Here is a 224,101-nt window from a genome sequence, read left to right on the forward strand (position 1 = left end):
ATCGACTTGGCTGATCGTGGCATCGGCAACCAATTGCCCGGGGATCGCGAATTCATGATCGGGCAGGGCGGCGATAAAGCGCTCGCCCGCCGCCACCGCTTCCGGCCCTTCGAAACTGAGCATGATCTCATGGCGCGAGCCGGAAAAGGTGATGCTGGCCCAGGGTGTCTCCTGATGGCTCAGCAGGCTCGCCTGCGCCTCGGCCAGCATCAGCACGGCTTCGTGCAGCCGGTCACCCGTGGTGCGGCGCGGGTGATAGCGGCGGGCCTTGGTTTCGAATCCCGGAAAGTCGATGAATTCAGCGCGCATGGGCATAGCCTCCGAATTCGCGGCCCTTGATTTCAAAGGCTGCGGGAACCGCATCGGGCGTGTAGCGCTGCATCCAATTGCGCACGCGCGCCTCGGTGCCGGGGCGCGGGATGCGGCCCATGCGCAGGTCAAGCACAAAGCGCGGATCGTGCGCGGCAAGGCGGCCGAATTTGGTCGCGGCCATTTTGTGCTGGCGGAGAAAATTTTCGATCGTTCGGATCAGCATGGCGTCCCCTCATCATCTGCGAGTCAATGGCGAATCAGTGATTGTGTTCACGCGTCGTTCCATCTGAAATCCTACTTGTCTAGGAAAAATCCTATGCTATAGGAAATTTCACATAAGTTGAGGAATCGAGCGATGGGCACAGGCAAGGATGAGCGCGAAAACCTGCTCGCACTGGCGCAGGCGGGCGGGATCAGCCTGGCCTCACTGTCGGACATGATCGGGCGCAACCCCAGCTATTTGCAGCAATTTATCCGCAAGGGCAGCCCCCGCAAGCTGGAGGAGCAGGACCGGCGCGTATTGGCGACATTCTTCGGCGTGGATGAGGCCGAACTGGGTGGCCGCGAGCCGGGCGTGCAGGAAAAATCCTACGTGAAATCCCGTGCAGCACCGCTGCGCGCCGACTGGGTCGAGGTGCCGCGGGTCGATGTGGGCGCGTCCGCCGGGCCGGGGGCGCTGCCATATGCAGAAACGCCGTTCGACACCTTCCGCTTTTCGCGTCGCTGGCTCGCCGAGCAGGGCCTGGAGGGCGCGCAGCTTTCCGCGATCACGGTGGAGGGTGACAGCATGGAGCCGCTGCTGCGCGATGGCGACGAGATCCTGGTCGACCGGAGCCCGCGCCCGTTCCGCGACGGGGTGCATGTGGTGCGGCTGGGCGATACGCTGATGGTGAAACGCGTGGCATCGCAAGGGCAGGGGCGGCTGGCATTACTATCGCAGAATCTTGCCTATCCGCCGGTCGAGGTGAGCGCCGAGGAAGTCGAGATCGTCGGCCGGGTTGTGTGGAAGGGCGGGCGTATCTAGGTCCAGCCAAGTTCGCGCAAGGCAAACCCGTCGTTCCAGATTTTCACCATGTTGCTGATCTTGTCGCCGCTGAATTCGATCACATAGCAATAGTGGGAAGCAGTCGATTTTCCTGTCGCCGGCACAGGGCCGCCTTCACCGGTATGGGTTGCCTTGAACGTCGCTGCGGCACAGACTGATCCGCGGTCCTCGTCCACCCCGAATGACAGCATTTCATACCTTGCATCGGGGAGAGGAGCGCCCATGCTGTGCATCCAATTGGTGTAGCCTTCGAGTGTCGTGACGCCAGCCAGCGCATCTGCCTGAGCGCTAAAGGTGGCGTCGGATGTGCACCATTGCTTGCACACGTCCCACCCTTTTCCGGTTTCACACGCATCAAAGAAATCCAAAGCTGCTTTCCTTATTGCCATGAGCAATTCCCTCCGAAAGCGACCCGGCATGCTTGCATTAACACCCGATGGCGGCCACATCCAGCGAATGAACGACACGCCCAAACCCATGCCCCCAATGCGCGCCGCGATCCTGCCTGTTACGCCGCTGCAGCAGAACTGCTCGCTGATCTGGTGCACCAGGACCATGCGCGGGGCGCTGGTCGACCCCGGCGGCGATTTGGACAAGCTCAAGGCCGCGATTTCCAAGGCAGGTGTGACGCTGGAAAAGATCCTGATCACGCACGGCCATCTCGATCATTGCGGGCAGGCGGGCATGCTGGCGGAGGAACTGGGCCTGCCAATCGAAGGCCCGCATGAGGATGACCGCTTCTGGATCGCGCAGCTTGACGATGACGGCAAGCGCTGGGGGATGGAGGCGAAAACTTTCGAGCCCAACCGCTGGCTCAAGCATGGCGACACGGTGACGGTAGGCGAACTCACGCTCGACGTGATCCACTGCCCCGGTCACACCCCCGGCCATGTCGTGTTCTTCCACAAACCCAGCCGCTTTGCGATCGTGGGTGACGTGCTGTTCCAGGGCTCGATCGGGCGGACCGATTTTCCCAAGGGCAATCATCAGGACCTGATCGATTCGATTACCCAGCGGCTATGGCCACTGGGCGAGGACGTGATGTTCATCCCTGGCCACGGGCCGACCAGCACATTTGGCCAGGAACGCAAGACCAACGCGTTCGTGAGCGACTACGCGCTGGGATAAAGGGCTGCGCAGCCTGGCGCCGCCTTTGTCACGGCGCTGCAGGGCAGAGCGGCTCACCGCCCAGCGCCACCGCGCTCCATAGCTGGGCGGCATTCGATTCGGTTTCGTGCCCGAGTGCCTGCCCAAATGGCAGCATCTCGAACTTGCCGTCACGATAGCGCCATGACCACAGCTCGCTCGCCTGCAATTCGGCGGTGTCATCAATTGCGCGCGCGATTTGGTGGCTCGCCTGCTCGAGCAGTGCCCGCGTTTCCTGCGTAAGGTCGCTGCGCTGCAACTGGCAGGCGATCCCCGATTTGAGCAGGCCGTGATGCCATGACCATACCACTGCGCCGTGATAGCGGCTGTTATCGAATTGTGCCGCGCGCTCGGGCTCTGCCAGCGCGGGGTTGGCCACCACCATACCCGCCTCTGTCATCAGCCCCGCGGGAAAGCGGCGCATGGCCTCACCCAGCGCCAGCTGGATCAGGGCGTCATCAGGCCGGTTGAACAGCAGCATGAAACCGATATCCGAATGCATCACGCTGAGCGGTTTGCCGGCTTCGTCGAGCGCCAGCGCGAGATATTCCACCGCTCCCGCACCTGATTGCACTGCTCCGATTCCGAGGTTTCGCGCATAGGCATCGCGCAGTGTGGCCGCCTCGCCGCCGGGCACGTTGACCGCGAAAAGCCGGGGCGCCGCCGTGGCCCAGATCCGCGCCAGATCCGCATCTTCCGCCGAATCTGCATTGCTCGGCCCAAAGGGTTCGAGCAGTCCGCTCTCTTCCAGCCGCACCACGGCGTCGAGCGCGGCGGGAACCAGCGCGGCATTGACGCTGAAGGAGTACCGGCCGTCACCACCCAACCCGGTGGTGCTGTCGCGCCAATCGCCCACTGTCTTGCCCGGCTTGAGCGCAACCAGGTGCTCATAGCTTTGCTGCTGGGCAAAGGGGCGAGCGCTGGCGCGGACGAAACCGAGGTTCCGCTCCAGCAGTTCGCCATAACTGCGGCCCGAAGGCGCCTTGCGGGCAAGGAAGCTCGCGGCGCGCTCTCGCCCCTCGGGCGTGTCGAGCAGATAGGCCGCAACCACGGGGCCAAGCATGAAATCGTCATCGACCATGGCATAATCGAGCACCGGCACGCGCGCATCGTGCCCCGGCCGCCCGATCAGCGCGAATTCTCCCACGCCTTCTTCGTGGGCGACCTCGCCCTGCGGGTTGAGCCGTTCGATCACCGCGCCAAGCTCGGCTTCGATCGCGGCAGGCTTGAGTTGCGGTAGCATGAGGCTGAGCGTCATCAGCGTGTCGCGCCCGAAATAGGTGTTGAACCGCCAAGATCCGGCCAGCAGCTTCTCGCGGTAGGACAGGAATGTCACCGCATCGCGCAGCCGCGCATCGCCCGAAGCGCTTTTGAAGATTTCCGCCTCGGTCAGCGGAGTGAGCGGTTCATCGCCGGTCAGGCCCGTCACCACCATGCGCAGCTTCGGCCCGCGCGAAGTCAAGGTGATCGCGCCGCCATCTTCCGTCACTGTGCCGCCGTGCAGGCTCAGTGTCATCGCATAGCCGGCAGCCCCGTCGAGCCTGCGCCGCTGCCATGTGACGCCTTGCTGCGAAATCTGCGGTTCCGTCTCGACTTCGGGCGGTATCGGATTGCCATATCCGTGATCGCGCAGCACCCGCACGCTGCCAAGCAGGGCACGGTTGATGGTGACCGAGCGCGCGTCAATCTCCAGTTCGGCAGTGATCCCGCGCCGGATCGAGCCATCAGGCAGAGATTCCGCATGTGGCTTGAGCGGCGCGACCAGCCGCCATTGCACCGGCTCGCCAAGCCATAGGCCGACCCCGCTATTGCCCGCAGGAAAGGCAATCACCAGCCTTGCATCTTCGCCCGAGCGGGTCAGCAAGTGTGCGGCAATCGGACCTTCCCGGAAGAAGTGATTGTCGATCCGGCCTTCCTTGATCGAGAATCGCACGTCAGGTTGCGCTTGCGCATTTGCCCCGCAGAAAACCAGCAGGCACGCAGCCAGAACTTTCAGGAAATCAGACATTGGTATCAACCCAGCAGAACGCGCTTACATAATTCTCATCAATATTAGCACCGCGACCACCGCCAGGCCGAGAAGGGTGAGCATTGTTACAATGATGCCAACCGAGCGGCCCCAGCCGAGCTCCCCGCCTTCCATCCCGAATCCGTGCAGGATTCGGCCGATGAAATAGGCGCCCGCGACATAGGCAAGCCAGGCGTCGCCCTTTCCGGTCAGCTCGATCGCGCCAATCAGCAGCACTACAAACGGCGCGCTCTCGACAAAATTGGCATGCGCGCGCATGCGGCGGATGACCTTTTCGTTTCCGCCATCGCCCACGCTGACCTTTTCCGACATGCGCACCTGACCCACCCGGATCATCAGCCACACAGCCAGAACGGCGGCTGCAGCGGCAGAAGACAACGTAACAGGCACTAGAATCGACATAATTTCCCCCCTCTTGGTCTGCCCCTTTGCTATGCGGTGCAGCCACGGGTTGCAACGGAAGAAATATACGCTATAGCGCGCGGCTTCCCGCCATGGTCGGGCACCACGCCGCACACGAGTGACTTGTGCGTCCGTGGTCCTTGCCTTAGAGCGGCCCACGATTTTGTTGATTTATTTGAGGAACAGGTGCCGCAATGGCTGTCCCCAAGAGAAAAGTATCACCCCATCGCCGTGGCAACCGCCGCGCACATGATTCGCTGAAGGTTGAAGCATTCCATGAATGCTCGAACTGTGGTGAGCTCAAGCGGCCGCACAATCTGTGCCCGCACTGCGGCTATTACAATGGTCGCGAGGTTGTCGCGGTCGGCCTTTAAGCACCGCTGAGTTGGAGAATCGGGAATGAGTCTGCCGCGTATCGCGATTGATGCGATGGGCGGCGACGAAGGCGTTCGCGTGATGATCGAGGGCGCCGCCCTCGCGCGGCGTAGCCACGATTCGTTCCAGTTTCTGCTGGTGGGTGACGAGACGCGGATCAAGCGCGCGCTCGATGATCACCCCAACATGCGTGGTGCTTCCGAAATCCTGCATTGTGATGATGTAGTGGGCGGCGATGAACTGCCCAGCCGCGCATTGCGCCGCGCAAAGACCACATCGATGGGCCTGGCAATCAATGCTGTGAAACAGGGCGATGCCGGCGCGGCTGTGAGCGCGGGCAACACCGGGGCATTGATGGCGATGAGCAAGCTGGCGCTACGCACCATGCCAGGGATTGACCGGCCTGCGCTTGCCGCGCTGCTGCCCACGCTGGAAGAGCATGACGTGGTCATGCTCGATCTGGGCGCCAATACCGATGCGGATGCGCGCAATCTGGTGCAATTCGCGGTGATGGGCGCCGCCTATTCGCGGATCGTCAACGGCTTTGACAGCCCGCGCGTGCGGCTGCTCAATATCGGCACCGAAGAGATCAAGGGCACCGAGGCGCTGCGCGATGCCGCCGCCGTTCTGCAACAGGCAGCGGGCAGCCTGGCGCTGCGGTTTGATGGCTTCGTTGAAAGCGACAAGATCAATCGGGGCGAAGTGGATGTCGTGGTGACAGACGGTTTCTCTGGCAATATCGCATTGAAGGCGATCGAGGGCGCCGCACGCTTCGTAACCGATCTTTTGCGCAATGCCTTCACCAGCTCGCTGCGCTCCAAGATCGGGTTTCTCGTTTCACGTCCAGCCACCGAACTGCTCAAGCATCACCTAGATCCGAACAATCACAATGGGGCGGTATTCCTGGGCCTCAACGGAGTGGTGGTGAAGAGCCATGGCAGTGCCAATGCAACCGGCGTTGCCAATGCCGTTGCGGTGACAGCGCGGCTGCTGGAGAACGATCTGACCGCCCGCATTGCGCAGGATCTGGCCGAACTGGGTGAAGGCCGCTTGCGCACACCGCCCGCAAATGGCGGCGATGCAATGGGGCAGGTAAAGTGATCCGCTCTGTCATTCGCGGCAGCGGTTCGGCGCTTCCGGCCAATGTTGTGACCAATGCCGATCTGGCCGAAAAAGTTGACACCAGCGACGAGTGGATCGTCGAGCGCACCGGAATCCGCCAGCGCTACATTGCGGGCGAAGGCGAAACCACGGCAACGCTGGCAACCGATGCGGCACGTGCGGCGCTGGCCGATGCGGGCATTGATGCTTCAGACATCGATCTGATCGTGCTGGCAACCGCCACGCCCGATAATACCTTCCCGGCTACCGCCACCAAGGTGCAGAACGCGCTCGGCTGCAACGGCGGGATCGCCTTCGACGTTGCGGCGGTCTGTTCGGGGTTTCTCTATGCGCTCGCCACTGCCGACTCGATGTTGCGAACAGGCCTTGCGAATCGCGCGCTGGTGATCGGTGCGGAAACTTTCAGCCGGATACTCGACTGGGAAGATCGCACCACTTGCGTGCTGTTTGGCGACGGTGCCGGCGCAGTGGTGCTGGAAGCTGTGGAAAGCAGCGCGAAGGACGCGCCCGGCATCATCGTCACGCGGCTTCATGCCGATGGCTCGTGCCATGATCTGCTCTATGTCGACGGCGGGCCATCGACCACGCAGACGGTTGGCCATGTGCGCATGAAGGGGCGCGAGGTGTTCCGCCATGCGGTTGTCAACTTGGCAGAGGTTCTGCGTGAAGCCATTGAAGATGCAGGGCTTTCATCGGATCAAATCGACTGGGTTGTCCCCCACCAGGCAAACAAGCGCATCCTCGATGCAACCGCGAAGAAGCTGGGAATTGCAGCGGACAAGGTGATTGTCACGGTCGATCGCCACGCCAACACCTCGGCTGCATCGGTGCCGCTGGCGTTCGATGTCGCGCGCAAGGATGGGCGTATCAAGCCGGGCGATCTGGTAATGTTCGAGGCCATGGGCGGCGGGTTTACATGGGGCGCCAGCCTCGTGCGCATGTGAACAAGATTGCGCCATACAAGTGCGTGATTTGCAAAGCTTCCTCGAAAATAATACACACTGGCAATAAGGGTCGCCGAGCAAATTTTGGGAGATAGCGCATGATGCGTTCGGTAGGCACGCTTACACGCTCGGACCTGGCCGAGACAATCAATCGCAAGATGGGATTTTCTCGCGCCGAATCACTCGACATGGTCGAAGCGATTCTGGAGAAAATGTCCAAGGCGCTCGAAACGGGCGAGAACGTCAAGATATCCGGTTTCGGCACCTTTGTGCTGCGTGACAAGCGCGAGCGGATCGGCCGCAATCCCAAAACCGGGATCGAAGTTCCGATTACGCCGCGGCGGGTGCTGACGTTCCGTGCCAGCCAGCTCTTGAAAGAGCGGATAGCAAAGGGCAGCTGAACCGATGTCCGCCGCCTTCGAAGATGGCAAGGATCCGTCGGCGCTCAGGACTATCGGCGAAGTGAGCGATGCGCTTGGCATCAAGCAGCATGTTTTGCGCTATTGGGAGCAGCAGTTCCCGATGCTCAAGCCATTGAAGCGCAGCGGCGGACGGCGTTATTACCGGCCTGAGGATGTGGCGCTGGTCGAGTTGATCGACCGGCTGGTCAACCGCCAGGGCTATACGCTCAAGGGTGCCAGGGCGGCCATCCTTGAAGACAAGGCGCCGCACCCGCCAATGAGGGAGCCAGCGCCTGCCGTTTCACAAGCTGGCGGTACGGAAGAATTGCTGCCCCGGTTGAAAGCTATCCGCGCACGGCTGGAAGCGGCACTGGCTGCCTGAACCTGCGGTGCGCGGCTACTCCGCGGCCATCAGTTCGGCTTCGCCCAGATCCACGCTGACCAGGCGGCTGACGCCCTTTTCCGCCATCGTTACGCCGAACAGGCGGTGCATGCGGCTCATCGTCACGGCATTGTGGGTTACGATCAGATAGCGTGTCGCCGTATCCTGAACCATGGAATCGAGCAGGCTGCAGAAGCGCTCGATATTCGCATCGTCCAATGGCGCATCTACCTCGTCGAGCACGCAAATCGGCGCCGGATTGGTCAGGAACAGCGCGAAAATCAGCGCGGTAGCGGTGAGCGCCTGCTCGCCCCCCGATAGCAGGCTGAGGCTTTGCAAGCGTTTGCCCGGCGGCTGGGCGTAGATTTCCAGCCCGGCCTCAAGCGGGTCATCACTATCGACCAGCGCAAGATGTGCCTGGCCGCCTTCGAACAGCCGGGTGAAGAGCTTGCGGAAGTGACCGTCGACCTCCTCGAACGCTGCGCGCAGCCGCTCGCGGCCTTCGCGGTTGAGATTGCCGATTGAGCCGCGCAGACGGTTGACCGCTTCGGCCAGCTCGGCCTGTTCGGTGGCGCTGGCGCCGTGTTCTTGCTCGATCCGGTTCAGTTCCTCGGCCGCGACGAGGTTGACCGGGCCGATCCGCTCGCGGCTGGCGACAAGCTGATCCATCGCTTCGGATTCGGCAGCGGCATCCTTGATGTTCCCTGGCTCGAAATCGAACCTGTCGGCCAGCAGGGGGGGTGGGCACTGGAAACGTTCGCCCGAAATACGCGCCATTTCGCCGCGGCGTGCCTCTTCGTTCTCGGCCCGCGCAGTAAGGCCTGCGCGCGCTTCGCGCTGGGTGGCGAGCGCTTCGTTGGCCTCGGCAAAGGTACGGTCGGCAGCGTCGAGCGCGGCTTGCGTCTCGGCCACCACGCCTTCGGCCTGTGCCAGTTCCTTGCCGAGCTTTTCGCGCATTGCATCACCCTGCTCGATCTCGGCCATCAAGCCTGCAGGCTTGGCCGCGACCACCGCGCGTTCTTCGTCGATTTCCTCAAGCCGCCGGGCGACTTCCGCCATGCGCCGCGCCGCCTCGCCCGAGCGTGCCTCCCAATTGGACTTGTCGCTGCGCTGCGCCGCAAGCCTTTCGCGGGCCACCGCCAGCGACTGGTCATGCCCGGCAAGCTCGGCGGCGCTCGCCTGCACGCCGCTCCGGGCGGCCTCGTTGCGAGCTTGAGCAGCTTCAAGCGTGGCGCGGCCGCGGTCTGGCGAGGGCAGTTCACCGCGTTTCGCCTCGGCAGCGACCACCTCGCGGCGGGCTGCGGCGATTTCCTCGGCTGACAATGCCAGCGCCTCGTCGAGTTCGCGGCTGCGCCCGGCATGGCGGTCGCGCGCCGCCTCTGCCTGGTCGAGAGCACGCAAGGCCTGGCGTTCGTCATCGGCAGCCTGCGCCAGCGCCCGTTCGTGAGCGACGAGATCGGTCTGCAGCTTGCCCAGTTCCTCGCGCACAGCGGCTTCGGCCTGCTCGGCGGCATCCAGCGCCTGTCTCAGCGCAGGAAGCTGCTGTTCGAGTTCGGCAAAGCGGTTGGCGGCTTCGAGGCGGGCCGCCTCAGCCGCGCCTTCGCCGCGCGCAATGAAGCCGTCCCAGCGCCGCAGGTGCCCGGCGCGGGTGACCAGCCACTCGCCGGGGCCAAGCGTGCGCCCATCGTCAGCCTCGGCGAAATGGACCAACGCAAGGCGCGGCCTCAATTCATCCGGGCAGGAGGTGATATGCTGCAACAGGCTGCCTGCCAGCGGGGCCGGAGCCTTGCCGCCGGTCCAGTAGCGTCCTTCGCCGTCGCCGTCCGGGCGCCCCAGCGGCGATTTGCCGTCACGCCCGAGTACGGCGGCGAGCGCACGCTCATAGCCGGGCGCAACGGCGATCCTGTCGAGCGCAGCAGGCATTCCGGCGCGGCTTTGGGCCTGGCGTTCGCGCGCCTCGCGGTCGCGCACCAGAGCCTGGTGCTCGCGTTCGACCCCGGCCAGTTCTGCCCTGGCAGAGGACAGTGCGGCGCTTGTCTCGTCGCGCTGCGTTTGAAGTTCGGCCTTGCGTGCCTGGCCGGCCTCGAGTGTGCCGCGCAGTTCCGCCAGCACCTTGGCGGCATCATCGGCCTCGGCGCGAGCGGCCTCGACGGCAGCTACAGGATCGCCGCTGGCGGTGAGTTCTTCCAGCTGACGCTGCTGGCGTGTGCGATCATCCTCGAGCCGCCGCAAGCGTGCCTGCGCCTGGGCGATTTCGGCCTCCGCTACGCGCCATTCGGCCTCGACCCCGGCATGGTCGGCGGTGGCCTTGGCCAGTGCAAGTTCGGCGGCGCGCGCTGCCCGTTCAGCCTCTTCGGCGCGGCGGGCGATTTCGGGGCGGCGCTGTTCGTCCTCGGCCAGCGCCCTGGCACTCGCTTCGATCTCGCGCTCCAACTTGCCAAGCGCTTCGGCGGCATCGCTGGTGACCCGCCCGGCATCGCCGCGATCTTCCTCCAGCCGCTGCTTCTGCCGGTCAAGATCCGCCAGCCGCTGTTCGGCGGCCTCAAGCTGGCTGGTCAGCGCGGCCATGCGGTGGCCATGCGCGCTGGCATCGTCGCGCCGGTCAGCCAGTTCGTCGCGCGCTTCGGCCACTGCCCTGGCGGCCTTTGCCTGTTCTTTCTGGGCCTCGTCGGCTGCCCGTTTGGCGATCTCGACGCCTTGATCGGCCTGTTGCGCGGCGCCGCGCGCCTCTTCCGCCATGCGCGCGGCATCGCGCCAGCGGGCAAAGAGCAGCCGCGCTTCGGCCACTTTGATTTCGGCTGATAGCTTGGTGTAACGCTCGGCCTGTTTGGCCTGCCGCCGCAGCGTGGACATTTGCGCGTCCAGCCCTGCCATCAGATCTTCGAGCCGCGCCAAATTGGCCTCGGTCTGGCGCAGCTTGCCTTCGGCGTCCCGGCGCCGCACATGCAGGCCCGCGATCCCGGCGGCTTCTTCCAGCATCTGGCGCCGTTCAGTCGGCTTGGCAGCAATGACCTGGGCGATCTTGCCCTGGCTGACGAGTGCGGGTGAATGCGCGCCAGTTGCCGCATCGGCAAAGGTCAGCGCGACATCCTTGGCCCGCACGTCGCGCCCGTTGAGGCGATAGGCGCTGCCCGCGCCGCGCTCGATCCGGCGGGTGACTTCAAGCTCTTCACCTTCGTCGTCGCGCCCTTGCAGCACCACTTCGGCAAAGTCGCGCGGCGGGCGCGCTTCCGTCCCGGCAAAGATGACGTCCTCCATCCCGCCCGAACGCATCGACTTGGGCGAATTCTCGCCCATGACCCAGCGGATCGCTTCGAGCAGGTTGGACTTGCCGCAGCCATTGGGGCCGACCACGCCGGTCAGGCCGGGCTCCACGCGCAATTCCGCCGGCTCTACAAAGCTCTTGAAACCGCTGAGCTTGAGCCGGTGAATCTCCATCGCGCTAGATCGTCTCCCGTATTCGCGCGCTTAGCGAGCGCCGGCCCGCTGGAGTGCCGCCTCGAGCCCGGTCCAGTTCATAGAACCGATCGACTGGCCGTTGATCACGAAAGTGGGCGTGCCGGTGACCTCGAATTCTTCTGCCGCCGCTGTGGTCTGGTCAGCCAGAGTTTTGGCTTTCTCTCCATCGGCCAGGCAGACATTGGCCTGATCCGCGGGAATCCCGCGAGAAGCGAAAAAGTCCGTCATTCCCGTGACCTGCGCGAGCGCGGGGATGAGCTGTTGCTGTGGCAGCTTGCCCAATGATTGCTGTGTGGCTTCGTCCAGGGCCTGCAAGTTGGCGAACATCTGGGGCTGCCATTCCCAGAACTGTTCGCTTAGCGCGATGACCGCTTCGGGCGATCCGCAGGTTGCCAGCAGCGTGGCCGACACATCATAGGGGTTGAGCATGAAATAGCGCAGTTCATAGCTTACCCGGCCGCTGGCCACATATTCGTCACGCAATGAGGGGAAGCCTTCCTCCGCGAAATCGGCACAGTGCGAACAGCTCAGCGCGGCAAATTCGATCAGCTTGATCGGCGCATCGGGATTGCCCATCCGATAACCGCCCTTGTCGGTCGCTTCGAGCATCTCGGTCCATTCCTGGCCATCCGGGGCGGGGATTGCTGCGATGGCGTCACCATCCAACGTGGCCGATTCACCCTCGGTGCCGTTGCAGGCGGCAAGGGCCAGTGTCAGGCCAGCGGCAATCGAAGTGGCAAGCAAAGCGCGTGATTTGATCATTTTCATGTGAGTCCTTTGGCTCGAGCAGGTGAGGCTATACCAAGCGGGTGTGGGGGTGAAGCGCGGGGGGGAGCTTTCCACAGCTCCTTGGATCAGGGCGAATCGCCGGCCTTGGTCGTGAGATGCGTATCGAGCGCCTCTTTCAGTTTCGGCCAGCCATGCACGCCTTCGAGCAAGCGGTCATTGATGGTGAAACTGGGAGTGCCCTGAAGTTGCAGACGCACGGTGTCGGCGCGCGAAGCCTGGATCAGTTCGCTTTCCTTCTCCGGGTCGGCCAGGCAGCGGTCCAGATCGGTGATGCGATAGCCGCGTCCTTCCATCAGTTGATAGAAATCGAGATCGCCCGCAATTGCCCGGCGCGCCGCTGCGCGATCGGGGTCGGACCAGCGGCGCATCTGTTCCGGCGTCGCCTGTCGCGCCACCTGCATCCATTTGTCCTGACCGAGCATGATCGCCGCGTGGTTGAGCGGGAATTTCTGCGGGTCGCCGCAATGGGTCAGCATGGCGGCGGTAAGGTCGATCGGGTCGCGCAGCATGTGGCGCACCTCCACCGAAACCTTGCCAGTGTGGACATAGAGGATTTTCAGCGCCGGATCGCCGTCGCGGGCGAACTGGGCGCAGTGGGAACAGGTGTAGCTGACATATTCGGCCACCCTGGTTTCCGCATCGGGATTGCCGATCAGATGTCCAGCATCGGTTTCCGCTACGGTGATCGACCAGTCGGGGGCAAAGCCCCCAGTCATCAGAAATGCGCTAATCAACAGTGCTGTCTTGATGGCCTTCACGTCTGTTTGTCCTCCTTGTCACCCATGCTTCGGGCAAGCGATTCAAGCACTGCGCGCAGTTCCGGATCGCCGATGTCACGCAAACTATCCCCCAGTTCCATCGGGATCGGCTTGAGCGATGGTGGCGGCCTGGCCGACTTTTCAGCACGGGGAGGCTTAACCTCTCCTTGCCGTAATTTGACCCTGGCCACCGCCTTGTAACCGAAAAAACGGTTCACCCGCTCCATGATTTCAGGAATCACCTGCTGAATTAGCGGGGCGTGGGCCGGGATTACCACCAGTTGCAAAATTCCATCAGACTTCTCGCCGGGCGGAAAGCGGATCGCTTCGGGCATACAGACCCGCGCATGAACCGGCCCGACGATCTCCGGCCAGCGGGTAACGATGGAGCTTTGCACGAAGCCGAAGCGGCGAAAGGCCGTTCGCCCGATCTGCGGCATCAGCTCACCGATCGGCTTGGGCGATCCTCCGCGCGGCCGCGAGAAAGGCTTTGCCCCTGTTCGCCTGGTGCCCTTGCTTGTGGGCTTACTGGGTTTGTCCCGTTCCATTGCAGCGCCGCCAATGCCATAGCCTGGGCGTGACTGCCAGCACCATGACCATCGCCGAGGCATTGCTCCACTGGTATGATCGCCATGCGCGCGAGCTGCCCTGGCGCAATCCGCCGGGTGCGGCCCGGCCCGGCGACGCGGCCTGGCCCTATCGCGTGTGGCTGTCGGAAGTGATGCTGCAACAGACCACTGTGGCGGCGGTAAAGCCCTATTTCGCGAAATTCATCGCGACATGGCCCAGTATAGAGGCGCTGGCGGCTGCGGACGAAGCCGAGGTGATGGGCGCCTGGGCCGGTCTGGGCTATTACTCGCGGGCGCGCAATCTGGTGAAATGCGCGCGCGAGGTTGCCGCGCGGGGCGGTTTTCCGCAAACCGAGGCTGAATTGCGCCAATTGCCGGGGCTGGGGCCCTATACCGCCGCTGCCATCGCGGCGATTGCCTTTGATGAGCCAGCCGTGGTGGTCGATGCCAATGTCGAGCGGGTGGTGGCGCGGCTGTTCGCCATCGACACTCCGCTGCCGGCAGCCCGCGGGGCGATCCGCGAGCGGGCAGGGGAGATCACTCCGAAGCAGCGCGCAGGCGATTTCGCGCAGGCGATGATGGATCTGGGCGCGACGGTATGCACCTCGCGCGATCCCAGGTGCCTGCTCTGCCCGCTGGCGGTGCAATGCGCCGGGTGGGCAGCGGGCGATCCGGCGCGGCTGCCACGCAAGACAGCTAAAAAGCCCAGGCCCGAGCGGCGCGGGCGCGCCTTCTGGATCGAGCGCGAAGGGGCGGTGTGGCTCGTCACCCGGCGGGGTAAGGGCATGCTGGGCGGGATGCGCGCCTTGCCTGATGACGGCTGGAGCGCGCAGGCAGACGGCTCAGGCGAGGCGCCATCGTCAGCCAAGGCAGAATCGCTTGGCGCGGTGCGGCATGTTTTTACCCATGCTTCGCTGACGCTGGAGCTAGTGCGGCTCGATAGTGAACCCATGGGCGAGGGCGAGTGGTGGCCGGTCGAGCGGATCGACGAGGCGGGGCTGCCCACACTATTCGCCAAGGCGGCGCGGCTCGCGCTTGCCCGGCGTTGAATGGCCGCTGGGTTAAATAATGCCGCCGCCGATCATCAGCCTGACGGCCGCGATCAGCAGCACCACCAGGCAGAAATTCCGCCCGCTATCCTTGGACGATAGCTGACCGATCACGATGCCGATCGCGACCAGGGGCAGTGCAAGCCAGTTGGCCCAGCCAAGCAGCGGGATTTGCGCCGGGATCACGATCACCAGCGAGACGATACCAATAAGGATAGAGATCAGATTGAACATGTGTCTTATATGAATAAAACACCTTACGTTCGCAAGGGGGTAATTGACCCGTTGGCGTCAATCGCTCAAACAGCGGCAAACAAGTTTCACTCGAGGACGCAATAATGGCATTCCGCAGCTTTGAATCTTCAGCACTTTCGCGCCGCGCAATGTTTCGCGGCTCTGCCTATCTTGCCGCCACCGGTGCGCTGGCTTCGGTACCGTTCGGGCGCGATTTGCTGCGGGCGCATGATGTCAGCGCGATGTGGCCCCGCGTGGCGGAGCGGGTCGAATATTATGTCGGCAGCCAGAAGGTCGCCAATATGGTTGCGAGCTTCGGCATGGGTGGCGGCGATCCGCACAGCGTTGCGCGCGGCACGCTAAGCTTTGGTGGTACGACAGCGGCCAACCTCGACAGTCTCTATCGCATCTATTCCATGACCAAGCCGATTACCGGCATGGCCGCCATGATGCTGGTGGAGGATGGCAAGCTGGGGCTTGATCAGCCGATCGCCGATTTCCTGCCCGGTTTTGCCGAGATGCGCGTGCTCAGGCGTGCGGACGGCCCGCTTGACGATACCGTCCCGGCAGAGCGCCCGATCACCCCGCGCCAATTGATGACCCATACTGCGGGGCTGGGCTATGACATCGTTACCAAGGGGCCATTGCTTGTCGCCTATCGCGAGAATGGGATTTCGGGCGGACAAATCAGTCGCATGCCCATTCCCGGCATCCCCATTGCCAAGTCGGCGCCGGGTCTGGAGGTCTGGGCTGACCGGCTGGCAACGCTGCCGCTGATTACCCAGCCGGGCACATTCTGGAGCTACTCGGTCGGGCTCGACCTGCTGGGACGGGTGATCGAGGTTGCATCCGGCCAAAGCTTCGCGGACTTCCTGCAGCAGCGCCTGTTCGATCCTTGCGGGATGGAAAGCACCTGGTTTCAGGTGCCGCAGAGCGAGGTCGGGCGGCTGACCGACAATTACGGGGTGCTGGCAGGGATGCCGCTGCCGATCGACCCGGCACAGGCTTCGATTTTTCTCGACAGCCCGCCGGTGCATTGGGGCGGGTCGGGCCTCGTTTCCAGCCCGCGCGACTATGACCGCTTCCTCAAGATGCTGGCCGGTTACGGCAAGATTGACGGCAAACGGGTGATGGGCGATCTGGCGGTGCGCGTGGGCACATCGAATATCCTGCCCGATACAGCAACGACCGAAGGCACTTGGGTGGCTGGCCAGGGCTTTGGCGCAGGCGGCCGGGTGGTCGGGCAGACCTATGGCTGGGGAGGGGCGGCGGGAACGCTTTCCGCAGTCGACATGGGTTCGGGACTGCGCAGCGGCCTGTACACGCAATATATGCCAACCGAAGCCTATCCCATGCGCGACGAGTTCCTCGCCGCGCTGGAACAGGACCTGGCGGCGATGAAGGCTGGCGCTATCTGATGGCCGCAATAAGATCGATCGCTTTCTCAGGCTCGCCGATCGAGCGGGCAGACCAGATCCGGGTTGATGACGATGCGCTGGCCGCGCAGATGAACTGGCGCGCGCGGGTGCTCAAGCTCGACGGGCTCAATCCTGTGTTTGATGAAATGGGCGCGCTCGAATGGGGCACGCTGGCGGATGTGGCGGAGGATGCCGAGCTTTGCTTCCTCGGCTTGCTCGAAGGCAAGGCCTGCTTCGCTGCCGTGCCGGATCAGGGTGCGACCGGGCCGGCCTATGCCAATCCGCAGATATGGGCGGCGATGCAGGCGCTGCAGCCGGGCGAACTGGCGACCTATGGCGGTGCCCGCAGCCTGGTCGATTGGCACGCGCGGCACCGCTTCTGCGCGCGCTGCGGGGCGGTGACCAGTCCTGCCAAGGGCGGCTGGCAGCGCAATTGCCCCGAATGCCATGCGCAGCACTTCCCGCGCACGGATCCGGTCACGATTATGCTGGTCGAGCACGATGGCCAATTGTTGCTGGGCCGCCAGCCGCGTTTTCCCGCGCGGATGTTTTCTGCGCTGGCAGGCTTCGTGGAGCCGGGCGAGACGATCGAGGAAGCGGTGGCGCGCGAGGTGAAGGAAGAGGCGGGCGTGACGGTGCGCGACGTGCAATATATCGGCAGCCAGCCATGGCCGTTCCCCAGCCAGCTGATGATCGGCTGCTATTCGGTGACTGACGATCCCGAGCTGACGATCGACAAGACCGAGCTTGACGATGCGCGCTGGTTCACTCGCGATGAGCTGGAGGCGGCGCGCGCCGCCGGGCCGGAAGGCACAGACGACCTGCTGTTTCCGCAGCGTTTCGCAATCGCGCATCAACTGATAGCATGGTGGCTCGACAAATGACCGACACAGCACCCCATCGCCTGACGATCGACATCTACTCCGATGTCATGTGCCCCTGGTGCCTGATTGGTTATGGCCAGCTCACCAAGGCACTGACCCAACTTGAAGGCGAGATCGAGGCGCAATTGCGCTGGCGCCCCTTCGAGCTCAACCCCGACATGCCTGCCAGCGGCGAAGAGCAGGAGGCGCATTTGCAGCGCAAATACCGCCGTAGCGCGGCGGAAGGCGAGGCGGTCCGCGGGCAGATGAAGGCGATTGCCGATAGTGCCGGGGTTTCACTCGTTTACGAGGGGGAGGGCGAGGCACCGCCAGCGATGATGTGGAACACCCGCGCCGCGCACAAGCTGCTGACATGGGCGCTGGAAGAGGCCGGGCCGCGCGTGCAGACACAGCTCAAGCTGGCGCTGTTCAAGGCCCATTTCAACGAGCGCCGGAACGTGTCGGACGAAACAGTGCTGCTCGATATCGCTGCCAGCGTAGGTCTGCACCGCGAAGCAGCCAAGGCGGCGCTGGCGGACGCTGATCTCGAAGCCCGCGTGGTGGCGGAAGAGCGGCTGGCCTGGGATCTCAATATCTCGGGCGTTCCGGCAATGATCGTGTCTGGAGCAACGGGAGGCAAGTTCATGATCCCCGGCGCGCAATCGCCCGAAACCTATGTCAATGCGCTGCGCCGCGTGGCGGAGAAAAGCGTTTCCGTTGCCTGATTCGTCATTGCGAGCCGACGCAGTCGGCGTGGCAATCCATGGCGGTCCATCGATCGCTTCGCTATGCTCGCGATGACGGTTGAGAGGTAAGTTGATGAGCGACATATGGCATCCGAAGTCCGCAGTAATCACCGGCGGGGCGAGCGGGATCGGGCTGGCGATTGCGCGCGAACTTGCGGGGCAAGGCATCAAGGTGATGCTGGCCGACCTGCCGGGTGAGCGGCTGGAACGGGCTGCGGGAATGCTGCCTGGCGCGCTGACCCATCCCTGCGATGTGGGCGATCTGGCGCAGGTCGAGGCGCTGGCCGATGCGGCATTCGAACAGCTGGGCGAAGTGCACCTGCTGCTCAACAATGCCGGGGTTGGCGGGCCGCGCGGCAAGCTGTGGGAGGTCGATCCGGATGCGGCGCGGGCGCATTTCGATGTCAATTTCTGGGGCGTTTGGCATGGCTGCCGCGCCTTCGCGCCGCGCCTGATTGCTCAAGATGCACCCTCGGCGATCTACAACACCGGCAGCGAGAATAGCTTCTTCTGCGCCGTGCCGCAATCGGCCGCCTATATCGCCGCCAAGCACGCCGTGCTGGGTCTGACCGAGAGCCTGCGCGAAGATCTGCCCGCGCATGTCCATGCCGGAACGATCATCCCCGGCTGGGTCTATACCGCGATTGGCCCGGAGCAGTTCATGAAGCCGGGCATGCCGGCGGAAGATTTCGCCGCGATCGTGGTGCCGCAGATATTGGCGCTTCGGCGCTTTGTGGTCAGCCACGGCTACAATACGGTGCGGATTGCCGAACGGATGGACGAGCTGGCGCAAAGTTATGCCGAATATGCGCTGCCACCCGAAGAAGACGCCAAATACGATGTGCGGCTGGTGATGGAGCAATTGCGCAAGGCGCAGCAAGGCTAGATCCCAGAACCTAAGCTTTCAGCAGCGCCAGATAGTCGTTCGTCCGGCAATCGGCCGCGCAGGTGATCGGCACAAGCTGTGTCCGCAGCAATCGCTTGCGGACGCCGAAGACGGTGTAGCCGATCTCGTTCAGTATCCGCCCGATTTTTCCATAAGGTGCAGCCTCAGTTCCATGATGCTCGAACAGGATCGCGCGGGGGCGGAGCCGCGCAAGTTCATCGGCCATCGACTCCAGGATGGGCAGTTCGTGGCCTTCCACATCGATCTTGATTAGTTCGAGGCGCTCAAGGCCGCGCAGAAAGTCGCCCGCATTGGCCGTTGGCACGCGGATTTCGCCCGCAGGATCGATGCGCGATGCGCCGCGGTTTGCCTGATCGATGCGGAAGCGCAGCTCGCCTGCGGCGTCTGACAGTGCAATCTGCCGAGCCAGCGCGCGCTCGCCAAACTGGGCAAGATTGCGCTCGAGCAGTTCGAACACTTCCGGCTGCGGTTCGATGCAGATCGCCGTTGCATCGGGCACCTGGGCAAGAATGCAGCCGCTGACGTAGCCGATATTGGCGCCGATATCGAGCAGGCAGTCACCCGGCAGGGCATGGTCAAGCAGGGCCTGGACCACGCTGCGGTCAAACTTGCCTGACAGGATCAGGTGGCGGCCGATATGGTCGTCGGCAAGCACGCTCATGGAAAAGCCGTCGCTGGTGCGCACTTCGCGCGGGCCGTGGCCGAGATTGATCCCGCGCGCCCAGCGATCAATGAAGCGCCCCGAACCATTGGCGAAGGGCCAGCGGCGCGACAGCACGGCGAGAGGATGCATTGTCATCTGACCCTAGATCAGTCCAAGTTTCTGCAACTGGCCAGCCAGCCTGCCGGGCATGGCATCGCCTGCATCCTCGCCCGCATCGAGATCGCGCGGGGCCTGTTCCTCGGTGAGATAGCGCCAGCCCTGATGCGCGCGCTTGGGCTGGGGGTGGACCCGGATCAGCCGCGGCTCAAGCTCGATATGCCAGCGCCCGTCCTTCGCCCTGGGAAAGCCCAGTATCGGTGAGCGGGCGACCAGTGTGTGGTCGAGTATCCAGTAAAGCGAGCCGCCCACCATCTCTTCGTGCCGCTTGGGCAGATAACGCGTGGTCATGAGGAATTGCTCGCGGTTTTCGAACCAGCTGGCGAGATCGCTCCAGCTCTTCGCCCCGAAGGCGATCTTGGTCATGTGCAGCGGCATGGGGGCTATCTAATGTCTCTTTCCGTCATTGCGAGCGAAGCGAGGCAATCCAGCTTCCGGCCTTACCGCTTGGCGCAACTGTGGACCAAGGATTGCCGCGCCGCCGCCCGCGCGGCTCCCCGCAATGACCCCCGCATTGACCCTAGCATTGACAAGATCAAGCCAGCCCCGCTGCCACCGCCAGCCCCAGGAAGGCGAAGAAGCCCATCGAATCCGTGATCATCGTCACAAACACGCTGGAGGCAACCGCCGGATCCTGGTTGAGCCGTTCGAACATCACCGGCACCAGCACGCCCGCCATGCCCGAAACGATGATATTGATGATCATCGCAGTGGCAATCACCGCGCCCAGCTGCGGCGTGAAAATGGCCGCCGTGCCAAGGCCGATCAACACCGCGATGGTCGCGCCATTGAGCAGAGCGACGCGCAATTCGCGCCTGACGATGCGCCAGGTATTGGCGCGGGTCAGCTGGTTGGTGGCGATCGCGCGCACCGCCACCGCCATGGTCTGAGTGCCGGCATTGCCGCCGATACTGGCAACGATCGGCATCAGCACCGCCAGCGCCACCAGCTTTTCGATCGCGGCGCCGAACATGGCGATGATGAAACTTGCGACCAGCGCCGTGCCAAGATTGGCGATCAGCCAGCGCACGCGGCTGCCATAAGCCTCGCGGATCGGCTCGTTGATGTCGCCTTCGCCCGCGCCCGACAGCAGCAGCACGTCTTCGCCCGCCTCTTCGGAGATGATGTGGACCACGTCGTCGACGGTCATCTGGCCGACCAGCCGCCCGCTTTCATCTACCACCGCGGCCGAGATCAGCGCGTATTTCTGGAACATCAGGGCGAGCTCTTCCTGGTCGGTACTGACCGGGATCAGCGTCTGGTCGCGCTTCATCACGTCGGACAAGGCGATGTTGCGCGGCGTGGTGAGGATCCAGCTCAATGCGCAGGTGCCGACGGGGTGATGCCGCTCGTCAACCACGAAGATCTCGAAGAAATCGGTCGCCAGATCATGCCGCCCGCGCAGGTAATCGATCACATCGCCCACACTCATGTGCTCGGGCACGGCCACGAAGTCGCGGCTCATCAGGCGCCCGGCGGTTTCTTCGGGATAGGCCAGCGCGCTTTCGATTGCGGCGCGGTCTTCCGCATCGAGTTCGGCCAGCACCGCCTGCTGGTCCTCTTCGTCGAGATCCTCGATCAGCTGGACGGCGTCATCGGTTTCGAGCTGTTCGGCGATGAAAGCAACAGCCTCTGCCGGCAGCGCCTCCATCATGTCTTCGCGAACATAATCGTTGAGTTCGGCGATCACTTCCGAGCTCATCAGGTCGGTGATCGCGCGCGCCAACGCAGTCCGGTCATCGCGGTCGAGCAGCTCGAACAAATCGGCGATGTCGGCCGGGTGGAGCGGCTCTACCAGGTCATAGACCGCGCCCTTGTCGCCTTCATCAAGCGCATCGCGCACGCTACGGACATATTCGGGCTTGAGCCGGTTTTCCTCGTCGTGGCGCTCGTCGTCGATGCGGTCGTCCGGGTGCGGGCCTTCCTCTTCCGGCGCATCGGCCAGCAGAAGGTCCTCATCTTGGTCAAGGCGCACGTCTTCGGACATGCGCACGGTCTAGGCTCGGGCGCATGAAAAGCAAGGCTGCAAGCCGCCTTGGGGGTGACTCATGCCCACAAGTCTCTATATCGGCGCGCAGGAGCCCCAAGGAGATTCACGCATGGCTGATACACTGACTTTCACCCTCGACACCGGCAATGGAGAAGGCGGCGATGTCGTGATCAAGCTGCGCCCCGATCTTGCCCCCGGCCATGTCGAGCGGATCACCGAGCTGGCAAAGGAAGGCTTTTACGATGGCGTGGTGTTCCACCGCGTGATCCCCGGCTTCATGGCGCAAGGGGGCGATCCCACCGGCACCGGCATGGGCGGCAGCGACCGGCCTGACATCAAGGCCGAATTCAGCGCCGAACCGCATGTGCGCGGCACCTGCTCGATGGCGCGCACCGCCGTGCCAGACAGCGCCAACAGCCAGTTCTTCATCTGCTTCGATGACGCGCGCTTCCTGGATAACCAGTACACCGTGTGGGGCCAGGTCGAGAGCGGCATGGAACACATTGACGCGCTGCCCAAGGGTGAACCCCCGCGTGAACCAGGCAAGATTGTGAAGGCAGTGGTTGGGTAAGCTGACGCGAAACGCGTTGCGGGGAATAGCGCTCCCTTCGCTCGCCTTGCTGCTCAGCGGCTGTGTCACCTATGCTGACATCACCCAGTCGCGCAGTCCGTGCCGGATGGAGCCGGGCGGTTGGTGCGGATTTGTGCGTGAGGCGGCAGCAGAAAGCTATCCCTATGCACTCGCCTCGACCAATGCCTATCTGGGCGATAGCGACGCTTATGGAAGCCTCGAACCTCTGTTGAAGCGGATCGAGCGGCTGCCGATCGATGAAGCGGACTCGAAAACGGGCTTCGACTATCAGGTTTTTGAGCAGTTCGCCCCGCCACGCGAGAGTGCAGAGCGCAGGTTGATCGCGCGCATCGTTGCATTCCGCGGAACCGATTTCGACGGTGCGCGAGACATCTGGTTTGGCTCGGTCAAGAACGACCAGAAAGACATCGCGCTGCGATACTTCGCAGCCGAGAAAGAGCGTTGGGGCGATGATGTACCGTGGATTGTGACCGGTCACTCGCTGGGCGGCGCGCTCGCGACCGAGGTCTCCATCGTTCATTCGGACGTGAGGGCCTATGCATTCAATGTCTCGCCCTTCTATCGTGGCGATTCGATGGTGAATGCCGCCAACCGCACGGTAATAAACGAACGCGGCGAGGCGCTGCGCTATTTTCGCAAGTTCCGCTCTGCCCCGGCGGCGGATTTGTTCGTGGTCAACTGTGCGCCAGAAGCGGATCGGTTCACCAAGCACAAGATCAGGCAGCTGGCTGACTGCATCACCTGGATTGCTGCGTATGACCGTTCGGACGCGCATGAAATCGTGAAACGCTACGCGATCGCAAAGCCCCCGGTCGAATGCGGCACGCCCGGCAAACCGCATCCCGGCGCGGGCGCGCCTGTCACCGAACCTTGCGTGCATGTGGCACGGCGGGAGAAGCCGGGAAAGAATGGCGAAGCCGAGTGATCCTGCGCTAGCCGCCTCATTGGCGCAGCTCGCACAAGTCATGCGCGATACGCGCGACGACTGCTGGGTGATCGGCAGCGCGGCGGTGGCACTCCACGGAGGCGATCCGGGAGAAATCGCCGATATCGATGTGATCGTCTCGCGGCGAGATCTTGACGCGCTTTATGAACGCCTGTCGCTCGCCGACACGCCCGATGCGGGCAAGGCGATGTTCCGCTCGCAACGCTTTGGCCTGTGGAGCGAGCCCGCCTTGCCGGTCGAATTCATGGCCGGGCTTCAGGTTTTGCGAGGCGGACAATGGCTGTCGGTGCAAGTGCAATCGCGCGCGATAGTCCGTTGCGGTGACGTCCATGTGTTCGTGCCCGAACGTGCGGAGCTGGTTGCCATCCTCGAACTATTCGGCCGCGAGAAGGATCTTCGGCGCGCTGCCACACTTTCGTGAGTTCCTGCGCAGGCAGGAACCCAGGCTGATCCGCCGCAACTATGCTCGCGCTTGCGCAGGAGCGCACAGTCCTTGGCAGGGGCGAACCTTCCCGCTAAAGCGCCGCCTCCAATGAAACCGTCCCCCGCCCCCAAAACCTACCGCGTCAAGAGCTTCGGCTGCCAGATGAACGTCTATGACGGCGAGCGCATGGCTGAGCTGCTGGGCGATCGCGGCATTACGCCCGCGCCGGAAGGCGAAGAGGCGGACCTGGTGGTGCTCAACACCTGCCACATTCGCGAGAAGGCCGCCGAGAAGGTCTATTCCGACATCGGCCGGCTAGTGAAGGCGGGTGAGGCGGTCGGCAAAAAGCCGCTGATCGCGGTTGCGGGATGCGTCGCACAGGCCGAGGGCGAAGAGATCATGGCGCGCGCCCCGGCGGTGAGCATGGTGGTCGGCCCGCAGGCCTATCACCGTCTGCCCGAGATGCTCGACAAGGCGGTGAAGGGCGAACGCGCGGCCGATACCGACATGCCTGCGATCGCCAAGTTCGATTCGCTCCCGCAACGCCGCAAGATCGGCCCCACCGCTTTCCTCACCGTGCAGGAAGGGTGTGACAAGTTCTGCACCTATTGCGTGGTACCCTATACGCGCGGGGCAGAAATCTCACGTCCGTTCAGTGATTTGATTATCGAAGCTCAGAGACTGGTGGAAGCCGGTGCGCGCGAGATCACGCTGCTGGGCCAGAACGTCAATGCCTGGTCCGGCGAGGATGACAAGGGGTGCGCGCAGGGGCTGGCGGGGCTTATCCGCGCGATTGCCAAAATCGATGGGCTCGAGCGGATTCGCTACACCACCTCGCATCCGGCCGACATGGATGAGGCGCTGATCGCCGCGCATGGCGAGGTCGCCAAGCTGATGCCCTATCTCCATCTGCCGGTGCAGAGCGGGGCTGACCGGGTGCTGAAGGCTATGAACCGCAGCCACACGGCGGAAAGCTATTTGCGGCTGCTCGAACGGTTCCGCGCGGCCCGGCCCGACATTGCGCTGTCGGGCGATTTCATCGTCGGATTCCCGGGCGAGACCGAGGCCGAGTTCGCGGATACGCTGAGCCTGGTGGACGAGGTCGGATATGCGCAGGCCTACAGCTTCAAATATTCGCCCCGTCCCGGCACGCCCGCCGCGACCATGGATGGGCAGATCGCGCGCGAGGTGATGGACGAACGGCTCCAGCGCCTTCAGGCCGCGCTTAATCGCGACCAGTTTGCGTTCAATCAGGCCAGCGTAGGCAAGATCTGCGAGGTGCTTGTCGAACGCAAGGGCAAGCACGACGGCCAGTGGCTCGGCAAATCACCCTGGCTGCAAAGCGTGTGGTTCGAGGGCGACTGCGCGATTGGCGATATGGTCACGGTCGAACTCGCCGAAGCCGGGCCAAACTCGCTCAAAGGCTTGCAACTTTAGTCGCCTTCATCCTTGTTCATGGAACGAATTGTGGAATCGTACAGCGCAGTTCCGGGCGCATTCGCGCGCATTGCATACAATCCGCGAAGATAGGCTAGGTCGAAGTCTGATAGTTCAGGTGGTGCCATTTCGGGAGCAAGAAAAAGCGAAAGAATCGTAGGTAGGCTGCTTGCTGCCTCTTCCGAGATTTCGTCAGTCGTGGCGAACAGGCGGAAACTGGCGTAATCGGCCAGTTGTATCGCTGTCTTACCGGCAACCGCGCCGGTATCGATCAGGACGACCGCTGCGGTCACGTCCATCCGGATTGGCTGATTCAGTCTGCCAATCTGGAACTGGCTGTTTACCTTCACCTCGTTTCCGTTCATCTGCATTCCGGAAAATTCCCTGCCATCCACTCCGCGCACCTCAGTTACCTGCCAGGCAAAGACCGGATCGCGCGAGTTGAGCAGCTTTTTCACATCAAGTTTCTTCAAGCTGTCGAACAAGTGAGGATAGTTCTTGCGTGCCGCGCTGAGCTGTCCACGCCCGTCGCGCGACAGGATAACCAGGGCATTGGGCTGGCATTCGCCATCGGCAACCGGCACGTCTGCGCGCTTGGCATTTTCAATTATACGCGCCGCAAAGCTTTCTCCCACGGCGGGATTGACTCCTGCCACAGCGAGGCACAGCGGCTCAAAAAAGCGTGGTAACGGGCGCCCGAACTGCAGGCGACCAACAACCTCCTTAGCCAGGCGGCGCGCAGCGACTTCCTGCTGCTTCCGGTTGCCCTCGACCAAAATCGACGGGTCATCCTCCGCTTGCGCCGCGGCTGGGGATGGAAACAGAAACATCGCAGCACCGATCAGGGCAAGTGCTGCATAGTTCTGGCGAATTGGGATTACACGGTGCTGTTTCATTCCAAGATGAACGCACAAATTCCTATAAAATCAAAAGATAAAGGACGAATGGCGGATATCCTTCGGCCAACGGCACAAGAGCGCTTGTCAGGCTCGGCCAAGAGCCTAAATTCAACAATATCGAGTTCGAAAGGAGCGCATGGCACGTAAACCCGCTAACAAGCATCCGGGCGAGACCGGTTCCACGGTTTCCGCCTTCCCTGCAACCAAGCCGCGCCGCGCGCGCATCGAAATGAGTTTCGAGGATCAGTCGCTGCTGGGCGCACTGTTCGGCCAGTTCGACGCCAATCTGGTTCAGGTCGAAAATCGGCTGGGCGTGTTCATCTCCGCACGCGGCGGCCAATTGCAGATCGAGGGGCCGGAAGACAGCGTGGCGCGCGCGCGCGACACCATTCAGACCATGTATGATCGGCTGGCGCGCGGCGAAGACCTTGATGCAGGCGCGATTGAATCGCTCATCGCCATGTCGAACGAGCCGACGCTGGAAGGGATCATCTCGGGCGAGGATGAGGCCCCGCCAATCATGATCCGCACGCGCCGCAAAACGATCGTGCCGCGCAGCGCCAACCAGATCCCCTATATGCGCCAGCTGGCGAAGGATGACATCATCTTCGCACTCGGCCCAGCGGGCACCGGCAAAACCTATCTTGCGGTGGCACAGGCCGTCAGCCAGCTGATCAGCGGCAGCGTGCAGCGCCTGATCCTGTCACGCCCGGCGGTGGAGGCGGGCGAAAAGCTCGGCTTCCTGCCCGGCGATATGAAGGAGAAGGTCGATCCCTATCTTCGCCCGCTCTATGACGCGCTCTATGACTGCATGCCGCCCGAGCAGGTTGAGCGGCGGCTGGCCAGTGGCGAGATCGAGATCGCGCCGATCGCCTTCATGCGCGGGCGCACGCTGGCCGACAGCTTCATCATCCTTGACGAAGCGCAGAACACCACGCGCGAGCAAATGAAGATGTTCCTCACCCGCTTCGGCCAGAACAGCCGCATGGTCGTGTGCGGCGACCCCAGGCAGGTCGACATTCCCGGTGGGGGCGGGCAATCGGGGCTGGCCGATGCGGTTGGCCTGCTGGAAGGCGTCGAAGGCATTGCGATCACCCGCTTCACCGCCGCCGACGTGGTGCGCCACCCGATTGTGGGCCGGATCGTCGAGGCTTATGAGGGGAAGGCGGAGTAGGTTCGGGGGGAATGTCCCCAAACGCACCAGTTGCGGACGTTAGCAATCAGGATTTGGTGTTCGAATCTTTCTTACACCCTACCGCACCAATACATGCTCCAGAAGTCGCCAACGCGTGCGCCACTCACTCGGACGGCGCGACACATCTCGCAGATTTTCCAGCGCGGCCTCATCGTACCAATACCCGTTGGCCATCACGCCAACCGGTCGGCGCAATATCTGGAAATCCTTTCGCGGATCGGCGTCGAGCAGCACCATATCGGCAGCCAGCCCTGGCGCGATGCGGCCGGCGCGGACTTCCGGCGCCATGATTACAGCCGCATTGATCGTACCGGCCTGCCATGCGGCGACCGGCGTCAGTCCGGCGCGCACAAGGGCCTCCAGTTCTTCGATCGCAGAGACGCCGTGCGGCGTGGCCATCACTCCGGCGTCGCTGCTGACGACAAGCGGGACACCGGCGGCGTGAAGAGCGCCAGTGAAATCTTCGTAGGCCGCCTGCATGCGAGGACGGTCGCTTGTCTCCTGGTTAGACCAGTACTCGTATTCGCTTTGCTGAAAATCGAAGATGACCGGGTTGAAACCGGTCATGTCGGCGCGCTCAAGGTGGGCGCCGCGGGTTTCCACGATACGCGCGAGATTCGCGTGCACAGCAAGGGTCGGGGAAACCGTCACACCCGTGCGCGCGAATTCCGCTGCGAGCTGGTGCATGCGCTCCGGATCGGTTTCGTCGTCGAGACCATGCCAGACGATTGATTCGGCGTGCTCTATGGTTCGAAACCCCGCCGCCAGCGTGGCTGCAATGTCTATGGGGTCCGCCTCCGTGCCCTCAACAGGATGTCCGCTGACGCTCATGCCTAAGCGGTCGGCCTCGGCCAGAATGGCTGCAAAACTTTCATGCGATAAGTTGGAATAGAGTTTGAGGCGCCGATAACCTTGCTCGTACTGACGTCTCACAGCCCGGCGCGCTTCTCGCGGTCCGGACACAAGTGTCTGGAGCGGATTGGTGTTCCGGCCGCCGCGTTCATTCAGGATCGTGCCGGTTGTGATCAGGCGCGGCCCGGCTAACCGCCCGGTTGCGATACGCTGCGCCATCGGCAGGTGAAAGGGCATGCCGCCAAGATTGCGGATCGTGGTCACGCCGTGTGCAAGGCCGGCCGCCAGATCGGCCTCATCGAAGACATGAACATGCAGATCCATTAGGCCGGGCGTCAAGACGAGCCCTGTCCCGTCAAGCAAGCGGACGCCATCAGGAAGAGTGCGCCCCGCCAAGTCACCAACTGCCTCGATCATCTCGCCGACGACAAGCACGTCCTGCGGCGGCGAAAGCGCGCTCTCCGATGGGTCTAGCACGGCGACATCGTGAATGAGATAAGCCGGCGCCCGTTCGGGCGGTTTCAGCGCTGCCGGCGCGCCGCGGCCGCTGAGAAGCAGAAGCAGGAGCAGGAGCAGAGAGATGATGAGAAGGACGAAAAGGCAAGGTTTGGCGCGGAACATGTTCGTCTCCTTGTGGATCGAGACGGCAAGGCCTAAAGGGTTAAGAAGCGCCGCGTCGTCCGAGATCCGGAATCCGCACGTGCGGAAAATTCCGGACGCTCGGCCTGACTGGATCAATCGACGGAGGAAGTACCTCGCTCAGCATCGCGCCGGATGGCAAGCCACGCGGTGGGTGTCTGCGTGAACGCACGCTTGAACGCTGCATTAAAGACCGATTTCGAACTGAAGCCGGCGGTGAAGGCGATCTCAAGCACGGTGGCGCGCGATTGACCGGCGGATACTCTTTCCAGCATGGCGCAGACGTCCTGTAGGCGTAGGGCGTTTATATAGTCGTTGAAATTTTGCCCCGTCGCCTGCCTGATAGCTTGCGAAACCTGCCGCTCGCTCAGGTCGGCTTCAGCGGCAAGTTCGGCGCGCGTAAGACGGGGCTCGGTGTAGAGCGCTTCTTGGTGTAGCACCTGCTTGATCCGCGCGAAATTGGATGAATCGAGACTGGGTTCGCCCGATGGCTGAATTTCCGCCGGTTCCTCCTCAAGGCTGTCGGGCGGCAGGCCTTCGAACAAATTTTCACGCCGCACTGCCATGAAGATTAGCCCCGCCGCCATGGCGAGCGACACGCTCAGCTGGACGATGTAGGCTTCGTTGGAGGCGAGCCAGGGCCATTCGTCATGCAGCCAGCGCCCGTCCATGCGCAAGCTGTCGAAGCCCCCATTAACGACGAACACCGCGATTAGCCCATAGAGCAGGTTCAGTCGGATGCGCGCCGCGTCCGAGCGCCGTTCCGGCAAAGTTCTGTGAAAACGGTGAACAAGCCACGCCGAAGCGCCGGCATAAATCAGCAGGCTCAACCGCGCTCCATGCTCGACAAGGTCAAGCTGTGAACCGGTAAGCACCAGGCCGATGATAAATGGCAGGATGTGCAGCGCATCGGCGGGGCGCAGGGCTGACCCGGAAAAGATCAAGCCTCTAATGAGCAGATAAAAGAGCGGCGGGAAGAGCAACCGAAAGGCCGGTGTGACAACCCAGATAGACCGAAACCCGGCCGCTTCCTCCACAATGTTGAACACCATCCAGATAGCCGCCATCATCATCAATGCAGTTGCGGCGTGAAGACGTGGGCGGCCTAGGCTAAACGCCACGCCTGTTAGGGCGATAGTGGCCAGAGCCACTTGAATCAGATTGGCGAGACTAACCTCCATCTTGACTGGTTAGCCCAACGTGGCCCGCCGCGAAAGCATACGGATAGCACTGTCAGAGAGGCTTTGTCGGGCTAGCGTGGCTGCTGGGTAGTAGGGATTCAAGTTCGTGGCCATGAGCCGAAAACCGCGAGGCTTGCCTGAATCCGATTCCACCCCCTTGCAGACATCGCGCACGCTTGAACGCGTTTCCTACGCCGGTTTGATCGCGCTTTGGCAGGGGTATGTCCGCACCAACAGTCCCTTTCCAGCACCGCCGCCTGATCCCGCAGATCGATGATCCCGAAATACGGCATGTCCTGCAACGCTTGAGAGATGCTTCAGATGAAAACCATCTTCCGGCGTTTCGAAGGTGCCTGCGCCGATACGGCCCTGCGTAAAGCCATGCCGATCAGTGCGGATTTCTGTTGTTCGCTTAAGTGCGAACAATTCCTTCTGAAAAGACAGCCGAAAACACTTATTCGGTAGTTTTGCCGTCGAAGTGTTCGTGGCTGGCGTTTGCGTCGGCGCAGGTCTTGTGAATAGTTCCGTCCAGATGCTCCGGCGGACCATAGATCGTGTAGAGTTTGAGGGGCTCTGACCCGACGCTTTTCACATTGTGTTTTGCGCCTTGGGGCACGATTACCCCATCATCTGCTTTAACCTTATACACCGTGCCATCGATGGAGATTTCACCCTCTCCAGCCTCGATCCGGAAGAACTGGTCCCGATCATCGTGAACCTCCTCGCCTATCTCCTCTCCAGGCTTGATCGACATCAGCACCAGTTGAAGATTATGCCCGGTGTACAAAACGCGGCGGAAGTCACTGTTGGCTTCCGTCAGGCTTTCAATGTCGTCGGCAAAACCCTTCATGACACTCTCCATCTGGCAAGGTATGGTAGTAGAATGACTTGTCGGCCATGGGCGCACAAGAAAATTGTGAAGAGGTTGGATCGGTGGAGCGCGACTATGATCTTTAGAATGCCCGCCCTCGGCCTGTTGGGCTTCATCGGCTACAAACGGTTGAAACCAAAACATCGTGCTGTGAACGCAGCTTATGCTGCTGACCAACCCCACAACCACCACACCGACATTCGGGATGCAGGCCCCGAAGCCATGCGCGACCCTCCCGGAGGTGAGTGGACGGAGACTGACGAAAACCTCGACGAGAGCTTCCCGGCAAGCGACCCACCGGGCGGATATTGAGTGCTGCCCTATTTGCCACCCCCTTCAGCCATCGGGCAGGCTTGAACGCGTTTCCTACGCCGGTTTGATCGCGCTATGGTGGGGCATGGCCGCACCAATAGATCCCTTCCAGCACCCGCACCTGATTCCGCAGATCGGGCGGGGCCGCTTTTTATCCTTTGAACCCTGTTCCATGTGTTCCATATGGGCATCAAGCGTGCACTTGCTGCGATGAACCGAGCAATATCTCGGTCCGTCATTCCCTCGAACGCGGGAATCCAATGCGGAGGCACCCTTTCTATGACATGGTTTCCCGCTTTTGCGGGAATGACGAAAAACTGATGAATCTCGATATCGACATCGAAAGCTGGCCTGCAGGCGAATGGGAAGCACTGGCCTTGCGCGTGGCGGAGGCTTGCGCGGCAATCGCGCCCGAACTGGCCAACCCACGCCTCGAAACCTCGATCCTCTTCACCTCGGACGAGGAAGTTCACGCGCTCAACCGCGAATGGCGCGGGCGCGACAAACCCACCAATGTCCTCAGCTTCCCGATGCTGATCCGTGCGGAATTGCTTGAGCTCGCACCGGAAGGCCCGCCCGAGATGTTGGGCGATCTTGCACTCGCCCATGGCACTTGCGTGCGCGAAGCGGCGGAGAAGGGCGTGCCGCTGGAACACCATGCCGCACATCTGATCGTGCACGGATTGCTCCATCTTTCCGGCCATGACCACGAGACAAGTGAGGAAGATGCGGACAAGATGGAGGCTTTGGAGATTGCGATACTTGCAAACTTGGGTATCGCAGACCCATATGGCGATTGTGATTAACAGGAGCGACGAAGTTTAGGGCCATGCCCGATTCCCCATCCCCCGCGGGAGACGCGGACAGTAGCAGCGGGCTGATGTCCGCGATTCGCAGGATCTTGAGAATCGGTGAGGGCGACCGCAGCCTTCGCGCGCAGCTCGAAGAAGCGATCGACGAACACGAGGACGAGCAGGGCAGCGAAAGCCAGCCCGTGGCAGGCAATGGCGATCTTTCGCCGGTCGAACGCCAGATGCTGCGCAATCTGCTGCACTTCAGCGAGCACGATGCGGATGACGTGGCGGTGCCACGCAGCGAGATCATCGCGGTCGAAGCGACAACCAGCTGGGATGCACTGGTCGCTGCCTTCAGCGAAAACGGGCATTCGCGTATGCCGGTCTATCGCGACACGCTCGATGAAGTGATCGGCATGATTCACATCAAGGACGTGTTCCCCTATCTGGCGAAACGCGAACCTCCACCCAGTGACTGGACCACGCTGATGCGTCAGCCGCTTTACGTGCCGCAGGTGCGCGGCGCGCTGGACGTGCTGGCGGATATGCGCGCGCGGAGAGTGCACCTGGCCATCGTGCTTGATGAGTTCTCCGGCACGGACGGCCTGATCACGATCGAGGATCTGGTCGAGGAAATCGTTGGCGAAATCGAAGATGAGCATGATGACGCGCCCGAAGCGCTGATTGTGCCGATCGGCGATGGAATGTGGGACTGCGACGCCCGTGCCGAACTGGATGATGTCGCCGAGCTCGTCGATCCGCGCCTGGCCGAAGTCAACGAAGCGGTCGATACGCTGGGCGGGCTCGCCTATATCCTGGCCGAACAGGTGCCTGCGGTCGGTGCGGTGGTGGAGCATCCCAGCGGTTGGCGGATCGAAGTTACTGCAGGCGACGAAACCCACGTTACCCGGCTTCGGCTGCACGCTCCCGCAGATGCGGGAACAGCAAGCAATGAATAAAAATCAGCCCTGAGGTTCGATTTTCTGCATCTTTTCGGCGCGCAATGCGTATCAGTCGAAGGAGATTCGCCAGATGCCCAGCCGCCGCCTTCCCCCCCTTCGCGCCCTAGAGGCTTTCATGCGCACGGTGCGCCTGGGCTCGGCACGCGCGGCGGCCGAGGAAATCGGGCTGAGCCCTTCGGCGCTGTCGCGCCGGATCACGAATCTTGAAGAATTCGTCGGCAAGAAATTGTTCACCCGTGCGCGCCAGTCAATGCAGCTCACTGACGAGGGGCAGGCCTTCTACGAGGCGGTCAATCCGCACCTCGAGGCTCTGGCCCGTGCGGTCGAAAGCCAGTCTGACAATATTTCGCTGTTGCGCCTGAGGCTGGGGGTCTTGCCGCTATTCGGCAGCCAGCGACTGTTCCCTCATCTGGGCGAATTGCGCAAGCGCCACCCCCTGCTCCACATCGACATTGACACCGGCCCGCATCTTGAGGACCGAGTGGGTGACACGCTTGACGCGGCGATCATTCTGTCGCGCGGGCCGAGGCAGGGATTGCACGCGGTGCGGCTCGATCACAACATGGTCCATGCGATCTGCAGCAAGGAATTGGCGCAGGCGTTGGGCGATACCCCCGATATCGAGAAACTCGCCAAGCAGACCTTCCTGATCCACAACGAGCTGCCTTCGAGTTTCGAGGCGTGGAAGCAAGCGCTGGGGCTGGAAGATCTCGAGCCGACAGCGATCGATCATTACGATTCGGGCCAGTTGATGCTGGCCGCCGCGGCGCAAGGGCTGGGCATAGCGATCATGCATGATGATCACATGCGCCGTGCCGCCGACAGCCGCCTGACCGATCTCTACGGGGTCGAGGTCGAAAGCCCATACAGCTATTGGTTTGTGTGCAAGCCTGCCGCGCTCGAATTCCGTCCGGTGCGATTGTTCCACGATTGGCTGGTGGGCGCCGGGCTGTAATCCTATTCGATCGGGTACTGCTTCTCGGGTGCGCGGTAACGCACCGGATCGACCGAGTATTCGAATTCACGCAACGGCTTGCCCAGCGCATTTTCCAGCGCCTCCTCGATCCGGCCCCGCGCCTCTGCCGCGATGGCCTTGCGCCCGTGGTGGTCTTCGGGGCTGAACGGCTCGAGGAAATGCAGCTCAAGCTGGAATGAGCCCTTGCGGGCAAGCACCCGCTTGGCATTGTTCAGCCCGGTCTCTTCACCCACCCAGCCGATCCACTCGGCAATCTCGCCGTAATGGAGCATCACTGGCTGCACCAGCACCTCGGCGGGCGGTGGCTCCAGCACGCGCAGCATGCTGGTCTTGAAGGGCAGCAGCGAATGGCCGTCGGTCACCGTGCCTTCGGGAAAGACAGTGACTGACCAGTTGTCGCTCAGCGCTTCACGCAAGGCGTTGATTTGCGCTGCCACCCCCATGCGGTTCTCACGTTTGACGAATACGGTGCGGTTGAGGCTTGCCAGCCACCCGACCACCGGCACTTCCGCCAGTTCCGCCTTGGCAACGAAGGCAGTGCCGCTAGCCCCGGCGACTGCGAGGATGTCGAGCCACGAGACATGATTGGCGATGAAGAATACGTCGCGCTTGAGCGGCGTGCCCACCACTTTTGCGCGCGCGCCGCAAACCCGCGTGGCAAAGCGCAGGAAATACATCGGGAAGGGAGAGCCATAGGCAAGCAGCCGGTAAAGATAGTGCAGCGGCACCAGCACCACGAGGGCCAATACCAGCTGAAATGCGCGCCAATAAAGGCGCATCCATCCCATCGGGCTAATCTTGGTGGGTTCGCCGCGCGCCGCGGCCGCACGCAGTTCCGCGTCAGTCGTCGCGCGAGAGGCGGACGCCATAAAGTTCCATCCGGTGATCGACCAGCCGATAGCCCAGCCGCTCCGCGATCACGCGCTGCAGCGCCTCCAGTTCCGGGTCGACGAATTCGACCACCTTGCCGGTTTCGACATCGATCAGATGATCATGATGCGCTTCGGGGGCCGCCTCGTAACGTGCCCGCCCATCTCCGAAATCGTGCCGGTCGAGTATGCCGGCCTCTTCAAACAGGCGGACCGTGCGATAGACCGTGGCGATCGAAATTTTCGGATCAATGGCAGAGGCACGTTCGTGCAGCAGCTCGACATCAGGGTGGTCCGCGCTTTCGGACAGCACGCGCGCGATCACGCGGCGCTGTTCGGTGATCCGCAGCCCCTTGTCGGCACAAAGTTGTTCAAGATCGATCTTCTGCGGCAAAAGGCCCTCCGCCAGGTTAAGTAAGCGCCCTGTACCTCTATAACCAATATCGGCACAAGGCGCTCACCTCAAGCTGATGCCTGGAAGATCAGGCAGTTTTCTTGCGCCGACCGCGCTTTTGGCCCGGAATTTTGCCAAGGCCGATCTCCTTGGCGAGCTTGCGCCGCGTTTCGGCATAGTTTGGCGCCACCAGCGGGTAATCCGGGCCAAGCTCCCACCGCGCACGGTATTCGTCGGGGGTCATGCCATGCTCAGTCGAAAGATGCCGCTTCAGCATCTTCATCTTCTTGCCGCAATCGAGGCAGACGACGTGATCCTTCTTTACGGACGCACGAATCGACACCGCCGGTTCGGGCCGCGCCTCTGCCACGGTTGCCCCACCGCCGAGCGATGAAAGCGCTGCGAATACATTGCTGATCAGCGACGGCACGTCGTCAACCGCTACGGAATTATTGCTGACATGCGCCGCTACGATGTCAGATGTAAGTGTAATCAGCGTCTCTTTCATATCTGCTTCGGTCGTATCCATGAGTTCCTCGCAATTTTTTTGTGCTCGGAGTTTTCCCCCCGATCGTAAAACGATGAACCCAAATTCGTGAATTTGCAACCGGATAAGATGGATAAATTTACCTTATCCAGTAATTCTGGCTACTCAAGCGACAGGGCATAAGTAATTGCGTCCATGCGCGTGCCATCAGCCAGCAAATAATAGGCGCGGCGTCGGCCAATTGGCTCGAACCCCACCTTTCGGTACAACTCTGCTGCCGGGTTGTTCTCGCGCATTTCCAGGAAGATTCGTTCTGCTCCGTGCCAGCGGGCATGATCGCGCAAAACGGCAATCAGGCGCTCACCCAAACCGCGCCCTCGCATTTCGGGACGCACTGCGATCAGAAGCAATTCGGCCTCGCCCGGTGCATAACGCGTCAGCAGGAAGCCAGTTGCGATGGCTTGAGGCGATGCTGCGAAATCCAGCAACTCACCGGCGTCATTAACCACGAAGGCATGGGTATTGGGCATGGACAGCGCATCGCTGACCTGTCGCCGGTTCCAGGCCTCGCCCCATGCGGGATCGAAGGCGGCTTCCATTATCGCCATGACATGATCAAGCTGGCTGCCAGCGGAAGCGACCGGGCCGCTCATTTGGCCGCCACCTTGGCGGGCAATTTTGCATCGGGGCCGCGGCCATAGATCGGCGCCACCTCGGCCCCGAGGTGCAAGGGATCGAGCAGAAGGGCTTGCCGGGCATCGGGCAGCAGATCGAGTGCCTGGGCGTGCGCCCCGGCAAGATCGGCCAGCTCCTTCGCACGGTTGCCGGCAATAAGCGTGTGTTTGCAGGCGGTAATTGCATCTGCGGGACCAAGCGAGCGGACCTGGCCCTCGGCAATCGAATCGGCTGTGAAATTCTGGATGAATAATTCGCCGTGCCCGCCATTCATGCAGATGGTGACGGCCTGCTGTGGCCGCTGCGCCTTGGCCATCGCGGCCACCAGCGACAGCGTCGGATAGCCCAGCACCTCCGCCTGCCACGCAAAGCCGAGCGCGCGGGCGGCCGCAATGCCGATCCGCACACCGGTGAAACTGCCGGGACCAAGCGAAACGAGGATCCGGTCGGCGCGGCCCCTGTCCGGCAAAGCCGCGATCATTGGCACGAGCAATTCCGCATGGCCGCGCCCTAGCAGGCGGTGGTCATGCGCAATCAATTCGGTGCCTTCGAACAGCGCGATCGAACAGGCTTCCGTGGCAGTCTCTATCACCAGAGTGCGTTTGGGCGTGCGCATGACGCTGCGATGCCTCAGCTTGGCGGTGCCTGCAAGCTAGACGATCGAGTTGAACTTGTCGAAATCGGGCCGGGGGCTGCGTTCGAAAATGCTTTGCGGGTCGCCATAACCGATCGAGCAGATGAAGTTCACCCTGTGGCGCGGTTCATCGGCGAAGAAGGCGGCATTGACCGCACTGGCGTCAAAACCGGACATCGGCCCGCAATCAAGCCCCAGCGCACGCGCGGCGAGAATAAGATAGGCACCTTGCAGCGAGGAATTGCGAAAAGCGCCTTCCTCGCGCGCGACTTCGTCGCCTTCGAACCAGCTCTTGGCATTGGTGTGCGGGAACAGCCAGGGCAGCTCCTCGTGAAAATCGATGTCATAGGCGAGAATCGCAGTGACCGGAGCAGCCAGGATCTTGGCCTTGTTGCCTTCACTCGCACAATCGGCCAGCTTCTGCTTCGCTTCGGCCGATTTCGCCCACACGATCCGTATCGGCTGCATATTTGCCGAGGTGGGGGCCATTTTCATCAGGTCATAAATGGCGCGCAGCTGGTCATCGCTCACCGGCTTGGCGAGCCAGCCATTATAGGTGCGCGCTTCGTTGAACAGTTGATCGAGCGCGCTGCTGCTGAGTGTGACGTCGTGAAATTGCTTGGTCATGGGAATGTTCCGGCGTCGGAGAGGTCAGGCGGCGCGAACTTCGGTGACTTCGGGCACATAATGCTTGAGCAGGCCTTCGATGCCGTGCTTGAGCGTGGCGGTACTTGACGGGCAGCCGGAGCAAGCGCCCTGCAGCGTCAGGTAGACTACCCCGTCCTTGAACCCGCGATAGGCGATATCGCCGCCATCGCCCGCGACAGCGGGGCGCACGCGGGTTTCAAGCAGTTCGTGGATCTGTGCGACAATCTCTGCATTGGCGGGATCTTCCTCGACCAGCAGGGTTTCGCTGTCGTCAGCCGGCAGGCTGATTCCGGAGGCGTCGCCACCGGCAAACAGCGGCGCTTCGGATACGAAATGGTCAAGCAGGATCGCGACTACCTGCGGCTTGAGCCCGCTCCAACTCGCGCCCGGAGCGGCGGTAACACTGATGAAATCGGCGCCAAAGAACACATTGATCACTTCGCCCGTGTCAAAGATCGCTTGCGCCAGCGGGCTGGCTTCGGCGGCTTCGGGTGTGGCGAATTCGCGGGTGCCGCTGGCCATTACCTGCCGCCCGGGCAGGAATTTCAGGCTGGCGGGATTGGGCGTGGTTTCGGTCTCTATGAACATGCCAACCCATGTAGGCGCACCCCTTGGCATCGGCAAGGCAGCAAAGCTTGGCCACCATTCACTATCCCTTCACCTCTTGCTTCCTTATATGGGGGGCATGAATGCGTTTTTCCGTGCCATAGGCGCGCTCACCCTGCTGGTTACTCCCCTGGCCGCACCTCTCTCGCTTGCCGCGCAAGAGGTGCCTGCCGCTGCGCCCGCGCCGGCCCTGCCGCCCGCGTCGCTGCAAACCGGCGATGAAGTGCCCTGGCTCTATCGCGGCAGCAATATCCCGGTCGATCAGGAATGGCTGTTCGGAGAGATGGACAATGGCCTGCGCTATGCGGTGCGCAAGAACGGTGTCCCCCCGGGGCAGGTTTCCATCCGGGTGCGCATCGATGCCGGTTCACTGCACGAAGGTGATGACGAGCAGGGCTTTGCCCATCTGCTGGAGCACATGCTGTTCCGCGAGAGCAAATATCTGAGGCAGGGCGAAGCGATTCCGACCTGGCAGCGGCTCGGCGCAACCCTTGGGCATGATACCAATGCCGAAACCAGCCCCACGCATACGGTTTACAATATCGATCTTCCCGGAATCAGCCCCGCCGGGCTTGAGGAAAGCTTCAAGCTGCTTTCGGGCATGGTCCGTGAGCCGGTACTCAGTGACCGCAATATGGCCACTGAAGTGCCGATCGTGCTGGCCGAGATGCGCGAGCAAAGCGGGGCGGCCCAGCGCGTAACCGAACAGACGCTGGCCACCTTGTTCGCCGGGCAGCGCCTTGCCAACCGGCGCCCGATTGGAACGGAACGAACCTTGCGGGCCGCGGATGGCGCAGCAGTGAAGGCCTTTCATGATCGCTGGTATCGCCCGGAAAACACCCTCATCGTGGTGGTTGGCGATGCCGATCCGCTGCAGTTTGCGCGCCTGATCGAAACTTATTTCGGTGATTGGCAGGGTACGGGCGAGCACGTGCCCGCCCCCGATTTTGGCGATCCCTTGCCGCCGCCGGGCGCGGATGACGACAATCCACTGGGCGAGCTTTCAGTCATTGTCGAGCCGGATATGCCGCGCAGCCTGACCTACGCAGTTATGCGGCCCTGGCGCCAGGTGCAGGACACCGTCGTCTATAATGAAGGGCTGATGCTTGATGCAGTTGGGCAGGCGATCATCAACCGGCGGCTCGAAACGCGCGCGCGCAGTGGCGGACGCTTTCTGTATGCGCAGGTCGAACAGAACGATATTTCGCGTTCGAGCGATGCGACATTCGTCTCTTTCTCGCCGCTGGAAGGTGGCTGGGAAGAGGCCTTGGCGGAAGTGCGGGGGGTGATCTCCGATGCTCTGTTGCACCCACCCAGCCAGGAAGAGATCGATCGTGAGGTGGCGCAATTCGACACTGCCTTTGCCAGCGAAGTCGAGCAGCGCCGCGTGCTTGCCGGCGGAAATCTGGCTGACAATCTGGTGCGCGCGGTGGATATTCGCGAAACCGTGGCATCGCCCGAAGTGGCATTGGCCATATTTCGCGGGATGCGCGCACGCTTCACCCCGGCCAATGTACTCGAACACACGCGCAAGCTGTTTGAAGGCGCGGTGACGCGCGCGGTCTATGTAACGCCGCAGGAGGGCGAGGCGGACCAGGCGCGCCTGAGGCTGGCGATGGCACGTAATGTTGCGCCCGACGGCTCGGCGCGGCTCGCCAGCAGGACGATTTCCTTCGACGAGTTGCCCCCGATCGGCAAGCCAGGCGAGATCGTCGATCGCCGCCCGATCGGCCTGCTCGACATCGAACAGATCGAATTCGCCAACGGGGTGCGGGCGATTTTGTGGTCGAACGATGACGAGCCCGGCCGCGTGTCGGTAAAGGCCCGCTTCGGTGCGGGCTACCGAGGTTTTTCTGAAGCCGATGCACCCTATGTCGCGCTGGGTGAGGCCGCACTGGTTTCCTCCGGTCTGGGCGAAATCGACGAGAACGATCTGGACCGACTGGCGACGGGCCGCAAGATGGGCTTCGACTTCGCGATCGAGGATGCCGTGTTCACCTTTTCGGCACAGACCCGCTCGGCCGATGTGGCCGACCAGCTCTACCTCTTCGCCGCCAAGCTCGGCATGCCGCGCTGGGATCCCAACCCTGTGCTGCGAGCCAAGGCCGCGATGCAAATGGGCCATGCCTCCTATTCCGCGAGCCCGGCGGGGATTATCCAGCGCGATCTCGATTACCTGCTGCGCGATTCCGATCCACGCTTTGCCACGCCCGATCCGGCGATGATGGAAAAGGTCACGCCTGAGGGCTTCCGCCGGGCATGGGAACCGCGCCTGGCGGAAGGGCCAGTGGAAGTGCTGGTGTTCGGTGAGTTCGACCGCGAAGCGGTGATAGAAACGTTGCGCCGCACTTTTGGCGCCTTGCCCCCGCGCAAGCCGCTGAGCGCCGAAACACTTGCCCGGCTGCCCGAGTTCCCCCAGGTGGAAGGCGAGGCAACCAAGGTGCTGACCCATCGCGGTGATGCCAATCAGGCTGCGGCAGTGATTGCCTGGCCTACTGGCGGCGGCATCGAGCGGCTGCGTGAGTCCCGCCAGCTCGATATCCTGGTAGAGCTGTTCAACAACCGGTTGATGGATGCACTGCGCGAACGGCTGGGGGCGAGCTATTCGCCGCAAGCAGTGTCGCAATGGCCCACCGATCTGCCGCAGGGCGGAATGATCATGGCGTTGGCCCAATTGCGACCGAATGACGTGGCGGTCTTTTTCACTGAAGCAGAAAGGATTGCACGGGATCTTGCCGACAATCCGCCAAGCGATGACGAGATCACCCGCGCCACCCAGCCGCTGGCACAGTTGTATAGCCGCGCGGCAACCAGCAACATGTTCTGGCTGATGCAGCTTGAGGGTGCGAGCACAGATCCGCGCCGGGTAGAGCTGGTGCGCAGCCTGCTGGGCGATTATTCGCACACCACTCCTGAAATCATGCAATTGCTGGCGCGGCGCTATTTTGCGGCGCGCCCAGGCTGGCAGCTTGCCGTGATCCCCGAAGGGCAGGAATTGAAGCTAAATGTGTCCCGACCGGAGGCAGACGTGGCGAGTGGCACCGTGGCCCCCAAACGCGCCGCAGCCGCAGGGCGCTGACAAGCCGGGCTTGGGTCGCACCACGAAATTTTATTATCCTGTACGGCCATTGCACTTTGCATTTCTGAAAGCGGGCGTGTAACCGCGCCTGCCGTGAAGGCACAATTGATTGAACTGACATTACACGAATTGAGAATTTGACCGTGGCGCAAAATTGGACACCCGACGGCTGGAAGGCACACGAGGCGCGGCATTTGCCGTATTATGAGGACGCGGCCGAACTCGCCGAAGCAGAGACGACGCTCTCCTCCTATCCGCCGCTGGTCTTTGCCGGTGAGGCCCGTGCGCTCAAGGCAGAATTGGCCGACGTTGCCAATGGCCATGCATTCCTGCTTCAGGGCGGGGATTGCGCCGAAAGCTTTGCCGAGTTCCACCCGAACAATATCCGCGATACTTTCCGCGTCCTTCTGCAAATGGCGGTGGTGATGACCTTCGCCAGCAAGCGCCCAGTGGTGAAGGTTGGCCGCATGGCGGGCCAGTTCGCCAAGCCGCGCAGCTCGCCCACCGAAACCCAGGGCGACATTACGCTGCCAAGCTATCTGGGTGACAACATCAACGGGATCGAGTTTGACCCGGTCGCGCGCCGCAACGATCCCGCGCGAATGGTGAAGGCCTATTCGCAGGCTGCGGCAACGCTCAACCTGCTGCGCGCCTTTGCCGGGGGCGGCTATGCCAATCTGCGCCAGGTGCACCAATGGACGCTCGATTTCATGGGCCGGACGCCGTGGGCCGAGAAGTTTGCCGAAACCGCCGACCGGATCGGTGAAGCGCTAGATTTCATGGAGGCCTGCGGGATCGATCCGGCGACTGTGCCGCAGCTCAAGGGAACCAGTTTCTTCACCAGTCACGAGGCGCTGCTGCTGCCTTACGAACAAGCGCTCACGCGGCAGGATTCGCTCACCGGGGATTGGTACGCCACCAGCGCGCATATGCTGTGGATCGGCGACCGCACCCGTTTCCCCGGCAGTGCGCATGTGGAATTTGCGCGTGGCATCGGCAATCCGCTGGGCATGAAATGCGGGCCGTCGCTTGAGCCGGATGCACTATTGGAGTTGCTGGACGTGCTCAACCCCGCGCGCGAGCCGGGGCGGATAACGCTGATCAGTCGCTTCGGCCATGACAAGATCCAGCAAGGCTTGCCCAGACTGGTGCGAGCAGTGCAGCGCGAGGGCCATCCCGTGGTGTGGAGCTGCGACCCGATGCACGGGAATGTGATAAAGTCAGATAGCGGCTTCAAGACTCGCCCGTTTGATCGCATCCTTTCCGAGGTGAAAGGCTTCTTTGCGGTGCACCGTGCCGAAGGTACACATCCAGGCGGCATCCATATCGAAATGACCGGTCAGGATGTGACCGAATGCGTGGGCGGCGCGGTTGCCATTACCGACGATGCGCTGGGTGACCGCTATCACACTCATTGTGACCCGCGCCTCAACGCGGCACAGTCGCTTGAGCTGGCTTTCCTGCTGGCAGAGATGCTTAATCAGGAAGTAAACGAGCGCCAGACAAACGCCGCTTGATTGGTGCGCCTCACGGCCGTTGGTCGCGAGGCATGCCTTTCATTTGTCACGTCAATGAGGCATGGTCCATTGCATGGATCGGCAGACACAGGAACAATCCGTGCCCGAACCGCACGCTGACCTCTCCCAGAGCAGGGGTGGGACCCTGGCCGCCCGTTTTCGTGCGACACGCGGCCTGAGTGAGGCTCTCGTCGTGCCATTAAGCGACGCAGATGCGACGATTCAGTCGATGGAAGATGCTTCGCCGGCCAAGTGGCATCTGGCGCACACAACGTGGTTCTGGGAAACCTTCCTGCTGCGCGATCATGCGACGGATTACACACTTTTCGATGCGGATTGGCCGTTCCTGTTCAATTCCTATTACGAGGCTGAGGGCGAGCGGATCGCCCGCTTCTCGCGCGGGATGCTGTCGCGCCCCTCGCTGGAACAGGTGCTGGCCTGGCGCGCGCATGTCGACAAGGCAATGGCGCCGCTGCTGGACGATCCGGCGCATGCCGGGCTGATCGAACTTGGCCTGGCGCATGAGCAGCAGCATCAGGAATTGCTGATCACCGATATCAAGCACGCGCTGTTCCAGAACCCGCTTGGCCCGGCGATGTGGGATGGTGAGGCAGCCCCGGCATCCGGGCCGGAATCCGGCTGGCACACCCATCCCGGCGGCGTGGCGATGATCGGCCATCAAGGTGAGGGTTTTGCCTTCGACAACGAAGGCCCGCGCCACCGTGTGCTGCTTGAGCCTTTTGCGCTGGCACGGTCGCTTGTTACCAATCGCGAATGGCAGCAATTCATCGACGAAGGCGGCTATCGCGATCCGCGCCTGTGGCTGTCGGACGGCTGGGCCTGGCTCGGCGCACAGGATATCGAGGCGCCGCTCTATTGGCCCAAAGAGACCGAACGCGGCGAGCACTTTACCCTGCAAGGCTGGCAGGTGCGCGATCCCGATGCGCCGGTAACGCATATCTCCTATTACGAGGCGGATGCCTTCGCCACCTGGGCGGGGGCAAGGCTGCCAACCGAATTCGAATGGGAAGCGATGGCGCAGGGCGCGGATGCCGCCGCCGGCAACCAACTTGATGGGGCAGGGCCGGTGCACCCGCGCGGGAGCGAGGGCCTGTTCGGCGATTGCTGGCAATTCACCCGCTCGGCCTATCTCCCCTATCCCCGCTTCCGGCCTGCCGCAGGCGCGGTGGGTGAATATAATGGCAAGTTCATGAGCGGGCAGTTCGTGCTGAGGGGCGCGAGCTGCGCCACGGTGCGCGGGCATTCGCGCAGCTCCTATCGCAACTTCTTCTACCCCCACCAGCGCTGGCAGTTCACCGGGCTCAGGCTGGCAAAGGACATCTGACACCATGACAGCAAAGCAGGGCATGGCGCTTGTCGAGCGCGACGATGACGGCGTTGACCGCGCCTTCCGCGAGGATGTGCTGGCGGGCCTGGCACAGGCGCCAAAGGCGGTGCCCGCGCGTTGGCTATACGACGATGCCGGCTCGCAATTGTTCGAGGATATCACCCGGCTGCCCGAGTATTATCCTACCCGTGCCGAGACCGAGATATTGACCGAACGGGGTGCGGAATTCGCCAGGCTGATGGGCCGTGGCCGCGCGGTAGTTGAATTCGGCTCGGGCAGCTCGGTCAAGACCCCGCTGCTGCTCTCCGCCATCGAGCCGGCGGCCTATGTGCCGCTCGATATTGCTGGCGATTTCCTGCGCGCTGCGGCGGCAGAACTCTCTGCCAAGTTTCCCGGCCTGCCGGTCTATCCGGTCGAGGCCGACTTCATGCGCCGGGTCGAATTACCCGCCGCAGTTGCGGGCATGCCCAAGCTCGGATTCTTTCCCGGCTCGACCATTGGCAACATGGTTGCGCGCACCGCGGTCGACCTGCTGCGCACCATGCGTGCGACGCTGGGCGAGGGCTCGCAATTGCTGATCGGGATGGATTTGATCAAGGACCCCAAGATTCTTTCCGCCGCCTATGACGATGCAGCCGGCGTAACAGCCGAATTCAACCTCAACCTGGCGCGCCGCATCAACCGCGAGCTTGATGGCGATATCCCGATCGATGCGCTCAACCACGAGGCGCGCTGGGTGGACGACTACGCACGGATCGAGATGCACCTTGTCGCCCGGCGCGACATCACCTTCACCGTTTCGGGCAAGTGCTTCGCGCTGAAGAAGGGCGAGAGCATCCACACCGAGAACAGCCACAAGTTCAACCGCCGCACCGGCAACATGCTGCTGCTTGCGGGCGGCTGGACCCCGGCCAAACGCTGGCTTGACAGTGAAGGGCGCTTCTCGCTGGTGCTCGCCGACGCAACCATCCCGCGCAGCGCGCCTTAGGTACCTCTCTGTCCCGATAGACCAGGCCGATAGACCGGGCCGATAGACCGGGGCGTGCGCCTTGCCTATAAACCGGCCATGTCGATCGAATCCACCTGGCAATATCTGGCGATGACCTTGGCTGCGGTACCGCGTTCGGGCCTGCTGGTGCTGGTGGTGATCGCGATTGGCGTAAGCGCGATTGGCTCTTTCATGGTCCGGCGCCAGTGGCCGCTTGGCCTGTGGGTGCGCCGAGGCAGTACGCTGGTGCTCGGCGGCGTGCTGGTGCTGGTGGTATTGCAACTGGGGCGCTTCGATTCGCGGTTCGAAATGGCGGTTCCGCAGATCGGATTGCCGCAGCAAGTGGTGGAGGGCGGCGAAACGCGCGTCCCGATGGCGCCTGACGGGCACTTCTGGCTGCGCGCGCAGATCAACGGGGTGCAGGCGAATTTCATGGTCGATACCGGGGCCACGATCACCGCCGTGTCGCAGGATGTGGCAGACCGCGCTGGGCTAAAGCCGCGCCGCGGCGGGCTGCCGGTCATGATCAGCACCGCCAACGGCGCGGTTTCGGCTCAGTTGGCTACTGCTGACGAAATCCGCTTCGGCAATGTTGCGGCGCGCGGCCTTGATGTCGTTACTTCGCCCAGTTTCGGCGACACAAACGTAATCGGGATGAACCTGCTGTCGCGGCTGGCCTCGTGGCGGGTTGAGGGCGGCACCACCATGATCATGGTGCCCAATAACCCGCAGGCAGAGGTGGAATTGCGGTAGCGCCCGTCGGGGCGAAAGCTGGCTGGGGTGGCAGGAGCCCAAGATTTAGGGCCCTGTAACCAGCGGAACTCCTATATTCCCTTGTAATACAGATGCTAATGGCCACAGGATTGACCCACAGAGCATCGGAGACAAGGTTGCTTACCTGCAGAACAGAGGGAATAAGTGGCGGGCCAAGGTCCGCATATCCACGAAGTAGCTTTGCAGGTCGGATAGTTCGGTGTTCAATAATCGCTCGTCCGCTATGCCGTCAATCTCGCGGGTAAGATTCACCCGCTGATTTTCGGCCACCTTGTTCATGTCGTATTTGTGGAAGAGGATATCGACTGCCATTGAAGCCTCATCTAAGTCGCAGATCGACTATACAGCCTCAAAAATGGATTGCGGACTCAAGCCGCTGATCTTCTTGTGAACTGTTCGCAGGTCCTTACGTACGCACCATGAGGAGAAAGAGCTTAAATGAAAACCTTCCTGACGATCATTGCCCTGAGCCTCACGATGTTCTTTGCGCCCAAAGCGGCAGAGGCAACCACACCGATCTTGGATGGAAATAGTCTTTTTAGATGGTGCACAAGCGACGGTGACCTTTCTCTGGCTTGCCATGGATACATTCGCGGTATCTATGAACCCTTCGCCCTTGCTGCGACCGTGAGGAACGGCGACGCAGCCTATTTTTGCGTGCCAAGCACGGTTGATTACGAGCAAGTAAAGGACATTGTAGTCAGATATCTGCTTGAAAACCCGGAACAGCGGCATGGCTTCGCGCTGACACTAGTCGAGCAGGCATTGACTCAAGCATTCCCGGATTGCGTTCGATAGCTGATCCGACCTATGACAATCAGGCGCAGATGAAGGTCTTTACGTTCTTATATTGAAAATATTGGGGGAAGTCTGCGCTTGCTCGTTAAGCAAATGTCCGCCAACAAGTGAGAATGTCGACGCGGAAAAAAGGCTGGCTTCGTCTCTGGGTGGCCTTCGTCGTTGTTTGGGCGGCTTTCAGCCTGTGGCAGCACACCGAACGGCTTGATGCCTGCGAGAAGCAGTTCATAGCTGTCAAACTCAACAGCGCTGCCTTCAAGTCCTGCTTTAATGAATCGCTTTGGGCGTTTGGCTTCTCAGCTGTCGCTGTCCCGCTAGCAATTCCTTTGGTCCTTTGGGCGGCCCGATGGGTTTGGCGGGGGTTCCAAGACCAGTAGGGTGCTTACGTATTTATGTTGAGCAGAAAAGGGCCGCCGACGTTGGCCGGTTGGCCCACAAAATGGGCCCACAAAACTAGCCCACAGAGGGCCTCTTTAGACAACTAAATAATTGACAAACATCACATTTATGGAAGTGTCTGGGGTGGCAGGATTGCCCTTCGGTCGTCTCGGCGCATGGCGCCTCGACTCCGAACCTGCTGGCTGCTTCGCAGGCAGGTTCGATCCCCGGATATGTATGGACAGAAAGCTGGCTGGGGTGGCAGGATTCGAACCTGCGCATGCCGGTACCAAAAACCGGTGCCTTACCGCTTGGCTACACCCCAACAGGCCCGCAGCACTGGCGGGGCGCCCCCTATAGCGGCTCTGTTCGCAATGTGAAGGGGCTTCACGCCGGCCCTATGCGGCGCTGCGCCAGTTCGCGTTCAACCGTCGCAATCATGCGCCTGTCCAGATGATAGAACAGCATCGCGATGCCGCCGGGAATCAGCAAAGCGGCAGGGATGATTGCAAAGGCAAGGTTGATCCCCAGCATGGCTTGCTCGCTCTGCTGCGCCCCGGCGACGAAGCCGGTCATGTCGAGCACGAAGCCGGGCAATGCCAGCCCGAAAGCCACCCCGGCCTTGACCGCAAAGATCGATGCCGAGACGACCAGCCCGGTCATCTGCTTGCTCGAACGCCAGTCGACATATTCGGCGATGTCGGTGAACATGGCATAGGCCAGCACCATCAGCATGCCGAAGCCGATGCCGACGAAATACTGCACGCCGGTTTGCGGCCATACCGCATCGAGCGGCAGGACATAGAACAGCAGTATCGCGCTGGCCTTGAGTGCGCCGGCGGCGATCACGAGATGCGCCTTTTCGAAGCGGCGCTGGAGGAAATTGGCCAGGATCACGCCAGTTACCTGCCCCAGCGCGAGCGCGGTGAGGAACAGCGCGGGGCGATCGAGGAAGCCCAGCATCGTTTCTCCCTCATCCCCCACCACATATTCGAAATAGAACAACGCGCTCGCTTGCCGCGCCGCGATCGCGGTGACCCCCAGGATCGCGGCAATGGCCACGGCGATCCACGGGCCGGTGCGCAGCAATTCCCTGAGATCGCCCCCGATCGAGCCGTTCTCGGCAGTCGGTACGATCCGTTCCCTGGTGGTGGCAAAGGTGGCCAGCAGGCAGAAGGTCGAAAGCGCGGCAATGCAGCCCATGGTCAGCATGATGCCGCGTGCCTCGTCACCGCCGCCCAGCTCGCGCGCCAGTGTGGTGCCGAGCGTGCCGATCAATATGCCTGCCAGCGCAGCGAAGAACATGCGGTAGGCGGTCACGCTGCCGCGCTGCGCCGCACTGGGCGAGATCACTCCCAGCAAGCCGCCATAGGGCACATTGACCGCGGTATAGACCAGCATGGCCAGCGTATAGGTGACATAGGCCCACACGAGCTTGCCGGTGGGGCCGAAGTCCGGCACCGCGAACACCATCACTCCGAACAGGCCGAAGGGGACTGCGCCGAACAGCAGATAGGGACGATAGCGCCCCCAGCGGGTGCGGGTGCGATCGGCGATTATCCCCATCATCGGATCAGTCACGGCGTCGACCAGCTTGGTCAGCAGCAGCATCAGCCCGATGGCGGCGGGCGCCACGCCATTGAGGTTGACGAAGAAGTAGAACAGGAAGACGCCGAAGAAATTGAGATAGAGGCCAGAGGCGAGGTCGCCCACGCCATAGCCCAGCTTCTCCTTCAGTCCGATGCGCTCATGCGCCGTGTAAGCCAAGCACCGCTCTCCGCCAGGTCAGGAAAGCGAGCGGTATCACGCTCGCCCGCCAAGCCAAACGCACAAATGCGGTTAAATATCCTTGCCTTCGAAATCCTTCGCTGAATGGCGTTCGCGCAGCTGCGTATTCTCATCGCCCCAGGTCTTGTTGACGATCCGCCCGCGGCACACTGCAGGCCGGGCAAAGATCTCCTGCACCCAGCGCCCGACATGCTTGTATTCGTCGATCGAAAGGAAGGTTTTGGCATCCTCGTAGATGTGGCCGGTGGTGAAGGGCGCAAGCCAGGGGAAGTTCGCCATGTCGGCGATGGTATATTCGTCGCCGCCGAGGAAGCGGCTTTGTGCCAGGCGCCGGTCGGCGACGTCGAAAATGCGCTTCACTTCCATCGCATAACGGTTGATCGGATATTCCCATTTCTCCGGCGCATAGGCGTAGAAATGGCCGAATCCCCCGCCGATGAAGGGGCCGGTTCCGACCTGCCAGAACACCCAGCTCATCGCTTCGGCACGCGCGGCCGGATCGGTGGGCAGAAACTCGCCGAATTTCTCGGCCAGGTGGAGGAGGATCGCACCTGATTCGAATACCCGGAACGGCTTGTCGCCGCTGCGATCTTCGAGCGCAGGGATCTTGGAATTGGGGTTGAGCGAAACAAAGCCGCTGGTGAATTGTTCGCCTTCGCCGATATTGATCGTCCAGGCGTCATATTCCGCGCCGCTATGGCCCAGCTCGAGCAGTTCCTCGAGCAGGATGGTGACCTTCACCCCATTGGGCGTCGCCAGCGAATAGAGCTGGAAGGGATTGTCGCCAACCGGCAGATCCTTGTCTTCGCGCGCGCCGGCGGTGGGCCGGTTGATATTGGCAAAGCGCCCGCCCGATTCCTTGTCATAGGTCCAGACCTTGGGCGGGGTATAGGTATCGGCCATGCATGCAGCTCCCTTGGCGTAGCGTTTTCTCGTTGCTTATGAAAACTGGGGGATTGCGGTCACTTGTGCAAGCGGCACGAGTGCGACGGACGGTTGCATTTGCTTTGGCAGGGGATAGGTGGGCTTGTCATATGTATCCTTATAGGATACTGATAAATACATGCATCTGGCAGGATACAAGATTCGCGAGTGGCGCGAGCGGCAGGACCCGCCGCTTTCAGCCGAGGAATTCGGCATCAAATTTGGCGATCCCTGGCCCAGCCGCACGGTCTATGGCTGGGAATCCAAAGGGAAGATTGCCAGGGGGCCGGTGCAGAAGCGGCTGGCGGAGCTGGGCATTTGCGCGCCCGAGGACTGGCTGGAGCCTGCTCCCGGTGAAGATACCGGTGCGTCGGGTAGTGTATCCTCAAAGGATAGTGGAGCAGAGCAAGGGCGCGCGCATCCCTTTTACGACATGCGGCGCCATGGATTCGTGCGGGTCGCCACCAGCACGCCCAAAACGCGCACCGCCGATGTCAGCTACAATGTGGCTGGCATATTGGCCGAGGCGGAGCGCGCGCATGATGCCGGGGTCGACCTGGTGGTTTACCCGGAGCTGTGCATCTCTTCCTATGCGATCGACGATCTGCACCTGCAATCGGCCCTGCTCGATGCGGCCGAGGCAGGGCTTGCCGATATCGTGGCGGCAAGCGCGAAGTTCGATCCCGTACTGCTGGTGGGCGCGCCGCTGCGGCACAACGGCCGGGTCTATAATTGCGCGGCGGTGGTGGCGCGCGGGCGCCTGCTGGGTGTGGTCCCGAAGAGTTTCCTGCCCAATTATCGCGAATATTATGAAAAGCGCTGGTTTGCCCATGGCCGCGAGATCAGGGGGCTGGAAATAGCGGTGGCAGGGCAAAAGGTGCCGTTTGGCACCGACCTGATCTTTGCCGCCGGGAACCTGCCGGGTTTCAAGCTGTTCGTCGAAATCTGCGAGGATTACTGGGCGCCCACGCCGCCTTCCACGCAGGGGGCGCTGGCGGGCGCGACCGTGCTGGCCAATCTATCCGCGAGCAATATCACCATCGGCAAGTCCGATGAGCGTCACTTGCTCGCACGGGCGCAAAGCTCGCGCGCCGTTGCCGCCTATCTCTATTGCGCCAGCGGGCACGGCGAAAGCACCACCGATCTTGCCTGGGACGGGCAGGGCATGATCTACGAGCTGGGCGATCTGCTGGCCGAAAGCGAGCGTTTCAGCCTGAATGCCGAGCTGTGCATTGCCGACGTCGATTGCGAGCGCATCCTGGCCGAGCGCGCGCGGATGCAGACCTTCAACGATGCCGCCGAGGCAGCGGGGCGGCCCGAGGACAGTTTCCGCACCATCAGTTTCGAACTCGCGCCCACCGGAGGAGATCGCGGGCTGGTGCGGCCGATCCGCCGCTTCCCCTTTGTGCCCAACCGCCAGCACAAACTCGACGAGGATTGCTACGAAGCCTTCAACATCCAGGTGGACGGGTTGATGCGGCGGCTGGAGGCAACCCACGCCAAGAGCATGGTAATCGGAGTTTCGGGCGGGCTCGATTCGACCCATGCGCTGATCGTGGCGGCAAAATGCTGTGACCGTATGGGCCTGCCGCGCAGCACCATTCGCGGATACACCATGCCCGGCTTTGCGACTTCCGATCATACGAAGTCGAACGCCTGGAAGCTGATGAATGCGCTGGGCATTACTGCCGAGGAGATCGACATCAGGCCGGCGGCTACACTTATGCTCGAAGACATGAAGCACCCTTTCGCTGACGGTGAGCCGGTGCATGATGTGACCTTCGAGAACGTCCAGGCGGGGCTGCGCACCGATTACCTGTTCCGCCTTGCCGGCCACCATTCGGGCTTCGTGATCGGCACGGGCGACCTCAGCGAGCTCGCTCTGGGCTGGTGCACCTATGGCGTGGGTGACCAGATGAGCCATTATGCGGTCAATTCGGGCGTTCCCAAGACACTGATCCAGTATCTTATCCGCTGGGCGGTGAGCACCGACCAGTTCGATCCCGCAACTGACGAAGTGCTGCTCTCGATCCTCGATACCGAGATTTCGCCCGAGCTTGTGCCACCGGGCGAAGGCGGCGCGATCCAGAGCACCGAAAGCATCATCGGGCCTTACGAACTCAATGATTTCTTCATCCACCACACCATCCGCTGGGGCCAGCGGCCTAGCAAGATCGCGTTCATCGCGTGGCACGCGTGGCGGGATGTGCGAAGTGGCCAGTGGCCGGCCGATTTCCCTGAGGAGAAGAAGAACCAGTACGATCTCGCCACGATCGCCAGCTGGCTGGAGAAATTCATCCGCCGCTTCTTTGCTTTCAGCCAATTCAAGCGCAGCGCGATCCCCAACGGGCCCAAGGTGAGTGCGGGCGGGGCGCTCAGCCCGCGCGGCGACTGGCGCGCGCCGTCCGATGCGGTGGCCGACGTATGGCTCGATGAACTGCGCAAGGGATTGCCTGAGCGGCGCGATTGAAGGCACTAGGCGCCATGAGCCTGCGCACCATCCTGATTCTCATGCTGTGCAACCTCGTGTGGGCACTCAACGTGGTGGTGAGCAAGATCGTGGTCGACGATCTGGCCGTGCCGCCGCTGTTCTACGCTTGCGCGCGTGCCGGGCTGGTCGCGCTGGCGCTGGCCTATCTGCTCCGTCCGTTGCCGAAGGAACTGGGCAAGGTGCTGCTGATCGGGCTTGCCATCGGCGGTGGCTCCTTTGCACTGTTGTTCATTGGCCTGGAAACCGCCTCGCCTTCGGTGGCGGGGGTGATCAGCCTGTCAGGGGCGCCAATGACGGTTGTCTTCGCAATGATTTTCTTGCGGGAGCGGGTGCGCTGGCGCCGCGGGCTCGGCATATTGATGACACTGGCAGGGGTGCTGATGGCAATGGGTTCGCCCTCTGCAATGAGCGGAGGTGCGGGCGTGCTGTTCCTGTTTGCTGCCGCAGTGATCGGCGCGCTCGGATCGGTTTTCTTCAAGCAGATCGATATTTCCGCGCGCGCAATGCAGGCATGGTCGGGCGTGGCCTCCGTCATCGTGCTGGCGCCGCTATCGGCAATGCTCGAGCATGGCCAGGTTAGCGCGGTCATGGCCGCGCCAGGCGAAATAGCCGCAGCCCTGGTATTCGCCAGCATCGTCGTCTCGGTGGGCGCGCATACCGCCTACTTCAAGGTGCTACAGGACAATGACGCGAACCTGGTCGTTCCGCTTACGCTGCTCACCCCGCTGCTGACGATCGTGTTCGGGGCGATCATCACCAATGACCCGATCGGCTGGCGGCTGCTGGCGGGCGGCGCCCTGGCGCTGGTGGGTGTGGCGATCATCGTGCTGCGGCCCAGCCGGAACATCTTCAAGCCGCTCCTGGTCAAAACCCGCTTTTAAGGCGAAAACACAACTGCCTTGCGCAATCGGGAGATATAGGTAGTTTTCCTGTCAAGCGGTCGCTCGCGTGCCCGATATGGGCGAGTTGGGGGGCTGATGGCGACAATTGCGGGGCAAAGCGGGTTGATCCTCGCCCACAGCAGGCGGCTGCGCCTGTTTACACTCTTCATTCTCTATGTCGGTCAAGGCCTGCCGATAGGCCTGTTCTGGTTCGCGATTCCTGCCTGGATGGCAGCCAATGGCGCACCGGCGCAAGACGTCGGCTCGGTCCTGGCGCTCACTGCGCTTCCCTGGTCACTCAAATTCTTCAACGGTTTCCTGATGGACCGATATACCTTCCTGCCGATGGGCAGGCGGCGTATCTGGTTGCTAGGTTCGCAATCGGTGATGATCGCAGGCCTGTTGGTTGCCATGCTGCTCAATCCCGGAGTCGGGGAAGTGGCGGTGCTGGGGGCGATCGGCTTCGTGGTGAACATGGCTACCACCTTCCAGGACGTTGCCGTCGACGGGCTGGCGGTCGACATCATGGAAGAAGACGAACGCTCGCGGGGCAGCGGGATGATGTTCGGCGGGCAATCGATCGGGATTGCTGCCGCCACCGCAATCGCAGGCTCGGTGATCGGCCAATATGGAGCGCCCGCTGCCTACGGGCTGATTGCGGTCCTGGTTTTCGCCCTCTGCGCCTACATTGCTGCATTCAGGGAGCGCGAGGGCGAACGGCGCCTTCCTTGGGACGAGGGGCAGCCGCATGGACGCAATCTCGCGATTCAGGTCGGTGCCTGGTGGCCGATCCTCAAGAATACCTTCCTGGCGCTGGGCAAGCCTGCCAGCCTGCTGTGGCTGCCGGTGCTGTTCGGGCGCGGTATCCTTTATGGGGGGCTGACCGGCGCAACCCCGCTGATCGGTGCCAATTACCTCGGCTGGAACGAGAGCGAGATTTCCGCGCTCACCGCAACAAGTGGCATCCTGGCAGGACTGTTGGGATTATCGCTCGGCGGCTGGCTGGGTGATCGGTTCGGGGCCAAGAAAACGGTCATCGGATGGATGCTCGCCCAGATCGCGATGTGCGTAGCGATGTATTTTTCGGTGCCTTATTGGAGTGACCGGACCGTTTTCATGGGCTTTGTCTATGCCTGGATCTCGCTCGATATCCTGCTGACGGTGGCGTTGCTGCCGATTTCGATGCGGCTGTGCGATGCGACTGTGGCCGCCACCCAGTTCACCATCTACATGGCGGTTTCGAATTTCGGGATCTCTTTCGGGGCCTTCATGCTGAGCCGGATTGATGGGCTGGGCGGCTTGCCCTCGATCTTCCTGGTCGTGGCCGCAGGCGTATTGCTGGGCCTGTTGTTGATGCTCAGCGTGAAATATCCGCGGCGCCCGGAGTATTATGCCGCGCTGGAAGCGCGGCTGCCGCATGACGGCCGGCTTAGACCCCGTATCGACTGACATCGCGGCACCGGAAAGGCGGCGTGCCCTCCGGTGCCGTGAAGATCGGTAGCGGGTGCTTATTTGCGGTCGATCGAGTAGCGGCCCGGCCCGAAAGCCGCGAGCAGCAGGAAGCCGCCGGCGATCGCGACATTCTTCATGAACATCACGAACTGTATCTGGTCGCCCAGCTGGTTGTGGAAAATACCCGCGGAGACCAGGCTGAAACCGGCGATTGCGAGGGCGGCAAGCCGCGTCTTGAAGCCGATCAGCACGGCTAGGCCACCCAGCACTTCCAACGCTGCCGCGCCGCCATAGGCCACGCTCGGCAGCGGCAGGCCAATCGATGCGATGTAGCCGATCGTTCCTGCGGGATCGGCCAGCTTGCCCAGGCCGGCGATGATGAACAGCGCGGCGAGAAAAATGCGCGCCACCAGCGCCATCCAGTCTTGCTGCGGGGTAGTCGGGTTCTCGGTCAAACTTGTCATTCAAAATTCCCTTCGATTGCCAGGCCCGGTCAGGCTGCGAGTTGAACGGCTTGCGATTTGGCTGCTGCGATTTTCGCCTCTCCATCCTGGCCCATGATCCCGTCAGCCGCGACATGGGCGATCACTTCGATGCCGAGGAAACCAAGGAAGAACTTGAGCCACGGGGTCATGAAATCGAAGTCGCTGCCGACAGGCGTACCTCCGGAAGCGATGGCGAGATAGGCCTTCTTGCCCTTGAGCAGCCCTTGCGGACCATTGGCCGTGTACTGGAAAGTGGTTCCAGCGCGGGCGACGAGGTCGGCCCAGGCCTTGACCGTGGCCGGAACGCCGAAATTGTAGATCGGCACGCCCAGCACGATGATGTCGGCGGCCTGCAGTTCGGCGATCAGCTCGTCGGCAATGGTTGCCAGCTCTTGTTGTTCGGCCGTCCGTTCGCTTGCCGGGGTGAGGTTGGCGCCGAAGCGCTCGGCCGAAACGAAGGGCAGGTCGTTCGCGCTGAGATCGCGGGTAGTCACCGCAGCACGGTGGCTTTCGGCAAGCGATCTTACCAGCCGCGCGCTGAGATCGCGCGAAACCGATTCATCAGAGCGAATGCTGGCAGTGATGTGGAGGATTTTGGTCATGGGAATGTCCTTTGTACTGTGGGGGTGCCGCTCCCCTGTGGGGGAGGGGGTTCAGGGGAGCGGCGAGGGGGTCCGGATCAGGCGGCGTCGACCAATACGAGCTCGGAATCCTCGAGCGCGGTGATGGTGACCTGTTCCTGATTGGTGATGGCGATACCGTCGCGTGCGTTTGCTTCGACATCCTCGACCTTCACCTTGCCCGTTGCGGGCACGAGATAGAGGTGGCGCGAGGGATCGCGGGGGCGATAGGTCACGCTTTCACCTGCCATAACCGTGGCACCCAGCACGCGGGCATCGGTGCGGATCGGCAGTGCCCCTGCGGCAGCGTCGCCATCATTGGCGGCGTTGCTGGCGAGCGGCACGAAGGCACCTGCGCGATCACCCCTGGGAAACTTGCGTGCGCCCCAGCCTGGCTCTCCTCCGCGCTCGTCGGGGATGATCCAGATCTGGAACAGCGTGGTTTCCTCATCCTCGAGGTTGAATTCGGAATGCTGCACGCCGCGCCCGGCGCTCATCACCTGCACGTCGCCCGCTTCGGTGCGGCCTTCATTGCCCATGCTGTCGCGGTGGGTGATTGCGCCGCTGCGGACATAGGTGATGATTTCCATGTCGCTATGCGGGTGGGTGGGAAAGCCGCTTTTCGGCGCGATCCGGTCATCGTTCCACACGCGCAATGCACCCCAGTTGACCCGTGCCGGATCATGGTAACTGGCGAAGGAAAAGTGGTGCCGCGCATCGAGCCAGCCGTGATTGGCCGCGCCAAGGGTTTCGAAAGGACGTAGTTCGATCATTGTCTGTCTCCTGCTGGAGTAAGGTTGTGACCGCTGAGATAGTTCTTGCACCGTATCCTGAAAACCGCGATAAAATTGCTCAAGATGTTCGAATATTCTGAACAATGAAACTGGGCGAACCGACCCTGGACCAGCTCCGCATCTTCCTCGCCGTTGAGGAAGAGGGCAGCTTTGGCGGCGCCGCGCGGCGCATGGGCCGTGCGGTTTCCGCGATCAGCTACGGCGTGCAGCAGATGGAGGCGCAGCTCGGCGTCTCGCTGTTTTCGCGCGAGGGTTCGCGAAAGCCCGTGCTGACCGAGGCAGGCCGCGGATTGCTGGCCGAAGCGCGCGCCATTACCGAGGCTTCGGACGCCTTGCTCGCCAAAACGCGCAGCCTTCATGCAGGTCTCGAAAGCGATGTTGCGTTGGCGCTTGACGTGATGGTGCCGGGTGAGGCCGCCGCTGCGGTGCTGCGCGATTTCCGCCGCATGTTTCCGACCGTGGCGCTGCGGCTCAATATCGAAGCGCTGGGGGCTGTCACCGCCTGCCTGCTAGATGGCGAGGCCGATCTGGCAGTAGCCGGGCCGGTGGTGAGCGAGGATCCGGCGCTCGAACGCCAGGCGATCGGCGAGATCGAATTGGTCCCGGTTGCTGCGCCGGATCACCCGCTGGCGGCGGGCAACATAGCGCCGGGGGCAAGCCGCGAGCATTTGCAACTTGTGCTGTCAGACCGTTCACCGCTGACCGAAGGGCGCGAATTCTCCGTGCTCAGCCCGCTGACCTGGCGGTTGGCCGACCTTGGCGCGAAACACGCGCTGCTCAAGCAGGGGATCGGCTGGGGCAATATGCCGCGCCATGCGGTGCGCGAGGATCTGGCCGCGGGGCGGCTGGTCGAACTTGACCTGCCGGAGAAGCCGGGCGCTTTCTACACGCTCAGCGCCACCTGGCGGCGCGATGCGCGCCCCGGCCCTGCGACCAGCTGGCTGATCGATGCGCTGCGCGATCAGCTCAAGCTGTGCCCAAAGGACTAGGGCCGAAGTTCACCGGCTCGTCGCCAGCCTTCCACGTCGCGAATTTGGGCATCACGCTGGAAAAGAGTTCGGAGGCGAGGTGGGTTTCGAGCCAGCGCTGCAGATGCGGGATTGGCTGGGCGTCGAACCAGCTGCGGTCATGATTGGCGAACTGGCGGATAAACGGGAAGCTCGCAATATCGGCCAAAGCCCGCTCTGCCCCGCATAGTTGCGGCTGATCCGCCAGCCGCGCATCGAGCTGCAGGAGGATGTCATATCCCGCCGCGCGGTGGGGCAGGGGGTCGCAATCACCATGGCGCGTGGGGTATTTGTAGCGGTCGAGGTGATGCTTGAACGGCCCATCGATCATCGCCAGCAATTCACGGTCATCGCCAGCCAGCCAGGATTCGGGATCATCCTGCGCCAGCGCCCAGCGCATGATCTCGATGCTTTCATCGAGTACTGTCCCATCCGGCAGGACGAGCACCGGAACGGTCGCCTTTTCGGACGCCTCGATCAGCTCGGGCGGCTTGCTGGCAAGCTTCACTTCGCGCAAGCTCACGGTGATTCCCGCAATCCACAGCGCCATGCGCGCGCGCATGGCATAGGGGCAGCGGCGGAAGCTGTAGAGGACCGGGTGTACTGTCATTCCTCTGGAGGAAACTCGGCACCGACATGCGAGGTTCCGCGTTTCCGCGCGAGCTCTTCCTGCCGCTGACGTTCGGCATAGCGGGCGCGCTGCGCCTCGTCGCGCTCGCCGATGCAATGCGGGCAGCTGATGCCTTCGACGAAATCTGGCGATGCCTGCTCCGCCGCGCTCAATGGGCGGCGGCAGGCGCGGCACAGCCCATAATCGCCCTGTTCGAGCCCGTGACGCACCGTCACGCGCTCGTCGAACACGAAGCATTCGCCGTCCCACAGGCTTTCATCCTGCGGCACTTCCTCGAGATATTTGAGGATGCCGCCCTTCAGGTGATAGACGTCCTCGATGCCTTCCTGGCGCAGGAAGCTGGTCGATTTCTCGCAGCGGATGCCGCCGGTGCAGAACATGGCGACCTTTATCTTGCCGCTGAGCAATTCATCGCGGTGCGCGCGGAACCATTGGGGAAATTCGCGGAAGCTGCTGGTGTGCGGATCGACCGCGCCCCGAAATGTGCCGGTCGCCACTTCATAGTCATTGCGGGTGTCGATCACTACCGTATCCGGATCGCTGATTAGCGCGTTCCAGTCTTGCGGCGCGACATAGCGCCCGACACTTTTCGTGGGATCGATATCGGGCTCGCCCATGGTCACGATTTCGCGCTTGAGCCGCACCTTCATGCGGTGGAATGGCATTTCGCTGGCGTGCGAGAACTTCACGTCGAGATTGGCACAGCCGGGCAGGGCACGGATATGCGCGAGCACTCGCTGGAGCGCATTCTCGCCGCCCGCAATCGTGCCGTTGATGCCTTCATGCGCGAGCAGCAGCGTGCCCTTGATCCCGACCTCTTCGCACAGCGCCAGCAACGGACCGCGCAATGCCGCCGGATCCTCAAACCGCGTGAACTGGTAAAGCGCGGCGACGGTGATTGACGGGGTATCCGTCATGTCGGTCAATCCAGCTTCATCACCCAGCCATGGGTGTCCGCAACTGCGCCTTTCTGGATGCCGACCAGTTTCTCGCGGATTCGTGCGGTGGTCTGGCCGATCCCGCCCGCGCCGATAGTGAATTCGCCATCCGGTCCCGCAACTGTGCCTACCGCGGTTACTACCGCGGCGGTGCCGCAGGCCATGCATTCGACGAGCTTGCCCGATGCTGCATCCTCGCGCCACTGGTCGATCGAATACATGCCTTCCTCGACTTCAAGCCCTTCCTCGCGCAGCAGGGTGATCAGGCTGTCGCGGGTGATGCCCGGCAGGATCGTGCCGGTCAGCTTCGGTGTTACCACGCGCCCGTCGTCAAACACGAAGAACAGGTTCATGCCGCCCAGTTCCTCGACCCATTTGCGCTCGACCGCGTCGAGGAACAGCACCTGGTCATGCCCCATGGCGAAGGCTTGCCCTGTAGGGACGAGGCTCGCGGCGTAATTGCCGCCGCATTTCGCCGCGCCGGTGCCACCGGGCGCCGCGCGGGTGTAATCCGAAATCCAGATGCTGACCGCCTTGGCGCCACGCTTGAAATAGCTGCCGGCCGGGCTCGCGATCACGATGAACTTGTATTGCTTGGCCGGACGGACACCAAGGAAAGCCTCGGTTGCGATCATGAAGGGGCGCAGATAGAGCGAGCCGCCTTCGACGCTGGGGAACCAGTCCCGGTCAGCCGCGACCAGCAGGCGGATCGATTCGAGGAACAGTTCTTCTGGCAGATGGGGCATGGCGAGCCGGTCAGCCGATGCGTTAAACCGGCGCGCATTGGCTTCAGGTCGGAACAGTGCAACCCCGCCATCGATCTGCTTGTAGGCCTTGAGCCCCTCGAAAATTTCCTGCGCGTAGTGCAGCACCGCCGCCGAGGGATCGAGGCTCAGCGCTTCGCGCGGCCCCACGCTGGCGCTGTACCAGCCGCCCTTTGCCTCGTCATATTCGATCGTGACCATGTGGTCGGAAAACAGCGTGCCGAAACCGGGGTTCTTGAGCGCCTCGTCGCGCTTGGCAGCGGGAGTAGGGGCGGGGTGCGGGATTGTCAGGAATTCCATTCCAATTCGCCTAAATGTCTGTTGCGCATTTTTCAAATGAGAAAGGCGACCCTGCCCGTCGGAGGATCGCCTTTCGCATGGTCAGCGGCGGGAAGTGCCGCTCACAAAGCCTCTATCGGTAGGGGTAATTACCGATAGTGCCTCGTGCGGAAACTTGCCGACCTCTCTGCTGAACCATGAGACATCGGATCACCTCCTTTCGCGCTTTTGAGCCAAGACCCGCATCGTTTCACCGGGGGCCGAGAACCGCGTTTTGCCGCTGGCCTCAGGCACTAATGTGATTCAAGAGAATCGTTAAAACAAGGCTTGAAAAAAAGTTTTCCCACGTCAGTATAGATCGCCGTTGCCTGCGAAAGTTCGCGGGCTTTTCCTTACCTGCAATCCTCGATGACGCGGGTCACTTCGGCCCACGCGGGAATGTAGAGCGGCTCAAAACCCTCGACTTCCACTGCAAAGCGCCCCTTGGTGATTGCCATGGCGTCGAGCAGCCGGTCATTGGCGGCAAAGGTTGCGGCAAGAAAGGGCATTTCCATCTCGGATTGGCTCGCCGTAAGGATGCGCTGCTGCGTTTCTGTTCGCACGGTCATCAGCACGGGGTTCGCCACTTTTCCTGCTACGAGCAGGGTTATCTGGTTGGTTCCGCGTTCGCAGATCAGCACCAGCAGGTTTTCCGTCCCGGGCGGGCCAAAACCTGCCATGCTCCTTGCCGTTTCTCTGCGATACGACCAATCGCCGGGCGTTTGCGGTGCATCAAGCCAGCTGGCGTCGTAATCGGCAGGCAGAATTGGCGCTGGAGCGGCCAATCCGGTAGATGTCGCTTGATCTGCCGTGTTCTGCTGCGCGCAGGCGGCACTTGTTCCCACGCCAAAGGTTGCCGCTAGCCCAATGACGAACTGGAAATAGATTGGTTTCATGTCGCCTTAATGCGCGCTAACGGCTTGAAGGTCCATGAACAAGGGCGCGTCCATGACCAAGAGCACCCAATGAACAAGAAACGCCGGATCGATCAGATGCTTGTCGAGCGCGGGCTGGCAGAGAGCCGCGCGCGGGCGCAGGCGCTGGTCATGGCGGGGCTGGTGTTCAGCGGCGAGGCGAAGATCGCCAAGCCGGGGCAGCAATTGGTGGATGACGCTCCGCTCGAAGTGCGCGGGCGCGACCATCCCTGGGTTAGCCGTGGCGGGATCAAGCTGGCACACGCTTTGACACATTTCGGGCTTGATCCGGCGGGCGCTGTGGCGATGGATATCGGCAGTTCCACCGGCGGCTTCACCGATGTGCTGCTACAAGCCGGGGCCGAACATGTCTTCGCGGTCGACAGCGGCACCAACCAGCTGGCCTGGAAGCTGCGGCAGGACCCGCGCGTGACCGTGCTTGAGCAGACGAGCGCACGAATCCTTACCCCCGAACTGATTGACCGGCCCTGCAACTGGGTGGTGTGTGATGCGAGCTTCATCAGCCTTGCAAAAGTGCTGGAGCGTCCGCTTGAGCTCGCCGCGCCCAAGTGCCGCCTTGTTGCGCTGATCAAACCGCAATTCGAGGTCGGGCGCGAGGAAGTGGGCAAGGGCGGGGTGGTGCGCGATCCTGCGTTGCACGAGCGTGTATGCAATGAAGTGCGCGATTGGCTTGAAGGTGCAGGCTGGATCGTTGACGGGATCGTCGAAAGTCCGATCACCGGCCCGCAAGGCAATGTCGAATTTCTGGTCAGCGCACAGCGCAGTTAGGCCAGATCGATCGTTTCGATCTTTGCATCCAGATCGATAGGTAGCGAAGCGAGCACTTCGACGCCCGACGCTTTCTCGTACGCATCTGCGCCATACTCTGCGACCAGTTCGGCCTGGCGCTCATCGCGCTGGCGCAGGAGATCGGCTATCTCATCGCGGTAAAGCGCCACCATCGCGGTGACGAAGCGATTGACCAGGCTATCCTGTTTCGTTTGATCGACATTGTAGAGCGGAAGATGCTCGATCATCACCTCGGCGGGGTAGAGAAACTCGTTGGTGACGAAGCGATTGGTAGCGAACCAACTGCGCGGGATGCCCTGATAATCGATCGATAATCCAATCAGATGCGTGACATGCGCTTTCGCGTCTTCACCCTCGGGCGGCAGAGCAATCGGCTCAAGCCCGTCTTTCAACTGGGTCCGGTGGAGAAAAAGGTGGAAATGGCCATGCTCATCTTCATCGCGGCTACCGGGCGCATGGACATGGTAATACCAGCGTGATTTGGTTTGCGCATCGCGCGCATCCTTGTCTGGATAGTGTTTCCAGAACTTGCCTTTGCCCTCGGGCAAAACCCGCAGCATCAACGGGCGCTGTTCCTGCGCCATCTGCGTGATCGTTTCAATAACGGTGGCGGCGGCGGCAGCTGGCGTCATGCCAAATTACTCTAGAAAACAAATCGGCCGACGACAACAGGTGCCGTCGGCCGGACTTGTAAAGAATGCCGAAGCTATCAGGCAGCCGAGCAATCTGCGGCGGCGCAGCAGCCCTCGGCATGGCAGCCTTCAGCGGCAGCACAGCAGCCTTCAGCGGCAGCGCAGCAACCTTCAGCAGCCGCACAGCAGCCTTCAGCAGCAGCACAGCAGCCTTCTGCATATGCCGCAGTCTCGTCAGCTGCAGTATCTGCCGCTTCGTCGGCACCTTGCGAGCATGCGGCGGTCGCGACCGAAAGTCCGCCGACAACTGCCAGCATGGAAGCAAGATTCTTCTTATTCATAATTTGATCCCCTCTTTGGGCGAGGCACATTCAAGCTAAACACAACCTCGCCGAAACGCGCCCCGGAAGACGGCGAGGAAGAGAATCCCAGGCTAATTATCAGAAAAAACAGCATTGTCGATATTGCCAAAAAGCAATCGGACAGGCCTTTTCCCCTCCTCGAACAGGATTCACTCAAAGCAAGTTTCGCGCGGATTGCGGATTAAGTTACAAATACGGACGCAGAAATTTCGTCCCATAGTGCGCCTGATATGTTTGCCAATCCCGCTATGGGACAAGGTTTGGCGTGCAATTGCGTAAGGTGTATCTCGTACTGCATCACGAGCTGGAATGATTCGCTCCTTCTGGGGCCTCGGGGGTATCAATGAACGTCATCGCGTCACGCAGCCAGTTACGCGCCAGCTTTATCCGCTGGGCACTGTTCACAGTGCCGCTGATCGTGCTTCTGGGGTTTGTCGCCGGTCAATTCGGCAGCCCTGACACAATCTGGTTCCAGAGCTTGTACAAACCGGCGATCTATCCGCCGCCAGCCGCGTTCGGCATCGTCTGGACGCTGCTGTATATCTTGATCGGGATAGCTCTAGCGCTGGTATCCAGCTCGTGGGGGGCGCGTGGCCGCGGTGTTGCGATCGGCCTGTTCGCAGTGCATTTCGTCTGCAATCTCGCCTGGACGCCAGTGTTTTTCGGCAACCAGGACATTGTCGGCGGGCTGGTAGTGTTGGGCCTGGTCAATGTGACCTTGCTGGGCGTTATCTGGGCGTTCTGGCGTGTGCGGCGTCTCGCCGCGCTGCTGTTATTGCCTTATTTTGCATGGACGATGTTTGCCGGTTTGCTCAATTACGAGTTCCACCGGCTCAATCCTGAAGGGCAACAGAATGTTTCTACCCCGGCGACCCAGCGTATCCAGCTGAACGAGGGCTGATTTCAGGAAGCGCTTGCCTTCGAACCAAGCCGGGGCCATTTAGCCAGCATGCAAAGCCAGAACCCGATGATCGCCGATTTCGTGAAACTTGCGAACAGTGCCGCAGGCACTTTTGCGGGAATGACGCGCGAGGCGCGCGACAGCGCGCGCGAACGGTTGAAAGAGGCGATGGGCGGGATGGATTTCGTTTCCCGCGAAGAATTCGAAACCGTCAAGCTGATGGCGCAGAAGGCGCGCGAAGAAAACGAGGCGCTCAAGGCGCGGCTGGAAGCGCTGGAAGCCAGGCTCGCGGCCAAGTAAACCTGCCGCGCAATGGACCTGCGCGCGCCCGCCATTCTTATTGCTTCTCGATACCACGGTGAAACCGCCAGCGTCGTTCGCCTGCTGACGGAGAAATTCGGACTCGTGGCCGCCTATGTCGCAGGCGGGCGCGGGCGGCAACTGCGCCCTGTGATGATTCCAGGCAACCGGGTGGAGGCCGAACTTCGCGCGAAGTCCGAAAGTCAGTTGCCCTTTGCGAAGATCGAATTGACGCAAAGCTGCGGACCCTGGCTAAGCGAGCCGTTGCCAGCTGCGGCCATATCGTGGGCCTGCGCGCTCACCGCAACGGCGCTGCCTGAACGCAATCCCTATCCCGCGCTGTTCAGTGCGCTTGACGCGCTGCTGTCTGCCGTGTGCCAGGCGCCATCTGCGCGTGGCTGGTTGCCCGCGATGATCGCTTATGAAGCGCTGCTGCTGCGCGAGCTTGGCTATGGCGGCGTCCGCCCGGATACGGGAACCGAACTGGCAGGCCTGTTAGATGATTTTGACCGGCTGGAAGGACCTCTTGCCCGCTACCTGCTTGCTGACCGTCGCGGCGATGTTATGGCAGCGCGGCATTTGTTGCGGGAACGGCTTGCCCGCATGCAGACATGAAGGTTTGGAAATGAAGATCGCAGTTTTCGCCGGCGACGGTATCGGCCCCGAAGTGACCACGCAGGCGGTGCGGGTGCTGCAGGATCTCGACCTGCCGGGCATGGAGCTGGCTTATGGCGATGTTGGCGGTATGGCTTACTACAAGCATGGCCATCCGCTGCCCGAGGCAACGCTCGAAACCGCGCGCGCGAGCGACGCGATCCTGTTCGGCGCCGTGGGCGATTTTTCCTGCGATCACCTCGAACGCCATCTGCGGCCCGAACAGGCGATCCTGGGCCTACGCGCAGCGTTGAGCCTGTTCGCCAACCTGCGGCCCGCCACCACCTTTCCTGGCCTTGAGCACATGAGCGCGCTGCGGCCTGAAATCGCCCGCGAGATTGACCTCTTGATCGTGCGCGAACTCAATGGCGATGTATATTTTGGCGAAAAGGGCATCCGCACACTCGATGACGGCCGCCGCCAAGGCTGGGACATGATGAGTTATGCCGAAGATGAGGTGCGCCGCATCGCGCATGTCGCGTTCCGCGCGGCGCAAGGGCGCAAGGGTCGGCTTTGCAGCGTCGACAAGGCCAATGTGCTCGAAACTTTCCAGCTGTGGCGCGACGTGGTGATCGAGGTGTCGGCCGAATATCCCGATGTCGCGCTCGAGCACATGTATGTCGACAATGCCGCGATGCAGCTGGTTCGGGCACCGGGCGCGTTTGATGTGGTGGTGACCGGCAACATGTTCGGCGACATCCTTTCCGACCAGGCGAGCATGTGTGTCGGCTCGATCGGCCTCCTCGCCAGCGCATCGCTGGGCGAGCGGCAGACCGAATTCGGCACATTCGGCCTTTACGAGCCAATCCATGGCAGCGCTCCCGATATCGCGGGGCAGGGCAAGGCCAATCCGATGGCGACGATCCTTTCCGCTGCGATGATGCTGCGCCACAGCTTTGGCCGCGAGGCGGAGGCGGCGCGGATCGAGGCGGCGGTGGCGGCCACGCTCAGGGACGGGATCCTTGGCGGCGACCTTGGCGGCACATACGGCTGCGAGGCGATCGGCCAGGCGGTGTGCGAGCGGCTGTAACGTGGTGGGCGCGGGTGAACTCGAACTCGCGATAATCCTGCCGACGCTCAACGAGCGCGGCAATCTTGCCCCGCTGGTCGATCGAATTTCGGCAGCCCTGGGGAATACCGGCTGGGAAGTGCTGGTGGTCGATGACAATTCAGCCGATGGCACGGCAGATGAGGCTCGCGCCCTGGCGTTGGAGGATCGCCGGGTGCGGGTGATCCAGCGGATCGGGCGGAGGGGCCTTGCGAGCGCGGCAATCGAGGGTTTCTGCGCCACCGCCGCCCCGTTCGTGGCGGTGATGGATGCCGATCACCAGCATGATCCGGCGCTGCTGCCGAAGATGCTGGCTGCCTTGCGAGTGGGGGAGGCCGATATTGCTGTGGCCTCGCGCTTCGCCGAGGGTGCGAGCACCGCCAACTGGGACAATCCGGAGCGCGAGAAGCTTTCCGGCTTTGCAAATCTGCTGGCGCACAGGCTCACCCGGGTCGAGCTTTCCGATCCGATGAGCGGTTATTTCATGCTGCCGACCGCGCTTGCCCGCTCGCTTGCCCCACGCCTTTCGGGCTTCGGGTTCAAGATCCTGCTCGACCTGTTGGCGAGTGCCGACCGGCGGCTGACGATCAAGGAATTTCCGCTCGATTTCGCTGCGAGGCGCGCTGGCGAGAGCAAGCTCGACCGCGCGATCGCGTTCGATTTCCTCGCCGGGATCTATGACAAGACATTCGGCCGGTTGATCCCCACGCGTTTCGCCCTGTTCGGAACGGTCGGCGCGGCAGGCGTACTGGTGCATATGGCCGTGCTGAGCGTGGTGCTGTTCATCTTTGGCGAGGCTTTTGCCGTGGGGCAGATCGCTGCCGTGCTCAGCGCGATGAGCTTCAATTTTTTCCTCAACAACTGGCTGACCTATCGCGACCAGCGGCTGAAGGGCGCAGGCGCAATGCTCAAGGGCTGGATCGGCTTCTGCCTCACCTGTGCGGTGGGCGGCTTTGCCAATGTTGCCGTGGCAACCCTGCTGGAGATGCAGGGGCTGGTCTGGTTCCTTGCCGCGCTGGCCGGGATCCTGGTCGGTTCAGTATGGAATTATGCTCTCTCCAGCCGCTTCGTGTGGGGGCGGTATTGAGTGCGGGCTACCGCCAACCCTCGATCCAGGCATAATCGAGGAAACTCTGCGGACCTTCGAGCGCGGCAGCAGTCAGGATCGGATAGAACCACGCGAAAATCGCACAACTTGCGCCCAGCACCAACCATGCCAGGCGCGGGTGCCCGGCATTCCGCATCGCATCGAGCGCCAGCGCCAGCGCGCCCATGAGGAAGAAATGCGGCACGAAATAGTGGTAGAAGAACTGCACCGATTTGGCTGCGAACAACCACAACCCAAGGCTGGCAAGGTAGCCCGCAACCACTCCCATCCTGGCCCAGTTCCTTTGTGAAATGCAGCTGACAAGGCACCAGAAAAGTGCGGGAATCCCGAGTAACATGGTAAGCGGGTTGCCGACCAGCAGAACACCGCGCTGAACCCCCTCCTGCGCATCGTAATAATACCAGATCGCGCGGGCATTCAGCACCCAGTCGGGCCATGTCGACTGGTAGTTATGCGGCTTCAGTGCCTGCGTCTGCAGCGCCAGCATTTCCTGGTGCAAGGCGATGATCCCGCCGCTGGTAAGCGGATTCGGCTGGAGCAACAGAGCGGGCCAGAAGCTCAGCCCATAGACCGCCAATGGAACCACACCGAGCCACAAAGCCGCTTCGATCAGCGAGATGCCCGGCACCGGGATGCCGCGCTGGCTGGCAAACAGCCGCTGCCGCCCGGCCGACAGCCGCGCAAGGAGGAAGGCGATGCCCGGCAGCATGGCCAGCGGGACCGCGTTCCACTTGGCAGCCATGGCTGCGCCCAGGAATACACCGGTGGCGGCCAATCGCCAGTGGCCCTGTTCGGGCTTGCGGATTGCGGCGCTGAACTGCCAGGCGGCGAGCGCAAGGAAGCAGGCCATGAAGATGTCGAGCATGGCGATGCGCGACTGCACTGTCAGCATGAAGCCGCTCGCCAGCAGCACGCCGAATGCCAGCGTGGCAAAGCGCGACAGGCTGGCGTGCCACATCGCGCGCATGGCGGCGATCAGTGCCAGCGTGCCCGCCAGAAGTGGGAAAATCCGCCAGCCCAGCGGCGCGTCGCCGAACAGCGCAATCCCGGCGGCGATGATCGTCTTGCCCAGCAGCGGATGCTCGCGGTTGATATACTCGCCGCCTGACAGCAGTTCGCGTGCGGCCGGCAGGTAATGCACCTCATCGAAATAGGGAGCGGCGAGCGTGGTCAGCCGTATGGCGCTGAGCGAGGCAAACAGTACGGCGATGGCAATTGTCGGGCCAAGCGGGTCACGCGGGTGGACGGGGGCCTGACTCATCGCAGCAAGGCATAACCGGCGGCACCTGCACTCGCAAGAGGTGCCGAAGCCGCTTGCCGCACTTGCCGCAGCGGCTTAAAGCCGCCCGCAATATGAAGAAAACCACCGGAATGGACCGCTCTGTCACGCGCCACTGGCGCCCCGCCACCCAAGCGGTGCGCGGCGGCACCTGGCGCAGCGAGCATGGCGAGACGAGCGAGGCGCTGTTCCTTACGTCAGGCTATACTTACGACGACGCGCAGACGGTGGCTGACCGTTTTGCCGGCGAGGCGCAGGGTATGACCTATTCGCGCCTGCAGAACCCCACTGTGGCAATGCTGGAAGAGCGGATCGCGCTGCTCGAAGGGGCCGAGGCCTGCCGCGCGCAGGCGAGCGGCATGGCGGCAATGACTGCGGCGCTGCTGTGCCAGCTTTCGGCCGGCGATCACGTGGTTGCCGCGCGCGCCGCCTTCGGTTCGTGCCGCTGGCTGGTCGATCATTTGCTGCCGCGCTTCGGGATCGAGACAACGGTGATCGACAGCGCCGAGGACGCAGAATGGGAAGCTGCCATCTGGCCCAACACCAAGGTGTTCTTCTTCGAGACCCCGGCCAATCCGACGCTCGACATCGTCGATCTGAAATTCGTGTGCGATGTGGCCAGGGCCCATGGCATCACCACGGTGGTCGACAATGCCTTTGCCACCAGCGCGCTGCAGCGACCGATCGAGTTCGGAGCCGATGTGGTGGCCTATAGCGCAACCAAGCTGATGGACGGGCAGGGCAGGGTGCTGGCGGGCGCCGTGTGCGGCAGCGAGAAATGGATCAACGAAGTGCTGTTGCCATTCCAGCGCAACACCGGGCCCAATCTATCGCCCTTCAATGCCTGGGTGGTGCTGAAGGGCCTGGAAACGCTCGACCTGCGCGCGCACCGGCAAAGCCAGAGCGCGCTTCGGCTGGGCCAGTTCCTCGAACCGCGCCTGCTTGAAGGCGGGGGGCGCATGCTGCATCCGGGCCTCCCAAGCCATCCGCGGCACGAACTGGCCATGCGCCAGATGGATGCGGCCGGCCCGATTTTCGCCTTCGATGTACAAAGCCGCGAACGTGCATTCGCCATTCTGGACGCGCTACAACTGATTGATATATCGAATAATATCGGGGATTCGCGCAGTCTGATGTGTCATCCGGCCTCGACCACGCATGCCAATATGGGCGAAGAGGCACGCGAAGAAATGGGCGTGACCCAGGGCTTGCTGCGGATCAACGTGGGGCTTGAAGACCCTGAGGACCTGATCGAGGATCTTGACCAGGCGCTAAACACTGCGGGGTTCTGACAGGGACCGGTGCCGCCTGACCGGGCGCAGGCTCAGGCGCCGGCGGGAAGATAGGAAATGCTGGTCTCGGTAATCGTGATCGGGGGCACAGGTATCAGCGGGATCATCGGTTCAAGGCTGTACTGGATCCTGGCGGCTCCCCATCCGATTCCGTCACTGCTGGTTCCGCGCACAAACACAAGTGCCTTGATCTTGCTCTGGTCAACAGCGGGCAACTCATCCCTGATTTCGGCAAGCACCTCGCCTTGCGTGGCCGAGGGGTAAACCTTGGCGTAGCGAACCCCTTCGCCCAAAGCATGGCGCAGTGTGCCTGAAACCTGGAAATACTGGCCGAGCTGCAAGGTGCCGAGCATGATCGTTAGCAAAACGGGCAGGGCGAAAGCGAAATCGACCGTGGTTGATGCGCTTATGTCGCGCCGGAGTGTGTGCCATAACATCATTGGATCCTCACCATGCTGTCGCCCGTCACGGTTATGCTTCTGGGAAAGCCCGTAAAACCGAATACACTGCTCAATGCGGCCCAATCGAACCGGGTCTGCTTTGCCTTGGAGATCAGCACGCTGACATAGCGTGCAGTTTGTTCCCCGGCGACGCAGTTTCCTGTGAAGTCGGTTTGCCTGGTGCCATCGCATTCCAGGAATATCTCGATCGTAACATCGCTGTCAGTGATACCGGCGGCGGATTTGGCCACGGTCTTGAGGTAGGTTCCATCCGCCGTGTTGGGACGCTTGGCCTGCGCAAAGTCGGTGGTGCGCTGCGCCGCCCGTTCATAATCGATCTTGGCTGCAACCAGGCCAAAGGCGTCGATCATGCCCAGCGACAGGAACAGCACGAAGGGCAATGACAGCGCCAGTTCCATGGCACCGAACCCCCTGTTGTCGCCCCTTAGCTGGCGAGCGTGACGATTGAGATGATCGATCATGGCTTATTCCACCACCCTGATGACTCTGGCGGTGCCAAGATTGGCATCGATATCGTCATTGCAGTTGTTTGTGATGTTATTGGTGCCGCCGAATTCAAGTCGCTTACCGATCAGCAACAGGCACTGGGCCGCCTGGCTCGATGAGCCAGCGTATGAAATCTTTCCATTCGGCATGTAAACGATTCCATCCAGTGTGATGTTTGAACCGCCCTCAATGATGTTGGTCGGTTCGGCACCCAATGGGTCTTGGTAGAATAGCACGCCACTCCATTTGGAATCATTGAAGGGTGAGGTGGATGCTTCATCTGACGTTGGTGCTTGCAGATTTAGATCTGCCCCACCGGCGATATCAAGCGCGGCAACATTACTACTGGTATCCCCTGTGAGTATGATTGTCACACCGTCGCCCACGACATTTGCCTGGGAGGTTACGTTGAAGAAACCCCTGTCGATGATGTAAATGCCCGGTGACATTGTGACTGTGCCCTTCAAGGTGACACCATTACAATATCGGCCCGGGATCATAGTTACGGTTTGGGGCGGATCCACAACGAAGTTGTTAAAAGTGCAGCCACTAGGTGAAGTCGGCGGCGCCAAGCCTTTGTTGGCCATTGGGTCTTCAACTGGCAGACCAAAAGGAACGACTGCGGTGCTCGCCGGAATATTGCTGCTGCTTAGCTTTATGCCGCCAACGCTCATAATGAGATCGGTCTCAAGGTAGCTTGAACCGCGCAAGTCAATCGAAATGCCTTCGGGAGAATTCGAGGCAACGGGACAGTCTATGTCGGCTAATGCGCTGCCGAAAACGTCAATGCCGAGCCCGTCGGTTGCCGTGGCGATCACGCAGGGCTCACCGACGGCCACCGCCGTGGCAACTGCGCGGGTACGGATGACCGGAGTCGATGACAGGAAGATGCTGGAGAATGGGAGCTTGCGGTTGACGCTGATCAACACTTCGACCGCGCCGTTATCGCCTGCATAGGCACCGACCGCCGGTGGGTTGGCGATGCGTTCTTCATTGACTGTGTCTACAAAGTTGCGATCGATCGAATTGCTTACAGATGCGTTGATCGAAGCGCCTCTGTAAAGGCTCATCGCGCCCGCCAACGCGCCCGAATCCGCCGCCTGTTGCAGCTGCCGCTTGGCCAGAAACCATTGGATGGTATCCACGCCCAGCCCGGCGGCACCTACAGTAGAAGCGGCCCCGATCGCGGTAACGATCAGCACATTGCCGCGTATGTTGCGGCGAAGCCTAGAAAACAGCTTGCTCAGCATTTTTCGCATGCATCACCTTTCCAGTGAGCCACCAAACTTGGGCGATATGCGCGTTCTGACGCTAAGAATTACGAAGCAAGCGTGCTTCACGCGAAATTAACCATAATGCGCGCAGCCCGGCGGGCTTGCTGCGTTCACCCGTAACATGCGAAACAGTGGCGCTGAATCGGGGAGATGATTGAATGACAAAACGTGTCGAGCTGGTTTTCGATTTCGTCAGTCCAAACGCCTATCTGGTCTGGTGGCCGCTGCGCGATCTGGTGCGGCGAACAGGGGCTGAACTTGACGTGGTACCGGTTTTCCTGGGCGGGATGCACAGGATTACGGGCAACGCGCCACCGATGATCCGGGATGCAGAAGTGAAAGGAAAGAACGAATATGCGATGCTGGAAATGCAGCGCTTCGTTGCCCGGCACAATCTCGACAAGTACCGGATGAACTCGAAATTCCCGTTTAATTCGATTCTGCTCCAGCGCATGCTTTATGCCGCCGACCAGGACGGGCGCGGGGTCCAGTTTGCCGAGGCCATGTTGCCCCCGATCTGGGAGCAGGACCTGGATGTGACCGATGCCGAAGCACTGGCTGCGGCAGTCAGCGCTGCAGGCTTTGATGCGCGCGACCTGGCCAGCCGTGCGCAGAGTGACGAGGTGAAGCAAGGGCTCATCGAAAACACTCAAAAGACCGTTGAGCGCGGAGCGTTCGGCATTCCAACCATCTTCGTGGATGGCGAGTTGTTCTTCGGTAAGGAGCGGCTCGATCAGATCGAGGATGAACTGGGGAAGCGCTGATTTTGCGTTTTTGCCATCACGCTTGGGGATAGTCGGCGATTATGCTGCACCAGCCCACTTGCTGTGCGCGCTGCAATTGCTAACTTCTCCATGTCATGAAAGAGCTGTTCCAACATGCTGCCACAACCGATGGGGTTACCGTGCGTGTCGCGGTCAACTTCCTGCCCGAGCAGTCGCAACCTGACGCGGGCAAGTGGTTCTGGGTCTATCACATACGGCTTGAGAACGGCAGCCACGAGACAATCCAGCTTCGCACACGCCATTGGCGCATCACCGATGGGCGCGGCATGGTGAGCCATGTGGATGGCGAGGGGGTGGTGGGCGAGCAGCCGGTGCTAAGGCCTGGCGCAAGCCATGACTATGTTTCGGGCTGCCCGCTGGCAACTCCCCATGGTTCGATGGAGGGATTCTACACTTTCCACCGTGAGGACGGCACACCGCTGGAAGTGCGCATTCCATTCTTCCCGCTGGCGGCACCTGCAACTGCCGACTGACAGCATACCGCCGCGCTTGCGGGATAGAGCCTTGGGCTCTAAATCGCCCAAACTATGAAACGTACCCATCTGCCCCTCAACGCCTTGCGCGTATATGATGCTGCGGCCCGGCACCTGTCGTTCACGCGCGCGGCTGACGAGCTGGCAGTGACGCCCGCTGCCGTAGGGCAGCAGATTCGCGCACTCGAGGATCATTTGGGCGTGGTGCTGTTTCGGCGCACGAGCAAGGGTTTGGAGCTGACCGGCGAAGGCTGTGCCGGGCTTGACGCATTGCGTGAAGGCTTCCTCAAATTCGAGGAGAGCGTGCAGGCCATGCAGGCAGGCCAGGCGTCTGACCGCTATACCATTGCCGTGCCGCGCGAGTTTTATGCGCAGTGGCTTGGTTCACGACTGGCCAGATTCAAGGCCGCCAATCCGGGAATTCAGTTCCACATCGTAGCTGACGAGAATGCCGATTTCACCGAAGCCAATCTCGATGTGGCGGTGCGGCTGGTTGACGGGCCGGGCGATCTTGAAGGCGTGCTGCTAGCCCCGGCGAAGCGGGTTGTGGTGGCCGCTCCTGATGCGCAAGACAGCTGGATTGACTGGCCCGGTGCTAATTTGCCCGAGGATATCAAGCCCTGCGTGACCACCGGGAACCCCGGCCAAGCGCTGAGTTCAGCCATATCGGGGCTGGGCAAGGCTGCGCTGCCGCTGCCGCTGGTTGAAGAGGCGGTGGCCACAGGAAGGCTTGTCATACTTGAAGGGCCTGAAGAGGGCCGCCGTGGTTATTGGCTGGTCGCGCCGCTGCCGCAATGGCGCCAGAAGAAGGTCAAGGCACTGGTTGCACATCTGGCCGGGGATTGATCGCCTCCACCGCTGCGCCCCTGCCGAACAGTGGCTTCGCCGCGGCGCGAAAACGGGCCTTGTATTGCGGATGTTCGGTGCCCATCCACCGGTCCCACCAGGTGAAATACAGCCCGAAATTGTGGTTGCCCTGGCTATGGTGCAGATCGTGGTGCGTGGTCGTGGTCAGCCAGTCGAGCCACTTGCTGTCCACCCAGCCGGCTGGATGCAGTTCGATGCCGGCATGGCCCATCACATTACGCAGGATCATCCACGCCAGAAAGATAAAGATTGCAAAGTCGATATAGGCGACGCCTGCCAACGACACGCCCAGCAGGAAGATCGGCATGAACGCTGCCTCGGCAACGCCCTCCCAGGCCGAAAAGCTGTAGGCTGCCCAGGCTGTTGGCGTGCGCGATTTGTGATGGTGCAGATGCGTGGCGCGGAACAGCCGCCGGTGGTGCAGCGCGCGGTGCATCCAGTAGAAATAGGTATCATGCGCCAGCGTAATCGCCACTAATTGCGCCGCGAACAGGCCCGCCGGATAATCGCCCTTGTGGATATGGATCACTCCGCCTTCGACCATCAGCACGGTCGTAAGCCCGGTAAGCGCGAAGAAGAACACCGTGCGCAAGGATGAACCGATTTCGCGGACATAATCCGCCCGCCTTGCGCGCCGGTCCTGAATGCGCCGCGCATCGGACCACCCCTTTGCCAGCCACAGGATCAGCGTCAGCAGCCCCGCCGCGATGAAGTAGCGGCCCAGATCGAACGTGAATGTGCCGACGAAGTGCTCCTGAATGCGGGCGATCCAGAATTGAGCGGTACTGTTGTCCATTTGCGAATCTCGTAACGGTTGATGTTGGAGGGCACTGATTGGCAGCTTGCGCACCACTTGGCCCCGCAGTGCCGAAAAAAGCCGAACAATTCCGGAATCGACCCGCTTTTTTCAGTTCCGGATGAACATCTCGCGCCGGTAATCGGTTGGCGTTGTTGCAGTTTCCGAACGGAAGGCGCGATTGAAGGTGGGCAGCGAATTATACCCCAGGTCCATCGCGATCGTCAGCACTGGCACGTCAACGCGGTCGCGGTCGGCCAGAATCGCGCGCGCTTCGGCAATCCGGTGGTGGTTGAGAAACGCCGAGAAGTTGCGATAGCCAAGCCTGCGGTTGATCAGCGCGCGCAGGCGGTGTTCGGGCACGCCCAGATGATCGGCCAGGTCGGTGATCGCCAGGCCTGGTGTGCGGTAATAGCCTGCGGCCATCGCCGCCTCGAGCTTTTCCTTGAGCACGGTTTCGGAAGCCGAAAGGTCCACTGCCGTGCGCTTGGCAACGGCGAGGTTAGATGCTTCGGCCAGCAGTTCCTCGTCGGTCCGCAGCAGCGCCAGCCCGGCAAACAGCGTGACCGTGAAGATCAACACCGCGTTGAGCAATTGTACCGCAGGATGCGCTGGCGCTGGTCCGGCAATCGTTTCGAACACCAGCACCCCGCCGGTTTGAGCGGCGACCAGCACCGGCAGCCATAGGCGGATGAGCCTGCGCTTCTCGACCAGGTCGTCGGCCCGCTGGCCCAGTGCCACGCGCAGCAGATCGGCCACCAGAACCAACGAAACGAAATGGATGCTGTAGAAGCCCGCCGGGTCGAAACGGGGAACAAAGTGAGCGATGAACCAGCTTGCGATCAACACGGCTGTGGTAGCCTGGATGACCCATTTCGGCGGCTCATCCTCGAACAATCGCCGTCCGAACAGCCATGTCCAGAACGGCGCGAATACTGAAGCGAGGTCAACGAAGGGCCGGATTGAAGGGGGCGGATGGATCACGGTCGAAGAATTGATAAGGTAGGCGGCCGCAGAGATGAGCAGCCCCCCAAGCGCGATCTTGATTGGCCTGCGCACCTGGCCTGCGAGTAGCAGTGTAAGCAGCAGCAGGCTTGCCCCCACCGCGATCAACCGCACCGACGTGTCCAGATTTTCAATCATTGCATGATGATTATAGAGACTTGCGCGCGCCAAGCCAGCGCACGTTTCGGCCGATCATGAGGCAGTGGAAAGCGAGACACGGTCCTTTATCGGGTCATATTCCACCACGATCCCCGCGCCGCGCAGTTCGTTGAACGGAATGAAGCCAGTACGGGTGGCAAGCGCGTTGGCGATGCGGCTGGGCAGCGTCTCGACGCGAGGGCCGAGCGCGTCGGCGACCGAAGCGGTAGCGATCATGATTTGCGCGCCTTGTTCGATCCGGATTGTGGCGTTGCCCCGGCTTTGCCCATCTACCAGCAGCGGTTTGCTGACTGTCAGGCTGCCATCTTGTGCGTTGAATCGCGGTTTGCTGCTCGCAACTGTAACGTCCTGAGGTTCCCTTGGCGTCAGGCTTGCCAGATCATAATCAATCGCCAGCATTTCGCCAGGTTTGAGATCGGGCAAAGGCTGTCGCGCCGGGGAGGCAGTAGAGCGGCGATGTGCGGAAGGTTCAATCAGCGCCGCAAATGCAGCGGCAAATCTGTTGCCGGTTGAACCGCCCGGTTGTGTATCGCCCCTCTCGAGCAAGCCTACATCCGCCGCGACCAGTCGCTCGTTTTGCTCGACCAGCGTCACCAATTCCTCGACAGGGATTGGCCTGACTTCAGGAAGTGTGATGCGCAGCGGATAATCGGGATTGGTGGCCATTCCCGGCTGGCTTGCGACCAGCGGGCGGGTTCCCGAAGGAGGCGGGGGCCATGCAAGTGTTGCCAGCCAAGCTACAACTATCAGCGCCAGCAAGCCAAGTCGGGACATGTGGTCAAGGCCATTGCCCACCCACTTTTGCCATGCTGGTGCCGTTTCGTAGTAACTCATGGGCCAATTATGCCTCGCAATGGTTACCGAGTCACGCAGCTAGGAAGCTGCTCCAGGCAACCCAAAGGCCACCGCCAGTAATCGCCACGCCATAGGGAAATTTGGCGTGCAAGCTTTCTTTGTCTATCGGGCTGGAGCGTAAGATTCGCCGCATCCCAAACCAGATGATGATTGCCACAATTGCCGTGAGCGAAACCCATAACAGCAGAGTCAGGCCTTCGCCGAGCGGGAAATAGGCAGCGAGGCCAGCGTAGAATTTCGCGTCACCGCCCCCAATAATTCCCGCCGCAAACAGCGCCATGCCCACCACCAGTGCGATTGCCGCATGCGCGCCGTGCCAGCCTAGCGCCGTAAAACCACCCTGGCTGTAGCCATACGCAAGGCCCAGCAGCAGCAGAGCCAGCGAAAGCCAGTTTGGCAAGCGGCGATCTCGGATATCACTTGCCGCGCCCAGCACCAGCAGCAGCGACAGCGCCGCTGGCCACATCATTTCGGCGTTCAAATCCTAGTTTCCGCGCCGCAGCGCCACACGCACCGGATAATTCGCTTCGAGCAGCGTGCTTGACTGTGCAGTACCGCCCCGAGTTACGCTGATCCGCGCTGGGCCGGAATTGCTGCCAGGACTTGCGCGTCCGACCATGCTGATCTGTGGAGCCTTTGGCGAAGGACCGCTGCGGCTTCCGACCACAGGCATGGTATCAGGAACCTGTTCAGTTGTCTCGATGCGCGACGCCCGCACGATGATTTCAGGCGTGCGCAGCTTGACGTCAGCCGCCTTCTGCGGAACCGAGGTGATGCGCACCTCATTGCCAACGACACGCGTTCTGGCCTTTCCGGATTGAGGCAGCGAAACCGCGCCACGGTGTTCGATTTCACCAGAAGAAGCCAACAGACCCTCTGCTTCTGCGGCCTTCTGCGCTTCCGCCAGCGCTTCGGCAGCTTCGCGCTCGCGCATGGCAAGCGCTCGCGCTGAAGTGCCAAGCGGCGAGTTGTAGAAATGTGCCAGATTGGCGGCGTATTTGGGATTGGACGAATCAAGCTCAAGCGCGGTCTTGAAATAGCGCTCCGCCAGATCAGCCCGGCCCAACTTGGCATAGGCGACACCGAGGCCATTGAATGCATCGGGCGCAGTGCGTTCATTGAGCGCTGCCATACGGAACTGCTGGATCGCAAATGCGATATGGCCCTGTTTCATGGCGAGGCGGCCATGTTCCAGTTCCTGACTCCCGAAAGCCTCGGCACGCTGATCGACTTGGGCCGACTGCTTGGGGCCGAAACCGAGCGCCCCTATGAAGCTTTGACAGCCGCCCAGCGCAAGCGCGGCGCCGATGCAGCTCAATGTGCGGATCATCTGTTTCATTTTCTTCTCCCGCTAGAATGCCGGCAAGACTTCGCGAATTGTTCTCACGATTGCCGGTAAAATAAGAACGCCGATCATCGTCGGCAGCATGAACACCACCAGTGGAATCGAAAGCAGGACCGGTAGGCGGTGCGCCTTCTCTTCAGCGCGCATTCGGCGCGCTTCGCGCATTTCCGAAGCATAAACGCGCAAGGTCGTGGCAAGGCTTGTACCCAATTTGTCCGATTGGATCAGCAAGGTTGCGAATGAGCGGATCTCATCGACATTTGAATTTTCACCCAGCTTGCGAAGCGCGTCCTCGCGACTGGCGCCCGCTCGCATCAGCAGGGTGGTTTCTGTCAGCAATGCAGAAACCATCGGATGAGTTTCAGCCATCTCCCGACCGACGCGGTCGAGCGTTGCTTCAAGGCCGAGCCCGGCCTCCACGCATACTAGCATCAGGTCAAGGCAATCGGGAAAGCCGTTTATGACTTCGGTTCGTCTGCTAGCGGCCTTTGCTCGGATATACAGATTAGGGCCATACAACCCCAGTACCGCCAGGATCGCGCAGCTTATGTAAATCTGGAACACTGAAGGCGGCTCAGCCTGCGACACGGCATAGAGAAGATAAAGGCCGGGCTGGACGAACACGAGCAGCAGGCGGATCAGCGTATAGATACGAGGCGCGGCAGGAGAGGTAAAGCCGGCGGCCTTCAACTGTCTAGAAATCTCGCTTTCCGCTGTGTCACCCAGGTTGAGCCCCGCCTCTTCGATGCGTTTGACGATCCGCGCCCAAGCGCCCTCTGTACGCTGGCGCGTCAAAGTCTCGCTGCTTTGATTGCCTATTGCACCGCTAAACGTGGCGAGTTCGCGTGACACACGCAGGCGCCGTGAAATGAAATTGGAAACAAAATAGGCCGTGACTGCGACCGCTGCAAAAATGAGCAACAGAGACAAAGAGCGCAGTACCCAGTTTGAAGTGACAAATTCAAACATGTCAAACTTTCAAATCGATCAGACGGCGAATTATATAAACGCCCAATACATACATTATAGCCAAACCAATAAATCCATAAATAAAGATCGGGTCTTCAGCGGTTTCAAAGTAATATTGCGGTGTCAGCAAAAAAATGGAGACAAACGTGAAAACTGGAAGCACACTGAGCATCCAGGCCGTCATACGGCCTTCGGAGCTGAGCGCGCGTACCTTCATGAACATCTGATGCCGATCGCGGATCACCTTCGAGATGTTATCGAGGATCTCGGCAAGGTTGCCACCAGTCTCGCTTTGCACCGAAATCGAGACCGCAAACATCTTCATGTCGTCAAGGTCCCAGCGCTCGGCCATGTGCGAGATTGCGCCGATCAGGTCGACACCATAGGCGATTTCATCGCTGATCAGCCCGAATTCCGTACCGATTGGGTCTTCCATTTCCTTGGTCAACAAATCAATTGCCGAAGCGATCGGATGGCCCGAGCGCAAGGCGCGCACGAAGACGTCGAGTGCGATCGGGAACTGGTGCTCAATGCGCTTGCGGCGCGAACTTGCCATGCGGCTTACCGTCAGCAGCGGGGTCGCCACTGCCAGGGCAAGGCTGAAAATCAGACTGAGGACAAACGTACCGATCGCTATCGGATATCCAAAGATTGCCAGGCCAAACACGGTCAGCATGAAAACCGCGACAAGGCCGATGACCATGAATACTAGCAACTGCCCCAGGGTAATGGTGATGCCGGACTGGAACACCATGCGTTGCATGCTCATCAGGATGCCCTCGAGTGCCTCGGGCAATTGCGGCAGGCCCTTAGGCCGGGTTTTGACCAGCTGACCGACGATCTCTTCGCGATCGCGGCCGGCCGCGATCAACTTGAGTCGTTTGTTCACTGCGCCGCGATGGCTGCGTGACTGCTCAACCGAAGAGCCAATGAACTGTGTCGCTACGAATACCGCGGCAAAGATTGCCAGTAGGATGAATATGCGGATTATCTCTGCGGTCATGGCTCAGGTCAACTTCAGTTCCGGGCGGAACAACTCTGCTGGCAGCGTTACACCGTAGGTTTCCGCTTCGAGGAGGAATTTGGGCCGGATGCCGGTTGCTTCGAAATGGCCAATTACCTTGTTGCTTTCATCAATGCCGGTCTTTTTGAAGCGGAAGATTTCCTGCATGGTAATCGTCTCGCCTTCCATACCGGTGATTTCGGAAAGGCTGGTGACCTTGCGGCGCCCATCGCTGAGGCGCGACACTTGCAAGACAACGTTGATCGCGGAAGCAATCTGAGCCCTTACAGCGCGCTGCGGCATATCGATCCCGCTCATCAGCACCATCTGTTCAAGGCGGCTTAAAGAATCGCGCGGATTGTTGGCGTGAACCGTCGTCATGGATCCATCGTGGCCTGTGTTCATCGCCTGAAGCATGTCAAATGCTTCGCCGGCGCGAACTTCGCCCACGATGATGCGGTCAGGCCGCATGCGCAGCGCGTTCTTGACCAGGTCGCGCTGGCTAACCTCGCCGCGACCCTCGATATTGGGCGGACGTGTTTCGAGCCGGGCGACATGGATCTGTTGCAGCTGCAATTCGGCAGAATCTTCGATTGTCACAATCCGTTCGCGCTCGTCGATGAATGACGAGAGTGCGTTGAGCATGGTTGTCTTGCCCGAGCCGGTGCCACCGGAGATCAGCACGTTGCGCCGCGAACGCACGATCGCGGCAAGCACGTCGGCCATCGCCTGCGGAACCGATTCAAGATCGATCAGCTTCTTCATGCTGATCGGGATCTTCGCGAATTTACGGATCGAAAGCAGCGATCCATCGAGCGCCAGTGGGGCAATGATGGCGTTTACGCGGCTGCCATCCCTGAGGCGTGCGTCGACGAAGGGAGAGCTTTCGTCGATCCGGCGGCCCACCGCGCTGACGATCTTCTGGATGATACGCATAAGATGCTTTTCATCCTGGAAGCGGGTCGGCGCGCGCTCGAGCACGCCCGAACGTTCGACGAAGACGATTTGCGAGCCGTTGACCAGAACATCGGTAACGGTCTCATCCTTGAGTAGTGGTTCAAGCGGTCCAAGCCCGAGCAGTTCGTCCATCACCTCGTCGACCAGGTTCGAACGTTCTTCGCGGTTGAGCGGTTGGTCGAATGTCACCAACAATTCGGGAATCAATTGGGTGATTTCGGATTTGATCTGCTCTTCTGGGAGCTTGTCGAGCATGGAGAGGTTGAGCCGGTCTAGCAGGCCCTGGTGGATCGCCATGCGCAGCCGCAGCAAAGTGTCCTGCCGCTGGTCGGCCCCAGTGTTCAGCTGAATCACCGGCGCAGCGTCAGGGGCTGCGCCTTGTTGCTCAGCTTGCTGCTCTTGCTTCTCTTCCCCCGGGGGGCGTTTGATTTGCCACATATCAGTCTGCCTCCGCTATGCGGGCAGCAACGAGTTCGCTCAGGAGCATGATATCCTTGCTGAACTTGTTGCGTTTCTGGAGGGCATAGACGAGTTGGCCTTGATCCTGGGCAGCGCGCAGAAGCGCCTGCTCTTGGCAAATACAGGCCAGGATTGGATGTTTGAGCGCTTTCGCTGCATCATGAGCGCTAATGCTTTTGAACAGGCTCTTTTCAACCTGGTTCAGCACCACGCTGATCGCATCCTTTGCGATTCCCATCGAAACCAAGAAATCGAGCTGGCGCTTGGCGTGGCGCAGGCTGGGAATGGTCAGCGTGCCTACAATCAAAGAAAGATCGGCAGCGAATACGGTGGAAAGCGACCAGTTGGTGAAGCTTGCTGGAAGATCGACGATCACCACGTCATAATTGCGGCGGGCAATGGTGATGACGCGCATCAGCTGATCGAAATCGATCGATTCGATTGGAACGATGTCAGACGGCGCGGCTATCACATCGACCAGATCGTGGCCGGTCGCGGTGACGGAACGCACAAGTTCGTCATCCAGCCGTTCGGGTGTTTCGACCAGATCGGCGAGGGTCAACTTGGGGCTGCAGCCGAGATAGGAAGCAACATCCCCCGATTGCAGATCGAGGTCTATCACGCAGGCGCGATGGCCTGCGCCCAAATCATGCGCCATTTGTGCGGCCAGATGGGTGGCGATGGTGGTCGAACCAGCGCCGCCAATGCTTTTGATCATCGCAATGAAAGGGGCAAGGCGGACATTGGCCTTGTTATCCTTAAGTTCCTGTTGCGCGGTATCAACAATGGCAGTGACCAGCTCATCAAGCGTGAATGGCAGGGCAACGATGTCGCTCACACCGCGGCGCAGAAGCTGGCGCGAGGTGGCGATATCGACCTTGGCCAGGCCTGCGATTACCGGCAGGTGCGGCCATTGGCTGCGCAACAGATCGACCCGCTCAAGCGAATTGCGCGATGCCGGATCAACCTCGATCACGATGATCGATGCATTTGCCAGTTCGGCAATGGGAAGCGGGTCTTCGATGCCGCAAGTGATGGCGGTGACATGCCCGGCAAGCCCTTCGAGCGCGGCCAGCTGAGTGGACTGAGCCACAATGTGCACGCCGCCCGGGACATCGAAAGCCTGGCCCACTGCGTTTTCGGAAATATCGTTCATTTTTCCCATCATCTGTCTCAATTCGATGCCGTACCGCTGGAATCTTCAGCGGTAATTGAATAGGCGAAATCCGGCAGGTTCACGGTGCCGCCGAAAATGTTCAGGCTGGTCGGTGTATAGCTCATCCCGGTCAGCCTCACGGTTATAAGCGGAGCCATGTCTGGCCCGTTGGGGTCACCGGCAAAGCCAAGCCCTGAACCTGCATATTCGATCTGCACATTCTCGGGGGCGATCTCTGGATAGACCAGCTGCATCCGTTCTGTTAATTTATTGAATGGACCAGTGACGGTCGTGTCCTTAGTGTAGGTCGATCGCACGCAGTCTGAACCGGTGCAGCTGCAAGTGGTTCCCGCCGAAGTGCAGGTGATCACGAAATCGGCGATCGGGATGCGATCTCCCTGTCCGATGAAGGTGCTGTTGATGGTACGGCCGATGTAGCTGTCATCGGTGATTTCTTCCGCCACCGGATTGGTCACAGCGGCAAAACGAGCGCCCCATTGGGTGGCCTTTTCACCCTGGTTTAGCCGCCAGGCATAGACCCCCGCCTCGATGGTGCCGAGCACGAACAAGATCAGCAACGGAAGAACCAGCGCGAACTCGGCGGCCATGCCGCGCTCGTCGCGTATCAGGCGCAGGAGGAGGTTGCGCATCGTCATATGCCCATCACCACCGCTTGCTGTGCAGCGTTAAGCGAAGCGCTGTCGGTCAGCACGCCCAGGCCATTGAACAGTGAGTCATAGTCCACCCTCGCAGAAACAAGCACGCGCGGCGCAGGTTCGCTGGCATCGAAAATGCCTTCACGAGCTTCGGCAACATCAGGATATCCCGGGTCCCCTGGGCACAAAACATCGACAGTCACATCGGCGTCTAACCAGCTTCCTATACGCGACGAACCGCCCGTAATCTTGCCGGTGCGGGTCACATTCTTGATATTGGTTTCAAGCGTTGTGTCGATGCTGGGGCCGCTTCGGCAGTTGATGTCATCAAAGCTGTGCCGCGCAGCATAGCGCGCCCCGTCGCGCACCGCCTTCACCACCTGGTGTTGCTGATACAGATAATGCGCGCCTTCGACAGAGGTGAACAGCAGCAGCACAGAAATTGGCAGGATCAGTGCCATTTCCGCCGCTGCTGCGCCGCGCGTGCAAGAGAGGAAACGCGCCAGCATCGTCATCGCACCAGATACGGGACATCGCGGCGGACCAGCGGGCCGCTAGGGGCCCCAGTGCGCGACACATCCGTTTTGCGGATTACTTCGAAATAGATATCGGCCTTGCTGGTGCGATCGCGATCGGCCGAGGGCTGAACCAGGAACACGTCGATCCAGTCGGCGATCTGTACATCGCTGGTCTTGCCGCGCACGCCCTCTGCGGTGCAGTTGACGATCGCCACCGTCATCACGCGGCGGTCAGGCGTTTTCATGTCACCGGCATAGCCATTGTGCTGGCTGCAGATGGGTGTGGCCTGTTTCAGCTCGGTGGCGCCGGTGGCCCCAACTGGATGGGGATCAAGGATAACCACCCCGTCGACCAGGTCGCCTTCGCGCTTCACTTCCCACTCATAAACTTCGTAGCGGGTGGGTGTGCTGGTGGTTAGCGCATCGGTGCCATGAGTAAGATTGTATTCCCAATCTACCTGAGTCCAGCTCGTGCCGATTGCTTCACCATTGCGACCGGTAGAGGTACGAACGTAGTGGCTGCGGAAATAGGCATCGCGGTCCCAGATACCGTCGCCAAAGCGGCCGCCGGTGCAGGTGCCGCCGGCGCTCACCGCATGGCAGATATCGCGCGGGTGGCCCATGGAATATGGCGTGGTGGTGGAGGGAAGCGGTGCAACACTCGATGGCAGGTACTTTGTGGCCGCGGATTCCTTCCAGCCCTTGCTATTGATCGAGCAGGCATTGGTGCTGGAGGCGGGGGTATCCTCGGCCGCGCGGATCAGATCCTTGCGCGCATTGAAGGCCGAGGGGCATTGTCCGCCGGACGGACAGGTCGAGTTGTTCTGATAGATGTCAAAGCGAGTGTTGATCGAATCGATCGCGCCCGCTTTCAGGCCGGGCTCGGTATCAGGCGCGATGGTTTCATTGCCCTCGATCGTGATGCAATCGTCGAGCGAGGTCAGCCAGCCGAGCCCTTCGGCAACCGCGCTTGCACCGGCTCCGAGGTCAAGAAAGCCGAAATTGCCCGGTTCCCAGTAGCTTGGCCCCGAACCGGTCGGCCCGGCGACCACGCGCACGCCTGTGCCGCGCCGCGTTGCGATATCGAAGGTCGAATTCGGATTGCCAGTCGAACCGCGATCGGTTTCGTCAGGGTTGCAGATCATCAGCGGCGGAATGCGGCACAAAGAGGAACCCATCCCAGCCACTGCGGAGGCAATGAGGTCGCCCGCAATGGCGCCTACCACCGGTGTAAAGGCGTATTCTGCAGCGCGTTCTTCGACAGTAACCTGTACGAAACCGGCCTCTGCAAAACGGGTTACATCGGTGAAGCTATTTGTGCCGGCCTCTGCGTCTGCACGGCTGGCGTAGAATACAATATCGGCATCGGGCACATCTATGTCGGTGCCGGTGCCATCATTGGAGAACAGCGTAGTGTTGGAAACCAGCCCGCCCTGGATCGCGGCAATCGCGCGCTCCATCGATCCGCTGGTCCGATCCAGCTGTGAAGCGCCAGCCAGTGCGGCCTGATCAGCCGCATTCTGAAGTTCTGTATCCATACCCACCAGGCGAGTATAGTCATAGGCAAGCCCGATAATGGCGACCAGCGGGATCAGCGCGATGGCATAGATTGCTGCCACCGCACCATCGGCGTTTCCGACGAATCGTTTAAGCTGATCCCTTTTCATCGCGTGACATGTCCTTGCTTGCCTAGCTGCCGCTGCTCGTGCCTTCAGTGGTATCTATCCGTTCCGGTCGCTTGACCGCATCGTTGCGATAACGCTCGATCGCCTTGGCCGCGTGCTCCGCGCTGGTGGGCGGGATCGGCGTGTCATATTGCGGATCAGGGTTGACCACCATCGCGGCATAGGTGGCGCGATTGGCCTCGCCAAAGCCGGGATCCTGATAACCAAACAATTCCTTGTCGGCCACGCTGGTGCAGCCGCCAAGCGCGGTCGCCGCTGCGAGGAGCGCAATCGTGTGCTTCTTAAAGTTCATAATCGCTCTCCTCGCCTGTTGGTGCGCCTTCACCGTCAACATTGGGCTCAAGTTCCTTGGGCCGGTACATGGTGCCGTTGAGCAGTACGTCGGCCTGAACCGGATCGGCCACGCGGTCTGTTGGCAGGCGAACCTGATCTGGCCGGATGGGCTGCACCAATCGCGGTGTGACCACGATCAGCAACTCTGTTTCGCCCTTGCGGAAGCTCGACGAACGGAACAGTGAGCCGATGATCGGCAACGAGCCGAGCAGCGGAACCTGGTCAACCGTGGTTTCGAAGTCCTGCTGGATCAACCCGGCAATCGCAAAGCTTTCGCCATCGCGCAGTTCCAGCACGGTGCTGGCGCGGCGGGTCGAAAGGCCGGGAATGGTGAGTCCGCCGACAGTGATCGAAGCGCTGGGGTCGATCGAGCTTACTTCGGGTTCGACCAACAGGTTGATGGTGTTGTCGGAAAGCACGGTAGGGGTGAAGCCCAGGCTAACGCCGAAGGGCTTGAACTCAACCGTGATTGCGGTCCCGCCCCCGTTGTTCTGTCCCCCGCTACCCTGAGTTACCGGTATCGGGAATTCGCCGCCAGCCAGGAACGAGGCGCGCTCACCAGAAAGAGCGATCAGAGTCGGTTCGGCCAATGTTTTCGACATGCCTTTTGCTTCAAGCGTGTCGAGCGCGACATCGATATCGAGGCCCAGCACATCGCCAAAGCTGCGTGTCAGCACGCCAAAGGATTGCGTCACCGCCGATACGCCCAGCACGCCAACGCCGTTCTCATCAGGAGTCAGGCTGGCACCCGATCCGATCGCGCCGTTGAAGCGACCGCCGCTTGAGCTGAACAGCGATCGAACGCCCAGATCCTTGCCCACGCTGCGGTTGACCTCGGCAAAGCGTACTTCCAGCATCACCTGCTGGCTGCCGCCCAGCGCCATCAGATTGACAACATTGTTGCCGGCATAGGCGCGGGCCAGCTGCACCGCGCGGTCTGCCGCGCCAGCACTGCTGACCGTGCCCGAAAGCACGATTGACTGGTTGGAAATGCGCGCCTCGATCCGCTCGTCAGGCATCAGCTGTAAAACTTGTTCGCGTAGGCCGATCACGTCCGGGCCAACCGCCACATCCATCACCGCGAGCACATTGTTCGAGCGGTCATACAGAGTGAGGCTGGTGGTCCCAAGTTCCTTGCCCAGCACATAGACCGAACGATCGGAGATCGGGAAAATGTCAGCGATCGCGTCATTGCCGATCATCGCGCGGGCGATCGGCCGGTCAGCGGTAATCACCTGGCTCTTGTTCACCGGCACTTCGATCGAGCCGGCATGGATGGACTGCTGGCCGTCCTGCGCGGCAAGGGGCTGAATCGTGCCGGAAATGGCCCCGCCTGACAGCCCTATCAGCGCGGCAGCACCGATCAGCTTTATGCGCGTCTTGAGGTTCGTACGCATGGTTTCAATTCCCCCCTTTGCGCTTGACATCATACGTAGTCGGCTCAACCCCGCGGACGATCAACATTGTCGGGCCGCGCGGGCGGAGCACCACGGGTGCCCTGCCGCCAGACGAGGCCGGCAGCACCGCCGGAGCCGGGCTGGTTTCACGGGCCGCGATATAAAGCCCCGCACCGCCCAGATCAGAGGTGGTAACCACCCGCGTGCCGCCAACATCCTGATTCTCGACATTGCGCAGAGCCAGGCTGAGCGCGCCAACTTGGCGCGCCAGTGTAAGTTTCTGCGCGCCGATGATATCGGTTTGCACGGTTGCGGTCTGGCCCACTTTGGGTTCGGTTTCGCTTTCGCTTGCAATCTGATCGATCGCCAGCACCTGCACGTTTTCCAGCACCACATGGGTCATCTGGTCAGAAGGGGATGCCCCATCGCCCGGGATCTGCCGCGTCAACAGCACATCCACAACGTCGCCCGCGCGCACGAAACCAGCCACGCCAGTAACCTGGTTGACCGGGATCGTAACCGCCCGCAATTCTTCGGGCAGGATCGCTGACAGCGTGGCGCGGCCACCTTCGCCGCTGACCTTGCTGGCAAGAACAGGTTCGCCGATGGTGATCGGGTGCAGCGCCACTCGGCCGCCGCGGGTCGCTTCATCCACGGTAACAAAGGCGCCTTGCGGCACCGAATTGGCAGGCCAATTGGCCAGCCGCAAATTGGTGGTGGTCAATTGCGTGCCGAACTGGAAGTCCTGCGTGGCAACGACGATGCGCGCCATGCGGTTTTCCTCCGCCTCGCGCGCCTGGCGTTGGTCAACGCCGGAGAAATACGAATTTGCCAGATATACCGCGACCAGGCCGAGTAATACGGCCAGCCCGATAATAAGAAGATTTCGGCCCCTCATATTAACCCCCACTGCTGCCAGAAACCGGATGAATTTCCCGCGGCCCATCAAGAACCGCGGGAAATCTTACGCGAAAATTGCGATCTCAGCTAAGCTGATTATTAGCATTCGTTCGTCGGATCGGTCGAAGCGATGCAGTCAGCGGTTTCGTTCATTTCGTCGCCGATCGCAGTGCCAAGGTTGACGGCGCCAAGCACGATTGCCGCGCCGACAATGGCCAGGATCAGAGCATATTCGGCCGCCGAGGCGCCGGATTCGTCACGAAGGAAAGTTTTGATGAAAGTCATGTCAATTACCCCATAAATGGCACCGCATCCGGAGAGGATTTGTGGTGCTGTCCAGTTCAAGGTTTCCGGCTTCTATTTCCGGATGAACCTGCCCCGAGGGGGGTAATGCGTTGGAACCGGCGCGACCCGTTTATGTTTTCCCGGCTTCGCGCCGGATCTTCGCGCTTGGTTCCCCTCGGAACTGTTTTAAATCTTCATAGGTTAACCCGCCAGGGTCAACATTATAGAGTTTGCTTTGAACTATCTCCGAAAAACAAATACTTAAGCCACCAGTCCGCTAACAAACTCGGTTAACACGTGGCTTGATTGACGCACATTGTATTCGAATCATTTCGCCTTGTCGCCCCAATTCGCACCAATCGTGTTGATTCTCAAAGCTATAGAGATTCGCAAGTAGTTGTCGGCACGCCCATAACACGGGCAGGACACGGGCAGGGCGGGCCAATCACACTGCCACCGCGATTGCTCTGCGGCGTGCGATATATATGGCGCACATTCGGGGCACAGCTGAAACGCATCGGGGGTGTGCATCCGGCGCAGCCCCTATCCCGGCCTATATATATAAGGCGGCGCCTGGCGCCCCGGTTCCGGCCCGAAATCGCCGGAGGGGCAGGCGCATTTCAGCCCGGGCTATTCAGCTTTTACCAAGCGCATGTGCCAGATTGGGACGGGCGCAAGCCCCGGTGCCCGCAATATGGTTTTTCAGTAGGTTGCGAGGGCCGCAAACAATGCGGAATATGGTTACCAGCCTTGCAACCAAATCGATTCACTGTCTTTCTGTTAGCTAATAAAAGGCCCCCGTTTCCGAGTCGTTCGGAATAAAGAGGGGGCAAAGCAACGGGCCGCAAGATCGAATTCTCCGGGTTCCGGGGTGATTGGAAACAGCAATTGCGGCTGCACATCCCAATTTTCGATCTTGCCAGCTGAACCGGATGGTCCGGTTCACCTAAGAGGGGTCTTACAATGGTTGATTTTGACGGTGGCAAGCGCGGTGGTTTCGAACGTGAGGAGAGCTTCAACGATGCTCTGCTGAACGGCTCGAACGAGTATCAGGAATCGCCCGCAAACATCTCTGCCGGAAGCCGAATTATGGTTGCCGATGCCAATGGCGTTGTGACCCTTCCGGCTGGAACCACGCTTGACGATTTCGTCGTCCAGGGCCGCGATCTGGTGATCAAGCTGGCCGATGGATCGACCATTCTGATCCCCGATGGCGCGATCAATACGCCGCAGATCGTGATCGATGGCACTGCGATCTCGCCGATGGCGGTTTCGGCTGCCCTCAACGGCCTGCCGATGTCGCCTGACGATGAAGGCTTCAACCCCGATGCGCTGCCAAACCCGCCGTCCAGCTCGGGCGGAAGTTTCGACGATGGCGACCTGTTCCTGCAGGACGCCTTCGATCTTGGTAACCTTCTTCCCTATACCGAACTGGCCTTCGAGCCGCAGCCGGAAGAGGAAATCATTCCCGATCTGGTGGACGAAGATCCCGACATCGTCATTATCACACCCGACAACCCTGTCGGTGTAGAGAACGCCATCGCCACGGTTGACGAGGACGGGCTGCCCGTGCGCGGCGACGAGCCTGCGGGAACGCGCGATGAAACCACTTCGGAAACCACCAGCGGCACGATCGTATTCCAGAGCCCTGACGGGCTTTCGGCGATCCTGATCAACGGGGTTGAAATCACCACGATCGGGCAGGAGTTCGTCTCGCCGTTCGGCACGCTGACCATCACCAGCATCAATCTCGACACCGGCGTGGTTGGCTTCAGCTATACGCTGGCCGACAACACACTGGGCATCGACGAGGACGGGTTCTTCGTCGCCACCGTGCGCGATACCGACGGAGATGAGGCGAGTGCATCGCTCACCATCATCGTGGTCGACGATTCGCCGATTGCGGCGGATGACATCGGCATTGTCGCTGGCGGCACTTTCGGCCCGATCGAGGGAAATGTTCTCGACAACGACGAATCGGGCGCCGACGATTATCCCGCTGGCGAGGGCGGCGTTGAAGCCGTCACCGGCTTCAGCAACGAGGGCGGTTCGGCCGAGCCGGGCGATTCGCTTCAGGGCGAATACGGCGTGCTTACGCTCAACGCTGATGGCAGCTATAGCTATACCCGCGATTACAATACGCCTGGCGATGTCAGCGACGTGTTCACCTATACGATCATCGATCAGGATGGCAGCACCGACACCGCGACACTGACAATCAACATCGCTGACGCTCCGAATACGATCGAGATTCCCGACATCGGCGAAGGCACGATTGTGGACGAGGGCGGCCTGGCGCCGCGCGACGGCGAGCCTGTGGGCACCGGCGAGGGCGCCGACGGCATTCCGGACAACAACTCGGACACGAGCGAAGGCACCGGCTCGACCATCACCTTCAATTCGCCTGACGGCCTCGGCAGCATCACCATCGGCGGCGTCGAGGTGAACCTCGACAATCTTGCCGGCAATGACGCCGACGACCAGGTGATCATCGATGATGCGACCGGCACGCTGGTGATCACTGCGGTCACTTATGATCCGGTGACCGGCGACGGCTCGATCACCTATGAATACACGCTGGGTGACAACACCTCGGGCGACGACACTTCGGTTTCGTTCGAAGTGGTGGTGACCGATCTCGACGGTGATGTTGCTTCGGACGATCTCGTGATCGCCATCCTCGATGACGAGCCTGAAGCATTCGACGATTCTGCCACGCAGGATTCGGAGAACGCTCCCGTCACGGTCGATGTGTTTGCCAACGATATCGAAGGCGCTGACGGCGTCGCGCTCGATACCATTGCGCTGGTTGAGGGAACGCTCACCGGAGCCGGCGAACTCGTCAACAATGGCGACGGCACTTTCACCTACACGCCCGCCGCGGGCGAAGAAGGAACGGTGACGTTCGATTATTCGATCACCGATGGCGACGGGGACAGCTCGGCCGCCACGGTAACGATCGATCTGCTCGACGATTCGACGCCCCAAATCAGCACCGAGGGTGGTGATGTGGTCAACGAATCCGGCCTCGACGGGCCGCCCGCTTCAACCTTCGAAGGTTCGAACAGCGGTGCGGACAGCGAAGTCACCACCGGCGTGATCAACATCAGCACCGGCGGCGATACCGTGGCATCGCTGGTCATCAACGGGGTTGATGTGACGGGCGGCGGCACGGTGGCGGGTGCTTATGGCACGCTGACCGTGTCGTTCGACGGCACCGATTACAGCTACAGCTATGAACTCGGCGACAACATCACCGATGTCGATCTGGTGGACGAGGTCGACAGCTTCAGCCTGACCGTCACCGACAGCGATGGCGATGAAGCCAGCACTACGCTCGACATTACGGTGATCGATGATTTGCCAGATGCGCAGGACGATACTTTCAACCAGCAGGCGGAAAATGCGCCCGTAGTGGGCGATGTCTCGACCAATGATGTCGAAGGCGCGGACGGCGCAGCGAGTTTTGCCGAGAATGGCGATCTGAGCGGCACTGGCACGCTGGACTTCAACTCCGACGGCAGCTTCACCTACACGCCCGGAGTGGGCGAGCAGGGCACTGTGACATTCACGTACACGGTGACCGATGGTGACGGTGATCCTTCGACCGCGACGGTGACGATCAATCTGCTCGAGGACTCGGTTCCTGCGCCGAACAATGCGGTTGCGGCGGTCGATGACGACGGCCTGGCAGGCGCCAATTCGGGCGCGGATGCTGCGACGGATCTTGATACGGATGTGGGCGATAGCGGCGCTGGCCTAGGCGACGAGAGCGTGTTCGTGGGCACCTTCACGGCTGACTTCGGCGCGGACGGGCCTGGCACATTCACGCTTGCGGGCATGGACGCGACAAGCGGCACGGTCGGCACCGAGAATGTCGATTACAGCTGGGATGCTGGCACCAACACGCTAACCGCGACGATCAACGGCGGCGACCGCGACGGGACCGATCTGTTCACGGTTGCAGTGAACCCGACCTCGGGCCAGTACACGGTGACGCTGCTGACCAACGTCCTGCACACCGACGACGGTACCGATACCGAGAACAATGCGAGCGCGGTTCTGACCCTCACCGCAATCGACAGCGAGGGCGACGAGGCGGATGCCACGCTTACGATCACCTTCGACGATGACGTGCCGAGCGCGGCGGATGACACCTACAATCAGGGCGATCAGGGCGGCGAGAACACCGCGGTCACCGGCGATGTGTCGGACAACGATGCAGAGGGTGCGGACAGCCCGGCGAGCTATGCCTACAACAACGACCACAACGGTACCGGCACGCTCGATTTCAACTCCGACGGCAGCTTCACCTACACACCCGCTGACGGCGAAGAAGGCACGGTTACTTTCAGCTATACGCTGACCGATGCCGATGGTGACGAGAGCACCGCCTCGGTCACGATCAACCTTGAGGACGACTCCACCCCGGCGCCGAACAATGCAGTGGCGGCAGTCGATGACGACGCGCTTGGCGGCGCTAATTCAGGTGCCGATGCAGCGACCGATCTTGACGCAGACGTGGGCGACAGCGGTGCTGGCCTGGGCGACGAGAGCGTGTTTGTCGGTACCTTCACGGCCGACTTCGGCAATGACGGGCCCGGCAGTTTCACGCTTGCGGGCATGGACGCGACAAGCGGCACGGTCGGCACCGAAAGCGTCGACTACAGCTGGGATGCGGGTTCCAACACGCTAACCGCGACGATCAGCAGCGGCAGCCGCACTGGCACCGATCTGTTCACGGTTGCAGTGAACCCGACCTCGGGCCAGTACACGGTGACGCTGCTGACCAACGTCCTGCACACCGACGACGGCACCGATACCGAGAACAATGCGAGCGCGGTTCTGACCTTCACCGCAATCGACAGCGATGACAACGATGCTGTCGACGGTTCACTGACGATCACCTTCGACGACGATGTACCTACCGCCAATAACGACGGTTCGCCCGGCGCGCCGATCGCGATTGCGGAAGACACTCCGACGCCGATCGATGTATTTGCCAATGACGTGGAAGGCGCGGACGGGGTTGCCTTTGGCGACATAGCGCTGGAAACCGATGCGACCAACGGCACGGCAGTTTATAACGGTGATGGCACGTTCACCTACACTCCCGATGCGGGATATGCGGGGCCTGACAGCTTCACCTACACGATCACCGATGGCGACGGGGACACCTCGACCGCGACGGTTTACGTCAATGTAGGCGCGGATTCGGCTCCGGAATTCAACGCGGGCAATGCCGTGGTTGACGAGGACGGCCTTCCTGGCGCCAATGTTGACAGCAATCCGCTGCAGGTGAGCCCGGCCGAGACCGACTCGACCGAGGACAACACCGATACGGTGAACTTCACGGTCGATTTCGGCAACGACACTCCGCTCGATGTGGATGCGGCGGTTGCGTTCATCAATCCGGACAGCCTTGACGGCCAGCTCAGCTCTGATGGGCAGCCTGTTGACTTCGCGCTCGATGGAAACGGCGATCTGGTCGGCACCGTCGATGGCGGCGCGACCGAAGTAATCCGGATTTCGCTCAATGCGGGAACGGACCAGCTCGATGGCACGGTCGATTACAGCTACACGGTGACGCTGTCGCAGCCGCTCGACCATGCCGATGACGAGAGCGAAAACACCGCGCTGCTGACCGGCGTCACCATCGAGGTGACCGACAGCGACGGCACGCAGTCGCCCGACACATTTACGGTGACGATCGTCGACGATGTTCCCACTGCCAACAATGATACCGACAGCACCGCAGAGGGTGGCTTCACGGCCGGCAATGTGGTGCTTGGCACCGGCAGCCCTGACGGCACGGCCGGAGCCGATGTGAGCGGAGCGGATGGCTTTGGCACTCCGACTGTAATTGGCATCACCAGCGTAAACCAGGGAACTTCGGACAGCACGGCTGACGATGGCTTGGGCAATTTCGTGCTGGCGGGCGAATACGGCACGCTGACGCTGAACCAGAACGGCAACTACGTTTACCAGTCGAACCCTGATTCGGTCCTGCCTCCGGGCGAAACCGATGTGTTCACCTATACCATCGTCGATGCCGACGGGGACACTTCGACGGCGACGCTGACGATCACCATTCTCGATGTTTCGCGGCAGCCCGACAACCAGACCAAGACGGTGTTCGAAGCCGCGCTTGACCTGAATCAGGATGACCGGACCGGCACGCTCAACGATGACCTGGCAGCGGGCAATGTGGAAGGCAGCCAGCCAGGGCTTGATACCGAGACAGTGTCGGGTCAGCTCAACGTGGTTGGCGCAACCAGCTACACGCTGATCAGCTTCACTGACAATTATGGTGAATTCCAGCTCAATGCCGACGGCAGCTACACCTACACGCTGACCGATCCGGTGCTGAGCCCGACCGGCAACAACTCGACCAACACCTTCACCGGTGTCGAAACGATCGTCTACCTGGCCACGGATGCCAACGGCAACACGGTGCAGGGCACGATCACGATCGACGTGGTTGACGATGTGCCAACGGCAAACGATGACACGTTCAACCAGGTAAGCGAGAATGCGGACGTGGTTGGCGATGTGAAACTCGACAACGGCAATGGCGCCGATGTCGAGGGTGCCGATGGCGCGGCGAGCTATGTTTATAACGACGACATTGACGGCACGGGCAACCTTGTCTTCAACGCTGACGGAACCTTCACCTACACGCCGGCTGACGGCGAAGAAGGTACGGTTACTTTCAGCTATACGCTGACCGATGGCGACGGTGACGAGAGCACCGCTACCGTCACGATCAACCTTCAGAATGACAGCACGCCATCGGCGGGCACGGTCACCGCGCGCCTTGATGACGACGGATTGCCCGGCGGCAACGATCCGAACAATGCGGGCGACGATCTCGACGCCAATACCGACGGCAACAATAACGACATCGTTTTCGTCGGAACGTTGACCGGAAGTGTGGGCAATGACGGCCCCGCCACTTTCAGCTTCGCGGGCATGGACGGCGAGACCGGCACTGCCGGAACGGAAACGGTGACCTATAGCTGGGATGCACTCACCGACACCTTGACCGCGACGGTCACGGGCGGCGATCGCGATGGCACCGATCTGTTCACGGTCGAGATCACCGATGTAAACACCGGTGCCTACACCGTCACGCTGCTGACCAACTTCCTGCACGACGGCGGGGATGACGGCGAGCCGCTGGACGGGGTGGATTCGCTTAACCTCACCTACACGGTGAGCGACAGCGATACGCCAGCTGATACGACCAATGGCACGCTGACGATCCAGTTCGGTGACGATGCGCCGCTGGCCTTCACGCCGGATAGTGTGATTATCCAGGATGGCCCGACCGACAGCTTCGTGGTCGGCGATCTCAACCTATCGATCGGCGCGGATACGCCGGCACAGATGAGCTTCGACGCGGCGATCGATGGCACTCCGGCACTCGACGATCAAGGCCGTCCGATCTCGGTCGGGAACGATCCACTGACGCTCTACATCGATCCCAACACGGGCAATCTGGTGGCGACAACTGGCACGGCCTGGAATGACGGAACGGTGGGTTTCACCATCGAACTCGATCCATCGGGAACGGGCACCTACACCTTCACCATTCTGGAAGATCTTTCGAACGGGACGACGACGACCTTCTCCAATCTGTCCTCGACTTCGGCGGGCAACGTCAATTTCAAGGGTATCGGGGCGGATGACCCGGCGACTGAAGTTGATGTGCTCCTTTCGGGTACCGTCAATGGGGCGCAGAGCACGATCAATACCGACTCTGACTCGATCGGTGTTGCCAACCAGTCGATGGATTCGGCTGACAACGAATTCCTGCGGATCGACTTCGTTACGAACCTCACCTCGGGCGGGGCCGGACCGACGGGCTTCGACTATACCGGTCGTGCCACGACGCAGAGCTTCGAACAGGACATCCCGCAGGTGCAGGGCAACCAAGCACAAGTGGTTTCGATCACCGTCTATGCAGTCAACAGCACGGCAGGGGACAATGTTGTTCCTGATACCGATCCGTCCAACGGCCTTCTAAACGGGGATACGATTGAGGAAATCACCGCAGTTTCTGTCACCGATTGGCAGTCCGGCAATACCACTTCGCTCGACATTTCCGGCTTGGCAGACGGCAGCACGACTGTGGTTGGATTCGGAGTGAGTGTCACCAAGAATGCCGACGGTACGGTGACCTTCGCGGGCCTTCAGGAAGGCGACAGCTACTCGATCGAAACCGCGACCGATTTCACTGCGGTGATTGTGGAGGCTGTTTCGGGCTCGTTCGACCTCGGCATCTTCTCGATTGGCAGCTTCAATGCCGGCGAGGACATCGTGCAAAACTTCGATGTCACCGTTACCGACGAGGATGGTGACACCGAGCAAGCCACGATCACCGTCACGGTCGACCAGGACGGCAGCAGCCTTCCTGTCACCCCCGTCGTGCTTGATCTCGATGGCGGCGGCAACGAGTTCACCAGTCTCAGCGGCGGCCTTGCCTATGATTACAATGGCGACGGTGTGAAGACGCAGACCGCATGGATTGCCGCGGGCAGCGCGATCCTGGCTTATGATCTGAACGGTGACAATATCGTAACCGATGCCTCCGAATTCGTGTTCGGCGGCAACGGGATGACGGACCTTGAAGCCATTGCTGCAAAGTATGACGACAATGGCGACGGCAAACTCGACGCAAACGACGCCGCATATGGTAAATTTGGGGTTTGGATCGACGCCGACCTCGATGCTGTTTCCGATGCGGGCGAATTTGTCAGCCTCGCCGATGCCGGGATCAGCTCGATCCAGCTGGTGTCAAATGGCATCCCCACGATCGAGGCTGATGGCGATGTCACCGTTTACGGTACGGCCAGCTTTACCATGGAAGATGGCAGCACAGGTGCAGTATCTGATGCGGCCTTTGCCACCGGCAGCGATGTCGACCCGGCGATGATGGAGGCGCTGCTGGCGCTGCAATCTTCACCGGAACCTGCAGATGCCAACCTGGCCGATGCGACAGGCATGGATCAATCGGAAGAGGCGCCCAAACTGGCCGCCATCGTCGATGATATCATGGCTGAGAACGCAATCGACACCATGCTTGACCATCTTGCAGGAAAAGACGCGGATTTCGTTGGAATCTCTGAAGAAGGCGGCTATCTTGATGATGGTGCCTTGGCCCAGATGATTGAAACGGGCGCGTTTGCCTTCGCCGGCAATATGGTGGCTGACTTGCACGAAGATGCAGCAGCTCTCGCGACAATACACGCTTGATTTAGAATCCTTTGACCAGGGGGAATGATATGCGGTTGACCAGAATTATGGCGACAGGTGCGTCGCTGGTGGTGGCACTTGCTACGCACCAGGCCGCGCTGGCCCAAAGCAGCGATTTCGATCGGCTGATGGGCATGGACGTCAGTAGCCTTCGCGGCGAGATCCAGATGCGTTTTGACGCGGCGCTGGCGCTCTCCAAGGATCCGGCGATCATCAATGCCGATAATCCGCGCCATGTGTGGGCGAATGAGGCCAAGGCCCAATGCGGCATCGCACTGGGCTATCTCAAATCGCGCACGAAGGATCCGGTGTCGGTCGGTAAATGCCTCAATGCATACGAGTTGATGCAGGAAATTCCCGCACCGCCGCCACCGCCTCTGCCGCCACCACCACCGCCGCCACCGCCGCAGTGCGACAATCCGGCGCTGGTTTTCTTCGAGTGGGACAACCCGGTTCCGCCCGCAACCGAAGCGCAGCAGGTGGTGGATTTCATCGCCGAGTTCTATCAGGTCTGCAAATGGAACAACCTGACCGTGGTCGGCCACGCCGACAAGTCTGGCTCGAATTCCTACAACATGCGCCTTTCGCAAGAGCGCGCAAACAATGTTGCCAACATGCTGCGCCCTGCCGTTTCCGGCACCACCGTGACGGTGGAATACAAAGGCGAGGAAGAGCCGCGAGTTCCGACTGAAGACGGTGTCCGCGAGCTGCAGAACCGCCGGGTCGAAATCCAGGTGCCATCCAATTAAGGGAGGGGTGAGATGAAGAAAACAACTATAACGAGCTTCGCCGCCGCTGTCCTGCTGGCCACGACATCACCGGCGGCCATGGCGCAATCGACCGGCGATGTGGTTTCGATGCAGGAAGCGATCGAGACGGCAATGCTGTCTAATCCAGAGATTATGCAGGCGCAGTATAATACTGAAGCGATCCAGATGGAGCGCGAGCAGGCGCAATCACTGTATTATCCGCGCGTCGACCTGGAAGTTTCTGCGGGCGTTCGCCGGCTGGAAAACAGCACTCGCCGCAATCTGGGCATTGCCGATAACGAGCTTTATCCGGTTGAAGGCCAGGTGACGGCCGATTGGACCCTGATCGATTTCGGCCGCCGCCGCGGCGAATTGTTGCGCCAGGCAGCGCGCGTTGATGGTGCATCGCTGCGTGTTATCGAGCGTTCGGAATTCATCGCGCTTCAGGTTGCCCGCCAGTATCTCGACGTGCTGTTGCAACAGCGCGTTGTTGCAGCAGCAGCCGATAACCGGATGTTCCACGAGAACCTGGTCAGCGATCTGACACAAGGTGTTGAGCAGGAATCGATCTCGGTTGCTGACCTGCAGCAGGCTGAAGAACGGCATCAGTCCGCCATCGTTCAGGAAGAAGAGGCGAAGCAGGCACTCGAAACAGCGCAGAATTCGCTTCGCCGGCTGACCGGCCTGAATATTTACCAGGCCAGTCTACCGCCGGATCTTGGCACGGCTTTGCCGGCCTCGCGCGATATGGCGATCGGCATGGCTCGCACAGACAATCCGCTGGTCCGCGAAGCCCAGGCAGATGTTGATGCTGCGCATGGGCTTGTGATGAACGCCAAGGGCGATTTCAATCCTACGATTGGCGTCGATGTGCGTGGCCGTGTTGGCGAAGACATTGATGGCTTTTCTGGCGAAACCAACGATGTGCAGGCACGTGTCTACTTGCGGTGGAACGTCTTTAACGGCGGTTTGACCCAGGCAAAATATCAGGAAATGGTGCATCGCGCGTCGCAGGCACGCTATCGCATGCATGAAATGATCCGCCAGGCCGAAGAAGATGCGGCCAATTCCTGGACCGCGATGGAAGCCCAGAAAAACATCGGTCAGGCTTTGACACGCCAGGCTGAAGTCAATGATGACCTGCTGCTGAGCTATCGTAGCCAGTTCAATGTGGGGCGGCGCTCGCTGCTTGACGTGCTGGACGCGCAGAACACGCGTTTCAACACCATTGTTCGGCTGGAAACTTCACGTTTTTCTCAGCTTTTTGCGCAATATCAAATACTGGCAGCTACCAACCGTTTCCTGACCTCTCTTGAAGTGGCTCCGGGTGCGGGTGCAGGCGAGAACGAGCGTGAGCGGTTTGACTATGGTCCTCCGAAGGATGCTGAGACCGACTATCGCCGTTACGCCAACTGAGTCTGGTTGAAACAAATGCGAGGTTTTCGTGCTGCAGAACAGGAAGTTGGACGCGCTGCAGGCGAATGACCCGCTGATTCGCTGCATCGGGGAGTTGGCCCGCCGTTATGGTGTGGCCTTCTCCCCGCTGATGTTCGATTCGCTTGCGCGTGACGGGGCAGGGCGCTTGCCCTTCCACCAGTCTGAGGCAGCGATCGAACTGGCCGGGCTCGATTTCGACCGACATGATTACAAGAAATTACCAACCCGCGATGCTGACTATCCGGCGCTGATTTCTACTGTCAATGGTGCGGCGGCGGTGATCGAGCAGGCGCGCGAAGGGGAATTGCTGCTTTGGACCCCGGACGCCGGGGAGGCGAAATGGTTGCCGCGCGATGAGGTGGCGACCGAATATGCCGGCCAGTTTCTGAGCATTTACGGTGACCCGGATTCGCTGCGTGAGCAGGAGGCACCGTGGCACCAGAAAGCACGCCATCACTGGTTCTGGGGTGAGCTGCGCAAGGAGCGCAAGTCTTTCCGCGTGGTGCTGGTGGCTTCGCTGATCATCAATTTACTGGCGTTCGCGCTGCCGCTCTTCACCATGAATGTCTATGATCGGGTGATCCCGAACCGCGCGGTCTCGACACTATGGGTGCTCGGCATCGGTGTGCTGCTGGCCTTTGCGATGGAGTTTGCACTGCGCGCCGCGCGCACCAACGTAATTGACGAAATCGGGCGGCGGCTCGACATCAAGCTATCGCAGAAGATTTTCGGCCGTGTGCTTGGTCTGCCATTGGCTTCTCGCCAGGGCAATACGGGCGCGCTGGCGGCGCGGGTCAGCGAATACGCCATGGTGCGCGATTTCTTCGCCTCTACAACGATTGTGTTGATGGTCGATATTACCTTCCTGGTGCTGTTCGTGGGCGTAATTGCCTATATCGCCGGCTGGCTGGCACTGGTGCCGGTTGTGGCGATGATACTGATGGCTACCGCCGGTTTCTTCCTCCAGCGCAAGGTGGCCGATGCGGCGCGCGATGCGCAGGCCGATCATGGCCTGCAGCAGACCTTGCTGGTAGAATCGGTCGCCGGGATGGAAACGCTCAAGTCGATGAATGGCGAACGAGCGATGATGGGCCGGTGGTACAATCTGGCCGATATCGGCAGCCTGTCGCAACAGCGGCTCAAGAAGATCCAGTCGGTCGCGGTCGGGCTGGCTCAGACTTTCCAGCAGGTCTCATCCATCTCGCTGGTTGTGGGCGGTTATTACCTGTTCGACGCCGGGAAGATCACCATGGGCGCGATTATCGCGATCGTGATGCTGTCTTCGCGCTCGCTCGCCCCGGCAGGACAAATCGCATTTCTGCTCACTCGCTTCCGCCAGGCGCGCGAAACGCTTGGCTCGATCGAGCGGTTGTTCGAGGTTCCCGACGAACGCAAGTTCGGTTCTTCAACGCTGCCGGCGTCGGTGCGTGACGCCACCCTCAAGCTTGAGGATTTGAGCTTTTCCTATCCCGAAGCGCCAGTGCCCGCGCTCGACGGAATCAACCTCACCATCAAGCCTGGTGAAAGGATTTGCCTGATCGGGCGTGTCGCTTCGGGAAAGTCGACGCTGGGAAGGTTAATTTGCGGCCTTTATCAGCCGAGCGAAGGCGCTTTCTTGGTAAATGGTATCGACTCGCGCCAGTTCCGCCCGCAGGACTTGCGCAATGCATTCCGCTTTGTGGGACAGGACGCCACCTTGTTTACCGGTTCGATCAAGGACAATCTCGCTCTCGGCGCGCCCGAGGTTGAAGAAGTGCGTTTGTTTGAGGCTATGCGCATGAGCGGGGCGGACGAGTTTCTGGCGCGCGATGATAGCGGATATGACCGTGCCGTGGGCGAGCAGGGGCGCAGGCTATCAGGCGGGCAACGCAGCTTTTTGGCCTTGGCCCGCGCCTTTGTCAGCCCGTGTGAACTGTTGTTCCTCGATGAGCCGACTGGCGCGATGGATTCTCAGACAGAGCGTCAATTCGTCGAACGGGTGAAGAAATCGCTCGAACCCAATCAGACGCTGCTCATTTCGACCCACCGACCCGCTCTGTTCGACCTTTGCGAGCGAATCATCGTGCTCGACAAGGGGCGCGTGGTGGCTGATGGCAGCAAGCAGGAAATCCTTACCCGCGCAGCCAATCAGGCCGGAATGGGCCAGACAAGTTCGGGCAAGGGAGAAAGTTCCAAGTGAGCGGCAGCATGGCCTCCATCGCCAGGGCTTGGCGCGACACCGGCGGGGCAACTCGCGGCCGAATAGCGCTGGGCGGCGGGTTTGCGAGCGTGCTTGGCGTGGCACTGGCATTTGTGATTGGCAATCCGGGGCCCAGCCGTGCGGAAGCCGGCATGGCCATGCGTTCGAGCGAGGTGGCGCGGCTCAAGAATCTTGACCAGGGCGCACAGGCCGAACTCGTGATCGAAGGGAAGAGCGCGCAGCAACGCAACGCCATGATCCCGACAGCCGATCTGCCGCTCATCCGGCAGGCCGGATTTAGCTCGATTTCCAAGGGCACAGCGCAATTTAACAGTGCGCTCACCTGTCTGACGCAGGCGATCTATTACGAGGCAGCCAACGAGCCGGTGAAGGGCAAGCGTGCAGTGGCGCAAGTGGTGCTCAACCGCCTGAGGCACCCGGCCTATCCCAACTCGGTATGCGGCGTGGTATATGAAGGTGCTTACCAGCGCGTTTGCCAATTCAGTTTCACTTGTGATGGCGCATTGCTGCGCCAGCCGCTGGCGCGCCAGTGGAGCGAGGCTCAGGCCGTGGCGAAAGATATGCTGGCCGGAAAGGTTGAGCCCTCTGTCGGCACGGCAACGCATTATCATGCCGATTATGTCGTGCCGCGCTGGGCCTTCACGCTCGCGAAGATTGAACAGATCGGAACCCACATTTTCTATCGTTTTCCGGGCAGCGCGGGCGATAAGTCCGCTTTCAGCCGCAAGTGGAACGGTTATGAGGCGGTTCCAACGATCGATTTCGATCGGCTGCGCGGATTGTTGGCCGCCAATATTATCGAGCCGGAGGAACCGGAATATACGCCAGGCCTTACGGTTGCACCGCATGTTGCCGATCGCCACGCACCGAGCGATGTAGGCGGCCGGATCGACACCACCAAGAACTGGCGCCCGTCGATTCCCGATCCAGTCAATTCTGTGGGCTCTTATGGCGTGGCCCGTGCGAAGCAAGGTGAATCCAGCGGCGGTGCCAATATTGCCATCGCCGATCTCGATGAGGGTCGACAGTGAACGCGACAATAAACGCGACAGTGAAGAAGTGGTACGAGACAGTTTCCGATTGGGATGCCAATCGGAAGCTCATTGCGGCGTGCGCGCTGACGTTCTTCGTCCTGTTGCTTTGGGCCAGCGTGGCGCAGACAGAAGAGGTGACGCGCGGCATGGGCAAGGTCATCCCATCGTCCAAGGCTCAATTGGTTCAACCCGCCGAGGCTTCAGTCATAGAAGAGATACTGGTGCGCACCGGGCAGAGCGTGAAGAAGGGCCAGCTGCTGGTCAGGCTTGACGATGATATCGCAGATTCAGAGCTGAGTCGGCTGCAGACCGAAAATGCGCGGCTGACTGCGCGATCGGCGCGGCTCGAAGGCGAGGCGACCGGGACCGAACTTGGCTGCGAAGAAGGCAGTACTTGCGTAGAGGAGCAGCGCCTGCAGGAAGTACGTTTGGCGACTGCACGCAGCCAGCAATTGTCGCTCGCCTCTGCCGTGGAGCAGCGCCGGCGCGACCTCAGCGAAGCCCAAGCAACTGTATCCACGTTGGAAAACAGTGCCCGTCTGGCTCAGGAACAGGTTAGCATGCTCGAGCCGTTGGCGGCGCAGGGTATCGTTCCGCGTACAGAATTAATCACCGCCCAGCGCGACCTCATTGATACGCGCGGCCGGTTGGCTGCCGCGCGTCAGGCTGTTGCGCGTTCACAGGCTGCGATCCGTCAGGCCCAAGCCGATCTTGCAGCTGCGCGCAGCGAATTCCGCCAGCAGGCTCTCAACGAACAGTCTGAAATCAACACCCGCATTGCGGTGAATCAGGAGACAATCCGCGGGGCACAGGCACGCCGCAACCGCAATGAACTGCGCTCTCCCGCCGATGGCATCGTCAACAATGTCCAGATCACGACAGTAGGCGGATTTGTGGGCGCGGGCGAAGAGATCATGCAGGTGGTGCCGGTGGGCGACAAGCTGCTGGTCGAAGCGCGGATCAACCCCAAGGACATCGCGTTTATCGCGGTGGGCGACCGGGCCAATGTAAAGGTCACCGCCTATGACTTTGCCACCTATGGCGGGCTGCGCGGTGAAGTGCTTCAGGTGAGCGCGGACAGCGTCTATGACGAAGTCGAGCGCGAGACCTACTACACTGTGCTGATCGAGACCGATCGTTCGTTTCTTGAGCGCGGCGGGCAACGCCTGCCGATCGTGCCCGGCATGATCTGTGACGTCGAGGTCATTACCGGCAGCAAGAGCGTGCTGAGTTATCTGTTGAAGCCGATCTCTCGCGGCCTCAACGAGGCGTTGACCGAACGCTGAGGCGAATGCAGGGTTGGGTCTTGGCCCTGCTCAAACCCTGGCGAGATTCAAGCAAATTCTCGTCAGTTGGCGTAGGCAACACGCATGGTGCGCGGACCCGGAGGCCCACCCAGGGTAGTGCCGTGGATAAAGCGCTCGCCCGCGGCAAAACTCATTACCGGGCGATAGCCATAATCTGCACTGGCAGGGGCAACCCGGTCGCTCGCCATGTCAAGCATGAACCATTCGCCTTCGTGCCGCACTAAAAGAACCGCGTGATCGGCCCGGCGCAATGTGTCGCGCGCCAACGTGAGCATCATGTCCTCGCGTGCAACTCCCGCCGCGCCCAGCAATTGCATCTTGAGGATCGCATAGTCCTCGCAATCGCCCATGCGGCTGCGCAAAGTGGTGCGCGCATCGGCCCAATAGTCGCGCCGTCCGAATTGTGCGTTGTCAAGGCGATAGGTGATTTCGTTATTTACCCAGCGGTTGACCGCCATCATCAGGTTGGTGCGATCGCTTGGCACATCGCCCAGTGTAGACGCTACATCGCTGGCGGAAAGCTGTTGTGTGGCTACCCGCTCCCACGAGGCATCGAAGCGGGTGCGACCGATGCGGATCCGTTCTGTGCCGAGGAAGCGGCCCGCGCTGCGAATGGTCGGCCAGCGGCTGCCATTGGTGGTGATGGTGCTGGTTACGGCATAGGAGGCTGTAAGCGTGTCGGCGGCGCTAGGCGAGGTGCGTGCGCCCAGCAATTCGCATGCGCGGGCCTGCCCGGCGGTTAGTGCAGGCGCGGCCGCCACGGTGGCGGCGGCCTTGGGCAGCGCTGCAGGAATTACTTGACCGGCCTGTTCCAACCGCATCCGCTCAAGCGCGCTCATTTGCCCGCCCAGGATTGCGGCGCTTTTGGCCATGCGCGCGCCGGTAAAAGAAGCCGCGAGCGGGTGCGAGCCGGCCGCCAGTTGGGGCACCAGTTGCGGCATGCAGGCGGCCTCAGAGATGCCCACGGCGGCAAGTGGCATCGCGCTCGGCATGGTTACGGCCAATTGCGGAGAGGCGGCGGCCAGCGGCGCGGCAGCAAGTCCGGCAAGAAGGCTCGACCCGAGCCCTGCGGCAAGATGGGACCTTTTGATCATGGTCCCGCTTTGCACCCGCACCTCTCACCATGAGGTTTGAAGAGAGGGTTACCAAATCGCTAGGGAAGATTGACGGCAATTGCATGCCACCTTCACGGCAGGCACGTGCTAACGGGGTTTGGATGGTTAACGCGGCGTTTGCGTCCGTGGGTGAGCTTGGTGAAAAAGCTATGCCCTGCTTGCATCAATCGCCCATGCGCGCGGCAATCCTGCCCGCCAAGGTCGAGGCGATGAGGGCCAATTACCTCTCAAGGATCGCCACGGCCCGGATCCACCCCGCGCTTGCGCGTTCGATCTTCACCGGGAAACAGCTGAACATAAAGCCGAAATCCGGCAGCGCGGCAAGGTTGGTCAGCTTCTCGATCTGGTAATAGGGGCGAATGCGGCCCGCCTTGTGCCCTTCCCAGATGATCGAGGGATCGCGCGTCTCGGCCCAGCGCTTCGCGGTGTGGCTGAACGGCGCGTCCCAACTCCAGGCATCTGTGCCGACAACTTCCACACCGCGCTCGGTCAACCACAGCGTGGCCTCCGCGCCAAGCCCCACGCCCTGATCGGTAAAATTGTCCGTTCCATAGACCGCGCCGGACTGAACCAGCACGATGTCGAGCGGTTGCAGTTCGTAACCTATCTTGTCGAAGGCGTCGTTCAGCTCCGCTGCACTCACCACATGGCCATGCGGCAGGTGGCTGAAATCGAGCTTCACGCCCGGCCGGAAGAATCGATCAAGCGGCGCTTCGTCAATGCTGGGGGCAGGGTGCTGGCCGCTGTCTGTCGTCGAATGGTAATGCCACGGCGCATCCATATGCGTGCCGTTATGCGTGCTCAGCTCAAGGAATTCGACCGCCCAGCCTTCGCCGTCGGGCAAGTCATCCTGCTCCAGCCCGGGAAAGAACATGGCGATCTGCTGCCATGTGTCCCGGTGGGTCATATAGGTGATCCTGGGCCGCATAACCTCGGGATCGGAGATCACCTCATTGGTGATCGGGATCGAAAGATCGATAAAGCGGGTCATGCCAGTGCTACTTCCTCCGAAGATGCTTCATGCATCAGGCGCGGTGCGAGCAGCAGCTTGAACAGCACGAAGACCGCGCCGGCACCAGCAGCAAAGCCCATGTGGATCAGCCAGAATTGCGTTACCGGCATGGTTTCAAACCAGCCACCGACATAACCCACAATCGAATTGGCTGCGAAGAACGAAAGGAAATATAGCCCGATCACCGTGCCGGCGATCTGCCTGGGCGCCAGGCGAGCGAACAGGGCAAGGCTAACCGGCAGCATGTGGGCAAAGCCGATCGAGTTTACGATATGAAACATCACCGGCCAGAATAGCCCGATCTTTTCTCCTGCTGGAGTGGTAGCCGCAGCCATATAGAGGCAGGCCGTCCCCCCGATCGAGAATAGCGAGCCGATGATGATCTTGGACAGTTCGTCAGGCTCGTTCCATCTTGTTTTCCACCAACGATAGAATGCGGCGACACCGGCCAGGAAGCTGACGGAAACGATCGCGTCCAAGGTGATCAACCAAGTAGTAGGCAGTTTCTCTTCGCCCCAATAGAGCGCGAATTGCTGGTCTCCCCAAACCAGATAAGCATTGAATATCTGGTTGTTGGGAACGATCGCAATTGCCAGAACAGGGATTAGCAGCAGCAAAGCAATAGTGGCGAGCCAATCCTTCCGGTTCATCGGGTCGCTTGCTTTCTTTGCCTTTTTGTCCGGCACGTCAAAATGCTCTTTCGGCAAATATTTCTGCCCGGCGACATAGATTGCCAAGCCAACCAGCATGCCCACACCCGCAGCACCAAAGCCCCAGTGCCAGCCCATCGTCTCTCCCAGCGTACCAACCACTAACGGGCTTGCGATGACACCGGCGTTGATACCAAGATAGAAGATCTGGAATGCATCGGCACGGCGCAGATCTTCGGGCCTGTAGAGGCTGCCGACCTGGCTTGAGATATTACCTTTGAACATGCCCGAACCTAGAATCAGGCAAAGCAGAGCGAACAAGAAGGTGACATTGAATGCCATCAGAAAATGGCCCAATGCCATGGTGATGGCGCCAAGAAGTACCGTACGGCGTTTGCCCAGCACCTTGTCGGCCAGCAGACCGCCCAGGATCGGTGTCAGATAGACGCTAGCAGCATAAGTGCCGAAGATAGCACTTGCGAATGCCTGGCCTTCCAGTCCGCCATAAATCGCGCGCAATTGCTCTATGCCTGCCACTTGCTCGACATTGCCGGGCAAAAGCAGAAAATTGACCATGTAAAGCACCAGCAATGCCTGCATGCCGTAAAAGCTGAACCGCTCCCACGCTTCGGTGAAGGCGAGGTAGCCCAGGCCCTTGGGGTGCCCCAGGAAACTCTTGTCGTCCCAGTCGAAATCGAGATCTGGTGTTGCTTCGCCAACGGTCATTTGTGCATCCTCATTGGTTATGCTGGCTCGCGGCCATGGGTTCACTCGTCGTCTGTGTCGCGATTGATCGGATATCCGCTGGCCGGCCCCAGCATTGGCTGGATCAGCATCCGGTCGAGCCACAACTCGCGGGTGTTGCGGAACTGTTCGATGCCGATCGTCATGCCTTCGTGGCCGTCCCGAGGCTGCGCGCGATAAGTGCCCAGCAGCCGGTCCCACCATGGCAAATTAAAGCCGAAGTTCGAATTCGTTTCGCTGGGATGGATCGAATGGTGGACCCGGTGCATGTCTGGCGTGACCACGATCAGGCGCAGCAATCGGTCCACCCTCTGCGGCAGAGCGATATTGGAATGGTTGAACATGGATGTGGCGTTGAGCAGAACCTCGAATACCAGAACAGCGAGGGCAGGGGGCCCAAGCGCAGCAACTACTGCCAGCTTGTAGGCCATCGACAGCAGGATTTCGACTGGATGAAACCGCAGCCCCGTGGTGACGTCGAACTCGAGATCGGCATGATGCATCCGGTGCAGGCGCCACAGGCCGGGCACGGCGTGAAACATCACATGCTGGAGGTATATGGCGAGGTCAAGCGCGAGCAGTGACAAGATGAATGCGAGCCAGAAAGGCATATCAAAAGCGTTGAACAGCCCCCAGCCGCGCTCTTGCGCCATCAGCGCCAGCCCCACTGCGACAAGGGGGAAGGCCAGCCGCACCAGCAGCGTGTCAAGCGCGACGATGCCGAGGTTGCTGCTCCAGCGCAGCAGGCGCGGGATTTCGCGGCGGCGGCGTGGGGCGGCCACTTCCCACAATGCCATTGCGGCGAGAACGCCGAGGAAGAAGCCCATGCGGATCAGCGGTTCGTTTGTCAGAATGATCGCTGTCATTGATCTGGCCCTTGTCTCGTTCAGGCAGCCTGCAACTGTTCGTCCAGGAAGGCAGCGATATCGCTCAGTTCGATATCGCGGGCCAGAAATGCTGCGCCTATGCTGCGCAGCAAAATGAACGGCAATGTTCCTGCGTCCATCTTCTTGTCGTGCAGCATGTGACCGGCCAGCTTGCGTCCGTTGCAGTCGAGATTGAGAGCGGAGATTTCAGTGGGCAAACCGGCGGTCGCTATCGCGGCGGCAACGCGTTTTGCATCGCTGATTGAGATCAGTCCGCGCCGCGCCGAATAACGGGCGGCCAGTACCATGCCCAGTGCTACGCCTTCGCCGTGCAGCAGCTGGTCGGAAAATCCGGTTTCGGCTTCGAGCGCATGCCCGAATGTATGCCCGAGGTTCAGCAGCGCACGCATACCTTGTGTTTCGCGCTCATCCTCCGCCACGATCCGCGCTTTGGCCGCAACGCTGGTTGCGACCGCATGCTCAATTGCCGCTGGCTCGCGAGCGACTACTTCGGGACCATGTTCGCCAAGCCAGTCGAAGAAATCGGAATCGCCCAAAATACCGTATTTGATCACTTCGGCATAACCGGCGCGCATCTCGCGGTCGGGCAATGTGTCGAGTGCAGTCAAGTCTGCCAGCACCAGTGAGGGCTGATGGAACGCGCCGATCAGATTCTTGCCCGCCGCAGTATTGATCGCCGTCTTGCCGCCAACCGAGCTATCGACTTGCGCCAACAGTGTGGTTGGGATCTGCACGAACCCGCAGCCGCGCTTGAGGATCGCGCAGGCAAAGCCGGTGAGATCGCCCACCACGCCGCCACCCAGGGCAAACACATGGTCGCCGCGTTCGATACCTCGCTCAAGCAGCCAGTCTGTAAGCCCCTGGAGGCCCTGCCAGCTCTTGGAGCCTTCTCCCGGAGCAACATCGTACCAGTCAATTTCGCGCTCATCCGCACGTAGCGCAGTTTCGAGCTTTGCGCCGTGGTGCGCACGCGCATTGGCATCTGCAACAACCGCAACCCGCTTCTTGCGGAGAAACGGGGCAGCATGCTGCGCGACCCCCTCAATCAGGTCGCGCGCGACAAGCACGTCATAACTTCGGCCTGCCAGTTGGACCGGGATCACAGCCATTTGTCGAGCGCCTCCAATATCTTCGCCACAGTTGCATCCTGCGGTCCAGTGTCGCTCATGACATGGATCGGCGCCTGCGCATAGAAGGGGCGGCGCTCGTCATAAAGGCGGGAAAGGATCTCGCGCGGGTTCCCGCCTTTGAGCAAAGGCCTCGTCTCGCGCCTGCTTGTGCGGTCAACCAATGTGTCGATCTCGCAGTCGATCCACACCGCTACCGCTTGTGCCAGGATCAGTGCACGGGTCTGGTCGTTGACAAAGGCTCCGCCGCCGGTGGCTATCACCCCGCTTTCGTTCTCGATCAAACGTGCAATGACGCGCCGTTCACCGTCGCGGAAATAGCCTTCACCGAATTCCTCGAATATTTCGGAGATGCTGCGCTGTGCGGCATTTTCGATTTCTTCATCGGCATCGACGAAATTGCAGCCCATTATATTCGCGAGGCGCCGCCCGACGGACGATTTGCCTGCGCCCATAAGGCCGACCAGCACCAGAGGGCGGTCGAGCCTGGCCGTGATGCCGGAAAGCAGCTCCGCGCTGAAAGAAGAACGTTCTTCGGTCATTGCCCAGCGGCCTATAGATCGGCTAGTGGCCATGCAATATGGCACGCAAGCGCAGCTCAATTCTTTCGCTCGATGGTTCCGCACCGCGCCCGCCTGGCAACAAGCGGGTGTATGGTGGGCGGATTTGGTTCTGGCTCGGCCTTCTCGGTGCTGTGCTGGTGCTGGCCTGGTTTGATGGCGGGGAAGAGCCGATCCGCCCGATCACACATGAAATACCGTTGCCGGGGGCTGGTTGATGGCTAGCTGGAAATGGTTGGGCGGGGCAGCGATTGCTCTCACCGCTACGCTCTCATTCGCTCAGGACGCGCCCGAATCGCTTCTTCCGCCGGGATTTGACGATCCCACCCCTGCACCCACACCCAGGCCCGGCCCGGATGCGCCGACAACCCCGGCTGTGCCGGGCGCGCCAACGGTCCAGCCTCTGCCCGGCGAATTCACCCCGGGGCCGGACTTCTCGCAGTTTGACTTCAGTTCGATTCCGACGATCGAGCAGATCGAGGAAATGACGCCTGACGAGCTTGACGAGCTGCTGGGCCTGCGCCCTAGCTACGATATTCCGCCTGCTGCCCAGCGCGCGATGACACGTGTTGGGGTTGTCGACGCCAGCGAAGGCGGATTGCCGTCGAGGTCGCTCGCGCGCCAGCCGGCGGGGTTGGTGCGTGCAGTGCTTGAAGGGCTTGGAGGCCCGGTGGTTTCGCGCTGGGGGCATATCCTGCTGCGCCGGGCGCTTGCCAGCCGCCTCGAGACCCCAGCCGGGATGAACCCGGTCGAATTCGCGGGGTTAAGGGCGCAGGCGCTCAATCGCATGGGCGAATATGCGGCAGCGCGCGCGCTGATGCAGGATGTCGATACCGGCAATTGGGACGACTTGATGGTCGACAATGCGCTGGAGGCCTATCTGGCGACAACCGATGTGATTGGAACCTGTCCGATCGTGCGGCTGCGCGGGCCGGATCGCGATGATGCCCAATGGCAGATGCTGCGCGCTATCTGCAGTGCCTATTCAGGCGATGGTGTGCTTGCCGGGTCGCAGCTCGACCGTGCGCTACGTACCGAGCTTGCGCCGCAGATCGATGTGCTGCTGGCACAGCGGCTGGCGGGTGCAGCCGGGCGTGGGCGGCGCGCGGTCGATATCGAGTGGGATGGGGTCGAGGAATTGAACCCCTGGCGCTTTGCCCTGGCCAATGCCGTGGGTGAGGAAATCCCTGAACCGCTCCGCCGCGACTTCGATCCCTACTATGAACGAATCTCGGCGTTCACCCCAATGCTGCCGCTAACCTTGCGAGCGCAAGGGGCAGATCGCGCGGCGCGCGAAGGTATTTTCTCCGCCCAGGCAATGGTTGATCTATATAGCCAGATCTATGTTGATGAGAGTGTTGTGGGTGATGCCGCCGATACCGCCACTCAATTGCGCGAGGCCTATGTCGGCACCGATCCGCAGGCACGGTTGGGAGCGATGCAGGCGATATGGGGCGGTGATTTCGCCAGAGACTACGGTCGCTATGTTCTGACAGCTTATGCCGCAGCGCGGATGCCGGCTTCGGCCGATTATGTCGATGCAGCGCCCGCATTGCTGACTTCGATGCTTACCGCAGGGCTGGATCGCGATGCCAATGCCTGGAGCCGTGTGGTTGAACCGGGGAGCGCTGGCTGGGCGCTGGTGACTTTGGCAAGGGCGGGAACAGGCACGGCTTCGCGCCAGGCAGTAGACGGATTTATCGACGACGACGACAGCGGCAATTACCGCCGATCAAAGCTGCTGCTGGCGGGGCTTGCCGGTTTGGGCCGTGTTTCCGGCGCCGATCTGGGTAATTTTTCAAGCCGGGTTTCGCTTGATCTGGATCGCGAAACGCGCTGGTCACGCACCATTACGCGCGCTGCCGAGGTGAACAATCGTGCGCTTGTAGCACTGCTGGCGGGGCTGGGTATGCAGGGTGAAGGGTGGCAGCGGATGACACCGCGCCATCTTTATTACATTGTATCTTCGCTACGGCAGGTGGGGCTGAATGCCGAAGCCCGCATGATCGCTGCGGAGGCGATCGCGCGCGGCTGATGGGCGCGGCAAGCCAGGCCTTCCTCGAGATGCTGGCGGCAGAACGCGGGGCAGCGGTCAATACTCTGGCTGCCTATCGCCGCGATCTTGATGGGGCGGAGGAACTGATCGGCGATTTGGCGCAGGTTGCCCGCGATGATGTTGCGCGGTTGGCGGCGGCGTGGTCAGGTCTCGCGCCCTCGACGGTTGCGCGCAAAAGCTCGGCGCTGCGCCAGTTTTTCGGCTTTGCGGTGGATGAAGGCTGGCGGAAGGATGATCCGTCTTCCGCGTTACCCCGCCCCCGCGCCCGCCGCCCGCTGCCCAGAATTCTCTCACACCAGGATGTAGAAAAGCTGTTCGATCGCGCAGAGTTCGAGGCCGATAGTGGCAGCCCCTCGGCGATCCGTCAGCTCGTGCTGATCGAATTACTCTATGGCTCCGGTCTGCGCGCAACCGAGCTAGTCTCACTGCCGCTTTCCGCCGTGCCGCGCGACGCGCCGCTGTTGACGGTAACGGGCAAGGGTGGGCAGGCGCGCATGGTGCCGGTGAGTGAGCGCGCACGCGAAGCGCTGGTTCGCTGGCTGGCCGTGCGTGCCGACACAGGGGCACAAACATCGCGCTATCTGTTCCCTTCGCGGGCCGGCCATCTCACTCGGGTGCGGCTGTTCCAATTGCTCAAGGAACTGGCCGCGCGCGCGAACATCGATCCCGCAGGCGTCAGCCCGCATGTGCTGCGCCATGCCTTTGCTACCCACTTGTTGGAGGGTGGGGCGGACCTTCGGGTGCTGCAAACATTGCTTGGCCACGCCGATATTTCGACCACGCAGATATACACCCATGTTGACGCAGCCCGGCTTGTGGCGTTGGTCAATGCACGCCATCCTCTTGCCCGACGCGCCACTTAAGACTAGCGGGGCAGGATGATTTCCTACCTCGATTTCGAGAAGCCCGTTGCCAAGCTGGAAGAGCGGATCGCTGAACTGCGTTCCGCCGCCGAGGGTGGCGAGGTCAAAATCACCGCCGAGATCAAACGTCTCGAGAAGAAAAGCCGCGATTTGCTGACCGGCACCTATGCTTCGCTCACCCCGTGGCAAAAGACGCAGGTTGCGCGCCATCCGCAGCGGCCGCATTTTCGCGATTATGTCAAACATGCGTTTGACGAATTCGTGCCGCTGGGCGGCGATCGCCATTTCGGCGAGGACGAGGCGATCATGGGCGGCTTTGCCCGGCTGAAGGGCCGGCGTATTGTCCTGATCGGTCACGAAAAGGGGCACGACACAGAAACGCGGTTGAAACACAATTTCGGGATGGGCAAACCTGAAGGTTATCGCAAGGCGATCCGCCTGATGGAACTTGCCGGGCGGTTTGGCCTGCCGGTGGTGACACTGGTCGATACTTCCGGGGCATTCCCGGGGGTCGAAGCGGAAGAGCGAGGCCAGGCTGAAGCTATCGCTCGCTCGACCGAGGCTTGTCTGGCCCTGCCAGTGCCGATGGTGGCGACAATCGTGGGTGAAGGCGGTTCGGGCGGTGCGGTCGCGCTGGCGAGTGCAGAGCGGGTGCTGATGCTTGAGCATGCAGTCTATTCGGTGATCTCGCCCGAAGGTTGCGCATCGATCCTGTGGCGTACCGCCGAAAAGGCGCCGGATGCGGCGGAGGCGATGAAGGTCACTGCGCAGCACCTAAAGCGCCTCAAGGTGATTGACCGGATCGTGAAAGAGCCTGAGGGCGGGGCACATCGTGCACCTGAGGCGATGGCGCGCGCGCTTGGCAGCGCGATTGCCGAAGAACTCGACAAATTGGCGAAGAAGTCCGCCGAAGAGCTCAGGCGCATGCGCGAAGAGCGCTTCCTGCAAATTGGTGCAAGCTGAACCGTTCTTCCTGAACGAGCGAGCAGCCTTGCAGTCTTGCCGCTGATCAGCGATGCTGTACCATCGCGCGGGTGGGGCGCATTGACTGCAAAAAAACGGAGATGTGTCATGACTATCTCGCTCAAACCGCTCGCATTTGTAACCGTCGCCCCGCTCGCGCTGGCTTTGACCGGTTGCATGGGCGGCGCCATTCCCAGCGCCTCCACACCGATCACCCAGGCAGAGGCCCAGCAGGGTGCCGAATTCCATCCCCAGTTGCTGGCTGAATTTGGCGGCGCGATGAGCGGCTCACAGGCCACCTATGTCGCGCAGGTGGGCAAGAATATCGCGGTGCAATCGGGCTTGGGCAATGCGCGCGAAAGTTTCACCGTTTCGTTGCTCAACAGTTCGGTCAATAACGCCTTCGCGGTCCCCGGCGGCTATGTCTACACCACGCGCCAGCTGGTTGGATTGATGAATAATGAGGCCGAACTGGCAGCGGTTCTGGGGCATGAAGTGGCGCATGTGGCAGCGCGCCATTCGCAGCGCCGCCAGCAGGCCGCACAGCAGAATACCTTGCTGGGGGCGGCAGGGGCGATCTTGTCGGGCGTCTTGCTTGGCAACAGCGCCATCGGCGACACGTTGAGCCGGGGGTTTTTGCAGGGTTCGCAGTTACTGACGCTCAAATTCTCGCGCAGCCAGGAACTTCAGGCGGATGATCTTGGTATCCAGTATCTGACCAAGGCGGGATATGATCCGCGCGCTATGAGCACGGTTTTGTCCAGTCTGGCCGCGCAGAACGCGCTTGAGGCGCGGCTAACGGGGCAGGGCGAGACAAGGCCGCCCGCATGGGCCTCCACCCACCCCGATCCCGCCAGCCGGGTGCAGACCGCGCTGAGCAAGGCGCAGGGTTTGCCGGGCTCGGTGGTCAACCGCGACACCTTTCTGACCAGCATTGACGGGCTGATTTACGGTGATGATCCATCACAAGGTATGGTCGAGGGGCGCAATTTCATTCATCCCGACCTGCGGCTGAGCTTCACAGCTCCGCAGGGATTTTACATGATCAATGGCACCCGCGCGGTAACTATCAATGGCCAATCGGGCAAAGCGCAGCTGACACTCGCGCCATATAGCGGTGACCTGAGCGCCTATGTGCGGCAGCAATTCACCACGCTAGGTGGAGATCAGCAACAGCTTGCCCCGCAAACGCTCGAACGCACCACGATCAACGGGATTCCCGCCGCCTATGGTATGGCGCGGGTGAACAGTGGCAACAGCCAGGTCGATGTGGTGGTCTATGCCTATGAATTTGCCAGAGATCGCGCGTATCACTTCGCCACGATCACGCCAGCTGGCCAATCCAATGTGTTCAATTCGATGTTCCAGTCGATGCGCCGGATCAGCGCGAGCGAAGCGGCGGCGGTGGTTCCGCGCCGGGTTGACGTGGTGACGGTGCAGCGCGGCGAAAGCGTGGCGTCGCTGGCACGGCGCATGGCGTTCGACAATGCGCAGGAGGATCGCTTTCGCGTACTCAACGGGCTTGGTTCGGGTGACCAGGTGCAAGCCGGGCAAAAAGTGAAACTGGTGGTGCGGGACCGGTAAGAGCGCGAATTGGCGCTTTTCAGATCTGCTGCGGACAAAAGAAAAGCGGCGGGGAAATCCCCGCCGCTTTCTTGTTCGTTCGAATGACGATTAGGCGTTTGCGTCAGCCATCGAGGTCGAAACGGTGTTGAACGTCGTGGTCAGGTTGTCGCCGAGGCTCTGCATCGCAGTAATCGCAGCAACGGCGATCAGCGCGGCAATCAGGCCGTATTCAATGGCGGTGGCGCCCTGTTCGTCACGGAAAAGCTTGTTGATGAACTTCATGTCTAGTCTCCTGGTTTCAGTCTTCGGTACCCGTGCCCGCCAGCCAAAGACCGAACGGACGATTGCAGCGATAATCGGCAGCTATTGAAAAACCCCTAAGTCGGAACCTTTCAAAAAATTTACCATTAGCCTTCGACCGCACCGCTGATCTTGGTCGTGACCACAGCCCAAATTCCGTTGTTTTCGTTCGCTACTGCGTCGAAAGCGCCGATTGAGGCGATCACGATCAAGCTCACAATCAGGCCGTATTCGATTGCGGTTGCCCCCGAGTTGTCGGTTCCGATACGCTTTAGGAAAGCCGGCAATTTCATGGACAAGCCCCTATGATCGCGTCCTGATTTGAACGTTTTGCAGCGCAGCCGGTTAAGAAATGGTTGAGAAGGGCCTTTGAATTGGAAAAAAAACCGACATGGCTATTGGTGGTTGCAGGTGCTCTGAAGCGCGCAGACGGGCGTTGGTTGATGCATCGCCGCCCTCTCGCCAAGCATCATGGCGGGCTGTGGGAATTCCCTGGGGGAAAGGTTGAACCTGCTGAAATTCCAGCGGAAGCTCTTGCGCGCGAACTGCGCGAAGAGCTGGGGATAGAGGTTGCATGTGATGCCTTGGCACCGTTTGCATTCGCGCAAGGTCGCGGCGAAACAGACGCTGTGACGATTGTCATCCTGCTTTACAGAATCGATGCTTGGCAAGGGGAGCCCGCTGCCTTGGAAGGCGAAGAAATAGGCTGGTTCGCTGTAGAAGAGATCGAAGCGCTGGATATGCCTCCACTTGATATCGACCTGGTAAGAGCACTGTTTTCGCAAGAGGCCGGATAGGGGATTGCCAAGCACGGCAAGGCCCCCTAAATGGCGCCCCCTGGCGAGCACCCGTAGCTCAGCTGGATAGAGCACCAGACTACGAATCTGGGGGTCGGGCGTTCGAATCGCTCCGGGTGCGCCATAAAAAGGGGCTGGCTAGCAAGGCCGGTCCCTTTTTTGCTTGGGCCTCAGCCTTCTCCGTTCTCAATCGTGTGCATATCTTCGTCGGAAAACCCGAAGTGATGACCGGCTTCGTGGACGACTACGTGATGCACCAGATCTTCCAGAGACACGCCAGTTTCATACATTTCGGCAAGCAGAGGCTGGCGGAACAGGCTGATTACAGGGGGCATCTGGCCCGATTCCCAGATTGTGCGATCGGGCACAGGCCGCCCTTCATACAGCCCGCTTAGTTCCCATCGGCTCTTTATCTCTACTGATTCCAGTTGCTCGCGGCTGGCGAATTCCTCGATTCGCAACACGACACTTTCGAGTTCGGCACGAAACTGGCGTGGCATGGTGCCAAGCGCCTTGCGTGCCATTCGCTCGAACTCAACCGCTGATGGGCCATGCAATTCCCGCATATCACCCTGCAATATGGGAATTGTCGACTTTAGGGCAAGCTCGTGGAACCCAATTGTGATCCGGTCATTTGCCAAGGAAGGAATTTTCCGCAAAGGGAAAGTGAGCCCTGCGGGGCTGCACGGAATCGAACCAGGATGACCGCATGAGCTGCCAGCACGAAGATGAAACCGACAACCCGCATGGCAAGCGTGATGTGCCAGACCATGTTCAGGATGCGATCCGCACGATCATAGAATGGGCAGGGGATGATCCCGCGCGCGAAGGATTGCTCGACACACCCAAACGGGTGGGCCGCGCCTGGCTTGAATACTGTCAGGGCTATCAGGAGGATCCGGCGATCCACCTTTCCCGCCAGTTTGAGGAAGTGGGCGGCTATGACGAGTTGGTGCTGCTCAAGGACATTCCCTTTCAAAGCCACTGCGAACACCACCTGGCGCCGATCACTGGCAAGGCGGCGATCGCCTATATGCCGCGCGACCGGGTAGTTGGCATTTCCAAGCTTGCCCGCGTGCTGCATGGTTTTGCACGGCGACTTCAAATCCAGGAGCGCCTGACGGCGGAAGTTGCGCAGTGCATCTGGAACAATCTCGAGCCGCATGGCGTTGCAGTGGTGATCGAGGCCGAACACGGCTGTATGACCGGGCGCGGGGTGCGTACACCGGGCGTTACGATGGTCACCAGCCGTTTGCTGGGTTGTTTTCTGGATGATCCGCGCAGCCGCAAGGAAGCGCTCAGCCTGATGGGTTACGGCTGATCCCGGTCAGTCCGGCGGGGTAAGCCCTCGCGCCAAAATATCGCGTGCGATATCGGGAACTGCATCGGGCTCATCGCCGGGGCGCGCCCAAACGGCATAGCGCAGCCCAAGGAAAACGTTCATGCCCATGATCGCCCAGGCATGCGCTTCTTCCATTTTCTCGCGAAACTCGCCAGCTTCGGCACCCGCGCGCAACCGATCAAGAATTCGGCGTGCCGTGTTTTCGTAATGCGCGCGATAGCTTTGGGGATCGACGAATTCCGCCTCGTCGATGATGCGATAGATTTCGTTATGCTCGCGGGCAAAGCGAAGAAATGCGGCCAGGGCATCTCTTTCCTTGTCCAAAGCCGAGGCGCTGTGCCCTATCCCGCTTGATGCGGCGATGCGTACACCCTCACTGAAATCGCGCACCAGTGCCTGGAAGATCGCCTCTTTCGATTCAAAATAAGTGTAGAAACTGCCCAGTGCCACGCCCGCACGGCGCGTGATGCCACTGATCGAAGCATCGTGAAATCCGCGTTCACCAAATTCATGCGTGGCCGCATCCAACAGCTTGCGCCGCGTGCGCCTGCCGCGTTCGGTCACCGGCTCTAATCCAGCGCTTTCATTACTGTCTGGCTTAGTTTGCATGCAGGGAGACTATTCCGGTTGTCGCGCCTTCACAAGCACAAACTTGAAATATGATTCAACTTTCAATATATGCCAAGGCAACATGGTTCTTGGGTGAGGATTCGACATGAAACTGAAATCTTTCGATACACGTATCTTGTTTGTTGGCTGCGGGATGCTGGCGCTAGCGGCCGGTCTCGCTCCGGCTCCTGTGGTGGCACAGGAGATAACTGGAGGCGATGAATCTCCAATCGCGTCTGAAACGGAAAATGTGATCTATGTCACGGCTCGGCGGCGCGAGGAGCGCGCGCTCGATGTGCCAATTTCGGTGACTGCCATTAGCGGTGAAGAACTGGCACGAAACGGCACGCTGGAACTCACGGAAGTTGCCCAGAAAATGCCCAACGTGACGCTGGAGATCAGCCGAGGCACCAACACCACGCTCAGCGCCTTCATCCGCGGCGTGGGCCAGCAGGATCCGGTCGCCGGGTTCGAGGCGGGCGTAGGGCTATATGTTGACGATGTATATCTCAACCGCCCGCAGGCAGCGGTGCTCGATGTTTATGACGTCGAGCGGATCGAGGTGCTGCGCGGACCGCAGGGAACGCTCTATGGCCGCAATACCATTGGCGGCGCGATCAAATATGTGACCGCGCCGCTGCCGGATGAAACCCAGGTCAAGATTCGCGGTACTTATGGCAAATACGACCAGGCCGACCTGGTTGTGACCGCATCGACCCCGCTGACCGAGAACCTGCGGATCGGCGCCAGCGGTGCGCGGCTTTCGCGCGGCGGCTTTGGCGACAACCTCAACCTCGGCACCGAGAATTACAACAAGGACGTTTGGGCGGCGCGCGGTACGCTGGAATTCGACAATGGCCCGGTGTTCATCCGCCTGTCGGGCGATTATGTGAAAGACAACAGCGAAGCTCGCCAGGGACACCGGCTCATCCCCGGCCTGCTGACCGGCGCACCCGTGCTCGACAACGTGTTTGACACGCGCGCTGGGCTCAATGTCGTCGACCAGCAGGTTGAAGCCTATGGCGGTGCGCTCAATATCGCGGTCGAACTGAGCGATACGATCACACTCAAATCGATTACCGGATATCGCGAGGACAAATCGACAACCCCGATCGATTTCGACAGCCTTCCCGCCGCCGATCTCGATGTGCCTGCGATTTATGAAAACGACCAGTTGAGCCAGGAATTGCAGCTTCTGTACGAGGGTGATCGGCTGAACGGCGTTCTGGGCTTTTATTACCTTGACGCAAATGCCTTCACCGCATTCGACGTGGCGCTGTTCAACACCGGCGCATTGATCGGCCTGCCCGGCCTGAACGCGCAGACGCTGGGCGATGTGAAGACCAAGACCTGGTCGGTTTTCGGCGATTTCACCTATGACATCACCGATAAGCTGAGCGTGTCGCTGGGCGGCCGCTTTACCAGCGACAAGCGCAGCAGCCGCGTTCTGCGCACCACTTTCATTGGCGGCTTCTCCGACCTTTTCCCGCCGTCGACCGCCATCCCGATCGCGGTCACCAGCGACTTCGAGGGCAGCGACACCTTCGAGGAGTTCACTCCGCGCGGCTCGATCAGCTTCAAGCCGAACGAGAACCACAATATCTATTTCACCTATTCACGCGGGTTCAAGGGTGGCGGGTTCGATCCGCGCGGCCAGACCAGCGCAGCACCTGATCTTGACGGTGATGGCGACATCGATTTCGATGATCAGTTCGAATTTCTGCGCTTCGAGCCCGAAACGGTGGACAGCTATGAATTGGGCTGGAAGGCATCGCTGCTCGATAACCGCCTCAACATCAGCCTCGCCGGTTTCATGGGCAATTACAAGAACGTGCAGATCCCCGGATCGGTTGGCGTGGACACAAATAATGACGGCGTGAATGACAGCTTCATCGGTATCACCTCAAATGCGGCAAGCGCCGATGTCAACGGCATCGAGTTTGAGGGCAATGCGCTGGTCGGGCGCGATTTTGCGGGTGATGGCAGCAAGCTCACATTCAACTGGTCGTTGGGCGTACTAGACGCCAAGTTCAACACCTTCATCGACAATTTCGGCAATGATGTCGCCGACAGCCGCGTGTTCCAGAACACGCCCGATATCACCGCGCACATGGGCGTCGATCTGGGCTTGCCTGTGGCGAACGGAATCGTCGATTTCATCGGCTCTGTCTCGCTGCGCGGTGATGCCAGCCAGTTTGAGGTACCCAACCGCTTCCTCGATCAGGACGGCTTCGCCCTGGTCGATGCCAGCATTGTCTACACTGACGATTCGGACCGTTTCTCGATCGGCGTTCACGGCAAGAACCTGTTCGACAAGCGCTATATCGTATCGGGTTATAACTTTGTGAGCGGTGACGGCATCAATACGCCGTTCGTGCCGACATTGGGCCGGGAGGGCACGTTGACCGGCTTTTATGGCGATCCGCGGCGCTTTTACGTGACCGGCGAAGTCAAGTTCTGACGAATTCCCCGTCGGAAAATACGGCAGACAAGAAAGGGCGCCCGTTCTACCGCCGGGCGCCCTTTCGCATTGCTGGTTGAAGTTTACGGCCTAGAGTTGGCCGAGCATATGTTCAGCGCTCGACACCGAGAAATCGCCGGGCGCCTCGACATTGAGCTCGGTAACCACGCCATTATCGACCACCATCGAATAGCGCTGCCCGCGCTTGCCCAGGCCAAAGCCCGAACCGTCCATCGTCAGGCCCACGGCTTCGGCAAAGTCGCCATTGCCGTCTGCCAGCATGGTGATGTCTGCGCTGCCGGCGGCCTTGTTCCATGCCCCCATCACGAAAGCATCGTTGACCGCCGTGCAGGCGATCTCGTCAACACCCTTGGCCTTGAGCTCCGCCGCCTTATCGACATAGCCCGGCAGGTGGCGCGCGGAGCAGGTGGGTGTGAAAGCGCCAGGAACTGAAAACAGCGCCACTTTCTTTCCGGCGAAATACTCGTTTGACGAAACCTGTTCCGGCCCGCTTTCGGTAGCCTTGACCAGGGTTACTTCAGGAAGTTTGTCACCAACCGAAATTGCCATTGCGTAATATCCTTTCGTGTTCCCGTTCTTCTGCGCTCGATATAGGCGCTTGGAACCGCTCCGCAACAATCAAGCATATAAAGATTCTTTTATATTTGCTTCGAACGGGTCGCTTCGCTAGAGGCACGGCCTTGTAAGTTTCATGTGCGCCGCCCTTTGCCGCGCTTTGCATTTTCAGGAGTTTTTCGTGGCTCAGCTTGCCCAGGACTACATCATCAAGGATATTTCGCTCGCTGAATTTGGCCGTGACGAAATCACGATTGCCGAAACCGAAATGCCGGGCCTGATGGCCCTGCGTGAGGAATATGGCACAGCGCAGCCGCTTAAAGGTGCTCGGATTACCGGTTCGCTGCACATGACAATCCAGACCGCGGTGCTCATCGAAACCCTGATCGCCTTGGGTGCCGAGGTGCGCTGGGCCACCTGCAACATTTTCTCGACTCAGGATCACGCGGCGGCCGCAATCGCGGAACAGGGCATTCCTGTGTTCGCTATCAAGGGTGAGAGCCTGACCGATTACTGGGACTATGTCGGCAGGATTTTCGACTGGTCGACTGCTGACGATCCGGATCTTACTGCCAACATGATCCTGGATGATGGCGGCGATGCCACCATGTTTGCGCTGTGGGGCGCGCGGCTGGAGGCGGGGGAAACCATGCCCGATCCGGCCAACGCCGAGGAGATCGAATTTCAGCGCGCGCTCAAGGCCTTTATCAAGGCAAAGCCGGGCTATCTCACCAAGTCGGTCAAGAGCATCAAGGGCGTGTCGGAAGAAACCACTACGGGCGTGATGCGGCTTTACCAGATCGCCAAGCAGGGCAAACTGCCGTTCCCGGCGATCAATGTGAATGACAGCGTCACCAAATCGAAGTTCGACAATCTGTATGGCTGCAAGGAATCGCTGGTCGATGCCATCCGCCGCGCGACCGACGTCATGCTTGCTGGCAAGGTTGCCTGCGTGGCCGGCTATGGCGATGTCGGCAAAGGCTCGGCCGCTTCGCTACGCGATGGTGGCGCGCGCGTTATGGTGACCGAAATCGACCCGATCTGCGCATTGCAGGCGGCGATGGATGGCTATGAGGTTGTTTCGATGGAGGAAGCGGCCAGGCGTGCCGATATCTTCGTTACCGCCACTGGCAATGAAGACGTTATCACCGGCGAACACATGAAGGCGATGAAGAACATGGCCATCGTGTGCAACATCGGCCACTTTGACAGCGAAATCCAGATTTCAGCGCTCGACAATTATGAGTGGAAGCAGATCAAGGAAGGCACCGACAAGGTTACCTTCCCCGATGGAAAGTCGATCCTGGTATTGGCCAAGGGTCGGCTGGTGAACCTGGGCTGCGCTACTGGCCATCCCAGCTTTGTGATGAGTAGCAGTTTCACCAACCAGACGTTGGCGCAGATCGAGCTGTTCACCAAGTCGGATGAATACCAGAACGATGTTTACGTGCTGCCCAAGCATCTCGATGAAAAGGTCGCCGCGCTACATCTTGAAAAGCTAGGCGTACGGCTAACTCAGCTTAGCCAGAAGCAGGCTGATTATATCGGTGTACCGGTGGAGGGGCCGTTCAAGCCCGATCATTACCGCTACTGAGCCATCAATTCATCGGATTAATACGGAAAGCCCTCGCTTTGCGGGGGCTTTTCCTTGTCTGGGGCGTTGCATCCGGCCCGCGCCGCGCATAGCTGAATAGGATGGAGTTTTCGTCCACCGCTATGGCATTGATTGGATTGCTGCTCGCCGCATGGACGGTTGCGGCGGCGCTGATCATGCTGCGTACGGCCCAGCGATTGCGCCGTTACGAAACAATGCGGCGTTCGCTTGCGCGGGTTAACGGAATGCTCGACGAAGCGCCCGCCATTCCGATGCTGGTGCGTGCCGACGGACGTATCGAAGTGCATGATCGGTTAGCGGGCTGGCTTGGGCTGGAGGGGGCACCACAATATCTCAGCGAACTTTGCGGTGCTGACGGATTTGGACTTGATCCCGCCCAACTCGAGCAGCTTTCCGAAGCTGTGCAGCGTACGCAAAAGACGGCAGCACCGTTTCGGCTATCGGCCAGCCTGGCAGGAACCGGGCGCAGCTTCGCCTTTCGCGGGACGCTGGCCGATCCGCGTGTGGCGCCCGGCGGCGCAGCATTAGTCTGGATCTTCGATTTCAGCGAAAGCGAGGGTGAGCTGGCGCGCCTGCGCGAAGAAGCGGCTCAGGCCCAAGGTGACTTTACCGCGCTGGTTGGGCTGATCGAAGCCGCACCAATTCCGATGTGGTTCCGCGGGCGCGATTTGCGTCTGCGGCTGGTCAATCGCGCCTATGTCGAAGCGGTCGGCGCACAAAGCGCCGATGAAGTGGTTGGCAAGCAGATCGAATTGCTTGAGCCCGAGCAGGGTCAGTCTGCGGGCGACATTGCACGGCTTGCGGCGGAGCAGGGCGAGATACGCGAGCGCACGGTTCCGGCAACGATTCATGGCGAAAGGCGCAGCCTGCGGGTGAGTGACCTGCCGATCGGCGAGGAAGGTATTGCCGGCTATGCCATCGACATTGAGGAAATGGAGCAACAGGCACGCGAATTTCGCGCCTTTCGCCAAGCGCAGCGCGCGATGCTGGACCAGCTATCATCGGGCGTGGCGCAGTTTGATGCCGCGCGCGAGCTGGTTTTTGCCAATCGCCCGTTCCTGCGCCTGTTCGATCTGCCGTTTGGCATCGTTGGTGAGGCGATACCATTCGATCGCTTCCTCAGTGACGCGCGAGAGAAACGCCGCACACCCGAGGTGCGCGATTTTCCGGCGTGGCGGCGCGAACATGTCGAATGGTTTGGCGCGCGCGAGGCCCAGGAAGAGGCCTGGCCGTTGCCGGGCGGGCAACATTTGCGGATCGTCGCCCAGCCGATGCCCGACGGTGGGCTGGTACTGTTCGCAGAAGACCGCACCGAGCAGCTCGCGCTCTCGGCCACGCGCGATACGCTGCTGCGTACCCGCACCGCGATGCTCGACAGCCTGTTCGAAGCGCTAGCTGTCTTTGCGCCTGATGGGTCACTGCAAGTGTGGAATCGCAGTTTCGCCGGAACTTGGGGACTTGAGCCGGAGCTTCTGGACAATCACCCTTCCGCAGATGAGTTGCTGGCAGCAATTGCGCCCAATCTTGCACGGCCAAAACAGGTCAAGGCGATTGGCGAGATCGTACGCGCAGCCACGCTCGATCGGCGCGAAAAGGGCGGGCGGGTCGAACTCGCTGACGGGCGGACGCTCGAATTTGCCGGGGTGCCATTGCCCGATGGCAATGGATTGCTGACCGTGCTCGATATTACAGATTCGCAAATGGCGGAAACCGCGCTGCGCGAACGCAACCAGGCGCTGGAAGAAGCCGATGCTGTAAAGACGCGTTTCCTCGCCAACATGTCGTATGAATTCCGCACCCCGTTGACTTCGATAGGTGGATTTGCCGAACTGATTCAGAGCGGCGCTGCCGGGCCGGTGAACGACCAGATGAAGGAGTATGTCGAAGCTATTCTGGCGTCGGTTGCAAGGCTGACTGAACAGGTTGAGAACGTGCTCGACCTGTCGCAGAGCGAGGCGGGATTGCTACCGATCTCGAAGGAGCGGCTTGAACTGCTGCCTTATGTGACTGAGATTGTGCGTGAACGCGAACAGGCGATTTCGGCTGCGGGCCTTTCGCTGGACTTGCGCGGAAATCCTGGTGGCGCGATAGAGGGCGACAGACGCCAGCTGGGCCGCGCGATCGGCCAACTGCTCGACAATGCGATTGCGGCGACGGGCAAGGGCGGGAAGATCCTGGTTGACATTGCGCGCACAAGGGAAGGCGCCAGGATCGTGGTATCTGACAATGGGCCGGGCATGACTGTTCAAGAGCTTGAGCGGCTGCAGGAAGGCTTGCGGGTGTTGCCCGATGGCAAGGTAGAGCGGCGTCAAGGCCTCGGCATTCCGCTCGCCCGGCAGCTGGTCGAGGCGCATGGTGGCACGCTTAGTTTGGAAAGCCGAAAGGGGCAGGGCACCACGGCGATGATCTTGCTGCCGTGACAGTCGATCTTCCCGACCTTGCTGCGATGGAGGCGTTTGGAGCGCGAATTGGTGCAAGGTTGCGGGCCGGAGATGTGGTCGCACTCGAGGGCGATCTGGGCGCCGGCAAGACAACGTTGGCGCGTGCTATCCTCAAGGCGCTGGGGCACTCGGGCGAGGTGCCATCACCCACTTTCACGATCATCGAAACCTATGCAGCGCCGCCGCTACGGCTGCCGGTGGTGCACGCCGATTTCTATCGCCTTGAGGACCCGGCCGAGCTGCGTGAGCTGGGGCTTGACGAATATCGCGAAGGCGCTGCACTCATCGCGGAATGGCCAGCACATGCAGGCGGGTTTGGCCAAGAGCCAGCCTGTCTCGAAATCACACTTGAAACTGTGGGGCAGGGACGGCGGGCAATTGTCGAGCCGGGTACCGATTGGCTAGAGCGCATGCCATGAGTGAACTTCCAGCTGGAATTGAAGCCTTTCTTGGCGTTGCCGGGTGGGGCAATTCGCATATCGATCCGATCCCCGGCGATGCTTCGTTCCGGCGCTACTTCCGCATTCGCAAGGGCGATGAAGGCGCCATGCTGATGCATGCTCCGCCGCCGCATGAAGACCCACAGCCCTTTCTCGACGTCGCTGCCTACCTCGCTGCACATAATGCGCGGGCGCCAGAGATCTACGCTGCGGATGTGGCGAGTGGCTGGGTGCTGCTGGAAGATTTCGGCAATGACCGCATGCGTGACTGGATCGATGCCAATCCTTCGGGTGAAATAGCGTCCTATGAAGGCGCGATTGATGCTTTGGTAGAGCTGCACCGCCAGCCGCCGGGGCCGTTCCTGCCATACGACATGGCGGCCTATGCCCGCGAAGCCGCTCTTTTCACAGAGTGGTATTGCCCTGCTGTGGGGATCGAGGTTGATGTTGCCGGCTACCGGCGAGCATGGGAGGCGGTGACCCAGCCCTTGCTTGCGCGGCAGCAGCCGGGCGTGACAGTGCTGCGTGATTATCACGCCGAGAATATCATGCTGCTGGGTGATCCTCGCGAGGGTGGGGCGCAAGGCCTGATTGATTTTCAGGACGCGTTGGTGGGGCACCCTGCCTACGACCTCGTCTCGTTGCTGCAGGACGCGCGGCGCGACGTGGCACCAGAGCTTGAGAGGGCAATGCTCGATCGCTATCTTGCGGTAATTGATGCAGGGTCTGATTTTGAGGCCGACTATGCGCGGCTAGGCGCACAGCGCAACGCCAAGATCGTCGGTATCTTTGCGCGACTGTATAAACGTGACGGAAAGCCGCGCTATCTGGACCTGATCCCGCGCGTCTGGGCGCTGATGGAGCGCGATCTTGCGCATGATGCGCTGGAGCCGGTCGCGCGCTGGTTCGACGCGAATATTCCTGCAGAATTGCGTAAGCACGGCGGCGGAAAGATCGCATGACCGCCTTGGCGAGCGATACGGCGATGGTGCTCGCTGCCGGGCTGGGCAAACGTATGCGGCCGCTGACCGCGAGCCGGCCCAAGCCGATGGTGCGCGTGGCTGGCAAACCCTTGATCGACCATGCGCTCGACCGGCTGCACGACGCGGGGATCATTCGCGCCATCGTCAATGTGCATTACCTTGCTGATGCGCTGGAGGCGCATTTGCGTGAACGTGCCGCGCCAGCGATCAGTATTTCGGATGAACGCAGCCTGCTGCTCGAAACCGGGGGCGGTATGCTGAAAGCAATGCCTGACCTGCCCGATCCGTTTTTCTCGCTTAATGCTGACAATATCTGGCTCGACGGGCCACGCAACGCCTTCCACGAATTGTCTGCGCGCTGGAATCCAGCCGAAATGGATGCGTTGCTGCTGGTGGTGCCGCATGCGCGGGCAATGAACTTCAGCGGTCCCGGCGATTTCGATATGGACCAGATCGGGCAGCTCAGGCGCCGTGCACCGGGCCGCATAGCGCCCTTCATCTTCACCGGCATCCAGCTGGTTTCGCACCGATTGCTGCGCGACGCGCCGGAGGGGCCATTTTCGACAAATATCCTGTGGAACCGGGCAATAGAGGAAGGGCGGCTGTACGGCACGTCCTTCACCGGCCAATGGTACGAAGTGGGTACGCCTGAGGCGATTGCGCCGACCGAGGAAGCGCTCGGGCGTGGGTGAGCGGGGCAAGCCTGACGTATTCTCAATTGCCGCGCATCGCGGTTTTGCCGATGCGCTGGTTGCCGGACTGGTACCGCGCTATGCAGAGAGTGACGTGGGCCTTGCCCGGCTGACCTTGTTGCTTCCTTCGAGCCGTGCGGCGCGCAGCGTCAGCGAAGCGTTCATTCGTCATGCGGGCGAGATCGGCGTGCAAGGCCTGCTGATGCCGCGCATGGTGATGGTGGGCGATGTCGAGCTTGACGAGGCACTTGGTGCAGCGCTCGATCCCCTCGGGGCCGAGGATATCCCGCCAGCAGCCGATCCCACGCGCCGCTGGTTCGAACTGGCGGCGATCCTGCGCGAAGCGATGGCGGCGGAAAAGAGGCAGTTGCCAGGCAGCGCCGGACTGCTTCGATTGGCCCGCGAGCTGGGCGGAACGATGGACCGGTTGCTGGCGGAGGAAATCACTTTCGAGCAATTGCTCAGCGAGCAGGTGGTTGGAGCGAGCAAGGAACTTGCGCGGCACTGGCAGGACAGCACGCGGCTGTTCGCAGTGGTGCAGGCGCACTGGCAAGCGCGGCTGGCCGATCGCGGAGAGGTTGACCTGGCGACCCGGCGAAACCTTTTATTTGATCACGCGGCGCGGCGCTGGCGCGCAAATTCTCCCGCAACCCCGATTGTGGCGGCGGGCATCACCAGCGCATCGCCTGCGCTGGCGCGCTTGCTGCGGGTAATCGCGGAGACGCCGCAGGGCGCAGTGATCCTGCCCGACTTTGACCTGACGATGGACGATACGACCTGGGATGAGCTGGGGCGCGCTGGTCATGCACCTGAGCCGGGAGAAGCCGCCTTCACCCGCAATGAGGCAGCCACCCATCCGCAATACCACTTGAAGCTGCTGCTCAACCGCATGGGCGTGGCGCGCGGCGAAGTGCGCCCCTGGCATCGCAAGGGTATCGGCGCCGCCCCGCCAGAGCGCAGCCATGCGATTTCCTCGATCTTTCTCCCGCCCGAGGCAAGCAAGGTCTGGGCCGGGCTGGATGCGTCGAAACGACGCCTTGCTGGAGTGCGCATTCTTACCGCTGCGACCAGTGAGGAAGAAGCGCAGGCAATCGCGCTGATGATCCGTGCGGCGCTCGAAGTGCCGGAAAAGCGGATTGCCTTGGTCACGCCCGATCGGGCACTGGCTCGCCGCGTGGTTCAGCACCTTGCGCGCTGGAATATCGCGGCAGACGATAGCGCGGGACGGCCGCTCTCACTGACGGCCGCCGGGCGGTTGCTGCTGCAATTGGCCGAGCTGATGAGCGAGGGACCGGCACCAGTGCAATTGATCGCCGCGCTGGCGCACCCGCTGGTCCGCCGGGGCGAGGGTCGACGGCCGTGGCTTGAGGCTCTCCGTGCATTCGAACGCGAGCTGCGCGGGCCGCGCCCCGCGCCGGGGCTTGAGGCATTGCGGGTTATCGCGCGCGGCGCTGGCGTCGAAACATGGTGGCAAGGCGTCGAAACCCTGATTGAGCCGCTCAGGGTGCTTCCCGGAAGCGAAATGTCGCTCGCCGATGCGCTCGATGCGCTGGCGGGCGTTGGTGAAGAACTGGCGGGCGAGGGCCTGTGGGCGCAGGAGGATGGCCGGGCACTGGCGCGGCTGGTTGAGGAACTGCGCCTGCACTCGCGCGAGGCAGGCACAGTTGTCGATCCCATCGAGCTGCATGCCATAATGCGCGATGCGATGGCGCAGGTCGCGGTGCGGCCGCCCTATGGCGGGCATCCACGGGTGGCGATCTATGGCCTGCTCGAATCGCGTATGACAAGGGCGGACCTGGTGATTTGCGGCGGGCTCAATGAAGGGACATGGCCGCAGACGCCGTCGCCCGAGCCACTACTGGCACCGGCAATCCTGCGTGCGCTCGGCATGCCGGGGCCGGAATTCCGCATCGGACTGGCGGCCCACGACCTTGCAAGCGCGTTGGGTGCGCCCGAAGTGGTGCTGACGCGCGCAATCCGCGACATGGACGGGCCGACCATCCCTTCGCGCTTCCTGCTGAGGGTGCAGGCGCTGCTGGGCGAGGGCACGAAGGATCACCGGGAGCGCGAGATTCCGGCGCTTGCCGCGCTGATTGACAGGCAGGTGCCACCCGCAGAGCCCTATCCCCGGCCCGAACCGTGCCCCGATGCCAGGCTGCGCGACGTGCCGATCAAGGTCACCGGGCTCGACCGGTTGCTGGGCGATCCCTATCAGTTCTACGCGCAGGAAATCCTTGCGCTGCGCAAGCTTGACCCGCTCGACGCCGATCCAGGCCGCGACTTCGCGTGGCAGGGAACACAGGTCCATGCGATCCTGCAGAGGTGGCACGAGGCGCGGCTCAAGGGCGAAGATGCCGATATCCTGCAAGTGGCCGATGATCTGCTGCGTGAGGCGAATATCCACCCTTTGATGTGGGGGCTTTGGCGCCCGCGCATCCGCCAGGGGCTGGCCTGGGTGGCGGGCGAAATTGCCGTGCAGACTGACCGCAAGCTGATTGCCGTCGAGCGGAAAGGCGAGATGCTGTTCGACGGTGTGAAAGTCTATGGCCGGGCTGACCGGATCGACCGGCTGGCTGACGGAACGCTGGCGATCGTGGATTACAAGACCGGCAAGCCGCCCACTGCTGCCCAGGTCGAAAAGGGGTTTGCGCTGCAACTCGGCATTCTTGGCCTGATCGCGCGCGAGGGAGATTTCAAGGGGCTTTCAGGCGATGCATCCCGATTTGAATACTGGTCGCTGGCGAAGAATGACGATGGAGGCTTTGGCTATTGGGATGAGCCTTTGAAAACCGGAAGGAAGCAAAAAGGTCTGGTTCCCGAAGAGTTTCTGCCCAGGCATGAGCAGTTCCTGCGCGAAGCCATCACCAAATTCATCAAGGGTGCTGATCCCTTCACCGCACGGCTAAACCCAGATTATCCCGGCTACCATGACTATGACCAGCTGATGCGGCTTGAGGAATGGCAGATCCGCTTGGCCGACGCCGATGAAGGGGGCGAGCCATGAGCAGCGGCATCGTCCATCCGCTCCACGGCAACCAGCGGGCCGCCGTCGATCCCGAACAGAGCGTGTGGCTGTCCGCCTCGGCCGGGACGGGCAAGACGCAGGTGCTCTCGGCGCGGGTGCTGCGCCTGTTGCTGCGCCCCGATGTGCTTCCGGAGCAGATTCTGTGCCTCACTTTCACCAAGGCGGGTGCGGCGGAAATGGCGAACCGCATCAACGATGTGCTTGCCCGCTGGGTCCGGATCGACGAGGCGACACTTGGCAAGGAGATGATCCATCTCGGGGCGCCTAACGATCCCGAAACCCGCGCCCGCGCGCGCACCCTGTTTGCCAGCGTGCTCGATTGCCCGGGCGGCGGCCTCAGGATCGATACGATCCACGCATTCTCGCAATGGTTGCTGGCGAATTTCCCGAACGAAGCCGGGTTGCTTCCCGGTATGCGGCCGATCGAGGACCGCGAGCGGCATCTGCTTTCGCGCCAGGTTCTGGGAGACATGCTGGTCGAGGCGGAGCAGGCTCGCGACTCTGCCACGCTTGAAGCGGTCGAGAGCTTCACCATCGCCAAGGGCGCGGACGCGCTGCAGGCATGGCTGATGCGCTGCGCCAGCGCGCGCGAGCTGTGGGAAGGGCGGCTAGCCTGGCAACCGCCGATGGCGCCCCAGGTGCGGCAATTGCTGGGAATTCCGAGTGACGCGAGTGAAGCTCATGTTGCCGAAATGTGCGATGATGATACCTTCGACACCTTGAGCCTTATGCGTTGCAAGCAAACGCTGGCCGCATGGGACACCGTCACAGGCCGAGACGGAACTACGGCTATCGATAATTGGCTTGCACTCGACCCGTTGGGACGTGCCAACAATCTCGATACGCTTTATGAAGGTCTGTTCACCAAGACGTCCGATGCTCCGAAGCAGCTCAATAATATTCTCAAGCGCGATCCAGATTACCTGCTGCATATCGAGAAGGTGCAAGAGAACCTTCGCCTGATCCGCGAATTCCGCACCCTGCTCGAACTCGCCGGTTTCCTCGCTCCCGCGCTCGAACTTGGGCGCGCATTTGCGCTGCGGTGGGACGCGGCGAAGGCTCGTGAGGGGCTGCTGGATTTTGACGATTTGATTGAACGCGCGGCGAAATTGCTCAAGGAGCAGGTTGCAGGCGACTGGATCCGCTACAAGCTCGATCGCCAGTTCGACCATATACTCGTCGACGAGGCACAGGATACCAATGAAGCGCAATGGCGCATCATCGACGCGTTGATCGACGATTTCTTTTCGGGCGAGGGCGCGTCCGGCGACAAGATCCGCACCATTTTCACCGTGGGCGACTACAAGCAGGCGATCTTCGGCTTTCAGGGGACCAGCCCCGAGAATTTTCGCGCCGCTAAGGAACGGGTGCAGGCGGCGATGCAAGCTGCGGAAGAGAACGCGCAGGTTGTGCGCGTGAACCGCGTGCGCCGGGACTTGCGGGATCTCGACCTTGGGCAGTCCTTCCGGACCGCGATCCCGGTGCTCGAATTCGTCGACCATGCGATCGAGGCTATCGGACCTTCGGAACTGGGCCTTAGCGATGACCATCATCCGCATGTGGGGCAGCCGCGTCCCGGCCTCGTAACACTGTGGAACCCGGTCCATGACCAGCGCGGGGAAGACGATGGCGAGCCGGAAAGCGAAGGCAAGGAAAGCTGGCTGGCCAAGCATGATCGGCAGATGGCTGAAAAGATCGCTCGGCAGGTAGCCCGCTGGACTCAAGGCGTAGAACCTTTCTCGCTTAAAAAGGGCGAGCACCGCAACGCTCGCCCGGGCGACATCATGATCCTCGTTCGCAGCCGCAAGGATCTTGCCGGGCTGATCGTGGCGCGACTCCATGCGTGCGGAGTGCCGGTGGCAGGTGTTGACCGCTTGCGCCTGGGCGAGCCGCTGGTGGTGAAGGATTTGATGTCGGCGCTGCGGTTTGCCGCTCAACCGCTCGACGATCTCGAACTGGCGAACCTGCTCTCCTCGCCGTTGGTCGGCTGGACGCAGGATGATTTGCTGGCTTTTGTCCCGCGCGAGAAGCAGCAGCACCTGTGGCACCATCTGCGCAATCACGCTGCGCCATTGGTGCAGGCGACGGTTGCCAAATTGCGCGAATTGCTGGCGCTGGCCGATTTCCAAACGCCCCAGGCGCTTCTGCAATGGGTGCTGGTCGGGCCGTGGCAAGGCCGCGCGCGGCTGGTTGCCCGGCTGGGGCGCGAAGCCAATGACCCGATCGATGAATTGCTCAACGCGGCTTTCGCCTATGAGGGTGTGCATACACCCAGCCTGGCAGGCTTCATCCAGTGGTTCGATGCGGGCGAGGGCGAACTCAAGCGTGATCCGGACGATGCCCCCGATCTTGTGCGGGTAATGACCGTGCACGGCTCCAAGGGCCTCCAGGCGCCGATCGTGATACTCGCAGATGCGACCAGTGAGCCAGGCCGGGTGCGTGATCTGTCCCTGGCGGAGGAAGTGCCAGGTCATGGCGACGATCTGGTACGAAAAGTGCCATTGCCTGCTGTCAGCAAGGAGCAACAGGCCGGGCGAATTGCGGCAGCCTATGAAGCCGCCAAGGCAACCGAGCTTCAGGAGCATTGGCGGCTGCTCTATGTCGCAATGACACGCGCGGAAGAGGCACTGTTCATAGGCGGCTCGCTTGGTCCGAAGGCGAAGAACGGGCCACCGGCAGATAGCTGGTATGCCCGGCTCGCTCCTCTGTTCGGCGACGATGCGCTGGAGGACGACCTGTGGGGCGCGCGCCGTGAATGGGGCGAGCGCGGACGGGAAGTAGAGGCGCGACCAGACACCCAGGCGGAGGTGCAGGTCGAGGGACCTGCGTGGCTGCATCAGCCGATCGGACCCGAACCACGCCCGCCGCGCCCGCTCGCACCGAGTTCGGCTGGTGAGGAGCAGGGCAGTAATCCGCCGCTTCCACCAGAAATTGCTCGCGAAGCAGCGCGCCGCGGATTGCTGATACATAGCCTGCTGGAACGATTGCCGATGGTTGAACCTGGCGAGCGAGCCGATGCTGCGCTGAGCTGGCTGGCGAGGCAGGCACGCGAGCTGGATCAGGCGGATCGGCAGGAGATCGCTCATCGCGCGCTTGAAGTGCTCGACCAATCCGGTTTTGCGGACGTGTTCGGGCCTGGTTCTCTGGCCGAGGTTCCTCTCGCCGCAGTGGTGGAGGGGCAAGTGGTGGCCGGTACAGTCGACCGGTTGCTAGTGACGCAGGAGCGTGTGACCGTGGTCGATTTCAAGACTGCGCGCCGCCCGCCCACCTTGCTCGAAGAAATTCCCGAAAGCACGCTGAGGCAAATGGCCGCCTATGTCACCGCCTTGGGCAAGATATATCCCGAGCGCGAAATCCGCGCGGCGGTGCTCTACACCCAGACACCAGAAATATTCGAGTTGCCCCAATCGCTTATTAGGTTACACAAAAAGGCCTTCCAGACCGCGCAGCAAAGCTTTTTACCTTCAGGCGTTGAGTGACGCGGAAAAATTCCTAGGTAGTGTCCAACGAAAATTCAGGAGATTCCCCATGGCAACCGTAAAGGTCACCGATGCCAGCTTCCAGAACGATGTGCTCCAGTCCGACAAGCCCGTGCTGGTCGATTTCTGGGCTGACTGGTGCGGCCCCTGCAAGATGATCGCGCCCGCGCTCGAAGAAATCAGCGACGAGCTGGCCGATCAGGTTACCATCGCCAAGATGGACATCATGGAAAACCCCGGTGTCCCGGGGCAGCTTGGAGTGCAGGGCATTCCCTTCCTCGCGCTCTACAAGGGTGGACAGAAGGTTGCCGAGCTAACTGGCGCGCGCCCCAAGAGCGCGCTCAAGCAGTGGCTTGAAAGTGCGCTCTAAGACTTAAGAGTCGCTAAGCGCCCGCTTGGCGAATTCATCCCAGATAGCCGGGCTTGATGCACCAATCAGGCCCGGCCTGTCATGCTCGTCAACTCGGTAGGCGCTACCGTCGATCCGTGCAGCCTTGCCGCCTGCCTCATTGAGCCACAAAACGCCTGCGGCATGGTCCCAGGGCAGGGTTCGCTTGAAACTCGAGATGTCATTCTCGCCCAGCGCCAGACGCGGATATTGCTCTGCTGCGCAGCGCGGAATGTCAACCAACCGGTAATGGGGGGCCAGCCGTGCATCGACTAGCGCGCGCTGCTCGTCGGTCAGGAAAATCCGCGAGATCGCGGCGACCGGCGGGTTTTCGCCCGTGATGCGGGCATGAATGCGATCGCCATTCACGAACGCGCCCGAGCCGCGGTGCGCATGGCAGAAACGGCCTGACAGGCAGTCATAAATCCAGCCAGACTGGCATTCGCCGCCGCTTGCTTGCGCGATTATGATTCCGAACGGTGGTTTGCCGTGGGCAAAATTGTGCGTACCGTCGATCGGATCGACGATCCAGCAATCCTCCGACAATTTGCCCAGCAGCGTTGGATCCGCATGCGAGGCCTCCTCACCAACCATCGCCAGCGCGGCATCAATCTGTGCCAGACCTTCTGCCAGAAACTCTTCTGCTTCATGATCGGCTACCGTAACGAAATCGTCGGCTGCCTTCTCGCCAATCTCGTGTTGCGCGAGGTTTCGGAAGCGCGGAAGAATCACCCGTTCGCTGACATCCCGCATAAGCGCGAGGATGGAAGCGTCGACTTCGTTCACGAGCGGTAATCGGCGTTGATCGAGATGTAGCCGTGAGTGAGGTCGCAGGTCCACACCGCGGCGCGGCCCTCGCCCAATCCGAGTTCGACCGCAATGTCGATCTCCTGGCCCTTGAGATGGGCGGCAACCGGCGCTTCGTCATAGCCTTCCACTGGCAGTCCGTTGCGCGCGGTCCAGACGCCGCCGAAGGCGATCGAAAGCCGGTCGCGGTCTGCCGGTTCGCCTGCCTTGCCCACCGCCATCACCACGCGGCCCCAATTGGCGTCTTCGCCGGCAATTGCCGTCTTCACCAGCGGTGAGTTGGCGATGCTCATCGCGATGCGGTGCGCGCTTTCATCCGAAACCGCGCCCGACACGCGGATGGTGATGAACTTGCTCGCGCCTTCTCCGTCGCGCACCACCAGCTGCGCGAGCTGCCGACACAAATCGGTGAGCGCCGCCGCGAAGGCGTCTGCGCCCGGATCGCCGTACGAAGCAAGCGGGGTATTGCCCGCCTTGCCCGTGGCAAATGCAAGCACGGTGTCGCTGGTAGAGGTATCGCCATCGACGGTGATGCATGAGAAGGTCTCACGATTGGAGCGCGACAGCAACTCTTGCAGGAAGGCTGGTTCCACCGCTGCGTCGGTGAAGATATAGCCCAGCATGGTGGCCATATCCGGCGCGATCATGCCGGATCCCTTGATGATCCCAGCCAGCTCGACACGTGTCGTGCCCAGCATTGCGCTGGCATGGGCACCCTTTGGAAAAGTGTCGGTGGTGGAGATTGCTGCGGCCGCTTCCTCCCAGCTGCACGGTTCGGCCGATAGCGCAGCTGCCACGCCTGCGCGTGCCTTGTCCTTTGGCAGGGGGACGCCGATCACGCCCGTCGAAGAGACGAAGACGTCGGAAGGTTCACAGCCGATATGCTCTGCGACTTGCCCCATGATCTGTTCCACTGCCTCGCGGCCACGATAGCCTGTAAATGCATTGGAATTGCCTGCATTGACTATCAGCGCCCGGGCGCGGCCGAGTTTCGCCTGCTCGCGGCCCAACTCGACTTCGGAAGACGCGCAGGCGCTTTGCGTGAATATCCCGGCCACATTCGTTCCTTCCGCCAGCTCGGCATAGGTCAGGTCGGCCCGGTCCCAGTTCTTGTACCGAGCCCGCGCGACGCGCAGCGTTACCCCGGCAATTTCGGGAATGTCTTGCGGGAAGGGCCGGGTAAGCGGTGAAGGTTCGATGTCCATGATTTCGCGCTAGCGCGACTGGGTCGCACAGTAAATCTGCCTTTCGAACTGGACGAAGGGCACAAGACAACATATCTTACGGTGCATGTTACGTCGCATGCTTGCTTGTCTAGCGCTCCTTACCGGTCTTGTGGCCGTGAGTGCGCCTGCGCATGCGTCGATTGCCGACATGCTCGATTGCGAGATCGGTGTTACTGCCGACATGGCTGACGCCAGCGGCGATGATCGCCGCACGTGCCATCGTGACGAAGCTGGTAGCCAGGCTGACGAGGGCGACAAATCGCAGAAGCCCGCGAAGCGGGCACGCCGCGTAGTGCGGCCTCCTGTGCTTTACGGGATTGATCGCGCTTACGAATAGCGCGCAACCAAGCATATCCCCGATGTAGTTCCGGCAGCCGGCGCAATGGGCGTGCGGCTGCACTTCACACAATTCAAGTCCCGTCAGGACCGTCTCCATGTTTCAGACCATTGCCAAATCTCTGTTCGGCTCTTCGAATGACCGTTACGTCAAGTCACTCGGAAAAATTATCAGTCAAATCAACGCTCTCGAACCGCAAATTCAGGCGTTGAGCGATGATGAGCTGAAGGCCCAGACCGATAAGTTCCGCCGCCAGCTCGACGATGGAGCTACGCTCGACGATATCCTTCCCGAAGCCTTCGCAACCGTGCGCGAAGCCTCGGTGCGGGTTCTCGGGATGCGGCATTTCGATGTCCAGCAGATCGGCGGCATCGTGCTCCACCGCGGCGAAATTGCGGAGATGCGGACGGGCGAGGGCAAGACGCTTGTGGCGACATTGGCGACTTATCTCAACGCGATCGAAGGCAAGGGCGTGCACGTCGTTACCGTGAACGATTATCTTGCCCAGCGCGATGCCGAATGGATGGGCCAGCTGTATGGCTGGCTGGGCCTCACGGTAGGTGTGATTGTGCCCAACCTCAACGAATTCCAGCGCCGCGAAGCCTATAATGCCGACATAACCTACGCCACCAACAACGAGCTCGGCTTCGATTACCTGCGCGACAATATGAAGCATTCGCGTGACCAGATGGTGCAGCGGCCATTCAATTTTGCGATCGTTGACGAAGTTGACTCGATCCTGATCGACGAAGCGCGCACGCCGCTGATCATCTCTGGGCCCACAGAGGACAAGTCTGATCTCTACGTTGCGCTCGACGAAGTGGTAAAGCAGATCCCCGAAGACTGGTACGAAAAGGACGAGAAAACCAGGAATATTCAGTTGACTGAAGAGGGGACTGACGAGATCGAGCGGATCCTCTTTGCCAAGGGGCTGCTGCAGACCGAAAACCTTTACGACATCGAAAACACGCTGGTGGTCCACCACCTCGACCAGGCGCTGAAAGCGAACATCATGTTCAAGCGCGACACGGATTATATCGTGAAGGACAACAAGGTTGTTATCATCGATGAATTCACCGGGCGCATGATGGATGGCCGCCGCTGGTCGAACGGCCTGCATCAGGCGGTTGAAGCCAAGGAAGGGGTGAAGATCGAGCCCGAGAACCAGACCATGGCTTCGATCACCTTCCAGAACTACTTCCGCATGTACCCCAAGCTGTCTGGTATGACCGGCACAGCCGCCACGGAAGCTTCCGAATTCTGGGACATCTACAAGATGAATGTGGTCGAAATCCCGACCAACGTTCCGGTCCAGCGGATCGATGAGGAAGACGAGTTCTACAAGAACACGCTCGACAAATTCGGCGCGATTGCCAAGGCGATCAAGGAAAAGAACGAAATTGGCCAGCCTGTGCTGGTGGGCACAGTGTCGATCGAGAAGTCCGAACTGCTCAGCCAGTTTCTCGACAAGGAAGGCGTCAAGCACGAGATTCTCAACGCCCGCCAGCATGAACGTGAAGCGCGTATTGTGGCGCAGGCCGGGCGGCTGGGCGCTGTCACTATCGCCACCAACATGGCGGGCCGCGGTACGGACATCCAGCTGGGCGGCAATGTTGAATTCCGCATAGGCGACGAGCTGGCAGACATTGCCGAAGACGATCCCAGGCGGCAGCTCGAAATCGATCGCATCAAGGCCGAAGTCGCAGCGGAAAAGCAGAAGGTGCTCGACGCGGGTGGGTTGTTCGTGCTTGGAACTGAACGCCACGAAAGCCGCCGCATCGACAATCAGCTGCGCGGTCGTTCCGGCCGCCAGGGCGATCCGGGCCTGTCGCGTTTCTATCTCTGCCTGGAAGACGATCTGCTGCGTATTTTCGGGCCAGATACGCTGTTCTCGAAGATGATGAATTCAAACCTTGCAGACGGTGAGGCAATCGGTTCGAAATGGCTCTCAAAGGCGATTGAAACCGCGCAGAAAAAGGTTGAAGCGCGCAATTACGAAGTACGTAAGCAGGTTGTCCAATATGATGACGTGATGAACGATCAGCGCAAGGTAATCTACGAACAGCGCGGCGAAATCATGGAGGCTGAGCGGGTCGACGACGTCGTTGATGACATGCGCCATGACACCGTAAACGCGATTGTCGGCGAGGCATGCCCTCCAGGTTCCTATCCCGAGCAATGGGATATTGAAGGCCTGAAGGAAAAGGTCGAGGAAGTCTTTGGGCTTACCCCGCCAATCGAGAGCTGGCTGGAGGAAGACCACGTCGAGCCGGAACTGCTTGAAGAACGGATCCTGGCAGCCGCCAATGAAGTCATGGAACGCAAGATTGCCGACGCTGACGTCAACATCTGGCGCCAGGTCGAGAAGTCGGTGCTGCTCGAACGGCTCGATTATCACTGGAAGGAACACCTCGCCACGCTTGATGCGCTGCGCCAGGTGATCTGGATGCGCGGGATCGCGCAAAAGCAGCCGATCAATGAATACAAGCAGGAAGCGTTCGGCCTGTTTGAATTGATGCTCGACTCTTTGCGCGAAGACGTGACCAAAATCCTGATCAAGTCCGAGCTGCGGATCCAGCAGCCCCAGTCCAGGACACTGCCCGATCTGCCCGATTTTCTTACCGGTCATATCGATCCGTTCACTGGGCTCGATGATTCGAATGACGGTGATGGCTCGGATGAGCGGCCGGCCCTGTTCGGGGCGCTCGCCGGTAGCGCGCGAGCGGCCTTTGGCCCTGGCGGTTCGAATGCCGACAATCCTTTTGCCGACATGGATGTCAACCGCAATGCGCCGTGCCCTTGCGGTTCGGGCAACAAGTACAAGCATTGCCACGGCGCTGCAGGGCCGCGCGCTGGCGCTTAATGAGTCCTGACTCTAGCTTGCAGGCGGGCGCGGCTGCCTGATCATGGCTTCGAGCGGGGGGCATCCTTCGATGGGATGGATCATCTCAACCCGCTCGAACCCGTGTGCGCCATAAAAGCCGCTATTTTCAGGGTTGGAGTTCTCCAGGTAAGCGGGAACTCCTTCGCGATCACATGCTGCGAGCATCGGTTTGAAAAGTTCGCGACCCAGGCCCTTGCCTTGGGCGGAGGGCCTGACACCGATGGTGAAAAGGTAAGCGTGCGGAAATTTGGGATGATGCGCTTCCATCGCATCTATCGTGCGCATGATTCGCTTCATACCGCCGGAAGAACTGCGAAGAACCGCATGCAATACGGCAGGCAAGGCTGAAGGCGGCAGGTTGCTGTTCCCGCCAGGCAGCATCCACATTGCCGCCCCTTGGTCACCCAGCCGGTAACAAAATCCGCGTTTGGTATAGAGGTGCCGTGCCAGCCCGTGGAAGGCGACTGCCATCGCGTCGTAATTGCCAAACAACCAATTGTTGAAGGGATCGCTGCGGAAGGCGTCAGCCGTGATATCTCCGATGATCCTTGCTTCGCCTGGTCCAGCAGCAGCCAACTGAGCCCCTAAATCAATCTGCATCCGAAACCTTCCTGAATTCGACCAGTATTGGCTAGCACTGGATGGCCCCGTTCACTAGTGGATCAGCATGCCCCTGCTCGTGATTGCATTTTTCATAACTGCGGCTCTCTATGCTTCAGTGGGGTTCGGCGGGGGCTCGACTTATGCCGCGCTGCTGGCGCTGTCTGGCCTGGATTACCGGCTGCTCCCCGTATTGGCGCTGGCCTGCAACATCGTGGTGGTTGCTGGCAGTTCGGTTCGTTTCGCCCGGGCCAAAGTGACGCCTTGGCGCGGCGCGATAGTGCTTACCGGGCTGGCAGCTCCTGCTGCCCTGCTGGGCGGACTTACTCCGATCGGGCGCGAGGCTTTCATGACCCTGCTGGGCGCGAGCCTGTTGCTGACCGGCGTAACCATGCTGTTGCCCATTTCCGATGCGTCCAAGGGCGAAGCACACCCCCTTGCGCGCATGGTTCCCTTCGCTGCTGTGCCCCTTGGCTATCTGGCTGGGTTGGTGGGTATTGGTGGCGGAATTTTCCTTGCTCCGCTGCTGCACCTGACGCGCTGGAACAACGCGCGCGCAATCGCGGCTACTGCCAGTTTCTTTATCCTGGTGAATTCGCTGTTCGGGCTTGCCGGGCAATTGCTCAAGAACGGGCCGCAAATGTTTGGGCAGGCGATCGGTGGCGGGTTGCCGCTACTGCTGGCAGTGGCGATTGGCGGGCAGATCGGCAGCCTGATTGCGGTTCGGTTTCTGCCGCAACGCGCAATTCGCTGGCTGACGGCGGCACTTGTGATGTGGGTGGGGGCACGGCTGCTGTGGGGGCTTTGAGCCTGCCACGCGATCAATCCCGCGAAATGGCTCCCCGAGTTGGATTCGAACCAACGACCAAGTGATTAACAGTCACCTACTCTACCGCTGAGCTATCGGGGAGCAGCCTTATCGGCAGGGGTGCGCCTATATGGGTGCCGGATTCGTTTGGCAAGAGGCTGTTTTGACTTTTGCCGATGGGCGCCAATATGCACCCCGAGCGGGGCAAGGTCAGACAACGAATTGTTCTGCCACGATCCGTTCATCAAGTGCATGGCCGGGGTCAAAAAGCAGGGTCAATTCGCATTCGCGCGCAATGGCGAGCGAGACTTCGGCGACATCGCGCACTTCCTTTTGATCGGCAACGACCGAAACCGGGCGCTTGCGGGGTTCGCGTACCGTCATCTTTATCATGCTGCGATCGGGCAGGATGGCCCCGCGCCAGCGCCGCGGGCGAAACGGGCTGATCGGCGTGAGCGCCAACAATTGCGAATCTAGCGGGAGTATCGGGCCGTTGGCCGAGAGGTTGTAAGCTGTCGAGCCGGCCGGCGTCGAAACCAGCACGCCGTCGCAGACCAGCTCGGGAATGCGCACTTTGCCATCCACGGCCACTTCGATCTTGGCAGTCTGGCGAGTTTCGCGCAGCAGTGAAACTTCGTTTATGGCAAAAAAGCGATGCGTGCCATTGTCCTGCGTTACGGCATCCATGCACAGGGGAGCGATCGCAATGGCACGGGCGCGGGCCAGGCGCTTCATCACGTCCATGCCCGTGCGATAGCGATTCATGAGAAAACCAATTGTGCCGAGATTGACGCCGTAGGCGGGGATCACCCGCCCCCGGTCGAGCATGGCGTGCAAGGTCTGCAGCATGAAACCGTCGCCGCCCAGAACAACTACCGCATCGGCCTGCTCGAGCGGAGTCCATTCGCGCGTAGGCAAGAGCTCGGCATAGGCTGCCTGTGCCCGCTCCGTATCCGAAGCGATCAAGGCAATGCGCTGTAATTCCTGAATCTTGGCCAAGTGGTTGTCCCTTTCGCCCGCTTGCCGGTTGCCTTCTCTATGGCGGGTTGTGCCATTTTTCAACGGATGCGATTCTTTGCGGGCGCTCTTTCGCTGCGGGGTGTAACTGACCGGACATGGCGATACTCGACCGAACCAGGCACTCAGAGCCGAAAACTTTCCTGTTTGCGCAGTCTTCTGGAACTTTAGCCGACGAACTTGAGCTGGCGTTGCGGCTTGGCCAGATCGAGATCCGGTTTCAGCCGCAATTTTCCTGCGCGAACGGTCGCTTGATCGGCGCAGAAGCCCTCGCGCGGTGGATACACCCCTCATATGGCAAGATCAGTGCACATGAACTGTTTGAGCTTGCTGCCGCGGCCGGGCTTGCAAACGAACTGCCATGGCATGTGTTCTCGCTGGCGATCCGGCAGGCAGGGGAATGGCCAATTGGGCTGGACCTGTCGCTCAACGTGACCTCCAGGCAATTGTTGGGGGAGGGCTTTGTGGCCCGGGTGATAGCCGAGCTATCATCGAGCGGCCTGGATCCGCATCAAGTGACGTTGGAAATCACCGAAGAGCTGCTGCTGGACGATCTCGATCTCGCTGCGCGCCGGCTGGTAGCCTTGCGGGACCATGGGCTACGCATCGCTTTGGACGATTTTGGTGCAGGATTTTGTAATTTTGACTATCTCAAGCGCCTGCCGCTCGATGCACTGAAGCTCGATCGTTCGATGGTGCAGGGCGTTGCGACAAGTGAGCGTGATCGGGCTGTGCTGCGCGCGATCGTAACACTGGCAGGGGCACTTGAACTCGATGTCGTGGCCGAAGGGATCGAAGAAGCATCACAGCGTGATGCGGTGATCGAGGAGGGCTGTACCTATTGGCAGGGCTATCTAGGCGCAAAGCCGCTGACCCGCGCTGCGCTAATGACAATGCTTGAAGCTTAGGCCGCTTTGGTCGCCTTTCTGGCGATGTTCGACAATCCCTTGGTAAGCTGGATCAGCCCGTTGAGGCGGCTTTGTGGATCGCCCCAGGCACGGTTGATCACCAGTTTCATGTCAGGTCGTAACTTGGCCGTACCCTGCAAGCGTTCGACATAGGCAAGCAGGCCTGCGGGGTCGGGGAAATCATCCTTGTGGAAGCTTACCAGCGTCCCGCGTGCACCAACGTCAATCTTGGCGATGTTGGCCTGGATCGCCTGGTGCTTGATTTCGATCAGCCGAACGAGGTTAGCTGTGGCGGCGGGCAGCGGACCGAAGCGATCGATCATCTCTGCCGCCAGCGCTTCGATCTCTGCCTTGTCTCTGGCATCGTTGAGACGCCTGTATAGCGCCATGCGCACCGCCAAATCGGGCACATAATCTTCGGGGATCATGATCGGTGCGTCGACGGTAATCTGCGGGCTCAGAGTGTCGCGTTCTGCCGACAGGCCCGTTTCCCCCGCCTTTGCCGCCAGGATCGCGTCTTCGAGCATTGATTGGTAAAGCTCGAAGCCAACCTCGCGGATATGGCCCGATTGCTCATCTCCCAGCAGATTTCCGGCACCCCGGATATCAAGATCATGGCTGGCAAGCTGGAATCCAGCGCCAAGCGAATCAAGATCGCCCAATACTTTCAGGCGCTTTTCAGCCACTTCTGAAAGCTGGACACCCTTTTCATAGGTGAGATAGGCATAGGCACGCAGTTTTGCGCGCCCTACGCGTCCGCGCAGCTGATAGAGCTGGGCCAGGCCGAACCGGTCGGCGCGGTGGATGATGATGGTATTGGCGCTGGGTATATCGAGGCCGGATTCGACGATGGTGGTCGAGAGCAGCACATCATATTTGCGGTCGTAGAAAGCGCTCATGCGCTCTTCCACTTCGCTGGCGCTCATCTGCCCGTGAGCGGAGATGACCTTCACTTCGGGGGCGTGCTCGCGCAGCCACTCCTCGACCTCGGCCATGTCTGAAATGCGCGGAACCACGATGAAGCTCTGTCCGCCGCGATGGTGCTCGCGCAGCAGCGCCTCCCGCATCACCATGTCGTCCCATTCCATCACATAAGTGCGCACGGCCAATCGGTCGACCGGAGGGGTCTGGATGGTCGAAAGCTCGCGCAGCCCTGTCATTGCCATCTGTAAGGTGCGCGGAATAGGCGTGGCGGTAAGCGTCAGCACATGCACGTCGGTGCGCAGCGCCTTCAAGCGTTCCTTGTGGGTGACGCCGAAACGCTGTTCCTCATCGACAATCACCAGCCCCAGATTGCGAAACTTGGTGCTTTTCGACAGGATCGCATGGGTGCCGATCACGATATCGACATCGCCTTTCTCCAGCCCCACGCGCGTGTCTGACATTTCCTTCGCCGGGACCAGACGCGAGAGCCGCCCGACCTTGAGCGGGAAGCCGGAAAAACGCTCGGCGAAACTGGTGTAATGCTGGCGCGCCAGAAGGGTGGTTGGAGCGACCACAGCGACCTGCTGGCCGCTCATCGCAGCGACAAAGGCTGCTCGCAGCGCAACCTCGGTCTTGCCGAAACCGACATCGCCGCACACCAGCCGGTCCATCGGCTTGCCGCTTTCCAGATCGTGCAGCACATCGGAAATAGCCGCATCCTGGTCGTCGGTTTCTTCCCACGGGAACTTCTCGACAAACTGGTTGTAGGCTGACGGTTCGGGTTCGAGTACCGGCGCCTTTCTCAATGCGCGCAGTGCAGCGATCTGCATCAGTTCGCTGGCGATCTCGCGGATGCGCTCTTTCAGCCGCGCACGACGTTTCTGCCAACCTTCGCCTCCGAGCCGGTCAAGCATCACCGCGTCTTCGGATGAACCATAGCGCGACAGGACGTCAATGTTCTCGACCGGGATGTAGAGCTTGTCGCCGCCGCGATACTCGAGCATCACGCAATCGTGCTGGCTCTTGCCAACGGCAATGGGCTCAAGCCCCAGATATTTGCCGATCCCGTGTTCGACATGGACCACCAGATCGCCGCGATTGAGCGATTGCAATTCCGCCAGAAAAGCGTCCGAATCCTTGCGCCGTTTTCGGCGACGAACCAGCCGATCGCCCAGAACGTCCTGTTCGGTGAGCAATTCCAGCTCGCTATTGGCGAAGCCGCTTTCCAGCGGAAGCACCATGGCAACGGCTTGACCCTTGGCCGAAAATCCCAGTGCTTCCTGCCAGCTGTCAGCCAGCTTTACGCTGCAACCTGCTTCACCCAGGATTGAGGCGATGCGCGCGCGGCTGCCGGTTGAATAGGCCGCGAGCAGGGGGCGCTTACCCGATTTTCCAAGCGCCGAAAGATGCTTCGCGGCCAGCTCATAAACATTGTCACCGCGCGCTCGGTCGGGTGCAAAGTCGCGCGCCGACAAAAAGCCGAAGTCGATCACGCCATCGCTTTCCGGTTCGGCAAAGATCACGCTGCGATGAACGCCATGATCCACCAATTTGGCGTCAAACTCATCCTTGCCGAGATAGAGCGCGTCCTCGGCAAGCGGGCGATAGCTACCAGCGGCCTGGCCAGCTACCTTCTGACGTGCATGGTGATAGTCTGTGACATCCCTGAATCGCTCATCTGCGGCGCCCATCGCGCCATTGTCGATGACCAACACATCGTCGGGCGAAAGATAGTCGAACAAGGTGGCCAGTCGATCTTCGAACAGCGGTAGCCAGTGTTCCATCCCGGCGAGGCGGCGCCCTTCGCTGACAGCTTCATATAGCGGATCCTGAGTTGAAGCCGCGCCGAACAGTTCGCGATAACGGCCGCGAAAACGCTTGATGCTACCCTCGTCAAGCAGCGCTTCGCTTGCCGGAAGCAGCAAATGTTCGTCGAGCGTGCCCACCGTCATCTGTGTGCCGGGATCAAAAAGGCGCAAGCTTTCGATCTCGTCGCCGAAGAAATCGAGCCGCAGGCCCTGTTCGAGACTGGAGGGGAAGATGTCGACGATCGATCCGCGCAGCGCATATTCGCCGTGGTCCACCACTGTATCGGTGCGCGAATAGCCTTGCCGCTGGAGAAGCGCGGAAAGGCTGGCATGCCCGATCGTTGTGCCCGGCCTGAATTCGCGAACGCTCTCGCGAATGCGGAACGGAGTGAGCACACGCTGGAGCGCCGCATTGGCGGTGGTGACGAGCAGTTGCGAACCTGCCCCGCCAGCTTGCAGGCGGTGCAGCGCCGCGAGCCGTTTGGCGCTTACCGAAAGGGCTGGGCTGGCCCTGTCATAAGGCAGGCAGTCCCAGGCCGGAAACTCGATCACTTCAAGCTCGGGGGCGAAGAACTGTGCGGCGTCGGCCACCGCGCGCATTGCGGCCTCGTCGGGCGCGATGAACACCGCGCGCGTCTTGGCTGCTCGTGCCAGGTCGCTCATTACCAATGGCTGCGCGCCGCGCGCGACCGAAGCGAGTGTCAGCGGCTTCGTAGCCGAAAGGACGCGAGAAAAGTCAGGCATGGGATATCAACCGATCAGCGCGGGATATCGACATAATCAAGCCGCTGCATAAGTTCCATGAGCAGGCCGGCAAATCGCTCAGGCACCGGCGCGGTTTGCAGAGCCCAGGCCATTACATCAACATCGTCTTCGTCGAGCAACGCTTCGAACCAGCGCAATTCCGCTTCGTTCCATTCAGTATGGTATCGGTCGAAATACCCGCCGACCATGAAATCGGCTTCGCGCGTGCCGCGATGCCAGGCGCGGAATTTGGCACGTGCCAGGCGGGCTTCGAAAGTCAGGGCATCGGACATGGAACAGGAGCGCCACTCAATTAGGGAATGGCGCCCCTGTGTCTGATCATCTGCCTGCGATCAAGTGCAGTATCGCATCACGGGTGGGTGTGGCTGAAGGTCGTCACCGAATTGGCAATGAGCGCTTCGTCCTCTTCCCATATCTTCTTGGCTTCTTCCTCGCTTCCGGCAACCTTGATCAGTGCCTTGCGGAACGCCGCCTGTTCGGGCGAGGCGTGGGAATCTAGCGAGGCCATGCCGCGCGGCATTTCGAATACCATCATGATGTCCCAGGGGCCGCCCATCAGCCAGTGCACGGTTGGACGTTTGAGACCTGCTTCATCGGTCGCCGGACCGAAATACTTCTCTCCCAGTTCATTCCAGCGGTTGCCAGAACCCGGTTTGAACTTGAGGTACTCGATTCTGTAGGTAGTGCGCGCTTCATCGGGCTCGTCCTGGGCAAATGCCGGGGCTGCGCCGAGTGCCATGGAAGCTGCGGCTAAGGCAATTGTAAGCTTGCGGATCATATCTAGTCCCCTCTGTTGATAGTCCGCGACCCGTGAGGCTACGCCGGATCAGTGCAGAGAGGATGCGACCTTTCCCCCCAAAAACGTCGCCTGTTCCCCTTTTAGAGCGCAAAAAAGCTCCACTGGCAAGCGCTGCGGGGTGCTTCGCACAACGTGTCAAAACGGCTAGGGAAATGTCATGCGTCCTGAAGTCCTAAACCCGTTGTTCGTCGAGATAGATGCACTTGAAGGCGTAGGCCCCAAGGTGAAGAAACCGCTCGACAAGCTCGGGCTCACCAGGGTGCGGGACCTCGCTTATCATCTGCCAGAGCGCTTCGTGTCTCGGCGCGCGGTGGAATCGCTCGACGATGCGGGCGAGGGCGAGCAGATCGTGATCGCGCTCACGCCTACCGAACATCGTGCCGCGCGCAACAACCGCGGGCCATACCGGGTGCTGGCGCAGGATAGCGTCGGCAATATTTGCGCGTTGACCTATTTCGGGCGGGCCTCGTTCGGTGCGAAAAAACAGCTGCCGGTAGGCGAGAAGCGCTGGGTGGCCGGCCGGCTCGACCGCTATGGCGACATGCTGCAGATTGTTCACCCCGACCATGTCGAGAAGGAGGGTGGGGCAACCCTCGCGCGGCTGTGCGAACCGGTTTATTCACTGTCTGAAGGACTGACCCAGCCGCGTGTTGCAGGCTTGGTGCAACAAGCGCTCGCACGTTTGCCCGAATTGCCCGAATGGATCGAACCTACACAGTTTGAAAAGGCGGGGTGGCCGATTTGGCGCGATGCGCTGCGTCTGGCGCACAAGGCGGAAAACACGCCGGCGCGCGACCGGCTCGCCTATGACGAGTTGCTGGCGAACTCGCTGGCGCTGATGCTGGTTCGCGCAGACAATCGCCGCCGGAAAGGGCAACCGCTGGCAGGCGATGGGCGCCTGCGCGGTAAGCTGCAACTTCCGTTCCCGCTCACTGGGGCGCAGGTGCGCTCGATCGGCGAAATCGAGGGCGACCTCGCGCAGCAGGCGCCGATGCTGCGCCTGCTGCAAGGTGACGTGGGCGCGGGCAAGACCGTGGTTGCGCTCTATGCCATGCTGATCGCGAATGAGGCTGGCAAGCAGGCGGCGCTGCTGGCGCCTACCGAAATTCTTGCGCGGCAGCATTACGAAACGCTGCGCCAGATGGCCGCCCCGACCGGCGTGGAGATTGCGTTGCTAACGGGCAGGGACAAGGGCAAGGCGCGCGAAAGCATATTGATGGGTCTGCTCGATGGTTCGATCGATATCGTTGTGGGCACGCATGCGATTTTCCAGGAAAGCGTGAACTACAAGGACCTTGGGCTGGTCGTCATCGACGAGCAGCATCGCTTTGGCGTCGCACAACGCTTGCAACTCGCCAGCAAGGGCAAGACCTCGCCGCACACACTGGCGATGACCGCCACTCCAATCCCGCGCACGCTCACCCTTGCGCAATATGGCGAGATGGACGTCAGCCGGCTGGACGAGATGCCGCCCGGGCGAAAGCCGATCATTACCCGCGTGATGTCGATGGAGCGAATAGGCGAGATCGTTGACGGGATCGCGCGTCACCTGGCCACCGGGCAACAGGCCTTCTGGGTCTGCCCCATGGTGCATGAAAGCGAAAGCGCCGACCTGGCAGCTGCCGAGGCGCGCTACGCCGCGCTGAAGGAGCGCTTTGGCGAGGATGTCGTGCTGGTCCACGGACAACTCGCTCCCGAGGCCAAGGATGCCGCGATGGAGCGCTTCGTAGCGGGCGAGGCGAGGCTGATGGTGGCGACTACTGTGATCGAGGTTGGCGTGGATGTGCCCAATGCCACGCTGGTGGTGGTCGAGCAGGCCGAGCATTTCGGCCTCGCGCAACTCCACCAGCTACGCGGGCGCGTGGGGCGCGGATCGGAACAGGCGGTGTGCCTTCTGCTGCGCAGCGATAAACTGTCGGAAACGGCACGAAGGCGGCTCGCGCTGATGCGTGAAACGCAGGATGGCTTCCGCATTGCGGAGGAGGATCTCGAGCTACGCGGCGGGGGCGAATTGCTGGGCACGCGGCAATCGGGCGACACGCCGTTTCGCGTCGCCAACCTTGAGCAGATAACGCGCCTGCTTCCCGCCGCCCATGCGGATGCGCGGCTGCTGATCGAGCGCGATGGCGGCCTGGCGAGCGAGCGCGGGCAGGCGGCTCGCTTGCTCCTCTACCTGTTCGAGCGTGACTGGGGTGTGCAACTGCTGCGCGGCGGCTAGCCACCAAAGTGCCGGGACCCCGGGGCCGAAGCCCGGCTCAACTGATAGACAGCCCCCCGTCGACCGGCAGGCACTGCCCGGTAATGTAATCGCTGTGCGATGAGGCGAAGAATACCGCGAGCCCCTCCAGCCCCTTGTGGTCGCCAAAACGCCGCAAGGGAATGCGCTTGGTCATCCATTCAGCGAAGCGAGGATCGGCCTGGGCAGTCAGATCGGTCTCGTAAAAACCGAACAGCAAGGCGTTGGCGGTGATCTTGTAGCGCGCCAGTTCGAATGCTGCGGCGCGGGTTAGCCCGTTCACTGCCGCTTTTGACGCGGCGTAGTTGGAGCTGCGATTGACGCCCATGATCGATTGGCCTGACGAGGTAGCGATCAGCTTCCCGCCTTCGCCTCGTTCGACCATGTGTTCGCTCACATAGCGATAGGTAAGCGCCGGCCCGCGCGCATTGACCGCCATAACCCTGTCCCACGCCTCGGCGGTCATTTCGGGCAAGGCCATGCCCTGGCCGATCCCGGCATTGGCGAAGCAGATGTCCACCTTGCCGAGGCGGTCCAGTGTCGAAGCCATGGCAGAGGCGATCGTTTCCTCTTCCGCCACATCGCATGGAAAGGCGACCGCCGTCCCGCTGCCAAGCGCATTGAGCTCATCGACGGCAGCAGCGTTCTTGGCTTCATTGCGCGCCCAGATCGCGACATCGGCCCCGGATTTGATGAGCCCACGAGCAAAGGAGAGCCCGATGCCGCTATTGCCGCCGGTAATGACTGCGGTCTTCCCGCTTAGGTTGAACAGGTTCATGACCCTAAGCGTGCCCGATACGAACGGCGCGGGCAACTATCACGAAAGCAGTAGAGAAAAATCCATGCAAGGAAACTGGTCGGGGAGAGAGGATTCGAACCTCCGGCCCCTGCCTCCCGAAGACAGTGCTCTACCAGGCTGAGCTACTCCCCGACCGTGTCGTGCCCACGAAGCTGAAAAAAGCTGTGGGACGAGGCAAGGCGCGCCCTATAGGAGCGCGCGCACGGGGTGGCAAGCGGGCAAATGCAGGTTTAGGGATGGTGGCATGGCCAGCGCTGCGATTCCCTCTGCCGACATCCCCTCGCGCCATCCCGAATGGCAATATCTCGACCTCATGCGCCAGATCTGGGAGCACGGCAGCGAGCGCGTTGACCGCACCGGGGTAGGGACGCGTTCTATCGCCGGGGTGATGCTGCGATTCGATCTGGCAGGCGGAGCGATGCCGCTGCTGACCACCAAGCGGGTCTATTGGAAAACCGCCACGCGCGAGATGCTGTGGTTCCTTACCGGCGAAACCAATATCCGCCCTCTGGTGCTACAGGGCGTGAAGATCTGGAACGAGTGGCCGCATGCGCGCTACATTAAGGAAACCGGAGACGACATTCCGCTCGACGATTTCGTGGCACGGATCGCCGAGGACGAGGAATTCGCGGCAAAGTGGGGCGATCTTGGCCCGGTCTATGGCAAGCAGTGGGTCGATTGGCCTACCTGGCGCTATCGTGCCGACGGGCTTTACGAAAGGGGCGAAGGGATCAATCAGGTCGCCGAAGTGGTGGCAAGCCTAAAGAACAATCCCGGTAGCCGCCGCCATATCATCGAGGGATGGAACGTGGCCGAGCTTGACCGGATGGCGCTGCCGCCGTGTCACAAGACTTACCAGTTCCATGTGGCCGGAAACCGCCTCAACTGCCTGCTCTATCAGCGCAGCTGCGATGTGGCGCTGGGCCTGCCGTTCAACCTGTGGTCTGCGGCGTTGCTGATGCGAATGATGGCGCAGCAGACCGATCTGGAGCCGGGCGAACTGGTGTGGATGGGCGGGGATGTGCACCTCTACCTCAACCACGAAGATCTGATCACCGAGCAGCTCAGCCGGGAACCAACCGGGCATCCGGTGCTTGAGATCAAGCGCAGGCCGGAAACAATTTTCGATTACCGGATCGAGGATTTCGTTGTGCATGATTACGCGCCGCTAGCTCCCATCAAGGCACCTGTTGCGGTCTGATCCCTTAGACATGCATCTGCTTGACCAACTGCGCGGTGTGAAATAAAATAACGCGCACTTAAAAGATTGCTACAGACCTGCATCAGGCAGGGGGAGAGCCAGGATATGGCCGACAGGCCTGACACTTCACGCCCGTCCGGCAGCAACAAGCCGGCGCTTGAGTTGCACGTTCCCGAGCCGAAGTATCGGCCCGGCGACGAGGTGGATTACAGTGACCTGGATATTCCCGCACCAGGTGCGCAGCCGCGCCCTGACGAGACGGCCGATCCCAAGGATATGCGCGAACTCGCCTATGGATTGGTGCGCGTGCTGGGCGAAGATCACCAGACACACGGGCCGTGGGATCCCAAGCTCGATCCCGATACTCTTCGGACAATGCTGTACAACATGGCACTGGTGCGGGCTTTTGATGACCGCATGTTTCGCGGTCAACGCCAGGGCAAGACCAGCTTTTACATGAAATGCACTGGCGAAGAGGCAACCAGCGTTGCCGCTGCCATGGCGCTGGCGTCAGATGACATGGTGTTTCCGAGTTACCGCCAGCAAGGCATATTGATCGCGCGCGGCTATCCCATCGTCGACATGATCAACCAGATCTACTCGAACAAGGGCGACAAGCTGAAGGGTCGCCAGCTGCCGATCATGTATTCCAGCCGCGAGCACAGCTTCTTCTCGATCTCGGGCAACCTCGCCACGCAGACCCCGCAGGCGGTAGGCTGGGCGATGGCCAGCGCGATCAAGGGCGACAGCCGGATTGCGGCGACCTGGGTGGGGGAAGGGTCTACTGCAGAGGGCGATTTCCATTCCGCCTGCACCTTTGCCGCAGTCTATAACGCGCCGGTGATCCTGAACGTGATCAATAACCAATGGGCGATCTCCAGCTTCTCCGGCTTCGCCGGGGCTGAACGCACCACCTTTGCCGCGCGCGCGCTGGGTTATGGCCTGGCGGGTCTCAGGGTCGACGGCAACGATGCATTGGCCTGCTATGCCGCGCAGCAATGGGCGGCCACACGCGCCCGTGCGAATGCCGGGCCGACGCTGATCGAATATTTCACCTATCGCGCAGAGGGGCATTCGACATCGGACGACCCAAGCGGGTACCGCAGCGCCCAGGAACGCGAGGAGTGGCCGCTGGGTGATCCAGTCATGCGCCTGAAGCGGCATTTGATCGCGATCGGCGAATGGGATCTTGAACGACAGGAAAAGATGGATCTCGAATGTGCCGAACGGGTCAAGGCAGCGACCAAGGAGGCCGAGAAGAACGGCATTCTCGGCCACGGCATGCATCATCCGTTCCACACCATGTTCGAGGATGTTTACGAAGAACTGCCCTGGCATCTTGAAGAGCAGGCCGCGCAGGCGATTCGCGAACGCGAGATCAAATGGCCCGAAGGAAGGCCCAAATCATGAGCGGCCAGGTGAGCGAAGCAGCTATTCAGGACGGCGTGACCGAACGCCGCATGAACATGATCGACGCGATCAATGATGCGCTCGACATCATGCTTGAGCGCGATCCCGATGTGATCGTGATGGGCGAGGACGTGGGCTATTTCGGCGGCGTTTTCCGCTGCACCGCGGGCCTGCAGGAAAAACATGGTAAAACCCGCGTGTTCGATACGCCGATCAGTGAATGCGGGATCATTGGCGTTGCCGTGGGGATGGGGGCTTATGGCCTGCGCCCGGTTCCGGAAATCCAGTTTGCAGACTATATCTATCCCGGCCTTGACCAGCTGATTTCCGAGGCAGCGCGACTGCGCTATCGCTCCGCTTGCGATTACATTGCGCCGCTTACCGTGCGCTCACCCTTTGGCGGGGGCATCTTCGGCGGGCAGACCCACAGTCAGAGCCCGGAGGCAATCTTCACCCATGTTTCAGGGCTGAAAACGGTGATCCCGTCAACGCCATACGATGCCAAGGGCCTGCTTATCTCGGCGATCGAAGATAATGACCCCGTGATTTTCTTCGAACCCAAGCGGATTTATAACGGGCCGTTCTCAGGCTATTACGACAAGCCTGTCGAACCGTGGAAGAAGCACCCGCAAAGCATTGTTCCCGAAGGATATTACAAGATCCCGCTGGGCAAGGCGCGCAAGGTTACCGAAGGGGATGCGTTGACCATTCTCGCTTATGGCACAATGGTACACGTCGCCGAGGCAGTGTGCCGCGAGAAAGGCGTCGATGCGGAGATCCTCGATTTGCGGACGCTGGTACCGCTCGATATCGAGGCAATCGAGGCATCTGTTGAAAAGACCGGCCGCTGCATGATCGTGCACGAAGCCACCCGAACTTCAGGCTTCGGGGCTGAGCTCTCCGCGCTCGTTACCGAACGCTGCTTTTACCACCTCGAAGCACCGGTCGAGCGCGTGACCGGTTTCGACACACCCTATCCGCACAGCCTCGAATGGGCCTATTTCCCCGGTCCCGTGCGCATTGGCGATGCGATCGACAAGATTCTGAAGGACTGAACAATGGCGAAATTCACCTTCAACATGCCCGATGTCGGCGAAGGCGTTGCTGAGGCCGAAATCGTGGAATGGCACGTAAAGGTTGGCGATACTATCCGCGAAGACCAGCACCTGGTTGACGTGATGACTGACAAGGCCACGATTGACATCGAAAGCCCGGTTGATGGCAAGGTCATCCAGGTTTCAGGCGAAGCGGGCGACACGATTGCGGTCGGCTCTATGCTGCTGGTTGTCGAGGTTGAAGGCGAAGTCGAAGATGAGGCTGACGAAGTCGCAGAGGTTGGTGAGCCGGAAAAACCCCTTCCTGTGGGAGAAGGGGTTGGGGATGGGGAGTCGACGCTCGAGACCTCGCACACCGCCGCACCCTCAGACACCCAACTCCCGGCGCCCTCGCCTATGGGAGGGGGAGAGGTAAAGGTCCTTGCCTCCCCCGCAGTGCGCCAGCGCGCGCGCGAGTTGGGCATCGATCTTGCTGAAGTGAAACCCGCCGAGGATGGCCGGATCCGGCACGGTGATCTCGACCAGTTCCTGGCCTACAATGCTGGCGGCGGTTTTGCCCCTGCTGGCCAGGCGCGCGCTGACGAGACTATCAAGGTGATCGGTTTGCGCAAACGCATTGCGCAGAACATGGCTGCCTCAAAGCGCCACATTCCGCATTTCTCCTATGTCGAGGAATGCGATGTCACCGAGCTTGAGCGCATGCGCGCTGATCTCAACGCCAATCGTGGCAGCAAGCCGAAGCTTACCATGTTGCCGCTGTTGGTCAGCGCGATTTGCCGGGTGATTCCGCGTTTCCCGATGATCAATGCCCGCTATGACGACGAAGCAGGTGTGGTGACCCGCCACGGCGCAGTGCACCTGGGCATGGCGACGCAGACCGACAACGGGCTTATGGTGCCGGTAATCCGCGATGCACAAAGCCGCAATCTGTGGCAGCTCGCGAACGAAATCGGGCGGTTGGCGCAGACCGCGCGTGATGGTTCAGCCAAGTCCGAGGAGCTTTCGGGCTCAACGCTGACGCTGACTTCACTCGGCCCGCTTGGCGGGGTGGCGCACACGCCGGTGATAAACCGGCCGGAGGTGGCAATTCTGGGTCCGAACCGGATCATCGAGCGCCCGATGTTCGTGCCGGATGGCATGGGCGGCGAGCGGATCGAGAAACGCAAATTGATGAATATCTCGATCAGCTGCGACCACCGCGTGGTCGACGGTTATGACGCGGCCAGTTTCATCCAGGAGATCAAAAAGCTCATCGAAACGCCGGTTCTGCTGCTAAGCGAATAAAGTTCTTTTTTTCGCGCCGAGGGCCGTTGACAGCATCTGTGCCCGGCCTTATTGGCGCGTCTCCCAAGAGGCGCTGCCGCCGTAATGCGCGGGTGTAGCTCAGTTGGTTAGAGTGTCGGCCTGTCACGCCGAAGGTCGCGGGTTCAAGTCCCGTCACTCGCGCCACTTGGGACTTTTTCTAAAGCAGTTGGTCCAGGTCGATCGTCTGGCTTTTTGCCGGCAGGCTAACCAGCATTCCGTCCCTTGCCAGTTTCAGCGGGCCGTCAAACAGATCGGTTGCGTCTCCCGTGAACGCAGGCTCAATCAGCCGCGTAGGCGGAGCGGGAACGAGGTGATAGAGCACCAGCATCTTCGCCCCTGCCATCTGCGCCACGCGCGCCGCTTCTTGCGGGGTGGCATGATAGTCTGGAATGTCGGCCATGATCTTTGCGGCATCTGCATTCCCCCGCGCGGCCAGGGTCTGCCCCAGCTTGCCGATCATCTCTGGGTTTAGCGCTTCATGGAAGATTACGTCGGCGCCTTCTGAAAAACGCGCGAGCCCTTGAGAAAAGCCGGTGTCTCCGCTGATAACGATGACTCGCCCCTTGTAATTGATCCGAAAGGCCAGGGCATTGTCGACCGGCGCGTGATCGACTTTCATGGCGCGGATAGCCAGCCCGTCATCTTCGAAAACCAGCCCGCTCCTGATGATCCGGGCTTCGCCGCCGAAACCGCCTGGGCGTGCAACGCCCGGCCCGTGGTGCGCGATGCGATAACCACGATCGATTTCATAGGCTTGCATGAACCCTGCAACAACGCGGTCAGTCCCCTTGGGGCCATAGATCGGCAGCGGTGTATCGCGGCCCCCCGCCATCCACGCTTGCAACATCAGTTCCCCAAGCCCGTCGAGATGATCGGAATGAAGATGGGTCAGGAAAGTGGCCTCGAGCCGGCCCATCGGGAAACCAATTGCGCCAAGCTTGCGGATCGACCCCGATCCTGCGTCAAAAATGAACCCCTGCCGCCCGGCAAGCACGGCAAGGCACGGCCCGGCGCGGTCGGCATCGGGCATGGGCGATCCGCTGCCGCAGAGATAGACATGCAATCCATCAGGGAGTTTGGCAGAGCGATCAACGCCAGCTTGCCGCTCGACAGCGGCATTGAATACGCGCTCACCGATCCAGCGCTGGCCGAACATCCAGGCCGCTCCGGCCGCAAGTACAAGAGCCAGCGCTACCCAACCAATCAGTCGCTTCATCAACGCAACTTCCCCTTCGGACGCTAGGCTAGCTCAACCCCAGCGCCCTGTCTCCATCCAGATAAGGAAGCGTTTGAGTGGAAGCAGCCAGACGACGCCCAGAATGACATAGGCCAATGTCTGGAGCCAGATCGGCCATGCCCCGATCAGGCCCGGTGCATAGCGGGCAATGACAATGCTATAGACGGTCAGCCCCGCCAGCAGGCCGAGAATGCCGATTGGTATTCGCCAGGTAGGTTTTTCGCGCATCAGAAAGGGCCGTAAATCCGTGTTGGAGTGACAACGGCGTCAAGCGCCACGTCATGCGGTTCGCCCGGCAATTCATTGCATAGCTGTGCGTCCCACGCCAGGCCAATGGCGATCCTGCCGGGATGTTCGGCAAGCCAGCGATCATAATGCCCGCCGCCTTGGCCAAGCCGTTCACCGGTGGCGGTAAAACCGATCAGCGGCAGGAACAGGACATCGGGCGTGATGTCGATCGCATGGCTAGCTGGCTGGAGCATGCCGAAGGGCCCCACCTCAAGATCGCTCTCACCATACGGGTCCGAATGCAGCTTGAAGGTCATTTCTGCATCGCGCGAGGTGAAATGTGGCAGGGCCACAGTGTGACCAGCTTCGACGAAATGCCTAACGTAGCTGGCAGTGGGCGCTTCCCAGGGGCCCGCGTGATAAAGGCCTATCACCGAACCGGACGCGATCTTTTCCAGCAGCGGGGCAGGAGGGCGGTGGAACAGCAGCTCTCGAATGACATCGGGTTGCGCTTCCACATGCTTGCGGCGGCGAGCGCGCAATTCCTTTCGCAATGCGGCCTTGTCTTGCATCTGTCCCCTCGCAAGTGGCGGAACCACCATGGGTCGGTTGCCCGAGAAATCCTCTGACGCCTCAACGTCAGGTGGGCGCCGTATGCCCCAACTCCCAGGACGAACCCGTGAACTGGGGCAGGGACAGCTCCCAAGGATTGCTTATAGCCTCAGGGATATTCAAACGGCTCGTGCCGGGCAGTCCCGCCGATCCCTATCTAGGTGGCTGTGAGCTTGCTCTCAAGCACAACCGCACATTTTTCGACCAAATCGGCCAACTGCTCAAGCTTTGGTGCGATGTCGGCCCCTTCGAACAGTGGTTCCTGGCCACCGGCAGCAGAGTGGATATTGGCAAGATCGTTTGCGATCGTGTCGCGCTCTGCGCGGACAGCCTCAAGTTCAAGCGCGGTTTCGCGCTGCGCATTGGACGAAGTGCGCGCTTCTGCCTCAAGTTCCCTGACGCGCTCAGCCAGCCTTGCAGGATCACCGCCAACCGCTTCGCGAGCCTCGTACAGCTCGTCAGCAAGCAAGATGGCGGCAAATAAAAGGTTCTGCGCATCGCTCGGCGCCAGAATCCCTTCCATCTGCTTGAACTTCCCGTCGACCATGTTCCCCAGCTTGGCCAATTGCGCTTCCTCACCGTCAGCACAGGTAACCTTGTAGGCCTTGCCGCCGATGCGAAGCGTAACCTCGCTCATGGATTGAGCCCTTCAATCAGCTCGTCAAGATCGCGCAGGGTAGCGGCCACTTCCTCGCGTAGCGCGTGATGGTTGTTTGCAAGTGTGGTGGCAGCACCGGAATTGGGGGCGAACGCATCTGCCGCCGCTTCAATGCGGCCCAGTGCAACTTCGATCCTTCGGACCGCCTGCTCGACGCGGTGCCTATCCATGTAGGTAATTTAACCAATTTGCCGAGAGTGAGCAAAGCCTTGGCGGGGCCTGTTGATAAGTTGTCTTGACGATGCCGTATAAAACAATTTTTCCGCCAGCCGGTGAAAGGACGCGCCGCGCGGGTTGACCTCATTCCCGCCCTCCGCAAAGGGTCCGTCAATGCGTCGAATCGACGCGCCGGGCCGATGCAGCATGGCGTCGCTCGCAGCAGTTCAGGAGCAATTTGCGCATGAGCATTGATCCCGCCCGCCTCCAACCCATGGCCAATGCTATCCGCGCGCTATCAATGGATGCCGTGCAGGCTGCGAACTCGGGCCACCCCGGGATGCCGATGGGCATGGCCGATGTCGCAAGCGTGCTATGGTCGAAATATCTGAAATTCGATCCATCCGCACCCGATTGGGCCGATCGCGACCGTTTCGTGCTTTCGGCGGGCCACGGCTCGATGCTGATCTACAGCCTGCTGCATCTTTCGGGCTATGAACAGCCGACCATCGAGGACATCCGCAACTTCCGCCAGTTGGGCAGCCCCTGCGCTGGCCACCCGGAGAATTTCATGTTGCCGGGAATTGAATGCACCACCGGCCCGCTGGGCCAGGGGCTGGCAATGGGCGTGGGCATGGCGATGGCCGAACGGCATCTCAATGCTGTGTTCGGTGACGGCTTGGTCGATCATCGCACCTGGGTGATCGCGGGCGACGGCTGCCTGATGGAGGGCATAAATCACGAAGCGATCGGGCTGGCTGGCCATCTGAAGCTCGGTCGGATGATCGTGCTGTGGGATGACAATGACATCACCATCGACGGTAGCACCGAGCTTTCAACCAGCGAAGACATCAGGGCGCGCTATATGGCGACCGGCTGGCATGTGACGAGCTGCGACGGGCACGATTTTGCCGATATTGCCCGCGCGATTGACGAAGCGGTGGCAGACGACCGCCCTTCACTGGTGGCTTGCAAGACAGTGATCGGCAAGGGTGCCCCGAACAAGCAAGGCACCAGCGCGACCCATGGCGCTCCGTTGGGGGCAGACGAGATCGCTGCCGCGCGAAAAGAGCTGGGCTGGGACGCTGAGCCATTCGTCGTTCCCGACGATATCCTGGCACACTGGCGCGCCACCAGCGAACACGGCAAAGCCGCTCATGGCCACTGGAACGAGCGGCTGGAGGCGTCAGGCGACAAGACAGAGTTCACTCGCCGCATGGCGGGCGACCTGCCTGATGGCGATGCGATGAAGGACTATGTTGCCTCACTTATTGCGGAACCGAAGAACGTGGCAACCCGCAAGGCCAGCGAGATGGCGCTGGGGGCGATCAACCCGGTTTTGCCCGATACGATCGGCGGCAGCGCCGATCTTACCGGTTCCAACAACACCAAGGCGGGCGGTATCGAGGCCTTTACTGCCGAAAACTACGGCGGGCGCTACGTCTATTACGGCATTCGCGAATTCGGCATGGCGGCGGCGATGAACGGAATGGCGCTGCATGGTGGGGTGATTCCCTATGGCGGCACATTCCTGGTCTTTACCGACTATGCGCGCGGTGCGATCCGCCTGTCCGCGCTGCAGCAGGTCCGCGCGATCTATGTCATGACGCATGATTCGATCGGGCTGGGCGAGGACGGGCCGACCCACCAGCCGATCGAACACCTTGCTTCACTGCGCGCCATGCCCAATTTGCTGGTGCTGCGCCCGGCTGATGTGGTCGAAACCGCCGAGGCATGGGAAGTCGCGCTCAAGCAAACCAGCCGCCCCAGTGTGCTGGCACTGAGTCGCCAGAATCTGCCCCAGCTTCGCTTGGAGATGCCGGGCGAAAATCTCTCGGCGCGCGGCGGCTATCGCCTCAAGAGCGCCAGCGCTGCGCGCAAGGTTGTGTTGATCGGAACGGGTTCCGAACTCCATGTCGCACTTGAGTGCGCCGAGGCCCTTGAACAACAGGGCGTGGGTGCCGATGTGGTTTCGATGGTTTCGACCGAGCTGTTTGACGAACAACCTGCAGAATATCGTGCAGACGTATTTCCCGCCGGTTGCCTCAAGGTTTCGATAGAAGCCGGTACAACCTTCGGATGGGAGCGTTACACGGGCAATGACGGATTGAACATCGGCATCGACCGCTTCGGTGCATCTGCCCCGGCGGAAGAATTGTTTGCCAAGTTCGGCTTCACCGTGGACGCGATCGTCCCCAAGATACTTAATAAACTCAACGGCTAATCAGGAGCATTTTCCATGGCGACCAAGGTTGCGATCAACGGTTTCGGACGTATCGGACGGCTTGTTGCGCGGGCTATACTTGAGCGGGACGACCACGATCTCGAGCTCGTTTCGATCAATGACCTTGCGGACACCAAGTCCAATGCACTGTTGTTCCAGTATGACAGCACGCATGGCCGCTTTCCCGGCTCGGTGGAAGCCGCCGATGGCGAAATGATCGTCAATGGCAAGGTCATCAAGGTCACGGCCGAACGCGATCCTGCAAACCTGCCGCACGCCGCGCAGGGCATCGACATCGTGATGGAATGCACCGGCTTCTTCCAGTCTGACGAAGCAAGCCGCCCGCATCTGGCCGCTGGCGCCAGGCGCGTGATCATTTCAGCCCCCGCAACGGGCGTTTCGAAGACGATCGTATATGGCGTGAACCATGACACCCTGACGGCGGATGACGTGATCATTTCCAACGCCAGCTGCACTACCAATTGCCTGGCCCCCATGGCCAAGGTGCTGAACGAAACGGTGGGGATAGAACGTGGTTTCATGACCACGATCCACAGCTACACCAATGACCAGCGCATCCTTGACCAGATGCACAAGGATATGCGCCGTGCACGCGCGGGTGCCGCCAACATGATCCCAACCACCACGGGTGCCGCGCGCGCGGTGGGACTGGTGCTGCCCGAGCTAAAGGGCAAGCTCGATGGTTCGTCCGTGCGCGTTCCCACCCCGAATGTTTCGATGGTCGATCTGGTGTTCACGCCGGGCCGGGACACGAGCGTGGAAGAGATCAATGCCGCGCTCAAGGCGGCTGCCGAAGGGCCGCTGAAGGGCGTGCTCGACTATACCGACCAGCCGCTGGTATCGAGCGACTTCAATCATTATCCGGCGAGCTCGACCATCGACAGCCTGGAAACTGCAGTAATGGAAGGCAAGCTGGCCCGTGTCGTCAGCTGGTATGACAATGAGTGGGGCTTCTCGAACCGCATGATTGACACTACTGGTGTGATGGCGAAGTTCCTTTAAGGGGCGATTGCGATGGCAGCTTTCAAAACCCTTGATGACCTTGGCGACCTCACCGGCAAGGTCGCGCTCGTTCGGGTCGACCTGAACCTTCCGATGAAGGACGGGTCGGCGACCGATGTGACGAGGGTGGAGGCTGCCAAGCCCACCATTATCGAGCTGTGCGACAAGGGGGCCAAGGTCTTGCTGCTTGCGCACTTCGGCAGGCCGGGCGGCCAGCGCAGCTCGGTGCTGTCTACCAGCATGGTGCAGGGCGATGTCGAAAAGGTGCTCGGCAAGGAAATCATGTTCATCCCCGAGGTCGCGGGTCCAGTGGCGCAGCAAGCCATCGGTATTCTGCGACCCGGCGACATCGGGCTGATGGAAAACGTCCGTTTCTGGCCGGGCGAGGAAGCGAACGATCCGGGTTTTGCGGCATCGATTGCCGAAAATGGCGATATCTTTGTCAATGACGCTTTTTCCGCCGCGCACCGCGCACACGCCACGACCGAAGGGCTGGCGCATGTGCTGCCTGCCTATGCCGGGCGGGCGATGGAAAAGGAACTGACTGCGCTTGAAGTGGCATTGGGCGCGCCGAATCCTCCAGTCGCGGCGGTGGTCGGCGGGGCCAAGGTTTCGAGCAAGCTGGCGGTGCTCGAAAACCTTGTTGGCAAAGTGCAGCACCTCGTCATCGGTGGCGGCATGGCCAATACCTTCCTCGCCGCGCGCGGGGTGGATGTGGGCAAATCGCTGTGCGAACACGATCTCACCGAGATTGCGAACAAGATCATGGATCAGGCTGACCAAGCCGGCTGCACGGTCCATCTGCCCTATGATGTGGTGGTGGCGAAGGAATTCGCACCCAATCCGCCCAGCTTGCGCACTTGCAACGTCCACGAGGTAGCCGCCGATGAAATGATCCTCGACATCGGCCCTCAAGCGGTCGAGGCGCTGGGCGATGTGCTCAAGACCTGCCGAACGCTGGTGTGGAACGGGCCGTTGGGCGCATTCGAAATCCCCCCGTTCGACGAGGCGACCGTGGCACTGGCACGCACGGTTGCCGCATTGACCCAGGAAGGCTCGCTGATCTCGGTGGCCGGCGGCGGCGATACCGTCGCGGCGCTGGCGCATGCGGGCGTGATGGGTGAAATAACCTACGTTTCGACCGCGGGGGGGGCCTTCCTCGAATGGATGGAAGGCAAGGAATTGCCCGGCGTCGCCGCGCTTCGGGCCTGAACAGTGTCTGACATCTCGGCGACAATCGAAGCACTTGAAAACCAGTTGATGCGCGCCTGGATGAACCGCCAGGCGGCTGAATTGCGCAAACTGCTGTCGCGCGATTTCCTGATGATAGTCGGTAGTGATCGACCGCAATTGCTCGACAGGCCCAGTTTTGCCGAGGCGAGCAAGGGAGCCTTCGCGTGCACCGGTTTCCGCTTTCGCGAAGTGTTCGTGCGGCAACACGGAAAATGTGCATGGTTTGCAGCCGGCGTGGACCTGGACTTGAAATTAGGCAGGCTGGAATGGTCTGGCCCGTTCTGGGTATCCGATCTTTGGTGCAAGTCGGCGATCAGGCGTCGCTGGATGCTTGAAGAACGTAGCCTTTCCCGCATGGAGACGAATGCCGAGGTGCCGCCTGCCATACGCGATCTCCAGCTTTGGAAATAGGCCGGCGCTGAAACCGCCATGTTTAGCGATGCTCGGGATTGGGCGCGTCGAACCGGCAGCCCTCGTTCCACAACTCGCGCGAATTCCCATGCGCAGGCAAGCCATCGGCATCCTTCAACATGCGCGCCATGTGCATCAAGTTCCAGGTCATGAAGGTGGTGTTGCGGCGGGTAAAGTCATTGTCGAACCCGGCGCGTGAGCCGTCGTCAAGCTCGTCGCCAAAGCTGGGGCCGGGGCCGGCCTCTCCGATCCAGCCTGCATCGGCCTGAGGCGGGATGGTAAAGCCAACGTGCTGCATGCTGTAGAGCACGCCCATGCCGACGTGCTTGATACCGTCTTCATTGCCGGTGACGAGGCAGCCACCCACCTTGCCGTAGAAGATATACTGGCCCTTGTCGTTGGTCTGGCCCGAGTGGGCATATAGCTTTTCTATGATGAGCTGGCAGACAGAGCTCTTTTCGCCCAGCCATATCGGTGTGCCGAGCACGACTATGTCGGCAGCAGCTACTTTGGGCCAGATAAGTGGCCAGTCATCACGCTGCGCACCGTGCTCGGTCATGTCCGGATATACGCCATAGGCGAGCTGGTAATCGCTTGCCCGGATCTGTTCGACCGCTACGCCGCTGCGGCGCATGATCTCGGCCGACATGTCGATCAGAGTGTCGGTGTGCGAGGTTTCAGGCGAATATTTCAGTGTGCAGTTGATGAAGAGAGCTTTGAGATCGCCAAAATCGGTCGGGTTATTGTCGCAAAGCTTGCTCTGGATGTCGTCCAGCATGTCTATTCCCTTTTGTTGCATAAGAGATAAACGACCAAGGCCGCAGATAAGTTTCGAAATCTCTTTTTCGGGATGTTGCAGCGCAAAGCTGTGGCCGTTATGGGCGCGTGCATTCGTATGCATGAATTTACCTTCAAGGCAGGACCTTCCAGATGAATTTCGACCAGATGGCCGCAACAATCACCAGCGCCGATGGCTTCATCGCCGCGCTTGACCAGTCCGGCGGATCGACCCCCAAGGCGCTGCGCGGCTATGGCGTCGAAGACAGCGAGTGGTCAGGCGATGACGAGATGTACGCGGCGATCCACGCCATGCGCAGCCGGGTTATCACCGCACCCAGCTTTGCCAGCGGCAAGGTGATCGGCGCGATCCTGTTCGAGAAGACGATGGACGGTCTGGTCGAAGGCGTGCCCACTGCCGATGCACTCAAGCAGCGCGGCGTTGTGCCCTTCATCAAGGTCGATCAGGGCCTGGAGGACGAGGCCCAAGGCGTCCAGTTGATGAAGGACATGACAAAGCTCGACGCATTGCTCGACAAATCGGTCGCGGCGGGAATGTTCGGGACCAAGATGCGTTCGGTGATCAAATCGGCTGATGCGGCCGGGATCGCGGCCATCGTTGCGCAGCAGTTTGAATATGGCAACCGGATAGCTGATCGTGGGCTCGTGCCGATCCTCGAGCCCGAGTATGACATCACGGCGGCCGATCGTGCACAGGGTGAGGATATACTGCTGGCCGAAGTGATGAAAGGTCTCGACGCCTTGCCTGAAGGCCGCAAGTTCATGCTCAAACTGTCTATTCCTACAAGTCCGAACCTTTATGCGCCGGCGATTGCGCATTCCAACGTGCTGCGTGTGGTCGCGCTGTCGGGCGGCTATTCGACCGGGGATGCCTGCACGTATCTGGCGAAAAACAAAGGTATGATCGCCAGCTTCAGCCGTGGTTTGTTGCAGGATCTGCGCAAGGGCCAGAGCGACGCCGAGTTCGACGCCACGCTGGGCGCCGCCATTGATGCGATTTACCAGGCTTCAGTTGCGGGCTGACCCGGCGGGGCGATCTTACCGGTCAGGCTCGAACAGATAGGTCAGCCCGTATTCCGCAAGCGGAATAGCGCCATTATCGCGCGGCATGGCGGTGGTCGAGACCAGTGTCAGCCAACCGCCATAGACGCGCAGCGGCACGCCCAGTTCCATCGCCACGCCGGTGCGCTTGCGCCCGTCCATCACCACAGTCGCCACCACCAGCCGCTCTTCGCGGAAGCACAATTCGCGATCTGGGCAACGCGTGTCGTCGAGCACGCCAACAGTGTAGAGCGATAGCCCCGCAGGCAATTCGACCTCGTCGAACATCGCGACCTGGCTGGTAACAGGGGCACTGGCGGCCGCAGCAATCGCGGCAGCGCTCGAAAAGAGAAATGCAGACATAGGATGACCTCCCGATTGGGCTGATGTTATCTTAGGGCTGGCCCAAAGTCTGTGGCGCAATGGCCAGTATCCCGCCTTGGCACAGTATTGGTGGTCATCTCACGGTCTGTTCCATTGGCTCATTGTCCATCAAATCGGGCACGAAGCGGAAGGCAAAGCGGTAGTGTTCAGGCGCAATGGGTGACCATTGGGTCGACATGTCGGGGGCAACTTCCGCAACCGAAAGAAGCCCGGCGTTGATATGCATGGGTTCACTGCTGTCGAGCGAGACCGTGATCACCTCGTGCCCCAGCTCAAGCTCGGTTTCGACCACCACGCGGCCAGCCCAGACGCATTCAGCCTCGATCGGGCAGCGGCTGTCTTCCTTGACCGAGATAGGCCGTGCGGCAAGGCCGGGTGCAAGCCGTTGCTGTTCGCCAATGGCTATGCAATCGAATTGCCGGCAGCCAGAAGGTTCCTGCGGCGTCATACAGGCTGCAAGTGGCATTGCGGCGAGTGATAGGAGCAGCTTGCAGCGATGCATTGCGCAATCATTGCGGAACGTTATTGAGCGCAGCATGAACGATCTCCTGCCCATGACTCAGCTTTACCTCATTTCGCCGCCCGACGTGACTGGCGATTTTCCCGAGCGTTTGACGCGAGCCCTTGATGTGGGCGCGGGGCTGGTCGCGGCATTTCAGTTCCGGGTGAAGGGATTCGACCAGCACGAGGCGGCAAAATTGGCCGCACCGCTTCAGGCAATCTGCGCCGAGCACGATGTGGCCTTTATCGTCAATGACAGCGTGGCACTTGCCAAACGCATCAAGGCGGACGGGGTTCATCTGGGGCAGGGCGATGGCTCGCCTAAGCAGGCACGCGAGGAACTGGGCCGTGAAGCGCAGATCGGGGTGACTTGCCATGCGTCGCGCCATCTTGCGATGGAAGCGGGCGAGGCGGGCGCGGACTATGTCGCCTTCGGCGCCTTCTTTCCTTCGACCACGAAGGATAAAGGTGATGCCGAAAGGCCTGAGCCCGAACTGCTCGAATGGTGGAGCCGGCTGTTTGAAATTCCCTGCGTCGCGATCGGTGGAATCACGCCCGATAATTGCGCGCCGCTGGTCAAGGCAGGTGCCGATTTCCTGGCTATGTCAGCTGCTGTGTGGAGCGGTGATGAGGCGCAGGCGGTGCGCAATTTCGCCACTGCGATCAAGCGCGCGTCAGGACCTGATCAGTAGTTACTCCCCACGCGCACGCAGATCATGCGGCCGGTTTTTTCATTGTCGTTGATCTGGCGCAGTTCATTGGTGCCAGTCCGGCGCAGGCGCTGCCCGTTCTTCGGTCCGCTGGTAAAGGTCAGTTCGTCACCCTTGAGCAGGTAAGTGCCGCGCCCTTCGGTGTTGCGATAGCGCGAGGCGCGCGAAATGGTGAAGCTTTGCTCGGCAAGGGGGAACCATGCAGTGTCTGCGGCATTGCCTGGTAGCGCGCATTCATAGGGTCCGTGCGGCATGGTCTTGAGCATTTCGCCATGTGCCGGGGCCGCAATGGCAAAAGCAGCAAACAGTACGGGCAAGATAGATCTTTTCATGGCCAGAAGCGCTACCATGTTCTCTCGCTGCTCGCCAGCCGCCTTGCCCTGCGTTCGCGCCTCGGCTAAGGGCGCGCGCAACAATGCGTGGGGCGCGGCCCCGCAGGTTCCTTGAAAAGGTTAGCTCCCATGAAGATCAGCGGCGTCGATATTCGCCCAGGCAATATCCTTGAGTATGAAGGCGGCATCTGGAAAGTTGCCAAGATCCAACACACCCAGCCGGGCAAGGGTGGTGCCTATATGCAGGTCGAAATGAAGAACCTGCAGGATGGGCGCAAGACCAACGTGCGCTTCCGCAGCGCCGATACGGTCGAGCGCGTGCGGCTCGACACCAAGGAATTCCAGTTTCTGTATGAAGACGGCACTATGCTGGTGTTCATGGACAATGACACTTACGAGCAGATCAACCTGCCAAGCGACCTTTTGGGTGATGCACGCCCCTTCCTGCAGGACGGGATGCAGGTAACGCTTGAGTTGTGGGAGGAAAAGCCGATCAGCGTCGACCTGCCGTCGCAGGTCGAGGCCACCATCGTCGAAGCTGATGCGGTGGTGAAGGGCCAGACCGCTTCATCAAGCTACAAACCAGCGATGCTCGACAATGGCGTGCGCATAATGGTTCCGCCGCACATTGAAAGCGGCACGCGCATTGTGGTTGACGTGTACGAGCAGTCCTACGTCGGGAAAGCCAGCTAACACCCATGTCCATGTATTCCGGTCTCATTCGCGTGATGGAAAAGGCGGCCCGCAAGGCGGGCGGCCGTTTGCGGCGTGACTTCGGCGAAGTCGAACACCTGCAGGTCAGCCGCAAGGGGCCGGCTGACTTTGTTTCCAAGGCAGATATGCGCGCCGAACGCGCGATCTATGATGAACTGCTTCATGCGCGGCCCGATTGGGGCTTTGTGCTGGAAGAGGCGGGAATTATCGAGGGCGATCCCAACAAGCCGCGCTGGATCATCGATCCGCTCGACGGTACCAGCAACTTCCTGCACGGCATCCCGCATTTTGCGATCTCGATTGCTGTTCAGGAGCCCAAGCCGGATGGTTCAGGCTGGGATGAGGTGACTGCGGGTGTGATCTACCAGCCGATTACGGATGAGACATTCTGGGCAGAAAAGTCGCGCGGGGCCTGGTTGCAGGATGCCCGCCTGCGCGTATCGGCGCGTTCCCGCCTGTCTGAAGCGCTGATTGCCACCGGCATTCCGTTCCAGGGTGCGGGGGACGCGGAAGAATGGATGAAGATCTACGCCGCGATTGGCCCAAATGTTGCCGGTATCCGCCGCTTTGGCGCCGCCTCGCTTGACCTGGCCTGGCTTGCAGCGGGCCGGTTTGACGGGTTTTGGGAAACCGGCCTTAGCGATTGGGATACGGCCGCCGGCTGCTTGCTGGTGCGCGAAGCGGGCGGTTTCGTGAGCGATTTTCGCGGTCGATCGCAGTCGATCCATGCGGCACAGGTTCTGGCTGCGAATGACGTGCTGCACTCCAGGTTACACAAATTGCTTGCGGGCGCATTGAAAACTTGAAGACTGTCGATGGCGCGGCTATCCGCCTCGCTCCCGTGACAGTGCCTCTGTGGCGGAATTGGTAGACGCGCTCGACTCAAAATCGAGTTTCTTCGGAAGTGCCGGTTCGACTCCGGCCAGAGGCACCAAGCCCACTTGCCAGGCTGCCTGGCCGGTCTGTTCGATTGGATGGTCACGGCGACCTGCAACGCTCCCTCAGGAAAAGCGCTTGTAATTTCGGCCTGGCTTTGGGATTCATACGGTTAGCGATGCTGGCCTTACCTTCCTTCCACGCCATGGCAGCGATGGTGGTCACTGTGGCCATGTTCATCGCATTCGCTCGCGGGCGGATGCCGATTGAAATCATTTCCTTGCTGACCATCGCTGTGATTGCGGTAGGGCTGTATTTCTTCCCGCTCGAAGGCACCCGTCCGACCGATGGCCTGATTCTCGCCTTCGCCGGTTTCGGGCACTATGCGTTGATCACCATCTGCGCGCTGATGATCATGGGCCGGGGGCTGGTAGTAACCGGTGCATTGGAACCAGCAGCGCGCATTCTGGAGCGGGTATTCAAGATTAACCTGCAGCTGGGCCTGCTGGTTTCGCTGTTGCTTGCGATGACCCTCTCCATGGCTGTGAATGACACGCCGGTGCTGGTTCTGCTGATGCCGATTTTTGTGGCGCTGGCTGCACGGGGTGCCATGCCCGCTTCCAAGACTTTGATCCCGCTCAATGCCGCGGTGCTGATCGGCGGCATGGCAACGACGATAGGCACTTCCACCAACATCCTTGTGGTCTCGATTGCGGTTGACCTGGGCATGCCGCAGATGAGTGTGTTTCATTATACGCCGATTGTGCTTGTGGCGGCACTCGTGGCGCTGCCCTATCTATGGCTTGTCATGCCGCGCCTGCTGGGTGACAACAGCGTAACGGATAAGTCCGTCAAACGCCGGTTCCATACCCGCCTCAGAATCGGGCCGGAGAGTGCGCTTGTAGGCGAGGAAATCGCGGCGATCGTCCCGCGCCTGTCAGATGACATTCTTTTTCACGATCAACCTGGCGGTCCGTTGCAACCCCAACAGCGCTTGCACATTTCAGGCACTCACGAAGCGCTGGAGGATGCGGTGCGCGTGTTGAAGGGTCAACTTGCCCCCAGCTGGGTGGTTGACCGTATACGGCGCGAATCTGCTGCCAAGGGGCAGGACATTACCGTTGTCGAAATGACTGTGACGGCCGATTCCCGGCTTATCAATCGCACGTTACCTACATCGGGGATCGCGGATTTGTACGGGGTCGCAGTTCTCGGAATTCACCGGCCCGAAAGGCTGATGGGCGAGCGCGATCAATATAGCGAAGGCGGCGACCTGCGCATCTCGGAAGGCGATGTGCTCCTCGTTATGGGCCTGCCTGAGAGCCTGCAAGAATTCGCCGACGCCGACAGCCTTCTGATGCTCGAGGGCGCTCGGGAACTGCCGCGCAAGTCCAAGGCTGTGCTTTCCGCAGCAATCATGTTTTTCTCGGTCTTCACTGCATCAATCGGCCTTTTCCCGATTGCGATTTCCGCGCTGGCAGGCTCGATCCTGATGTTTGTGACCGGCTGTGTGAAGTTTGACCGAGTTGGGCGAGCACTTTCAGGCAAGGTCATTGTGCTTGTTGCTGCCAGCATAGCGATCGGGCGGATCATCGATGACAGTGGTGCCGCTGCCTGGCTGGGCGAAACGATGTCGCTGGGGCTGCAACATCTTCCGGCTGCGGCAGTGCTTGCGGCGATCATGCTGTTCGTGACGTTGCTGACCAATTTTGCGTCAAACGCCACGGCGGCAACAGTGGGCACTCCGATCGCCTTCAACATTGCAAACCAATTGGGCTTGCCGCCAGAGCCATTGATCCTCGCAGTGCTGTTTGGCTGCAATCTTTGCTATGCAACGCCGATCGCATACCAAACCAATATGCTGATCATGTCCGAGGGTAGTTACCAGTTCAAAGACTATATCCGCACCGGTGTTCCGTTGGTGCTGTTGATGGTTGCCACACTGTCGATCCTGCTGGTGAAGACTTACGGGATGTAGGGTCCTGACCCTGGGTGCGGGCGTTGGCCCGGATGGCTACATAAAGTTGGCGATCGCGGAAAAGTGACGGCCGCCGGAACGGGGGGCGTTCCGACGGCCGTGTTCTCCTCCCCAGGAGAATGTGTGCAGGGCAGGCGAGTGCCCCGGATCTGTGATCAGCTATATGTGCCCAATCGGTGGTGCAACGCGTTGATCTTGGCCAGCTCGTCACGGTCATCCGTGGCGCGGGCGTGGCTTTCGAGCGCGCGGCGCAGCAGCTTGAAATCGGCGGTGGAGAGCAGGGCGCGTGCGCGGCCCGGTTCCTTGGTGGGGGTATCGCTCATGTCAGCTCTCCTTATGCAGCTTCGAACTGGTTCATGGTGTTTTCCTTGCCGCCGGCTTTGAGGGCCGCTTCGCCGGCAAAGTATTCCTTGTGGTCGTCACCGATGTCGCTGCCGGCCATATTCTGATGCTTCACGCAGGCGATGCCTTGGCGAATTTCCTCGCGCTGGACCTGTTTGACATAGCCCAGCATGCCCTCCTCGCCGAAATAGCGCTTGGCGAGGTTGTCCGTGCTCAACGCGGCCGTGTGATAGGTCGGCAGAGTAATCAGGTGATGGAAGATTCCCGCCTGCGCAGCGGAGTCGCGCTGGAAGGTCTGGATCCGGCGATCGGCTTCGTCAGCGAGCGCGCTACCATCGTAGTCGATGCTCATCAGCTTGGCCCGGTCATAATTTGACAGATCGCGACCCTCGGCTTCCCAGGCGTCATAGACCTGCTGGCGGAAATTCAGCGTCCAGTTGAAGCTGGGCGAATTGTTGTAGACCAGCTTGGCATTAGGGATCACTTCGCGGATGCGGTCTACCATGCCGCCGATCTGGCCGATATGCGGCTTCTCTGTCTCGATCCACAGCAGGTCTGCACCGTTCTGGAGCGATGTGATGCAGTCGAGCACACAGCGATCTTCACCCGTGCCGGCGCGGAACTGGTAAAGGTTTGAAGGCAGGCGTTTGGGGCGCAGCAGCTTGCCTTCGCGGCTGAGAAAGACATCCCCGTTCCTGATGTCGGACGGATCGACCTCTTCGCAATCGAGAAAGCTGTTGTACTGATCGCCCAGATCGCCCTCTTCCTTGGTGTAGGCGATCGACTTGGTGAGACCTGCACCAAGCGAATCGGTGCGGGCAACGATGATCCCGTCTTCAACACCCAGCTCCAGGAAGGCATGACGGACCGCGCGGATTTTCTGCAGGAATTCCTCATGCGGAACCGTAACCTTGCCATCCTGATGGCCGCATTGCTTTTCGTCAGAAACCTGGTTCTCGATCTGGATCGCGCAGGCGCCTGCTTCAATCATCTTCTTGGCGAGCAGATAAGTTGCCTCGGCATTGCCGAAACCTGCATCGATGTCAGCGATGATGGGCACAATATGTGTCTCATAATTGTCGATCGCGGCTTCAATGCGCTTGGCCTCGATTTCATCGCCGCGCTCACGCGCCGCATCGAGATCGCGGAACATCATGCCCAGTTCGCGCGCGTCGGCCTGCTTGAGGAAAGTGTAGATTTCCTCGATCAGGGCAGGCACGCTGGTCTTTTCGTGCATCGATTGGTCAGGCAGCGGGCCGAATTCGCTCCGCAGCGCAGCAACCATCCAGCCCGAAAGGTAGAGATAGCGGCGCTTGGTGCTACCGAAATGCTTCTTGATGCTGATCAGCTTCTGCTGGGCGATGAACCCGTGCCAGCAGCCCAGCGACTGGGTGTAGTTGGCTGGGTCAGCGTCATAGGCTGCCATATCCTCGCGCATAATCTTCGCGGTGTATTTCGCGATGTCGAGTCCGGTCCGGAAACGGTTCTGCATTTGCATGCGAGCTGCGCCTTCCGCGTCGATCGCGTTCCACGGTGCGCCATTCGTTTCGATGGTCTTGCGCATCGCTGCGATGGAAGCCTGGTAGGTCATTCTGTTTCTCCTGCTTGGGCGGGGAGGCGCCCCTTGCAGACATCAATGACGGTCGAAACGCTACGATGACAGGAAAAATTACAAAATATCTTGTCTTCGTGAGCATTTTTGGGCTTCCAACTCTGTAAAGATGTAAATATAGTGACAAAATGGCTGACGCTTCTCTTCTCGCCGGCCCCGCATTGCGCCGTTTGCGCAAGCGCGAGGGGCTGACCCAGGCGGCAATGGCCGCAACATTGGGCATCAGCCCCAGCTACCTCAACCTGATCGAACGTAACCAGCGCCCACTATCCGCGCGAGTGCTGGTGCAGGTAATCGAGCGATTTGACTTCGATCCACGCACCTTGCGCGAGGATGAAGCGATTGGCGGCGTGGACGGACTGGCACGCAGATTGGCGGACGAACGCTTTGCCGATCTAGGCATAGACCGTGAAGAAGTGAGCGAATTGCTGGCGGTAGCGCCTCAGGCCGCAGCGGCGTTCGCCCGGCTTTACGATCGCAGTGGCCAGGAAACAGGCGGAATCAACGATTCGCTAATCGCCTCAAGGCGCGAGATCGAGCGTTGGCGAAACCATTTCGCCGATCTCGATCACGCTGCCGAAGACCTGGCTGACGAACTGCGTCTTTCCCATAGCGACCTTGGGGCGGCGCTGACCGAACGCCTGCGTGACAAACACCAGCTCACCGTGCGTATTCTACCGCTCGACGTCATGCCAGATTGGCTGCGTCGGCTAGATTTGCACGCCCGCCAACTCCAGCTGTCCGAGATGCTTGATCGATCCTCACGCAATTTCCAGATTGCCGCGCAATTGGTGGCGCTGGAACAGCGCGAAGCGATCTCCAGACTTGTTGCCGGTGCCCAGCTTGACGATGCCGCATCAAGGCAGTTGTTCGAACGGCACCTGACGGCATATTTCGCGGCGGCGCTGCTGATGCCCTATGGCCGGTTCCTGCGCGCATGCGAGCAGACCGGATATGACTTCTTGGTGCTGCAACGGCGCTTCGGCGTCAGTTTCGAACAACTCGCGCATCGTCTCACTACAATGCAGCGGGTTGGTCAGCGCGGCCTGCCGTTTTTCATGGCAAGGCTTGACCGTGCGGGCCAGTTTTCCAAGCGCTTTTCCGGTGCCAGCGGGGCGACCCTGCTTGAAAGTGATGCCACATGCCCGCTTTGGGTGGCACACATGGCATTTGAACGGCGCGGAGATTTGTGTGTTCAGCCGGTGATGGTTGAAGGTGCGGATTCCGGGCCTGCTCACTGGCTCACCTTTGCCCGGACGGTCGACGCGATTGGTGCGGGCGACGATGCCCGTTTTGTGATCGTGCTGGGCGTCGAAGCGCGTTTTGGCAGTCAGATGGCTGCGGCGAAGGGCGTTTCGCTAGATCCAAAGGCTGCCGACCCGATCGGGCTTGGCTGTGCGCGGTGTTACCGGGAAGGTTGCCGTCAACGCTCGTTGCCACCGCGCGGCGCGCCCTTGCGTGTCGATCGGGTCACGCGCGGCGTTACTCCGTTCGAATTCAATCCCTTGCGCGATCGCTAGCACTATGCCGGTCATAAATGCGTCAATCACGCAATGAGGCAGCAATGCTGATGAAAAAGGCCGAGTGTAAAATTTACCGACATTTCATTTCTCCCTCTTAAAACGCGATGTGATTGGCATTGCGAGGCAACCACACGCGAACATGCAGGGCGAACGGTCCATCTCTGATTGCTACGCGCGCTGCGGCACATATGCCGTAGCGTCTTGCGCAAGGAATTCGGTGTGATGCTCGGAACCGACCTTTCGCTGCTCCCGCTAGCCGGTCAGATCGGCAATATTGGCGGCGCCGCCTTTTGCCTTGTTTCGGCTCTGTGGATATTGCGCATGGGAGACAGGACGCGGCTAGACCGCTGGGCCGCAATCCTTGCGATAATGCTGACCGGGCTCTGGGCCGCATTGTCTGCTGCCCTGTCACCTGCCTCGCTAGCTACGGGGCTCGCTGAATCGGCGCGCAACCTTTCGCTGGTCTATCTGCTGTTCCGCCTGTTCGCGAATGACGGACGAGACGAAAGCTTGCGGCCCATCCGGCCGCTGGTGGGCACCTTGTTCCTGGTCGAGTTGCTCCAGCCCTTGCTGTTGGCTGTTGGCCTGAGGGTTGCGGCAACGCCCGAGCTGGCAGCGTTGACGAACCAGATATCGGTCATCCTGCATCTTTTGGTGACGATCGGGGCGCTTGTATTGCTGCATAACCTTTATGGCGGGGCGGCGGTCGCCTCAAGGCAATTGCTGCGCTGGAGCGCATTCGCACTGGCGGGGATCTGGCTCTACGATCTCAATCTGTACACGGTCGCCTATCTCAGCAGCGAGCCACCCGAACTGTTGCTGGCGCTGCGCGGGTTGGTGACCGGATTGCTGACCCTCGCCTTGGCGATCGGCAGCAATGCTGGCACTGCGGGGTTGCAGTTTCGCCCGTCGCGTGCGGTCGCTTTCCGCAGCCTCTCGCTACTGCTGATCGCTGGTTACCTGATGGCGATGGTGGTGATCAGTCGCTCCCTGGCCTTGCTGGGCGGTGACCTTGGCCGTGTAACACAAGTGGGATTTGTGGTTTTCGCGAGCGTCGCAGCGATTATCTGGCTGCCATCAGCGCGCGCGCGTGCCTGGCTTCGGGTAGTGCTGGCCAAGCATCTCTTTCGCCATCGATATGACTATCGAGCGGAGTGGCTTCGTTTCACCGCAACCATGGGGCGCGGGGGCGCTGACGAAGGTAGCTTTAACCAGCGCGCAGTAAAGGCGATGGCAGACATTACCGATAGCCCTGCCGGATTGCTGCTTGCCCCCAATGAAGAAGCCGAGCTGGAACTGGTTGCCCGCTGGCAATGGCCCGAGATCGAAGTGCCTTCTCCGGCAGCTGAACATGACCTTGCGGGGCAGTTTGAGCGCAGCCAATTCATCTACGATATCGATGCCCTACGCTCTGGGGCTGTCCACCATCCCAATACGAAACCATTGCCTCAATGGTTGTGGGACGCTCCTGCGGCCTGGGCTGCCATTCCGCTGATTCATTTCGAACGGCTGGTTGGCGTGGTCATCCTGGCCCGTCCACCGGTGGCGCGCGCTCTCGACTGGGAAGACTTTGATCTACTGCGCGCGGCTGGCCGCCAGCTGGCCAGCTATCTGGCTGAACAAACGGGCCAGCAGGCCTTGATGGAAGCGGGCCGGTTTGACGAATTCAACCGCCGGATTGCTTTCGTGATGCACGACATAAAGAACCTGGCAAGTCAGTTGACCCTGCTTGCCCGCAATGCCGAAAAGCATGCCGAAAATCCGGAATTTCGTGCAGACATGCTGATCACGCTGCGTAACAGTGCAGATAAGCTGCAAATGTTGCTGGCCCGGCTCGGCCGCTATGGAACCGGCAAGATCGAGCGTCAGGCAGCGGTCAATCTGGCCGCGATGGCCGATGCGCTGGCTAACCGTTCCAACTCCCTCCATCCTGTCAGGGTTGCTCGCAGCGAAAGCTGTGTGGTGCGCGGTGATCCCGTGGCGATGGAGCAGGCGATGCAGCATCTTGTGCAGAATGCGATCGATGCCAGTGACGCCAATCTCCCGGTTTATATCAATGTTTCCTGCGATGGATTGACCGGCCGCGTCGAGGTGATCGACAACGGAAAGGGAATGTCGCCCGAATTCGTGCGCAACGGCCTTTTCAAGCCGTTCGTTTCTTCAAAAGAGGGCGGGTTTGGCATTGGCGCGTTCGAAGCAAGAGAGCTTATTCGCGCGATGGGCGGGAGCCTGCATGTCGAAAGCCGTGAGGGGCTGGGAACACGATTTATCATCACCATGCCGTTGGCGGAGGCGATTGATCCGCTGTGGCAGGGAAAAGAGTTTGAAAGCAAGGTGGCATAATGGCCGACAAGAAACCCGCACTGCTGGTCATAGAGGATGACGAGGGCCTGCAGGCCCAACTCAAATGGGCCTATGACGATTTTGAAGTCATCCCTGCCACAGACCGCGAAAGTGCAATTGCGGCACTGCGTCAGGTTGGACCGGCGGTGGTCACGCTCGACCTTGGTCTGCCGCCTGATCCGGATGGCACGAGCGAGGGTTTCGCCGTGCTCGATGCGATCATGGAGCTGAAGCCGGACACCAAGGTAATTGTCGCTTCGGGGCACGGAGCGCGCGAGAGCGCGCTAGATGCGATCGCTCACGGAGCCTATGATTTCTACCACAAGCCGGTTGATATCGAGGATTTGGGCCTGATCGTGCGGCGTGCCTTCAACCTGCACCAGATCGAAGCGGAAAACCGCAGGCTCAAATCGCAAAGCGGTGAGGATAACCGCGTGCTGGGCGCCATGATCACCGCTGCCCCCGAAATGGTGCAGGTTGCCCGCACGATCGAACGGGTGGCGAGAACCAATGTCTCGGTCATGCTGCTGGGAGCAAGCGGTACTGGCAAGGAATTGCTTGCCAAGGGACTGCATGATGCAAGCGACCGCAGGGAAGGGCCCTTTGTCGCGATCAATTGCGCGGCGATCCCGGAAAATCTGCTCGAGAGCGAACTGTTCGGACACGAAAAGGGTGCTTTTACCGGCGCGGTCAAGACCACCGAAGGCAAGATCGAGAATGCCGCAGGCGGCACTCTGTTCCTCGATGAGGTGGGTGATATACCGCTGGCACTGCAGGTCAAACTGCTGCGCTTTCTGCAGGAACGCACAATTGAGCGGATCGGTGGGCGAAAGCCGATCGAGGTTGATACGCGTATCGTTTGTGCCACGCATCAAAACCTTGAGTTGATGTGCAGCGAAGGCAGATTCCGCGAAGACCTGTTCTATCGTCTGGCTGAAATCGTGGTGAAGATCCCGACGCTGGCCGAACGGCATGGTGATGCGACCTTGCTGGCCAAGGCGTTCCTCAATCGCTTTGCCAATGAGATGAACCCGCAAGTGAGCGGCTTTGCACCCGATGCGCTGGCAGCGATCGATGCGCATGATTGGCCCGGTAATGTGCGCGAACTGGAAAATCGCGTGAAACGCGCGGTGATCATGACTGACGGCAAGCTGGTGGGCGCGGGTGATCTTGACCTTCAGCAAAGCGGCGAGGAGCGGGGCGATGTGCTCAACATTAAGACCGCCCGCGAAGAAGCGGACCGGCGCGTGATCCGCCATGCTCTTGCGCGCAGCGAAGGCAATATTTCCAGCACCGCCAAAATGCTGGGAATCAGCCGACCGACGCTTTACGACCTGCTCAAGCAATACGATCTTTCGGCCTGACCGGAGCCGGGTGCACGCAGGCACTCGACAAGCGCAAAGTGCGCGGGCAGTGCGGGCCAATGCGCAGGCTAGGCTCCTTTTTCGCTGACCCGATGATTGCGGTCCTTGTAATGGCGACCGGGCTGGCGCTGATCTTTCCTGCAGCAGGCGAGCTGCGCGACACGGCGCGCACTGTTTCAAGCACAGGCATATTCCTGCTTTTCCTGGTCAATGGCATGCGCATTGCCCGCGGCGAAATCACGCATGGTCTCAGAAACTGGCGCTATTTCGGCCCGCTGATGCTGTGGGTTTTCGGAGTGATGGCGCTTGGCGGCATGGGTATTTCGTTGGTTGCCACAGCCCATCTGCCCCCGCTGGTTGCACTGGGGTTCCTCTATCTCGGTACCTTGCCGTCTACGATTCAGTCAGCCACTTCATATACCACGCTGGCAGAGGGCAATATCGCGCTCGCGGTGGTGGGGGCGGCGCTGATCAATATTGCGGGCGTATTCATCACTGCGCCGCTTTTCGCGTTGCTCGCCGGCAATGAGGCGGGCGAGATAGGCTATCAAGCGATCGTGAGGATTGCGGCGATCCTGGTTTTGCCTTTCATTATCGGCCAGGCGCTTCAAGGGTGGACCCGTGATTGGGTGATAGCGCGCAAGGCCAGGATCGTCTGGCTTGATCGGATCGTGATCGGGATTGCCGTCTATGTCGCCATGTCGGGGGCAGTCGAGCAGGGCCTGCTGCAGATGTTTGACGGAGCAAGCTGGGCATGGCTACTTATTTTGACAGTCATTTTCCTGGTTGCTGCGCATCTGGCTGCTTGGTGGGCGAGCGGGCTGCTTGGCTATCCGATCGCCGACCGCAAAGCATTTCTGTTCGCTGGAGCGCAGAAGAGCGTGGCGATTGGCGCGCCGCTTGCCGCCATTCTTTTCGTTCCCGACGTTGCCGGATTCGTGATCGCGCCGCTGCTGCTCTATCACCTGTTTCAACTGATGATGGCTGCACCCATAGCTAGTCGCCTTGCGCGGTTGCATTGAGATCTATTCTTTGCACGCCTTCGCGGCGGTTGTGCCTTACAGACCACAGGAAGCTTAGCCCGATCAGCGTCGCGCCAATCAACCCGGTGATCGTTTCCGGGATGTGGAACCTGGCTGAAAACAGCATGATCCCGCCCAGCACGATGATCGCCCAGAACGCACCATGTTCAAGATAGCGGTATTGCGCCAACGTTCCCGTTTGCACCAGATGAATGGTGATCGAGCGAACGAAGATCGCGCCAACTGACAGGCCCAGCGCTATGATGATCATGTTGTTCGACAGTGCGAAGGCACCAATTACGCCATCGAAGCTGAAACTGGCATCGAGCACTTCCAGATAAAGGAAACCGCCAAGGCCTGACTTCACGACGATGCCCGCTGCCCGTTTCTTCGCTTCGTGCTGTTCCAGCAGCGCTGCGATCGCATTGACGCCGATAAAGGTAATCAGTCCCAGGATGCCGGCCGTAAGGAAGGTATTGGCATCCTGCGGAGCAAGCAGGGTAGAAACGCTGTAAACCAGCGTCAGAACCAGTCCGATTTCGATCGCAGGTACAGTCGAAAAGCGATTGATCGTGCGCTCAAGCGCCGCGATCCAGTGCACTTCCTTGTCTTCCTCGAAAAAGAAAGTCAGCCCTACCATCGCCAGGAACGCCCCGCCGAACCCAGCGATGCCGATATGGGCGCCAGAAACGATACGCTCGTATTCTGCTGGATTGTTGAGCGAAAGATCGATTGCGGCAATCGGGCCAAGCCCGGCGGCAATCGCGACGATGGCGATCGGGAACACAATACGCATCCCGAACACGGCAATCAGGATACCAATGGTCAGGAAGCGTTGCTGCCACACCGGATCCATGGTGCGCAAAACGGTGGCGTTTACCACGGCATTGTCGAAGCTGAGCGACACCTCTAGGATCGAGAGTACAAACACGATCCACAGGATGCTGAGCGTCGCGCCGATATTGCCTGTGCTGGCCCAGCCGTACCAGACCGCCAAGGCAAGGCAGACCAACGAGAAGGCCAGCGAGAAGCCGTAATACCGCAGCAGCGTTTGCATGATTGATCAGGCCTTGGGTTGGTAAGTCTGGTCTTCAGTAGGGAAGCTGCGACTACGGACTTCCTCGGCATATTGCACGACCGTTTTTTCGATGACGTCCGCGATATCTGCGTATTTTTTCACAAAGCGCGGGACGCGGTCGAACATGCCCAGCATGTCTTCGGTTACCAGTACCTGCCCGTCGCATTGGGCCGATGCGCCGATGCCGATCGTTGGGCACGATACAGCCTTGGTCGCCTCGATGGCAATGGGCTCGACCACCCCCTCGATTACGATCGCGAAGGCACCTGCTTCGTCCAGTGCCCTGGCATCCTTGACGATCTTCTCGGCCTCGGCATCGCTTCGCCCGCGCGCACCATAGCCGCCCAGGACATTGACCGCCTGCGGGGTCAGCCCGACATGGCCCATTACCGGAATGCCGCGCTGGTTGAGAAAGGCGACCGTTTCCGCCATCGCTTCGCCGCCTTCAAGCTTCACCGCAGCGGCCCCGCTCGCCTTGAGCAGGTAGGATGCGCTTTCGAAGGCTTTCTCCTTCGAGCTTTCGTAGGAACCGAACGGCATGTCGACCACAACAACCGAATGGTAAGAGCCGCGCACCACGGCTGCGGCGTGATTGGCCATCATATCAAGCGTGACGGGGACAGTGGAATCGAGCCCGTAGATCACCTGCGCGAGCGAATCGCCCACCAGCAAAATGTCGCAATGCGCATCAAGCAATTGGGCCTGCCGGGCGGTGTAAGCGGTAAGCATCACGATTGGCTCCGCAGTCACCCCGTCGGATTTCCGGCGCCTGATCGCGGGGACGGTGAGCCGCCGCATCGGTTGCGGCGTGGGGTGGGCGCGGCTGGTCGAAGTATCGAGCTGGAAAGTCGTAGACATGGCGCGCTTTTAACCCAACAGGGGATTTGCGCAAATGCCTGCTCGACTGTGTCCGGGTTTCACGGCAGTAAGTGATTATAAAGACATTCCCCAAGGGAAGGTGAAGGAGGGTTTCATATATGGCAGTTGCACCATCTGGCAGCACCGGTCGCGATGGCTGGTCATCGCGCACAGCATTCATATTGGCCGCGATCGGTTCGGCTGTTGGCTTGGGCAACTTGGTCAGATTTCCTGCAGAAGCAGCGAGCAATGGTGGCGGCGCCTTTGTGCTTTTCTACATTTTTTGCATTGCCCTGATTGGTTTGCCGGTTTTGCTCTCTGAAACCCTGATCGGGCGCCACGGACAATCATCGGCAACGCAGAGCGTTCGTCGACTGGCGGTGGAATCGCGCGCTTCGCCTTACTGGGAGGGTATGGCCGGGTTGGGGGTGCTTGCCGCTTTCATGATCCTGGCGTTTTACTGCGTTATTGGCGGCTGGGTGCTCTATTACATCGTGCTGTTCTTCCTCGACTTGTTCCAGTCTGGCGTGACGGGAGGGGCTTTGCAGGGCATGAGCGCCGAGCAGATCCAGGCGATTTTCCCGGCGCTTCAGGCTGACGGCTTCACTATGTCGAGCTTTGATATCGCCTTCGTGGCAATCACGCTCTACTTTGTGGCGCGCGGGGTATCTGGCGGGATTGAGGTTGTGGCGATCTGGCTGATGCCGGCTTTTTTTGCGCTGCTACTGCTTATCACCATCTACGGTGCATTCGGTGGAGCTTTCACGGACACCTTGGGATATCTTTTCACGTTTGATTTTTCCAAGCTCACTGGAGAAGTGATGCTGGCCGCCGTGGGTCAGGCGTTTTTCTCGCTTTCGCTGGGCGTGGCCGGGATGATCACCTACGGGTCCTATGTAGGACGCGACGTCAACCTGGCTGGAACCTCTACCATCATCGCATTTGCCGATACGGCTGTGGCACTGGTGGCTGGGCTTTGTATTTTTCCAATCGTTATCGCCGCAGGGCTTTCTACCGAAGGCGGGTTGGGATTGATGTTCGCGACCTTGCCACACGCGTTCCAGTCCATGCCCTTCGGTTCGGTGATCGGCCTGGCATTCTTTATCATGGTTGGTTTTGCGGCTCTCACCAGTTCGGTGGCATTGATGGAGGTTCCAACTTCCTGGGCGATGGAGAAATTCAAGACCAGTCGGGCATTGACGGCAATAACTGTGGCGACGTTGGCCGGCTTGCTTGGTGTGGCATCCGCTTATTCGCTCAACACGATGTCCGGTTTTCACCCGCTTGGCTTCATCCCGCTGTTTGAGGGTGAGGGCGTGTTCTCGGCGCTGGATAGCGTCACGGCAAAGCTGTTCATGCCGATTGGCGCCTTGCTGGTGTGCATCTTTGTGGGTTGGATTGCCGATCCCAAGCTGGTCGATAGTGAAAATGGGCTTGATGGTGCGCTGCACAGGTTATGGCGTTTTCTGGTGCGGTATCTGTGTCCTGCCGCCTTGTTGGCGATCATGGTGGCCGGCCTGTCCGGTTAGTCGGTTTTATGAGCGCGCGACAAAAGGGCCGTTCCCAGGCTGGGGGCGGCCTTTTGTTTGGCCAGGCAATTGCGAATCATCGCGTAATAGAACATAAAGCGAACAAATGAGTCGTTCGATTATGTTCAACCCTGCTCTCTCTATCTCTGGAAAGCTTGCTGTCAGCGGTGCGAGCGAAAGCGCTGCGGCGCTGGTCCGCACCAATCTGCCGCGCTGGCGGCCAGGGCTTGCGGCGCCTTGCCATAGCGAAATCTTTGCAAATAGTGACGAGGCGAGCGGGGCGGGGCTGGCTCTGGCGCTGGCACGCGATGCGATGAAGGTGGCGGCAAACCAGGCTTCTCCGGCACAGGAGGACCGCCGCCAGGTGTTGTGGGTGCAGGACAGGGCGGCGGTGCGTTTGACCGGGAGGCCCTATAGTCAGGGCCTCCCGCCCGAGCTGCGCCACAGGTTGATCCATGTCGAGGCGAAGAGCTGCGAGGATGCGCTGTTCGCGCTGGAAGAGGGGCTGCGCTGCCGTGACCTGGCCTTTGTGCTGGGCGAGATTGCCGGCAATCCGCGCGCGCTCGGTTTCACCAGTTCGCGCAGGCTAAGCCTGGCAGCGGAAAAGCATGGCGTGCCGCTATGGCTGCTGCGGCTCGATGCGCAGGCAGACCTTTCTTCCGCGCGGATGCGCTGGAGGGTTGCTGCGTCCCCTTCGCCGCCCCCGCGCTGGAACGCCGAGGCACCGGGTCCCCCGGCCTGGCGGGCAGAGCTGTTCCGTGCGCGCTCGCACCCCACCGGAGAATGGAGCCTGAGCGATGACGGCAGCACCCTCATCGCCAGCCGACCGCGCAGCAGCCCCGCAGGGGCCGCCACGCCGGATCATGTCGATCTGGTTGGCACAGCTCGCAGTCGATCGCTGGCGGCTCTCTAACGGTTTCACGCGTGGCGGAGTTGCAGACGCGGCGCCCACCGTATTGATTGCCGAGACTGCACATGGCCCTCGCATCGCCGCTGTCAACCATGCCGGGCGGGAAGCTGGGGCGCGTTCCGGCATGATGCTGGCCGATGCGCGCGCACTGTGCCCCGGGATCAAGGTTGCTCCGTCCGATCCGGCGGGAGATCTCGCCTTGCTCGAAAAGCTGGCGCTATGGGCGCGGCGTTGGGGTCCGTGGAGCGCACTTGACCCGCCTGACGGGCTGATCGTCGATATTACCGCGGTGGCGCATCTGTTCGGTGGCGAGCGGCGCCTGATCGCTGATGCCATGGCAGCATTCGCCGCGCGGGATCTTTCCGCGCGTCCGGCGATCGCCCCCACTGCCGGGGCAGCCTGGGCGCTGGCGCATTACGGGCCGGATGGCGCGATCCTGGGCCCGGATGACGATGCTGCGATGCGCCTTGCCGAACTGCCGGTGGCGGCACTGCGGCTCGACCCCGATGTGCTCACCGTGCTGCGCCGACTTGGCCTCAAGCGGTTGGGCGAGCTCGGCGGGGTGGGGCGCGACGCGCTGCAGCGCCGCTTTCGCAACCGCAAGGCGCCCTCTGCCAACCCGCTGCTGCGGATGGATCAACTGCTCGGCCGGGTTCCCGAACCGCTGCTGCCAGTGGTGCCGCAGCACGCGCCATTGGTCGAACGGAGGCTGATGGAGCCGATCCGCCACCGCGACCTGCTCGATCAGGTGCTGCGTGACCTCGCCGCTGACATGGCGCGCGAGCTGGAAGGGCGCGGGCAGGGTGCGCGGCGGCTTGAGCTGGCGCTATGGCGGGTCGATGGCGAAGTGATCATCCGCGCGATCGAACTGTCCGCAGCAACCCGCGATCCTGCGCATATCTGCCGCCTGTTTGCCGCCAGGCTTGATGGTGTGGATGCCGGTTTCGGGATCGAACTGTTGCGTTTGCGAGCGAGCTGGGCCGAGCCGATTGCGCTTGACCAGTGCGATATCGAGAGCGCCGCCGAAGCACACGGCACCTCGCTCAGTACCTGCATCGACCGGCTGATGGTTCGCCTTGGCGCGGGCGCAGTGCGCCGCCCGGTGCCGTATGCCAGCCACTTGCCCGAACGCGCGCAGCGCTGGCAGTTACCACTGCAGCCTGAACCTGCCAGTCAGGGCGAACTGGCGTTTCACCAGCGCCCACTCAAACTGCTCGACCGGCCTGAGGCGATCGCGGTGCTTTATGCCACGCCTGACGGCTATCCACGCGCGTTCCGTTGGCGCGGTACAGTCTGCGAAGTCGTGCGGGTGGAAGGGCCCGAACGGATCGCGCCTGAATGGTGGCGCGAACGCTCGAACGCGCGTCTGCGTGATTACTACCGGATAGAGGACGAACGGGGGCGCCGCTACTGGATCTATCGCCAAGGGCTGGTGGGTGACGGGCGCGGCGGTTTGCCCCTCTGGTATCTGCACGGGCTCTACGGTTAATAGTCAAGTCACGATAAAGTAATAGAAATCACCACTAGACATTTCTTTACCAGTTTCCGTCATGATACGCGCATGAAAAAGATCGCATCATCCCGCTCATCCGAACGCAAGCTGCTTGAGATGTTGGTCAAGGGTCGTTCGCGCTCGCGCCCTCTTTATGTCGAAGTGATCGATGTTTCGGAAGGCGGGTGCAAGGTCAAGGGAAGCCCTGGCTTTGCCGAAATAGGTGAAAGCATTCTGCTGCGGATCAAGGGAATCCATACTCCGGTAGGCAAGTTTGTTTGGGTCGACGGTAAATATGCGGGTATCGCGTTTGATGGCAAGATGCACCCGGCGGTGATTGAGCACCTCTACAGTGAACGGCTCAGGCAGAAGAAAGCGCAGGGCAGGGGCGAAAAGGCTGCCTGATTTCGGTGTATCGTCGGGCCCACTGCCCATTGAAATCCCAGCTAGGAACATATAGTGAACATAGGGTCGACCTGGTAATTACACCAGTCGCCCTGTGATCTATGCCAGATGTACCGCTGACCCCTGCCAAACGCCGGACTGAGCTTGATCCTGACACGATCGAGCTTCCCCGGCGCGCACCATTTGTCGAGCTGGGACTGGCAAGCTGTTTCAGCTTTCTGCGCGGGGCATCGGATGCAGTCGATCTCGTGACTCGCGCCCGCGCGCTTGGCTATGACGCCGTGGGAATTGCCGACGCCAATTCCATGGCCGGCGTGGTGCGGGCCCATACCGAGGCGAAAGCACTCAAGTTGCGCCCGGTAATCGGCACACGGATCGAAACGGTCGAGGGGCTAACCTTCCTTGCCTATCCGCAGGACCGTGCCGCCTATGGGCGTCTGTGCCGGTTGATCAGTGCCGGACGGATGACCACGCTCGAGGGTGAATGGCAGGGCAAGGGCGCGTGCGAGATTTCACTGCCCATGCTTGCTGAACACAGTGAGGGCGTGCAGCTGATCCTGCTGCCGCCTGCCAACCTGGAGGTGAAGTGCACGGTGCCCGCATGGGCAAACAATGTGGTCGCGCTTAACGGTCGCGAACTGCCGGAGACGGTTTCAGGGCAATTCACCGATCTGTTGCCGCATCTTGTGGCCGGGCTGCCCACCCTGCGCCACCTCGCCGCGAGCTATCTCTATCGCGGCGATGATGTGGCGCGGATCACCCGGCTTGATGCGTTGGCACGCGAGAACGGCCTCACCCTGCTGGCTACCAATGACGTGCATTACGCCACGCCTGACAAGCGTCCGCTGCAGGATGTGATGACGGCGATCCGGCACAAGACCACGGTTGCGCAGGCAGGACATCTGCTTGCCGCCAATGCCGAACGCCATCTCAAATCGCCTGCGGAAATGCAACGCCTGTTCGCGCGCTGGCCGTATGCGATTGCTGCCGCGCGCGAGGTGGCTGATGCCTGCCGTTTCAGCCTCGACGAGCTGCGCTACGAATACCCCGAAGAGATCTACCCTGACGGCATGACGCCGCAGCAATATCTCGAAGGTGAAACCTGGAAGGGGGCGAGGGGGCGCTATCCCGAAGGCATTCCCGAGAACGTCGACAATACATTGAAACGTGAGCTCGGGTTGATCGCCAAGCTCGATCTCGCGCGCTATTTCCTCACCATCAAGGGTATCGTCGATTACGCGCGCTCGGTCGATCCGCCGATCCTGTGCCAGGGGCGCGGCAGCGCCGCCAATTCGGCGGTGTGTTATTGCCTCGAGATTACCAGCGTCGATCCGGCCAAGCACCAGTTGCTGTTCGATCGCTTCATTTCGGAAGAGCGCAAGGAGCCGCCCGATATCGATGTCGATTTCGAGCATGAGCGGCGCGAGGAGGTGATCCAGTATATCTATCGCAGATATGGTCGCCACCGCGCAGGGCTATGCGCGACGGTGATCCATTACCGCCCGCGCATGGCAATCCGCGAGGTCGGCAAGGCGATGGGGCTGAGCGAGGATGCTACCAGCGCGCTCGCACGCACCATATGGGGCAGCTATGGCCGCGAGATCGGTGAGAAGCATGTCGCTGAAACCGGCATGGACATCAGTGATCCGCACTTGCGCCGCGTAATCAAGCTGGCCGAGCAGATAATCGGCATGCCGCGCCATCTCAGCCAGCATGTCGGCGGCTTCATCCTCACGCAGAACCCGCTTACCGAAACCGTGCCGATCGGTAATGGCGCCATGCCCGATCGCAGCTTCATCGAATGGGACAAGGATGACATCGAAGCGCTCGGCATCCTCAAGGTCGATGTGCTGGCGCTGGGCATGCTCACCTGCATCAGGAAATGCTTTGACCTGCTGGAGATGCATCATGGCCGCGCACTGACACTCGCCACTGTGCCGCGCGAGGATATGGAAACCTACGCCATGCTGCGCAAAGGGGATTCGCTCGGCGTATTCCAGGTCGAAAGCCGGGCGCAGATGAACATGCTGCCGCGGCTGCGACCGCGCGAATTCTATGATCTGGTGATCCAGGTCGCGATTGTCCGGCCCGGCCCGATCCAGGGGGACATGGTGCACCCCTACCTCAAGCGGCGGCGCGGTGCGGAAGCGGTGGAAATTCCGGCCCCGGCGCCTGAACACGGCCCGCCTGACGAGCTTTCCAGCATCCTCGCGCGCACGCTTGGGGTGCCGATCTTCCAGGAACAGGCGATGAAAATCGCGCTCGACGCCGCGAAATTCACCGGTGCCGAAGCCAACCGGCTGAGAAAGGCAATGGCAACCTTTCGCAGCCGAGGCATGGTGCACGAGTTGGAGGATATGATGGTGGGGCGGATGGTCGCGCGTGGCTATGACCCCGATTTTGCCATGCGCTGCTTCAACCAGATCAAGGGCTTCGGCGAATATGGCTTTCCGGAAAGCCACGCCGCCAGCTTCGCGCATCTGGTCTATGTCTCAAGCTGGCTCAAATGCCATTTCCCGGCTGCCTTCGCCTGCGCGCTGCTCAATTCGCAGCCGATGGGCTTCTATGCCCCGGCTCAGATTGTGCGCGACGCGCGCGAACACGGCGTGCAAGTGCTGTCTGCCGATGTGAACCATTCGATGTGGGACAACACGCTGGAGAAGGCGGGCACGTTGGCCCTGCGCCTCGGCCTCAGGCAGATCGACGGGCTGCCTGAACATGTCGCTGCCGCACTGGTGGCAAGCCGCGAGGCGGGCGGGCCTTTCCGCGACATCGCCGATCTGCGTGCGCGGGCGGGATTGTCTCCGGCGCATATCGAACGGCTTGCCAGCGCGGATTGCTTTACCTCGCTTGGGCTATCGCGGCGGCAGGCGCTATGGGATGCCCGCAGCCTGATTGCTGCGCCCGATCTGCCGCTGTTCAAGGCGGCAGCCGAGCGTGACGAGGGCGCGGAACAGGCGCGCACGCAATTGCCGCAAATGCCATTGAGCGAAGAGGTGGTGGCTGATTACCAGACCACGCGCCTTAGCCTGAAGGCGCATCCGATGGCCTTCCTGCGTGCCAGCCTTGCCGAACGCGGCTTTGCACGCGCCTGCGACCTCAGGGAACGCAAGCTCCGCTCCATGGTGCAGATCGCCGGGCTGGTGCTGATACGCCAGCGGCCCGGATCGGCCAAGGGCGTGTGCTTCATCACGCTGGAAGACGAGACGGGGGTTGCCAATCTGGTGATCTGGCCGGACCTGATGGAGAAGCAGCGCAAGGTGATCATGGGAGCGCGGTTGATGGAGGTGCGCGGCCGGGTCGAATATGATGACGAGGTGATCCATGTGATCGCGCAGCGCCTGACCGATGGGACCGATGCGCTTTACGGCCTGGCTGACGATTTGCTGGCTTCGCCTATCGCGCACGCCGATCATGTCAGCAGCCCGCTAGCCGGGCGCCAACCGCCGATGACCAGACCACGCGATCTTATCGACGAGCGGCCTTCATCCGGCTGCGGACACCCACGCAATTTGCGGATTCTTCCCAAATCGCGTGACTTCCATTGATCCCGGAGCTAGCGCGCGCCGACCATGCTAGATCTCGAAAAACTCTTGGCATTCATCATCGTAACCGGGATGACCAGCATCATTCCCGGCGTGTCGATGACCTTCGTCATGGGGCAGGCAATCTGGCGCGGCACGCGCTCTGGCTGGGCAGCCTTGATGGGAATGCAGATCGGTTACGGTGTGTGGTGGGTGCTTGCGGCGCTCGGGCTGGGAACGCTGGCCAAGGCATATCCGATCGCCTTCCACGTCCTTGCGCTGGCAGGTGTGGCCTACCTGATATGGCTCGGCATCAAAGCTATCCACCACTCCTTCAAGGCTGTGGAAGGGCATATGGCGGCCACGGACAAAGCCTCGCGCCATGCCTTTCGTGATGGAATCTTGGTTGCGATCGGCAACCCCAAATCCCTGATTTACATGGTCGCGTTGGTCCCGCCCTTCGTCGATCCGGCTAAATCCATCGGGTGGCAGATTGCCCTGCTGGCCATCGTCGCACTGGTCATCGACCTGATCGTGGGTGCGCTCTACATATTTGCCGGGCGCCAGCTCGCCAGCACGCTGGGTCGCCCGGAGACGCGATGCTGGGTCGATCGCGGGATCGGTGCCGTTTTCCTGCTGATCGGAACGCTGATACTGGGGGATTTGCTGGCAAGCGCGCCCGGTGGCTCAACCTAAACCGCTTCGAGTGCATATCCGGCCGAACGCACCGTCCGCACCGGGTCTTTCGCGCTGTCAATCTCGATTGCCTTGCGTAATCGGCGGATATGCACGTCCACCGTGCGCAGCTCTATATCGCTGCCCGTACCCCATACACCGTCGAGCAATTGCCCGCGGCTGAAAACCCGGCCCGGGCTTTCCATGAAGAACTTGAGCAGACGATATTCAGTTGGGCCAAGCTTCAGATCCTTGCCGCGCCGCTGCACCTTGTGCGCCACCGGATCGAGCTTGAGGTCGCCAACGCTGATCGTCTCACCCGCCAGAACCGGGCGGATGCGGCGCATCACAGCGGCAACACGGGCGAGCAATTCGCGCGGGCTGAACGGCTTGGTGAGGTAATCGTCAGCCCCGGTTTCAAGGCCGCGCACCCGATCATCCTCGGCCTCGCGCGCGGTCAACATGATGATCGGGACATGCGCTGTATGCTTTTCACGCCGCAACCGGCGGCAGACCTCGATGCCGCTGGTGCCTTCGATCATCCAGTCAAGAATAATCAGGTCAGGCAGTTCTTCTGCGGCCAGTATCAGTGCTTCGTCGCCATCGGCGGTGCAGCGCACGTCATAGCCTTCGTTGGAAAAGCGATATTCGAGCAATTCCGACAGGGCTGGATCATCTTCGACAAGCAGCAGTTTGGCAGCGGACATTGTGCGCTTCGCTCCTATGATGCGCGACTACAATACCGTCCCTATGTCACTTTCAAGACAGATTGATGTCAATCGTCATGATCGGGCGGATAAGTACCCGTCGCTGCAAAATGCACCATCTCGGCCACGTTGGTCGCATGGTCGCCTATCCGTTCGATATTGCGGGCGACAAACAGCAGTTGAGCAGCGCTCGAAATGGTCGAAGGATTCTCGACCATATGGCTGACAAGATTGCGAAAAATGCTGTCATAAAATGCATCGACCTTGTTGTCGGCGGCGATAACTTCGCGTGCAAGTTCGGGGTCACGCGCGGCATAGGCGGTGAGCACATCATGCACCATTTCGGCGGCAAGCTCGCCCATTGCAGGCAGCAGGGTCAGCGGTTCGAAGCGCTTGCGATCCTCGATCGCACCCACACGCTTGGCAATGTTTTTCGAATAATCGCCGATCCGCTCAACCACGCCGGCAATCTTCAATGCGGCGATCACTTCGCGCAAATCATCAGCCATCGGCGCGCGCAGCGCGATCACCCGCACGGCGAGCTTGTCGACTTCCATTTCGAGCGCATCGATTTTCTTGTCGCGTGCCACGATCTTGCTGCCAAGATCTTCGTCGCCGCGTACCAGCGCATCGAGTGCCTCTTGCAGAGCGACCTCTGCAAGGCCACCCATCTCCGCGATCAACCCCCGCAAGCGGGTAATGTCTTCGTCGAATGCCTTGACTGTGTGCTCGGCCATTATCCGTACCGTCCTGTGATGTAGTCCTTGGTCCGTTCTTCGATCGGATTGGTGAATATGTCGGAAGTCTGACCGTACTCGACAACCTTGCCAAGGTGAAAGAAGGCCGTACGCTGCGATACTCGCGCGGCCTGCTGCATCGAGTGAGTCACGATCACGATGGCATAGCGATCGGTCAGCTCGGCGATCAGTTCCTCGATCTTCGCAGTGGCGATCGGGTCAAGCGCTGAGCATGGCTCGTCCATCAGAATAACTTCGGGATCTACAGCGATCGCGCGTGCGATGCAGAGGCGCTGTTGCTGTCCGCCTGACAGCGCGGTCCCGCTGTCTTGCAGCCGGTCCTTCACTTCTTCCCACAGACCGGCGCGCGTGAGCGATTTCTCGACTACCTCCTCAAGTTCATCCTTGGCTTCTGCCAGGCCGTGAATACGAGGCCCGTAGGCGATATTTTCAAAGATCGACTTGGGAAATGGGTTGGGCTTCTGGAAAACCATGCCCACGCGGGCGCGCAGTTGCACCACGTCCATGCCAGAGCGGTAAATGTCCTCACCATCAAGTTCGATGGTGCCTTCCACGCGAGCAGTGGGGATGGTGTCATTCATCCGGTTGAGCGCGCGCAGGAAGGTCGATTTGCCGCACCCCGAGGGGCCGATAAAGGCCGTGACATGGCGTGCGGGAATGTCGATCGAAACATTGTCGATCGCCTGTTTGTCGCCATAGAAAACCGATACGTCTTGGGCACGCATCTTGGGATTGACGATCTCTAGTCCGGGATGGATTGCTGTCACCACTTCTTCTCGAATTTGTTGCGGAGGTAGATCGCGAGGCCGTTCATTAGCAAAAGGAACAGCAGGAGGATAATGATTGCCGCGCTGGTGCGCTCGACAAAGCCGCGGTTGACCTCGTCAGACCACAGGAAGATCTGAACCGGCAACACGGTGGCAGGCGATGTGAAGCCCTCTGGCGCGCTGGCGACAAACGCGCGCATACCGATCATCAGCAGCGGCGCGGTTTCGCCCAATGCGCGCGCCATGCCGATAATGGTGCCGGTTAGGATGCCCGGCAATGCGAGCGGCAGCACATGATGGAACACCACCTGTATCGGGGAAGCTCCGATCGCCAGCGCGCCGTCGCGTATAGATGGTGGAACAGCCTTGATCGCATTTCGGCCTGAAATCACGATCACCGGCATGGTCATCAGGGCCAGCGTCATACCGCCAATAAGCGGAGCCGAACGATAATTTGGAAAGATCCACAGGAACACTGCCAGGCCCAGCAGGCCGAAGATGATCGAAGGCACTGCTGCAAGGTTGTTGATCGAAACTTCGATCACATCGGTCCATCGGTTCTTGGGGGCGTATTCCTCAAGGTAAAGGGCCGCCAGAACGCCGATGGGAAATGCCAGCAGCAAGGTGACAATCATAGTGAGGATTGAGCCTTTGAGCGCACCCCAGATACCCACATTTTGCGGGCTGGTGGCATCGGCACGGCTTAAAAATCCGGGGTCAAATTTGTTCGCCAGCTTACCATCTGCCTCAAGCCTGTCGGCCAGCGCCTGCATTTCGGCCGACCCTTCGTTGTTGAGGCCAGAGGCGAGGTTGTTGTTGGCGGGCAGGCTGAAGGTATGGGTGCCCCGAAGCAGTTGTGGATTCTTTATCAGTTGATCGGCAACATCGCGCCAGGCCTCATTACTGAGGCCGCTTGCAGCCTCGCTGCCGAGCGATTGCTCGGCATAAAATGCCACTACCTCAGCCAGGCCCTGAGATTGCAGTGTCTGAAGCCCGCCATCCTTGTTCAGCGTGCTGGCATCGCCCGAAATGCCGGAAGCGGGAAAATCGATTGTCACTTCGAGTTCGGCCCGCTGGAAACCGCCCAGGCCGTTGTATGTCATATTGCCGAGCAGGAAGATCAATACCGCCACCGATATCAGCACCGCGCTGAGCCCGGCCAGCTTGAAGCGACGTTCGGCAGCATAGCGCTTCTGGAGCCGCTTGTGGAACACCTCGCTGCGGGTGGGTGCGAGGCCTTCCTGGTTGGTGGGGGCGTTACTCATAGGCTTCGCGGAACCGCTTGACGACACGCAGGGCGATAAAGTTAAGCCCCAGCGTCACGAGGAACAGGACCAGGCCCAGGGCAAAAGCGCTAAGCGTGGCAGGATGGTCAAAACTGCCTTCACCGGTGAGCATCGCAACGATCTGGAATGTTACCGTGGTCATTGCTTCCAGCGGATTGGCGGTGAGGTTGGCGGCGGCGCCTGCGGCCATCACTACGATCATGGTTTCACCGATCGCGCGGCTGATCGCCAGCATAACGCCGCCAACAATGCCGGGCAGGGCGGCGGGCACAATCACGCGGCGGATGGTTTCCGAAGTTGTCGCGCCGAGTGCCAGGCTGCCGTCGCGCATGGCGCCTGGCACGGCAGCGATGCTGTCATCCGCCATCGACGAAACGAAGGGAATGATCATCACCCCCATGACCACGCCAGCAGCAAGCGCGCTCTCGCTTGACGCGTTGCTGATGCCCACTGCCATGGCTGCGTCGCGGATCGCTGGGGCAACTGTGAGTGCAGCAAAATAGCCATAGACCACGGTGGGCACGCCCGCGAGAATTTCGAGCGCAGGTTTTAGCCACGCCCGCAGGCGCGGATCGGCATATTGTGTGAGGTAAATCGCGCTCATCAATCCAAGCGGGATCGCAACGATCATGGCGATGATTGCACCGATGTAAATCGTGCCCCAGAAAAGCGGTATAGCGCCGTATCGTGAAGGGTCCGGATTTTCCGGATTGCTCATCGGGTCCGGCCCCCAGAATGTGCCGAAGAGAAAATCAATCGGCGAAACCATTCCAAAGAATCGCACCGTTTCAAACACCAGGCTGATGAAGATGCCAAACGTTGTCAGAATGGCGACAAGTGATGCCAGCAGCAGCACGATCATCACTGTTCGTTCTACCCGTGTGCGAGCGGTAAAATCGGGCTTTACGCGCAGGAAAGCAAACACCCCTGTCGCAAGCGCTATGGCGGCTGCGATTGCAATCCCTATCAGACGGTATTTCTGAATCGCTTCGCTAAAAGGTCCAACAAACGCTTCGGCACCCGGGTTGAACAAGGCAGCGTTGCCTCCTGCGGTGGCTGCACGCGCTTCGGCGAGAAGGGATTCGCGCTCGAAACCGAATTCGGGCAAACTCTGCGCTGCCGGAGTGGCAAGCACACTCCGCAAGATCAGTTGCGGCTCGATCAGCGACCAAAACACCGTAAAAGCGAGCAATGGCACAGCGATCCAAAGCGCCACATACCAGGCGTGGTAATTGGGGCGCGCCGCCAGCCGCCGGACGCCGGAGTCGCGCTGAAAACTCCAGGCGCGCGCACGCGCCGCCAGCCATCCGGCAAGCGCCAGGCCGAAAGCAATCAAGAGCAGGGTAATCGATGTCATTGGTGTGCTGCTGGGACCTGTACTTGCATTCGTTCCTGCCCGGCTGGCGCATCAAAGCCGGTCTTTGCGCTTAAGCCGCGTGTGTTTCAGTTTGGGGTAGAACCGCTCCGATTGGCGTGGTTGAACGAATTTTGAGTCCGCTTGCAACCGCAATGTTAAAGAAAAAAGACATTTTCATGACATTTCTTCGGCATCGCTGGATGCGGCTGGAATACGGACCACTACCACGGTTCCTTCGCCAGGCTTGCTCTCGATGTCGAGCCGGCCGCGATGACGTTCAACAATGTGTTTGACAATTGCCAGGCCAAGCCCGGTTCCGCCAGAGGCACGGCTGCGCCCCGGATCGGTGCGGTAAAAGCGGCGCGTGAGATGCGGCAGATGTTCAGGCGCGATGCCTTCACCTTGATCCGTAACGATCAGTTGTGCCTGGCCATCGCTAGCACGGTTCAGCTCGACACTCACTGGCGTGCCCGGGCTGCCATATTTAAGCGCATTGTCCACGAGGTTGCGCATCAACTGTTCGATCTGTTGTGCGTCGCCGCGGATATGCACGGTCGGATTGGTGCTGAAGTGGAGCCGATTGACCCGTTCATTTCCGGCTGCATCACGGGCTGCGCGCTCGATCAGTTGGGCCAGTTCGATGACTTCGGTCGGCTGATCATGCTTTTCCGCTTCGATCCGCGAGAGTGACATCAGATCGCTGACAAGAGATTGCAATCGCTTGGCCTCGCGCAGGATCGTATCGAGGAATTTTTGCGCGGTTTGCGTGTCGAGCCCGGAATCGTCTTCACGCAGCGTTTCCACATAACCGATGATCGATGCCAGCGGAGTGCGCAGTTCATGACTGGCATTGGCGACAAAATCGGTGTGTGCACGGCTGATATCAGCCTCAGCAGTGAGACTGACGAGCTCAAGGGCCGAGAGTTCCGGGCCGATCATCTGCCGGTTTATGCGCCAGATGTCGCGTCGCCTGACGAGACCCCTGACAATAGCGGAACCGCTGCGGTTTTTGCCAAGCAATTTGACCGCTTCGGGCTGGCGAAATGCCATGCGCGTGTCCTGTCCCACGATATGATCACCGAGCACTCGCTTGGCGGCCCTGTTTGCGACGGCGACCTTGCCGCTCTCAATCAGCAGCAATGGCGTGGCCGAGTGCTCGATCAATTCGCCCATATTCTCGCGTGAGATTGCTCCCGATCGCTCTGGTGGTGTGTATGGCGGAGGGCGCGAACCGGTGAGATAAAGCGTCCCTACCCACAGCAGAACGGTCCCGAACACCACCCAAAAGTCGATGCCCAGCGCAATCAGCGTAATACCCGCTGCCAGCGCGATCAGAATGCCGGTAACCGGATGGGTTTGGCGATCATCCATGCGCAGCGGGCCATACCAGAACCGGGCGGCCAGAAAAGCGCCAAGTGGCAACTGTCCCCGGCTTGCTTGGTGACCACAGGAATATGGCGGCTTGGTGACCCCTACGGGAATCGAACCCGTGTTTCAGCCGTGAGAGGGCCGCGTCCTGACCGCTAGACGAAGGGGCCGTTGAGTTGGCAAACATGGTGCCGTTGCAATGCGAAGTGGTGACCCCTACGGGAATCGAACCCGTGTTTCCGCCGTGAAAGGGCGGCGTCCTAGACCGCTAGACGAAGGGGCCACGCTCGCTTGGAGAGCGCGCCAATAGGGGCGCGCGCGATTGTGGTCAACCCTGCATTTGCTTCAATCCGCGAAGGCCGCATCCTCGAGGTGCAATTCGGCTTGCGGGCGGGGGCCCCAGTCATCGATCTTGACCCTTCCGGCGAGATGAAACCGGCGCCCTTGCGCGCGGTGCAGCAGCGTTTGTGCCATGTCGGTTTCCGCAGCGCGGAAGGCGATTGCCTTGAGTGAGCGACCGTCTTCGCCCGCCGCTATCACTCGCAGGTGATCCTTACCCACAATGTCCGCCTTGATGATCCTCACCGGTCCCACCGCAACACGGGGGGCGGGCCAGCCAACCCCGAACGGACCGGCGCGCTCTAGTGTTTCGACGAATTCCGGCGTCAACCCTCCCGGCGTAACGGCGAGATCAAGCTGCATCGCCTGGCTTTCCAATGCCCGCGAAACATCGCGTGCAAGCCGATTGTCCAGAAATTCTCTGAGCAGATCGATCTGGCCGCGTTCCACGGTCATACCTGCGGCCATGGCGTGTCCTCCACCCGCTACAAGCAGCCCGGCCTCGCGTGCGGCAATGATGGCGGCCCCCAGATCGACGCCGGAGATCGATCGCCCCGATCCCTTGCCGGTATCTGCGGCCTCATCAATGGCGACGACAATGCTCGGCTTGCCGGTCTTTTCCTTGATCCGGCCAGCGACGATTCCGATCACGCCGGGATGCCAGCCCGTGCCGGACAGCAACAGAACCGATCGGTTGTGCTGGCTGCCGATTTGCGCCTCGGCGGCTTGCTGCACATCGGCTTCGATCCCCCGCCGCGCTTCATTGAGTTGGGAGAGCTGTTCGGCAATCTCGCGTGCTTCTTCAGGGTCGCTGGTGGTCAGCAGACGTACACCAAGCGTCGATTCGCCCACCCGCCCACCGGCGTTGATGCGGGGCCCAAGGGCAAATCCCAGATCGCTGCACTGCGGCGCGCGCTTGAGCCGGCTTGCATCGATCAATGCTGACATGCCAATGCGTTCGCGCAGTGCCATGACCTTGAGCCCTTGCGCTACAAAGGCGCGATTGAGCCCATGGAGCGCAGCCACATCGGCCACTGTGCCCAGCGCAACCAGATCAAGCAGGCTGATCAGGTTGGGTTCGCTCCGATCATCGAAGAAGCCGCGTTTGCGCAGCGTCCGGTTGAGGGCAATGGCGAGCAGGAATGCCACGCCCACCGCGGCAAGGTGGCCGTGCTGCGCTGCAAGGTCGGATTCGTCGAGGCGGTTGGGGTTTACCATCGCCGCAGTAACCGGCAATTCCGGGGAACATTTGTGATGGTCGACCACGATGACGTCCACGCCCGCGTCATGGGCTTGCTTCAATGCATCATGCGCCATTGCCCCGCAGTCAACCGTGATGATCAGGCTCGACCCTTGTTCCGACAGTTTGACGAGCGCTTCGCCACTGGGGCCATACCCTTCCAGGAGGCGGTCAGGGATATAATAGTCGACGTTCGCACCCAGTTCACGCAGCAGGTTTACCAGCAGAGCAGCGCTGGTGGCTCCGTCCACGTCATAATCGCCATAGATAGTGATCGCTTCATTGCCCAATACCGCTTGCACGATGCGCTCGGCTGCCGCGTCCATGTCACGGAACTCACTGGGGTCAGGCAGGAATTCGCGCAGTGTTGGCGAAAGATGGCGAGCCACGTCCTCACGCTTGACGCCACGGGTGAGCAGCAACTGCGTCAGTATGTCATCTTCCAACCCGGCCACGCCGGTACCGATTTCCATATTCCCTCCGCGCCAAAGCCATGCGCGGCCGGAAAGTGAAGACGAGATGCCCAAGACATGCGAGATCGAACGGGAAGCCATAACCACGCACTATCCCATTGCACCCGGCGGGAGAAGGCTGGACGATTGACTTTCCGCATGTCGATCCCTTTGCTGTGCCATATGCCAGACCCTTATCTCCTTATCGCATGGCACAGCCGCACCGGAGCGAGCGAGGCGCTGGCGCAGGCGGCGGCCAGGGGGGCTGGTTCAACAGGGCGCCTTATTCGCGCCGACCAGGTCAGGCCTGACGATTTGTTGCAGGCATCCGCTTACCTCTTCGCCTGTCCAGAAAATCTCGCGACCATGAGCGGGTTGATGAAGGAGATGTTTGATCGTTGCTATTACCCGGTGCTGGGCAAAATAGAGGGCCGAGCCTATGCCACCATCATCGCGGCAGGTTCTGACGGTGAGGTTGCGCAGCGCCAGATTGACCGGATAGCGACCGGTTGGCGCCTGCGCAGGGTGGCCGAACATGTGATCGTCAATCTCGATGCGCAAACACCGGCGGAAATCCTCGCGCCTAAATCTCCCCCGAAAGAAAGCCTCGACACAGCCGAACAACTGGGATCTGCGCTAGCTGAAGGTATAACTATTGGAATTTATTGAATTAATAGAATCGATTTGGATGTAATTCTGGAAACAGGACTCGACGTTGAAGAGGATTCGAGTCACAATCCTGCTGATTGGTGCACGGGAAGGGGGCCGGGGTCTGGACGTAAATGTGGGTGAAGACGCGAACAATCATGCGCGGCCGCTGACCATGCGGGGAGTCTTTCTGCTCTTTTCGCGCGGTTCACGCCCCGATCGCGCGGCGATATACGAATTCGTCGAATCTCATCCGTCTGTGTCGCTAACCCTGGACCCGGTCCGCCGGCCCGGTCTTCGCGTACTCGATGAGCTCGACACCGCCAGTCCCGTCACCGCTTTACAAGGCGAGGCGCTTGCCGAGGACCAGATATGGGTCGAGCTTTTACGCGATGGGCTAACGTTCGATCTCGAAGGTCTCGCACCTGGTACGGGGCTCGAACCGCCTGAGGCCAATCACCGGTTTGACTGTGACGATCTGCAAAATGTCTCGGAATTTGAGGCGGTGCGGCTGGTGGCTGGTGGCCATATGGCAGGCGGGGAAGCAATCTTGCCGGTCTTGCGGGGAATGCTGGCTCTGGCGCGCGATCTCGTTCAGCATTTCGAGCATGCCCGGGCAATTGCCTGGCCCCCATCATCGAGCGTAATCGGGCGTCGTTACTTTGAATCGACGATGGCGGCTTGGTTAGAAGGCGGTGCGTTTCCTGCCCTGGGCTTAACCGCGTTCCGCGAAATGGCGGGCGGCGGAATGCAAAGTGTGGGGCTCGATTTCCTGATCGGGCAGGAGCTGTTCATTGAGCCAGAACTGGTGGCCGACAAGGTTGCGGCGACCCGGCTTGGAGTGCGGCTGATCAACCAGCTTGTCTTGGCCGGCGCATTAGAGCGGCCAGAACAGATCATCGGACCCGAAGGTCAGCACTTGCGGCTTGAGCCTTCGGCGGACTGCAAGCTTATTTGCGTAAAGGCAGGCTGAGGCGAATGGTGCGGCGGGCAGGAGTGCCTTCCGCGGCGCAACAGGCCAACCGCCCGCGCTTGCCATTCCACGCAGTCAACCGCCGGGGCGCGCCGGGCCATGATCCGTCGCTCCAGCGCCATCATTTGCTTCCTCGCCAGCTGCTGACAAAGCGCTGCTTCGGGCGGATGTTCGACTATATCGGCGAAAAACAGGTCGGGTTCGACGATTTTCGTGCGAACGGGCTGCTGCTTCCGGCTACAGAAGCCAGCGCCGTGCGCCTGGGTATGCCGCTGCATCGCGGGCCGCACCGCGATTACAACGCGATGGTGATCGAGCGGGTAGGGGGCATCGAGGCACGCTGGGTTCAAATGCGTTCGATTGACATGCGTGCTGCATTGATTGAGGTTCTGATGCGGCTGACGCTGCTACAGAACGCCTTGCGCAGGCGGTTGCTTGATGAGCAGCGGCGAATGTTGCTCAACCGCAATGACCCGCTTGGCACTGGCTTCGATTTCAGCGAGCTTGACGCGATGGCTGAATCGCTGTGGAATTCGACCTAGTTGATCCAGCTTTTGTAAGCGGACTTCGCTTCGAGCTCCGCTTTGGCGGCATGGTATTCGCGTTCGAAACGCGCCACCAGGTCTTCAACCGAATTGATTGACTTGATCGCGCCGACGCCCTGCCCCGATCCCCAGATGTCCTTCCACGCCTTGACCTTGGTGTTGCCGCCGCTGCCGAAATTCATCTTGCTGGGATCGCTTTGCGGCAAATCATTGGGATCGAGCCCGGCGGCTTCGATCGAACTGCGCAGGTAATTGCCGTGAACCCCGGTGAACAGGTTCGTATAAACGATACCCTCCGCGCTGCCCGCTACAATTCCTTCCTTGTAGCCCTGGTCAGCATTGGCCTCTCGTGTCGCGATAAATGCGCTGCCTGCGTAGGCGAAATCCGCCCGCATCGCCTGCGCCGCAAGAATGGAGTAGCCATTGGCGATCGAGCCGGACAGTGCAACCAGGCCCTCAAACCATTCGCGGATTTCCTGCATCAGCGCGAAGGGTGACTGCACGCCGGCATGCCCGCCCGCGCCAGCCGCGACAGGAATAAGGCCCGTGGCACCTTTTTCGATCGCCTTGCGGGCAAAGGCATTGTTGATCACGTCATGCATGGTGATCCCGCCCCAATTGCGCACTGCGTCGAAGATCTCCGTTCGCGCACCGAGCGAGGTGATCACCATTGGAACCTGCCATTTTTCGCAAGACGCCATGTCCTGCTCAAGCCTGTCGTTCGATTTGTGGACGATCTGGTTGACGGCAAAGGGCGCTGCCGGGCGATCTGGGTTTTCTCGATTGTGCTTGGCCAGTTCCTCGGTGATCTGGTGCAGCCATTCGTCGAGCAACGCCTGCGGGCGCGCGTTGAGCGCGGGAAAGCTGCCAATGACCCCTGCCTTGCACTGCGCGATTACCAGTTCAGGGCCGGACACTATGAATAGCGGCGAGCCGATCAGGGGCAGGCGCAGGCGGTCGAATGGGGCAGGAAGAGCCATCGGGAACTCCGTTGGAATGGGCGTTTTGCGAGCGAAGTAAGCAGCGTTGGCGCCCCTGTCGAGTGTGCGAATTTGCTAGGCCGTAAAAACACCCGATGCCGTAGCGTCACCGCGCAGGCAGAATGTGCTCGATACCATAATAGCGCGCAGCATTGCCGGCATAGAGCGCGCGCTTCTCATCCGCACTGGCACCGCGAGTGATCCGTTTGAATGCGTTCCACAGCACCGCATAATCGGCGCCCCAATAGTCGACCGGGTAATTGCTTTCGAACATTGCGCGTTCGGGCCCGAAGGCCTCGATGCAAGTTTCGATGTAAGGTCTCCACAAGGCGCCCAGGTCTTCCGAGTTCATCCCCGCCGCCGGACCCTTTTCGGGCAGGCCGCAAAAAGCCATCGCGAGGCCGCCTAGCTTGACCACCACATTTTCGCATTTCGCCAGCTCGCGGATATTGTGGCGCCAGATATCGAAGCGCTCGTGCAGCCTGCCGTGATAGCTCGCAATGCCCAGCGGTGTACCGCAATGGTCAAGGCAGATCGGTTGATCGGGAAAGGCATTGGCCAGGTCGATCACATCGGGAATCTGCGGTTCGAGCAGCCAGGCGTCAAAGGTGAGACCCTGCTTGCCCAGCTGCGCAAAGCCTTCGCGGAACTTTGCGTCCAGATAGAGCCCCTCAGGGGCATGGAAAGGCGCGCCCAGCACCTCCGGATCATTATCCCATGCGGCCTGGTGGCGGATCCCGCGAAAGCGATCGGGTGCGGCGGCCCTGAGCGCCTCCAGCACATCGGCAGCCCGCTCGCCCAATCGCAGATCGGCATGGCCGATGATCGCGGCACAGGCGCGCAGATTGCCATACAGCCCGCATGCAGATTGGGCAGCGACGCCATTCACAAACTCGACTTCGCCCACGACCTTGAAAGCATCATCGGCGTCAGCACGGTAGAATGCGCCACATTCCATGAACACGGTGCCGATGACGTTGTGGCCGCTGGTGAGATGGGCATGCAGGCCGTCAAAAGTGTAATAGGCGTTGTCGAGCAGTGCAGCGATGAAGGGATGATGCGGCTCGGGAAAGGCCGCGACCAATGGCCGCAAGTCCCACAGATGGTGATGCGGATCGATGATCGGCAGATCGGGTTCGAGGATCTCTTCGGTCATAATCGGCTCTCCCTGCGGCAAGTGCCTGTGCATGCACCACATGCGGCACTGTCCTGACAAGGAAAACTTGCGGTGGGAGACGGCTTGTGCGGGATTATTAGCGAAATTGGCAGCGTGGGCGTGCCAAGCCTAACCCGCGTTTCAGCCCTGCGTCATGACGCGGAAAAAGCGGCGGCTCTCCCGCCAGCCGGGTTGCGTAGCCGAAATTGCGGGGTGGGCCGAACCCACCCCGCAAAATACTATATGCCGTCAACGCTCTTGCTGACGAGAATATTCACAGAAACGCGGCGGTTCTGCGCCCGGCCTTCCGCAGTGTTATTGTCAGCCAGTGGATCGGCGGTCGCCATTCCTGTAGGCGACAGCATGCGCCACGGCTTCCAGCCGCAAGCCTGCTGCAAATAGTTCAGAACGCGGCCAGCGCGCTTCTCGCTAAGCGCCTGGTTGACCTCATAACTGCCGGTTGAATCGGTGTAACCGACTACCAGTAGAAGGGCGTTTTCCATCGCTTCGGCTTCGCTCGCCGCAACGCAAAGGTCGTTCTGTGCGGCCGAGGACAGGTTCCATTTACCCGTATCGAAATACACATTGGTGGTACCCTTGATGTTGTATTTGTCGATATCACCCATCCGGCCACGCAGCGCTTCGGTTGCCACTGCATTTTCCTCGATCGCAACATCGTGCTCGGCAAAACGCTGCGCGGTGCCGTTGCGGATCATGGCTGCGGTTTCAAGATCGTTATTCTTGAACTTGATCTCGCTTGCCACAAGGGATTGGCCCGATTGCCATGTCTGAACGGTAACCGGCAGGCCATTGAGCAAGGCATCAGCGCCAAGCTTCTTGCGATTGAGGCCCAGGAAACCGCCAGTTCCCTTCACTTCAGTTTCGTCATTGATGGTGACCTGTGCTCTGGTGCCGTCAGCAGTGGTGATTTGCAGCAAGTCGCCGCTGCGAGCGGAAATGATACCTTCGATCTCGGGCCCTTGGGTGCCCACAACCGTTGTAAGGACCTCATTATCGGTCTGCCCCTGCTGGTCCTGCGCGGACAGACTGCCGGATACCGGCAGTGCAAGTGCCGCATACAGAAACAGAAGGCCAGGCTTCTGGAAAGTGACACTCATTAAGCTACTCCTTCAAAATGAATCTGCCGAACTCGACGCCTTGCGTCTTTTCGTCCGACCAACCCGAGCCGCGTGTTCCGTTGCCAGAGCCACACGCACACTCTGATGCCGCTGCCCTACATCCAGGAAATTGAGACTCCCAGCATCGCCGCCGATTTTAGGGCCAATTTGGGCGCAAGATGCGGCGAACCGTTGCAAGACACGCCAATTTGGCATTTGAAGGTTGCGCAAATAGGGCCAGGACCGATTAATCGCGTGCACTGCGGCGGCCAAGCGATATCGGCTGATCCCGCGCCGGTCAGCCGCTGACGCTTCCGTTCGCGGCACTCAGCACCGCGCGCACGCTGGCCGTCGCGACGTCCTCATCGATCCCGCAACCCCAGATTGTGCGCCCTTCCGGCGTGCGGCATTCCAGGTATGCAGCTGCACGCGCATCAGTTCCGGTGCCAAGGGCATGCTCTGTATAGTCGCACACTTCCAGTTCAACGCCGAAGGCGTCGCGGATCGTGCTCATGACCGAAGAAATCAGGCCGTTGCCGCGTCCCGATACGCTCTGCTCATGGCCGTCGACCGCAATCTTGCCTGCGAATATCCGTGTACCATCGGCAGCACGGCTTTCCTCGTAATCCATCAGCTGGAAATGCTTTGGATGGGTCTGGACATGGTACGCCTTGCGGAATGCCTCCCAGATATCTGCCGCATTGAGTTCACGGCCAAGTTCGTCAGCCACCTTCTGGACGTGCTTCGAGAAGTCGGCCTGCATCGCCTTGGGTAGTTTGATGCCCTGGTCCTGCTCAAGTACCCAGGCAAAACCGCCCTTACCCGACTGGGAATTGACGCGGATAACCGCCTCGTAATTGCGGCCCAGGTCGGCCGGATCTATCGGCAGATAGGGGACCCGCCATTGCTCGTCATTCTGCTGGGCGTTTGCCTCGAAGCCCTTCTTGATCGCATCCTGGTGCGAGCCTGAAAAGGCGGTAAACACCAATTCGCCGCCATAGGGATGGCGCTGATGCACGGGCAGTTCGTTGCAGAATTCGACCGTTTCGATGATCCGGTCGATGTCCGAAAAGTCGAGCCCCGGATTGACCCCTTGCGTGTACATGTTGAGGGCCACAGTGACGAGGCAGCAATTGCCCGTCCGCTCGCCATTGCCGAACAGGCAGCCCTCGACACGGTCGGCGCCGGCCATCAGGCCGAGTTCCGCTGCCGCAACGCCCGTGCCGCGATCATTGTGGGTGTGCAGGCTGATTACCGCGCTTTCGCGGTTCGGCAGGTTGCGGCAGAAATATTCGATCTGGTCGGCGTAGATATTGGGCGTTGCCGCCTCTACCGTTGCGGGCAGGTTGAGGATGATCGGGCGTTCGGGCGTGGGGGCCAGCACCTGCATCACGGCCTCGCAAACCTCGATGCTGAAATCGAGCTCGGCGGTGGAGAAAGTCTCGGGCGAATACTGGAAATGCCACTCGGTTCCGGGACGCCTTGCCGCCTCGTCGCGCATAACCATCGCGCCCTTGACCGCGATTTCGCGCACCTCGTCCTTCGACATGCGGAATACGATGTCGCGCCAGGCAGGGCTGACCGCATTGTAGAGGTGGACAATCGCCTGTTTCGCGCCGTCCAGGCTTTCGAAACTGGTGCGGATCAGGTCTTCACGGCTTTGCGTGAGCACCTGGACCGCCACGTCATCAGGGATCCTGCCGGATCGAACAAGGCCCTGGATAAAATCGAACTCGGTCGCGCCCGCACTTGGAAAGCCGACTTCGATTTCCTTGATGCCAATGCGTACCAGTTCATCGAAGAAGCGGTTCTTCTTCACTGCATCCATCGGATCGACAATTGCCTGGTTGCCGTCGCGCAGATCGGTCGAAAGCCAGCGCGGCGGCGCGGTGATGGTGCGGCTTGGCCATTGCCGGTCAGGCAGGCTGATCGGGGGGAAGGGCCGATATTTTCGGCCTGGATCAGTGAGCATGGTCATGGGATGCAAAACTCGTAACGAAATGGAGGAAGCGGTGCGGCTGTGTTCCCTTGAGCGCTGGCCACGCGCCATCAAGGCACGCGATCTGTCACGCCCAAGGGCGTGTAAGTCGAAGCAGCAGCAGCGATCCGTTACGCGTCATGCGCGTTCAATTACCGATAATTGCGCCGAGTGCAAGGCGCACGACGAGAAATTATGCAAACCTGCTCCGCGGGCGGCTCAGCCGCAGCGCGCGTCGCGGATCACGCCAGTCAAGTCGACCATGATATTGAGCCGTTTTGAATCGGGGTTGGGCACAACCGTGGTGCCCGGTTCGACGAACCGCACACGCTTGTGCGGGGCGACTGCATTGAGGATGGCGGCGCGGGTCGTTTCATCGGCCGGCTGCCCATAGAAGCGCGCAACCTTGGGCGCACCACAACCGGCGGCTTCTGGATCTGTTGCAGTCCCCGCCACGAACTGACCGGGTGCCGCGCCCGGCAACGGCGTGTAGGTTGCTGCGGGAACCGGAGTGCCTGCCGGCGCGGGTGGCGTGCCTTGCGCCGACGGCTGCCCTGATTGGCCGATACGGGCGGCAAAATCCTGCGCGCTTTCGTTCTCGTTTTCCGGCGAACTGCAGGCGCCAACCAGCGCGAGGCTCAGCGAAGTCAGGATCGGCGATGCTCGGTTCATGGTATAGCCTCGTTACGCAGGGTAGTTGGAGGCTCTCAACGACCGTTGCGTTGCGCTTTCATGACAGAACCATTTAGCGCCAGCGCAGCCGCTTTGAAGTGAGCTGTTCGACCGAAGTCACACCCATCAGCCGCATTCCGCGCTCAATCTCGTCCTTGAGTATGGCGATCGCGCGCTCGACACCGGGTTGCCCCGCAGCGGCAAGGGCATAAAGGTAGAGCCTGCCCCCACTTGCGGCCGTGGCACCGGCGCAAAGACTCTTGAGCACATGGGTGCCGCGCCGCACGCCGCCGTCACAGATGATTTCGATCTCGCCGCCCACGGCGTCGACGATCTCGCGCAGCTGGTCGAAAGGCGCGCGGCTGCCGTCAAGCTGGCGCCCACCATGGTTCGATATCATGATCGCGTCGGCGCCAATCTGCACCGCGCGGCGCGCGTCATTCGCGCTCATGACGCCCTTGAGGCAGAATGTGCCGCCCCAGTCTTGCCGAATTTTCGCCGCCGTGTCCCAATCCATCGATGTGTCGAGCATGGTATTGAAATATTCGGCGATGCTGATCGCCTTGCCGGTGCCCTCGCTGACATGGCTGTCGAGATTGGGCAGGCGGAATTTCTCGCGGAACAGATAATCGAGCGTCCAGCGCGGGCGGGTCGCATAGCTCCACATCGCGCTGGGGCTGAAGCGGGGCGGGGTGGTGAAGCCAGAGCGAAGGCAGCGTTCGCGCTTGCCCGAAACGATCGTGTCGACCGTCAGCGCCATGGCGTCGAACCCTGCTGCCTGGCAGCGCTCGATCATCGAGGCATTCAGCCCCTTGTCCTTGTGAACGTAAAGCTGGAACAGCTTGGGCGCGCTGGTGAGCGCGGCCACTTCCTCGATCGAGCGGGTTGCAAGGCTGGAAATGCCGAACCACAGGCCGAATTTCTCTGCGGCCCGCGCCACCGCCGCCTCACCCTGCCAGTGGAAGGCACGTTGCACCGCGGTGGGGCTGAGCATTAATGGCAGCGCACTGGTGCGGCCCATGATCTGGCAGCTGGTATCGATTTCGGCGACCCCTGCGAGCACATCTGGCACAAGGTCGGCATTCTCAAAGGCGGCGGTATTGCGCGCCTTGGTCAGCTCGTCATCTGCCGCACCGTCGATATAGTCGAACACCGGCCAGGGCAGACGCGCCCTGGCCAGCTTTCGGAAGTCATCGATATTATGGCAGTCGGAAAGACGCATGATGCGCCTTTTCGGCTCAGTTCTTGTCCTTGTCGACCAGCTTGTTGGCACTGATCCATGGCATCATCGCGCGCAGTTCCGCCCCTGTCTTCTCGATCGGATGCGCCTCGGCAGCCTTGCGCGCGGCCTTCAGTTCGGGTTGGCCGGCACGATTGTCGAGCACGAAATTCTTGACGAATCGCCCGGACTGGATGTCTGCCAGAACGCGCTTCATTTCTGCCTTGGTTTCAGGCGTGATGATGCGCGGGCCGGTTGTGATATCGCCGTATTCTGCCGTGTTGCTGATCGAATAGCGCATGTTGGCGATCCCGCCTTCATAGAGCAGATCAACGATCAGCTTGGTTTCGTGGAGGCATTCGAAATAGGCCATTTCCGGCGCGTACCCGGCCTCGACCAGCGTTTCGAACCCGGCCTGAATGAGGTGGGTGATGCCGCCACACAGCACGGCCTGTTCGCCGAACAGGTCGGTTTCGCACTCTTCCTTGAAGTTCGTCTCAATCACGCCGCTGCGGCCACCGCCCACACCTGATGCATAGGCCAGCGCCACGTCATGCGCACTGCCGCTGGCATCCTGGTGTACCGCGATCAAGCAGGGCACGCCGCCGCCGCGCTGATATTCGCTGCGCACGGTGTGGCCGGGGCCCTTGGGCGCGATCATGATCACGTCGATATCCGCAGGGGCCTCGATCAGGCCGAAATGGATGTTGAGGCCATGCGCGAACGCAAGCGCAGAACCCGGGCGCATATTGCCCTTGAGGTCGTTCTCCCAGATCGCAGCCTGATGCTCGTCAGGCGCGAGCACCATCAGGATATCGGCCCATTTGGCCGCTTCCCTGTTGCTCAGAACCTTGAAGCCGGCGGCCTCGGCCTTCTTCGCGGTGGCGGAGCCTTCGCGCAGGGCGATGGCAACTTCCTTCACCCCGCTGTCGCGCAGGTTCTGCGCATGGGCATGGCCCTGGCTGCCATAACCGAGCACGGCGATCTTCTTGCCGGTGATCAGGCCCAGGTCGGCATCGGCGTCGTAGTAAACTTTCATCGTATTCCCTTTTCTAGGCGCCTTCCGCGCCGCGCATCATGCCCACCACACCGCTGCGTCCGACCTCGACGAGGCCAAGCGTGCGCATCAGCGCGATGAAACTGTCAATCTTGTCGGGCGCCCCGGTGAGCTCGAACACGAAGCTTTCCGTCGTCGTATCGACCACGCTCGCGCGGAATACGTCGGCTATCCGGAGCGCTTCGACCCGTGATTCACCCGTGCCCCTGACCTTCACCAGAGCCAGCTCGCGCTCCACATGCGGGCCGGCTTCGGTCAGGTCGGTAACCTTGTGCACCGGCACCAGCCGTTCGAGCTGGGCCTCGATCTGGTCGATCACCTGCGGCGGGCCATTGGTGACGATCGTAATCCGGCTCACTGCGTGGTTTTCAGTGATGTCGGCCACGGTCAGGCTGTCAATATTATAGCCGCGCGCTGTGAACAGGCCCGCAATCTTGGCGAGGATACCGCTTTCGTTGTCGACCGTAACATTGAGCACGTGCCGTTCGCTGGCTTCGGTTGCGATTTTCATGTCATGAACCCTTAAACCAAAGCCTTCGCTTCGTCGTCCATTTTGCCTTCGACATGATCACCATAAAGCAGCATGTCGGTATGTGCGGCGCCACTGGGTATCATCGGGAAGCAATTGGCTTCCTTAGACACCCGGCAATCGACCATGACCGGGCCATCGGCGGCCAGCATGGCCTCGATACCCGCGTCGAGCTCGCTTTCGTCGCTGATGCGGATGCCGGTCCAGCCATAGCTTTCGGCGAGCTTGACGAAATCGGGCAGGCTGTCCGAGTAGGAGTTTGAATAGCGGCTTTCGTAGGTCAGCTCCTGCCACTGGCGGACCATGCCCATATATTCATTGTTGAGGATGAACACCTTGACCGGCAGGCGATACTGGCTGGCCGTCCCCAGTTCCTGAATGTTCATCTGGATCGAGGCCTCGCCGGCAATATCGATCACTAGGCTATCGGGATTGCCAAGCTGCGCGCCAATCGCTGCTGGCAGGCCATAGCCCATGGTGCCGAGGCCTCCCGAGGTGAGCCATTTGCCCGGATCATTGAAGCGGAAATACTGCGCCGCCCACATCTGGTGCTGACCTACTTCGGTCGAGATGATCGGGTTGCGGTCCCGGGTCAGCGCGAACAAGCGCTCTACCGCCTTTTGCGGCATGATCAGTTCTGACTTTTCAGGGTAAGCAAGGCATTCGCGCGCGCGCCATCCGGCGATGCGGGCCTTCCATTCGCCCAGATCCTGCGGCTTGCGTGAACCCCAGGCTGCGATCAGCTGCCCCAGTACCATGGCGCAATCGCCCAAGATTGGCAGATCGACCTGTACGGTCTTGTTGATCGAGCTGCGATCGATGTCGATGTGGATCTTCTTCGATCCTGGCGAAAAGGCATCAAGCCGCCCGGTCACCCGGTCATCGAAACGCGCGCCGACGCACAGCATCACGTCGCATTTGTTCATCGCCATATTGGCTTCGAATGTGCCGTGCATACCCAGCATGCCGAGCCAGTCGGGATGATCGGCCGGGAAGGCGCCGAGGCCCATCAGCGTGCTGGTGACCGGAGCGCCGGTGAGGTCCTGCAATTGCCGAAGCAGCTTGCTTGCTTCCGGGCCGGAATTGATCACACCGCCGCCTGTATAGAGAATCGGCCGCTCGGCACGGGCGAGCCATTCAACCGCTTCGGCGATTTCTTCCGCGCTGCCGACCATGCGCGGCTGATAGCGATGCGTGGCCGAACCGTTTGATTCGCGACTGAAGGAGGGGACCGCTATCTGCACGTCCTTGGGAATATCGACCACGACCGGACCGGGGCGGCCGGTGGTGGCAATGCGGAAGGCCTCCTCGATTGTCGGCTTGAGGTCGGCAGGTTCCTTCACGAGATAATTGTGCTTGGTGCAGTGGCGGGTGATGCCCACCGTATCGGCTTCCTGGAACGCATCGGTGCCGATCAGAGCGGTCGGAACCTGGCCGGTGATCACCACCAACGGGATTGAATCGAGAAAAGCATCGGCGATACCGGTAACCGCATTGGTTGCTCCGGGGCCGGATGTGACAAGGACTACACCGGGCTTGCCGGTCGAGCGGGCATAGCCCTCGGCAGCGTGAACTGCACCGGCTTCGTGCCGTACCAGGATATGGCAAAGGCGCTGGTCACCGAACAATTCGTCGTAAATCGGCAGGACCGCCCCACCGGGGTAACCGAAGACGAACTCTACGCCCTGCTCGACCAGGCTTTCGACCAGGATTGCTGCGCCGCTGCGCTCGCTCGACACGTGTATTTCCTTCCATTCGCGCGGGATGCGGCCCGCCTCTAGGGACTTTGCCTGCCCCATACAACAAATTCGGCCCGGTGCAGGGACTACGCACCGGGCCTCAAGCCGCCTCGCTATGCGTTCGAATCTAACGTGTCAACACTTAATCATGAAATAATGATGCGAAATACTGATCAATGTCGATATTTTCAGACGCGATGCGCGGCCAGCCATGGGGTGGCTGGCGCCGGAACCAGGTATATTGCCGTTTGGCGTAATTGCGCGTCGCCTGCTTACCTCTGGCGATCATTTCCTCTCGTGCAATTTCCCCGCGCAGGAAGGCGGCGATTTCCGGAACGCCGATGGCACGCATTACCGGCAATTCGGGCGAAAGCCCGCGTGCTAGCAGCGCCTCGACTTCCGCGATGGCTCCACGCTGCAGCATCAGCTCGAAGCGCTGGTCGCAGCGCTGGTAGAGCCACTCGCGGTCAGGCAGGAGGATGAGCGGATGAAGCGTGATGGCCTGCGCGATCCCGCCCGCCTTCTCGGCTTGCCAATCGGCCAGCGTCTTGCCGGTCGAGCGGACTACCTCTAGCGCTCGCGCAATCCGCTGCCTGTCGGCGGGATTCAACTGCGCCGCGCGTTCGGGATCTTCGCATTGCAATGCGGCGTGGGCTTCGGCCGCGGGGAGGGCGCGGACTGCCTCGCGTACTTCAGGATCGATAGCGGGGATGGGGGCAATCCCTTCGAGCAGTGTGCGCAGATAGAGCCCGGTTCCCCCGACAAGGATAGGTACGGCTCCTTCAACATGCAGCGCCGCAATCTCGCCCTTGGCGGCCGCCGCCCAGTCCGCCGCGGAACAGGGCTGGGCACCGTCCCACGCAGCGAACAGCCGGTGCTCGACGCCCCGCATTTCGCCAATGCCCGGACGCGCGCTCAACACTTCGAGATCGGCATAGACCTGGGCGCTATCGGCATTGATCACAACGCCGCGCTGCCCATGCTTTTCGAGTGCCAGGGCAAGCTCGACCGCGAGATCGCTCTTGCCGCTGGCGGTTGGCCCTGCAATGAGCGCGACCGGCCCTTTTTCTGGAGATTCACACTTGCCCATCGCCCGGCTGATAGCAGACCCGCAGCAGCTTGAAACGCGCCTAGATGCCGCCACTCGTGCGCTTGAGGATCGCGGGATGCGCGTGGCCATGGCGGGACTGCTCGATCCAGCAGGTGACGTGCTGCAACTGGCCCTGCCCGAGGCGGAGACAGGGCCATTGATGCAGGTGCTGGCAGAGCATTTCTCTCCCACCGACATGCTTGTGGCACGCGACGACTTTACGCTGCCGCGCCTATTCGTGTCGGATATGGATTCGACCATGATCGGGCAGGAATGCATCGATGAGCTAGCCGATTTCGCCGGAATCAAGCATCAAGTGGCAGCAATCACCGAGCGTGCGATGCAGGGCGAGCTGGATTTCGAAAGCGCGCTGCGCGAACGCGTGATGCTGCTGCGTGATCTGTCGGAAGGCGCGATCCTCGAATGCCTCAACACGCGAATCGAGCCAATGCCGGGCGCGCGGGTGCTGGTGCAGACCTTGCGTGCGAATGGCTGCCGTACGGTGCTGGTCACGGGCGGCTTTCATCAGTTTGCCGATCCTGTGGCCGAATGGCTGGGTTTCGATCGCGTCGTGGGCAATCGACTGGCAATTGAGAGCGGGGCGCTTACCGGGGGACTGGTCGGCCCGGTCACCGATAGCGCGGTCAAGCGCGCCACGCTCGAAAGCGAGCTTGCGGAGCTGGGAGAAGGGGCGGTATCGCTCGCTACCGGCGACGGGGCGAATGACGTGCCGATGCTGATCGCGGCGGATTACGGTGTGGCGTATCATGCCAAGCAGGCAGCGAAGCTGGCCGCCAATGGCTGGATCGACCGCGGCGACCTCACTTCGGTGCTCAAGCTGCTGGACATCCCCGAGAGCGACTGGGTGGCATGATGATTGGTGTCGGCAGGCTACCTGGCTGTGCGATGTGTGGACAGGCAATTTACATTCTTGTAAGTTGCAATGCGCTATTGAGGAGCTCGTCATGGCCGTAATCGATCGCCCGCTTGTTGCCCCCGGACGCAAGACTTCCGGTTTTCGCCCGCTCAAGGTGTGGAAGCACTTCCGCAAGCTCGTGGCGGACAAGGAAGATACGGAGCAAGTGTTCCATATCATCGAGGCGCTCAAGGGCCGCAAGGGGCATCGCCAGGGGTGGGATTTCATTCGCTCGCCCGCGGGCCAGCGCATGATGCGCGAAGAGGTGAACATTCCGGCCATGCTAGACGACCATGCGCGCTGGGCCGATTGCGGGCCGAACACGGTGGCGCAGCATTATATCCGCTTCATGAAGCGTGAGGGGCTTTCGGCCGCCGGGCTTGTGGCGGAAAGCCACAAATGGTCACCGCCGGAAAATCGCCACCAGGACCAGACCGAATGGTATTTCGAGCGCCTGCGTGACACCCATGACCTGTTCCATGTGCTCACCGGATATAATCGTGATGGGCTGGGCGAGGCCTGCCTGCTGGGCTTCAGCTATGAACAGAACCACAATCTGGGCATCCTGTTCATTGCCTATGCCGGAACGCGCAATCGCATGAAGGAGGTGCCGACCAAAGCGCCGCTATTCGATGCGATTCGCGAGGGCAGGGCGCTCGGCAAGGCTGCGGCCAAGATCGCGCATGAGGATATCGAAGCGCTCATGCGCGAGGATATTGATGCGGCCCGCAAGCGGCTGAACATCGGCGAGCCGCTTATTTACCGTCAGTGCATTGCGCAACTGTTCGAAGAAGGCCTGGCTGACGCGGATATGATCATGCCGGAAGCCCTCGCGGCCTGAAAATCGATCTAACGATCGGTCTTCGGGATGACGAATTTCAGGCCGGACCATATTTCGTCAACGGCACATTTCTTGGTGTCAACGAAACCCGCTTCGATGCCGATGCGCTGTACTTCAGACTGGTCGAGCGCGGTTTCCCGGCCTGAACCTTTCTTGGGCCAGCTGACCCAAACATGACCTTTCCTGTCGATTTGTCGACGCAAATGGCCAAGCTTTGCGGCCAGATCGCCCGCTTCGGTCACGAAAATATGTGCAGCATCAATTCCCGCGGCAGGATCGGCCACAAAGCGCAAGTCCAGCGCGTATTCGTCAATTTCGTCGAGAATATTCTCGGGCATTCCGCTCCACCAGCAAACCAGCCCGTCACGCAGGGACAGCTTCTTGGCAAGTGGGGTTCCTGAATATCCGGCAGTCATGTCACCAAGCTTGCATCAGGCAGTCGCCATAGTCGATCAACAAATGCCAAAGAGCGCCGAGGCCGAGTGCGCGTAGCCACCACTTCGGTGCCCCCAGCATCAAGACATAGACGATCGCCGCTTCCCATCCGTGCAGCAGGTGGAAGCCTATGCTGCACCGGTCGGGGTCGAACATCGGGGTGGCCAGAAGATGATCGAGATCGATCAAATTGGCGGCAAGAATCACCAGCCCCGCGCGCTGCCAGTTCTCCCGCCACAACAGCCAACCAAGCGCGAACGGTACAAGGAGATGGCCGGGATAGTGGAGCAGGGGCTGGAGGAGGTCCAAGGATTAGCTCGTCATCGCGAGGAGGCCCTTTGGCCGACGTGGCGATCCATCACCTGGGCGGCGCCATGGATTGCCGCGCCTTGCTGGCGCAAGGCTCGCGATGACGGGTGGGGCGTCAGCCCTCCATCCATTCGCGGAAGAAGCTCTCGTGCGCGGCGCGCAGGTCGGTGAGCGGCACGCCCAACAGGCTCCCCCCGCCAACTGTTCCCAATCGGCGGAAGCCGATTTGTGCGGTCTCCGCATTTTCCGTGCCCTTCGCGAGAGCAGCGTTGAGCGCTTCGGTATCGGGAACCGAGATCACATAGCGGCCCTGGTCCTCGCCGAACCACCATTGCGCGGGGGTATATTCGGAATTGGCTTCCACCGTTGCACCCAATCCGCTGGCGAGCGCCATTTCCGCCAGCGCCACCGCAAGCCCGCCATCGGAAATGTCGTGTACGGCGTTAACCAGGCCTTCCTCGATCAGCTGGCGAATAATCTTGCCTGCGCTGCGTTCGATCACGAGGTCGGTCGGCGGAGTACGGCCTTCATCGCGGCCATGCACGACATTGAGCCACATTGACTTGCCCAAATGCGAGCGCGTGGGATCGGGCTTGGCCCAGAATTCTGGCCCCACGAGATACAGCGTGTCGCCTTCATTCTTGAATGCCATTGTCATCATCCTGGAATAATCCTCGATGATGCCGACCCCGCCGATCGCGGGCGTAGGAAGAATAGCCGACCCGCCGCCGGTTGCCTTGCTTTCGTTGTAGAGGCTGACGTTGCCGCTCACGATCGGGAAGTCGAGCGCGCGGCAGGCATCGCCCATGCCTTCGAGTGCATACACGAGCTGCGCCATGATCTCGGGCCGCTGCGGGTTGGCGAAGTTCAGGCAGTTGGTCACTGCCAGCGGTCGCGCGCCGACTGCGCAAAGGTTGCGGTAAGCCTCGGCAATCGCCTGCTTGCCGCCCTCGCAGGGGTCGGCAAAGACATAGCGCGGGGTGCAATCGGTGGTGATCGCCAGCGCCTTCTTCGTGCCATGCACCCGCACCACGCCCGCATCGCCGCCGGTCTGGAGCGTGTCCGCGCCGACCTGGCTGTCATACTGTTCGTAGATCCAACGCTTGCTGGCCAAGTTGGGGGTGGCCATCAGCTTGAGCAGGTCCGCGCCGATATCGGTGCTTTCGGGCACGTCGCCCAGCGGTTTGACCTGCGCCCAGGCCTTGTATTCTTCCTTGGAGAGATAGGGCCGGTCATATTCGGGCGCATCGGCTGCCAACGGCCCCAAGGGGATATCGCACACCACTTCGCCGTTCCATTCCAGCACCATGTGCTGTGTATCGGTGACTTCGCCGATCACCGCGAAGTCAAGCTCCCACTTGCGGAAGATCGCTTCAGCCATGGCTTCCTTGCCGGGCTTGAGTACCATCAGCATCCGCTCCTGGCTTTCGCTCAGCATCATTTCGTAAGGCGTCATGCCCTCTTCGCGGCATGGCACCTTGTTCATGTCGAGCCGGATGCCGGCCTTGCCATTGGTTGCCATTTCAACGCTGGAGCTGGTCAGCCCCGCCGCGCCCATGTCCTGTATGGCGACGATTGCATCGGTCGCCATCAGTTCGAGGCAGGCCTCGATCAGCAGTTTTTCGGTGAAGGGATCGCCCACCTGCACCGTGGGCCGCTTGGCCTCGGCATCCTCGCCGAAGTCGGCGCTCGCCATGGTCGCGCCGTGGATCCCGTCGCGCCCGGTTTTGGAGCCGACATAGACGATCGGATTGCCGACGCCAGTGGCCGCCGAGTAGAAGATTCTGTCCGCATCCGCGACGCCCACGGTCATCGCATTGACCAGGATGTTGCCGTCATAGGCAGGGTGGAAATTGGTTTCACCCGCCACCGTAGGCACACCGACACAGTTGCCGTAGCCGCCGATCCCCGCGACCACACCCTTTACCAGGTGCTGCATCTTGGGATGCTCGGGGCGCCCGAAGCGCAGCGCATTGGCGTTGGCTACTGGCCGCGCGCCCATCGTGAACACATCGCGCAAAATGCCGCCGACGCCCGTAGCCGCGCCCTGATAGGGCTCGATGTAGCTCGGATGGTTGTGGCTCTCCATCTTGAAAATCGCCGCCTGACCGTCCCCGATGTCGATCACGCCCGCGTTCTCGCCCGGGCCGCAGATCACCCACGGGGCTTCCGTGGGCAGTTTCTTGAGGTGGAGGCGGCTCGACTTGTAAGAGCAATGCTCGGACCACATCACGGAAAAGATGCCCAGTTCGACGAGGTTGGGCTCGCGCCCGAGCGCGTGAAGTACGCGCTCATATTCCTCGGGCGAAAGCCCGTGCTGTTCGACGATTTCGGGTGTGATCTGCGAGGTCGTGGTAGCCATGCCAGCGCCCTTAGCGCCAGCTTGCCGCTATCGCCAGTCCCGTGCGCGTTTGTGCCAGCGGTTTGTCCCCACCCAGCGCGCGACCAGTGCGGCCACGGCAAAGGCCAGCAGGGCCTGGACATAGAGGCCAGGGCCGACCGTTTCGGGATGCGGGGCAAACCAGTTGATCGCCTGGAACAGCAGCAGCATCGCCAGCAGCACCAGTGGCGGGCCGATCGGCCCGCGCGTGCTCCTGACATACCAGTAAAATGCGCCCAGCGTGATTCCGAGTTCAAGCGGGATCGCGATCGCTGGATAATCCCACAGGCCCAGGCCATAGGCGGTTTTGCCGCCCGCCAGTGTCAGATCGGGTCGGTGGACCAGCCAGTCTAGAGCCCAATGCGATAGCACCACCATCCCCGCGAGGATTCCGGCGACGATCTCGCGCAGCAAGGCAAATATCAGCAATCCGAATATGACCGCCCATACTCCGGCCCCCAGCAAACTGTGCGTATAGGGCATGTGATAGAGATCGTAGGGCACCATCACCGTGGCGGCGGAATCGATCCGCATGTGCTCAATTCCGACCATCGCGAAGGCGAAGAAGCCCCAGTCGACAAGCTGGGCTCCGATAAACAATGTACCGAGCCCCGGCGCGCGCCTGCTGATAGCTGCAGCCGCCAAGGCGGGAGCGAAGTGTCCGATGAACATGTCTCAGTTTGCCAGTCTAAGCGTTGCCCAGGTCGCAATGGCGCTGGCCGTGGCAGTGGCAAAGGCGCCCCAGACGATGTCGAGCACGCTGACATGCGTTGCCCATACCTTGAACACTGCCTGGCTGGTGAGGTCGAAAGTGGCATAGCACAGCGCGCCCAGCAACGCCCCGTTGAGCATTGCGGTGGTGACCTGCCCGCTGGCAACCCCCGGCTTGATCGCAAACCACACCATGCCGGCAATGTAGATCAGGTAGAACGCGATTGCCGCGCCCCAGCGTACCTGCTCGGCCATGATCTCGCCGATCACCGGACGGTAAAGGTTGGGAGCGGCCCATCGCAGCCAGAACGCGTCAAGCACTCCGAACGAAATGGCAGCGGCAAGATAGGCGATTATCCACTTCATCGACGACTCCCCATATTTACTGACAACTTGACCGCCCGCGTCGTGACGGTCAATGCTCGCGGCGTATAAGAAAGGGGCCAAAGCCATCTCTGACGCGACCGACATTTCCTCGTTGACCTTCGAACAGGCGCTGACCGCGCTGGAAGAGATCGTGCAGCAACTGGAAAGCGGTAATGTGCCGCTTGATCAATCGATTGCTCTCTACGAACGGGGCGAAATGCTGCGCAAACACTGTCAGGCCCGGCTTGACGACGCCCAGGCGAGGATCGAGCGGATCGTTACCGACCAGTCGGGCAATGCGAGCGCTGCCGTGCCGTTCGATTCCGACGGATGATCGGTATGGTCGAAGAAAGCGATTACCGCGTGCTCCAGGCTGAACTCGCGCAAGTGCAGCACGAAGTGGATGGCATGTTCGATGCGCTATTGCCTTCACCGCACGACAGCCGTGCACCTTTGGTTGACGCGATGCGTTATGCGGCAATCGGCGGCGGCAAACGGCTGCGCCCCCTGCTTCTCATGAATACTGCAGAGCTTTATGGCGTAGATCGTGAGTGCGCGCTGCGGGCGGCCTGCGCGGTCGAGGCGATCCATGTCTATTCACTGATCCATGATGACTTGCCATGCATGGACGACGACGATTTGCGCCGCGGCAAGCCGACTGTCCATGTGCAGTTTGGTGAAGCGACCGCAGTACTCGCAGGTGATTCGCTGCACGCCCTGGCATTCGAGATTCTGGCTGACCCGGACACCAGTGCTGATCCCTTTGTCCGGGTCGAACTGCTCGCTACGCTTGGCAAGGCAAGCGGAATGGACGGTATGGCGGGCGGCCAGATGATGGACATGATGGCAGACGCCGAGGAATACGATCTACACGCGATTACACGCTTGCAACAGCTGAAAACCGGCGCGCTTCTGGCCGCATCGGTCGAAATGGGCGCGATCATGGGGCATGTGCCTCCTGCGGGCCGAGTGCATTTGCGCAATTATGCGCGCGACATTGGCCTGGCGTTCCAGATCGCGGACGACTTGCTCGATTATGAAGGTGACGAAGCCAAGGCGGGCAAGGCGCTGCGCAAGGATGAAGTGCAAGGCAAGCAAACCTTTGTCACACTGATGGGCGCCAGGAAGGCACGGGAACAGGCGCGTGCGCTGGTTGACCAGGCTATCGGGCATCTTGCCGGCCACGGCGGAGATGCGAAAATGCTGAAGGCAATTGCCCGCTATATCGTGGAGAGAGACAGGTGAGACATCGCATCGGGATCTACCCGGGAACTTTCGATCCCATAACGCTGGGGCATATGGATATCATAGAGCGGTGCGCCAAACTGGTCGATGAGCTGATTATCGGCGTCACCACCAATGTTGCGAAGTCGCCAATGTTTTCCGATGACGAGCGTATCGCCATGGTCGAGCGCGAAGTCGCGGGGATCGCCAACGGTAATATCCGGGTGGTGGGTTTCAGTACCTTGCTGGTGGATTTTGCGGACAAGATGGGGGCCAGCATGGTCATCCGCGGTATCCGCGGCGTGACCGATTTCGAATATGAGTACCAGTTGACCGGGATGAACCGTCAGCTCAACCACGAGGTTGAGACTGTGTTCCTGATGGCGGATGTTGCGTTGCAGCCCATAGCCAGCAGGCTGGTGAAGGAGATCGCGCTGTACGGTGGCGATATCTCCAAGTTTGTCACCCCCAGTGTTCGCGCGGACGTGATGTCACGGGTTGCCAGATAGCTGTGCACCCGCTGGCGATCATTCATTGCGGTGACAGGGATGTGCGGCTAGACCGCAGCCCTTATTTTGAGGAATGCAGGCCTTCGTGACGTCACCCATGTTGAAGAAAATACTCGCTGCTGTCGCTTCGTTCAGCTTGCTCACCGCTCCCGCTGCGCTTGGTGCGCAAGACGGAACGGGTGAAGCTCCGCGTAACTATGGCTCGATCAGCTATGACCTCGCGGAAGATCCGGAGAATATCTGGTTGCTTGACCTGTCCAATGGAGAGCGTGTGGCGGTCAGGTTGATGCCGAGTTGGGCGCCCAACCACGTCGAGCGGATCAAGACATTGACCCGTCAGGGCTTTTATGACGGTGTGATTTTTCACCGCGTGATCGACGGGTTCATGGCGCAAGGCGGTGATCCCACCGGGACCGGACAAGGCGGATCAGAGCTGCCGGACCTTGAGGCGGAATTCAATCCGATGCCGCATATCCGTGGCACGGTGTCGATGGCGCGCGCGAATGATGACAATAGCGCCAACAGCCAGTTTTTCATCGTCTTTTACCCGCGCTTCAGCCTTGATAAACGGTACACGAATTTTGGCCGGGTGATCGGCAACATGGCGGGTGTTGACGCGATTGTGCGCGGCGAACCTCCGGCCAATCCGACCCGTATTGTGCAGGCCTCAATTGCCGCAGATGGCAAGGCGCCGCCGGCGCCCGTGCAGCCGAAGGTGCAGGACAGCGAGATCACCGCCGATATGTTGAGCGCGCCGTTGAACTGATTGCCACAGTGAAAGGGTAGCCGGGCTTTGCATTTGCAGGCTGCGCCCCTAAGCCCCGCCGATGCGCGTTGACCTGTTTGACTTCGACCTTCCGCAAGAGTTGATTGCGCTTCGTCCGGTGCGTCCGCGCGATGCGGCGCGCATGCTGGTGGTCAGGGCGGACGGGCCGTTCGAGGATCGCGGCGTGCGGGACTTGCCGGCCCTGCTCAATCCGGGTGACGTGCTGGTTTTCAATGACACGCGAGTCATTCCGGCGCAGCTTGAAGGACGGCGTGCTGGCGGCGATGCCAGGATTGGTGCGACGCTGCACAAGCGAGCGGATTTGCGGCGCTGGATCGCCTTCATACGCAATGCGAAACGCCTCAAGCCGGGCGACCAGATCATTTTTGGGGGCGGTGTAACTGCGATTGCCGAAGCGCGGCATGAGGATGGCAGTTTCACGCTGCACTTCGAAGGAGACGAGCCAGTCGAAGTGCTGCTCGATCGTGCTGGCACCATGCCTTTGCCGCCCTATATCGCGGGCAAGCGCGGTGTCGATGCGCAGGATCGTGCAGATTATCAGACCATGTTTGCGCAGGAGGATGGAGCAGTCGCCGCGCCAACCGCCTCGCTCCATTTTACGCCGCGTCTGGTCGAAGCGCTGAATTTGGCGGGGATCAGGCACGAAATGCTCACTCTGCACGTCGGCGCGGGCACCTTCCTTCCGGTCAAGGCAGAGGATACCGATGATCATCAGATGCATGCCGAGTGGGGGAGGATCACTCCCGAAGTTGCCGAACGGCTGAATAGCGCGCGGGCAGCGGGCGGGCGGATCATTCCGGTTGGCACGACTTCGCTTCGCCTGCTTGAGAGTGCGGCGCTGGACGATGGCACTATCGCACCTTTCATGGGGGACACATCGATCTTCATCACCCCCGGCTATCGCTTCAAGGCAGTTGACGGGCTGATGACCAACTTCCATCTGCCGCGATCAACGCTGTTCATGCTGGTCAGCGCGTTGATGGGGCGCGAGCGGATGATCGATGCATATTCCCACGCGATTGCCGAGCGGTACCGGTTCTATTCCTACGGCGATTCGTGCATGCTTCTGCCCGGTCAGGGTTGACGCACGAACAGCACTTGGGCGTCGAGCAGTTGATCGACCAGGTCATCGTCGGCCGGAAAGCGTCCGTCCAGCATCAGCATGGCAATGCCGTGGGCAATCGCCCAGGCTCGCATCGCAATCCGCTCCGCCTCCTGCGGTTCGCTGGCCAGATCCCGGCTCATTCGTGCCAACAGGTCGCGCGCGCGGTCTTCGGTGCGATTGGCAAAATCCTCTGGATTGCCTTGCGAGAACATCAACCGGAATAGCGCGGGATGCGCGAGTGCAAAGCGCACATAGGTCCGCCCGGAGGCGCTGAAGCCGGCTGCTCCGCCCCCGGCGTTGGCGGCCGCCCGCGCCTGCGCATCGCCCAGGCGGTTGAGCCCTTCAGTGGCCAGCGCGGCGAGCAGGGCGCGCTTGTCGGGGAAGTGGCGATAGACCGCGGTGGGTGAAACGCCGACCGAACGGGCCAGTGCGCGGAGCGATATCTCCACTCCATCCGCGCCCTCAAGCGCGGCCAACCCCGCTTCGACCAGGGCGTCACGCAAGGCACCGTGATGATAGGCTTCGGCAGATGTTGACACTGTTAGCATTACCTCTATGTTGACAGTGTTTACTTTATAAGGGAGGCGAGTCGGCAATGGCAAGCGTGATTGAAAGAACCATTCGAAAGGCGGTGACCCCGGCCATCATGGCGGTGGCGGGAATGAACCGCACCCGGCTTGATGGTGCCGACCGTAATCCGTTCGTCAACGGCATCCACGAGCCACTCCATGACGAGCATACCGTGGAAAACCTCGCCGTGACCGGCACGATTCCGGTTGAGCTGGATGGCCGCTATGTCCGGATCGGGCCAAACCCGTTCCGCGATCCCGGCAAGGGGCACCACTGGTTCCTGGGCGATGGTATGGTCCACGGTGTGCGGCTGCGCGCTGGGAAGGCTGAATGGTATCGCAATCGCTACATCCGTTCGAACGAGCTGGCGGGCAAGGGCGGCCCGGCAGCCGTGCCCGGGCCGCGCCGTGGTCAGCGGGACAACGTCAATACCAATGTGTTGGGTGTGGGCGGCACGATCATGGCTCTGGTCGAGGCCGGGTCTTATCCGGTCGAACTTGACGACAATCTGGAATCGGTCGCCTATTCCGACTTCGGTGGCGGCCTGACTGGCAGCTTCACAGCCCACCCGCACCAGTGCCCCGACACCGGCGAATTCCATGCGATTTGCTATGACGGAATGATCCATGACACAATCCGCCACGTGGTGATGGACCAGGCGGGCAATGTTTTGCGCGAGACCCCGATCACTGTCGTGAACGGCCCTTCGATCCATGACTGCGCGCTGACCGCAAACTATGCCGTGGTGCTGGACCTGCCGGTAACCTTCTCGATGAAGGCGATGATCAACGGATACCAGTTTCCATACCGGTGGAATGCGGACCACAAGGCACGTGTCGGCCTGGTTCCGCGCCAGGGCGGCGAGCCGATCTGGTGCGAAGTCGATCCGTGCTACGTTTTCCATGTCGGCAACAGCTTCGAGGATGACGCTGGCCGCGTGGTGATTGACCTGTGCCCATACGAGACGATCTTTGACGGTGATATGCCGGGGCCTTACGGGCGCCCGCTCGGGCTGGAGCGGTGGACGGTCGATCCGGCGGCGGGAAGGGTGGCGCGCGAAACGCTCGATCCGACCGGCCAGGAATTCCCGCGCCCCGACGAGCGCTATTTCACCAAGGGCTATCGCTATCTCTGGTCGATGGGCCTGCCGGAAGACGGCGACCTCGAATTCGTTGCGCCGATGCCGCTCTACCGCCACGACCACGCAACGGGCGAGCGGATTGCACACGATTTCGGCGAGGGCCGCATTCCGGGCGAATTCGTCTTCGTCCCGCGCGATGAGAATGCACCCGAAGGCGATGGGTGGGTGATGGGCTACGTCATCGACCGCAATGCCCGCACCAGCGCCCTGGAAATCCTTGACGCCATAACGCTGGAACCGGTTGCCTCGGTCGCAATCCCCCATCTCATTCCGCCGGGGTTCCACGGCAACTGGATTGCCGCTAGCTGAGGTGTATGGATGCGATTCTCGAACTCAAAGGCCTGAGCAAGACTTACCCCGGTGGCCTTAAGGCACTCGACTCGGTCGACCTTGAAATTCGCAGCGGCGAGATATTCGCGCTGCTGGGGCCCAATGGAGCGGGCAAGACAACCCTGATCGGTGCGGTGTGCGGTCTGGTGCGGCCCAGCGCCGGCCGCATCGAGGCATTCGGGCAGGATATGGCGAACCACTGGCGCGCCGCACGGCGCCGCATCGGGCTAGTGCCACAAGAGCTTTCCACCGACATGTTCGAACCGGTGATCCGCGCGGTGTCCTATTCGCGCGGCCTGTTCGGCTGTCCACCCGATGCCGGGCGAATCGAGGAAATCCTGCGATCCTTGAGCCTGTGGGAAAAGCGCAACGAGCGCATCATGACGTTATCGGGCGGAATGAAGCGCCGCGTGCTGATCGCTAAGGCACTGGCCCATGAACCCGACCTGCTGTTCCTCGACGAGCCTACAGCCGGCGTCGATGTTGAACTGCGCAAGAGCATGTGGCGGTTGATCGCGGAGATGCGTCAGCGCGGCGTGACCGTGATCCTTACCACGCACTATATTGAAGAAGCCGAAGAAATGGCTGACCGTGTGGGCATCATCAACCATGGGCGCTTGCTGATGGTGGATGAAAAGGATGCGATGATGAAGCGGCTTGGGCGAACAGAAGCGCATATCACGCTGGCTGCTCCGCTTGCAGTATTGCCCGCTGCGATTGCACGCTTTCCGGTCGAACTTGAGGACGAGGGCGCCGCCCTTCGCTATCGGGGTGGTGACGGCACTGGCAGGGGCAAGGCAGAAGTGGCTGAACTGGTCAAGGCGCTGATCGCTGAAGGGATCGATTTTACGGGCATCGACCAGCGTGAAAGCAGCCTCGAGGACATATT

214 protein-coding genes, 8 tRNA genes and 1 other RNA gene (2 of these 223 running past the window's edge) are annotated in these 224,101 nt (G+C 60.8%); 106 read left to right on the forward strand and 117 right to left on the reverse strand.

What is annotated here, in order from left to right:
* Positions 1 to 309, reverse strand: partial view of a hypothetical protein gene (locus tag ACX2DJ_RS07625; RefSeq protein WP_462571867.1) — the 5' portion only. It extends 66 nt beyond the left edge of the window; only the first 309 of its 375 coding nucleotides appear in the window; the start codon lies at positions 307 to 309; the stop codon falls past the left edge of the window.
* The gene (locus ACX2DJ_RS07630) at positions 299 to 493 is read right to left on the reverse strand and encodes a hypothetical protein (protein ID WP_462571868.1); all 195 of its coding nucleotides are present in this window, start codon (positions 491 to 493) and stop codon (positions 299 to 301) included. The genes ACX2DJ_RS07625 and ACX2DJ_RS07630 overlap by 11 nt, the downstream gene beginning before the upstream one ends.
* A 174-nt stretch (positions 494 to 667) precedes the next feature.
* On the opposite strand from ACX2DJ_RS07630, the gene ACX2DJ_RS07635 reads away from it, so the two are divergent.
* The gene (locus ACX2DJ_RS07635) at positions 668 to 1,336 is read left to right on the forward strand and encodes a S24 family peptidase (RefSeq protein ID WP_462571869.1); all 669 of its coding nucleotides are present in this window, start codon (positions 668 to 670) and stop codon (positions 1,334 to 1,336) included.
* On the opposite strand, the gene ACX2DJ_RS07640 is transcribed toward ACX2DJ_RS07635, so the two are convergent.
* Entirely contained in the window at positions 1,333 to 1,836 is a 504-nt protein-coding gene (locus tag ACX2DJ_RS07640; protein WP_462571870.1) for an ester cyclase, read from the reverse strand. The two genes, ACX2DJ_RS07635 and ACX2DJ_RS07640, sit on opposite strands and share 4 nt — an antisense overlap.
* 7 nt (positions 1,837 to 1,843) lie before the next feature.
* Here ACX2DJ_RS07640 and ACX2DJ_RS07645 point away from each other — a divergent pair, with 7 nt between their 5' ends.
* Positions 1,844 to 2,485 (forward strand): MBL fold metallo-hydrolase, encoded by a 642-nt coding sequence (locus ACX2DJ_RS07645; protein ID WP_462572569.1) that lies wholly within the window; start codon positions 1,844 to 1,846, stop codon positions 2,483 to 2,485.
* A 28-nt stretch (positions 2,486 to 2,513) separates the two neighbouring features.
* Here ACX2DJ_RS07645 and ACX2DJ_RS07650 read toward each other — a convergent pair whose 3' ends face one another.
* A complete protein-coding gene (locus ACX2DJ_RS07650) occupies positions 2,514 to 4,511 on the reverse strand; it encodes a hypothetical protein (RefSeq protein WP_462571871.1) in 1,998 nt (665 codons plus the stop codon).
* Between the two features lie 24 nt (positions 4,512 to 4,535).
* Complete coding sequence (locus tag ACX2DJ_RS07655) at positions 4,536 to 4,934, reverse strand: MAPEG family protein (protein ID WP_462571872.1); 399 nt, start codon at positions 4,932 to 4,934, stop codon at positions 4,536 to 4,538.
* Between the two features lie 194 nt (positions 4,935 to 5,128).
* Here ACX2DJ_RS07655 and rpmF point away from each other — a divergent pair, with 194 nt between their 5' ends.
* The 5 genes from rpmF (at position 5,129) to ACX2DJ_RS07680 (ending at position 8,158) form a co-directional block, all read left to right on the forward strand.
* Positions 5,129 to 5,308, forward strand: a complete 180-nt coding sequence (rpmF, locus tag ACX2DJ_RS07660) for a 50S ribosomal protein L32 (RefSeq protein WP_165197281.1) — start codon at positions 5,129 to 5,131, stop codon at positions 5,306 to 5,308.
* Between the two features lie 25 nt (positions 5,309 to 5,333).
* Positions 5,334 to 6,410: a phosphate acyltransferase PlsX gene (gene plsX, locus ACX2DJ_RS07665; RefSeq protein ID WP_462571873.1), complete on the forward strand. Its 1,077-nt coding sequence runs from the start codon at positions 5,334 to 5,336 to the stop codon at positions 6,408 to 6,410.
* Positions 6,407 to 7,375 carry a beta-ketoacyl-ACP synthase III gene (locus ACX2DJ_RS07670; protein WP_462571874.1) on the forward strand — a complete coding sequence of 323 codons (969 nt, stop codon included), beginning with the start codon at positions 6,407 to 6,409 and terminating at the stop codon, positions 7,373 to 7,375. The genes plsX and ACX2DJ_RS07670 overlap by 4 nt, the downstream gene beginning before the upstream one ends.
* A gap of 98 nt (positions 7,376 to 7,473) precedes the next feature.
* Complete coding sequence (locus ACX2DJ_RS07675; RefSeq protein WP_462571875.1) at positions 7,474 to 7,776, forward strand: integration host factor subunit alpha; 303 nt, start codon at positions 7,474 to 7,476, stop codon at positions 7,774 to 7,776.
* A 4-nt stretch (positions 7,777 to 7,780) separates the two neighbouring features.
* Positions 7,781 to 8,158 (forward strand): MerR family transcriptional regulator, encoded by a 378-nt coding sequence (locus tag ACX2DJ_RS07680; protein ID WP_462571877.1) that lies wholly within the window; start codon positions 7,781 to 7,783, stop codon positions 8,156 to 8,158.
* Between the two features lie 15 nt (positions 8,159 to 8,173).
* Here ACX2DJ_RS07680 and ACX2DJ_RS07685 read toward each other — a convergent pair whose 3' ends face one another.
* The 4 genes from ACX2DJ_RS07685 to ACX2DJ_RS07700 form a co-directional block, all read right to left on the reverse strand.
* Positions 8,174 to 11,596: a chromosome segregation SMC family protein gene (locus tag ACX2DJ_RS07685; RefSeq protein WP_462571878.1), complete on the reverse strand. Its 3,423-nt coding sequence runs from the start codon at positions 11,594 to 11,596 to the stop codon at positions 8,174 to 8,176.
* Between the two features lie 30 nt (positions 11,597 to 11,626).
* Entirely contained in the window at positions 11,627 to 12,385 is a 759-nt protein-coding gene (locus ACX2DJ_RS07690; protein ID WP_462571880.1) for a DsbA family protein, read from the reverse strand.
* Between the two features lie 86 nt (positions 12,386 to 12,471).
* Entirely contained in the window at positions 12,472 to 13,164 is a 693-nt protein-coding gene (locus tag ACX2DJ_RS07695) for a DsbA family protein (RefSeq protein WP_462571881.1), read from the reverse strand.
* On the reverse strand, positions 13,161 to 13,712 hold the full coding sequence (locus ACX2DJ_RS07700; RefSeq protein WP_462571882.1) for a DUF721 domain-containing protein: 552 nt from the start codon (positions 13,710 to 13,712) through the stop codon (positions 13,161 to 13,163). Before ACX2DJ_RS07700 ends, ACX2DJ_RS07695 begins: the two co-directional genes overlap by 4 nt.
* Positions 13,713 to 13,756: 44 nt before the next feature.
* Between ACX2DJ_RS07700 and ACX2DJ_RS07705 the strand changes: the two genes are divergently transcribed.
* Positions 13,757 to 14,782 carry an A/G-specific adenine glycosylase gene (locus tag ACX2DJ_RS07705; RefSeq protein WP_462572570.1) on the forward strand — a complete coding sequence of 342 codons (1,026 nt, stop codon included), beginning with the start codon at positions 13,757 to 13,759 and terminating at the stop codon, positions 14,780 to 14,782.
* Between the two features lie 12 nt (positions 14,783 to 14,794).
* Here the strand turns inward: ACX2DJ_RS07705 and ACX2DJ_RS07710 are convergent, their stop codons facing one another.
* A complete protein-coding gene (locus ACX2DJ_RS07710; protein WP_462571883.1) occupies positions 14,795 to 15,016 on the reverse strand; it encodes a hypothetical protein in 222 nt (73 codons plus the stop codon).
* 149 nt (positions 15,017 to 15,165) lie between these two features.
* Here ACX2DJ_RS07710 and ACX2DJ_RS07715 point away from each other — a divergent pair, with 149 nt between their 5' ends.
* The 4 genes from ACX2DJ_RS07715 to ACX2DJ_RS07730 all read left to right on the forward strand — a co-directional run bounded on the left by ACX2DJ_RS07715 (position 15,166) and on the right by ACX2DJ_RS07730 (position 18,929).
* Positions 15,166 to 16,434 (forward strand): serine hydrolase domain-containing protein, encoded by a 1,269-nt coding sequence (locus ACX2DJ_RS07715; RefSeq protein ID WP_462571884.1) that lies wholly within the window; start codon positions 15,166 to 15,168, stop codon positions 16,432 to 16,434.
* Entirely contained in the window at positions 16,434 to 17,318 is an 885-nt protein-coding gene (nudC, locus tag ACX2DJ_RS07720) for an NAD(+) diphosphatase (RefSeq protein WP_462571885.1), read from the forward strand. Before ACX2DJ_RS07715 ends, nudC begins: the two co-directional genes overlap by 1 nt.
* Positions 17,315 to 18,022 (forward strand): DsbA family oxidoreductase, encoded by a 708-nt coding sequence (locus ACX2DJ_RS07725; protein ID WP_462571886.1) that lies wholly within the window; start codon positions 17,315 to 17,317, stop codon positions 18,020 to 18,022. Before nudC ends, ACX2DJ_RS07725 begins: the two co-directional genes overlap by 4 nt.
* Positions 18,023 to 18,116: 94 nt before the next feature.
* On the forward strand, positions 18,117 to 18,929 hold the full coding sequence (locus tag ACX2DJ_RS07730) for an SDR family NAD(P)-dependent oxidoreductase (protein WP_462571887.1): 813 nt from the start codon (positions 18,117 to 18,119) through the stop codon (positions 18,927 to 18,929).
* A 10-nt stretch (positions 18,930 to 18,939) separates the two neighbouring features.
* Here the strand turns inward: ACX2DJ_RS07730 and ACX2DJ_RS07735 are convergent, their stop codons facing one another.
* The 3 genes from ACX2DJ_RS07735 to mgtE form a co-directional block, all read right to left on the reverse strand.
* The gene (locus tag ACX2DJ_RS07735) at positions 18,940 to 19,749 is read right to left on the reverse strand and encodes an FkbM family methyltransferase (protein ID WP_462571888.1); all 810 of its coding nucleotides are present in this window, start codon (positions 19,747 to 19,749) and stop codon (positions 18,940 to 18,942) included.
* Between the two features lie 6 nt (positions 19,750 to 19,755).
* On the reverse strand, positions 19,756 to 20,148 hold the full coding sequence (locus tag ACX2DJ_RS07740) for a DUF1489 family protein (protein ID WP_462571890.1): 393 nt from the start codon (positions 20,146 to 20,148) through the stop codon (positions 19,756 to 19,758).
* Between the two features lie 157 nt (positions 20,149 to 20,305).
* Positions 20,306 to 21,757, reverse strand: a complete 1,452-nt coding sequence (mgtE, locus tag ACX2DJ_RS07745) for a magnesium transporter (protein ID WP_462571891.1) — start codon at positions 21,755 to 21,757, stop codon at positions 20,306 to 20,308.
* Positions 21,758 to 21,869: 112 nt separating this feature from the next.
* On the opposite strand from mgtE, the gene ACX2DJ_RS07750 reads away from it, so the two are divergent.
* The 4 genes from ACX2DJ_RS07750 to miaB all read left to right on the forward strand — a co-directional run bounded on the left by ACX2DJ_RS07750 (position 21,870) and on the right by miaB (position 25,159).
* Positions 21,870 to 22,331: a peptidylprolyl isomerase gene (locus ACX2DJ_RS07750; protein ID WP_462571892.1), complete on the forward strand. Its 462-nt coding sequence runs from the start codon at positions 21,870 to 21,872 to the stop codon at positions 22,329 to 22,331.
* Positions 22,332 to 22,347: 16 nt separating this feature from the next.
* Positions 22,348 to 23,277, forward strand: a complete 930-nt coding sequence (locus ACX2DJ_RS07755; RefSeq protein WP_462571893.1) for a hypothetical protein — start codon at positions 22,348 to 22,350, stop codon at positions 23,275 to 23,277.
* The gene (locus tag ACX2DJ_RS07760) at positions 23,261 to 23,719 is read left to right on the forward strand and encodes a hypothetical protein (RefSeq protein WP_462571894.1); all 459 of its coding nucleotides are present in this window, start codon (positions 23,261 to 23,263) and stop codon (positions 23,717 to 23,719) included. The genes ACX2DJ_RS07755 and ACX2DJ_RS07760 overlap by 17 nt, the downstream gene beginning before the upstream one ends.
* 111 nt (positions 23,720 to 23,830) lie before the next feature.
* The gene (gene miaB / locus ACX2DJ_RS07765; protein ID WP_462571895.1) at positions 23,831 to 25,159 is read left to right on the forward strand and encodes a tRNA (N6-isopentenyl adenosine(37)-C2)-methylthiotransferase MiaB; all 1,329 of its coding nucleotides are present in this window, start codon (positions 23,831 to 23,833) and stop codon (positions 25,157 to 25,159) included.
* Here miaB and ACX2DJ_RS07770 read toward each other — a convergent pair.
* On the reverse strand, positions 25,156 to 26,055 hold the full coding sequence (locus ACX2DJ_RS07770) for a hypothetical protein (RefSeq protein ID WP_462571896.1): 900 nt from the start codon (positions 26,053 to 26,055) through the stop codon (positions 25,156 to 25,158). The two genes, miaB and ACX2DJ_RS07770, sit on opposite strands and share 4 nt — an antisense overlap.
* 139 nt (positions 26,056 to 26,194) lie before the next feature.
* Here ACX2DJ_RS07770 and ACX2DJ_RS07775 point away from each other — a divergent pair, with 139 nt between their 5' ends.
* Positions 26,195 to 27,232: a PhoH family protein gene (locus ACX2DJ_RS07775; protein ID WP_462571897.1), complete on the forward strand. Its 1,038-nt coding sequence runs from the start codon at positions 26,195 to 26,197 to the stop codon at positions 27,230 to 27,232.
* 78 nt (positions 27,233 to 27,310) lie between these two features.
* On the opposite strand, the gene ACX2DJ_RS07780 is transcribed toward ACX2DJ_RS07775, so the two are convergent.
* The 3 genes from ACX2DJ_RS07780 to ACX2DJ_RS07790 all read right to left on the reverse strand — a co-directional run bounded on the left by ACX2DJ_RS07780 (position 27,311) and on the right by ACX2DJ_RS07790 (position 30,775).
* On the reverse strand, positions 27,311 to 28,726 hold the full coding sequence (locus tag ACX2DJ_RS07780; RefSeq protein ID WP_462571898.1) for an amidohydrolase family protein: 1,416 nt from the start codon (positions 28,724 to 28,726) through the stop codon (positions 27,311 to 27,313).
* A 113-nt stretch (positions 28,727 to 28,839) separates the two neighbouring features.
* Positions 28,840 to 29,925 (reverse strand): helix-turn-helix domain-containing protein, encoded by a 1,086-nt coding sequence (locus ACX2DJ_RS07785; protein WP_462571899.1) that lies wholly within the window; start codon positions 29,923 to 29,925, stop codon positions 28,840 to 28,842.
* A gap of 454 nt (positions 29,926 to 30,379) precedes the next feature.
* Positions 30,380 to 30,775, reverse strand: coding sequence for a cupin domain-containing protein (locus tag ACX2DJ_RS07790; RefSeq protein ID WP_462571900.1), 396 nt, complete (start codon positions 30,773 to 30,775; stop codon positions 30,380 to 30,382).
* Between the two features lie 96 nt (positions 30,776 to 30,871).
* Between ACX2DJ_RS07790 and ACX2DJ_RS07795 the strand changes: the two genes are divergently transcribed.
* From ACX2DJ_RS07795 to ACX2DJ_RS07810, 4 genes are all read left to right on the forward strand, one after another.
* Positions 30,872 to 31,108, forward strand: a complete 237-nt coding sequence (locus tag ACX2DJ_RS07795) for a hypothetical protein (RefSeq protein WP_462571901.1) — start codon at positions 30,872 to 30,874, stop codon at positions 31,106 to 31,108.
* 320 nt (positions 31,109 to 31,428) lie between these two features.
* The gene (ybeY, locus tag ACX2DJ_RS07800; protein ID WP_462572571.1) at positions 31,429 to 31,914 is read left to right on the forward strand and encodes an rRNA maturation RNase YbeY; all 486 of its coding nucleotides are present in this window, start codon (positions 31,429 to 31,431) and stop codon (positions 31,912 to 31,914) included.
* Between the two features lie 74 nt (positions 31,915 to 31,988).
* Entirely contained in the window at positions 31,989 to 32,861 is an 873-nt protein-coding gene (locus ACX2DJ_RS07805; protein WP_462571902.1) for a hemolysin family protein, read from the forward strand.
* 73 nt (positions 32,862 to 32,934) lie between these two features.
* Entirely contained in the window at positions 32,935 to 33,819 is an 885-nt protein-coding gene (locus tag ACX2DJ_RS07810) for a LysR substrate-binding domain-containing protein (RefSeq protein ID WP_462571905.1), read from the forward strand.
* 2 nt (positions 33,820 to 33,821) lie between these two features.
* Here ACX2DJ_RS07810 and ACX2DJ_RS07815 read toward each other — a convergent pair whose 3' ends face one another.
* The 7 genes from ACX2DJ_RS07815 to ACX2DJ_RS07845 all read right to left on the reverse strand — a co-directional run bounded on the left by ACX2DJ_RS07815 (position 33,822) and on the right by ACX2DJ_RS07845 (position 38,135).
* A complete protein-coding gene (locus ACX2DJ_RS07815) occupies positions 33,822 to 34,709 on the reverse strand; it encodes a lysophospholipid acyltransferase family protein (protein WP_462571906.1) in 888 nt (295 codons plus the stop codon).
* Entirely contained in the window at positions 34,681 to 35,103 is a 423-nt protein-coding gene (locus tag ACX2DJ_RS07820; protein WP_462571908.1) for a Fur family transcriptional regulator, read from the reverse strand. The genes ACX2DJ_RS07815 and ACX2DJ_RS07820 overlap by 29 nt, the downstream gene beginning before the upstream one ends.
* Positions 35,104 to 35,191: 88 nt before the next feature.
* Positions 35,192 to 35,632 carry a Ros/MucR family transcriptional regulator gene (locus ACX2DJ_RS07825; protein ID WP_462571910.1) on the reverse strand — a complete coding sequence of 147 codons (441 nt, stop codon included), beginning with the start codon at positions 35,630 to 35,632 and terminating at the stop codon, positions 35,192 to 35,194.
* Between the two features lie 119 nt (positions 35,633 to 35,751).
* Positions 35,752 to 36,243, reverse strand: a complete 492-nt coding sequence (locus ACX2DJ_RS07830) for a GNAT family N-acetyltransferase (protein ID WP_462571911.1) — start codon at positions 36,241 to 36,243, stop codon at positions 35,752 to 35,754.
* Entirely contained in the window at positions 36,240 to 36,881 is a 642-nt protein-coding gene (gene tsaB / locus ACX2DJ_RS07835) for a tRNA (adenosine(37)-N6)-threonylcarbamoyltransferase complex dimerization subunit type 1 TsaB (RefSeq protein ID WP_462571912.1), read from the reverse strand. The genes ACX2DJ_RS07830 and tsaB overlap by 4 nt, the downstream gene beginning before the upstream one ends.
* A 36-nt stretch (positions 36,882 to 36,917) precedes the next feature.
* Positions 36,918 to 37,526 (reverse strand): malonic semialdehyde reductase, encoded by a 609-nt coding sequence (locus tag ACX2DJ_RS07840; RefSeq protein WP_462571913.1) that lies wholly within the window; start codon positions 37,524 to 37,526, stop codon positions 36,918 to 36,920.
* 24 nt (positions 37,527 to 37,550) lie between these two features.
* On the reverse strand, positions 37,551 to 38,135 hold the full coding sequence (locus ACX2DJ_RS07845; RefSeq protein ID WP_462571914.1) for a NifU family protein: 585 nt from the start codon (positions 38,133 to 38,135) through the stop codon (positions 37,551 to 37,553).
* Between the two features lie 97 nt (positions 38,136 to 38,232).
* On the opposite strand from ACX2DJ_RS07845, the gene ACX2DJ_RS07850 reads away from it, so the two are divergent.
* From ACX2DJ_RS07850 to ACX2DJ_RS07870, 5 genes are all read left to right on the forward strand, one after another.
* Positions 38,233 to 41,232, forward strand: a complete 3,000-nt coding sequence (locus ACX2DJ_RS07850) for a M16 family metallopeptidase (RefSeq protein ID WP_462571915.1) — start codon at positions 38,233 to 38,235, stop codon at positions 41,230 to 41,232.
* A gap of 143 nt (positions 41,233 to 41,375) precedes the next feature.
* The gene (locus ACX2DJ_RS07855; RefSeq protein WP_462571916.1) at positions 41,376 to 42,749 is read left to right on the forward strand and encodes a class II 3-deoxy-7-phosphoheptulonate synthase; all 1,374 of its coding nucleotides are present in this window, start codon (positions 41,376 to 41,378) and stop codon (positions 42,747 to 42,749) included.
* A gap of 73 nt (positions 42,750 to 42,822) precedes the next feature.
* Positions 42,823 to 44,094: an ergothioneine biosynthesis protein EgtB gene (gene egtB / locus ACX2DJ_RS07860; protein WP_462571917.1), complete on the forward strand. Its 1,272-nt coding sequence runs from the start codon at positions 42,823 to 42,825 to the stop codon at positions 44,092 to 44,094.
* A 4-nt stretch (positions 44,095 to 44,098) separates the two neighbouring features.
* Complete coding sequence (gene egtD / locus ACX2DJ_RS07865; protein WP_462571918.1) at positions 44,099 to 45,085, forward strand: L-histidine N(alpha)-methyltransferase; 987 nt, start codon at positions 44,099 to 44,101, stop codon at positions 45,083 to 45,085.
* 78 nt (positions 45,086 to 45,163) lie between these two features.
* Positions 45,164 to 45,838 (forward strand): retropepsin-like aspartic protease family protein, encoded by a 675-nt coding sequence (locus tag ACX2DJ_RS07870; protein WP_462571920.1) that lies wholly within the window; start codon positions 45,164 to 45,166, stop codon positions 45,836 to 45,838.
* A gap of 141 nt (positions 45,839 to 45,979) precedes the next feature.
* On the opposite strand, the gene ACX2DJ_RS07875 is transcribed toward ACX2DJ_RS07870, so the two are convergent.
* Positions 45,980 to 46,171 (reverse strand): hypothetical protein, encoded by a 192-nt coding sequence (locus tag ACX2DJ_RS07875; protein WP_462571921.1) that lies wholly within the window; start codon positions 46,169 to 46,171, stop codon positions 45,980 to 45,982.
* 126 nt (positions 46,172 to 46,297) lie between these two features.
* On the opposite strand from ACX2DJ_RS07875, the gene ACX2DJ_RS07880 reads away from it, so the two are divergent.
* Entirely contained in the window at positions 46,298 to 46,657 is a 360-nt protein-coding gene (locus ACX2DJ_RS07880; RefSeq protein ID WP_462571922.1) for a Rap1a/Tai family immunity protein, read from the forward strand.
* 628 nt (positions 46,658 to 47,285) lie between these two features.
* On the opposite strand, the gene ACX2DJ_RS07885 is transcribed toward ACX2DJ_RS07880, so the two are convergent.
* From ACX2DJ_RS07885 to yghU, 3 genes are all read right to left on the reverse strand, one after another.
* Positions 47,286 to 47,360, reverse strand: a tRNA-Gln gene (locus ACX2DJ_RS07885).
* Positions 47,361 to 47,422: 62 nt separating this feature from the next.
* Complete coding sequence (locus tag ACX2DJ_RS07890; protein WP_462571923.1) at positions 47,423 to 48,802, reverse strand: MFS transporter; 1,380 nt, start codon at positions 48,800 to 48,802, stop codon at positions 47,423 to 47,425.
* 72 nt (positions 48,803 to 48,874) lie between these two features.
* On the reverse strand, positions 48,875 to 49,726 hold the full coding sequence (gene yghU / locus ACX2DJ_RS07895; RefSeq protein ID WP_462571925.1) for a glutathione-dependent disulfide-bond oxidoreductase: 852 nt from the start codon (positions 49,724 to 49,726) through the stop codon (positions 48,875 to 48,877).
* 454 nt (positions 49,727 to 50,180) lie between these two features.
* Here yghU and ACX2DJ_RS07900 point away from each other — a divergent pair, with 454 nt between their 5' ends.
* The 3 genes from ACX2DJ_RS07900 (at position 50,181) to ACX2DJ_RS07910 (ending at position 54,568) form a co-directional block, all read left to right on the forward strand.
* Complete coding sequence (locus ACX2DJ_RS07900) at positions 50,181 to 52,217, forward strand: NAD(+) synthase (protein ID WP_462572572.1); 2,037 nt, start codon at positions 50,181 to 50,183, stop codon at positions 52,215 to 52,217.
* A gap of 14 nt (positions 52,218 to 52,231) precedes the next feature.
* On the forward strand, positions 52,232 to 53,119 hold the full coding sequence (locus ACX2DJ_RS07905) for a DMT family transporter (protein ID WP_462571926.1): 888 nt from the start codon (positions 52,232 to 52,234) through the stop codon (positions 53,117 to 53,119).
* Between the two features lie 96 nt (positions 53,120 to 53,215).
* A complete protein-coding gene (locus ACX2DJ_RS07910; RefSeq protein ID WP_462571927.1) occupies positions 53,216 to 54,568 on the forward strand; it encodes an MFS transporter in 1,353 nt (450 codons plus the stop codon).
* 59 nt (positions 54,569 to 54,627) lie between these two features.
* On the opposite strand, the gene ACX2DJ_RS07915 is transcribed toward ACX2DJ_RS07910, so the two are convergent.
* The 3 genes from ACX2DJ_RS07915 to ACX2DJ_RS07925 form a co-directional block, all read right to left on the reverse strand.
* Entirely contained in the window at positions 54,628 to 55,035 is a 408-nt protein-coding gene (locus ACX2DJ_RS07915; protein ID WP_462571928.1) for a DoxX family protein, read from the reverse strand.
* Between the two features lie 29 nt (positions 55,036 to 55,064).
* Positions 55,065 to 55,658: an FMN-dependent NADH-azoreductase gene (locus ACX2DJ_RS07920; protein WP_462571929.1), complete on the reverse strand. Its 594-nt coding sequence runs from the start codon at positions 55,656 to 55,658 to the stop codon at positions 55,065 to 55,067.
* A gap of 77 nt (positions 55,659 to 55,735) precedes the next feature.
* A complete protein-coding gene (locus ACX2DJ_RS07925) occupies positions 55,736 to 56,449 on the reverse strand; it encodes a pirin family protein (protein WP_462571931.1) in 714 nt (237 codons plus the stop codon).
* 104 nt (positions 56,450 to 56,553) lie between these two features.
* On the opposite strand from ACX2DJ_RS07925, the gene ACX2DJ_RS07930 reads away from it, so the two are divergent.
* Positions 56,554 to 57,459, forward strand: coding sequence for a LysR family transcriptional regulator (locus ACX2DJ_RS07930; RefSeq protein ID WP_462571932.1), 906 nt, complete (start codon positions 56,554 to 56,556; stop codon positions 57,457 to 57,459).
* Here ACX2DJ_RS07930 and ACX2DJ_RS07935 read toward each other — a convergent pair.
* From ACX2DJ_RS07935 to ACX2DJ_RS07950, 4 genes are all read right to left on the reverse strand, one after another.
* Positions 57,437 to 58,087, reverse strand: a complete 651-nt coding sequence (locus ACX2DJ_RS07935) for a glutathione S-transferase (protein ID WP_462571934.1) — start codon at positions 58,085 to 58,087, stop codon at positions 57,437 to 57,439. The two genes, ACX2DJ_RS07930 and ACX2DJ_RS07935, sit on opposite strands and share 23 nt — an antisense overlap.
* A complete protein-coding gene (gene trhO, locus ACX2DJ_RS07940) occupies positions 58,084 to 59,025 on the reverse strand; it encodes an oxygen-dependent tRNA uridine(34) hydroxylase TrhO (protein WP_462571936.1) in 942 nt (313 codons plus the stop codon). The genes ACX2DJ_RS07935 and trhO overlap by 4 nt, the downstream gene beginning before the upstream one ends.
* Before the next feature lie 5 nt (positions 59,026 to 59,030).
* Positions 59,031 to 60,110 carry a branched-chain amino acid aminotransferase gene (locus ACX2DJ_RS07945; RefSeq protein ID WP_462571937.1) on the reverse strand — a complete coding sequence of 360 codons (1,080 nt, stop codon included), beginning with the start codon at positions 60,108 to 60,110 and terminating at the stop codon, positions 59,031 to 59,033.
* Positions 60,111 to 60,481: 371 nt separating this feature from the next.
* The gene (locus ACX2DJ_RS07950) at positions 60,482 to 61,024 is read right to left on the reverse strand and encodes a hypothetical protein (RefSeq protein ID WP_462571938.1); all 543 of its coding nucleotides are present in this window, start codon (positions 61,022 to 61,024) and stop codon (positions 60,482 to 60,484) included.
* A 69-nt stretch (positions 61,025 to 61,093) separates the two neighbouring features.
* On the opposite strand from ACX2DJ_RS07950, the gene ACX2DJ_RS07955 reads away from it, so the two are divergent.
* On the forward strand, positions 61,094 to 61,831 hold the full coding sequence (locus ACX2DJ_RS07955) for a TlyA family RNA methyltransferase (RefSeq protein WP_462571939.1): 738 nt from the start codon (positions 61,094 to 61,096) through the stop codon (positions 61,829 to 61,831).
* Here the strand turns inward: ACX2DJ_RS07955 and ACX2DJ_RS07960 are convergent.
* Together ACX2DJ_RS07960 and ACX2DJ_RS07965 are read right to left on the reverse strand one after the other, a co-directional pair.
* Positions 61,828 to 62,484 (reverse strand): DUF6969 family protein, encoded by a 657-nt coding sequence (locus tag ACX2DJ_RS07960; RefSeq protein WP_462571940.1) that lies wholly within the window; start codon positions 62,482 to 62,484, stop codon positions 61,828 to 61,830. The genes ACX2DJ_RS07955 and ACX2DJ_RS07960 overlap by 4 nt on opposite strands.
* Positions 62,450 to 62,704, reverse strand: a complete 255-nt coding sequence (locus ACX2DJ_RS07965; protein WP_462571941.1) for a hypothetical protein — start codon at positions 62,702 to 62,704, stop codon at positions 62,450 to 62,452. Before ACX2DJ_RS07965 ends, ACX2DJ_RS07960 begins: the two co-directional genes overlap by 35 nt.
* Positions 62,705 to 63,189: 485 nt before the next feature.
* Between ACX2DJ_RS07965 and ACX2DJ_RS07970 the strand changes: the two genes are divergently transcribed.
* From ACX2DJ_RS07970 to ACX2DJ_RS07990, 5 genes are read left to right on the forward strand one after another with little or no spacing between them, the layout of a single operon-like run.
* Entirely contained in the window at positions 63,190 to 63,747 is a 558-nt protein-coding gene (locus tag ACX2DJ_RS07970; protein WP_462571942.1) for a TspO/MBR family protein, read from the forward strand.
* A gap of 48 nt (positions 63,748 to 63,795) precedes the next feature.
* Positions 63,796 to 64,047, forward strand: a complete 252-nt coding sequence (locus tag ACX2DJ_RS07975; RefSeq protein ID WP_462571943.1) for an accessory factor UbiK family protein — start codon at positions 63,796 to 63,798, stop codon at positions 64,045 to 64,047.
* 12 nt (positions 64,048 to 64,059) lie between these two features.
* The gene (recO, locus tag ACX2DJ_RS07980) at positions 64,060 to 64,662 is read left to right on the forward strand and encodes a DNA repair protein RecO (protein WP_462571944.1); all 603 of its coding nucleotides are present in this window, start codon (positions 64,060 to 64,062) and stop codon (positions 64,660 to 64,662) included.
* A gap of 10 nt (positions 64,663 to 64,672) precedes the next feature.
* Positions 64,673 to 65,731 carry a 3-isopropylmalate dehydrogenase gene (gene leuB / locus ACX2DJ_RS07985; RefSeq protein WP_462571945.1) on the forward strand — a complete coding sequence of 353 codons (1,059 nt, stop codon included), beginning with the start codon at positions 64,673 to 64,675 and terminating at the stop codon, positions 65,729 to 65,731.
* Between the two features lie 4 nt (positions 65,732 to 65,735).
* The gene (locus tag ACX2DJ_RS07990; protein WP_462571946.1) at positions 65,736 to 66,836 is read left to right on the forward strand and encodes a glycosyltransferase; all 1,101 of its coding nucleotides are present in this window, start codon (positions 65,736 to 65,738) and stop codon (positions 66,834 to 66,836) included.
* A 7-nt stretch (positions 66,837 to 66,843) separates the two neighbouring features.
* Here the strand turns inward: ACX2DJ_RS07990 and ACX2DJ_RS07995 are convergent, their stop codons facing one another.
* Positions 66,844 to 68,118: a phospholipid carrier-dependent glycosyltransferase gene (locus tag ACX2DJ_RS07995; protein ID WP_462571947.1), complete on the reverse strand. Its 1,275-nt coding sequence runs from the start codon at positions 68,116 to 68,118 to the stop codon at positions 66,844 to 66,846.
* Between the two features lie 92 nt (positions 68,119 to 68,210).
* Between ACX2DJ_RS07995 and ACX2DJ_RS08000 the strand changes: the two genes are divergently transcribed.
* Entirely contained in the window at positions 68,211 to 69,428 is a 1,218-nt protein-coding gene (locus ACX2DJ_RS08000; protein WP_462571948.1) for a trans-sulfuration enzyme family protein, read from the forward strand.
* A gap of 32 nt (positions 69,429 to 69,460) precedes the next feature.
* On the opposite strand, the gene ACX2DJ_RS08005 is transcribed toward ACX2DJ_RS08000, so the two are convergent.
* Genes ACX2DJ_RS08005 through ACX2DJ_RS08015 form a run of 3 tightly spaced genes read right to left on the reverse strand, consistent with a single transcriptional unit; the run spans position 69,461 to position 71,634 of the window.
* A complete protein-coding gene (locus tag ACX2DJ_RS08005) occupies positions 69,461 to 69,868 on the reverse strand; it encodes a TadE/TadG family type IV pilus assembly protein (protein ID WP_462571949.1) in 408 nt (135 codons plus the stop codon).
* Positions 69,865 to 70,350, reverse strand: a complete 486-nt coding sequence (locus tag ACX2DJ_RS08010; protein WP_462571950.1) for a TadE/TadG family type IV pilus assembly protein — start codon at positions 70,348 to 70,350, stop codon at positions 69,865 to 69,867. Before ACX2DJ_RS08010 ends, ACX2DJ_RS08005 begins: the two co-directional genes overlap by 4 nt.
* 3 nt (positions 70,351 to 70,353) lie before the next feature.
* Complete coding sequence (locus tag ACX2DJ_RS08015) at positions 70,354 to 71,634, reverse strand: pilus assembly protein TadG-related protein (protein ID WP_462571951.1); 1,281 nt, start codon at positions 71,632 to 71,634, stop codon at positions 70,354 to 70,356.
* A 173-nt stretch (positions 71,635 to 71,807) separates the two neighbouring features.
* Between ACX2DJ_RS08015 and ACX2DJ_RS08020 the strand changes: the two genes are divergently transcribed.
* The 3 genes from ACX2DJ_RS08020 (at position 71,808) to ACX2DJ_RS08030 (ending at position 73,753) form a co-directional block, all read left to right on the forward strand.
* Positions 71,808 to 72,413 (forward strand): 2-hydroxychromene-2-carboxylate isomerase, encoded by a 606-nt coding sequence (locus ACX2DJ_RS08020; RefSeq protein WP_462571952.1) that lies wholly within the window; start codon positions 71,808 to 71,810, stop codon positions 72,411 to 72,413.
* Between the two features lie 95 nt (positions 72,414 to 72,508).
* The gene (gene apaG, locus ACX2DJ_RS08025) at positions 72,509 to 72,907 is read left to right on the forward strand and encodes a Co2+/Mg2+ efflux facilitator ApaG/CorD (RefSeq protein WP_462571953.1); all 399 of its coding nucleotides are present in this window, start codon (positions 72,509 to 72,511) and stop codon (positions 72,905 to 72,907) included.
* 54 nt (positions 72,908 to 72,961) lie between these two features.
* Complete coding sequence (locus ACX2DJ_RS08030; protein ID WP_462571954.1) at positions 72,962 to 73,753, forward strand: LysR family transcriptional regulator; 792 nt, start codon at positions 72,962 to 72,964, stop codon at positions 73,751 to 73,753.
* Here the strand turns inward: ACX2DJ_RS08030 and ACX2DJ_RS08035 are convergent.
* From ACX2DJ_RS08035 to ACX2DJ_RS08110, 16 genes are all read right to left on the reverse strand, one after another.
* Positions 73,719 to 74,570: a sterol desaturase family protein gene (locus ACX2DJ_RS08035; RefSeq protein ID WP_462571955.1), complete on the reverse strand. Its 852-nt coding sequence runs from the start codon at positions 74,568 to 74,570 to the stop codon at positions 73,719 to 73,721. The two genes, ACX2DJ_RS08030 and ACX2DJ_RS08035, sit on opposite strands and share 35 nt — an antisense overlap.
* Before the next feature lie 111 nt (positions 74,571 to 74,681).
* Positions 74,682 to 75,713: an AraC family transcriptional regulator gene (locus ACX2DJ_RS08040; protein ID WP_462571956.1), complete on the reverse strand. Its 1,032-nt coding sequence runs from the start codon at positions 75,711 to 75,713 to the stop codon at positions 74,682 to 74,684.
* Positions 75,714 to 75,767: 54 nt separating this feature from the next.
* Entirely contained in the window at positions 75,768 to 76,568 is an 801-nt protein-coding gene (locus ACX2DJ_RS08045) for a hypothetical protein (RefSeq protein ID WP_462571957.1), read from the reverse strand.
* A 31-nt stretch (positions 76,569 to 76,599) separates the two neighbouring features.
* Positions 76,600 to 77,058, reverse strand: a complete 459-nt coding sequence (locus ACX2DJ_RS08050; RefSeq protein ID WP_462571958.1) for an A24 family peptidase — start codon at positions 77,056 to 77,058, stop codon at positions 76,600 to 76,602.
* Positions 77,059 to 77,073: 15 nt separating this feature from the next.
* Positions 77,074 to 77,928, reverse strand: a complete 855-nt coding sequence (locus tag ACX2DJ_RS08055) for a tetratricopeptide repeat protein (RefSeq protein ID WP_462571959.1) — start codon at positions 77,926 to 77,928, stop codon at positions 77,074 to 77,076.
* A gap of 12 nt (positions 77,929 to 77,940) precedes the next feature.
* Positions 77,941 to 78,903, reverse strand: coding sequence for a type II secretion system F family protein (locus ACX2DJ_RS08060; protein WP_462571960.1), 963 nt, complete (start codon positions 78,901 to 78,903; stop codon positions 77,941 to 77,943).
* Between the two features lies 1 nt (position 78,904).
* Entirely contained in the window at positions 78,905 to 79,906 is a 1,002-nt protein-coding gene (locus ACX2DJ_RS08065; protein ID WP_462571961.1) for a type II secretion system F family protein, read from the reverse strand.
* Positions 79,907 to 79,909: 3 nt separating this feature from the next.
* Positions 79,910 to 81,301 (reverse strand): TadA family conjugal transfer-associated ATPase, encoded by a 1,392-nt coding sequence (locus tag ACX2DJ_RS08070; RefSeq protein WP_462571962.1) that lies wholly within the window; start codon positions 81,299 to 81,301, stop codon positions 79,910 to 79,912.
* Position 81,302: 1 nt separating this feature from the next.
* Positions 81,303 to 82,478, reverse strand: coding sequence for a CpaE/TadZ family protein (locus tag ACX2DJ_RS08075; protein ID WP_462571963.1), 1,176 nt, complete (start codon positions 82,476 to 82,478; stop codon positions 81,303 to 81,305).
* Positions 82,479 to 82,495: 17 nt separating this feature from the next.
* Complete coding sequence (locus tag ACX2DJ_RS08080) at positions 82,496 to 83,128, reverse strand: TadE/TadG family type IV pilus assembly protein (protein ID WP_462571964.1); 633 nt, start codon at positions 83,126 to 83,128, stop codon at positions 82,496 to 82,498.
* A 2-nt stretch (positions 83,129 to 83,130) separates the two neighbouring features.
* A complete protein-coding gene (locus ACX2DJ_RS08085; RefSeq protein ID WP_462571965.1) occupies positions 83,131 to 83,649 on the reverse strand; it encodes a TadE/TadG family type IV pilus assembly protein in 519 nt (172 codons plus the stop codon).
* Positions 83,646 to 85,319: a TadE/TadG family type IV pilus assembly protein gene (locus ACX2DJ_RS08090; protein ID WP_462571966.1), complete on the reverse strand. Its 1,674-nt coding sequence runs from the start codon at positions 85,317 to 85,319 to the stop codon at positions 83,646 to 83,648. Before ACX2DJ_RS08090 ends, ACX2DJ_RS08085 begins: the two co-directional genes overlap by 4 nt.
* A gap of 22 nt (positions 85,320 to 85,341) precedes the next feature.
* Complete coding sequence (locus tag ACX2DJ_RS08095; protein WP_462571967.1) at positions 85,342 to 85,629, reverse strand: hypothetical protein; 288 nt, start codon at positions 85,627 to 85,629, stop codon at positions 85,342 to 85,344.
* Positions 85,619 to 87,067, reverse strand: a complete 1,449-nt coding sequence (locus ACX2DJ_RS08100) for a type II and III secretion system protein family protein (protein ID WP_462571969.1) — start codon at positions 87,065 to 87,067, stop codon at positions 85,619 to 85,621. The genes ACX2DJ_RS08095 and ACX2DJ_RS08100 overlap by 11 nt, the downstream gene beginning before the upstream one ends.
* A 4-nt stretch (positions 87,068 to 87,071) precedes the next feature.
* Positions 87,072 to 88,013 (reverse strand): Flp pilus assembly protein CpaB, encoded by a 942-nt coding sequence (gene cpaB / locus ACX2DJ_RS08105; RefSeq protein ID WP_462571970.1) that lies wholly within the window; start codon positions 88,011 to 88,013, stop codon positions 87,072 to 87,074.
* A 53-nt stretch (positions 88,014 to 88,066) separates the two neighbouring features.
* Positions 88,067 to 88,252 (reverse strand): Flp family type IVb pilin, encoded by a 186-nt coding sequence (locus ACX2DJ_RS08110; protein WP_462571972.1) that lies wholly within the window; start codon positions 88,250 to 88,252, stop codon positions 88,067 to 88,069.
* 963 nt (positions 88,253 to 89,215) lie between these two features.
* On the opposite strand from ACX2DJ_RS08110, the gene ACX2DJ_RS08115 reads away from it, so the two are divergent.
* The 6 genes from ACX2DJ_RS08115 to ACX2DJ_RS08140 all read left to right on the forward strand — a co-directional run bounded on the left by ACX2DJ_RS08115 (position 89,216) and on the right by ACX2DJ_RS08140 (position 104,216).
* Positions 89,216 to 97,510: a cadherin-like domain-containing protein gene (locus ACX2DJ_RS08115; protein WP_462571973.1), complete on the forward strand. Its 8,295-nt coding sequence runs from the start codon at positions 89,216 to 89,218 to the stop codon at positions 97,508 to 97,510.
* Positions 97,511 to 97,557: 47 nt separating this feature from the next.
* Positions 97,558 to 98,259: an OmpA family protein gene (locus ACX2DJ_RS08120; RefSeq protein ID WP_462571974.1), complete on the forward strand. Its 702-nt coding sequence runs from the start codon at positions 97,558 to 97,560 to the stop codon at positions 98,257 to 98,259.
* A gap of 108 nt (positions 98,260 to 98,367) precedes the next feature.
* A complete protein-coding gene (locus ACX2DJ_RS08125; RefSeq protein ID WP_462571975.1) occupies positions 98,368 to 99,675 on the forward strand; it encodes a TolC family protein in 1,308 nt (435 codons plus the stop codon).
* Between the two features lie 28 nt (positions 99,676 to 99,703).
* Positions 99,704 to 101,875, forward strand: coding sequence for a type I secretion system permease/ATPase (locus ACX2DJ_RS08130; RefSeq protein ID WP_462571976.1), 2,172 nt, complete (start codon positions 99,704 to 99,706; stop codon positions 101,873 to 101,875).
* Entirely contained in the window at positions 101,872 to 102,927 is a 1,056-nt protein-coding gene (locus tag ACX2DJ_RS08135) for a cell wall hydrolase (RefSeq protein ID WP_462571977.1), read from the forward strand. The genes ACX2DJ_RS08130 and ACX2DJ_RS08135 overlap by 4 nt, the downstream gene beginning before the upstream one ends.
* Complete coding sequence (locus ACX2DJ_RS08140) at positions 102,924 to 104,216, forward strand: HlyD family type I secretion periplasmic adaptor subunit (protein WP_462571978.1); 1,293 nt, start codon at positions 102,924 to 102,926, stop codon at positions 104,214 to 104,216. Before ACX2DJ_RS08135 ends, ACX2DJ_RS08140 begins: the two co-directional genes overlap by 4 nt.
* Positions 104,217 to 104,278: 62 nt before the next feature.
* Here ACX2DJ_RS08140 and ACX2DJ_RS08145 read toward each other — a convergent pair whose 3' ends face one another.
* The 6 genes from ACX2DJ_RS08145 to ACX2DJ_RS08170 form a co-directional block, all read right to left on the reverse strand.
* Positions 104,279 to 105,331 (reverse strand): transglutaminase-like cysteine peptidase, encoded by a 1,053-nt coding sequence (locus ACX2DJ_RS08145; protein ID WP_462571979.1) that lies wholly within the window; start codon positions 105,329 to 105,331, stop codon positions 104,279 to 104,281.
* Between the two features lie 241 nt (positions 105,332 to 105,572).
* On the reverse strand, positions 105,573 to 106,343 hold the full coding sequence (locus ACX2DJ_RS08150; protein WP_462571980.1) for a cyclase family protein: 771 nt from the start codon (positions 106,341 to 106,343) through the stop codon (positions 105,573 to 105,575).
* Entirely contained in the window at positions 106,340 to 107,740 is a 1,401-nt protein-coding gene (locus tag ACX2DJ_RS08155) for a peptide MFS transporter (RefSeq protein ID WP_462571981.1), read from the reverse strand. The genes ACX2DJ_RS08150 and ACX2DJ_RS08155 overlap by 4 nt, the downstream gene beginning before the upstream one ends.
* A gap of 41 nt (positions 107,741 to 107,781) precedes the next feature.
* Positions 107,782 to 108,624, reverse strand: a complete 843-nt coding sequence (locus tag ACX2DJ_RS08160) for a sterol desaturase family protein (protein WP_462571982.1) — start codon at positions 108,622 to 108,624, stop codon at positions 107,782 to 107,784.
* Between the two features lie 20 nt (positions 108,625 to 108,644).
* Positions 108,645 to 109,754: a 3-dehydroquinate synthase gene (aroB, locus tag ACX2DJ_RS08165; RefSeq protein ID WP_462571984.1), complete on the reverse strand. Its 1,110-nt coding sequence runs from the start codon at positions 109,752 to 109,754 to the stop codon at positions 108,645 to 108,647.
* Positions 109,745 to 110,314 (reverse strand): shikimate kinase, encoded by a 570-nt coding sequence (locus ACX2DJ_RS08170; protein WP_462571986.1) that lies wholly within the window; start codon positions 110,312 to 110,314, stop codon positions 109,745 to 109,747. Before ACX2DJ_RS08170 ends, aroB begins: the two co-directional genes overlap by 10 nt.
* A gap of 38 nt (positions 110,315 to 110,352) precedes the next feature.
* Between ACX2DJ_RS08170 and ACX2DJ_RS08175 the strand changes: the two genes are divergently transcribed.
* From ACX2DJ_RS08175 to ACX2DJ_RS08195, 5 genes are all read left to right on the forward strand, one after another.
* Positions 110,353 to 110,550, forward strand: a complete 198-nt coding sequence (locus ACX2DJ_RS08175) for a hypothetical protein (protein ID WP_462571987.1) — start codon at positions 110,353 to 110,355, stop codon at positions 110,548 to 110,550.
* Positions 110,550 to 112,367 (forward strand): hypothetical protein, encoded by a 1,818-nt coding sequence (locus ACX2DJ_RS08180; protein ID WP_462571988.1) that lies wholly within the window; start codon positions 110,550 to 110,552, stop codon positions 112,365 to 112,367. Before ACX2DJ_RS08175 ends, ACX2DJ_RS08180 begins: the two co-directional genes overlap by 1 nt.
* Complete coding sequence (locus ACX2DJ_RS08185) at positions 112,367 to 113,251, forward strand: tyrosine recombinase (protein ID WP_462571989.1); 885 nt, start codon at positions 112,367 to 112,369, stop codon at positions 113,249 to 113,251. Before ACX2DJ_RS08180 ends, ACX2DJ_RS08185 begins: the two co-directional genes overlap by 1 nt.
* Positions 113,252 to 113,266: 15 nt before the next feature.
* The gene (locus ACX2DJ_RS08190; RefSeq protein WP_462571990.1) at positions 113,267 to 114,214 is read left to right on the forward strand and encodes an acetyl-CoA carboxylase carboxyltransferase subunit alpha; all 948 of its coding nucleotides are present in this window, start codon (positions 113,267 to 113,269) and stop codon (positions 114,212 to 114,214) included.
* 108 nt (positions 114,215 to 114,322) lie between these two features.
* A complete protein-coding gene (locus tag ACX2DJ_RS08195; protein WP_462571991.1) occupies positions 114,323 to 115,798 on the forward strand; it encodes a M48 family metalloprotease in 1,476 nt (491 codons plus the stop codon).
* 90 nt (positions 115,799 to 115,888) lie between these two features.
* Here the strand turns inward: ACX2DJ_RS08195 and ACX2DJ_RS08200 are convergent, their stop codons facing one another.
* Entirely contained in the window at positions 115,889 to 116,062 is a 174-nt protein-coding gene (locus ACX2DJ_RS08200; RefSeq protein WP_462571992.1) for a Flp family type IVb pilin, read from the reverse strand.
* 125 nt (positions 116,063 to 116,187) lie between these two features.
* On the reverse strand, positions 116,188 to 116,373 hold the full coding sequence (locus tag ACX2DJ_RS08205; protein WP_462571993.1) for a Flp family type IVb pilin: 186 nt from the start codon (positions 116,371 to 116,373) through the stop codon (positions 116,188 to 116,190).
* A gap of 63 nt (positions 116,374 to 116,436) precedes the next feature.
* Here ACX2DJ_RS08205 and ACX2DJ_RS08210 point away from each other — a divergent pair, with 63 nt between their 5' ends.
* Both ACX2DJ_RS08210 and ACX2DJ_RS08215 read left to right on the forward strand, forming a co-directional pair.
* A complete protein-coding gene (locus ACX2DJ_RS08210; RefSeq protein WP_462571994.1) occupies positions 116,437 to 116,877 on the forward strand; it encodes a (deoxy)nucleoside triphosphate pyrophosphohydrolase in 441 nt (146 codons plus the stop codon).
* A gap of 47 nt (positions 116,878 to 116,924) precedes the next feature.
* A tRNA-Arg gene (locus ACX2DJ_RS08215) sits at positions 116,925 to 117,001 on the forward strand.
* Between the two features lie 46 nt (positions 117,002 to 117,047).
* On the opposite strand, the gene ACX2DJ_RS08220 is transcribed toward ACX2DJ_RS08215, so the two are convergent.
* Complete coding sequence (locus ACX2DJ_RS08220) at positions 117,048 to 117,401, reverse strand: metallopeptidase family protein (RefSeq protein ID WP_462571995.1); 354 nt, start codon at positions 117,399 to 117,401, stop codon at positions 117,048 to 117,050.
* A gap of 185 nt (positions 117,402 to 117,586) precedes the next feature.
* Here ACX2DJ_RS08220 and folE point away from each other — a divergent pair, with 185 nt between their 5' ends.
* Positions 117,587 to 118,198 (forward strand): GTP cyclohydrolase I FolE, encoded by a 612-nt coding sequence (folE, locus tag ACX2DJ_RS08225; protein WP_462571996.1) that lies wholly within the window; start codon positions 117,587 to 117,589, stop codon positions 118,196 to 118,198.
* Between the two features lie 6 nt (positions 118,199 to 118,204).
* Here the strand turns inward: folE and ACX2DJ_RS08230 are convergent, their stop codons facing one another.
* Positions 118,205 to 118,828: a TetR/AcrR family transcriptional regulator gene (locus tag ACX2DJ_RS08230; protein ID WP_462571997.1), complete on the reverse strand. Its 624-nt coding sequence runs from the start codon at positions 118,826 to 118,828 to the stop codon at positions 118,205 to 118,207.
* 106 nt (positions 118,829 to 118,934) lie between these two features.
* Here ACX2DJ_RS08230 and ACX2DJ_RS08235 point away from each other — a divergent pair, with 106 nt between their 5' ends.
* A complete protein-coding gene (locus ACX2DJ_RS08235) occupies positions 118,935 to 121,289 on the forward strand; it encodes a TonB-dependent receptor (protein ID WP_462571998.1) in 2,355 nt (784 codons plus the stop codon).
* 90 nt (positions 121,290 to 121,379) lie between these two features.
* On the opposite strand, the gene ACX2DJ_RS08240 is transcribed toward ACX2DJ_RS08235, so the two are convergent.
* Positions 121,380 to 121,859 (reverse strand): peroxiredoxin, encoded by a 480-nt coding sequence (locus ACX2DJ_RS08240; protein ID WP_462571999.1) that lies wholly within the window; start codon positions 121,857 to 121,859, stop codon positions 121,380 to 121,382.
* A 142-nt stretch (positions 121,860 to 122,001) separates the two neighbouring features.
* Between ACX2DJ_RS08240 and ahcY the strand changes: the two genes are divergently transcribed.
* The 8 genes from ahcY to trxA all read left to right on the forward strand — a co-directional run bounded on the left by ahcY (position 122,002) and on the right by trxA (position 134,910).
* Positions 122,002 to 123,459 carry an adenosylhomocysteinase gene (ahcY, locus tag ACX2DJ_RS08245; protein ID WP_462572000.1) on the forward strand — a complete coding sequence of 486 codons (1,458 nt, stop codon included), beginning with the start codon at positions 122,002 to 122,004 and terminating at the stop codon, positions 123,457 to 123,459.
* Between the two features lie 101 nt (positions 123,460 to 123,560).
* A complete protein-coding gene (locus ACX2DJ_RS08250) occupies positions 123,561 to 125,900 on the forward strand; it encodes a PAS domain-containing sensor histidine kinase (protein ID WP_462572001.1) in 2,340 nt (779 codons plus the stop codon).
* The gene (gene tsaE / locus ACX2DJ_RS08255; RefSeq protein WP_462572002.1) at positions 125,897 to 126,340 is read left to right on the forward strand and encodes a tRNA (adenosine(37)-N6)-threonylcarbamoyltransferase complex ATPase subunit type 1 TsaE; all 444 of its coding nucleotides are present in this window, start codon (positions 125,897 to 125,899) and stop codon (positions 126,338 to 126,340) included. Before ACX2DJ_RS08250 ends, tsaE begins: the two co-directional genes overlap by 4 nt.
* Positions 126,337 to 127,323: an aminoglycoside phosphotransferase family protein gene (locus tag ACX2DJ_RS08260; RefSeq protein ID WP_462572003.1), complete on the forward strand. Its 987-nt coding sequence runs from the start codon at positions 126,337 to 126,339 to the stop codon at positions 127,321 to 127,323. Before tsaE ends, ACX2DJ_RS08260 begins: the two co-directional genes overlap by 4 nt.
* Positions 127,320 to 128,036: a nucleotidyltransferase family protein gene (locus ACX2DJ_RS08265; protein ID WP_462572004.1), complete on the forward strand. Its 717-nt coding sequence runs from the start codon at positions 127,320 to 127,322 to the stop codon at positions 128,034 to 128,036. Before ACX2DJ_RS08260 ends, ACX2DJ_RS08265 begins: the two co-directional genes overlap by 4 nt.
* Entirely contained in the window at positions 128,029 to 131,040 is a 3,012-nt protein-coding gene (gene addB, locus ACX2DJ_RS08270) for a double-strand break repair protein AddB (RefSeq protein ID WP_462572005.1), read from the forward strand. Before ACX2DJ_RS08265 ends, addB begins: the two co-directional genes overlap by 8 nt.
* Positions 131,037 to 134,540: a double-strand break repair helicase AddA gene (addA, locus tag ACX2DJ_RS08275; protein WP_462572006.1), complete on the forward strand. Its 3,504-nt coding sequence runs from the start codon at positions 131,037 to 131,039 to the stop codon at positions 134,538 to 134,540. Before addB ends, addA begins: the two co-directional genes overlap by 4 nt.
* A gap of 49 nt (positions 134,541 to 134,589) precedes the next feature.
* Positions 134,590 to 134,910: a thioredoxin gene (trxA, locus tag ACX2DJ_RS08280; protein WP_462572007.1), complete on the forward strand. Its 321-nt coding sequence runs from the start codon at positions 134,590 to 134,592 to the stop codon at positions 134,908 to 134,910.
* Between the two features lie 3 nt (positions 134,911 to 134,913).
* Here the strand turns inward: trxA and ACX2DJ_RS08285 are convergent, their stop codons facing one another.
* Together ACX2DJ_RS08285 and argJ are read right to left on the reverse strand one after the other, a co-directional pair.
* Positions 134,914 to 135,681 (reverse strand): inositol monophosphatase family protein, encoded by a 768-nt coding sequence (locus ACX2DJ_RS08285; RefSeq protein ID WP_462572573.1) that lies wholly within the window; start codon positions 135,679 to 135,681, stop codon positions 134,914 to 134,916.
* Positions 135,682 to 135,710: 29 nt separating this feature from the next.
* Positions 135,711 to 136,940: a bifunctional glutamate N-acetyltransferase/amino-acid acetyltransferase ArgJ gene (argJ, locus tag ACX2DJ_RS08290; protein WP_462572008.1), complete on the reverse strand. Its 1,230-nt coding sequence runs from the start codon at positions 136,938 to 136,940 to the stop codon at positions 135,711 to 135,713.
* A 136-nt stretch (positions 136,941 to 137,076) separates the two neighbouring features.
* On the opposite strand from argJ, the gene ACX2DJ_RS08295 reads away from it, so the two are divergent.
* Positions 137,077 to 137,298, forward strand: a complete 222-nt coding sequence (locus ACX2DJ_RS08295) for a hypothetical protein (RefSeq protein ID WP_462572009.1) — start codon at positions 137,077 to 137,079, stop codon at positions 137,296 to 137,298.
* Between the two features lie 97 nt (positions 137,299 to 137,395).
* Entirely contained in the window at positions 137,396 to 140,161 is a 2,766-nt protein-coding gene (secA, locus tag ACX2DJ_RS08300; RefSeq protein ID WP_462572010.1) for a preprotein translocase subunit SecA, read from the forward strand.
* 12 nt (positions 140,162 to 140,173) lie between these two features.
* Here secA and ACX2DJ_RS08305 read toward each other — a convergent pair whose 3' ends face one another.
* Positions 140,174 to 140,782, reverse strand: coding sequence for a GNAT family N-acetyltransferase (locus ACX2DJ_RS08305; RefSeq protein WP_462572011.1), 609 nt, complete (start codon positions 140,780 to 140,782; stop codon positions 140,174 to 140,176).
* Positions 140,783 to 140,849: 67 nt separating this feature from the next.
* Here ACX2DJ_RS08305 and ACX2DJ_RS08310 point away from each other — a divergent pair, with 67 nt between their 5' ends.
* Positions 140,850 to 141,590 carry a sulfite exporter TauE/SafE family protein gene (locus tag ACX2DJ_RS08310; RefSeq protein ID WP_462572012.1) on the forward strand — a complete coding sequence of 247 codons (741 nt, stop codon included), beginning with the start codon at positions 140,850 to 140,852 and terminating at the stop codon, positions 141,588 to 141,590.
* A 27-nt stretch (positions 141,591 to 141,617) separates the two neighbouring features.
* Here ACX2DJ_RS08310 and ACX2DJ_RS08315 read toward each other — a convergent pair.
* Positions 141,618 to 141,692 (reverse strand) — tRNA-Asn (locus ACX2DJ_RS08315).
* 108 nt (positions 141,693 to 141,800) lie between these two features.
* Positions 141,801 to 142,589, reverse strand: coding sequence for an NAD kinase (locus ACX2DJ_RS08320; protein ID WP_462572013.1), 789 nt, complete (start codon positions 142,587 to 142,589; stop codon positions 141,801 to 141,803).
* A gap of 116 nt (positions 142,590 to 142,705) precedes the next feature.
* On the opposite strand from ACX2DJ_RS08320, the gene ACX2DJ_RS08325 reads away from it, so the two are divergent.
* On the forward strand, positions 142,706 to 143,515 hold the full coding sequence (locus ACX2DJ_RS08325; RefSeq protein WP_462572014.1) for an EAL domain-containing protein: 810 nt from the start codon (positions 142,706 to 142,708) through the stop codon (positions 143,513 to 143,515).
* On the opposite strand, the gene mfd is transcribed toward ACX2DJ_RS08325, so the two are convergent.
* From mfd to ACX2DJ_RS08340, 3 genes are all read right to left on the reverse strand, one after another.
* Positions 143,512 to 146,991, reverse strand: a complete 3,480-nt coding sequence (mfd, locus tag ACX2DJ_RS08330) for a transcription-repair coupling factor (RefSeq protein WP_462572015.1) — start codon at positions 146,989 to 146,991, stop codon at positions 143,512 to 143,514. The genes ACX2DJ_RS08325 and mfd overlap by 4 nt on opposite strands.
* A 14-nt stretch (positions 146,992 to 147,005) precedes the next feature.
* On the reverse strand, positions 147,006 to 147,284 hold the full coding sequence (locus ACX2DJ_RS08335; RefSeq protein WP_462572016.1) for an FAD assembly factor SdhE: 279 nt from the start codon (positions 147,282 to 147,284) through the stop codon (positions 147,006 to 147,008).
* Between the two features lie 77 nt (positions 147,285 to 147,361).
* The gene (locus tag ACX2DJ_RS08340; RefSeq protein WP_462572018.1) at positions 147,362 to 147,790 is read right to left on the reverse strand and encodes a hypothetical protein; all 429 of its coding nucleotides are present in this window, start codon (positions 147,788 to 147,790) and stop codon (positions 147,362 to 147,364) included.
* Positions 147,791 to 147,968: 178 nt separating this feature from the next.
* Here ACX2DJ_RS08340 and recG point away from each other — a divergent pair, with 178 nt between their 5' ends.
* Entirely contained in the window at positions 147,969 to 150,029 is a 2,061-nt protein-coding gene (recG, locus tag ACX2DJ_RS08345) for an ATP-dependent DNA helicase RecG (RefSeq protein WP_462572019.1), read from the forward strand.
* A 37-nt stretch (positions 150,030 to 150,066) separates the two neighbouring features.
* Here the strand turns inward: recG and ACX2DJ_RS08350 are convergent, their stop codons facing one another.
* Together ACX2DJ_RS08350 and ACX2DJ_RS08355 are read right to left on the reverse strand one after the other, a co-directional pair.
* The gene (locus tag ACX2DJ_RS08350; protein ID WP_462572022.1) at positions 150,067 to 150,825 is read right to left on the reverse strand and encodes an SDR family NAD(P)-dependent oxidoreductase; all 759 of its coding nucleotides are present in this window, start codon (positions 150,823 to 150,825) and stop codon (positions 150,067 to 150,069) included.
* Positions 150,826 to 150,901: 76 nt separating this feature from the next.
* Positions 150,902 to 150,978: transfer RNA gene (locus ACX2DJ_RS08355), tRNA-Pro, on the reverse strand.
* A gap of 112 nt (positions 150,979 to 151,090) precedes the next feature.
* On the opposite strand from ACX2DJ_RS08355, the gene thyA reads away from it, so the two are divergent.
* The 5 genes from thyA to ACX2DJ_RS08380 all read left to right on the forward strand — a co-directional run bounded on the left by thyA (position 151,091) and on the right by ACX2DJ_RS08380 (position 155,961).
* On the forward strand, positions 151,091 to 152,047 hold the full coding sequence (thyA, locus tag ACX2DJ_RS08360; RefSeq protein ID WP_462572023.1) for a thymidylate synthase: 957 nt from the start codon (positions 151,091 to 151,093) through the stop codon (positions 152,045 to 152,047).
* A gap of 105 nt (positions 152,048 to 152,152) precedes the next feature.
* Positions 152,153 to 153,457 carry a 3-methyl-2-oxobutanoate dehydrogenase (2-methylpropanoyl-transferring) subunit alpha gene (locus ACX2DJ_RS08365; RefSeq protein ID WP_462572024.1) on the forward strand — a complete coding sequence of 435 codons (1,305 nt, stop codon included), beginning with the start codon at positions 152,153 to 152,155 and terminating at the stop codon, positions 153,455 to 153,457.
* The gene (locus ACX2DJ_RS08370) at positions 153,454 to 154,512 is read left to right on the forward strand and encodes an alpha-ketoacid dehydrogenase subunit beta (protein WP_462572025.1); all 1,059 of its coding nucleotides are present in this window, start codon (positions 153,454 to 153,456) and stop codon (positions 154,510 to 154,512) included. Before ACX2DJ_RS08365 ends, ACX2DJ_RS08370 begins: the two co-directional genes overlap by 4 nt.
* A 3-nt stretch (positions 154,513 to 154,515) precedes the next feature.
* Positions 154,516 to 155,796 carry a dihydrolipoamide acetyltransferase family protein gene (locus ACX2DJ_RS08375; RefSeq protein WP_462572026.1) on the forward strand — a complete coding sequence of 427 codons (1,281 nt, stop codon included), beginning with the start codon at positions 154,516 to 154,518 and terminating at the stop codon, positions 155,794 to 155,796.
* Between the two features lie 88 nt (positions 155,797 to 155,884).
* Positions 155,885 to 155,961: transfer RNA gene (locus tag ACX2DJ_RS08380), tRNA-Asp, on the forward strand.
* A gap of 13 nt (positions 155,962 to 155,974) precedes the next feature.
* Here the strand turns inward: ACX2DJ_RS08380 and ACX2DJ_RS08385 are convergent.
* From ACX2DJ_RS08385 to ACX2DJ_RS08410, 6 genes are all read right to left on the reverse strand, one after another.
* Positions 155,975 to 157,033, reverse strand: coding sequence for an MBL fold metallo-hydrolase (locus ACX2DJ_RS08385; protein ID WP_462572027.1), 1,059 nt, complete (start codon positions 157,031 to 157,033; stop codon positions 155,975 to 155,977).
* A 33-nt stretch (positions 157,034 to 157,066) separates the two neighbouring features.
* Entirely contained in the window at positions 157,067 to 157,282 is a 216-nt protein-coding gene (locus tag ACX2DJ_RS08390; protein WP_462572028.1) for a DUF2842 domain-containing protein, read from the reverse strand.
* Positions 157,282 to 157,854, reverse strand: coding sequence for a 5-formyltetrahydrofolate cyclo-ligase (locus ACX2DJ_RS08395; RefSeq protein ID WP_462572029.1), 573 nt, complete (start codon positions 157,852 to 157,854; stop codon positions 157,282 to 157,284). The genes ACX2DJ_RS08390 and ACX2DJ_RS08395 overlap by 1 nt, the downstream gene beginning before the upstream one ends.
* A 16-nt stretch (positions 157,855 to 157,870) precedes the next feature.
* Positions 157,871 to 158,041, reverse strand: a non-coding RNA gene (ssrS, locus tag ACX2DJ_RS08400) — 6S RNA.
* Positions 158,042 to 158,051: 10 nt separating this feature from the next.
* The gene (locus ACX2DJ_RS08405; protein ID WP_462572030.1) at positions 158,052 to 158,531 is read right to left on the reverse strand and encodes a cell division protein ZapA; all 480 of its coding nucleotides are present in this window, start codon (positions 158,529 to 158,531) and stop codon (positions 158,052 to 158,054) included.
* Positions 158,528 to 158,722, reverse strand: a complete 195-nt coding sequence (locus ACX2DJ_RS08410) for a hypothetical protein (protein ID WP_462572031.1) — start codon at positions 158,720 to 158,722, stop codon at positions 158,528 to 158,530. Before ACX2DJ_RS08410 ends, ACX2DJ_RS08405 begins: the two co-directional genes overlap by 4 nt.
* A 230-nt stretch (positions 158,723 to 158,952) precedes the next feature.
* On the opposite strand from ACX2DJ_RS08410, the gene tkt reads away from it, so the two are divergent.
* From tkt to ACX2DJ_RS08430, 4 genes are read left to right on the forward strand one after another with little or no spacing between them, the layout of a single operon-like run.
* Complete coding sequence (tkt, locus tag ACX2DJ_RS08415) at positions 158,953 to 160,932, forward strand: transketolase (RefSeq protein WP_462572032.1); 1,980 nt, start codon at positions 158,953 to 158,955, stop codon at positions 160,930 to 160,932.
* 15 nt (positions 160,933 to 160,947) lie between these two features.
* Positions 160,948 to 161,955: a type I glyceraldehyde-3-phosphate dehydrogenase gene (gene gap, locus ACX2DJ_RS08420; RefSeq protein ID WP_462572034.1), complete on the forward strand. Its 1,008-nt coding sequence runs from the start codon at positions 160,948 to 160,950 to the stop codon at positions 161,953 to 161,955.
* Positions 161,956 to 161,967: 12 nt separating this feature from the next.
* The gene (locus ACX2DJ_RS08425; protein ID WP_462572035.1) at positions 161,968 to 163,167 is read left to right on the forward strand and encodes a phosphoglycerate kinase; all 1,200 of its coding nucleotides are present in this window, start codon (positions 161,968 to 161,970) and stop codon (positions 163,165 to 163,167) included.
* 3 nt (positions 163,168 to 163,170) lie between these two features.
* Positions 163,171 to 163,599 carry a nuclear transport factor 2 family protein gene (locus tag ACX2DJ_RS08430; RefSeq protein ID WP_462572036.1) on the forward strand — a complete coding sequence of 143 codons (429 nt, stop codon included), beginning with the start codon at positions 163,171 to 163,173 and terminating at the stop codon, positions 163,597 to 163,599.
* 22 nt (positions 163,600 to 163,621) lie between these two features.
* On the opposite strand, the gene ACX2DJ_RS08435 is transcribed toward ACX2DJ_RS08430, so the two are convergent.
* Entirely contained in the window at positions 163,622 to 164,377 is a 756-nt protein-coding gene (locus ACX2DJ_RS08435) for a flavodoxin family protein (RefSeq protein WP_462572038.1), read from the reverse strand.
* Between the two features lie 152 nt (positions 164,378 to 164,529).
* Between ACX2DJ_RS08435 and ACX2DJ_RS08440 the strand changes: the two genes are divergently transcribed.
* On the forward strand, positions 164,530 to 165,420 hold the full coding sequence (locus ACX2DJ_RS08440; RefSeq protein WP_462572039.1) for a fructose bisphosphate aldolase: 891 nt from the start codon (positions 164,530 to 164,532) through the stop codon (positions 165,418 to 165,420).
* Between the two features lie 15 nt (positions 165,421 to 165,435).
* Here ACX2DJ_RS08440 and ACX2DJ_RS08445 read toward each other — a convergent pair whose 3' ends face one another.
* A complete protein-coding gene (locus tag ACX2DJ_RS08445) occupies positions 165,436 to 165,801 on the reverse strand; it encodes a hypothetical protein (RefSeq protein ID WP_462572040.1) in 366 nt (121 codons plus the stop codon).
* Between the two features lie 94 nt (positions 165,802 to 165,895).
* A complete protein-coding gene (locus tag ACX2DJ_RS08450; protein WP_462572041.1) occupies positions 165,896 to 166,288 on the reverse strand; it encodes a hypothetical protein in 393 nt (130 codons plus the stop codon).
* Between the two features lie 70 nt (positions 166,289 to 166,358).
* On the opposite strand from ACX2DJ_RS08450, the gene thiE reads away from it, so the two are divergent.
* A complete protein-coding gene (gene thiE, locus ACX2DJ_RS08455; RefSeq protein WP_462572042.1) occupies positions 166,359 to 167,015 on the forward strand; it encodes a thiamine phosphate synthase in 657 nt (218 codons plus the stop codon).
* Here the strand turns inward: thiE and ACX2DJ_RS08460 are convergent.
* Positions 167,009 to 167,365 (reverse strand): elongation factor P, encoded by a 357-nt coding sequence (locus ACX2DJ_RS08460; RefSeq protein WP_462572043.1) that lies wholly within the window; start codon positions 167,363 to 167,365, stop codon positions 167,009 to 167,011. The two genes, thiE and ACX2DJ_RS08460, sit on opposite strands and share 7 nt — an antisense overlap.
* Before the next feature lie 129 nt (positions 167,366 to 167,494).
* On the opposite strand from ACX2DJ_RS08460, the gene efp reads away from it, so the two are divergent.
* The 4 genes from efp to ACX2DJ_RS08480 all read left to right on the forward strand — a co-directional run bounded on the left by efp (position 167,495) and on the right by ACX2DJ_RS08480 (position 170,933).
* The gene (gene efp / locus ACX2DJ_RS08465) at positions 167,495 to 168,058 is read left to right on the forward strand and encodes an elongation factor P (RefSeq protein ID WP_462572045.1); all 564 of its coding nucleotides are present in this window, start codon (positions 167,495 to 167,497) and stop codon (positions 168,056 to 168,058) included.
* Positions 168,059 to 168,063: 5 nt separating this feature from the next.
* Positions 168,064 to 168,885 carry an inositol monophosphatase family protein gene (locus ACX2DJ_RS08470; RefSeq protein WP_462572046.1) on the forward strand — a complete coding sequence of 274 codons (822 nt, stop codon included), beginning with the start codon at positions 168,064 to 168,066 and terminating at the stop codon, positions 168,883 to 168,885.
* Between the two features lie 43 nt (positions 168,886 to 168,928).
* Positions 168,929 to 169,013: transfer RNA gene (locus ACX2DJ_RS08475), tRNA-Leu, on the forward strand.
* A gap of 147 nt (positions 169,014 to 169,160) precedes the next feature.
* Entirely contained in the window at positions 169,161 to 170,933 is a 1,773-nt protein-coding gene (locus tag ACX2DJ_RS08480; RefSeq protein ID WP_462572047.1) for an SLC13 family permease, read from the forward strand.
* Between the two features lie 155 nt (positions 170,934 to 171,088).
* Here ACX2DJ_RS08480 and ACX2DJ_RS08485 read toward each other — a convergent pair whose 3' ends face one another.
* Together ACX2DJ_RS08485 and ACX2DJ_RS08490 are read right to left on the reverse strand one after the other, a co-directional pair.
* Positions 171,089 to 171,256 (reverse strand): hypothetical protein, encoded by a 168-nt coding sequence (locus ACX2DJ_RS08485; protein ID WP_462572048.1) that lies wholly within the window; start codon positions 171,254 to 171,256, stop codon positions 171,089 to 171,091.
* 11 nt (positions 171,257 to 171,267) lie between these two features.
* Positions 171,268 to 172,866: an isocitrate lyase gene (locus ACX2DJ_RS08490; RefSeq protein ID WP_462572050.1), complete on the reverse strand. Its 1,599-nt coding sequence runs from the start codon at positions 172,864 to 172,866 to the stop codon at positions 171,268 to 171,270.
* A 149-nt stretch (positions 172,867 to 173,015) separates the two neighbouring features.
* Here ACX2DJ_RS08490 and ACX2DJ_RS08495 point away from each other — a divergent pair, with 149 nt between their 5' ends.
* From ACX2DJ_RS08495 to ACX2DJ_RS08510, 4 genes are all read left to right on the forward strand, one after another.
* Complete coding sequence (locus ACX2DJ_RS08495) at positions 173,016 to 174,407, forward strand: helix-turn-helix domain-containing protein (RefSeq protein WP_462572052.1); 1,392 nt, start codon at positions 173,016 to 173,018, stop codon at positions 174,405 to 174,407.
* 204 nt (positions 174,408 to 174,611) lie between these two features.
* Entirely contained in the window at positions 174,612 to 176,753 is a 2,142-nt protein-coding gene (gene prsK / locus ACX2DJ_RS08500) for an XrtA/PEP-CTERM system histidine kinase PrsK (RefSeq protein WP_462572054.1), read from the forward strand.
* Positions 176,753 to 178,117, forward strand: a complete 1,365-nt coding sequence (gene prsR / locus ACX2DJ_RS08505; RefSeq protein WP_462572055.1) for a PEP-CTERM-box response regulator transcription factor — start codon at positions 176,753 to 176,755, stop codon at positions 178,115 to 178,117. The genes prsK and prsR overlap by 1 nt, the downstream gene beginning before the upstream one ends.
* Positions 178,118 to 178,209: 92 nt before the next feature.
* Positions 178,210 to 179,139 (forward strand): bile acid:sodium symporter family protein, encoded by a 930-nt coding sequence (locus ACX2DJ_RS08510; RefSeq protein WP_462572057.1) that lies wholly within the window; start codon positions 178,210 to 178,212, stop codon positions 179,137 to 179,139.
* Here ACX2DJ_RS08510 and ACX2DJ_RS08515 read toward each other — a convergent pair.
* Both ACX2DJ_RS08515 and panB read right to left on the reverse strand, forming a co-directional pair.
* A complete protein-coding gene (locus ACX2DJ_RS08515) occupies positions 179,114 to 180,196 on the reverse strand; it encodes a DUF475 domain-containing protein (RefSeq protein ID WP_462572058.1) in 1,083 nt (360 codons plus the stop codon). The genes ACX2DJ_RS08510 and ACX2DJ_RS08515 overlap by 26 nt on opposite strands.
* 6 nt (positions 180,197 to 180,202) lie before the next feature.
* A complete protein-coding gene (panB, locus tag ACX2DJ_RS08520; RefSeq protein ID WP_462572059.1) occupies positions 180,203 to 181,075 on the reverse strand; it encodes a 3-methyl-2-oxobutanoate hydroxymethyltransferase in 873 nt (290 codons plus the stop codon).
* 119 nt (positions 181,076 to 181,194) lie between these two features.
* Here panB and ACX2DJ_RS08525 point away from each other — a divergent pair, with 119 nt between their 5' ends.
* The 6 genes from ACX2DJ_RS08525 (at position 181,195) to ACX2DJ_RS08550 (ending at position 189,631) form a co-directional block, all read left to right on the forward strand.
* A complete protein-coding gene (locus ACX2DJ_RS08525) occupies positions 181,195 to 182,604 on the forward strand; it encodes a sodium-dependent transporter (RefSeq protein WP_462572060.1) in 1,410 nt (469 codons plus the stop codon).
* A 106-nt stretch (positions 182,605 to 182,710) separates the two neighbouring features.
* Entirely contained in the window at positions 182,711 to 183,517 is an 807-nt protein-coding gene (locus ACX2DJ_RS08530) for an ImuA family protein (protein WP_462572061.1), read from the forward strand.
* Positions 183,402 to 185,003: a DUF6504 family protein gene (locus ACX2DJ_RS08535; protein WP_462572062.1), complete on the forward strand. Its 1,602-nt coding sequence runs from the start codon at positions 183,402 to 183,404 to the stop codon at positions 185,001 to 185,003. The genes ACX2DJ_RS08530 and ACX2DJ_RS08535 overlap by 116 nt, the downstream gene beginning before the upstream one ends.
* 72 nt (positions 185,004 to 185,075) lie before the next feature.
* A complete protein-coding gene (locus ACX2DJ_RS08540) occupies positions 185,076 to 185,411 on the forward strand; it encodes a PilZ domain-containing protein (RefSeq protein ID WP_462572063.1) in 336 nt (111 codons plus the stop codon).
* Positions 185,412 to 185,512: 101 nt separating this feature from the next.
* A complete protein-coding gene (locus ACX2DJ_RS08545; protein ID WP_462572064.1) occupies positions 185,513 to 188,959 on the forward strand; it encodes an error-prone DNA polymerase in 3,447 nt (1,148 codons plus the stop codon).
* A 45-nt stretch (positions 188,960 to 189,004) separates the two neighbouring features.
* A complete protein-coding gene (locus tag ACX2DJ_RS08550; RefSeq protein ID WP_462572065.1) occupies positions 189,005 to 189,631 on the forward strand; it encodes a LysE family translocator in 627 nt (208 codons plus the stop codon).
* On the opposite strand, the gene phoB is transcribed toward ACX2DJ_RS08550, so the two are convergent.
* The 9 genes from phoB to recJ all read right to left on the reverse strand — a co-directional run bounded on the left by phoB (position 189,628) and on the right by recJ (position 197,986).
* Positions 189,628 to 190,317 carry a phosphate regulon transcriptional regulator PhoB gene (gene phoB / locus ACX2DJ_RS08555; protein ID WP_462572066.1) on the reverse strand — a complete coding sequence of 230 codons (690 nt, stop codon included), beginning with the start codon at positions 190,315 to 190,317 and terminating at the stop codon, positions 189,628 to 189,630. The genes ACX2DJ_RS08550 and phoB overlap by 4 nt on opposite strands.
* A 68-nt stretch (positions 190,318 to 190,385) precedes the next feature.
* The gene (phoU, locus tag ACX2DJ_RS08560; protein WP_462572067.1) at positions 190,386 to 191,054 is read right to left on the reverse strand and encodes a phosphate signaling complex protein PhoU; all 669 of its coding nucleotides are present in this window, start codon (positions 191,052 to 191,054) and stop codon (positions 190,386 to 190,388) included.
* Complete coding sequence (gene pstB, locus ACX2DJ_RS08565; RefSeq protein ID WP_462572574.1) at positions 191,054 to 191,800, reverse strand: phosphate ABC transporter ATP-binding protein PstB; 747 nt, start codon at positions 191,798 to 191,800, stop codon at positions 191,054 to 191,056. Before pstB ends, phoU begins: the two co-directional genes overlap by 1 nt.
* Positions 191,801 to 191,838: 38 nt before the next feature.
* On the reverse strand, positions 191,839 to 193,107 hold the full coding sequence (gene pstA / locus ACX2DJ_RS08570; RefSeq protein WP_462572068.1) for a phosphate ABC transporter permease PstA: 1,269 nt from the start codon (positions 193,105 to 193,107) through the stop codon (positions 191,839 to 191,841).
* Positions 193,100 to 194,485: a phosphate ABC transporter permease subunit PstC gene (pstC, locus tag ACX2DJ_RS08575; protein ID WP_462572069.1), complete on the reverse strand. Its 1,386-nt coding sequence runs from the start codon at positions 194,483 to 194,485 to the stop codon at positions 193,100 to 193,102. The genes pstA and pstC overlap by 8 nt, the downstream gene beginning before the upstream one ends.
* Before the next feature lie 174 nt (positions 194,486 to 194,659).
* On the reverse strand, positions 194,660 to 195,856 hold the full coding sequence (locus ACX2DJ_RS08580; protein ID WP_462572071.1) for a sensor histidine kinase: 1,197 nt from the start codon (positions 195,854 to 195,856) through the stop codon (positions 194,660 to 194,662).
* A gap of 92 nt (positions 195,857 to 195,948) precedes the next feature.
* Positions 195,949 to 196,023: transfer RNA gene (locus ACX2DJ_RS08585), tRNA-Glu, on the reverse strand.
* Between the two features lie 37 nt (positions 196,024 to 196,060).
* Positions 196,061 to 196,136, reverse strand: a tRNA-Glu gene (locus ACX2DJ_RS08590).
* Positions 196,137 to 196,198: 62 nt separating this feature from the next.
* Positions 196,199 to 197,986 carry a single-stranded-DNA-specific exonuclease RecJ gene (gene recJ / locus ACX2DJ_RS08595; protein ID WP_462572073.1) on the reverse strand — a complete coding sequence of 596 codons (1,788 nt, stop codon included), beginning with the start codon at positions 197,984 to 197,986 and terminating at the stop codon, positions 196,199 to 196,201.
* Positions 197,987 to 198,067: 81 nt separating this feature from the next.
* On the opposite strand from recJ, the gene ACX2DJ_RS08600 reads away from it, so the two are divergent.
* The 3 genes from ACX2DJ_RS08600 (at position 198,068) to ACX2DJ_RS08610 (ending at position 200,047) form a co-directional block, all read left to right on the forward strand.
* Entirely contained in the window at positions 198,068 to 198,553 is a 486-nt protein-coding gene (locus tag ACX2DJ_RS08600) for a flavodoxin family protein (protein WP_462572575.1), read from the forward strand.
* Positions 198,554 to 198,668: 115 nt separating this feature from the next.
* Positions 198,669 to 199,505: a hypothetical protein gene (locus tag ACX2DJ_RS08605; protein ID WP_462572075.1), complete on the forward strand. Its 837-nt coding sequence runs from the start codon at positions 198,669 to 198,671 to the stop codon at positions 199,503 to 199,505.
* A gap of 59 nt (positions 199,506 to 199,564) precedes the next feature.
* The gene (locus ACX2DJ_RS08610; protein ID WP_462572076.1) at positions 199,565 to 200,047 is read left to right on the forward strand and encodes an AHH domain-containing protein; all 483 of its coding nucleotides are present in this window, start codon (positions 199,565 to 199,567) and stop codon (positions 200,045 to 200,047) included.
* Here the strand turns inward: ACX2DJ_RS08610 and ACX2DJ_RS08615 are convergent.
* The 10 genes from ACX2DJ_RS08615 to miaA form a co-directional block, all read right to left on the reverse strand.
* Positions 200,044 to 201,030: an NAD(P)H-dependent flavin oxidoreductase gene (locus ACX2DJ_RS08615; RefSeq protein ID WP_462572077.1), complete on the reverse strand. Its 987-nt coding sequence runs from the start codon at positions 201,028 to 201,030 to the stop codon at positions 200,044 to 200,046. The genes ACX2DJ_RS08610 and ACX2DJ_RS08615 overlap by 4 nt on opposite strands.
* A gap of 106 nt (positions 201,031 to 201,136) precedes the next feature.
* Positions 201,137 to 202,186 carry an amidohydrolase family protein gene (locus ACX2DJ_RS08620; RefSeq protein WP_462572078.1) on the reverse strand — a complete coding sequence of 350 codons (1,050 nt, stop codon included), beginning with the start codon at positions 202,184 to 202,186 and terminating at the stop codon, positions 201,137 to 201,139.
* 239 nt (positions 202,187 to 202,425) lie between these two features.
* Positions 202,426 to 203,304 carry an OmpA family protein gene (locus ACX2DJ_RS08625; protein ID WP_462572079.1) on the reverse strand — a complete coding sequence of 293 codons (879 nt, stop codon included), beginning with the start codon at positions 203,302 to 203,304 and terminating at the stop codon, positions 202,426 to 202,428.
* 298 nt (positions 203,305 to 203,602) lie between these two features.
* Entirely contained in the window at positions 203,603 to 205,282 is a 1,680-nt protein-coding gene (gene leuA / locus ACX2DJ_RS08630; RefSeq protein ID WP_462572080.1) for a 2-isopropylmalate synthase, read from the reverse strand.
* A gap of 219 nt (positions 205,283 to 205,501) precedes the next feature.
* Positions 205,502 to 205,954 carry an I78 family peptidase inhibitor gene (locus tag ACX2DJ_RS08635; protein WP_462572082.1) on the reverse strand — a complete coding sequence of 151 codons (453 nt, stop codon included), beginning with the start codon at positions 205,952 to 205,954 and terminating at the stop codon, positions 205,502 to 205,504.
* 73 nt (positions 205,955 to 206,027) lie between these two features.
* Positions 206,028 to 207,176, reverse strand: a complete 1,149-nt coding sequence (locus ACX2DJ_RS08640) for an alpha-hydroxy acid oxidase (RefSeq protein ID WP_462572083.1) — start codon at positions 207,174 to 207,176, stop codon at positions 206,028 to 206,030.
* Between the two features lie 16 nt (positions 207,177 to 207,192).
* Positions 207,193 to 208,212 (reverse strand): ketol-acid reductoisomerase, encoded by a 1,020-nt coding sequence (gene ilvC / locus ACX2DJ_RS08645; protein WP_462572084.1) that lies wholly within the window; start codon positions 208,210 to 208,212, stop codon positions 207,193 to 207,195.
* A 13-nt stretch (positions 208,213 to 208,225) separates the two neighbouring features.
* On the reverse strand, positions 208,226 to 208,741 hold the full coding sequence (gene ilvN / locus ACX2DJ_RS08650) for an acetolactate synthase small subunit (protein WP_462572085.1): 516 nt from the start codon (positions 208,739 to 208,741) through the stop codon (positions 208,226 to 208,228).
* A gap of 11 nt (positions 208,742 to 208,752) precedes the next feature.
* Entirely contained in the window at positions 208,753 to 210,498 is a 1,746-nt protein-coding gene (gene ilvB, locus ACX2DJ_RS08655; RefSeq protein ID WP_462572086.1) for a biosynthetic-type acetolactate synthase large subunit, read from the reverse strand.
* A 142-nt stretch (positions 210,499 to 210,640) separates the two neighbouring features.
* On the reverse strand, positions 210,641 to 211,588 hold the full coding sequence (gene miaA, locus ACX2DJ_RS08660; protein ID WP_462572087.1) for a tRNA (adenosine(37)-N6)-dimethylallyltransferase MiaA: 948 nt from the start codon (positions 211,586 to 211,588) through the stop codon (positions 210,641 to 210,643).
* On the opposite strand from miaA, the gene serB reads away from it, so the two are divergent.
* Positions 211,581 to 212,462, forward strand: a complete 882-nt coding sequence (gene serB, locus ACX2DJ_RS08665; RefSeq protein WP_462572088.1) for a phosphoserine phosphatase SerB — start codon at positions 211,581 to 211,583, stop codon at positions 212,460 to 212,462. The two genes, miaA and serB, sit on opposite strands and share 8 nt — an antisense overlap.
* Positions 212,463 to 212,553: 91 nt before the next feature.
* On the forward strand, positions 212,554 to 213,345 hold the full coding sequence (locus ACX2DJ_RS08670) for a Coq4 family protein (protein WP_462572089.1): 792 nt from the start codon (positions 212,554 to 212,556) through the stop codon (positions 213,343 to 213,345).
* Positions 213,346 to 213,353: 8 nt separating this feature from the next.
* On the opposite strand, the gene ACX2DJ_RS08675 is transcribed toward ACX2DJ_RS08670, so the two are convergent.
* From ACX2DJ_RS08675 to ACX2DJ_RS08695, 5 genes are all read right to left on the reverse strand, one after another.
* Positions 213,354 to 213,761 carry a DUF3052 family protein gene (locus tag ACX2DJ_RS08675; protein ID WP_462572090.1) on the reverse strand — a complete coding sequence of 136 codons (408 nt, stop codon included), beginning with the start codon at positions 213,759 to 213,761 and terminating at the stop codon, positions 213,354 to 213,356.
* A 1-nt stretch (position 213,762) separates the two neighbouring features.
* A complete protein-coding gene (locus ACX2DJ_RS08680) occupies positions 213,763 to 214,089 on the reverse strand; it encodes a DUF6122 family protein (protein WP_462572091.1) in 327 nt (108 codons plus the stop codon).
* Between the two features lie 115 nt (positions 214,090 to 214,204).
* Positions 214,205 to 216,451 carry a phosphoribosylformylglycinamidine synthase subunit PurL gene (purL, locus tag ACX2DJ_RS08685; RefSeq protein ID WP_462572092.1) on the reverse strand — a complete coding sequence of 749 codons (2,247 nt, stop codon included), beginning with the start codon at positions 216,449 to 216,451 and terminating at the stop codon, positions 214,205 to 214,207.
* Positions 216,452 to 216,478: 27 nt separating this feature from the next.
* Entirely contained in the window at positions 216,479 to 217,141 is a 663-nt protein-coding gene (locus ACX2DJ_RS08690; RefSeq protein WP_462572093.1) for a metal-dependent hydrolase, read from the reverse strand.
* 3 nt (positions 217,142 to 217,144) lie between these two features.
* Positions 217,145 to 217,546: a DUF2177 family protein gene (locus ACX2DJ_RS08695; protein WP_462572094.1), complete on the reverse strand. Its 402-nt coding sequence runs from the start codon at positions 217,544 to 217,546 to the stop codon at positions 217,145 to 217,147.
* A gap of 52 nt (positions 217,547 to 217,598) precedes the next feature.
* On the opposite strand from ACX2DJ_RS08695, the gene ACX2DJ_RS08700 reads away from it, so the two are divergent.
* The 5 genes from ACX2DJ_RS08700 (at position 217,599) to queA (ending at position 221,150) form a co-directional block, all read left to right on the forward strand.
* Positions 217,599 to 217,880: an exodeoxyribonuclease VII small subunit gene (locus ACX2DJ_RS08700; protein ID WP_462572095.1), complete on the forward strand. Its 282-nt coding sequence runs from the start codon at positions 217,599 to 217,601 to the stop codon at positions 217,878 to 217,880.
* Positions 217,881 to 217,885: 5 nt separating this feature from the next.
* Positions 217,886 to 218,791, forward strand: a complete 906-nt coding sequence (locus tag ACX2DJ_RS08705; protein ID WP_462572096.1) for a polyprenyl synthetase family protein — start codon at positions 217,886 to 217,888, stop codon at positions 218,789 to 218,791.
* Complete coding sequence (coaD, locus tag ACX2DJ_RS08710; protein WP_462572097.1) at positions 218,788 to 219,279, forward strand: pantetheine-phosphate adenylyltransferase; 492 nt, start codon at positions 218,788 to 218,790, stop codon at positions 219,277 to 219,279. Before ACX2DJ_RS08705 ends, coaD begins: the two co-directional genes overlap by 4 nt.
* A 97-nt stretch (positions 219,280 to 219,376) precedes the next feature.
* On the forward strand, positions 219,377 to 220,045 hold the full coding sequence (locus ACX2DJ_RS08715; RefSeq protein WP_462572098.1) for a peptidylprolyl isomerase: 669 nt from the start codon (positions 219,377 to 219,379) through the stop codon (positions 220,043 to 220,045).
* Between the two features lie 61 nt (positions 220,046 to 220,106).
* Positions 220,107 to 221,150 carry a tRNA preQ1(34) S-adenosylmethionine ribosyltransferase-isomerase QueA gene (gene queA, locus ACX2DJ_RS08720; protein ID WP_462572099.1) on the forward strand — a complete coding sequence of 348 codons (1,044 nt, stop codon included), beginning with the start codon at positions 220,107 to 220,109 and terminating at the stop codon, positions 221,148 to 221,150.
* Here the strand turns inward: queA and ACX2DJ_RS08725 are convergent.
* Positions 221,141 to 221,719: a TetR/AcrR family transcriptional regulator gene (locus ACX2DJ_RS08725; protein WP_462572100.1), complete on the reverse strand. Its 579-nt coding sequence runs from the start codon at positions 221,717 to 221,719 to the stop codon at positions 221,141 to 221,143. The two genes, queA and ACX2DJ_RS08725, sit on opposite strands and share 10 nt — an antisense overlap.
* 47 nt (positions 221,720 to 221,766) lie before the next feature.
* On the opposite strand from ACX2DJ_RS08725, the gene ACX2DJ_RS08730 reads away from it, so the two are divergent.
* Together ACX2DJ_RS08730 and ACX2DJ_RS08735 are read left to right on the forward strand one after the other, a co-directional pair.
* Positions 221,767 to 223,191: an 8'-apo-carotenoid 13,14-cleaving dioxygenase gene (locus tag ACX2DJ_RS08730; RefSeq protein WP_462572101.1), complete on the forward strand. Its 1,425-nt coding sequence runs from the start codon at positions 221,767 to 221,769 to the stop codon at positions 223,189 to 223,191.
* Positions 223,192 to 223,196: 5 nt separating this feature from the next.
* On the forward strand, positions 223,197 to 224,101 hold the 5' portion of the coding sequence (locus ACX2DJ_RS08735) for an ABC transporter ATP-binding protein (protein ID WP_462572102.1). Its footprint extends 34 nt past the window's final position; 905 of the gene's 939 nt are visible here — the first part of the coding sequence; it begins with the start codon at positions 223,197 to 223,199; its stop codon lies off the right edge, out of view.

The sequence above is a fragment of the Altererythrobacter chaiwopuensis genome (assembly GCF_054957755.1).

Bases quoted from the DNA above. Each gene is read 5' to 3' on its own strand.
- ACX2DJ_RS08620 (WP_462572078.1), bottom strand. From the start codon at position 202,186: ATGACCGAAGAGATCCTCGAACCCGATCTGCCGATCATCGATCCGCAT.
- rpmF (WP_165197281.1), top strand. From the start codon at position 5,129: ATGGCTGTCCCCAAGAGAAAAGTATCACCCCATCGCCGTGGCAACCGC.
- ACX2DJ_RS08005 (WP_462571949.1), bottom strand. From the start codon at position 69,868: ATGATGTTATGGCACACACTCCGGCGCGACATAAGCGCATCAACCACG.
- ACX2DJ_RS07830 (WP_462571911.1), bottom strand. From the start codon at position 36,243: ATGAGCGGCCCGGTCGCTTCCGCTGGCAGCCAGCTTGATCATGTCATG.
- ACX2DJ_RS07735 (WP_462571888.1), bottom strand. From the start codon at position 19,749: ATGACAATGCATCCTCTCGCCGTGCTGTCGCGCCGCTGGCCCTTCGCC.
- ACX2DJ_RS07810 (WP_462571905.1), top strand. From the start codon at position 32,935: ATGCCCAGCCGCCGCCTTCCCCCCCTTCGCGCCCTAGAGGCTTTCATG.
- mgtE (WP_462571891.1), bottom strand. From the start codon at position 21,757: ATGTCCGAAGACGTGCGCCTTGACCAAGATGAGGACCTTCTGCTGGCC.
- ACX2DJ_RS08115 (WP_462571973.1), top strand. From the start codon at position 89,216: ATGGTTGATTTTGACGGTGGCAAGCGCGGTGGTTTCGAACGTGAGGAG.
- ACX2DJ_RS08205 (WP_462571993.1), bottom strand. From the start codon at position 116,373: ATGAAATTGCCGGCTTTCCTAAAGCGTATCGGAACCGACAACTCGGGG.
- ACX2DJ_RS08440 (WP_462572039.1), top strand. From the start codon at position 164,530: ATGAATTTCGACCAGATGGCCGCAACAATCACCAGCGCCGATGGCTTC.
- ACX2DJ_RS08190 (WP_462571990.1), top strand. From the start codon at position 113,267: ATGATTTCCTACCTCGATTTCGAGAAGCCCGTTGCCAAGCTGGAAGAG.
- ACX2DJ_RS07910 (WP_462571927.1), top strand. From the start codon at position 53,216: ATGGCGACAATTGCGGGGCAAAGCGGGTTGATCCTCGCCCACAGCAGG.
- ACX2DJ_RS07740 (WP_462571890.1), bottom strand. From the start codon at position 20,148: ATGCCGCTGCACATGACCAAGATCGCCTTCGGGGCGAAGAGCTGGAGC.
- ACX2DJ_RS07970 (WP_462571942.1), top strand. From the start codon at position 63,190: ATGAACGTCATCGCGTCACGCAGCCAGTTACGCGCCAGCTTTATCCGC.
- tsaB (WP_462571912.1), bottom strand. From the start codon at position 36,881: ATGCGCACGCCCAAACGCACTCTGGTGATAGAGACTGCCACGGAAGCC.
- ACX2DJ_RS08470 (WP_462572046.1), top strand. From the start codon at position 168,064: ATGTCCATGTATTCCGGTCTCATTCGCGTGATGGAAAAGGCGGCCCGC.
- ACX2DJ_RS08150 (WP_462571980.1), bottom strand. From the start codon at position 106,343: ATGACCCGCTTTATCGATCTTTCGATCCCGATCACCAATGAGGTGATC.
- ACX2DJ_RS08410 (WP_462572031.1), bottom strand. From the start codon at position 158,722: ATGGATAGGCACCGCGTCGAGCAGGCGGTCCGAAGGATCGAAGTTGCA.
- ACX2DJ_RS07805 (WP_462571902.1), top strand. From the start codon at position 31,989: ATGTCCGCGATTCGCAGGATCTTGAGAATCGGTGAGGGCGACCGCAGC.
- ACX2DJ_RS08090 (WP_462571966.1), bottom strand. From the start codon at position 85,319: ATGAAAAGGGATCAGCTTAAACGATTCGTCGGAAACGCCGATGGTGCG.
- ACX2DJ_RS08060 (WP_462571960.1), bottom strand. From the start codon at position 78,903: ATGTTTGAATTTGTCACTTCAAACTGGGTACTGCGCTCTTTGTCTCTG.
- ACX2DJ_RS08160 (WP_462571982.1), bottom strand. From the start codon at position 108,624: ATGACAGCGATCATTCTGACAAACGAACCGCTGATCCGCATGGGCTTC.
- ACX2DJ_RS08045 (WP_462571957.1), bottom strand. From the start codon at position 76,568: ATGAGTTACTACGAAACGGCACCAGCATGGCAAAAGTGGGTGGGCAAT.
- recG (WP_462572019.1), top strand. From the start codon at position 147,969: ATGCGTCCTGAAGTCCTAAACCCGTTGTTCGTCGAGATAGATGCACTT.
- ACX2DJ_RS08490 (WP_462572050.1), bottom strand. From the start codon at position 172,866: ATGACCTACCAGGCTTCCATCGCAGCGATGCGCAAGACCATCGAAACG.
- ACX2DJ_RS08510 (WP_462572057.1), top strand. From the start codon at position 178,210: ATGATTGCGGTCCTTGTAATGGCGACCGGGCTGGCGCTGATCTTTCCT.
- pstC (WP_462572069.1), bottom strand. From the start codon at position 194,485: ATGACATCGATTACCCTGCTCTTGATTGCTTTCGGCCTGGCGCTTGCC.
- ACX2DJ_RS08260 (WP_462572003.1), top strand. From the start codon at position 126,337: ATGAGTGAACTTCCAGCTGGAATTGAAGCCTTTCTTGGCGTTGCCGGG.
- ACX2DJ_RS07715 (WP_462571884.1), top strand. From the start codon at position 15,166: ATGTTTCGCGGCTCTGCCTATCTTGCCGCCACCGGTGCGCTGGCTTCG.
- ACX2DJ_RS08180 (WP_462571988.1), top strand. From the start codon at position 110,550: ATGGCTAGCTGGAAATGGTTGGGCGGGGCAGCGATTGCTCTCACCGCT.
- ACX2DJ_RS08035 (WP_462571955.1), bottom strand. From the start codon at position 74,570: ATGGACAACAGTACCGCTCAATTCTGGATCGCCCGCATTCAGGAGCAC.
- ACX2DJ_RS08615 (WP_462572077.1), bottom strand. From the start codon at position 201,030: ATGGCTCTTCCTGCCCCATTCGACCGCCTGCGCCTGCCCCTGATCGGC.
- ACX2DJ_RS08075 (WP_462571963.1), bottom strand. From the start codon at position 82,478: ATGAACGATATTTCCGAAAACGCAGTGGGCCAGGCTTTCGATGTCCCG.
- ACX2DJ_RS07960 (WP_462571940.1), bottom strand. From the start codon at position 62,484: ATGACGCCAGCTGCCGCCGCCGCCACCGTTATTGAAACGATCACGCAG.
- prsR (WP_462572055.1), top strand. From the start codon at position 176,753: ATGGCCGACAAGAAACCCGCACTGCTGGTCATAGAGGATGACGAGGGC.
- ACX2DJ_RS08070 (WP_462571962.1), bottom strand. From the start codon at position 81,301: ATGTGGCAAATCAAACGCCCCCCGGGGGAAGAGAAGCAAGAGCAGCAA.
- ACX2DJ_RS08250 (WP_462572001.1), top strand. From the start codon at position 123,561: ATGGAGTTTTCGTCCACCGCTATGGCATTGATTGGATTGCTGCTCGCC.
- ACX2DJ_RS08425 (WP_462572035.1), top strand. From the start codon at position 161,968: ATGGCAGCTTTCAAAACCCTTGATGACCTTGGCGACCTCACCGGCAAG.
- ACX2DJ_RS07635 (WP_462571869.1), top strand. From the start codon at position 668: ATGGGCACAGGCAAGGATGAGCGCGAAAACCTGCTCGCACTGGCGCAG.
- mfd (WP_462572015.1), bottom strand. From the start codon at position 146,991: ATGCCTGACTTTTCTCGCGTCCTTTCGGCTACGAAGCCGCTGACACTC.
- addA (WP_462572006.1), top strand. From the start codon at position 131,037: ATGAGCAGCGGCATCGTCCATCCGCTCCACGGCAACCAGCGGGCCGCC.
- ACX2DJ_RS08495 (WP_462572052.1), top strand. From the start codon at position 173,016: ATGGCTGACGCTTCTCTTCTCGCCGGCCCCGCATTGCGCCGTTTGCGC.
- ACX2DJ_RS07700 (WP_462571882.1), bottom strand. From the start codon at position 13,712: ATGGAACGGGACAAACCCAGTAAGCCCACAAGCAAGGGCACCAGGCGA.
- egtB (WP_462571917.1), top strand. From the start codon at position 42,823: ATGGATCGGCAGACACAGGAACAATCCGTGCCCGAACCGCACGCTGAC.
- ACX2DJ_RS07770 (WP_462571896.1), bottom strand. From the start codon at position 26,055: ATGAAACAGCACCGTGTAATCCCAATTCGCCAGAACTATGCAGCACTT.
- ACX2DJ_RS08100 (WP_462571969.1), bottom strand. From the start codon at position 87,067: ATGCGTACGAACCTCAAGACGCGCATAAAGCTGATCGGTGCTGCCGCG.
- ACX2DJ_RS08525 (WP_462572060.1), top strand. From the start codon at position 181,195: ATGGCAGTTGCACCATCTGGCAGCACCGGTCGCGATGGCTGGTCATCG.
- ACX2DJ_RS07705 (WP_462572570.1), top strand. From the start codon at position 13,757: ATGACCATCGCCGAGGCATTGCTCCACTGGTATGATCGCCATGCGCGC.
- ACX2DJ_RS07880 (WP_462571922.1), top strand. From the start codon at position 46,298: ATGAAAACCTTCCTGACGATCATTGCCCTGAGCCTCACGATGTTCTTT.
- phoB (WP_462572066.1), bottom strand. From the start codon at position 190,317: ATGTCCGCTGCCAAACTGCTGCTTGTCGAAGATGATCCAGCCCTGTCG.
- ACX2DJ_RS08335 (WP_462572016.1), bottom strand. From the start codon at position 147,284: ATGTCCGATGCCCTGACTTTCGAAGCCCGCCTGGCACGTGCCAAATTC.
- ACX2DJ_RS08390 (WP_462572028.1), bottom strand. From the start codon at position 157,282: ATGCGCGAAAAACCTACCTGGCGAATACCAATCGGCATTCTCGGCCTG.
- ACX2DJ_RS08640 (WP_462572083.1), bottom strand. From the start codon at position 207,176: ATGCGTCTTTCCGACTGCCATAATATCGATGACTTCCGAAAGCTGGCC.
- ACX2DJ_RS08200 (WP_462571992.1), bottom strand. From the start codon at position 116,062: ATGAAGTTCATCAACAAGCTTTTCCGTGACGAACAGGGCGCCACCGCC.
- ACX2DJ_RS07945 (WP_462571937.1), bottom strand. From the start codon at position 60,110: ATGGAATTCCTGACAATCCCGCACCCCGCCCCTACTCCCGCTGCCAAG.
- ACX2DJ_RS08700 (WP_462572095.1), top strand. From the start codon at position 217,599: ATGCTCGCGGCGTATAAGAAAGGGGCCAAAGCCATCTCTGACGCGACC.
- ACX2DJ_RS07845 (WP_462571914.1), bottom strand. From the start codon at position 38,135: ATGTTCATAGAGACCGAAACCACGCCCAATCCCGCCAGCCTGAAATTC.
- ACX2DJ_RS08695 (WP_462572094.1), bottom strand. From the start codon at position 217,546: ATGAAGTGGATAATCGCCTATCTTGCCGCTGCCATTTCGTTCGGAGTG.
- ACX2DJ_RS08435 (WP_462572038.1), bottom strand. From the start codon at position 164,377: ATGCTGGACGACATCCAGAGCAAGCTTTGCGACAATAACCCGACCGAT.
- ACX2DJ_RS08370 (WP_462572025.1), top strand. From the start codon at position 153,454: ATGAGCGGCCAGGTGAGCGAAGCAGCTATTCAGGACGGCGTGACCGAA.
- ACX2DJ_RS08170 (WP_462571986.1), bottom strand. From the start codon at position 110,314: ATGACCGAAGAACGTTCTTCTTTCAGCGCGGAGCTGCTTTCCGGCATC.
- ACX2DJ_RS08120 (WP_462571974.1), top strand. From the start codon at position 97,558: ATGGCGACAGGTGCGTCGCTGGTGGTGGCACTTGCTACGCACCAGGCC.
- ACX2DJ_RS08220 (WP_462571995.1), bottom strand. From the start codon at position 117,401: ATGGCACGCAAGGCGCTTGGCACCATGCCACGCCAGTTTCGTGCCGAA.
- tkt (WP_462572032.1), top strand. From the start codon at position 158,953: ATGAGCATTGATCCCGCCCGCCTCCAACCCATGGCCAATGCTATCCGC.
- ACX2DJ_RS07950 (WP_462571938.1), bottom strand. From the start codon at position 61,024: ATGAAACCAATCTATTTCCAGTTCGTCATTGGGCTAGCGGCAACCTTT.
- nudC (WP_462571885.1), top strand. From the start codon at position 16,434: ATGGCCGCAATAAGATCGATCGCTTTCTCAGGCTCGCCGATCGAGCGG.
- ACX2DJ_RS07760 (WP_462571894.1), top strand. From the start codon at position 23,261: ATGGCGAAGCCGAGTGATCCTGCGCTAGCCGCCTCATTGGCGCAGCTC.
- ACX2DJ_RS08340 (WP_462572018.1), bottom strand. From the start codon at position 147,790: ATGATCCGCAAGCTTACAATTGCCTTAGCCGCAGCTTCCATGGCACTC.
- ACX2DJ_RS07925 (WP_462571931.1), bottom strand. From the start codon at position 56,449: ATGATCGAACTACGTCCTTTCGAAACCCTTGGCGCGGCCAATCACGGC.
- ACX2DJ_RS08375 (WP_462572026.1), top strand. From the start codon at position 154,516: ATGGCGAAATTCACCTTCAACATGCCCGATGTCGGCGAAGGCGTTGCT.
- ACX2DJ_RS08015 (WP_462571951.1), bottom strand. From the start codon at position 71,634: ATGCGAAAAATGCTGAGCAAGCTGTTTTCTAGGCTTCGCCGCAACATA.
- ACX2DJ_RS08480 (WP_462572047.1), top strand. From the start codon at position 169,161: ATGGCAGCGATGGTGGTCACTGTGGCCATGTTCATCGCATTCGCTCGC.
- ACX2DJ_RS07930 (WP_462571932.1), top strand. From the start codon at position 56,554: ATGAAACTGGGCGAACCGACCCTGGACCAGCTCCGCATCTTCCTCGCC.
- ACX2DJ_RS08545 (WP_462572064.1), top strand. From the start codon at position 185,513: ATGCCAGATGTACCGCTGACCCCTGCCAAACGCCGGACTGAGCTTGAT.
- ACX2DJ_RS08305 (WP_462572011.1), bottom strand. From the start codon at position 140,782: ATGCAGATTGATTTAGGGGCTCAGTTGGCTGCTGCTGGACCAGGCGAA.
- pstA (WP_462572068.1), bottom strand. From the start codon at position 193,107: ATGAGTAACGCCCCCACCAACCAGGAAGGCCTCGCACCCACCCGCAGC.
- ACX2DJ_RS07790 (WP_462571900.1), bottom strand. From the start codon at position 30,775: ATGAAGGGTTTTGCCGACGACATTGAAAGCCTGACGGAAGCCAACAGT.
- ACX2DJ_RS07915 (WP_462571928.1), bottom strand. From the start codon at position 55,035: ATGACAAGTTTGACCGAGAACCCGACTACCCCGCAGCAAGACTGGATG.
- phoU (WP_462572067.1), bottom strand. From the start codon at position 191,054: ATGGCCGAGCACACAGTCAAGGCATTCGACGAAGACATTACCCGCTTG.
- ACX2DJ_RS08110 (WP_462571972.1), bottom strand. From the start codon at position 88,252: ATGACTTTCATCAAAACTTTCCTTCGTGACGAATCCGGCGCCTCGGCG.
- ACX2DJ_RS08460 (WP_462572043.1), bottom strand. From the start codon at position 167,365: ATGAAAAGATCTATCTTGCCCGTACTGTTTGCTGCTTTTGCCATTGCG.
- ACX2DJ_RS07650 (WP_462571871.1), bottom strand. From the start codon at position 4,511: ATGTCTGATTTCCTGAAAGTTCTGGCTGCGTGCCTGCTGGTTTTCTGC.
- ahcY (WP_462572000.1), top strand. From the start codon at position 122,002: ATGTGCGCCGCCCTTTGCCGCGCTTTGCATTTTCAGGAGTTTTTCGTG.
- folE (WP_462571996.1), top strand. From the start codon at position 117,587: ATGAGCTGCCAGCACGAAGATGAAACCGACAACCCGCATGGCAAGCGT.
- miaB (WP_462571895.1), top strand. From the start codon at position 23,831: ATGAAACCGTCCCCCGCCCCCAAAACCTACCGCGTCAAGAGCTTCGGC.
- queA (WP_462572099.1), top strand. From the start codon at position 220,107: ATGCGCGTTGACCTGTTTGACTTCGACCTTCCGCAAGAGTTGATTGCG.
- recJ (WP_462572073.1), bottom strand. From the start codon at position 197,986: ATGGCTTCCCGTTCGATCTCGCATGTCTTGGGCATCTCGTCTTCACTT.
- ACX2DJ_RS08050 (WP_462571958.1), bottom strand. From the start codon at position 77,058: ATGATGTGGCCAGCGGCGCTGTCGCTGCTGCTGGTGCTGGGCGCGGCA.
- ACX2DJ_RS08580 (WP_462572071.1), bottom strand. From the start codon at position 195,856: ATGGATGATCGCCAAACCCATCCGGTTACCGGCATTCTGATCGCGCTG.
- ybeY (WP_462572571.1), top strand. From the start codon at position 31,429: ATGAATCTCGATATCGACATCGAAAGCTGGCCTGCAGGCGAATGGGAA.
- ACX2DJ_RS08240 (WP_462571999.1), bottom strand. From the start codon at position 121,859: ATGGCAATTTCGGTTGGTGACAAACTTCCTGAAGTAACCCTGGTCAAG.
- ACX2DJ_RS08020 (WP_462571952.1), top strand. From the start codon at position 71,808: ATGACAAAACGTGTCGAGCTGGTTTTCGATTTCGTCAGTCCAAACGCC.
- ACX2DJ_RS08730 (WP_462572101.1), top strand. From the start codon at position 221,767: ATGGCAAGCGTGATTGAAAGAACCATTCGAAAGGCGGTGACCCCGGCC.
- ACX2DJ_RS07975 (WP_462571943.1), top strand. From the start codon at position 63,796: ATGCAAAGCCAGAACCCGATGATCGCCGATTTCGTGAAACTTGCGAAC.
- ACX2DJ_RS07675 (WP_462571875.1), top strand. From the start codon at position 7,474: ATGATGCGTTCGGTAGGCACGCTTACACGCTCGGACCTGGCCGAGACA.
- pstB (WP_462572574.1), bottom strand. From the start codon at position 191,800: ATGCGTGCCCAAGACGTATCGGTTTTCTATGGCGACAAACAGGCGATC.
- plsX (WP_462571873.1), top strand. From the start codon at position 5,334: ATGAGTCTGCCGCGTATCGCGATTGATGCGATGGGCGGCGACGAAGGC.
- ACX2DJ_RS07995 (WP_462571947.1), bottom strand. From the start codon at position 68,118: ATGAGTCAGGCCCCCGTCCACCCGCGTGACCCGCTTGGCCCGACAATT.
- ACX2DJ_RS08195 (WP_462571991.1), top strand. From the start codon at position 114,323: ATGACTATCTCGCTCAAACCGCTCGCATTTGTAACCGTCGCCCCGCTC.
- ACX2DJ_RS08285 (WP_462572573.1), bottom strand. From the start codon at position 135,681: ATGCGGGATGTCAGCGAACGGGTGATTCTTCCGCGCTTCCGAAACCTC.
- ACX2DJ_RS07775 (WP_462571897.1), top strand. From the start codon at position 26,195: ATGGCACGTAAACCCGCTAACAAGCATCCGGGCGAGACCGGTTCCACG.
- ACX2DJ_RS08125 (WP_462571975.1), top strand. From the start codon at position 98,368: ATGCAGGAAGCGATCGAGACGGCAATGCTGTCTAATCCAGAGATTATG.
- ACX2DJ_RS07935 (WP_462571934.1), bottom strand. From the start codon at position 58,087: ATGACAGTACACCCGGTCCTCTACAGCTTCCGCCGCTGCCCCTATGCC.
- ACX2DJ_RS08235 (WP_462571998.1), top strand. From the start codon at position 118,935: ATGAAACTGAAATCTTTCGATACACGTATCTTGTTTGTTGGCTGCGGG.
- ACX2DJ_RS07730 (WP_462571887.1), top strand. From the start codon at position 18,117: ATGAGCGACATATGGCATCCGAAGTCCGCAGTAATCACCGGCGGGGCG.
- panB (WP_462572059.1), bottom strand. From the start codon at position 181,075: ATGTCTACGACTTTCCAGCTCGATACTTCGACCAGCCGCGCCCACCCC.
- ACX2DJ_RS08055 (WP_462571959.1), bottom strand. From the start codon at position 77,928: ATGAAACAGATGATCCGCACATTGAGCTGCATCGGCGCCGCGCTTGCG.
- ACX2DJ_RS08030 (WP_462571954.1), top strand. From the start codon at position 72,962: ATGAAACGTACCCATCTGCCCCTCAACGCCTTGCGCGTATATGATGCT.
- ACX2DJ_RS08715 (WP_462572098.1), top strand. From the start codon at position 219,377: ATGTTGAAGAAAATACTCGCTGCTGTCGCTTCGTTCAGCTTGCTCACC.
- ACX2DJ_RS08010 (WP_462571950.1), bottom strand. From the start codon at position 70,350: ATGATCGATCATCTCAATCGTCACGCTCGCCAGCTAAGGGGCGACAAC.
- ACX2DJ_RS08670 (WP_462572089.1), top strand. From the start codon at position 212,554: ATGGCCGTAATCGATCGCCCGCTTGTTGCCCCCGGACGCAAGACTTCC.
- ACX2DJ_RS08185 (WP_462571989.1), top strand. From the start codon at position 112,367: ATGGGCGCGGCAAGCCAGGCCTTCCTCGAGATGCTGGCGGCAGAACGC.
- ACX2DJ_RS07690 (WP_462571880.1), bottom strand. From the start codon at position 12,385: ATGAAAATGATCAAATCACGCGCTTTGCTTGCCACTTCGATTGCCGCT.
- thyA (WP_462572023.1), top strand. From the start codon at position 151,091: ATGGCCAGCGCTGCGATTCCCTCTGCCGACATCCCCTCGCGCCATCCC.
- ACX2DJ_RS07875 (WP_462571921.1), bottom strand. From the start codon at position 46,171: ATGGCAGTCGATATCCTCTTCCACAAATACGACATGAACAAGGTGGCC.
- ACX2DJ_RS08265 (WP_462572004.1), top strand. From the start codon at position 127,320: ATGACCGCCTTGGCGAGCGATACGGCGATGGTGCTCGCTGCCGGGCTG.
- ACX2DJ_RS08325 (WP_462572014.1), top strand. From the start codon at position 142,706: ATGGCGATACTCGACCGAACCAGGCACTCAGAGCCGAAAACTTTCCTG.
- ACX2DJ_RS08080 (WP_462571964.1), bottom strand. From the start codon at position 83,128: ATGCGCAACCTCCTCCTGCGCCTGATACGCGACGAGCGCGGCATGGCC.
- ACX2DJ_RS08725 (WP_462572100.1), bottom strand. From the start codon at position 221,719: ATGCTAACAGTGTCAACATCTGCCGAAGCCTATCATCACGGTGCCTTG.
- yghU (WP_462571925.1), bottom strand. From the start codon at position 49,726: ATGGCCGATACCTATACCCCGCCCAAGGTCTGGACCTATGACAAGGAA.
- ACX2DJ_RS07685 (WP_462571878.1), bottom strand. From the start codon at position 11,596: ATGGAGATTCACCGGCTCAAGCTCAGCGGTTTCAAGAGCTTTGTAGAG.
- ACX2DJ_RS07815 (WP_462571906.1), bottom strand. From the start codon at position 34,709: ATGGCGTCCGCCTCTCGCGCGACGACTGACGCGGAACTGCGTGCGGCC.
- ACX2DJ_RS07655 (WP_462571872.1), bottom strand. From the start codon at position 4,934: ATGTCGATTCTAGTGCCTGTTACGTTGTCTTCTGCCGCTGCAGCCGCC.
- ACX2DJ_RS07955 (WP_462571939.1), top strand. From the start codon at position 61,094: ATGAACAAGAAACGCCGGATCGATCAGATGCTTGTCGAGCGCGGGCTG.
- egtD (WP_462571918.1), top strand. From the start codon at position 44,099: ATGACAGCAAAGCAGGGCATGGCGCTTGTCGAGCGCGACGATGACGGC.
- aroB (WP_462571984.1), bottom strand. From the start codon at position 109,754: ATGGCTGTGATCCCGGTCCAACTGGCAGGCCGAAGTTATGACGTGCTT.
- ACX2DJ_RS08095 (WP_462571967.1), bottom strand. From the start codon at position 85,629: ATGAACTTTAAGAAGCACACGATTGCGCTCCTCGCAGCGGCGACCGCG.
- ACX2DJ_RS08230 (WP_462571997.1), bottom strand. From the start codon at position 118,828: ATGCAAACTAAGCCAGACAGTAATGAAAGCGCTGGATTAGAGCCGGTG.
- apaG (WP_462571953.1), top strand. From the start codon at position 72,509: ATGAAAGAGCTGTTCCAACATGCTGCCACAACCGATGGGGTTACCGTG.
- ACX2DJ_RS08705 (WP_462572096.1), top strand. From the start codon at position 217,886: ATGGTCGAAGAAAGCGATTACCGCGTGCTCCAGGCTGAACTCGCGCAA.
- ACX2DJ_RS07710 (WP_462571883.1), bottom strand. From the start codon at position 15,016: ATGTTCAATCTGATCTCTATCCTTATTGGTATCGTCTCGCTGGTGATC.
- ACX2DJ_RS08540 (WP_462572063.1), top strand. From the start codon at position 185,076: ATGAAAAAGATCGCATCATCCCGCTCATCCGAACGCAAGCTGCTTGAG.
- ACX2DJ_RS08000 (WP_462571948.1), top strand. From the start codon at position 68,211: ATGAAGAAAACCACCGGAATGGACCGCTCTGTCACGCGCCACTGGCGC.
- ACX2DJ_RS08405 (WP_462572030.1), bottom strand. From the start codon at position 158,531: ATGAGCGAGGTTACGCTTCGCATCGGCGGCAAGGCCTACAAGGTTACC.
- thiE (WP_462572042.1), top strand. From the start codon at position 166,359: ATGAACGATCTCCTGCCCATGACTCAGCTTTACCTCATTTCGCCGCCC.
- ACX2DJ_RS08085 (WP_462571965.1), bottom strand. From the start codon at position 83,649: ATGACGATGCTGGCGCGTTTCCTCTCTTGCACGCGCGGCGCAGCAGCG.
- ACX2DJ_RS07965 (WP_462571941.1), bottom strand. From the start codon at position 62,704: ATGCAGAAGGCTGCTGTGCTGCTGCTGAAGGCTGCTGTGCGGCTGCTG.
- cpaB (WP_462571970.1), bottom strand. From the start codon at position 88,013: ATGGGCCGCGGGAAATTCATCCGGTTTCTGGCAGCAGTGGGGGTTAAT.
- ACX2DJ_RS08175 (WP_462571987.1), top strand. From the start codon at position 110,353: ATGGCACGCAAGCGCAGCTCAATTCTTTCGCTCGATGGTTCCGCACCG.
- argJ (WP_462572008.1), bottom strand. From the start codon at position 136,940: ATGGACATCGAACCTTCACCGCTTACCCGGCCCTTCCCGCAAGACATT.
- ACX2DJ_RS07795 (WP_462571901.1), top strand. From the start codon at position 30,872: ATGATCTTTAGAATGCCCGCCCTCGGCCTGTTGGGCTTCATCGGCTAC.
- purL (WP_462572092.1), bottom strand. From the start codon at position 216,451: ATGGCTACCACGACCTCGCAGATCACACCCGAAATCGTCGAACAGCAC.
- ACX2DJ_RS07840 (WP_462571913.1), bottom strand. From the start codon at position 37,526: ATGACCAAGCAATTTCACGACGTCACACTCAGCAGCAGCGCGCTCGAT.
- ACX2DJ_RS08535 (WP_462572062.1), top strand. From the start codon at position 183,402: ATGACGGCAGCACCCTCATCGCCAGCCGACCGCGCAGCAGCCCCGCAG.
- ACX2DJ_RS08675 (WP_462572090.1), bottom strand. From the start codon at position 213,761: ATGACTGCCGGATATTCAGGAACCCCACTTGCCAAGAAGCTGTCCCTG.
- ACX2DJ_RS07905 (WP_462571926.1), top strand. From the start codon at position 52,232: ATGAGCCTGCGCACCATCCTGATTCTCATGCTGTGCAACCTCGTGTGG.
- ACX2DJ_RS07920 (WP_462571929.1), bottom strand. From the start codon at position 55,658: ATGACCAAAATCCTCCACATCACTGCCAGCATTCGCTCTGATGAATCG.
- ACX2DJ_RS08310 (WP_462572012.1), top strand. From the start codon at position 140,850: ATGCCCCTGCTCGTGATTGCATTTTTCATAACTGCGGCTCTCTATGCT.
- gap (WP_462572034.1), top strand. From the start codon at position 160,948: ATGGCGACCAAGGTTGCGATCAACGGTTTCGGACGTATCGGACGGCTT.
- trxA (WP_462572007.1), top strand. From the start codon at position 134,590: ATGGCAACCGTAAAGGTCACCGATGCCAGCTTCCAGAACGATGTGCTC.
- ACX2DJ_RS07785 (WP_462571899.1), bottom strand. From the start codon at position 29,925: ATGGAGGTTAGTCTCGCCAATCTGATTCAAGTGGCTCTGGCCACTATC.
- ACX2DJ_RS08530 (WP_462572061.1), top strand. From the start codon at position 182,711: ATGAGTCGTTCGATTATGTTCAACCCTGCTCTCTCTATCTCTGGAAAG.
- ACX2DJ_RS08040 (WP_462571956.1), bottom strand. From the start codon at position 75,713: ATGATTGAAAATCTGGACACGTCGGTGCGGTTGATCGCGGTGGGGGCA.
- ACX2DJ_RS08445 (WP_462572040.1), bottom strand. From the start codon at position 165,801: ATGTCTGCATTTCTCTTTTCGAGCGCTGCCGCGATTGCTGCGGCCGCC.
- ACX2DJ_RS07640 (WP_462571870.1), bottom strand. From the start codon at position 1,836: ATGGGTTTGGGCGTGTCGTTCATTCGCTGGATGTGGCCGCCATCGGGT.
- ACX2DJ_RS07645 (WP_462572569.1), top strand. From the start codon at position 1,844: ATGCGCGCCGCGATCCTGCCTGTTACGCCGCTGCAGCAGAACTGCTCG.
- recO (WP_462571944.1), top strand. From the start codon at position 64,060: ATGGACCTGCGCGCGCCCGCCATTCTTATTGCTTCTCGATACCACGGT.
- trhO (WP_462571936.1), bottom strand. From the start codon at position 59,025: ATGACGGATACCCCGTCAATCACCGTCGCCGCGCTTTACCAGTTCACG.
- ACX2DJ_RS07630 (WP_462571868.1), bottom strand. From the start codon at position 493: ATGGCCGCGACCAAATTCGGCCGCCTTGCCGCGCACGATCCGCGCTTT.
- ACX2DJ_RS07725 (WP_462571886.1), top strand. From the start codon at position 17,315: ATGACCGACACAGCACCCCATCGCCTGACGATCGACATCTACTCCGAT.
- ACX2DJ_RS07900 (WP_462572572.1), top strand. From the start codon at position 50,181: ATGCGGCGCCATGGATTCGTGCGGGTCGCCACCAGCACGCCCAAAACG.
- ACX2DJ_RS08365 (WP_462572024.1), top strand. From the start codon at position 152,153: ATGGCCGACAGGCCTGACACTTCACGCCCGTCCGGCAGCAACAAGCCG.
- ACX2DJ_RS08145 (WP_462571979.1), bottom strand. From the start codon at position 105,331: ATGATCAAAAGGTCCCATCTTGCCGCAGGGCTCGGGTCGAGCCTTCTT.
- ACX2DJ_RS08350 (WP_462572022.1), bottom strand. From the start codon at position 150,825: ATGAACCTGTTCAACCTAAGCGGGAAGACCGCAGTCATTACCGGCGGC.
- ACX2DJ_RS08450 (WP_462572041.1), bottom strand. From the start codon at position 166,288: ATGCCACTTGCAGCCTGTATGACGCCGCAGGAACCTTCTGGCTGCCGG.
- ACX2DJ_RS07825 (WP_462571910.1), bottom strand. From the start codon at position 35,632: ATGGATACGACCGAAGCAGATATGAAAGAGACGCTGATTACACTTACA.
- ACX2DJ_RS08155 (WP_462571981.1), bottom strand. From the start codon at position 107,740: ATGACCGTTGGCGAAGCAACACCAGATCTCGATTTCGACTGGGACGAC.
- ACX2DJ_RS08690 (WP_462572093.1), bottom strand. From the start codon at position 217,141: ATGTTCATCGGACACTTCGCTCCCGCCTTGGCGGCTGCAGCTATCAGC.
- ACX2DJ_RS07870 (WP_462571920.1), top strand. From the start codon at position 45,164: ATGTCGATCGAATCCACCTGGCAATATCTGGCGATGACCTTGGCTGCG.
- leuB (WP_462571945.1), top strand. From the start codon at position 64,673: ATGAAGATCGCAGTTTTCGCCGGCGACGGTATCGGCCCCGAAGTGACC.
- leuA (WP_462572080.1), bottom strand. From the start codon at position 205,282: ATGACCATGCTCACTGATCCAGGCCGAAAATATCGGCCCTTCCCCCCG.
- ACX2DJ_RS08065 (WP_462571961.1), bottom strand. From the start codon at position 79,906: ATGACCGCAGAGATAATCCGCATATTCATCCTACTGGCAATCTTTGCC.
- ACX2DJ_RS08625 (WP_462572079.1), bottom strand. From the start codon at position 203,304: ATGAGTGTCACTTTCCAGAAGCCTGGCCTTCTGTTTCTGTATGCGGCA.
- ACX2DJ_RS08395 (WP_462572029.1), bottom strand. From the start codon at position 157,854: ATGCAAGACAAGGCCGCATTGCGAAAGGAATTGCGCGCTCGCCGCCGC.
- ACX2DJ_RS07750 (WP_462571892.1), top strand. From the start codon at position 21,870: ATGGCTGATACACTGACTTTCACCCTCGACACCGGCAATGGAGAAGGC.
- ilvC (WP_462572084.1), bottom strand. From the start codon at position 208,212: ATGAAAGTTTACTACGACGCCGATGCCGACCTGGGCCTGATCACCGGC.
- miaA (WP_462572087.1), bottom strand. From the start codon at position 211,588: ATGGGCAAGTGTGAATCTCCAGAAAAAGGGCCGGTCGCGCTCATTGCA.
- ACX2DJ_RS08600 (WP_462572575.1), top strand. From the start codon at position 198,068: ATGCCAGACCCTTATCTCCTTATCGCATGGCACAGCCGCACCGGAGCG.
- ACX2DJ_RS07680 (WP_462571877.1), top strand. From the start codon at position 7,781: ATGTCCGCCGCCTTCGAAGATGGCAAGGATCCGTCGGCGCTCAGGACT.
- ACX2DJ_RS08515 (WP_462572058.1), bottom strand. From the start codon at position 180,196: ATGCAAACGCTGCTGCGGTATTACGGCTTCTCGCTGGCCTTCTCGTTG.
- ACX2DJ_RS08635 (WP_462572082.1), bottom strand. From the start codon at position 205,954: ATGAACCGAGCATCGCCGATCCTGACTTCGCTGAGCCTCGCGCTGGTT.
- efp (WP_462572045.1), top strand. From the start codon at position 167,495: ATGAAGATCAGCGGCGTCGATATTCGCCCAGGCAATATCCTTGAGTAT.
- secA (WP_462572010.1), top strand. From the start codon at position 137,396: ATGTTTCAGACCATTGCCAAATCTCTGTTCGGCTCTTCGAATGACCGT.
- ACX2DJ_RS07780 (WP_462571898.1), bottom strand. From the start codon at position 28,726: ATGTTCCGCGCCAAACCTTGCCTTTTCGTCCTTCTCATCATCTCTCTG.
- ilvN (WP_462572085.1), bottom strand. From the start codon at position 208,741: ATGAAAATCGCAACCGAAGCCAGCGAACGGCACGTGCTCAATGTTACG.
- ACX2DJ_RS07850 (WP_462571915.1), top strand. From the start codon at position 38,233: ATGAATGCGTTTTTCCGTGCCATAGGCGCGCTCACCCTGCTGGTTACT.
- ACX2DJ_RS08485 (WP_462572048.1), bottom strand. From the start codon at position 171,256: ATGAGCGATACCCCCACCAAGGAACCGGGCCGCGCACGCGCCCTGCTC.
- ACX2DJ_RS08385 (WP_462572027.1), bottom strand. From the start codon at position 157,033: ATGAAGCGACTGATTGGTTGGGTAGCGCTGGCTCTTGTACTTGCGGCC.